This window comes from Dehalococcoidales bacterium (genome assembly GCA_041656115.1).
Lineage (GTDB): Bacteria > Chloroflexota > Dehalococcoidia > Dehalococcoidales > UBA5627 > UBA5627.
In genome coordinates this window covers 1-230,686 of record JBBAED010000002.1, presented here as the reverse complement: position 1 = coordinate 230,686, position 230,686 = coordinate 1, and the positions used below count along the sequence as shown (strand labels likewise).

206 protein-coding genes, 14 tRNA genes, 1 pseudogene and 1 other annotated feature (1 of these 222 cut by a window edge) are annotated in these 230,686 nt (G+C 43.3%); of the genes and pseudogenes, 138 read left to right on the top strand and 83 right to left on the bottom strand.

The window, feature by feature from the left end:
* From WC958_02375 to WC958_02300, 16 genes are all read left to right on the top strand, one after another.
* Positions 1–24, top strand: partial view of a universal stress protein gene (locus WC958_02375; GenBank protein ID MFA5629091.1) — the final stretch only. It extends 414 nt beyond the left edge of the window; the window shows 24 of its 438 coding nt (coding positions 415–438); its start codon lies off the left edge, out of view; its stop codon occupies positions 22–24.
* Positions 25–70: 46 nt separating this feature from the next.
* On the top strand, positions 71–1,480 hold the full coding sequence (locus WC958_02370; GenBank protein ID MFA5629090.1) for an MFS transporter: 1,410 nt from the start codon (positions 71–73) through the stop codon (positions 1,478–1,480).
* A gap of 163 nt (positions 1,481–1,643) precedes the next feature.
* Entirely contained in the window at positions 1,644–2,357 is a 714-nt protein-coding gene (locus WC958_02365) for a metal-dependent transcriptional regulator (protein MFA5629089.1), read from the top strand.
* A 26-nt stretch (positions 2,358–2,383) separates the two neighbouring features.
* The gene (gene feoB, locus WC958_02360; GenBank protein MFA5629088.1) at positions 2,384–4,360 is read left to right on the top strand and encodes a ferrous iron transport protein B; all 1,977 of its coding nucleotides are present in this window, start codon (positions 2,384–2,386) and stop codon (positions 4,358–4,360) included.
* A 150-nt stretch (positions 4,361–4,510) separates the two neighbouring features.
* A tRNA-Thr gene (locus tag WC958_02355) sits at positions 4,511–4,583 on the top strand.
* Positions 4,584–4,621: 38 nt separating this feature from the next.
* Positions 4,622–4,709 (top strand) — tRNA-Tyr (locus tag WC958_02350).
* An 87-nt stretch (positions 4,710–4,796) separates the two neighbouring features.
* A tRNA-Thr gene (locus tag WC958_02345) sits at positions 4,797–4,869 on the top strand.
* Between the two features lie 18 nt (positions 4,870–4,887).
* Complete coding sequence (gene tuf / locus WC958_02340) at positions 4,888–6,096, top strand: elongation factor Tu (GenBank protein ID MFA5629087.1); 1,209 nt, start codon at positions 4,888–4,890, stop codon at positions 6,094–6,096.
* A gap of 12 nt (positions 6,097–6,108) precedes the next feature.
* Positions 6,109–6,279 (top strand): 50S ribosomal protein L33, encoded by a 171-nt coding sequence (rpmG, locus tag WC958_02335; GenBank protein ID MFA5629086.1) that lies wholly within the window; start codon positions 6,109–6,111, stop codon positions 6,277–6,279.
* A 24-nt stretch (positions 6,280–6,303) separates the two neighbouring features.
* Positions 6,304–6,522 (top strand): preprotein translocase subunit SecE, encoded by a 219-nt coding sequence (gene secE, locus WC958_02330; GenBank protein MFA5629085.1) that lies wholly within the window; start codon positions 6,304–6,306, stop codon positions 6,520–6,522.
* 14 nt (positions 6,523–6,536) lie between these two features.
* Complete coding sequence (gene nusG / locus WC958_02325; GenBank protein MFA5629084.1) at positions 6,537–7,115, top strand: transcription termination/antitermination protein NusG; 579 nt, start codon at positions 6,537–6,539, stop codon at positions 7,113–7,115.
* A 35-nt stretch (positions 7,116–7,150) separates the two neighbouring features.
* Entirely contained in the window at positions 7,151–7,573 is a 423-nt protein-coding gene (rplK, locus tag WC958_02320) for a 50S ribosomal protein L11 (GenBank protein MFA5629083.1), read from the top strand.
* Position 7,574: 1 nt separating this feature from the next.
* Positions 7,575–8,285, top strand: coding sequence for a 50S ribosomal protein L1 (gene rplA / locus WC958_02315; protein MFA5629082.1), 711 nt, complete (start codon positions 7,575–7,577; stop codon positions 8,283–8,285).
* Between the two features lie 21 nt (positions 8,286–8,306).
* Positions 8,307–8,442: a sequence feature (ribosomal protein L10 leader region), on the top strand.
* Between the two features lie 18 nt (positions 8,443–8,460).
* Complete coding sequence (rplJ, locus tag WC958_02310) at positions 8,461–8,985, top strand: 50S ribosomal protein L10 (GenBank protein MFA5629081.1); 525 nt, start codon at positions 8,461–8,463, stop codon at positions 8,983–8,985.
* A 41-nt stretch (positions 8,986–9,026) separates the two neighbouring features.
* Complete coding sequence (rplL, locus tag WC958_02305) at positions 9,027–9,410, top strand: 50S ribosomal protein L7/L12 (GenBank protein MFA5629080.1); 384 nt, start codon at positions 9,027–9,029, stop codon at positions 9,408–9,410.
* Between the two features lie 152 nt (positions 9,411–9,562).
* Entirely contained in the window at positions 9,563–9,814 is a 252-nt protein-coding gene (locus WC958_02300) for a hypothetical protein (GenBank protein ID MFA5629079.1), read from the top strand.
* Here the strand turns inward: WC958_02300 and WC958_02295 are convergent.
* The 6 genes from WC958_02295 to WC958_02270 form a co-directional block, all read right to left on the bottom strand.
* Complete coding sequence (locus tag WC958_02295; GenBank protein ID MFA5629078.1) at positions 9,782–10,507, bottom strand: DUF502 domain-containing protein; 726 nt, start codon at positions 10,505–10,507, stop codon at positions 9,782–9,784. The two genes, WC958_02300 and WC958_02295, sit on opposite strands and share 33 nt — an antisense overlap.
* An 18-nt stretch (positions 10,508–10,525) precedes the next feature.
* A complete protein-coding gene (locus WC958_02290; GenBank protein MFA5629077.1) occupies positions 10,526–12,052 on the bottom strand; it encodes a YifB family Mg chelatase-like AAA ATPase in 1,527 nt (508 codons plus the stop codon).
* A 53-nt stretch (positions 12,053–12,105) separates the two neighbouring features.
* The gene (locus tag WC958_02285) at positions 12,106–13,842 is read right to left on the bottom strand and encodes a YgiQ family radical SAM protein (protein ID MFA5629076.1); all 1,737 of its coding nucleotides are present in this window, start codon (positions 13,840–13,842) and stop codon (positions 12,106–12,108) included.
* Between the two features lie 136 nt (positions 13,843–13,978).
* Complete coding sequence (locus WC958_02280; protein MFA5629075.1) at positions 13,979–14,224, bottom strand: thioredoxin family protein; 246 nt, start codon at positions 14,222–14,224, stop codon at positions 13,979–13,981.
* A gap of 15 nt (positions 14,225–14,239) precedes the next feature.
* Positions 14,240–15,277, bottom strand: a complete 1,038-nt coding sequence (locus WC958_02275) for a permease (protein MFA5629074.1) — start codon at positions 15,275–15,277, stop codon at positions 14,240–14,242.
* The gene (locus WC958_02270; GenBank protein MFA5629073.1) at positions 15,278–15,652 is read right to left on the bottom strand and encodes a metalloregulator ArsR/SmtB family transcription factor; all 375 of its coding nucleotides are present in this window, start codon (positions 15,650–15,652) and stop codon (positions 15,278–15,280) included.
* A 129-nt stretch (positions 15,653–15,781) separates the two neighbouring features.
* Here WC958_02270 and WC958_02265 point away from each other — a divergent pair, with 129 nt between their 5' ends.
* Both WC958_02265 and mutL read left to right on the top strand, forming a co-directional pair.
* Positions 15,782–17,992, top strand: a complete 2,211-nt coding sequence (locus WC958_02265; protein MFA5629072.1) for a UvrD-helicase domain-containing protein — start codon at positions 15,782–15,784, stop codon at positions 17,990–17,992.
* A 110-nt stretch (positions 17,993–18,102) separates the two neighbouring features.
* Entirely contained in the window at positions 18,103–19,806 is a 1,704-nt protein-coding gene (mutL, locus tag WC958_02260; protein MFA5629071.1) for a DNA mismatch repair endonuclease MutL, read from the top strand.
* A gap of 247 nt (positions 19,807–20,053) precedes the next feature.
* Here the strand turns inward: mutL and pyrE are convergent, their stop codons facing one another.
* Both pyrE and lepB read right to left on the bottom strand, forming a co-directional pair.
* Positions 20,054–20,626, bottom strand: a complete 573-nt coding sequence (gene pyrE / locus WC958_02255; protein ID MFA5629070.1) for an orotate phosphoribosyltransferase — start codon at positions 20,624–20,626, stop codon at positions 20,054–20,056.
* 1 nt (position 20,627) lies between these two features.
* A complete protein-coding gene (gene lepB / locus WC958_02250; GenBank protein MFA5629069.1) occupies positions 20,628–21,215 on the bottom strand; it encodes a signal peptidase I in 588 nt (195 codons plus the stop codon).
* Positions 21,216–21,314: 99 nt separating this feature from the next.
* On the opposite strand from lepB, the gene WC958_02245 reads away from it, so the two are divergent.
* The 5 genes from WC958_02245 to ribE all read left to right on the top strand — a co-directional run bounded on the left by WC958_02245 (position 21,315) and on the right by ribE (position 25,702).
* The gene (locus WC958_02245) at positions 21,315–22,061 is read left to right on the top strand and encodes an SIMPL domain-containing protein (GenBank protein MFA5629068.1); all 747 of its coding nucleotides are present in this window, start codon (positions 21,315–21,317) and stop codon (positions 22,059–22,061) included.
* A 180-nt stretch (positions 22,062–22,241) separates the two neighbouring features.
* Positions 22,242–23,336 carry a bifunctional diaminohydroxyphosphoribosylaminopyrimidine deaminase/5-amino-6-(5-phosphoribosylamino)uracil reductase RibD gene (gene ribD, locus WC958_02240; GenBank protein MFA5629067.1) on the top strand — a complete coding sequence of 365 codons (1,095 nt, stop codon included), beginning with the start codon at positions 22,242–22,244 and terminating at the stop codon, positions 23,334–23,336.
* Positions 23,337–23,340: 4 nt separating this feature from the next.
* Positions 23,341–23,985, top strand: a complete 645-nt coding sequence (locus WC958_02235; protein ID MFA5629066.1) for a riboflavin synthase — start codon at positions 23,341–23,343, stop codon at positions 23,983–23,985.
* Between the two features lie 22 nt (positions 23,986–24,007).
* Positions 24,008–25,204 carry a bifunctional 3,4-dihydroxy-2-butanone-4-phosphate synthase/GTP cyclohydrolase II gene (locus WC958_02230; protein MFA5629065.1) on the top strand — a complete coding sequence of 399 codons (1,197 nt, stop codon included), beginning with the start codon at positions 24,008–24,010 and terminating at the stop codon, positions 25,202–25,204.
* 30 nt (positions 25,205–25,234) lie between these two features.
* Positions 25,235–25,702, top strand: coding sequence for a 6,7-dimethyl-8-ribityllumazine synthase (gene ribE, locus WC958_02225; GenBank protein ID MFA5629064.1), 468 nt, complete (start codon positions 25,235–25,237; stop codon positions 25,700–25,702).
* Positions 25,703–25,711: 9 nt separating this feature from the next.
* Here the strand turns inward: ribE and WC958_02220 are convergent, their stop codons facing one another.
* Positions 25,712–25,963 carry a translation elongation factor-like protein gene (locus tag WC958_02220; protein ID MFA5629063.1) on the bottom strand — a complete coding sequence of 84 codons (252 nt, stop codon included), beginning with the start codon at positions 25,961–25,963 and terminating at the stop codon, positions 25,712–25,714.
* 155 nt (positions 25,964–26,118) lie between these two features.
* Between WC958_02220 and WC958_02215 the strand changes: the two genes are divergently transcribed.
* The 3 genes from WC958_02215 to WC958_02205 all read left to right on the top strand — a co-directional run bounded on the left by WC958_02215 (position 26,119) and on the right by WC958_02205 (position 27,113).
* On the top strand, positions 26,119–26,343 hold the full coding sequence (locus WC958_02215; protein MFA5629062.1) for a hypothetical protein: 225 nt from the start codon (positions 26,119–26,121) through the stop codon (positions 26,341–26,343).
* A 20-nt stretch (positions 26,344–26,363) separates the two neighbouring features.
* A complete protein-coding gene (locus WC958_02210; protein MFA5629061.1) occupies positions 26,364–26,981 on the top strand; it encodes a biotin transporter BioY in 618 nt (205 codons plus the stop codon).
* Positions 26,982–27,036: 55 nt separating this feature from the next.
* Positions 27,037–27,113 (top strand) — tRNA-Val (locus tag WC958_02205).
* Here WC958_02205 and WC958_02200 read toward each other — a convergent pair.
* The 7 genes from WC958_02200 to WC958_02170 form a co-directional block, all read right to left on the bottom strand.
* Positions 27,101–27,397, bottom strand: a complete 297-nt coding sequence (locus WC958_02200; GenBank protein MFA5629060.1) for a hypothetical protein — start codon at positions 27,395–27,397, stop codon at positions 27,101–27,103. The genes WC958_02205 and WC958_02200 overlap by 13 nt on opposite strands.
* A 159-nt stretch (positions 27,398–27,556) precedes the next feature.
* Positions 27,557–29,647 (bottom strand): hypothetical protein, encoded by a 2,091-nt coding sequence (locus WC958_02195; protein MFA5629059.1) that lies wholly within the window; start codon positions 29,645–29,647, stop codon positions 27,557–27,559.
* Between the two features lie 311 nt (positions 29,648–29,958).
* Positions 29,959–30,423 (bottom strand): hypothetical protein, encoded by a 465-nt coding sequence (locus WC958_02190; protein MFA5629058.1) that lies wholly within the window; start codon positions 30,421–30,423, stop codon positions 29,959–29,961.
* Between the two features lie 88 nt (positions 30,424–30,511).
* Positions 30,512–31,153 carry a hypothetical protein gene (locus WC958_02185; protein MFA5629057.1) on the bottom strand — a complete coding sequence of 214 codons (642 nt, stop codon included), beginning with the start codon at positions 31,151–31,153 and terminating at the stop codon, positions 30,512–30,514.
* Positions 31,154–31,189: 36 nt separating this feature from the next.
* Positions 31,190–31,265 (bottom strand) — tRNA-Arg (locus WC958_02180).
* 199 nt (positions 31,266–31,464) lie between these two features.
* A tRNA-His gene (locus WC958_02175) sits at positions 31,465–31,540 on the bottom strand.
* Positions 31,541–31,639: 99 nt separating this feature from the next.
* On the bottom strand, positions 31,640–31,924 hold the full coding sequence (locus WC958_02170; GenBank protein ID MFA5629056.1) for a Smr/MutS family protein: 285 nt from the start codon (positions 31,922–31,924) through the stop codon (positions 31,640–31,642).
* A 156-nt stretch (positions 31,925–32,080) separates the two neighbouring features.
* Here WC958_02170 and WC958_02165 point away from each other — a divergent pair, with 156 nt between their 5' ends.
* Entirely contained in the window at positions 32,081–32,305 is a 225-nt protein-coding gene (locus WC958_02165) for an SHOCT domain-containing protein (protein ID MFA5629055.1), read from the top strand.
* Positions 32,306–32,320: 15 nt separating this feature from the next.
* A complete protein-coding gene (locus tag WC958_02160; GenBank protein MFA5629054.1) occupies positions 32,321–34,798 on the top strand; it encodes a heavy metal translocating P-type ATPase in 2,478 nt (825 codons plus the stop codon).
* Here the strand turns inward: WC958_02160 and WC958_02155 are convergent.
* On the bottom strand, positions 34,795–35,709 hold the full coding sequence (locus WC958_02155; protein ID MFA5629053.1) for an FAD-dependent oxidoreductase: 915 nt from the start codon (positions 35,707–35,709) through the stop codon (positions 34,795–34,797). The two genes, WC958_02160 and WC958_02155, sit on opposite strands and share 4 nt — an antisense overlap.
* Positions 35,710–35,837: 128 nt before the next feature.
* Here WC958_02155 and WC958_02150 point away from each other — a divergent pair, with 128 nt between their 5' ends.
* The 5 genes from WC958_02150 to WC958_02130 all read left to right on the top strand — a co-directional run bounded on the left by WC958_02150 (position 35,838) and on the right by WC958_02130 (position 39,615).
* Positions 35,838–36,416, top strand: a complete 579-nt coding sequence (locus WC958_02150; protein ID MFA5629052.1) for a Fe-Mn family superoxide dismutase — start codon at positions 35,838–35,840, stop codon at positions 36,414–36,416.
* 92 nt (positions 36,417–36,508) lie between these two features.
* Positions 36,509–36,649, top strand: a complete 141-nt coding sequence (locus WC958_02145; GenBank protein MFA5629051.1) for a DUF5679 domain-containing protein — start codon at positions 36,509–36,511, stop codon at positions 36,647–36,649.
* A gap of 138 nt (positions 36,650–36,787) precedes the next feature.
* On the top strand, positions 36,788–37,426 hold the full coding sequence (gene nth, locus WC958_02140) for an endonuclease III (GenBank protein ID MFA5629050.1): 639 nt from the start codon (positions 36,788–36,790) through the stop codon (positions 37,424–37,426).
* 101 nt (positions 37,427–37,527) lie between these two features.
* Entirely contained in the window at positions 37,528–38,703 is a 1,176-nt protein-coding gene (locus WC958_02135; protein MFA5629049.1) for a tubulin/FtsZ family protein, read from the top strand.
* Positions 38,704–38,901: 198 nt separating this feature from the next.
* The gene (locus tag WC958_02130; protein ID MFA5629048.1) at positions 38,902–39,615 is read left to right on the top strand and encodes a hypothetical protein; all 714 of its coding nucleotides are present in this window, start codon (positions 38,902–38,904) and stop codon (positions 39,613–39,615) included.
* A 66-nt stretch (positions 39,616–39,681) separates the two neighbouring features.
* Here the strand turns inward: WC958_02130 and WC958_02125 are convergent, their stop codons facing one another.
* Together WC958_02125 and WC958_02120 are read right to left on the bottom strand one after the other, a co-directional pair.
* Positions 39,682–39,852, bottom strand: coding sequence for a DpnD/PcfM family protein (locus tag WC958_02125; protein MFA5629047.1), 171 nt, complete (start codon positions 39,850–39,852; stop codon positions 39,682–39,684).
* 15 nt (positions 39,853–39,867) lie between these two features.
* Complete coding sequence (locus WC958_02120; protein MFA5629046.1) at positions 39,868–40,644, bottom strand: DpnI domain-containing protein; 777 nt, start codon at positions 40,642–40,644, stop codon at positions 39,868–39,870.
* Positions 40,645–40,803: 159 nt separating this feature from the next.
* Here WC958_02120 and WC958_02115 point away from each other — a divergent pair, with 159 nt between their 5' ends.
* Positions 40,804–41,268, top strand: a complete 465-nt coding sequence (locus WC958_02115) for a hypothetical protein (GenBank protein ID MFA5629045.1) — start codon at positions 40,804–40,806, stop codon at positions 41,266–41,268.
* 3 nt (positions 41,269–41,271) lie between these two features.
* Here WC958_02115 and WC958_02110 read toward each other — a convergent pair whose 3' ends face one another.
* Genes WC958_02110 through WC958_02100 form a run of 3 tightly spaced genes read right to left on the bottom strand, consistent with a single transcriptional unit; the run spans position 41,272 to position 42,892 of the window.
* Positions 41,272–41,667, bottom strand: a complete 396-nt coding sequence (locus WC958_02110; GenBank protein MFA5629044.1) for a hypothetical protein — start codon at positions 41,665–41,667, stop codon at positions 41,272–41,274.
* A gap of 34 nt (positions 41,668–41,701) precedes the next feature.
* Positions 41,702–42,169, bottom strand: coding sequence for a YbhB/YbcL family Raf kinase inhibitor-like protein (locus WC958_02105; GenBank protein ID MFA5629043.1), 468 nt, complete (start codon positions 42,167–42,169; stop codon positions 41,702–41,704).
* A 24-nt stretch (positions 42,170–42,193) separates the two neighbouring features.
* The gene (locus WC958_02100) at positions 42,194–42,892 is read right to left on the bottom strand and encodes an HAD family hydrolase (GenBank protein MFA5629042.1); all 699 of its coding nucleotides are present in this window, start codon (positions 42,890–42,892) and stop codon (positions 42,194–42,196) included.
* Between the two features lie 156 nt (positions 42,893–43,048).
* On the opposite strand from WC958_02100, the gene lysA reads away from it, so the two are divergent.
* Genes lysA through WC958_02080 form a run of 4 tightly spaced genes read left to right on the top strand, consistent with a single transcriptional unit; the run spans position 43,049 to position 46,687 of the window.
* Entirely contained in the window at positions 43,049–44,359 is a 1,311-nt protein-coding gene (lysA, locus tag WC958_02095) for a diaminopimelate decarboxylase (GenBank protein MFA5629041.1), read from the top strand.
* A 22-nt stretch (positions 44,360–44,381) separates the two neighbouring features.
* Positions 44,382–45,413 (top strand): DNA polymerase III subunit delta' C-terminal domain-containing protein, encoded by a 1,032-nt coding sequence (locus WC958_02090; GenBank protein ID MFA5629040.1) that lies wholly within the window; start codon positions 44,382–44,384, stop codon positions 45,411–45,413.
* Between the two features lie 5 nt (positions 45,414–45,418).
* Entirely contained in the window at positions 45,419–46,462 is a 1,044-nt protein-coding gene (locus WC958_02085; GenBank protein MFA5629039.1) for a stage 0 sporulation family protein, read from the top strand.
* Positions 46,463–46,513: 51 nt separating this feature from the next.
* Positions 46,514–46,687, top strand: a complete 174-nt coding sequence (locus WC958_02080) for a hypothetical protein (GenBank protein MFA5629038.1) — start codon at positions 46,514–46,516, stop codon at positions 46,685–46,687.
* Positions 46,688–46,689: 2 nt separating this feature from the next.
* On the opposite strand, the gene WC958_02075 is transcribed toward WC958_02080, so the two are convergent.
* The 6 genes from WC958_02075 to trxB form a co-directional block, all read right to left on the bottom strand.
* Positions 46,690–47,208: an HNH endonuclease gene (locus tag WC958_02075; GenBank protein ID MFA5629037.1), complete on the bottom strand. Its 519-nt coding sequence runs from the start codon at positions 47,206–47,208 to the stop codon at positions 46,690–46,692.
* Positions 47,209–47,354: 146 nt separating this feature from the next.
* Positions 47,355–48,770 carry an ATP-binding protein gene (locus WC958_02070; GenBank protein MFA5629036.1) on the bottom strand — a complete coding sequence of 472 codons (1,416 nt, stop codon included), beginning with the start codon at positions 48,768–48,770 and terminating at the stop codon, positions 47,355–47,357.
* The gene (locus WC958_02065) at positions 48,688–49,386 is read right to left on the bottom strand and encodes a DnaD domain protein (GenBank protein MFA5629035.1); all 699 of its coding nucleotides are present in this window, start codon (positions 49,384–49,386) and stop codon (positions 48,688–48,690) included. Before WC958_02065 ends, WC958_02070 begins: the two co-directional genes overlap by 83 nt.
* 1 nt (position 49,387) lies before the next feature.
* Positions 49,388–50,746 (bottom strand): replicative DNA helicase, encoded by a 1,359-nt coding sequence (gene dnaB / locus WC958_02060; protein MFA5629034.1) that lies wholly within the window; start codon positions 50,744–50,746, stop codon positions 49,388–49,390.
* A gap of 1 nt (position 50,747) precedes the next feature.
* A complete protein-coding gene (gene rplI / locus WC958_02055; GenBank protein ID MFA5629033.1) occupies positions 50,748–51,203 on the bottom strand; it encodes a 50S ribosomal protein L9 in 456 nt (151 codons plus the stop codon).
* Positions 51,204–51,247: 44 nt separating this feature from the next.
* Complete coding sequence (gene trxB / locus WC958_02050) at positions 51,248–52,183, bottom strand: thioredoxin-disulfide reductase (protein ID MFA5629032.1); 936 nt, start codon at positions 52,181–52,183, stop codon at positions 51,248–51,250.
* A 330-nt stretch (positions 52,184–52,513) separates the two neighbouring features.
* Between trxB and WC958_02045 the strand changes: the two genes are divergently transcribed.
* The 8 genes from WC958_02045 (at position 52,514) to WC958_02010 (ending at position 63,924) form a co-directional block, all read left to right on the top strand.
* On the top strand, positions 52,514–52,846 hold the full coding sequence (locus tag WC958_02045; GenBank protein ID MFA5629031.1) for a helix-turn-helix domain-containing protein: 333 nt from the start codon (positions 52,514–52,516) through the stop codon (positions 52,844–52,846).
* 33 nt (positions 52,847–52,879) lie between these two features.
* Positions 52,880–53,359 (top strand): signal peptidase I, encoded by a 480-nt coding sequence (locus WC958_02040; protein MFA5629030.1) that lies wholly within the window; start codon positions 52,880–52,882, stop codon positions 53,357–53,359.
* Between the two features lie 253 nt (positions 53,360–53,612).
* Positions 53,613–54,272: a TasA family protein gene (locus WC958_02035; protein MFA5629029.1), complete on the top strand. Its 660-nt coding sequence runs from the start codon at positions 53,613–53,615 to the stop codon at positions 54,270–54,272.
* A 265-nt stretch (positions 54,273–54,537) separates the two neighbouring features.
* A complete protein-coding gene (locus WC958_02030; GenBank protein ID MFA5629028.1) occupies positions 54,538–55,233 on the top strand; it encodes a TasA family protein in 696 nt (231 codons plus the stop codon).
* Positions 55,234–55,242: 9 nt separating this feature from the next.
* A complete protein-coding gene (locus tag WC958_02025; GenBank protein MFA5629027.1) occupies positions 55,243–58,869 on the top strand; it encodes a hypothetical protein in 3,627 nt (1,208 codons plus the stop codon).
* 12 nt (positions 58,870–58,881) lie between these two features.
* Positions 58,882–60,342, top strand: coding sequence for a hypothetical protein (locus WC958_02020; protein ID MFA5629026.1), 1,461 nt, complete (start codon positions 58,882–58,884; stop codon positions 60,340–60,342).
* A 122-nt stretch (positions 60,343–60,464) separates the two neighbouring features.
* Positions 60,465–63,293 carry an excinuclease ABC subunit UvrA gene (gene uvrA, locus WC958_02015; GenBank protein MFA5629025.1) on the top strand — a complete coding sequence of 943 codons (2,829 nt, stop codon included), beginning with the start codon at positions 60,465–60,467 and terminating at the stop codon, positions 63,291–63,293.
* Between the two features lie 79 nt (positions 63,294–63,372).
* On the top strand, positions 63,373–63,924 hold the full coding sequence (locus WC958_02010) for an HD domain-containing protein (GenBank protein ID MFA5629024.1): 552 nt from the start codon (positions 63,373–63,375) through the stop codon (positions 63,922–63,924).
* Between the two features lie 18 nt (positions 63,925–63,942).
* On the opposite strand, the gene WC958_02005 is transcribed toward WC958_02010, so the two are convergent.
* From WC958_02005 to WC958_01995, 3 genes are read right to left on the bottom strand one after another with little or no spacing between them, the layout of a single operon-like run.
* The gene (locus WC958_02005; protein ID MFA5629023.1) at positions 63,943–64,458 is read right to left on the bottom strand and encodes a hypothetical protein; all 516 of its coding nucleotides are present in this window, start codon (positions 64,456–64,458) and stop codon (positions 63,943–63,945) included.
* A gap of 11 nt (positions 64,459–64,469) precedes the next feature.
* Positions 64,470–65,771 (bottom strand): MBL fold metallo-hydrolase, encoded by a 1,302-nt coding sequence (locus WC958_02000; protein MFA5629022.1) that lies wholly within the window; start codon positions 65,769–65,771, stop codon positions 64,470–64,472.
* Between the two features lie 3 nt (positions 65,772–65,774).
* A complete protein-coding gene (locus tag WC958_01995) occupies positions 65,775–66,512 on the bottom strand; it encodes a hypothetical protein (protein MFA5629021.1) in 738 nt (245 codons plus the stop codon).
* 139 nt (positions 66,513–66,651) lie between these two features.
* On the opposite strand from WC958_01995, the gene WC958_01990 reads away from it, so the two are divergent.
* Positions 66,652–67,245 carry a tetratricopeptide repeat protein gene (locus WC958_01990; GenBank protein ID MFA5629020.1) on the top strand — a complete coding sequence of 198 codons (594 nt, stop codon included), beginning with the start codon at positions 66,652–66,654 and terminating at the stop codon, positions 67,243–67,245.
* Here WC958_01990 and WC958_01985 read toward each other — a convergent pair.
* From WC958_01985 to WC958_01905, 17 genes are all read right to left on the bottom strand, one after another.
* On the bottom strand, positions 67,242–69,815 hold the full coding sequence (locus WC958_01985; GenBank protein MFA5629019.1) for an SMC family ATPase: 2,574 nt from the start codon (positions 69,813–69,815) through the stop codon (positions 67,242–67,244). The two genes, WC958_01990 and WC958_01985, sit on opposite strands and share 4 nt — an antisense overlap.
* Before the next feature lie 293 nt (positions 69,816–70,108).
* Complete coding sequence (gene rpoD, locus WC958_01980; protein MFA5629018.1) at positions 70,109–71,635, bottom strand: RNA polymerase sigma factor RpoD; 1,527 nt, start codon at positions 71,633–71,635, stop codon at positions 70,109–70,111.
* Positions 71,616–73,406 (bottom strand): DNA primase, encoded by a 1,791-nt coding sequence (gene dnaG / locus WC958_01975; protein ID MFA5629017.1) that lies wholly within the window; start codon positions 73,404–73,406, stop codon positions 71,616–71,618. The genes rpoD and dnaG overlap by 20 nt, the downstream gene beginning before the upstream one ends.
* Before the next feature lie 107 nt (positions 73,407–73,513).
* The gene (locus tag WC958_01970; GenBank protein ID MFA5629016.1) at positions 73,514–74,554 is read right to left on the bottom strand and encodes a deoxyguanosinetriphosphate triphosphohydrolase; all 1,041 of its coding nucleotides are present in this window, start codon (positions 74,552–74,554) and stop codon (positions 73,514–73,516) included.
* Entirely contained in the window at positions 74,551–76,800 is a 2,250-nt protein-coding gene (ppsA, locus tag WC958_01965; protein MFA5629015.1) for a phosphoenolpyruvate synthase, read from the bottom strand. Before ppsA ends, WC958_01970 begins: the two co-directional genes overlap by 4 nt.
* 201 nt (positions 76,801–77,001) lie before the next feature.
* Positions 77,002–77,091: transfer RNA gene (locus WC958_01960), tRNA-Ser, on the bottom strand.
* Between the two features lie 73 nt (positions 77,092–77,164).
* A complete protein-coding gene (locus tag WC958_01955) occupies positions 77,165–77,872 on the bottom strand; it encodes a DNA alkylation repair protein (GenBank protein MFA5629014.1) in 708 nt (235 codons plus the stop codon).
* A 41-nt stretch (positions 77,873–77,913) separates the two neighbouring features.
* Positions 77,914–78,003 (bottom strand) — tRNA-Ser (locus tag WC958_01950).
* A 244-nt stretch (positions 78,004–78,247) separates the two neighbouring features.
* Positions 78,248–81,370, bottom strand: coding sequence for a right-handed parallel beta-helix repeat-containing protein (locus WC958_01945; GenBank protein MFA5629013.1), 3,123 nt, complete (start codon positions 81,368–81,370; stop codon positions 78,248–78,250).
* Positions 81,371–81,765: 395 nt separating this feature from the next.
* Complete coding sequence (locus WC958_01940) at positions 81,766–82,737, bottom strand: hypothetical protein (protein MFA5629012.1); 972 nt, start codon at positions 82,735–82,737, stop codon at positions 81,766–81,768.
* Between the two features lie 34 nt (positions 82,738–82,771).
* Entirely contained in the window at positions 82,772–83,707 is a 936-nt protein-coding gene (locus WC958_01935) for a hypothetical protein (protein MFA5629011.1), read from the bottom strand.
* A gap of 129 nt (positions 83,708–83,836) precedes the next feature.
* On the bottom strand, positions 83,837–87,073 hold the full coding sequence (locus tag WC958_01930; protein ID MFA5629010.1) for an ATP-binding protein: 3,237 nt from the start codon (positions 87,071–87,073) through the stop codon (positions 83,837–83,839).
* A complete protein-coding gene (locus tag WC958_01925) occupies positions 87,070–87,879 on the bottom strand; it encodes a polyprenyl synthetase family protein (protein ID MFA5629009.1) in 810 nt (269 codons plus the stop codon). Before WC958_01925 ends, WC958_01930 begins: the two co-directional genes overlap by 4 nt.
* Before the next feature lie 166 nt (positions 87,880–88,045).
* Entirely contained in the window at positions 88,046–88,264 is a 219-nt protein-coding gene (locus tag WC958_01920; GenBank protein MFA5629008.1) for a hypothetical protein, read from the bottom strand.
* A 107-nt stretch (positions 88,265–88,371) separates the two neighbouring features.
* Positions 88,372–89,139 (bottom strand): TatD family hydrolase, encoded by a 768-nt coding sequence (locus tag WC958_01915; GenBank protein ID MFA5629007.1) that lies wholly within the window; start codon positions 89,137–89,139, stop codon positions 88,372–88,374.
* Entirely contained in the window at positions 89,132–89,962 is an 831-nt protein-coding gene (locus WC958_01910; GenBank protein MFA5629006.1) for a class I SAM-dependent methyltransferase, read from the bottom strand. The genes WC958_01915 and WC958_01910 overlap by 8 nt, the downstream gene beginning before the upstream one ends.
* A gap of 69 nt (positions 89,963–90,031) precedes the next feature.
* Positions 90,032–90,607: an FmdE family protein gene (locus WC958_01905; GenBank protein MFA5629005.1), complete on the bottom strand. Its 576-nt coding sequence runs from the start codon at positions 90,605–90,607 to the stop codon at positions 90,032–90,034.
* 438 nt (positions 90,608–91,045) lie between these two features.
* Between WC958_01905 and WC958_01900 the strand changes: the two genes are divergently transcribed.
* The 18 genes from WC958_01900 to rplT all read left to right on the top strand — a co-directional run bounded on the left by WC958_01900 (position 91,046) and on the right by rplT (position 109,706).
* Positions 91,046–91,606, top strand: a complete 561-nt coding sequence (locus tag WC958_01900; protein ID MFA5629004.1) for a 4Fe-4S dicluster domain-containing protein — start codon at positions 91,046–91,048, stop codon at positions 91,604–91,606.
* The gene (locus WC958_01895; protein MFA5629003.1) at positions 91,603–92,469 is read left to right on the top strand and encodes a CoB--CoM heterodisulfide reductase iron-sulfur subunit B family protein; all 867 of its coding nucleotides are present in this window, start codon (positions 91,603–91,605) and stop codon (positions 92,467–92,469) included. The genes WC958_01900 and WC958_01895 overlap by 4 nt, the downstream gene beginning before the upstream one ends.
* Before the next feature lie 15 nt (positions 92,470–92,484).
* Positions 92,485–95,796 (top strand): FAD-dependent oxidoreductase, encoded by a 3,312-nt coding sequence (locus tag WC958_01890; GenBank protein ID MFA5629002.1) that lies wholly within the window; start codon positions 92,485–92,487, stop codon positions 95,794–95,796.
* On the top strand, positions 95,793–96,212 hold the full coding sequence (locus WC958_01885; protein MFA5629001.1) for a hydrogenase iron-sulfur subunit: 420 nt from the start codon (positions 95,793–95,795) through the stop codon (positions 96,210–96,212). The genes WC958_01890 and WC958_01885 overlap by 4 nt, the downstream gene beginning before the upstream one ends.
* The gene (locus tag WC958_01880) at positions 96,205–97,161 is read left to right on the top strand and encodes a F420-nonreducing hydrogenase (GenBank protein MFA5629000.1); all 957 of its coding nucleotides are present in this window, start codon (positions 96,205–96,207) and stop codon (positions 97,159–97,161) included. The genes WC958_01885 and WC958_01880 overlap by 8 nt, the downstream gene beginning before the upstream one ends.
* On the top strand, positions 97,161–98,618 hold the full coding sequence (locus WC958_01875) for a Ni/Fe hydrogenase subunit alpha (protein MFA5628999.1): 1,458 nt from the start codon (positions 97,161–97,163) through the stop codon (positions 98,616–98,618). Before WC958_01880 ends, WC958_01875 begins: the two co-directional genes overlap by 1 nt.
* 13 nt (positions 98,619–98,631) lie before the next feature.
* Positions 98,632–99,093: a hydrogenase maturation protease gene (locus WC958_01870; GenBank protein ID MFA5628998.1), complete on the top strand. Its 462-nt coding sequence runs from the start codon at positions 98,632–98,634 to the stop codon at positions 99,091–99,093.
* A gap of 276 nt (positions 99,094–99,369) precedes the next feature.
* Positions 99,370–101,322, top strand: coding sequence for a [Fe-Fe] hydrogenase large subunit C-terminal domain-containing protein (locus tag WC958_01865; protein ID MFA5628997.1), 1,953 nt, complete (start codon positions 99,370–99,372; stop codon positions 101,320–101,322).
* 53 nt (positions 101,323–101,375) lie between these two features.
* A complete protein-coding gene (locus tag WC958_01860) occupies positions 101,376–101,780 on the top strand; it encodes a hypothetical protein (protein ID MFA5628996.1) in 405 nt (134 codons plus the stop codon).
* 346 nt (positions 101,781–102,126) lie between these two features.
* Positions 102,127–102,540, top strand: a complete 414-nt coding sequence (locus WC958_01855) for a zf-TFIIB domain-containing protein (GenBank protein MFA5628995.1) — start codon at positions 102,127–102,129, stop codon at positions 102,538–102,540.
* A gap of 51 nt (positions 102,541–102,591) precedes the next feature.
* Positions 102,592–103,158: a LemA family protein gene (locus tag WC958_01850; GenBank protein ID MFA5628994.1), complete on the top strand. Its 567-nt coding sequence runs from the start codon at positions 102,592–102,594 to the stop codon at positions 103,156–103,158.
* 15 nt (positions 103,159–103,173) lie between these two features.
* Positions 103,174–104,376 (top strand): M48 family metallopeptidase, encoded by a 1,203-nt coding sequence (locus WC958_01845; protein ID MFA5628993.1) that lies wholly within the window; start codon positions 103,174–103,176, stop codon positions 104,374–104,376.
* 138 nt (positions 104,377–104,514) lie between these two features.
* A tRNA-Leu gene (locus WC958_01840) sits at positions 104,515–104,599 on the top strand.
* A gap of 184 nt (positions 104,600–104,783) precedes the next feature.
* Entirely contained in the window at positions 104,784–106,574 is a 1,791-nt protein-coding gene (locus WC958_01835) for a hypothetical protein (protein MFA5628992.1), read from the top strand.
* A 178-nt stretch (positions 106,575–106,752) separates the two neighbouring features.
* A complete protein-coding gene (thrS, locus tag WC958_01830; GenBank protein MFA5628991.1) occupies positions 106,753–108,501 on the top strand; it encodes a threonine--tRNA ligase in 1,749 nt (582 codons plus the stop codon).
* Positions 108,502–108,565: 64 nt separating this feature from the next.
* Complete coding sequence (gene infC / locus WC958_01825; protein MFA5628990.1) at positions 108,566–109,150, top strand: translation initiation factor IF-3; 585 nt, start codon at positions 108,566–108,568, stop codon at positions 109,148–109,150.
* On the top strand, positions 109,137–109,337 hold the full coding sequence (gene rpmI / locus WC958_01820) for a 50S ribosomal protein L35 (GenBank protein MFA5628989.1): 201 nt from the start codon (positions 109,137–109,139) through the stop codon (positions 109,335–109,337). The genes infC and rpmI overlap by 14 nt, the downstream gene beginning before the upstream one ends.
* Positions 109,338–109,355: 18 nt before the next feature.
* Positions 109,356–109,706, top strand: a complete 351-nt coding sequence (gene rplT / locus WC958_01815; GenBank protein MFA5628988.1) for a 50S ribosomal protein L20 — start codon at positions 109,356–109,358, stop codon at positions 109,704–109,706.
* A gap of 77 nt (positions 109,707–109,783) precedes the next feature.
* Here the strand turns inward: rplT and WC958_01810 are convergent, their stop codons facing one another.
* From WC958_01810 to WC958_01795, 4 genes are all read right to left on the bottom strand, one after another.
* Positions 109,784–112,315: an N-6 DNA methylase gene (locus WC958_01810; GenBank protein ID MFA5628987.1), complete on the bottom strand. Its 2,532-nt coding sequence runs from the start codon at positions 112,313–112,315 to the stop codon at positions 109,784–109,786.
* An 18-nt stretch (positions 112,316–112,333) separates the two neighbouring features.
* The gene (locus WC958_01805; protein MFA5628986.1) at positions 112,334–114,880 is read right to left on the bottom strand and encodes a DEAD/DEAH box helicase family protein; all 2,547 of its coding nucleotides are present in this window, start codon (positions 114,878–114,880) and stop codon (positions 112,334–112,336) included.
* A 268-nt stretch (positions 114,881–115,148) separates the two neighbouring features.
* Positions 115,149–117,833, bottom strand: a complete 2,685-nt coding sequence (locus WC958_01800) for an acetate--CoA ligase family protein (protein MFA5628985.1) — start codon at positions 117,831–117,833, stop codon at positions 115,149–115,151.
* Between the two features lie 296 nt (positions 117,834–118,129).
* Positions 118,130–118,675: a hypothetical protein gene (locus WC958_01795; GenBank protein MFA5628984.1), complete on the bottom strand. Its 546-nt coding sequence runs from the start codon at positions 118,673–118,675 to the stop codon at positions 118,130–118,132.
* Between the two features lie 192 nt (positions 118,676–118,867).
* Here WC958_01795 and WC958_01790 point away from each other — a divergent pair, with 192 nt between their 5' ends.
* From WC958_01790 to WC958_01775, 4 genes are all read left to right on the top strand, one after another.
* Complete coding sequence (locus tag WC958_01790; GenBank protein MFA5628983.1) at positions 118,868–119,875, top strand: SDR family oxidoreductase; 1,008 nt, start codon at positions 118,868–118,870, stop codon at positions 119,873–119,875.
* A gap of 465 nt (positions 119,876–120,340) precedes the next feature.
* Positions 120,341–121,102: an SDR family oxidoreductase gene (locus tag WC958_01785; protein ID MFA5628982.1), complete on the top strand. Its 762-nt coding sequence runs from the start codon at positions 120,341–120,343 to the stop codon at positions 121,100–121,102.
* 168 nt (positions 121,103–121,270) lie between these two features.
* Positions 121,271–123,172 carry an FAD-binding protein gene (locus WC958_01780; GenBank protein MFA5628981.1) on the top strand — a complete coding sequence of 634 codons (1,902 nt, stop codon included), beginning with the start codon at positions 121,271–121,273 and terminating at the stop codon, positions 123,170–123,172.
* A gap of 2 nt (positions 123,173–123,174) precedes the next feature.
* Entirely contained in the window at positions 123,175–124,782 is a 1,608-nt protein-coding gene (locus tag WC958_01775) for an electron-transfer flavoprotein:ubiquinone oxidoreductase (protein ID MFA5628980.1), read from the top strand.
* Positions 124,783–124,930: 148 nt separating this feature from the next.
* On the opposite strand, the gene WC958_01770 is transcribed toward WC958_01775, so the two are convergent.
* Together WC958_01770 and WC958_01765 are read right to left on the bottom strand one after the other, a co-directional pair.
* Positions 124,931–125,004: transfer RNA gene (locus WC958_01770), tRNA-Arg, on the bottom strand.
* Positions 125,005–125,102: 98 nt separating this feature from the next.
* Positions 125,103–125,657 carry a small multi-drug export protein gene (locus tag WC958_01765; protein MFA5628979.1) on the bottom strand — a complete coding sequence of 185 codons (555 nt, stop codon included), beginning with the start codon at positions 125,655–125,657 and terminating at the stop codon, positions 125,103–125,105.
* A gap of 162 nt (positions 125,658–125,819) precedes the next feature.
* Here WC958_01765 and dxs point away from each other — a divergent pair, with 162 nt between their 5' ends.
* The 7 genes from dxs to hflX all read left to right on the top strand — a co-directional run bounded on the left by dxs (position 125,820) and on the right by hflX (position 134,437).
* The gene (gene dxs, locus WC958_01760; GenBank protein MFA5628978.1) at positions 125,820–127,703 is read left to right on the top strand and encodes a 1-deoxy-D-xylulose-5-phosphate synthase; all 1,884 of its coding nucleotides are present in this window, start codon (positions 125,820–125,822) and stop codon (positions 127,701–127,703) included.
* A gap of 83 nt (positions 127,704–127,786) precedes the next feature.
* Entirely contained in the window at positions 127,787–129,001 is a 1,215-nt protein-coding gene (locus tag WC958_01755; GenBank protein ID MFA5628977.1) for a phosphoglycerate kinase, read from the top strand.
* 6 nt (positions 129,002–129,007) lie between these two features.
* Positions 129,008–130,219: a 2,3-bisphosphoglycerate-independent phosphoglycerate mutase gene (locus WC958_01750; GenBank protein MFA5628976.1), complete on the top strand. Its 1,212-nt coding sequence runs from the start codon at positions 129,008–129,010 to the stop codon at positions 130,217–130,219.
* Between the two features lie 2 nt (positions 130,220–130,221).
* Complete coding sequence (gene tpiA, locus WC958_01745) at positions 130,222–130,995, top strand: triose-phosphate isomerase (GenBank protein MFA5628975.1); 774 nt, start codon at positions 130,222–130,224, stop codon at positions 130,993–130,995.
* 64 nt (positions 130,996–131,059) lie between these two features.
* On the top strand, positions 131,060–131,980 hold the full coding sequence (gene miaA / locus WC958_01740) for a tRNA (adenosine(37)-N6)-dimethylallyltransferase MiaA (GenBank protein MFA5628974.1): 921 nt from the start codon (positions 131,060–131,062) through the stop codon (positions 131,978–131,980).
* Between the two features lie 50 nt (positions 131,981–132,030).
* Positions 132,031–133,224 carry an LL-diaminopimelate aminotransferase gene (locus WC958_01735; GenBank protein ID MFA5628973.1) on the top strand — a complete coding sequence of 398 codons (1,194 nt, stop codon included), beginning with the start codon at positions 132,031–132,033 and terminating at the stop codon, positions 133,222–133,224.
* A gap of 22 nt (positions 133,225–133,246) precedes the next feature.
* Positions 133,247–134,437 carry a GTPase HflX gene (gene hflX / locus WC958_01730; protein MFA5628972.1) on the top strand — a complete coding sequence of 397 codons (1,191 nt, stop codon included), beginning with the start codon at positions 133,247–133,249 and terminating at the stop codon, positions 134,435–134,437.
* A gap of 645 nt (positions 134,438–135,082) precedes the next feature.
* On the opposite strand, the gene WC958_01725 is transcribed toward hflX, so the two are convergent.
* The 3 genes from WC958_01725 to WC958_01715 form a co-directional block, all read right to left on the bottom strand.
* The gene (locus WC958_01725; protein ID MFA5628971.1) at positions 135,083–135,901 is read right to left on the bottom strand and encodes a hypothetical protein; all 819 of its coding nucleotides are present in this window, start codon (positions 135,899–135,901) and stop codon (positions 135,083–135,085) included.
* Positions 135,902–136,012: 111 nt separating this feature from the next.
* Positions 136,013–136,084 (bottom strand) — tRNA-Ile (locus tag WC958_01720).
* 52 nt (positions 136,085–136,136) lie between these two features.
* Positions 136,137–136,211, bottom strand: a tRNA-Gly gene (locus WC958_01715).
* 152 nt (positions 136,212–136,363) lie between these two features.
* On the opposite strand from WC958_01715, the gene WC958_01710 reads away from it, so the two are divergent.
* The 3 genes from WC958_01710 (at position 136,364) to WC958_01700 (ending at position 138,628) form a co-directional block, all read left to right on the top strand.
* Positions 136,364–137,455 (top strand): trypsin-like peptidase domain-containing protein, encoded by a 1,092-nt coding sequence (locus tag WC958_01710; protein ID MFA5628970.1) that lies wholly within the window; start codon positions 136,364–136,366, stop codon positions 137,453–137,455.
* Positions 137,456–137,570: 115 nt separating this feature from the next.
* Positions 137,571–137,972, top strand: a complete 402-nt coding sequence (locus WC958_01705) for a zinc-ribbon domain-containing protein (GenBank protein MFA5628969.1) — start codon at positions 137,571–137,573, stop codon at positions 137,970–137,972.
* Positions 137,969–138,628 (top strand): YggS family pyridoxal phosphate-dependent enzyme, encoded by a 660-nt coding sequence (locus WC958_01700; GenBank protein ID MFA5628968.1) that lies wholly within the window; start codon positions 137,969–137,971, stop codon positions 138,626–138,628. The genes WC958_01705 and WC958_01700 overlap by 4 nt, the downstream gene beginning before the upstream one ends.
* Here WC958_01700 and WC958_01695 read toward each other — a convergent pair whose 3' ends face one another.
* Positions 138,629–139,285 carry an MtnX-like HAD-IB family phosphatase gene (locus WC958_01695; protein MFA5628967.1) on the bottom strand — a complete coding sequence of 219 codons (657 nt, stop codon included), beginning with the start codon at positions 139,283–139,285 and terminating at the stop codon, positions 138,629–138,631.
* Positions 139,286–139,314: 29 nt separating this feature from the next.
* Positions 139,315–139,797: a peptide deformylase gene (gene def / locus WC958_01690; GenBank protein MFA5628966.1), complete on the bottom strand. Its 483-nt coding sequence runs from the start codon at positions 139,795–139,797 to the stop codon at positions 139,315–139,317.
* 144 nt (positions 139,798–139,941) lie between these two features.
* Between def and WC958_01685 the strand changes: the two genes are divergently transcribed.
* A tRNA-Pro gene (locus WC958_01685) sits at positions 139,942–140,018 on the top strand.
* Here the strand turns inward: WC958_01685 and WC958_01680 are convergent.
* The 3 genes from WC958_01680 to WC958_01670 all read right to left on the bottom strand — a co-directional run bounded on the left by WC958_01680 (position 139,981) and on the right by WC958_01670 (position 141,803).
* Positions 139,981–140,595, bottom strand: a complete 615-nt coding sequence (locus WC958_01680) for a GNAT family N-acetyltransferase (GenBank protein MFA5628965.1) — start codon at positions 140,593–140,595, stop codon at positions 139,981–139,983. The genes WC958_01685 and WC958_01680 overlap by 38 nt on opposite strands.
* A gap of 89 nt (positions 140,596–140,684) precedes the next feature.
* A complete protein-coding gene (locus WC958_01675) occupies positions 140,685–141,386 on the bottom strand; it encodes a hypothetical protein (GenBank protein MFA5628964.1) in 702 nt (233 codons plus the stop codon).
* A 63-nt stretch (positions 141,387–141,449) separates the two neighbouring features.
* Positions 141,450–141,803 carry a TraR/DksA C4-type zinc finger protein gene (locus WC958_01670; protein MFA5628963.1) on the bottom strand — a complete coding sequence of 118 codons (354 nt, stop codon included), beginning with the start codon at positions 141,801–141,803 and terminating at the stop codon, positions 141,450–141,452.
* Positions 141,804–142,378: 575 nt separating this feature from the next.
* On the opposite strand from WC958_01670, the gene WC958_01665 reads away from it, so the two are divergent.
* The 9 genes from WC958_01665 to WC958_01625 all read left to right on the top strand — a co-directional run bounded on the left by WC958_01665 (position 142,379) and on the right by WC958_01625 (position 150,634).
* Complete coding sequence (locus WC958_01665) at positions 142,379–142,969, top strand: hypothetical protein (GenBank protein MFA5628962.1); 591 nt, start codon at positions 142,379–142,381, stop codon at positions 142,967–142,969.
* 118 nt (positions 142,970–143,087) lie between these two features.
* Positions 143,088–143,164, top strand: a tRNA-Glu gene (locus tag WC958_01660).
* Positions 143,165–143,339: 175 nt separating this feature from the next.
* Entirely contained in the window at positions 143,340–144,479 is a 1,140-nt protein-coding gene (dprA, locus tag WC958_01655) for a DNA-processing protein DprA (GenBank protein MFA5628961.1), read from the top strand.
* Positions 144,480–146,582 (top strand): type I DNA topoisomerase, encoded by a 2,103-nt coding sequence (topA, locus tag WC958_01650; protein ID MFA5628960.1) that lies wholly within the window; start codon positions 144,480–144,482, stop codon positions 146,580–146,582. It abuts the gene before it with no gap.
* A gap of 5 nt (positions 146,583–146,587) precedes the next feature.
* A complete protein-coding gene (gene xerA / locus WC958_01645) occupies positions 146,588–147,550 on the top strand; it encodes a site-specific tyrosine recombinase/integron integrase (GenBank protein MFA5628959.1) in 963 nt (320 codons plus the stop codon).
* Entirely contained in the window at positions 147,525–148,595 is a 1,071-nt protein-coding gene (locus WC958_01640; protein ID MFA5628958.1) for an aminopeptidase P family protein, read from the top strand. The genes xerA and WC958_01640 overlap by 26 nt, the downstream gene beginning before the upstream one ends.
* A 16-nt stretch (positions 148,596–148,611) precedes the next feature.
* Entirely contained in the window at positions 148,612–149,169 is a 558-nt protein-coding gene (efp, locus tag WC958_01635) for an elongation factor P (protein ID MFA5628957.1), read from the top strand.
* 3 nt (positions 149,170–149,172) lie between these two features.
* Positions 149,173–149,820, top strand: coding sequence for a PHP-associated domain-containing protein (locus WC958_01630; protein ID MFA5628956.1), 648 nt, complete (start codon positions 149,173–149,175; stop codon positions 149,818–149,820).
* Position 149,821: 1 nt separating this feature from the next.
* Positions 149,822–150,634 (top strand): formyltransferase family protein, encoded by an 813-nt coding sequence (locus tag WC958_01625; protein MFA5628955.1) that lies wholly within the window; start codon positions 149,822–149,824, stop codon positions 150,632–150,634.
* Positions 150,635–150,944: 310 nt separating this feature from the next.
* Here the strand turns inward: WC958_01625 and WC958_01620 are convergent, their stop codons facing one another.
* From WC958_01620 to aspS, 3 genes are read right to left on the bottom strand one after another with little or no spacing between them, the layout of a single operon-like run.
* Positions 150,945–151,556 carry an ATP-dependent Clp protease proteolytic subunit gene (locus tag WC958_01620; protein ID MFA5628954.1) on the bottom strand — a complete coding sequence of 204 codons (612 nt, stop codon included), beginning with the start codon at positions 151,554–151,556 and terminating at the stop codon, positions 150,945–150,947.
* Between the two features lie 25 nt (positions 151,557–151,581).
* Positions 151,582–152,883 (bottom strand): trigger factor, encoded by a 1,302-nt coding sequence (gene tig / locus WC958_01615; GenBank protein ID MFA5628953.1) that lies wholly within the window; start codon positions 152,881–152,883, stop codon positions 151,582–151,584.
* A gap of 19 nt (positions 152,884–152,902) precedes the next feature.
* On the bottom strand, positions 152,903–154,708 hold the full coding sequence (gene aspS, locus WC958_01610) for an aspartate--tRNA ligase (GenBank protein ID MFA5628952.1): 1,806 nt from the start codon (positions 154,706–154,708) through the stop codon (positions 152,903–152,905).
* 308 nt (positions 154,709–155,016) lie between these two features.
* On the opposite strand from aspS, the gene WC958_01605 reads away from it, so the two are divergent.
* The 9 genes from WC958_01605 to WC958_01565 all read left to right on the top strand — a co-directional run bounded on the left by WC958_01605 (position 155,017) and on the right by WC958_01565 (position 164,906).
* Positions 155,017–156,798: a formate--tetrahydrofolate ligase gene (locus WC958_01605; GenBank protein ID MFA5628951.1), complete on the top strand. Its 1,782-nt coding sequence runs from the start codon at positions 155,017–155,019 to the stop codon at positions 156,796–156,798.
* A 2-nt stretch (positions 156,799–156,800) separates the two neighbouring features.
* The gene (locus tag WC958_01600; protein MFA5628950.1) at positions 156,801–158,714 is read left to right on the top strand and encodes an ASKHA domain-containing protein; all 1,914 of its coding nucleotides are present in this window, start codon (positions 156,801–156,803) and stop codon (positions 158,712–158,714) included.
* 3 nt (positions 158,715–158,717) lie between these two features.
* Positions 158,718–159,617, top strand: coding sequence for a bifunctional 5,10-methylenetetrahydrofolate dehydrogenase/5,10-methenyltetrahydrofolate cyclohydrolase (locus tag WC958_01595; protein MFA5628949.1), 900 nt, complete (start codon positions 158,718–158,720; stop codon positions 159,615–159,617).
* The gene (locus WC958_01590; GenBank protein MFA5628948.1) at positions 159,618–160,565 is read left to right on the top strand and encodes an acetyl-CoA decarbonylase/synthase complex subunit delta; all 948 of its coding nucleotides are present in this window, start codon (positions 159,618–159,620) and stop codon (positions 160,563–160,565) included.
* A gap of 49 nt (positions 160,566–160,614) precedes the next feature.
* Positions 160,615–161,862, top strand: a complete 1,248-nt coding sequence (locus tag WC958_01585; protein MFA5628947.1) for a hypothetical protein — start codon at positions 160,615–160,617, stop codon at positions 161,860–161,862.
* A gap of 26 nt (positions 161,863–161,888) precedes the next feature.
* The gene (gene acsC / locus WC958_01580) at positions 161,889–163,235 is read left to right on the top strand and encodes an acetyl-CoA decarbonylase/synthase complex subunit gamma (protein MFA5628946.1); all 1,347 of its coding nucleotides are present in this window, start codon (positions 161,889–161,891) and stop codon (positions 163,233–163,235) included.
* A 10-nt stretch (positions 163,236–163,245) separates the two neighbouring features.
* Positions 163,246–164,124 carry a dihydropteroate synthase gene (locus WC958_01575; GenBank protein ID MFA5628945.1) on the top strand — a complete coding sequence of 293 codons (879 nt, stop codon included), beginning with the start codon at positions 163,246–163,248 and terminating at the stop codon, positions 164,122–164,124.
* Between the two features lie 116 nt (positions 164,125–164,240).
* Positions 164,241–164,558, top strand: a complete 318-nt coding sequence (gene trxA, locus WC958_01570; GenBank protein ID MFA5628944.1) for a thioredoxin — start codon at positions 164,241–164,243, stop codon at positions 164,556–164,558.
* 36 nt (positions 164,559–164,594) lie between these two features.
* Positions 164,595–164,906: a hypothetical protein gene (locus tag WC958_01565; GenBank protein ID MFA5628943.1), complete on the top strand. Its 312-nt coding sequence runs from the start codon at positions 164,595–164,597 to the stop codon at positions 164,904–164,906.
* A 3-nt stretch (positions 164,907–164,909) separates the two neighbouring features.
* On the opposite strand, the gene WC958_01560 is transcribed toward WC958_01565, so the two are convergent.
* Positions 164,910–166,292 (bottom strand): tRNA uridine(34) 5-carboxymethylaminomethyl modification radical SAM/GNAT enzyme Elp3, encoded by a 1,383-nt coding sequence (locus tag WC958_01560; GenBank protein ID MFA5628942.1) that lies wholly within the window; start codon positions 166,290–166,292, stop codon positions 164,910–164,912.
* 102 nt (positions 166,293–166,394) lie between these two features.
* Here WC958_01560 and WC958_01555 point away from each other — a divergent pair, with 102 nt between their 5' ends.
* Entirely contained in the window at positions 166,395–167,051 is a 657-nt protein-coding gene (locus tag WC958_01555) for a class I SAM-dependent methyltransferase (protein ID MFA5628941.1), read from the top strand.
* A gap of 50 nt (positions 167,052–167,101) precedes the next feature.
* Positions 167,102–167,320, top strand: a complete 219-nt coding sequence (locus WC958_01550) for a hypothetical protein (protein ID MFA5628940.1) — start codon at positions 167,102–167,104, stop codon at positions 167,318–167,320.
* Positions 167,321–167,400: 80 nt separating this feature from the next.
* Here the strand turns inward: WC958_01550 and rimI are convergent, their stop codons facing one another.
* The 5 genes and pseudogenes from rimI to WC958_01525 form a co-directional block, all read right to left on the bottom strand.
* The gene (rimI, locus tag WC958_01545; GenBank protein MFA5628939.1) at positions 167,401–167,970 is read right to left on the bottom strand and encodes a ribosomal protein S18-alanine N-acetyltransferase; all 570 of its coding nucleotides are present in this window, start codon (positions 167,968–167,970) and stop codon (positions 167,401–167,403) included.
* An 81-nt stretch (positions 167,971–168,051) separates the two neighbouring features.
* On the bottom strand, positions 168,052–168,600 hold the full coding sequence (locus tag WC958_01540; GenBank protein MFA5628938.1) for an epoxyqueuosine reductase QueH: 549 nt from the start codon (positions 168,598–168,600) through the stop codon (positions 168,052–168,054).
* Between the two features lies 1 nt (position 168,601).
* Complete coding sequence (gene ruvB, locus WC958_01535) at positions 168,602–169,642, bottom strand: Holliday junction branch migration DNA helicase RuvB (GenBank protein MFA5628937.1); 1,041 nt, start codon at positions 169,640–169,642, stop codon at positions 168,602–168,604.
* Positions 169,643–169,909: 267 nt separating this feature from the next.
* A pseudogene (rpoC, locus tag WC958_01530) lies at positions 169,910–173,749 on the bottom strand (DNA-directed RNA polymerase subunit beta').
* Between the two features lie 4 nt (positions 173,750–173,753).
* Positions 173,754–177,563 carry a DNA-directed RNA polymerase subunit beta gene (locus tag WC958_01525; GenBank protein MFA5628936.1) on the bottom strand — a complete coding sequence of 1,270 codons (3,810 nt, stop codon included), beginning with the start codon at positions 177,561–177,563 and terminating at the stop codon, positions 173,754–173,756.
* 347 nt (positions 177,564–177,910) lie between these two features.
* On the opposite strand from WC958_01525, the gene WC958_01520 reads away from it, so the two are divergent.
* The 4 genes from WC958_01520 to serA are packed head-to-tail and all read left to right on the top strand — an operon-like array spanning position 177,911 to position 182,776.
* A complete protein-coding gene (locus tag WC958_01520; protein MFA5628935.1) occupies positions 177,911–178,846 on the top strand; it encodes a bifunctional riboflavin kinase/FAD synthetase in 936 nt (311 codons plus the stop codon).
* A 6-nt stretch (positions 178,847–178,852) separates the two neighbouring features.
* Positions 178,853–180,064 carry a tyrosine--tRNA ligase gene (tyrS, locus tag WC958_01515; protein ID MFA5628934.1) on the top strand — a complete coding sequence of 404 codons (1,212 nt, stop codon included), beginning with the start codon at positions 178,853–178,855 and terminating at the stop codon, positions 180,062–180,064.
* 41 nt (positions 180,065–180,105) lie between these two features.
* Positions 180,106–181,200: an alanine--glyoxylate aminotransferase family protein gene (locus tag WC958_01510; protein MFA5628933.1), complete on the top strand. Its 1,095-nt coding sequence runs from the start codon at positions 180,106–180,108 to the stop codon at positions 181,198–181,200.
* 1 nt (position 181,201) lies between these two features.
* The gene (gene serA / locus WC958_01505) at positions 181,202–182,776 is read left to right on the top strand and encodes a phosphoglycerate dehydrogenase (protein ID MFA5628932.1); all 1,575 of its coding nucleotides are present in this window, start codon (positions 181,202–181,204) and stop codon (positions 182,774–182,776) included.
* Positions 182,777–183,088: 312 nt separating this feature from the next.
* On the opposite strand, the gene WC958_01500 is transcribed toward serA, so the two are convergent.
* Together WC958_01500 and ligA are read right to left on the bottom strand one after the other, a co-directional pair.
* Complete coding sequence (locus WC958_01500; protein MFA5628931.1) at positions 183,089–184,396, bottom strand: DUF1015 domain-containing protein; 1,308 nt, start codon at positions 184,394–184,396, stop codon at positions 183,089–183,091.
* A gap of 26 nt (positions 184,397–184,422) precedes the next feature.
* The gene (gene ligA, locus WC958_01495) at positions 184,423–186,441 is read right to left on the bottom strand and encodes an NAD-dependent DNA ligase LigA (protein ID MFA5628930.1); all 2,019 of its coding nucleotides are present in this window, start codon (positions 186,439–186,441) and stop codon (positions 184,423–184,425) included.
* Between the two features lie 68 nt (positions 186,442–186,509).
* Here ligA and pth point away from each other — a divergent pair, with 68 nt between their 5' ends.
* The 5 genes from pth (at position 186,510) to gap (ending at position 191,141) form a co-directional block, all read left to right on the top strand.
* Positions 186,510–187,088, top strand: a complete 579-nt coding sequence (gene pth / locus WC958_01490) for an aminoacyl-tRNA hydrolase (GenBank protein MFA5628929.1) — start codon at positions 186,510–186,512, stop codon at positions 187,086–187,088.
* A 46-nt stretch (positions 187,089–187,134) separates the two neighbouring features.
* Complete coding sequence (locus tag WC958_01485; GenBank protein MFA5628928.1) at positions 187,135–187,617, top strand: TIGR00725 family protein; 483 nt, start codon at positions 187,135–187,137, stop codon at positions 187,615–187,617.
* A gap of 24 nt (positions 187,618–187,641) precedes the next feature.
* Entirely contained in the window at positions 187,642–188,925 is a 1,284-nt protein-coding gene (gene eno / locus WC958_01480) for a phosphopyruvate hydratase (protein ID MFA5628927.1), read from the top strand.
* Between the two features lie 179 nt (positions 188,926–189,104).
* Positions 189,105–190,121 carry a 2-hydroxyacyl-CoA dehydratase gene (locus tag WC958_01475; protein ID MFA5628926.1) on the top strand — a complete coding sequence of 339 codons (1,017 nt, stop codon included), beginning with the start codon at positions 189,105–189,107 and terminating at the stop codon, positions 190,119–190,121.
* 12 nt (positions 190,122–190,133) lie between these two features.
* The gene (gap, locus tag WC958_01470; protein ID MFA5628925.1) at positions 190,134–191,141 is read left to right on the top strand and encodes a type I glyceraldehyde-3-phosphate dehydrogenase; all 1,008 of its coding nucleotides are present in this window, start codon (positions 190,134–190,136) and stop codon (positions 191,139–191,141) included.
* 154 nt (positions 191,142–191,295) lie between these two features.
* Here gap and WC958_01465 read toward each other — a convergent pair whose 3' ends face one another.
* Entirely contained in the window at positions 191,296–193,359 is a 2,064-nt protein-coding gene (locus tag WC958_01465) for a bifunctional mannosyl-3-phosphoglycerate synthase/mannosyl-3 phosphoglycerate phosphatase (GenBank protein MFA5628924.1), read from the bottom strand.
* 427 nt (positions 193,360–193,786) lie between these two features.
* On the opposite strand from WC958_01465, the gene WC958_01460 reads away from it, so the two are divergent.
* From WC958_01460 to WC958_01350, 23 genes are all read left to right on the top strand, one after another.
* The gene (locus WC958_01460) at positions 193,787–194,512 is read left to right on the top strand and encodes an NAD(P)H-dependent oxidoreductase subunit E (GenBank protein MFA5628923.1); all 726 of its coding nucleotides are present in this window, start codon (positions 193,787–193,789) and stop codon (positions 194,510–194,512) included.
* Positions 194,513–194,538: 26 nt separating this feature from the next.
* Positions 194,539–196,236: a NuoF family protein gene (locus WC958_01455; protein ID MFA5628922.1), complete on the top strand. Its 1,698-nt coding sequence runs from the start codon at positions 194,539–194,541 to the stop codon at positions 196,234–196,236.
* Positions 196,229–196,855 carry a 2Fe-2S iron-sulfur cluster-binding protein gene (locus WC958_01450; protein MFA5628921.1) on the top strand — a complete coding sequence of 209 codons (627 nt, stop codon included), beginning with the start codon at positions 196,229–196,231 and terminating at the stop codon, positions 196,853–196,855. Before WC958_01455 ends, WC958_01450 begins: the two co-directional genes overlap by 8 nt.
* A 109-nt stretch (positions 196,856–196,964) precedes the next feature.
* Positions 196,965–197,678 carry a sugar phosphate nucleotidyltransferase gene (locus tag WC958_01445; protein MFA5628920.1) on the top strand — a complete coding sequence of 238 codons (714 nt, stop codon included), beginning with the start codon at positions 196,965–196,967 and terminating at the stop codon, positions 197,676–197,678.
* Complete coding sequence (locus WC958_01440; GenBank protein MFA5628919.1) at positions 197,675–198,676, top strand: GHMP kinase; 1,002 nt, start codon at positions 197,675–197,677, stop codon at positions 198,674–198,676. Before WC958_01445 ends, WC958_01440 begins: the two co-directional genes overlap by 4 nt.
* Complete coding sequence (locus WC958_01435) at positions 198,673–199,269, top strand: SIS domain-containing protein (GenBank protein ID MFA5628918.1); 597 nt, start codon at positions 198,673–198,675, stop codon at positions 199,267–199,269. The genes WC958_01440 and WC958_01435 overlap by 4 nt, the downstream gene beginning before the upstream one ends.
* A gap of 19 nt (positions 199,270–199,288) precedes the next feature.
* The gene (locus WC958_01430) at positions 199,289–199,894 is read left to right on the top strand and encodes an HAD family hydrolase (protein ID MFA5628917.1); all 606 of its coding nucleotides are present in this window, start codon (positions 199,289–199,291) and stop codon (positions 199,892–199,894) included.
* 10 nt (positions 199,895–199,904) lie between these two features.
* Positions 199,905–200,582, top strand: coding sequence for a transaldolase family protein (locus WC958_01425; protein ID MFA5628916.1), 678 nt, complete (start codon positions 199,905–199,907; stop codon positions 200,580–200,582).
* 9 nt (positions 200,583–200,591) lie between these two features.
* Positions 200,592–201,275, top strand: a complete 684-nt coding sequence (locus WC958_01420) for a glycosyltransferase family 2 protein (protein MFA5628915.1) — start codon at positions 200,592–200,594, stop codon at positions 201,273–201,275.
* A gap of 19 nt (positions 201,276–201,294) precedes the next feature.
* Complete coding sequence (locus WC958_01415; protein ID MFA5628914.1) at positions 201,295–202,278, top strand: Gfo/Idh/MocA family oxidoreductase; 984 nt, start codon at positions 201,295–201,297, stop codon at positions 202,276–202,278.
* On the top strand, positions 202,265–203,158 hold the full coding sequence (locus WC958_01410; protein MFA5628913.1) for a hypothetical protein: 894 nt from the start codon (positions 202,265–202,267) through the stop codon (positions 203,156–203,158). Before WC958_01415 ends, WC958_01410 begins: the two co-directional genes overlap by 14 nt.
* Positions 203,159–203,160: 2 nt before the next feature.
* Positions 203,161–204,150, top strand: a complete 990-nt coding sequence (locus WC958_01405; protein MFA5628912.1) for a glycosyltransferase family 2 protein — start codon at positions 203,161–203,163, stop codon at positions 204,148–204,150.
* Between the two features lie 24 nt (positions 204,151–204,174).
* A complete protein-coding gene (locus WC958_01400) occupies positions 204,175–205,116 on the top strand; it encodes an NAD-dependent epimerase/dehydratase family protein (protein MFA5628911.1) in 942 nt (313 codons plus the stop codon).
* Positions 205,117–205,119: 3 nt separating this feature from the next.
* Entirely contained in the window at positions 205,120–206,418 is a 1,299-nt protein-coding gene (locus WC958_01395; GenBank protein ID MFA5628910.1) for a nucleotide sugar dehydrogenase, read from the top strand.
* Position 206,419: 1 nt separating this feature from the next.
* Positions 206,420–207,451 (top strand): Gfo/Idh/MocA family oxidoreductase, encoded by a 1,032-nt coding sequence (locus tag WC958_01390; GenBank protein ID MFA5628909.1) that lies wholly within the window; start codon positions 206,420–206,422, stop codon positions 207,449–207,451.
* The gene (locus tag WC958_01385; protein ID MFA5628908.1) at positions 207,448–208,380 is read left to right on the top strand and encodes a GDP-mannose 4,6-dehydratase; all 933 of its coding nucleotides are present in this window, start codon (positions 207,448–207,450) and stop codon (positions 208,378–208,380) included. The genes WC958_01390 and WC958_01385 overlap by 4 nt, the downstream gene beginning before the upstream one ends.
* A gap of 2 nt (positions 208,381–208,382) precedes the next feature.
* Entirely contained in the window at positions 208,383–209,186 is an 804-nt protein-coding gene (locus tag WC958_01380) for a class I SAM-dependent methyltransferase (GenBank protein MFA5628907.1), read from the top strand.
* Complete coding sequence (locus tag WC958_01375) at positions 209,186–210,394, top strand: glycosyltransferase family 4 protein (GenBank protein MFA5628906.1); 1,209 nt, start codon at positions 209,186–209,188, stop codon at positions 210,392–210,394. The genes WC958_01380 and WC958_01375 overlap by 1 nt, the downstream gene beginning before the upstream one ends.
* A gap of 14 nt (positions 210,395–210,408) precedes the next feature.
* Positions 210,409–211,383: a class I SAM-dependent methyltransferase gene (locus WC958_01370; GenBank protein MFA5628905.1), complete on the top strand. Its 975-nt coding sequence runs from the start codon at positions 210,409–210,411 to the stop codon at positions 211,381–211,383.
* On the top strand, positions 211,380–213,170 hold the full coding sequence (locus tag WC958_01365; protein MFA5628904.1) for a hypothetical protein: 1,791 nt from the start codon (positions 211,380–211,382) through the stop codon (positions 213,168–213,170). The genes WC958_01370 and WC958_01365 overlap by 4 nt, the downstream gene beginning before the upstream one ends.
* A gap of 8 nt (positions 213,171–213,178) precedes the next feature.
* The gene (locus WC958_01360; protein ID MFA5628903.1) at positions 213,179–213,997 is read left to right on the top strand and encodes a glycosyltransferase family 2 protein; all 819 of its coding nucleotides are present in this window, start codon (positions 213,179–213,181) and stop codon (positions 213,995–213,997) included.
* A gap of 79 nt (positions 213,998–214,076) precedes the next feature.
* Positions 214,077–214,397 (top strand): hypothetical protein, encoded by a 321-nt coding sequence (locus WC958_01355; GenBank protein MFA5628902.1) that lies wholly within the window; start codon positions 214,077–214,079, stop codon positions 214,395–214,397.
* Between the two features lies 1 nt (position 214,398).
* Positions 214,399–215,124: a hypothetical protein gene (locus WC958_01350; GenBank protein ID MFA5628901.1), complete on the top strand. Its 726-nt coding sequence runs from the start codon at positions 214,399–214,401 to the stop codon at positions 215,122–215,124.
* Between the two features lie 6 nt (positions 215,125–215,130).
* Here the strand turns inward: WC958_01350 and WC958_01345 are convergent, their stop codons facing one another.
* Together WC958_01345 and WC958_01340 are read right to left on the bottom strand one after the other, a co-directional pair.
* Positions 215,131–215,385 (bottom strand): Smr/MutS family protein, encoded by a 255-nt coding sequence (locus tag WC958_01345; protein ID MFA5628900.1) that lies wholly within the window; start codon positions 215,383–215,385, stop codon positions 215,131–215,133.
* A gap of 65 nt (positions 215,386–215,450) precedes the next feature.
* Positions 215,451–215,930, bottom strand: a complete 480-nt coding sequence (locus WC958_01340) for a peptidylprolyl isomerase (GenBank protein MFA5628899.1) — start codon at positions 215,928–215,930, stop codon at positions 215,451–215,453.
* A gap of 334 nt (positions 215,931–216,264) precedes the next feature.
* On the opposite strand from WC958_01340, the gene WC958_01335 reads away from it, so the two are divergent.
* From WC958_01335 to WC958_01310, 6 genes are read left to right on the top strand one after another with little or no spacing between them, the layout of a single operon-like run.
* The gene (locus tag WC958_01335) at positions 216,265–218,226 is read left to right on the top strand and encodes an AMP-binding protein (protein MFA5628898.1); all 1,962 of its coding nucleotides are present in this window, start codon (positions 216,265–216,267) and stop codon (positions 218,224–218,226) included.
* A complete protein-coding gene (locus tag WC958_01330) occupies positions 218,226–219,110 on the top strand; it encodes a branched-chain amino acid ABC transporter permease (GenBank protein ID MFA5628897.1) in 885 nt (294 codons plus the stop codon). Before WC958_01335 ends, WC958_01330 begins: the two co-directional genes overlap by 1 nt.
* Positions 219,111–219,112: 2 nt before the next feature.
* Positions 219,113–220,171, top strand: coding sequence for a branched-chain amino acid ABC transporter permease (locus WC958_01325; GenBank protein ID MFA5628896.1), 1,059 nt, complete (start codon positions 219,113–219,115; stop codon positions 220,169–220,171).
* A gap of 30 nt (positions 220,172–220,201) precedes the next feature.
* Positions 220,202–221,491: an ABC transporter substrate-binding protein gene (locus WC958_01320; GenBank protein MFA5628895.1), complete on the top strand. Its 1,290-nt coding sequence runs from the start codon at positions 220,202–220,204 to the stop codon at positions 221,489–221,491.
* A 44-nt stretch (positions 221,492–221,535) separates the two neighbouring features.
* A complete protein-coding gene (locus WC958_01315; GenBank protein MFA5628894.1) occupies positions 221,536–222,327 on the top strand; it encodes an ABC transporter ATP-binding protein in 792 nt (263 codons plus the stop codon).
* On the top strand, positions 222,318–223,610 hold the full coding sequence (locus tag WC958_01310; GenBank protein MFA5628893.1) for a phenylacetate--CoA ligase family protein: 1,293 nt from the start codon (positions 222,318–222,320) through the stop codon (positions 223,608–223,610). The genes WC958_01315 and WC958_01310 overlap by 10 nt, the downstream gene beginning before the upstream one ends.
* Before the next feature lie 830 nt (positions 223,611–224,440).
* Here WC958_01310 and WC958_01305 read toward each other — a convergent pair.
* From WC958_01305 to WC958_01275, 7 genes are all read right to left on the bottom strand, one after another.
* The gene (locus WC958_01305) at positions 224,441–225,268 is read right to left on the bottom strand and encodes an ABC transporter ATP-binding protein (GenBank protein MFA5628892.1); all 828 of its coding nucleotides are present in this window, start codon (positions 225,266–225,268) and stop codon (positions 224,441–224,443) included.
* A gap of 2 nt (positions 225,269–225,270) precedes the next feature.
* Complete coding sequence (locus WC958_01300; protein ID MFA5628891.1) at positions 225,271–225,507, bottom strand: hypothetical protein; 237 nt, start codon at positions 225,505–225,507, stop codon at positions 225,271–225,273.
* A gap of 79 nt (positions 225,508–225,586) precedes the next feature.
* On the bottom strand, positions 225,587–226,174 hold the full coding sequence (locus WC958_01295) for a flavin reductase family protein (GenBank protein ID MFA5628890.1): 588 nt from the start codon (positions 226,172–226,174) through the stop codon (positions 225,587–225,589).
* Between the two features lie 32 nt (positions 226,175–226,206).
* Positions 226,207–227,760, bottom strand: a complete 1,554-nt coding sequence (locus tag WC958_01290) for a class I adenylate-forming enzyme family protein (GenBank protein ID MFA5628889.1) — start codon at positions 227,758–227,760, stop codon at positions 226,207–226,209.
* 25 nt (positions 227,761–227,785) lie between these two features.
* On the bottom strand, positions 227,786–229,090 hold the full coding sequence (locus tag WC958_01285) for a TRAP transporter large permease (GenBank protein ID MFA5628888.1): 1,305 nt from the start codon (positions 229,088–229,090) through the stop codon (positions 227,786–227,788).
* Positions 229,091–229,588, bottom strand: a complete 498-nt coding sequence (locus tag WC958_01280; GenBank protein MFA5628887.1) for a TRAP transporter small permease — start codon at positions 229,586–229,588, stop codon at positions 229,091–229,093.
* Between the two features lie 97 nt (positions 229,589–229,685).
* Positions 229,686–230,686, bottom strand: a 1,001-nt coding sequence (locus WC958_01275) for a TRAP transporter substrate-binding protein (protein ID MFA5628886.1), incomplete at its 5' end; no start/stop codon positions are given.

Sequence of the window (230,686 nt, the reverse complement as noted above, 5' to 3'; positions counted from 1 at the left end):
ATGCTGATCCGCTCATATGATTAGTATTACCTTTGCTCAATTTTAAAAATCTTAAATCGAGAGGAAGAAGATGAATTCTCTGGCAGAATCAGCAAAAAATGGAGTGCAAAGCATTCGAAAAGTTATTTTTGCTTCGTCTGCGGGTACTGTCATCGAATGGTATGATTTTTATATCTTCGGTTCGTTGGCGACAACGCTGGCAAGCAAATTCTACACTACCGGCACGCCCGTAGGTGATGTTATCGCCTGGCTGGGTACTTTTGCAATCGGGTTTATGGTGCGCCCTTTCGGAGCCCTCTTTTTTGGCCGTATAGGTGACTTGTTTGGGCGTAAATTTACATACGTTTTAACAATTGCAATTATGGGCTCCGCTACTTTCATTATCGGTTTGCTGCCCACAAAGGCCGTAATCGGTGTCTGGGCGGGTATCTTGTTAATTGTTCTTAGGATACTTCAGGGGTTGGCCCTCGGCGGGCAATACGGCGGGGCAGCGACATTTGTTGCCGAACATGCGCCGCAAGGAAGACGCGGTTTTTATACCAGCTGGATTCAGACTACCGCGACACTGGGTCTCTTTTTATCGCTTGGCGTAATCCTGGTTGTAAGATTGGGTTTGGGTGAAGCCGATTTTAACGAATGGGGTTGGCGTATTCCTTTTATGGTTTCAATCTTATTGGTAATACTTTCGGTTTGGATTAGAAGATCTTTGCGCGAATCTCCGCTTTACCAGCAGATGAAAGTTTCTAAAACAATTTCCAAAAATCCGCTTAAAGAAAGTTTCACCAATCCGTACAACTTAAAATGGGTTTTGATTGCGCTATTCGGCGCTACAATGGGGCAGGGTGTTGTTTGGTACACCGGGCAATTCTATTCTCTGTTCTATTTACAGCAGATTTTTAAGGTACCTTTAGTCGAATCAAACATTATAGTTGGTGTAGCCCTTGTTCTGGGCGCTCCTTTCTTTGTTTTCTTCGGATGGCTTTCCGATAAAATTGGCCGAAAGAAAATAATGCTTGGAGGTATGCTGCTTGCCGTTTTAACTTACTATCCTATTTATGGGGCTATGGCTGCTTTTGCTCCCGTTGACCCCGGGCAGTATTTCCTTTTCTCGTACCAGGGTTATAATATGGTAGCGCTGTCGGCGTTGGTATTTATCCAGGTTCTTTACGTGACCATGGTTTACGGCCCGATTGCGGCTTTCCTTGTTGAACTTTTCCCGACGAAGATTCGCTATACTTCAATGTCGTTCCCGTATCATATCGGAAACGGTGTTTTCGGCGGTTTGGTTCCCATGATCGGTTTGGCGTGGTTAACGGCAACAGGTAATAACTTTGCCGGTATCTGGTATCCGATGATAATCGCCGCAATTTGTTTCGTTGTCGGTTTGGTTTTACTTAAAGAAACAAATAAAATTGATATCACCGACGAAAATTCTTCGATGTCCGCTACATGCGAAGCGGCGAGTAAGAATTCCGCATAACAGAATTATCTACATAATTTTACAGACAGACTTGAGCCACGGGGATAACCCCCGTGGCTCGGTTTATTTTGCCTTAAATCGATAATTACATAATTAAAGTATTCTTGACATAGAAATTGCTCCATGTTATTATTTAGGCATTCCTAAATTATGGGGGAAAATCATGAATAGCAGTGTCGAGGAATACCTCAAAGCTATCTATAACCTGACTCGCAGCGGTAAGTCGGCTTCCACCTCTGATGTCTCAAAGCGGTTGAATATTTCGCCGGCCAGCGTTACCGAAATGTTTAAAAAACTGGCGGAGGAAGGTTATATATCCTATTCTCCTTATCGCGGTGTTACGCTTACCGAAAAGGGAGAAGCTTTCGGTAAAAAAATGGCGCGTAAGCATCGTTTGTTGGAGAGGTTTCTGCACGACACGTTAAAAATAGGTAAAGATAAAGTTCACGAAGAAGCATGCGCGATGGAACACACCCTTTCGGATGAAGTCGAGAGGGCTTTGTGTTTAACGTTGAAATATCCCGACACCTGTCCGGATGACGGAAAAACGATTCCGCCCTGTGATTTTGATTTTTCCACTTGTCAGGAGTGCAAGGAATGGGACAGCACCGATATTGATGAATTGCGAAGGCGTAAAAAGGGTGTTGTGTCGCTGTTGGAATTAAAAAATCACGGTAGGGCAACTGTTGCATTCGTGCGTGGCGGAGGGGAAATGTTAAGACGTCTTTGTGATATGGGCTTAACCCCCGGAACCGAAATTTGCGTTACAAGAATCGCACCCCTTAAAGGGCCGCTGGAAATAAGCGTAAGAGGCACCAAATTGGCTTTAGGCCATCGAATTGCCGGCAATATTTTTGTTGAAAAATTGGATGGCTAACAGCCGAATGATGAGAGGGAGATTAAATGAAAAACTCTGCTAAATCTTTAACATGGAAAGGTGCCGCGTCCGAGGGTGATAGCGATGCTAAAAAATTAACATTGGCGCTGGCGGGCAATGTTAATGTCGGAAAAAGCACTATTTTTAACCAGTTAACGGGTTTGGTTCAGGAAACCGGAAACTGGGGCGGTAAAACCGTTGATATTAAAAGAGGAACTTTATCTCATCATGGGTTGCAAATAGATATAGTAGATCTCCCCGGCATTTATTCGTTTGCCACTTATTCAACCGAAGAACAAATTACTCAGGAATACATATTAACGCAACGGCCTGATGTAATAATTAATGTTGTCGATGCGACATCGCTTGAAAGGAACCTTTTCTTTACCCTTCAGTTAAGAGAGATGGGACTACCTGTTGTTACCGTTCTTAATTACGGAGACGAAGCCAGGAAGAAAGGGATTCATGTTGATGCAAAGCTGTTGCAAGAATTGTTGGGCATACCTGTTATAGAGGCGATTGCCGTAAAAGGTATCGGCGTTCACGAGCTTGTGGATGCGGCACTGGATTTAGTAAAAAATCCTCCCCAACAAAATAACGGAAAATTAGAGTACGGTAAAGAGGTTGAGCAAAGGATCTCCCAAACTATTGCTTTATTGGGTGAAGGGCTGTCCGAAGATGTTCCCAAATGGCAAGCAATCCAATTTTTGGAAGGGAATTATTCATCAATAACGGCTGACAATAAAAATCTGTCAGATATTACCGCAAAGGCTCAAGAACTGGCCGGAGAGCTGGTTGCGATGCACGGCGAGGATATTACAACTATAATTTCAGCTGAGCGTTTTGCGCTTGCGGCATCGATTGCAACAAAAGTAACCGCCTCAAAACCGCCCGCCAAAAAATTCTCCGATTTGATGGATTCAATTGCATTACATCCTATTTTCGGCTATTTTATGTTTTTTCTGACGCTATCGGTAATCCTAATATTCGTTTCCTTTTTCGGGGAATGGTTTTCGGATTTGGTTGAAGGGTTCTTTGAAAGTATTAAACCGGTAATTACCGGCCCTGCGATGGATATTTTCTGGAATGGTGGCGTAATCGGTTTTTATGCCGCCCTGATTGTGGCAATAGGTTTTATCCTTCCCTTCTTTTTGATTCTTAGTTGGCTGGGGGAAAGCGGTTATCTGCCCAGAATTGCGTTTTTAATGGATCGCCCGTGTCATACAATCGGTTTACATGGTATGTCCAGTATTCCGCTGATTATGGCGCTTGGGTGCAATGTGCCGGCCTGTATGGCTTGCAGGGTGATGAACAATAAAAGAGACCGCTTGATTGCCACGTTTTTAACTACCATGGTGCCTTGTGCGGCAAGGACTTCAATCGTACTCGGGTTGGTTGGGGCTTTTATCGGCTGGCAATGGGCAGTCGGGCTGTTATTTTTCCAATTCCTTTTAATTTATGTTGTTGGGTTGATATTGGGCAGGATTATGCCCAGCACCGCTCCGGGTATAATTATGGAAATCCCCGAATATCGTTGGCCGCGGCTCAAAAATGTATGGCGGCAAGCATGGTTTAGATTCAGGGAATTCTTGGTAATCGGCGTGCCTTTGATTGTTATCGGCAGTGTTGTTATTGAAACCATGAACGTTTATAATTGGTTGGAGTACCTTACCAACATATTGGCGCCCGTAACGGTAAGCTGGTTGGGGTTACCGGCCTTTACCGGGGTATTGCTTATCTTCGGTATTCTTCGTAAAGAAGCTAACCTGGCGCTGCTGTTTTCTTTTGCCGGCGGGGCGGCTATTACATCTATAATGTCACCGTTACAAATGGTTGTATTTACAATAGTTATCCTGATTTATATCCCCTGCATTTCGACTATTGCGGTGCTTTTAAAGGAAACAGGCGTCAAAGCAACGACTTTAATGGTTTTGGGAGAAATTACGCTCGCAATACTGATTGGCGGGGTTGCTTACAGGGTTTTGGGGCTTTTTATGTCGTAGTCGTAAAATTACGCGACGGTTCTCTGCCCGTTTCTGAACAAGTTTCGGTGTTTATCAGCCTGATAAACAGAGCGTTTAACTTGACTAGTTGCAATCGTTTCCCTATAATAGCGTCCTGTTGACATTTTATCTCATTTCTGTCAGAATAGTGCCCGAGTAGCGCAATGGTAGCGCAACCGACTTGTAATCGGTAGGTTAGTGGGTTCGAGTCCCCTCTCGGGCTGTTCCTACTATTTTTTTGTGCTTATGTGTTATTAACAAGGAGAGGTGCCGGAGTGGTTAATCGGAGCAGACTGTAAATCTGCCGCTCGGAAGAGCTACGCAGGTTCGAACCCTGCCCTCTCCACCATCCCAAACTTTATACTGGACATTCTGTCAACAAAATAGATATAATACTATAATAAAATACAAACATAATTAGATAAGGAAAGGAGATGCCCACATAGCTCAGCAGGCAGAGCACGTTCTTGGTAAGAACGGGGTCATCAGTTCGATTCTGATTGTGGGCTTAAATCAAAGGGGGAAAAATGGGAAAACAAAAGTTTGATAGAACAAAACCACATTGTAACATTGGCACCATTGGTCACGTTGACCATGGCAAGACCACTCTGACGGCAGCTATTACCTATATTTTATCCAAACAGCCGTGGAGTAAAACCGAGTATCGTGCATTTGATAGCATCGATAACGCTCCGGAAGAAAGAGCACGTGGTGTTACCATTGCTATTTCTCATATTGAATATGAAACCGAAAACAGACACTATGCACATGTGGACTGCCCGGGTCATGCTGACTTCGTCAAGAACATGATTACCGGTGCCGCTCAGATGGACGGGGCGATTTTGGTAGTCAGTGCCCCCGATGGTCCTATGCCTCAAACCAGAGAGCACGTTTTGCTTGCTCACCAGGTTGCGGTTCCTCGCATGGTGGTTGCCCTTAACAAAGTTGATGTTATGCAAGACCCCGAACTTTTGGAACTTGTTGAAATGGAAGTCAGAGAACTTCTTACCAAAAACCACTACGACGGCGATGAAGCTCCTATTACTCACGTAAGTGCCCTTAGAGCATTGGAGTGCGGTTGCGGAAAACCCGAATGTCAGTGGTGCGGAGCCATTCTTAAGTTGATGGCGACTGTTGACGAGTACATTCCTATTCCCGAAAGAGCTACCGATAAGCCTTTCCTGATGTCGATTGAAGACGTCTTTAGTATTAAAGGGCGCGGTACTGTTGCTACCGGTAGGGTTGAAAGAGGCGTTGTAAGACCCGGTGATGAAGTTGAAATCGTTGGCTTAAATCGTGATCCTAAGAAGGTTATTGCAACCAGCCTTGAAATGTTCCATAAATTCCTGGATATCAGTGAGCCCGGTGACGCCGTTGGTGTTCTTTTAAGAGGCGTTGAGCGTGAAGATATCGAGCGCGGACAGGTATTGGCCGCCCCCGGAAGTATCAAACCGCACACCTATGCCGAAGCCGAGGTTTATGTACTTTCTAAAGAAGAAGGCGGCAGACATACCCCGTTCTTTAACGGTTACAAGCCGCAGTTCTATATCAGAACCACCGATATTACCGGTTCTATTGAATTAGAGCCGGGTGTGGAGATGGTGATGCCCGGTGATAATACCAAAATGAAGATTAAATTGATTTATCCGGTAGCCCTTGAAAAAGGTTTAAGTTTTGCAATCAGAGAGGGCGGCAGAACAGTCGGTGCCGGAACTGTTACTAACGTTATAGAATAAGAATAAAATAGTATGGCTAAGAAAAAGACTGATGCTCGTAATGTGATCCATCTTGCATGTACTGAGTGCAAAGAGAGAACGTATACGACCGAAAAGAATAAAAGAAACGACCCGCAGAGGTTGGAGCTGAAAAAGTATTGCCCTCGTTGTCGTACCAGTTTGCTCCACAGGGAGGTAAAGTAATCCTTCTTTAAAGGGGGTAAACTTATGGCTCAGACAACGCAGCCCATCAGTAAAAAAGGGCAAAAAGGTAATTTTTTCGGTAATATTATATCCGAACTGAAGAAGGTAACATGGCTTTCCAGAAGGGAAGCCATTTACCTCACCGGTTTGGTTTTGCTTGTTTCCGTTATTGTTGGACTGGTGCTCGGCGGCATAGACCATGTGTTCAGCTTTCTTATTGGAAAAATATTTGCCGGCGGTTAGTTATTGGTAGTGTTATGCAAGAGTTAGAAATTAATAGTTCAACCCAAGAAAACGAGCAAGTGGCTGCAGACCAAGGAAAATGGTATGCGGTTCACACTTATTCGGGTTATGAAGAACGTGTAAAGAAAAATCTTGATCAGCGTGTTGGAACGATGGATATTGGTCATGATATTTTTGACGTGATTATTCCGACCGAGGATGAGATAGAAGTAAAAAACGGACAAAAGCGCACTATAACGCGTAAAATATTGCCCGGTTATATCTTGGTTCAAATGCAAATGAACGACCTCAGTTGGAATATTGTAAGGCATACCCCGGGTGTAATCGGTTTTGTTAGCGGCGGAAATAAGCCGGTCCCGCTACAGGACAGCGAAATAAAGCAAATTTTGAAGCAGATGAAGGCTGAATTGCCTCGCGTAAAAGTAGGCTTTAAACAAGGACAAAGTGTCCGTGTGATTGACGGTCCGTTTATTGATTTTATCGGAACCGTAGATGAAATAGATATTGAAAAAGGGAAAGTAACGGTATTACTTTCTTTATTTGGACGAGAAACCCCGGTTAAGTTGGATTTTCTGCAAGTAGAAAAGCTTTAAAAAGGGTTTTTGAAAGTCCCGGAGGAAATTTATAAGTGGCAAAAAAGATTAAAGCGATAGTAAAGTTGCAAATTGCGGCCGGGCAAGCTAATCCTGCGCCCCCGGTTGGTCCTGCGCTGGGTCAGCATGGCGTTAATATTATGGGTTTTTGCAAGGAATACAACGAGCGAACCGCCAAATATGTCGGTTCGATTATTCCTGTAGAGATAACCGTATATGTCGACAGAACCTTTAAGTTTATTACCAAGACACCCCCGACCTCTGATTTGCTTAAAAAAGCATTGGGGGTTCCTAAAGGTGCCGGTAATACGGGGCATGTTGCGACGTTGAAGTTGTCGAAAGAAAAACTAAGAGAAATTGCTGAAATTAAAGCAAAAGATTTAAACTCGATTGATATCGATGGTGCCGAAAAAATTGTTTTGGGCACCGCAAGAAGTATGGGGATTGGTATAGAATAAGATGGCAGAACGAGGGAAAAAATATAACGAAGTAGCAGCTCTGGTTGAAAAAGACAAAGAGTATTTACCGGAAGAGGCAGTCGAGCTGGCGAAAAAAACTGTTACCGCTAAGTTTGACGAAACGCTTGAGTTGCATTTAAAGATGGGTCTTGATCCCAGAAACGCAACACAGCAAGTGAGAGGGGTTGCCCTGTTGCCGCACGGTCTCGGTAAAAAAATACGTATTCTGGTTTTTGCTCAGGGTGAAGCGGAAAAAATAGCAACCAATGCCGGAGCCGATTATGTCGGTAACGATGATGTTATTAAACAAATCGAAGGCGGATGGCTTGATTTTGATGCGGCTATCGCAACGCCGGAAATGATGGGTAAAGTCGGTAAACTCGGTAAAATTTTAGGAAGAAAAGGGTTAATGCCCAATCCTAAAGCCGGTACCGTTGTTGTTGCCGAAGACCTGCCCAGGGTAATCGAAGATGCTCGTAAAGGGCGCGTTGAATTTAAACTGGATCGTAATGCGATTATTCACCTTCCGTTGGGGAAGATGAGTTTTGATGCCGAAAAATTGAACGAAAATATGATGGCAGTTATTGATGCGATTGTAAGAGCCAAACCGGTTGGCGCCAAGGGTCAGTATATTAAGAGTGCTTATATTGCATCAACCATGGGTCCCAGTATAAAACTGGATCTTAAAGCCGCTATGACTGCGGCCGCTTAAAATAAATTAACAATATTATATTTATTACGCCGGTCTCATCCTGAGACAGCGGGTGCCGTAAGGCTTAAATATACCTGCCGAGGATTGAGGGCATGATAGAACTTTCTGTTTTTATTAAGTCCTTGCCTCGTGGGTGCAAGGATTTTTTTATTTTGACGAATAGGAGGTGATAAGGGTGAAAAGAGCAGAAAAAGAGCAAATAGTAGAAGAGGTTCAAGATGCAATGACCAGATGTAAAGTCGGCATAATGACCGAATATCTGGGAATGAAAAACGCCGATCTTACTCTACTTAGACGTAAATTGGGCGATGCCGGGATTGACTATATGGTGGTTAAAAATACCCTGGCCAGATTTGCCGCGGATAACTCAAACAAAGGTTTCTTAAAAGAAAGCCTTACCGGACCGCTGGCGATGGCTTTCGGTTATAACGATGAAGTGGAACCGGCAAAGATTTTGGTTCAATTTGTCGATGCTTACGAAACTTCACTCAAAATCAAAGGCGGTTTTATCGGAGACCAATTACTGACCGATGAAGATGTAAAATCGTTGGCTAAAATACCGCCGAAGGATATTTTGCTTGCTCAGGTACTTGGTGCCATGCAGGGCCCGATATCCGGTTTTGTTAATGTATGTGCCGCTCCGATGAGAGGATTAGTCACTGTTTTACAGGCCAGAGCGGATAAATTAGAAGGAAAATAAATATTAAAATATAAAGTCTGGTAAAAGGAAGGTAAAATTAAATGGAAGATAAAACTCAGCAAGTAATCGATATCGTAAAAGAAATGACCGTTCTTGAATTATCAAAACTGGTCAAGGCCTTGGAAGAAGAATTTGGCGTAAGCGCCGCCGCTCCGATGATGGCTGCCGTTGCAGTCTCTGCCGATACCGGTAGTGCCAAAGCCGAAGAAGAAAAGACCGAATTTAACGTAATCCTCAAAGATGTCGGCGCCAATAAGATTAATGTCATCAGAGTTGTTCGTGAACTTACCCAGTTGGGTCTTAAAGAATCGAAAGATTTGGTTGAAGGCGCACCGAAGGCAGTTAAAGAAGCTGTCAGCAAGGAAGAGGCTGCTTCCGCTAAAGCTAAACTTGAAGAAGTTGGCGCAACTGTCGAACTTACCTAATATATCATTCGAATAAATTTATAACAGTTACATTTGAAACGACCGCCGCGATGCACGTCATTCGGCGGTCGTTTGTCTTTTTGTATCTTGAAACACCTTCTTAAAGATTGTATAATTCCAGCACAGGCAGAGTTTAACGGGAGGATCCGAAGATGCTTACTAGTGAATATGGTCCCTTGATAATCATCGGCGCTGTTTTTCTGCTTATCGGTATTGTTATTTTTAGTATCGGCAGAAAAGAAGAAAAAGATTATTGTGATGAGTTATCAAATAAGGCCGATGTGCGCAGATATATCGAACACAGGCCCGACAATATACAAGCCTGGGGGTTTAAAGTAGGCGGTTACACCGCGGTTGTAATCGGGCTGGTTTTACTCGCTATGGGGATTATCTTCTGGCTTTGAGCTATTCTCTAACATTTTGGCAATTTGATCGGGTGCCTTTATCGGAGTTTTGCCGGTAAGCACCGATTCGGGAATAATCATCCCCCCGGAGACCACCATTTTAATGCAATCGTCAATTTTTAAATCGGTGTGAATAATCTCACTTTCAGCAACAATTTCAAAATATCCCGATGTGGGCACCGGAGCCGTTGGAATATAAACCCCGTAAAGTTTTTCCCCCGATGCCGACTTAATTTCATTGGTTACAAAGGCGGGGGCAAACATTCCTTTTCTGGGGAATTCCACAAAAACAACCTCTCTAAAAGCAGCTTTGTTCATTCCGGCGCCTAAAAGTCCTTCCACGACTTGTTTGGCGCTGTTGTATAATTGCTTAAAAATAGGGAGTCGGTTAATCAGGTTTTCGGAAAAATTAACTACTTTTTTCCCTATGTAATTACTGGTAATAATCCCTACTATGTAAATTATAAGGATTGCGGCAACAAAACCAAGCCCCGTAATTGCATGATAATCAGGATTGAAATGGGTGACAATATTGGTTATTATCGGTTGAAGAACATCATCGATTTTAATAAACAGCCAGGTGACTATAAAAATTACGACTACAAGCGGAATAACAACCAAGAAACCGGCAAGGAAGTTTTTCCTTAGATTTCTAAGCAACCAGTGCACAAATCCCTCTTTTTCTTTTGCCATTAAAGCGCACTTCCTATTTTATACACTACGCCTTGGCCTGTATTGGATTGCCTCAGCAATATGATTAACCTCTATTATATCACTTTTTTCAAGATCCGCTATGGTTCTGGCAAGTTTTAGTATGCGATGGAAAGCGCGTGCCGAAAGGCTCATTTGCTTCATAGCGGTTTTTAAAAGGCTTTGCGCCGCATCGCTTGTTTTGCAGAAATCACGCACTTCTAACGGGGTCATCTCACTGTTGGCTGCCAGTGTCGAACCCTCAAAACGCCAGCGTTGAATTAGCCTGGCTTCGGAAACCCGTTCTTGCACTTTATGCGATTTTTCACCCAACCTATCATCTGAAAGTTTTTCGTAATCAATATGCGGGACCTCGATAAAAATATCAATCCTATCCAGAAACGGGCCGCTGATTCGTTTTTGATAACGCGATATCAACCCCGGGTTGCAGGTACAAGGGTGATACGGGTCTCCGTAGTAACCGCAAGGGCAGGGGTTCATTGCTCCTACCAACATAAAGTTAGCGGGGAATGTCATACTCCCGCGCGCACGGCTAATGGTAACAAGTTTATCTTCCAAAGGCTGCCTTAATACCTCAAGAATTGCCTGTCCGAATTCCGGCAGTTCATCTAAAAACAAAACCCCCCTATGGCTGAGGCTGATTTCGCCCGGTTTGGGTATATGCCCACCCCCCACCAAACCGGCATCGGAAATTGTGTGGTGCGGTGAGCGGAACGGGCGGTTACAAATTAAAGGGGTATCTTGCGGCAGCAGCCCGCTTGCGCTGTAAATACGTGTAACTTCAAGTGACTCTTCGTTTGTCATCGGCGGCAATATCCCCGGTAAAGAACGTGCCAACAACGTTTTACCGCTTCCGGGGGGACCGAACATTACAATATTGTGTCCTCCGGCTGCAGCAACTTCCAAGGCTCTTTTAACGTGTTCTTGCCCTTTTATATGGGCAAAATCGATAAATGAAGCGTTGTTTGCTACCTGTTCGGTTACCGTTGTTTTGCTGCAATCCAATTTAGGGGCGGGGATTTTACCCATCATGTAGTTTGCAATTTGGGATAAAGAAGCAAACGGCATAATATTGGCACCGTCTACCAGCGCCGCCTCTTTGGCATCAACCTCCGGAACAACAATGTTTTTAAATCCGTTTTTATGTGCCAGTGCCACCATGGATAATATTCCGTTGGTGTGCCGCAGGCTCCCATCAAGTGATAATTCTCCCAGAAAAAGGGTGTCTGAAACATCAAAAAAGAGTTGGTCCGTGCTTAAAATAATACCGATAGCAATCGGCAAGTCATAAGCGGGGCCGGCCTTTTTTAAGTCAGCCGGGGCTAAATTGGCACAAAGATGCTTTAAGGGGAAGATAAATCCTGAATTGCGAACTGCCGAGCGTACGCGCTCTCTGGCTTCCGAGACAGCGGCATCCGGCAGTCCAACGATAGCAAAAAGCGGTAACCCCGGAGAAACATCGACTTCAACTTCGACGATTGTTCCCTCTAATCCTACCAGTGCGCAGCTGTAGACTTTGGCTAACATTCCAATAATGTTACGTGAAAGCGCGGTAGCATGTCAATTATAAATCACGGCTGCTATTTGGGCAGTTTTGCCCTTCCGGCGGGCGCTTTTTGATAGGCTTTTTTTACAACCGCTTCTTTTTGTGTTTCTTTGCGGTGGGGGTCTTTTTCAACAAATAATTTTTTAGTGCTAAACGGATCGGTTTCGGTGTAATACATTAGTGCAGAATAGGTTGAGGGCGCCGGCAGGAATATCTGAACCTGTTCGGGGTTTGTTTTAAGCGTCTGCGAGGTAAAATGTTTTAACTTTTCCATATCGCCTAACGTGCACCCCGGATGAGCGGCAATTAAATAGTACGTTAAAAACTGTTCTTTTTTGAATTTCCGGTTAATCTTTTCAAACAATTCTTTAAATTGTAAAAGCAGTTTCTTTTGCGGTTTTCCCATTATTTGTAAAACGCGGTTCTCGGTATGTTCCGGGGCGATTTTCATTTGCCCTGAAATATGATGTTTTACAAGTTCTTCAAGATAACTTACACCGTACTTATTATCGTTTAAAAGTAAATCGTAGCGGACACCCGAAGCTACAAATACCTTTTTAACCCCCTTAATAAGCCGCAATTTTTGAAGCAGTTTTATTTGTGGGTCGTGATTCACCTTTAGTACCGGGCAAATTTCGGGATAAAGGCAGCGTTTATCTTTGCAACTTCCCGTTTTTAATTTTTTAGCGCATTCATAGCCGTACATATTGGCGGTCGGGCCGCCGACATCAATAATATAGCCTTTAAAATCCGGTAGGGCAACGATTTTTTCGGCTTCCGATAAGATTGATTTTTGGCTTCGCCATTGAACAGTTCTTCCTTCATGCACGCCGATGGCACAAAAATTACACTCCCCGTAACAACCGCGGTGTGTGGCAATTGAAAAGGCGATTGTTTCGAGCGCTTTTACTTTGCCTTGTTTTTCGTAGTGGGGGTGTTGCGCCCTTTCAAAATCGAGTGCGTAGATATCGTCCAGTTCCTTTTGCGACAGAGCCATAGCGGGCGGGTTGTGAACAAGGTAGCGCGTTCCGTGCTTTTGAAACATTCCCGAAGCATTTAAAGGGTCGTTATTTTGATAAAAGGTCTGAAACATTTCCGTAAATGCCTTTTTATCGCTTTTTACAACGTCGTAAGCAGGCAGTTCAATAAATTCCGATGGGATTTCCTCTTTTTTATTGGCGATATAACATAAACCCCTGATATTTGAAACGTCCCTCCCGCTTTTTAAGGCTTCGGCAAATTCCAAGGTCGATTTTTCGGCCATTCCGTAAAGTAAATAGTCTGCTTTGGCATCAAATAACACAGACGAACGTACGCTGTCCGACCAAAAGTCATAATGGGCTATTCGGCGCAAGCTGGCCTCGATACCGCCAAGCAATATCGGTTTGCTGCTTTTAAAATACTGCTTGATAAGGTTGGTATAAACAATTACGGCGCGGTTGGGGCGCCTGTTATTGATTCCGCCGGGGGTATAATCGTCGCTTTTGCGCTTCTTTTTTAAGGAAGTGTGGTTGGCAACCATCGAATCGATACAGCCACCCGAAACTCCCCAAAATAAGCGCGGTTCTCCCATGCGGGCGATATCTTTTGCGGAATTTAAATCCGGTTGGGCAATTATAGCAACTCGGTATCCGGCTGCCGTTAAAACCTTGCCGATTACGGCAACACCAATAAACGGGCTGTCGATATAGCTGTCTCCGGTTACCAGAATTATATCCGGCCGGTCCCATTTTAAGCTGTTTAATTCATCTCTTGTTGTCGGTAAGAACATTTTATATCCCTGTATTACTGTTGAATTATATCTTGCCGGCCTTATAATTGCGACTCATGCGATCTCATAATCAGAAAAACTTTGAGCCTGGAGTTTATAGCGAACATAAGAATCTGTTATCTCGGTAGGGGGCTTGTTATTTTTTTAAGGCGGTGTTGATAAAGCCTGTAATTTCTTTTTCGCTTGGCACTTTCCCTGAACTAACAACAACCTCATTAATAACCAAACCCGGGGTGGTTAAAATCGGATAATCCATAATCTTTTTGATATCTTTTACAGAATCTATCTCGGATTCAATTTCCATCTCTTGGAGAACCTTGCGGGTTCTTTCTTCCAATTGGCGACATTTTGGACATCCCGTACCTAATATTTTAATTTGCATCCTTTTCTCCTTTTATTATTTTGCAATAAACCCGAAGAGGTAACCTGTTAGAGTGGCCATTATTATTACCAAAAGAACATAAGTTAATGTTTTCTTTAATCCCATAATACGGCTTAAGGTTATTATCGAAGGCAGTGATAAAGACGGCCCAGCAAGCAGTAACGCGAGCGCCGGTCCTTTGCCCATTCCAAGGTCTAAAAATGCTTTAACAATCGGAACCTCGGTTAAGGTGGCGAAGTACATCAACGCTCCGAAAACCGAAGCGATAAAGTTACCGATAATTGTATTACCGCCTACGTAGGCGGTAACCAACGTTTGCGGGATTATGTAGGTAAGAATTCCTGCCAGAAAAACACCTATTAACAGCCAAGGGATAATTAGTTTGGTAAAGTGCAGGGTTTCGTTTAGCCATTGTATTATTTCATCTCGTTTAAACCATTGCCGTAAAATTATTGCAAGCCCGACAAAAAAGATACCCGTTACAATCCAATTCTTTGAAGCGGCAAAAATTAAAATACCTACCAACACGCCTATAAAAATAATCTGCTGCCATATAGTTTTACCTGTCGGTTCCGATTCCGGCTTCGGGAAAAGATTATCATTTCCGTTCGGGTTTTTCTTTTGAAATATAAGCTCCATAATTAAACCGATTACAACCGAAAATACAATGGCGGCTATAATTCGGGCGATACCGATATCCCAGCCGAGCAGTTTTGCGGAATATACGATTGCAAGTATGTTGATTGCCGGCCCCGAGAAAAGAAAAGCAATCGCCGGACCCAGCCCCGCCCCCCTTTTAAAAATGCCGGCAAATAAGGGCAACACGGTACATGAGCATACGGCCAATATCGCCCCCGAAACAGAGGCAACCCCGTAAGATGCCGGTTTATTGGCTTTGGGCCCGAAGTATTTGAGTACTGCAGATTGTGAAACAAAGGTTGCAATTGCTCCGGCTATAAAAAGCGCGGGAATAAGACAGGTTATAACATGCGCTGAAAGATACTCTAATAATCCGCCCCATCCGGCCTGCAGTAAGTTAATAAAAGTGTTCATTTATTTGTTCTTTGAATCAGAATTAGAGATAGCGGATAGTTTTTGCGATTTTTTTAGCCGCCTAGTATCTTCTGCACCTATTTGGTTATCTTGAAAGATATGAGAAATCGCCTGAACTATATCATCTCGAAAAAGGGTTCTTTCTTTGGTCGGCGATCCGGTATCAATGGCATAATACGTCCAAAGCCCTTCTTTTCTTTGGGTCAAAAATCCCGCTTCATATAATATTGATAAATTACGGGAAGCTCTGGTTTGTGATATTTGCAGGGCTTGCATAACCTCGCAGACACAGCACTCCCTAACCGAAAGTATATTCATAATCCTAAGACGGGTTTCATCCGACAGAGCCTTGGTTGCTTTAATAAAATCTTGCATTATCGCCTCCCATCGGTATAATCATATATGCGCATATAAGCATATAATATAATCTTTTTATTTGCTTGTCAATTTCGTTTATTCTTAAAATGACCTTAGCTGCCCTCACATGTTATAATAAACGAACTTATGGATATACTTTCCGCATTAAACCCCGAACAAAAAAAAGCCGTCGAAGCCATTAATGGGCCTGTGCTTATTATTGCCGGCCCCGGAAGCGGCAAGACACGCGTTATAACGCATCGCATTGCCTATTTAATTCGCGTTTGCGGGGTAAGCCCGCACCGTATTATGGCGGTTACCTTTACCAATAAAGCCGCCAAAGAGATGATTAACCGTCTTAATACGCTCGTTAGCGCATCGGTAAAAGACCTTACAATCGGCACTTTCCATTCAATTTGTGTGCGTATATTGCGACAGGAAGGGGCGGCAATCGGTGTTGAAAAAAGTTTTGTAATTTATGATACCGATGACCAAACCAGACTAATCAAAAAATGCTTTGAAGCATTAAATATTGATCCGAAGCAATTTTCGGCTTCTGCTGTCCTTTCGCATATAAGCAATGCGAAAAGCAAAATGTTAACCCCCAATGCCTACGGCCAACGCAGCGGCAGTTACTTTGAAGAGGTTGTTGCCAGGGTCTATGAAAAATACCAACAAATGTTAGAAAAAAGCAATGCCCTCGATTTTGACGACCTTTTAATGAAAACGGTGCAACTGTTTAAAAAACACCCTGATATTTTAGAAAAATACCGCAGCCGCTATTTGCATATAATGGTAGATGAGTTCCAGGATACCAACCAGGTTCAATATCAATTGGTTAAACTCATTGCCGGCGGGTATCGCAACATATGCGTTGTCGGTGATCCCGATCAATCAATTTATTCGTGGCGTTCCGCCGATGTTCGGAATATTCTTGATTTCGAAAAAGATTTTCCGGATGCCCAAGTGGTGATGCTGCAACAAAACTATCGTTCAACCAAGAATATCCTCGCCACGGCTACATCCGTAATTTCGGCAAACAGCCAACGCAAGAAAACCGAACTTTGGACGGATAATGAACCGGGCTGCAAAATTGAAGTCGTTGAAACCTTTACACAACAGGAGGAAGCGCTTTTTGTTGTTCGCGAGGTGGAGAAACTGCTTAGGAATAAAGAAGCCAAGCTCTCGGATTGTGCCGTAATGTATCGCACCAATGTTCAATCACGTATTCTGGAAGAAGCCTTTATCCGTTACGGCACGCCCTATAAGCTGGTAGCGGGAACACGTTTCTACGAAAGGCGTGAAATCAAAGATATAATCGCTTACCTTAAGCTGATTTATAATCCGCGTGACAGTGTTAGCTTATTAAGGGTGATTAACGTTCCGCAGCGCGGTATCGGCGAGCGTACTGTTGCTTTGCTTACCGAGTGGGCTTCTTCGCTGCATATTTCCCAGTATCAGGCCCTAAAAATGCTGGCGACATCTCAGGATTACAGCGATACCCCGTTTAACGCCCGCAGTGCGCGTTTGCTTACAGAGTTTTATAATACGATTTCCGAGTTGGAAGATTTAAGCCGCCAATTAAAATTGGACGAACTTTTTGATAAGCTTGTCGAAAAGACCGGCTATAAAGCCTATATCAAGAATTTAACCGATGAAGAAGACAGATGGGATAACGTTTTGGAATTGCGTTCGGTTGCCAAGCAATACGCCGATTACGACCCTGAAGAGGCGCTGGCAGTTTTCCTTGAGGGGGTTACGCTGGTATCGGATGTTGACGGCTTGGATGATGTTATTGATGCGGTAACATTAATTACATTGCATCAGGCTAAAGGCTTGGAATATCCGGTTGTTTTTATTGTCGGGATGGAAGAGGGGATTTTACCTCATATTCGTTCGTTTGATGACCCGGCGCAAATGGAAGAGGAACGGCGTTTATGCTATGTCGGTATTACGCGCGCCAAAAGAAAAATCTATCTTGTGCGGGCTTTCAGGCGTAATTTAATGGGTGCCAGTACCGTAAACAGTCCCTCGCGTTTTCTAAAGGATATCCCTCCGAGTTTGGTTAAAAACGGCGGTAACGGGTTTGGGCAATCTCAATCCTCTCAGGAAAGGCCGGGAAGAAACGAAGCCTATTCATGGGACAGAAGGCCGATTATTCCCGAACCGATACCCGCACCTCGCGGGGATTTACCCGCTTTAAAAGCCGGCGATAAGGTAAAACACGCCCAATTCGGGCAGGGCACCGTTATTAGCGCCAAAGCGGTCAATAACGACAGTGAAGTTGCGGTGGCTTTTCCCGATATTGGAATTAAAAGGTTGCTTTTAAGCTTTGCGAAGTTAGAAAAAGTAGAGTAATATTCTTTACATAACAATAGACTGAAACAGTTTATTGTGGCGGTTTTGAATCTACCGCGCTGGTTTTAAGCCGTTATTGACATTTATTTAACGGTTTTTGGGAGCGGAAAATGGCGATAAAGGTATTAAAAAACGAGGTTATTAATAAAATCGCCGCCGGAGAGGTGGTCGAACGGGCTTCTTCGGTTGTAAAAGAACTGGTGGAAAACTCGTTGGATGCCGGGGCGACACAGATAACGGTTGATGTTGTTGCGGGGGGCTTATCTTTAATCAGTGTTACCGATAACGGCAGCGGCATTCCTTCCGATGAAATCGAACTTGCTTTTAAAAGACATGCCACCAGTAAAATCTCCGGTTTTGAAGATCTCTTTAGCAGTGCCAGCCTTGGGTTTCGCGGAGAAGCGCTGCCCAGTATCGCATCTGTTTCAAACGTGGAAATAACATCCCAATACAAAGACGAAGATTCCGGGACATTTGTCGAGCTTGAAGGAGGGGAGGTTATTAAACGGCAAAAACAGGCGCGTTCGCAAGGGACGACAATCGCAATCAAAAATCTTTTTCGTAACGTTCCTGCCAGGTTGAAGTTTATAAAATCCAAAACAACCGAAAACAGTTATATTGCCAATGTTGTCAGTCAATATGCGCTGGCTTATCCCGAAGTGCGCTTTACACTTTTTATTGACGGCCGCGAGAGTTTAAAAACGCCGGGAACCGGAAATCTAATCGATAGCATTAACGCCGTTTACGGTGTTGAAGTCGCCTCAAGTATGCTAACAATTGATAACACACCGGCTTATAATGCCGATAACACAGAAATTAAAATCAGCGGGATGGTCGCTTCACCTAAGATAAACCGTTCCGCCCGTAAATATATCAGCCTCTTTGTTAATCGCCGTTGGGTTGCCAACCGTAACCTTACTTGGGCGGTCGAAGAAGCCTATCACGGGCTGCTAATGACCGGGAAGCACCCGATTGCCGTAATTAATATCGAGGTTCCTTTTTCCGATGTGGATGCCAATGTCCATCCGACAAAAACCGAAGTCCGTTTCAAAAAAGAAAGCGATGTTTATTTAGCGCTTCAAAGGGCAATTCGCCAAGCGCTTGTAAATACCGCGCCGGTTCCTAAGGTCGGGGAAATAAGCGCTGCTTATCGCGGTCGGTCGCAAATAATTATTCCGCCCGAGCAAAGCCATATGGATTTAAAAGTGGTTTTAGAAGAAGAAGCCGAAACGGCGGTATTGTCATCGTTACCGGTTCTGCGTGTCTTAGGGCAACTGGCTGTCAGTTATATTATTGCTGAAGGACCGGAGGGGCTCTATATTATCGACCAACATGCGGCACACGAACGCGTAATGTTTGAAAAAATAACCAAGCAAAAAGAGCAGCAGGGGGTTGAGATACAGGGTCTATTGGATCCGGTTAGTATTGAGATTTTACCTACTCAGGATGCAATATTCAGCAAAAATTATACCCGTTTGGCGGAATACGGTTTTGATATCGAACCTTTCGGAAACAGAACCTATTTGGTTCGCGCCGTTCCGGCAATAATGTTCGGCAAAGATTGGCAATCTGCCCTTAACGAGCTTATTGATAAAATTTCCGAAAACAAAAGCGCCGATATAACGGAACATATTATTTCGACAATGGCGTGTCATAGCGCAGTGCGTTTTGGACAGACGCTTACAATGGAAGAAATGAAAGAACTAATCCGCTTGATGGAACAGGCGACACTCCCGCATGCATGTCCGCACGGCAGAACATCGATGATTAAAATTACCAAAAAACAATTGGAAAAGGAATTCGGAAGGGCGTAATTAATATTTTAAATTTCGGAAGATTCATCAGCATATTCTTTTAATGCCTCAACTTTGTCCAACATATCCAATTTATCTGCCTGCAAAAACACGGTGTTGATAGTAAAGTTGGCTGCATCGTTGCTAATTTGACGCTTCCCTAATAAGTTATCGATTTAAATTAAGAAGCTTCCGAAAAACCGATAACTGCGGTAATCAATTGCAAAAATCCCTTTATCATGCTAACATCGGTTTCCGATTGGCACCCTTACTTTAGCGGTTGGGTGCTTGTGCCGAGTTTAACAAGGGGAACGCCCGCTGTGCAAAGGGGGCAATTTTCCGGTTGGTAATTGATTGTTTTTGAGCGCAAGCAGCTAAAAAGCGGCGCCCCAAAATCGTGTTCTTGCTCGGAGCGGTCAACCAAAACACCGATACCGGCAACAATTCCGCCTTCCTCTCGAACAATATCAAGCACTTCCCTGACCGATTTCCCGGTAGTGAGGATATCGTCCACAACCAGCACCTTTTCGCCCGGTTTTATTCCAAACCCGCGTCTGAAAGCCCTTTTATCGCCTTCTTTTTCGGCAAACAAACTTCGAATCTTAAGCTGTCGGCCAACTTCATGGGCCAAAATAATCCCGCCGGTGGTGGGGCCTGCCACAGTTTCGATTCCGTATTCGGCAAAGTGCTTGCTAATCATCTCACATAACTGCTCCGTATAACCGGGGTGTTGTAAAACATGGAACTTTTCCCAGTAAACAGGGGAGTGCAGCCCGGAGGTTAGCAGGAAATGCCCCTCAAGAATAGCGCCCGCTTTTTTAAATATCTCTTCTGCGTTCATATCACCACCCAAAGGAATAATTTTGCACAAACCCGAAATCCGATAGCGGAGAGTAAGAAAACCAGGCCTTACCGACAATGTTTTTACGCGGAACAAACCAGCCCAAATGGGAATCTCCGCTGTTATTGCGGTTGTCACCGAGTACAAAATAATAGCCTTCCGGGATTATGCCGCTTTTATAATTGTAAACAGGTTCATCAAGTATGTACGATTCATCAAGCGGAATTATATTTCCATCCGCCTGATGGATGTAAACAGTTCCATCTTTTATCTCGACAGATTCACCCGGAAGCCCGATAACACGTTTGATATAATCATTTTGCGAAGATAGGGGCGGGTCGAAAACAATAATATCACCCCTGTCGGGGCCGGAAAATAAATAAGAAACCTTATTTACAAGTATTCTTTGCCCGTGGCTTAGGCTCGGTTCCATACTGGAGCCGTCTACAATAGCTTTAGTGGCAAAAGTTTGAATCAGTAAAAAAATGGCAAGCGCTACCGCGAGTATCCCGATAAACTCGAGGAACATGTTTTTTGTACTGCTTGAACCGGGTAAATTACTTTCCAAAACAACAAAATTATAAACCATTTGATACCGCTTGCCAAACACTTGCAAACGTTTTACAGTTTAATAGCCATAGCAGTATAATTTAAGAAGCAAGAAATATTTGAGATAGGAGCAGATGCCATGAAAAAGTTGAAGGTTATTGGTGCGTTAGTATTGTTGATTCCGCTTATAATCGGTTTTGTCGGCTGTGATATGTACGACAATACCGAGAGTGAGGTCTTGTCCAATATCCAGAGTAATCAAAATATTGGTATTGCCGTAACCGCGACCGGTGAAGTTAAAGTTACCCCGGATATTGCCTTGGTTAATATCGGCGTTTCGGTGAGAATGAAGACATTGGCCGAAGCGCAGGAACAGGCGACACAATCAATGGCTGCTGTTGTTGGCGCTTTGGATAAACGCAAAGTTGCCAAGGAAGATATTCAAACGATTCGATATAACATACAGCCCGTCTGGGATTGGGTTAACGGTGAAAGCGTGTTTGCCGGGTACAGTATTGAAAATATGGTAAAAGTTAAAATAAGAAATATGGATGCAATCGGGGATATTATTGATGACGCTGTTTCTGCCGGTGGGGAATACGCGGTTGTTAACGGTGTTAGTTTTGCAATTGAAAATCCGGATGCTTATTATGACACCGCACGCGCAGCAGCCATGACTAAAGCTAAAGATAAGGCCGCCCAGTTGGCAAAAACCGCCGGAGTCAAAGTCGGTAAGCCGATTAGTATTAGCGAAAGCACTAATTATTATTCAATTGACAGGCAAGATATGGGATGGCTTGAAGCAGATGGCTCTAAAGGTACCGCAATCAGTGCCGGAGAGTTAACCGTTTCCGTAACCGTTCAAGCTGTTTACTCAATAATTTAATTATCGTTTTATCTGTTTTCTTAAAGGGGCACGAAATAATCGTGCCCCTTAACTTTTTTGAAACCCTTAAATATCTTTTATAATGGCTTAGTGTATTGTTTAGGGGAGAAAAACCTGCAAAACAGCGCTTTATTTCTGCGGTGTTTGCACTTATAAAAAAGAGAATGCTAGAATGGTACTATGGAATATATGGAACAAGCACTGTCAATGGCAAAGTTGGCGTTGGGGCAGGCCAGCCCGAACCCGGCTGTCGGTGCCGTTATAGTCAAAGATAACGAAATCGTCGGGAGCGGATATACACAGCCCCCCGGTTCTGCGCACGCCGAAATTGTGGCGTTGGAACAGGCAGGGGAGAATGCGCGCGGCGGGGTGATGTATGTTACCCTGGAGCCTTGTCATTATTTTGGACGTACTCCGCCTTGTACAACCGCCATTATTGAAGCCGGAATCACCGAGGTTCATATCGCCATGCTTGATCCGAACCCCCTTGTAAACGGCAAAGGCAGAGATGTTCTTGAAAATGTCGGCATTAAAACGTTCCTGGGCGAACAGGAAGCAAAGGCAAGGGTAATTAATGAAGCGTATATCAAATACACACTTACCGGACTGCCGTTTATTACTGTAAAGTATGCGATGAGTCTCGATGGCAAAATTGCAACATTTACCGGTGATTCGAAATGGATTAGCGGAGAAGAATCGAGGCATTTTGTCCACAATTTGCGTTATAAACACGATGCAATTATGGCAGGCGTAAAAACGGTGCTGGCAGACGATCCGCAGCTTACCGCCAGATGCGGCAGCGGCAGGGGCGGGACGGCGAAAACCCAGCCGCTAAGAATAATAATTGACGGAATGGTTCAAACCCCGGTAACGGCCAAGGTTTTTACGGAGCCGGGTAAAACCTTAATTGTAATAGCAAGAAAAGCAACCGAACAAGAAAAAGAAGCCTACCGCAATGTCGGAGCCGAGATTTTAGAAATCCCGTCGGAAGACGACTACATCGAATTGGAAAAACTGATGGTTGAATTGGGTAAGCGGCAAATTATGAGTGTTTTGGTTGAGGGAGGCAGTATCCTTTTTGGTTCACTCTTTGACCAGAAATTGGTTGATAAAGTTGTTGCTTTTGTAGCGCCGATAATCATCGGCGGCGGTAAAGCTAAAACCGCAATCGGCGGCAAGGGTGTGGAAAAGATTATGGATGCGGTTAAGCTTAAGAATTTGCGTGAAGAGCAGTTTGGCAAAGATATTATGTTTATGGGCTATGTAGAGGAATGACGCTATGTTTACGGGAATTGTCCAAGAAATTGGTATTATAAAAGAAATAGCACCCAACAGTAACAGGATTACGGTTATTGCGGGGAAGGTTACCAAAAATATGCAGCCGGGTGAAAGTATTGCGGTTAACGGCGCTTGTCTGACTGTTGCCGAGTTTACCGAAAACACCTTTACCGTTGATGTAATGCCGGAAACCTTAAAAAGGACAACCCTGAAACTGCTTAAAAAAAACGACGAAGTTAACCTTGAGCGCGCATTAACGTTAGACGGTTTGTTGGGCGGGCATTTGGTTCAGGGGCATGTTGATGCGACCGGTTCAATAGTTTCTATTAAAGACGAAGGCGGCGCTTACGTTTTTAATATCCAAACATCTCAAGAAGTGATGACCTATGTTGTCGAAAAGGGTTCAATTACCGTTGACGGAATCAGCTTAACGGTGACCAACAGAACCGATTCGTCTTTTGATGTTTCTATCGTTAATTTCACGATGGAAAATACCACTATGTCTAACCGCAAGGTTGGGGATTTGGTGAATTTAGAAGCCGATGTTTTGGCAAAATATATGGTTCAGTTCAAAAACAGGGGTGTCCCCGACAGTAACATCACGTTTGATTTTCTGCAGGAAAACGGTTTCTTATCTGCGGGATAGTCTTATTTTAAACGAGGAAAACATGGTTTTTTCAACTATTGATGAAGCAATTCAAGATATAAAAGACGGTAAATTTGTTATTATTGTTGATGACGAAGACCGTGAAAACGAAGGCGATTTAGCAATTGCGGCCGAAAAAATTTCGACCGAAGCCGTTAATTTTATGGTGAAATACGGGCGTGGGCTTGTTTGTTTACCGATTAAAGGCGAACGTTTGGATGAATTGGAAATACCGATGATGGTATCTCATAACACTTCCAGACATGCTACCGCCTTTACCGTATCAATTGAAGCCAGGCACGGGGTAACAACCGGAATATCGGCAAAAGACAGGGCTGAAACTATTAAGGCTGTCTTAAATCCGGAGACCAAACCTTCGGATATTGCCCGCCCCGGGCATGTTTTTCCGCTAAGAGCCAAAGAAGGCGGGGTGCTTGTCAGAGCCGGCCACACCGAAGCAATTGTCGATTTGGCTAAAATGGCAGGTCTTTATCCGGCCGGTGTAATATGCGAAGTAATGAGCGAAGATGGCTCGATGGCAAAGTTACCCGAGCTTAAAGAATTGGCTAATAAGTACGGAATTAAAATAGTGACCATTGCCGATTTAATCGCTTACAGACGCAGGCATGAAAAATTAGTGAGGCGTATGGCTGAGGCAAAGCTGCCCACTATTTATGGAGATTTTAAAATCCTTGCCTATAAAAGCGATTTGGATGTCGATCAACATATAGCGCTGACGATGGGAGATATGGAAAGCGATGAACCGATGCTGGTAAGGGTCCACAGCGAATGTCTTACCGGTGATGTTTTCGGCAGTTTACGTTGTGATTGCGGGGAACAATTAAGCGTGGCGCTCAAAATGATTGCCGAAGAAAAACGCGGGGTGCTTCTGTATATGAGACAAGAGGGGCGCGGGATTGGGATTCACAATAAAATAAGCGCTTACGAATTGCAGGATAACGGAATGGATACCGTTGAAGCAAACCTCTCTTTGGGTTTCCCCGCCGATTTAAGAGATTACGGTATCGGGGCGCAGATTCTTAATGATTTAAAATTAAATAAGATTCGCTTGTTAACCAATAATCCGAAAAAAGTGGTTGGGCTTGAAAGCTACGGGCTGGAGGTTGTCGAAACGGTGCCGATAGTTATAAAATCAAACCCGTACAACAAGTGCTATCTGGATACCAAAAAAGAAAAAATGGGCCATTTATTGGATTAATAAACGGCATTAAAATTGTTGGAGGCTGTAATGAACAAAAGTTTTGAAGGGATGCTGCTTGGCAAAGGCCTTAAGTTCGGAATTGTTGTTTCGCGTTTTAACGAGTTTATATCGAGTAAATTACTTGACGGCTGCAAAGACGCGCTCATAAGACACGAGGTTGCCGAAGATGATATCTATGTGGCATGGGCCCCCGGTTCATTTGAGATACCGCTCGTAGCCCTTAAAATGGCAAAATCGCAGAAATATGATGCTGTTATATGTTTGGGTGCCATTATACGGGGCGGGACCCCCCATTTTGATTATGTTGCGTCAGAGTTCACCAAGGGCATTGCTAAGGTTGCCTTGGATACCGGGCTGCCGGTGATAAACGGAGTCATTACCGCAGATAACCTGGAACAAGCAATCGAACGAGCAGGCACTAAGATGGGTAACAAAGGCTTTTCCGCAGCTTCAAGCGCCATTGAAATGGCCAATTTACTTAAGGAATTGGATTAATAAAAGGCGTTAAATAACTTTGTAGACCGTATCGCCCGGGCGAACACGTTCGGAGACTTTGATGCCGACCGATTCGCCGGCTTTGGCGGATTCAACGGAGTTGTTGTCGAGTTGCATTGAAGAGATAACCAATTCCATTTCCGTTGTGTGTCCTTTGATTCGTATTGTGTCGCCGACACTTAGTTTATCCGAAAGTTCGATTCCGGCAACAACGGGGCGGGCGAAGAAATCGGAAACAACGCCGACTTTAATCTCAGACATTTCACACCTCCTTGTCTGATATTTCTAAGTCCAGTATATGATACGGGTGCCCCCAAAGCAATAGATATCGGCTTAATTTTTTGACATATTGGCCTTTGTCACTTATAATTACCCTGTTTTATTTACCGAGTTTACCGAATATTTGAGGTTATAAATTGGCTAAAGATAACCAGAGCGATACCAAACAACTGGCTGAAAGCATAGATAAGCTGGAGCGTCGTCTTGATATGATAGATCGCCGCCTTGATGATATCGACAGCATGGTGTCAGCTGCAATCGAAAGGGTTATGAGCCAGCCGGCAATATTGTTATTGAATTGTCCGAACTGCGGGAAAAATATTGAGATATCCCTAGTCGGTGTTAAGAAGCCCGGCGTATAACCTTAATTCTGGAGGTTTAAATGCAATTAGTATCAGCAATTGATAGAACAAGATATAATATTTTTGAATGGCGCTATAATTTAAGCATTCCGATGAAGCTCGTTATGGCTGTTGCCATGGCGGTAATGACTGGTTTGCTTGCTCAAGTGAGGGTGTTCGTAGAGTGGAGCCCGGTTCCTATTACCGGACAGACACTTGCCGTGCTGCTTGCCGGTGTTTTGCTTGGCAGACGCTGGGGCGGTGCCAGTATGGCAATCTATGCCGTTTTGGGCGTGGCAGGTGTGCCTTGGTTTACCGGTTGGACCAGCGGGCTGGGAGCTACCGGCGGATACCTGATTGGGTTTATTTTAGCGGCTCTGTTTATCGGTTACGTAACCGATAAATATATTAAATCCAGATATTTTCTTAGCATGCTCGGTGTAATGATGCTTGCTTCTGCTGTTCTTATCTATGTACCCGGAATTATATGGCTTGCTTTATGGCTGAAGGCAGTTACCGGTACATCGTTCGGTATTATTCCTTTGTTTACAATGGGGGTTATTCCTTTTCTGGCGGGCGATGCCGTAAAATGTGTTACCGCCGCCATAATTACTAAAACAGTAATACCCAAAAAGGATTACGGTACCTGTAACGACTAGGTGAGTTTTTTTGCCATATCGGTTATAATTAGTAAAATTATTTGTCCTCACATTGGGGCGGTTAGCTCAGTTGGTTAGAGCGCTGCGTTGACATCGCAGAGGTCATTGGTTCAAATCCATTACCGCCCACCATAGTGTACTGTAGGGAGAACCGTATTTTTCATATTTACCTCGCCTTTTGGTATGGGTATCGTGTATTCAATGTGAGCTTCTTCTCTTTTAATTGTTGCGCTTTTAACAAAGCTTGCGATAAAAGCTCTTCTTTCGGTCATCTCGCCGGAATCCAAAAGCGCTCGTAGATCTTCAATGTAACTTTTGACGATTTTGGTATCAGCTAGCGTAACCTTTCTGTCTGAAAGACTACTTTCGAGTTCAAGGCGTTTAGTGGCGAGGATGTCTTGTTCGTTTCTGTCCAAATGCCAACGGCAGTTGTAAGCCCAATGACAACATCTCGATGAAAAATGATGATTCCAGTTCCCCAAAAACCAATACCGGGTCACCGCCGGAGTTGGCAAAATACAACATGCTCAGGCTACATAATTAACCTAAGCATGCTAAAACCTCATATGTTCGAATTATTGTCTTGCCGTTGAAATTTTGATGACAACTAATGTGGCTCCATGCTCTTGCGTCGTAAATTTTCCCAGTTCTTTGTCAAAAAGCCCTATAATTATACCGTAGTCAAGAGATGCATTGGGCTTGTCCGGAGAAAGTATTAATTGTGTGCTTGTTTCCATTTCGCCGTCATATCCCCAATACTTTTTCTTTATTGCATATTCGTAACCCGGCCGCTCGCCATGGACAGGAATCGGATCGCCAACGAGCACTTCAGCGTCTATCACGATATTTTTATCAATTTCTTCAAAATACATATACACATATAATATTTCACCGGTAATGCCCTCCGCCTCGCTAATACTAAAAGGCTGACTAGCGCTTATACTAAGAGAGACATCAATCTCAAATTCTTTATTATAAACTAGAACCGATGAGCGTTCGTTAGAATGTGAAGTAACCATTTTCTTGCCAATTACAACTGTCACATAGCCATCAGACGGGGCAATATTGGTAACCAAAAAATAAATATAACTATCACCACTTACTGTTATTTCTTCAGGTATGTGCGAAAGGACTCCGCCTTGAGTGACATCCAATTTACCGGGGCCCTCTGCCAGAACGTAAAGTACCTTTACGCCCGAAGTCGGCTCAATTGCACTTACAGAAATATCATAGGTCAAGTTGGGGTTTCCTTTAAGGAATACACCGTACAATGCCGTAGTATAACCACCGCTGACCTTTATCAGTTCATTCTTCCCTGATTCTATCAGGTTAAACTCCGAGCGAGGTGAAGCAATGCCATTATAAACATCGGGGTCTGGTGCAGGAGTATTAATTCTATTTGTGAATATAACGTCGTAGGCAAAATTTTCATACATTTCCGGAAGTGAAGAGCCATTGGAAATCAGGTATTTGTTCAGGTTTTCCAATGCGTTTCCGCTGCCTTCCATGACGCTTACAAAAAGTTCTTTAAAACTGAAGCCTTTATCAACCAGGAACTTAATAAAATGTGCGCTTTGATACATATGAAAGGTTGAGCTGCTTGCGAGCCCCGTTCGGAGGTAGTTATAGGGTAATTTATCAGATAAGCCGTAAGAAGTAGCAATATGAGCCGCGGCATAGTCGGCAGTTGCCTCCATAAACCAACGATTGGCAGCCATGGTGGCAAAAGTGACATATTGGTTTTGCACAGCGTGGAAAAGTTCATGGGCTGCTGTTTTAAGCAATTCTTGTTCATCGATATAAGTTATTGGGATTTCTATGTTTTTAGAAAACCAGCCCCATTCTGCTTCTTTATCTGAGCCCCATTTGTCGATATAAACCTTGGTATGTTCGGGCATTTTAAACCCCAATTCTCTGTAAGCCTTGCTGGCATCAAATAAACCTGTCCGGACAATTGAGGCATACTCATAAATTGGTTCTCCTGAAACAATTGAGCCGATTGGAGGGGCGTCTACATCTTTATTAAAATAGATAGTAAACCCTGGCAATGTTGATGTAACCCATTTACTATCGAAGCCAAATAGCGACCAAAGGCTAAAGTGGGAGGTTTTTATTGCCAAAACAGACCTGCTTTCATCAACTGTAAAGTCCACCTCCTGCCATGCACCGTATTCTTCATCGTAATAAGCTACTGCCAGTTGTTGAGATATTTCAAGCTCTTCGTTGAGCAAAGATGGGTCATAAGCAAATTCTATTTCAACCTCTCCGCCCAATTCGCCACCGGAAGAGGAGGTAATTTCATATTGATTTATTGGCAAAAATCCATCAAATTCATGCGCTGTTGGCTGCTCAACACTATTAATTTCAATTTTTGTCTCCGCCGAAAAAGTGTTTGCCGGAATTATAACTGTTACTTCATTATTAAGTGTAACGGAGTGCTCTTCACCCAGTTTGCCTGATACAATGTTACTGGTAGTATTGGCCAAAGTGCCGGTGGATTTTGTTGATGTGGCTTTGGATGTCGTTGTTCCTGATGTTGTCGTTTTCGAGCCTGATGAAATTGTAAAATCGTCTTTGCAGGCAGGCAGTAGTGTGGCGACAAGTATCATCAGGACCAGAATGGAGAATATTTGTATGGCTTTGGTGGAAAGTCCCTTTACAATCATAAGCAAAGACCTCCTTTAAATCAAACAAACCAGTATGACTGGAACAACAATGGTGATAACGGGACGAATAATTATAACCCGAAAGACATACAGAATGCTACGTGCGAAAGAACCAGTGCCTATTCTGTCCGGATAAAAATCCTTTTCTAGGGGGTGTGGGGGGTATACTTATGATAATATTCCGACGGAGACGACCAAACAGTAGGGCAGACCAATCTTTACGACATAAGTTTTGGTATTTGCCTTAGTCCTTGATTTTCTATTCGTGAATCTCTACGGTGTTATCCTCGCTCTCTCCCTTATCCCCCCAATCACCGAAACAGGTCAATAACTTCCCAAGCCACAATTGTCAGGAATGCGCTAAAGATAACCACACTTAAATTGTTTAAGGCGGGTTTTGCTTTGGGGTTAATGTGGATATAAAACAGGGCCGCTATTAAATAGATTGCTGCATTGGCGATAAAATAAATGGCGATATCTTCCTGCTTTGCGAAGGTCAGTAGGGCATTTGCCAAACCAAATGCAACCGCCAGAAACAAAATAAATTTACCGGCCGGTTTTAAGGTGAAATCTTCGGTGCTTTCTGAGTCCGGTTGTTCTTTATCTTTTGCTTTAGATGCGGTATCGGCTAAAAAGAAGGAAGCCAGCCCCAGTATCGCGGATGATAGTGCAACGGCGGTCAGCTGTACGGACAGCGTAAAAAAATAGAAAACCGGCGCCGCTATAATTCCGGCTACGGTTAAGGCAAGCCCTAAAACTTTGTAACGGTTTTTCAAAAACCGACCTCTTTAATTATCTTGCTGTTATAAAACGCCGAAGGCCTATCTTTTGGGGTAGGGTTCGGTGTTGTTTGTTGCGGTATAGCTATACCATGCGCGTTTCGTTATCCATCATCTCACCAAAGCGTGCCCCGCCGAAAAAGAGGTTCGTAAAGTAATTGCGGGCGATGGTATATCGTAAAAAGCCGAAATTCAATTTTTCTTTAAGCAAGGGTTCAATTTTTTCTTCAAAGTAGTTTTCAAAAATCAAAATTGGGATGGTATTTAACTTCCTGTTGTATTTTCTCATTTTGTTACTGGAAGACATTAAACGCGGCGCCAAATCGGTAACTACAGCGGCGGCGTCAACTTCCTTAAACCCGTTACGGGAAGGGTTGTCATAGAGGTATAAATGGCTTGTAAGCCCAAGCAAGAAGGTGCTTTGAATAATGCTGTCCGCTTCTTTTGATATGTTTAGCGGTAAGAGTATCTTGGATTGTTTTTTAAGTAAACGATTATAAAATCCGATTCTCCCCCTAATGTCGGGGAGTGCATTGCCTTCCAGGCTTGTCTCGCCCTGTAGTAACTTAATCAGGGATTTACATGCCTGCTGGATATTTTCGCAGGCAGTTGCGTTCGCTTTTTCCAAATTTTTAAATTCATCGGTGTCGAAGTAGTCGTCGGTTCTTGTTACAACCGAAACAATTGATTTGTACAACTCGGTAAGTTCCGTAAAATTATAAGTCATATTTTTTCTCTTTGCATTTGAAATTTGGTGTTTGAATGGCACGCCCGGGGGGATTCGAACCCACGACACCTGGTTCCGAAGACCAGTGCTCTATCCGCTGAGCTACGGGCGCATTATTGGGAATCAGTATTTAAATTGTTTAATAATCCGCTAATCTAACTTTTTTCATTCTCGACTATTATACTTTGCAATACGGGCAGCGTCAAAGTATTGACTTCATATTATAACTACGCAAATATTGTTAAAAACGGTCGGGTATTGGGTAAGTTGCGGTGATTTTAGGCGAGAAAAAAGACTAGCTAAAGAAGGGATGGGGTGAGTGGAGGGATTTGAACCCTCGATCTTCAGGGCCACAACCTGACGCCTTAACCACTAGGCCACACCCACCGCGGACACAACATTATAGCTTAAATCGCCGGTTACTTTCAATAACAGAAGAAAAGCCCGGCATTAGATTAAGTTAGCGCATTAAAAAAGCTGGCGGAACTACTTGCGATAAAGCTCTGCAATTGTAACCCCTTCTCCGCCCTCGTAGGATTCTCCCAGTCGATATAATTTCACCAGGGGATGGGTTTTTAATTTGCTGTGAACGGCGTTTCTAAGGGTTCCGCCCGTTTTTCCGTGGACAATTTTAATTACGATAGCGCCTGCCATAAAGGCATCATCTATAAATTCTTCAAGTTTTGGCATAGCTTCATCCAAGGTCATATGCCGGATGTAGCATTCGCCGTCTATTGGCGGTGCGGTATGTAAATGCCTTTTTTTACGCAATTAAGCCTCCACGCCGATGATTTTACACCATGTTCTGATTCGAAACAATGCTAAGTGCGTATTTTGCTTTAAAAATGCGCCAAATTTATATTTTGTTTGCGAACTCTTCCTTTGGGTTTTATAATTGTTATAAGGTCTTGTTTTGGGAGGGGAGAAATGGTTGGTAACGGAGTTATATTTTCAACAATATTTGTATATTGGGCGATGATTGTAGTTTTCTGGATTGGTATTATCGTTCTCGTTATTTGGGCGGTAGCTAAACTTATAAGATCCGGAAAATCCGTAAGCTCGAACAGCGCAATTGATATTGTTAAAGAAAGATATGCCAAGGGCGAGATAACCAAAGAGGAATACGAACAAATCAAAAAAGATATCGGATAATTTAAAGGTAAAAAAATGAATACGGAATCGCAAAAAAATAATTCGGCCGGGGCTGTAATTAAAATTAGCGGGATGTCCTGCGTTAATTGCGCAGCCAATTTGGAAAAGGCATTATCGAACTTACCCGGTGTATCGAATGCCTCGGTGAACTTTGCTTCGGAGAAAGCGATATTAAATTATGCCCCCGATAAGGTCAGTATTGCCGAAATTACCGATGTGATTACAAAATTGGGGTTTGTGTCGTCTGTCTCAAAAACAACCTTTTCGGTTAAAGGCATGTCGTGCGCTTCTTGCGTTGCGCGTGTTGAAAGGGCAATCAGCGCCGTTCCGGGCGTTATTTCCGCAAATGTAAACTTGGCAACCGGCCGGGCTACCGTTACGTATTTGGAAAATGTCCGTTTGGCGAATCTGAAAAAAGCTGTCAGGGATATCGGTTTTGAAGTTCCCGAAGAGCAGGAAAGCCCTGAAGACATCAGCAGTATCTCTAACCGCGAAACCAAAAGTTTAAGAAACACCTTAATCGGTGCGGCAATATTGGGTGTTGCTGTTTTGATTCTGAGTTTTCTGCCTTCTTTTACAGGTAAACCGTATTTGTTGTGGGCGCTTGCAACGCCGGTTCAGTTTTGGGCCGGAAAAAGGTTTTATCAGGGCGCCTGGGCCTCTTTAAAGCATAAATCCGCCGATATGAATACTTTGGTTGCGGTTGGCACATCGGCTGCCTATTTTTACAGTATGGCGGCGGTGCTGATACCTTCCGCCTTTATTAGCGGCGTAATTGAACCGAATCTTTATTTTGATACCTCGGCGATGATTATTGTTTTAATCCTTCTGGGGAGATTTTTAGAAGCAAGAGCCAAAGGCAGAACATCGGAGGCAATTAAAAAACTGATTAACCTAAAACCGAAAACCGCCGGCGTTATCCGCAACGGGCAAGAGCTGCAGATTCCGGTGGACGAAGTGCTTGTCGGCGATATAATTATAGTTCGCCCGGGGGAAAATATACCTGTTGACGGTATTATTACGGAAGGCTTTTCCACGATAGACGAATCAATTATTACCGGTGAAAGTATTCCCGTTGATAAAAAAGTCGGGGATGAAGTGGTCGGTGCATCCGTTAATCAAACCGGCAGTTTCCGTTTTCAAGCTACACGTGTGGGAGCCGATACCACCCTTTCTCAAATAGTTCGGCTTGTTGAGCAGGCGCAAGGCTCTAAAGCGCCGATTCAAAGGCTGGCGGATGTTATCGCAATGTATTTTGTGCCGGCGGTGATTTTAATTGCCACGGTTACATTTTTAATTTGGTTTATTGTCGGCCCGTCTCCGGCTTTGACTTATGCCATTTTAAACTTTGTGGCGGTATTAATAATTGCTTGCCCGTGTGCTTTGGGCTTGGCAACCCCGACTGCTATTATTGTCGGTACCGGTAAGGGCGCCGAGAACGGTATTTTAATTCGGGATGCGGAAAAATTGGAAAGGGCGCATAAAACTGACAGTGTTCTTCTGGATAAGACCGGAACGATAACATTGGGCCAACCGAAAGTTGCCGATATAATTACTTTAGAGGGCTTTTCGGAAGAGAACTTGATGCAACTGGCGGCCTCGGCGGAGACTAACTCAGAACATCCGCTTGCAAAAGCAATCGTCGGGAATGCCAAACAAAAAGGGACAGCGCTTTTATCGGTTGCGCAATTTAATGCAATCCCCGGGCACGGTATTGAGGCCGAAGTTGATGGAAAGCGAATCCTGGTCGGTAATATTAAACTCATGGAAGATAACGGAATTATTTCAGCCGAGCTTGAAAAAAGAGCCGCTATCTTTTGGGAAGAAGGTAAAACAACCATGTTTGTTGCCGTTGGCGGCAGCCCGGCAGGGGTGATTGCATTATCGGATACAATTAAACCGGGGGTTATTGAAGCGGTCAAGAAATTGCAATCGATGGGGATTGAAGTAACAATGCTTACCGGAGATAACCGCCGTGCGGCCGAAACCGTTGCGCGGCAAGTCGGGATTAAAAACGTGAAATACGAAATTCTTCCCGAACATAAAGCAGATGAAGTCGGTAAATTGCAAAAGCAGGGGAAAGTGGTTGCCATGGTTGGTGACGGAATCAATGACGCCCCGGCATTGGCGCAGGCCGATATCGGGATTGCCATCGGCACGGGAACCGATATTGCAATGGAAACAGGTGACATAACGCTAATGCACGGTGACTTAAGCGGGGTGGTTGGAGCGATTGAGCTAAGCAAACGAACGATGAGAACAATTAAACAGAATTTGTTTTGGGCGTTCGGCTACAACGTAATTCTGATACCGGTGGCGGCGGGTGTTTTGTATCTCTTTTTTGGTAACGGTACGGTACCGGCCGGTTTACAATTTGCCTTTGGGGAATACGGTTTCTTAAACCCGATACTGGCGGCGTTTGCGATGGCACTCAGTTCGCTTACGGTTGTATCCAACTCGTTGCGATTAAAAAATTACAAACTCAAACACTAATCCTTTAATTTTTGTAAATAACGGTGTGCTTGCAGTACGGTTTTAACGCCCTCGCCGACGGCAACGGCAATTTGTTTTTCGGGGGTATTGGTAACGTCTCCGGCGGCATACAGCCCGGCAATTTCGGTTGCTCCGACGCAATCAACAATAACTTCGCCGCATTCGTTTAACTTGGCGATATCGCCCAGCAGTTCCGAATTGGGGATAAGCCCGATTTCGATAAAAATACCTTCAACGTCCAGCTTTTTAATCTCCCGGGTATTAATGTCTTCAATCACTAAAGCATTAACAAACTTTTCGCCTTCAATGCTTTTAACCCTATGTTCAAGGTGCAGCGTTAACTGTTTTACATTGGCCAATTTATCGATTAAAACACTATCTGCGGATAATTGTGAAAGTGATATCAAATCAATATGGGAGACATATTTGGATAAATCCAAAGCGGCGCCGATGGCTGAATTTCCTCCGCCGATAACCGCCACTCTTTTTTCGGCAAAAATAGGTCCGTCGCAAGTTGCGCAGTAGGTGACGCCTTTACCTGTAAACTTTTCTTCTCCGGGAACATTTAACCTGTACGGTTTTTTGCCTGTGGCGTATATTAAAGTTTTGGTTTGATAGGTTTTTTCTTCATCGGTAATAACCGAAAAGCCGCTCTCCGCTTTTTGAATCTCAACGACCTTAACGCCGATTTTCTGCTCGATAGGGTAGGTAGCAAGTTGGGTGTTAAACTTTTCGATTAGCTCCGGTCCTTCAATAAAATGATAACCGATATAATTCTCAATGCCCCAGGTGGTATTGATTTGCCCGCCGATATTGGTACTGATTAATAAGGCGTTTAATTTTTTTCTGGCGGCATAAACACTTGCCGCTATCCCCGCCGGGCCTGCACCGATAATAATCGTATCATACATTTTAGAACCTCCCGATAATGCTTTACCATAAGATTATAACAGAAATTAAGCGGAAATTTACCCTTTTAATTAAAAATAAGAGCCTAAATGTATTATAATGGATAAGATTATACTTTAAGGAGGCCAATATGAATTACTCGGCAAACGATTACAGCGCTTTAATCGGAATGGAAGGTTTTAGCGAAACGCTTTTAAAAAACCACTTCACACTCTATCAGGGGTATGTCAATAACACCAATAAACTGATGCAGTTACTGGATAACATGTTAAATGAAGAAAAAGCCGCAACCCCCGAATATGCCGAACTAAAAAGGCGTATGGGTTTTGAATTTAACGGTATGCGTTTGCATGAATATTATTTTGATAATCTCGGCGGTAAAGATAAATACAGCGACTATCCAAAAGCGGTAAAAGCAATCGAAGAGGGATACGGCAGTTATGCGAACTGGGAGAAAGATTTTAAGGCTACCGGTGCGATGCGCGGTATCGGCTGGGTTATTTTATACCAAGACAACACCAGCGGCAGGCTTTTTAATCAATGGATAAACGAGCATGAAACCGGGCATTTTGCCGGTTGCAGCCCGATACTTGTTATGGATGTTTTTGAACATGCCTTTATCACTGATTACGGCTTGAAACGCATGGATTACATCGAAGCCTTTTTTAAAAATATTCGTTGGGAAGCTGTTGAAAAGAGATTAATCTAAAAAATTAGCTTCAAAATAACCCAAAAGCTATTGACAACAATCTATGCAAGGGTTATCCTAGCATTGAATCTAATAATAAAGGAGGCACCGATATGCAGGGATATTGCGTAAAATGCCGAGAAAAAAGAGAGATGAAAGATCCGAAAGCCATAACAATGAAGAATGGCAGACCGGCGACTCAAGGTGTTTGCCCCGTGTGCAACACCAAGATGTTTAAGATTGGTAAAGCCTAAGCTTATCCGTTTTCCTAATCAATAAGAATCAGTTTAAAAAACCTTAACATGCCCGAAAGACGCGGTTAACCGCTATCAGGTTTGCGAGTGTCCGGTAGGGTGTGTGGGTTTGTTTTTGAAAGCGAAACCGCACACTAAATGATAAACTCCGATAATGTCGATGAAATAATTTTGCGACTTAACAAACAGTATCCGCAGGCAGAGATTGCTTTGGACTTTTCTTCCCCTTTGGAGCTGTTAATCGCAACCATTCTTTCGGCACAATGTACCGATGCAGTCGTAAACAGGGTAACCTCTGCGCTGTTTAAAAAATATAAAACGATTGAAGATTATGTTTCGGCCGATATTTTCGAGTTTGAACAGGATATAAAACCAACCGGCTTTTATCGTAACAAAGCCAAAAACATTATTGCGTCCGCTAAAATTATCCTTGAACAATATAACGGCAACGTTCCTTCAAAAATGGAAGAGCTGGTTAACCTCCCCGGCGTTGCCCGCAAGACAGCCAATATTGTACTTTACAATGCCTTCGGAATAAGGGACGGAATAGCCGTTGATACCCACGTCAGGAGGCTTTCCCAAAGACTGGGATTAACCCAGAACAACGATCCGGTTAAGATTGAAAAAGACCTGATGCAAATGGTGCCACGTGAAATATGGGGTTCCTTTTCGTATCTGTTAATTGAGCACGGGCGTGCCGTTTGTATTGCCAGAAAACCGAAATGCGGTCTATGTGTTTTATCCGATTTGTGCCCTTATTTTGCAAGTATTCAATAATAGTTGATTTTGAGGCTAAATACTATTGCAAACCCCCTTGGTTATCCTATAATATAGGTATGCATTAAGGTTTCCGGGCTTCGGTTCAAAGGAGGCAAAAAATGAAATTAATTGTGATTGGATTGGGACAATGCGGCGGCAGAATTGCCGATGAATTTGCTCGTATGGGTAAGCGTGCCGTTGAGATGCGGAACATCGATGTAATTGTTGATGCCTTTGCGGTAAATACCAATACGGCGGATATGGCTACTGTCAGAACAATCAAGGCAGATCATCAACACAGAATTTTAATCGGTGTCGGGAAAACGCGAGGGCACGGTGTTGCCAAGTTAAATGAACTGGGCGCTGAAATTGCCAGAGCGGATGCCGATAAGATTATGGACGCTCTAAGAACCACCAAAGACCTTTACGAAGCCGATGCCTTTTTACTTGTCAGCTCAACTGCCGGCGGTACCGGTTCCGGCGCTATTCCGATTATCGCCAATGTGCTTAAAGAAAGATTTGTCGATAAGCCGGTTTATACAATTCTTGTTTTACCCTTTGAACACGAAGAAACTGCCGAAGAAATGGCAGTTTACAATACCGCTGTTTGTCTTAAATCAACTTATTCGATTGCCGATGCGGTAATCTTGGTCGATAACCAAAGATACATTAAAAAAGATTTCTCGCTCAAAAACAACATTTACGAAATCAACAGGCTCATTGTTGAGCCGTTCTTTGATTTGTTGTGTGCCGGCGAAGAAAAGAAATATAAACATATTGGCGCAAAGGTTATGGATGCCGGTGATATTATCCAAACCCTTTGCGGTTGGACAGCTATCGGTTACGGGGAGGTCAAACTGCCCTTAATCACTCTGCCGCGAGATTGGTCGGCGGATTTTAACAAAAGGGGAGAAAGGTCTCACAAGGGGTTACAGGCAATGGATGAGGCGGTCAAAGAACTTTCAATCGATTGCAACCCTCAAGAATCGGGGCGCGCCCTCTTTTTGATTTCCGCTCCCACCAAAGAAATGGATATGAACCTGATTAAAGAATTGGGGGATCATTTAAGAAGAATTGCCTCTCAGGCGATTATCAGGAGCGGCGATTACCCGCGAGAAAAGGGATTATTGGATGTAACCGTTATTCTTTCCGAGCTTTCGGATGTTGCTAAAGTTCGCAGCTATTACGTTAAAGCCTCCGAGCTTGCTCAATCGGTCAAAAAACGGGAAGGCGAAAGGGTTGTTAAAGAAAGCCTGGTAGAAGATGCCGGAAAAGATGTTCCGACACTGCTTTAGCGGCATGTTGTTATCCCTTTGCCCTTAATTTGATATTTATTTCTGCCTTGCGGGTATATCAAAACTCACCCGCAGGCAGCCCTTGTTCGAATCGTATTTCCTTTTTTGCTGTCTTTTTAACCCAAATTCCATTGCCAAAAAGTCCTTTTCACTTTACAATATAGAATGTAATACAAGATACGGAGGTTTGTTTTTGATATGGCAAAAGAAGAAGAGAAAAAAGAATCGCAAGATTTAGGTAAGATAGAAAAACCCGAGGCCGAAAAATTCCAAAAAGGCCGGAGGTTGATTTTTGCGCCGTTATTATTTGCCCCTTACGACGATGACCCCGAGTTTCAGAAGTTGCACAATAAATACTGGCAACAGGTAAAAGAGCAAATTGAAAACCTTGAGGGCAAACTGACGGGGGTTAGCCGTATTTATCACGAATATATTTGCACCGAGGGCGGAGAAGGTGTGGATGAGATTAAGCGCATGGATGCAGGCAGTTACGATATTATCAAGGGCTTGGTTGAAAAAGGCGCGGAACTGATGGCTGCGGAAAACTCGGAATTATTAAGCGAATTTATGGATTGGAACAAATGCCTTTCGGTTAGGTTATCCAGCCAAAAAGCGGCAACAAAAATCTACGGGTTTTACGAGGAATCCCTTAAAAGCAGGGAAGATTGGATCGAAAAAGCCGTCGATCTAACGTTGGGAGAAGATGAATTCGGGCTTTTAATAATGCGCGAGAACAACAAAATACAATTCCCGTCCAATGTCGAGGTTTTCTATGTAGCGCCTCCGAGTTTAGATGAAATTAAACGCTGGGTGCGTGATAAGAACGAAGCCGAACTTGCGGCTGAAGAGGCCGAAGAAGTAGAAAAAAAAGAGCAACAGCCGGCGGATAAAGAGACGGAAGAAAAAGAGTAAGAGTTTTGTGCTAATTCGGAAAAGCGGTGTCAGAAGTGATGCCGCTTTTTGTTTTAGAGTATGTTTTTATTCGTTAATAACATTAAAAGCAGTATCCATATAGTCTTCGGCTGAGAGAACTATTTCAGCATTATGATATTTTCCATAAATAATGTTCAAGGCTTCGCTTTCATCTTCGGCGTCTATTTCGATGGTACGACTTAAAGTCTCAATAATTTCAATATTAAACTTACTCACTTAATTAATCCCTTTTTATATGATTTTACGATATTTGCCATTACCCAGAAATTCTAAATAGCCCTTATCACGCAGTATTTGAAGCTGTTGGCGGATTTTTGCCTTTATATGATGATTGTCAGGATGTTTTAGTGCTAAGTGTGATTCAAAATCATAAATCTGCTGGAGCGAAAATGTATCACCATCAATAGAATTTGTATAATACAACACATCCAAAAGCCAGCCTCTGCTTTCTATGTCTTCGGTTGCCAGTGTGTTGGAACGTGAAACCAGTTCCAACACTTTTTCTTTAGAAATTATAGTATTGTCACGAACTATGTAAATACGCCCTTGTTCCGGAATACCGCCAATAAATATATTGCAACCGGTCCAACCGGCGCGTCGCGCATTGGATGATAATGGTTTGCGTTTTTCAATAATATCGGGCATGAAAAAGTGCTTGGGAATTAAGATGAGGTTTTCCAGCCTCAGTTCGTTTCGGTAATAGTTCATAAAAAGAAAATCGGGATTTGTATTACTTGTTATCCGTTGAATCATAGTATCATAAGCGCCGTTTACAAATCTGTCACCTATACGCCCGTTTTTACTTTTCAATTCAAAGATGTTATTACAACGAAGGCAATAAAAATCGGCTACGGCAGCGTTATTATCCGAGTGCTGGAGTTTTAGATTTCCGCATCTGGGACAATATAAGTTATCCAACACCCAACCCTCTGTTAAACGTCGAGCTTTTTGAGATTCGTTTTTATATCCTGCTGCCAGCGATTCTTTGAAGTTAAGGTTGATTCCCATTTAAATATCCTTACACATCCGGAAGAATTATATCATATAGTTATGCGAATTTTACCTTTAGTGAATATTTAGTATAAATCCCTATCTTTCTTCTTCTTTCAACGTTACAATTTATAGATAATGCTAATAAACGGACAAATTCAAAGGGGTAAAAACATCGTGAAAAAATGTCTTTTGATTCTGTTAAGTCTTCTCCTTTTATTGCCGCTCGGTTGTGCCGATAAACAATCCGCCGTGGAAATAAACTTTGCGGATTTAGCTGCCAACCCCCAAAATTATAACGGCAAAGAGATTGCAATTACAGGATATTGGTTTGACGGGTTTGAAATTGCCGTTTTAGCGGAAAAGTTGGAAGAAACCGATTTTCCGGCAGGGAATTTAAGGCCGGCAGGAATAAAGATTTGGATGGCAGGAGGGTTACCGGAAGATATTGGAACCAAACTGTATTTACAGGAAAATGATATTACCGGTTATCCGGCGCACTACGGAAAACTTAAACTAAGCGGTACGCTTGAATACGGAGAGGGGTACGGGCATCTTAACAGTTATGCGTATCGCTTAACGATCTATGAAGCTCAATGGCTTGAATGGTCACCGCATCCGGTATCAACAACAAGCCGATAAGCGCTACTTTTTCCAAATTAAGTATAACATCAAACTTCCGCCGCTTAATTCCGATATCAAAATCATAATTGCCATCGGTATGCTGATAGACAAGTTAGCTTCAGGTGAGGGAACAAAGCGATAAAAATGGATGACGCTAACAATAATAAGCGCGATCAGCACGACAGAAAAGAATATTTTAGACGGCAGTGTCTTTAATTTGTTGATTGCATCGGGGTTAAAGATAAAGTACAGCAAGGCAGCATAAAGCGCAACGGCTGCCGATATCAAAAGAACAATAATTATCCAAGTGCCGATGGCGTATGCAATTTGAGCCGCCCATATCAGCCGTAATACCAGCGCCGCTGTGACAGGTGTAACGGTAAGGACAATCCAGAATTTGATAAGTTTATTTTTCATATCGCCCGGAGCTCCAAGGGGTTGAAGGGCATTGCTATTTAGCTGTTCTTTGGTAAATACCGGTTAGCATTGCGGTTGCGATAGCACTGCTTTCTATCTCACTAATAACCTGTTTTCGGGTTGCCCCGGCTTCTATATTCAACATTTTGTCTAAAGCATACAGGTGGAATTGATAACGATGGGGTGGTCCGATGGGAGGGTAAGGTCCGTAATATCCGATTTTATTGGCGGTGTTTTTCCCTTGTAGCGCACCGTTTTCCAGATTGAGTTTTGTCGGTACGGCTTGCGGCAGTTCTTTGGTATCGGGCGGAAGATTAAAAAGTATCCAGTGCGTAAACAGACCGGTTGGGGCATCAGGGTCATCCATAATAATTGCAAGCGATACGGTACCATCCGGTACCCCTTTCCAAAACAGGGCAGGAGACACATTAGCGCCTTCACCGGTAAGGATTGCCGGCATGGTTTCGTTATTTTTAAAATCAGGGCTGGATATTGTTAACATAATAATCCACCTCCTTAAATATGATTACTGCAGCAAATCTAAGATTTGGTTTAAGCTGTTAATGCGCGGTTCTTTAATGTCGTCGTTTTTATAATAGTCTGCACGGTCGAGTAAAACGCCCTGCATTCCGACGCCCATTGCTCCCTGCACATCTATTTTATACTGGTCTCCGATAAACATTGTTCGGTCGGCATCCACTCCGGCCTTAATTACTGCCGCCTCGAATATTTTCGGGTGGGGCTTGGTTACGCCGACTTCCTGTGAAGTAACGATTATTTCCAATAAAGGAGCCAATTCCAGTTTTTCTAACATCGAGGTTATATCGACATCAACATTGGAAACAAGCCCGGTTATTAAGCCCTTGTCTTTGATTTTGGTTAGGGTCGGAATTACATCGTCATACAATTCCATTTCATATTTGAAATTCTTCATTTCATTTAGCATATTAACAATTAATTCTTTGGTGGGGGTAATCCCGGCTTCTTTTAAAAGGATGGTTTCATATTGCGCCCAGAGGTTTCTTTTTTCCTCTTCGTTGCGCTTTGCCATGGCAAGTTTGGCATTCTCGTCGTAAAAATACTCATCTGCGGCAATAACGGGAATCGAGAGCTGTTCGGGTTTGATATCAAAACCGAATTTAGCCAACGATTTTGCCTGGCTTTCTTCGCGGGAGGGGTTGTAGCAAATGAGGGTGTTGTACATGTCAAAAAATATAGCTTTCATTTGGCACTCCTTAATTCTAAGGCTATTTTAACCCATCAAAATTGGTCTGTAAAGTTTTGTACTGCACCAAATTTATATTTAGCGCCGGTAAAAAATTAATAAAAGCGGGCCTATTGCAAATTGACTTGAACTGTCTCGTATTGTTATCATTTAGATATGAATACACAGCGAATTGAGCTATTCCCGCTTAAAACAAAGGTGGATAGCGAAGGCCATTTAATAATCGGCGGGTGCGATACGGTTAAACTTACAAAAGAGTACGGCACTCCGCTATATGTTTTTGACGAAGAAACCCTGCGCGGTATGTGCCGTCTGTTTAAAGAAGAGTTTGGACAGAGGTACGAAGACACCAATATTGTATTTGCCGGCAAAGCGTTTCTCAACCGTGCGGTTGCTTCCGTGTTAAAAGAAGAAGGCATCGGCTTGGATGTTGTGTCCGCCGGTGAGTATTCAATTGCCGAGTCGGTCGGTTTCCCGAACGATATGATATATCTGCACGGTAACAATAAATCGATTGAAGAGTTAAAAACAGCGCTCCGCAATCGCTTTGCCCGTATTGTGGTTGACAGCTTTGATGAGCTTAAAATGTTGGCGAAACTGGCCGAAAAAATGGCCTATATCCCCGATATTCTTTTGAGGATTACCCCCGGAGTGGACGCCCATACCCATCAACACATTACCACCGGCGTTTCCGGAAGCAAGTTCGGTTTTCCGCTTTTTGATGCCGAAAAAGCGGTCGCAACGGCAATGTCCTTTGAAAGCTTAAACTTGGTGGGGTTGCATTGTCATATCGGGTCTTTGATTAACGAAACGCAGCCCTTTATTGATGCAATTGATGTTATGCTGGATTTTGCCGCTCAAATGGAAAGAAAATACGGTTTTGAGTTGGAAGAATTGGATATCGGCGGCGGCTTCCCTGTAAGATACACCGTTGATTCTCCGAACGTTAAAATCGGTGATTTTGCGGATGCGATAATATCTGCGCTGGTTAGTAAATGCAACGCGCTGGATTTACCGCTGCCTTCCTTAACAATTGAACCCGGGCGATCGATTGTGGCGCGTGCGGGGGTGGCTCTTTATCAGGTCGGGATGACTAAAGATATTTCCGGTCTAAAGCGTTATGTTTCAATTGACGGCGGTATGTCCGATAATATTCGCCCCGCTTTGTACCAAGCCGAATACGAGGCGGTACTGGCCAACAAGGCCGACGCCGAAGACACCGATTTATTTACGGTTGCCGGTAAGTTTTGCGAATCGAGTGATATCCTGATTCAAGAAATTAAGTTACCGCCCGTTACTTACGGCGATATCCTTGCCGTACCGGTTTGCGGAGCCTACTGTCTGCCGATGGCAAGTAACTACAATGCCTCGCTAAAACCGGCAATTGTAATGGTTAAAGAAGGGGCTGCACGTTTAATCCGCCAGCGTGATACCCTTCAAGATCTTATCCGAAAAGACCTGTTATAGATGTTTAGGCTCGGGGGTTAAAATGTGGAGAGTTGTCGGGCAAGATAAACTCTTGTCAATCCTTCAAAATAACATAAAAAAACGCAATTTGCCCCATGCTTTGCTGATTACAGGCCCCCCTTATGTCGGTAAAATGACGCTTGCCTCAGATATTGCACAGGCACTGAATTGCCAAGCGGAATCTCCTCCTTGCGGGGAATGCGAATCGTGCTTAAAAATACGTCAAAATCAGCATGCTGACGTTCAAATAACTTCACTTGAATCAACCGTGGTTGAAGAAGATGAAAAAACGCGTAAGGAAATCAGTATTGATGATATCCGTCAGATTCAGCGCTCGGCAAGCTTGCCCCCTTTTGAAGGTAAGCACAAGGTCTTTATAATCAAAGATGCCGAGTTGCTTTCAATCGAAGCCGCTAACTGTTTTCTAAAAACATTGGAAGAACCGGTAACTCAGCTGTTTTTTATTTTAGTGGCTCCCAATGCAAACCTTATTCCCGAAACGGTGGTATCGCGCTGTCGTGAAATTGCCTTAACACCGATTGCGCCGCCAATCATAGCGGAAAGATTGGTATCAGCTTGTGGCGTCGATAAAGATAAGGCTGTTTTGCTGAGCAGGCTTAGCAAAGGTTGTTTTGAATGGGCGTTAAAAGCGGCCGAAGACGCAGAGTTTTTAGCAAAGCATTATGAAACCAGAGATAAGGTGCTGGAACTAATCTCCGCCGGAATCCCTGAACGCTTCGACTATGCTTTCAGCTTATCAACTAAATTCGGCAAAGAAAGAGCCCTTGTTTATGATATACTGGAGGAGTGGATTTGCGCATGGCGGGATATCCTTTTGGTAAAAACAGGTTTAGCGGATACGGTTGTTAATATTGATGCGCTTGATAACTTGCAGCGCCTTAGCGACCGGGTTACCGTTTGCGATATCAGAAATGCGATTCAAACAATAAAAGAAACCAAAGATAAACTCAGTTTTAATGCCAATGCGAGGTTGGCTTTGGAAGTAATGATGCTGGATATCCCTGTTATTACAGAGGGTATTGTTAAGAGGTAAGCCTAATGGACGAAAACGAAGAATTAAGCGCGGAAATAACCGGCGACGATTCAGCCGATAAAGATTCAAATTCGGAACAAAAAGAAATTGCCGCAGAAACAAGAGAAGATATTCCCCAAGAACCGGCGGAGGAACAGCCCGAGCAAAACGAAACCCTAACCGTTGATGTTGTTGGGGTTCGTTTCAAAAAAGCGGGTAAGGTTTACTCGTTTGACCCCTCCGGTTTTGAGCTTAAATTGGGTGACAACGTTATAGTTGAAACGGCGCGCGGGATGGAAGTCGGGCAGGTGGCGCGTACGGTTGTTAAAGCCTTCGATAACATGATTACCAAGCCGTTAAAATCGGTGGTGCGGATGGCAACGGAAGAAGATTTAATAAGCGCTGCCAAGTTAGAGGAAAAAGAAGACGAAGCCTTAATGGAGTGCGGTGAAATTGTAAAACGCATGAATTTGCCGATGAAACTGATTTCAGCCGAATATAACTTGGAAGGTAATCACCTTACAATCTTTTTCGGGTCCGAGGGCAGGGTTGATTTCCGCGAACTGGTGCGCGAACTGAGCCACAAACTAAAAACGCGGGTTGAAATGAGGCAAGTCGGGCCGCGTGACGAAGCGAAACTAATCGGCGGTTACGGCAGGTGCGGGCGTCCCCTTTGCTGTGCAACGTTTCTAAACGAGTTCAATCCTGTTTCAATTAAGATGGCCAAGGAGCAAAACCTACCGTTAAACCCGATGAAGATTTCGGGAACTTGCGGTCGGTTGCTCTGCTGTTTGGGCTATGAATTTGAACAATACCGCGATATGAAAAAGGAACTCCCCAGAAACGGCGAAAACATTCAAACGCAGATGGGGAATGCGCTTGTTAATACGGTTGTTGTCGGCAGTAACCCGATTAAAGGTACTGTTTTATTGGAAACGGAAACCGGCGCTCGAATTGAAAAGACATTAAAAGAACTGCAAACGGAAAAAGAAGCAAAAGAAGTAAAAGAAACACCGAAAGAACAAGATCAAAGGCGCCGCCGCCGCAAACAAAATAAACCCAAATCTTAATAAGTAAGAGGGGCTAAAAACCCCTCTTTTTAGTTTAGGGGTATGCAGGTAATGGAATACAAAGAAGCGGTGGCAATATTAACCAAACTTGTCGAGAAACATACCTTTGAAAGCGCCGAAAAAGAGGCGTTAATGCTTGCTATCGGTGTTTTAAGCTGGGGCAAGGTTTACGAAAGCAGGCTGAAAGCTCAAAAAGAAAAGCGCGACCAAAGCGCCGAATGGTAGCATTACAAGTTATAAGGCGCCAAATACTTATCCCATTCCTTGGTATGCGCAACGTAGCGGTGCGGCAGGTAGAACGGCAAGTTTCTTTGCGGTATTTGCGGAATCGAAAGCAGTTTCATACGGGCTTGCTCCGGTGTTCTGCCGGCTTTATGCAAATTACAGGGCACGCAGGCGGTGGTGGTGTTCTCCCAAGTATGCAAACCCCCTCGCGAACGCGGAATAACGTGGTCAATCGTTAGTTGTTTTTCGGCTTTACCGCAATATTGGCAAATATAGTTATCGCGATGAAAAACCCCGAAGCGGGTCAATTTATGCTCGGGGCGGCGTGTTCTTTTAACGAAGAAGTCCAGTTTAATTACTGTCGGTATCGGGAAGATATTGTAAACCGAACGGACATAACCTTTCCCGTTCTCAAGCATTTCCGCCTTCCCTTCAATCATCAATACGATGGCTCGGCGGGCATGGCAAATGCTTAAGGGTTCGTAACTCTGATTAAGTACCAATACCGGACTATTATGCATAGCTTATGGCTCACAATACTTAAAACTACTTTATTGTATCGAAAAAAACGGCGGGCTGGCAAGTTTTACTTGTTAAATACCCGCAATTTTCATATTTTCAAACCCTCTTTTTGGCTGAACGCTTACCCTTTTATCAACGGCCTCGACTACCCTTTTTTGGTTCGGGGATAGGTTTTTGCATACCTTTTGGTTTGGGGTTGCGCCGGCGCGCTGTCACCCCTGTAATCGGGGGCTTCGATCGCAAAAGTAATACTGATTTTCGGGTCGATAAAGCGCGAACGAATCGGGCTGTCGATTTCATCAAGCGAACAGCGCGTGGTAATAATTGTTGCCAGCCGCGCATTATAACGCGAGTTAATTACCTGATAAAGCTTCTCGCGTGCCCAGGCGGTTGCGGCTTGCTCACCGAAATCGTCCAGTACAAGCAGGGGCGTTGTTTTTACCTTTTCGAAAAGCTGGTCGTACGAAACCTTGCTGTCGGGGTTAAATGCCGAGCGCAGGTGATCCAAGAATTCAGGCACGAAAATAAAAAGGGCCTTACTGCCGGCTTCGTACCTGTAATTAACGATTGCCGAGGCCAAATGCGTTTTGCCGCAGCCGGTAACTCCCTGCAAAACAAGCCAGCCGTCGGGTGATTTGGCATACTCAAGCGCCAGCCTGTAAACACGTTCCAAATTCTCTCTTTGGGAGAGCGGCAAGTTAACCCTTTTCCAATCAAAATTAGCAAAAGTCATCTGTTTTTGCAGTTCCAAACCCTCGCCCCAACCGGCGTCGTTTGTTTCGCCGTTTTGCTCTTCAATATAAAAGACCTTGCTTAAACGCGGGTCGGTGATGCGGTTTATAATTCGGTCACCCAGCTGTTGTATCGGTGGGGTGGCGGTAATAACGGTCGGCAGTTCGTGGTTAAAGCGATGGTTTAAAAGCTGGTCGAGTTTTTCTTTGGCCCAAGCCTTATCGGAATGGGTGCTTAAATCATCAAGTATCAGTAACGGCGTATTGCGTACCTGTTCAAAGAGTTTATCGTAAGTCAGCTCGCTTTCGGGGCTAAAAGCCGAACGCAAATGATCCAATAAGTCGGCGGCGGTAATATAAAAAACGGGGTGTCCTTTGCTAATCCGCTCGCCGGCGATTGCCGCCGCGATATGGGTTTTACCGGAACTGCTCGGGCCGATAAAAATAAGCCAGCCGTCGGGGTTAGCGGCAAACTCCTTGGCGCCGTTATAGGCGGCTTCGAATTTGCGCTGTCCGGTCGGCGCGCCGCTTCTGCCTTGCGGAATCAAATTGGCAAAGGTCAGCCTTTTTAACGAGCCGATATTGCTGTATTTTTCAAGCACAACCTGGCGTTGTTTGTTGCTTTTTTGGTATAAGCATTCGCACGGAACTGCCTGTGTATAATCCGGCTTACCGGTTGCCAACAGGGGATAAACGAACCCGGCGCCTTGGCAGACGGCACAACCGGAAGATACGGAAAGCTCTTCTTCAGCGTTGGACGTAACGTCCGTACTTGCCGCCGGTGTATTTTTGGGGGTCGTCTTTTTGAATATCTCGCCGATATGCTCCATCACTCCTACCTTCTTTAGCCCAGCGTTCCAATATCGCTACAATGTAACTCAATTTGCGGGCGTTTTGTTTCACCGCTTCCTTAATGGCGTCCGCAATCCAATCTTCGGGGAATATTTTAATAATATCCTTTAATTCCTCGGCAACCATCGGTGTTAACATCCCGATATTTTCTTCGTATAACCCGAAAACATTAATATCTTCGGGAATATTAACCGCTGCGGTTTCCGCCGCCGCAATCCCTTTTATCTTGATTACGCCGCTTTTTATTTTCCCGGCTGCCTGTCTGTTAGCCTCGGTGTTTAATAAATAAAGCGCGCCCTTGTCGGTTTCCAGTTCCAAAATCGTTTGGCGTGCCACCGCTTTTTGCAACGCCTCTTTCAGCCCGTCCGCCGGTACTTCTCTTTCTTTGAAATTACTGATTAAACTCGCATTTGCCGCCAGTTCGCTAAAAGCAACATACTGCGGAAACCCTTTTTTAGCGTAAAGCGCTTCAATAACATGCAAGGTTACCTTTAGCTCACCGATATCGTCAATTTGCGGTAACAGGTTGTTAATAAAGGCGTTCGGAACGGGGGTAAAGCTCATTTTAGCCGGAAACCCGCTAAAAGCCTTCATTTTAATCCACTCCGGCGGTTGTTAAATTATCAAACTTGGTGAGCCTGTTAATAAAGCGTACCTTAGTATTACCGGTCGGGCCGTTTCTGTTTTTGGCAACAATAATATCGGCGATACCGCGCGGGTATTCTTCGTCGGGGTGCGCCGCCCGCCAATCTTCTTCGTTGCGGAAAATCATTTCTTCGCGGCTTACAAAAATAACAACATCGGCATCCTGTTCGATACTGCCGCTGTCTCTTAAGTCCGAAAGCATCGGCTCGTGTTTGTCGCGCTTTTCAATCGCACGGCTAAGCTGGGAAACCGCCAGCACCGGCACGTCAAGCTCGCGCGCTAAGGCCTTTAACGAACGCGAAATCAGGCTGATTTCCTGAACGCGGTTATTGTTATGGGTATCACCCTGCAAAAGCTGTAAATAGTCAACGACAATCAAGTCAATCTTACGTTCAAAGTTTAAGCGGCTGGCCTTACTGCGCATTTCGGTCACCTGTACTTGCGGCGAATCGTCAATAAAAATAGAAGCCTCGGATAAAACACCGATTGCTTCCATTACCTTGCGTTCCTCTTCCTCGGTATTTAAGGTCAGTTTCAAGCGGTTGGCGTTAATGCCCGTTTCGCCCGAAAGCAGCCTTTGCGCCAGAGCGTCCTTAGACATTTCAAGGCTGAAAATTGCGACACAAGCCCCCTGATCCACGGCGGCGTTACGCGCAATATTTAACGCCAGGCTTGTTTTACCGACGCTGGGGCGGGCAGCCAGAATTATCATTTCGGAACGTTTAAAACCGCCCAACAAATCATCCAATCCGTGCAGCCCCGTAAATATTTGCGGGATAGCGACGCCCTCGCTGGGGGCGGGCGGCGGTTCAAAATAGCCGTCAAGTATATTTTTAATATGCACAAAGTCGAGCATATGCTCTTGGCGCAGTTGAAACAGCAAGTCCTCGGCTTTGTTTAAGGAAACATTCACATCGGGGCCGGCGTCATAGCCGATTTTAGAGATACTGTCGGCAGCTATAATCAGTTGCCGCATTATCGAAAGGCGGTAGACAATGCGCCCGTAGTGTTCGATATCAAGCGAAGTCGGCACAATCGAAACCAGGCGGCTCAGATAGGCCGCCCCGCCGCTCTTCTCCAGCCGCCCCTCGCGCTCCAGCTCCTGCGCAACGGTGATTTGGTTAATTGCTTCGTCGCGCCTGTAAAGCGTTAAACACGCCTGATAAATCCAGCGGTTAGGCTCGGAGTAAAAGTCCTTCGGCTTTAGAAAAACAATTGTTTCGTGAATAGCGCTCCCATCGATTAACAGCGAACCGTTAACGGCTTCTTCGGCGTCTATATCATATGGCGGTAAGCGCTCAGCCGACAATTCAGTTTTCCTCCAGGCTTCGAACCGTTATTTTCAATTTAGCATTGATATCTTTGTAAAGTTTAACAATAACCTCAAAAGCGCCCAGCTCGCGAATCGGTTCGGGCAGCTCGATTTTACGTCTGTCAACAATAATTCCGGCGGAGCCTTCGAGTTCTTTGGCAATATCGGCGGCGGTAATTGAGCCGAAAAGACGCCCGTTGGCGCCGGTTTTGGCTTTTAAAACCAGGTTCGCTTTTTCGATTTGCTCTGCCGTTTGCTTAAACTCGGCTTCCATTTGCGCCTGCTTTTTCTGTTGGGCTTTGGCTTGTTTGGCAAGCTCCGCTTTAACGTTTTCGGTTGCCGGTACCGCCAGCTTATTCGGTATCAGGTAATTTCTGGCATACCCGTCGGCAACCTCTTTAACATCTCCCGCTTTGGCAACGCCCGCAACATTCTTTAAAAAAACTACATTCATCTCTCTTGTCCTTTAACAAAAATACTCGCTTATATTATACTGCATTAAGGTTGCGGATTAAACCGATTTTCAACATAATCTCCGGCAGAAATTGCGGCAACCGCCCCGTCACCGGCAGCGGAGACCACTTGGCGGATTGAGTTTGCGCGGATATCACCGGCGGCATAAATTCCCGGCACCCCGGTTTCCATTCGGTCGTTAACAATCACCGAGCCCCTCTCGTTTAAGGTTACAATATCTTTTAAGTAGTCGGTACTCGGAACAAGCCCGATCGAAACAAAAACCCCGTCAACGTTAATTAAAGATTCCTCGCCGGTTTTGGTATCGGCAAGCCTGATTTGCTTTACAAACATTTCGCCGCTAACCTCTTTAATAACGCCGTTCCAAATAATTTCAATCTTCGGTTCGGCAAAAACTTTATCCTGAACCACCGGCGTTGCCCTAAACTCATCGCGGCGGTGGATTAAAAAGACTTTAGATGCAAACTTGGCCATATGCAATGCTTCGTACAGAGCGGCGTTGCCGCCCCCCACCACCGCCACCGTTTTATCGCGGAAAAAAGGTCCGTCGCAAGTGGCGCAGTACGAAACGCCCTTACCGCTGAATTCATTTTCGCCGACGGCATTCATTTTGCGTCTTTCAGAACCGCCGGTAATAATAAGCGCCTTGGCGGAATAATCGCCGCCTGATGTTTTAACCGTTTTAATATTGTCTTTAATGGTTACCGCTGTTACGCCGTCGTTTACGACTTCCGTTCCGTAAAGCAGGGCTTGTTCGTGCATCAGGTTGGTTAAATCCATACCGCTGATGCCTTGCGGAAAACCGGGGTAGTTATCGATTTTTTCGGTTTCGTTGGTAATTCCGCCGATTAGCCCCTTTTCAATTAAGAGGGTCGAATGTTTGTTGCGTGAGGCGTAAAGTCCGGCGGTCAGACCGGCGGGCCCTCCGCCGATAATAATAATATCGTACAGCTTACTCATAATAGGGTACTCCTTAACCTAAAATTTTAACCTTAAAAAAGTAATTATTCTTAATATAGATATTACCAATCATCGCACTCTGTGGCAAATTAAAAATATTTTCCGCAATTTCTAAAAAGTTTTTTAGCGGCAGGGGGTATTTTATCACCGGTTCATATAGTACTATCGCTAAATTAGGCACAAAACAGGGCTTTTAGGCATAGTATTAAAGCACTTGACAAATAAAAAAAATAGTACTATAGTAATAGAAGTAAATTACCAGTACCGAAATGCAAGTAACAAAATTAGGGCATTAGAAGTGCGGTAATACTAAAGGAAGGGTATAAGCAAATGAGTATGGATAACAGGAATTGGTCTTTTTTAACCAGTCACGGTGTTGTGTTTGCTTACATTGCGCAAAATCCGCGGAGTACGATGCAGAAAATTGCCGAGGTAACCGATTTAAGCATCAGGGGCGTCAGTATTATTATTGATAACCTTGCCAAATCCGGTTTCCTAACGAAAGTTAAAGAAGGCAGATGCAATTATTACATCGTCCATCCCGAAGCCACCATGCGTGAGGATGTTATCGGAGAGGTCACAATCGGGCAAATGCTTAAGGCTTACAACTGCGAGGTTGAAGAGGTTGAAAACAACGGGTTGCCTTGTTGCAACGGGAACTGATTAAAAAAAAGTAATTTAAACATTTTGAGTGTTATGAAAATATTTACATGGATTATTTCTATAATTTTGGCACTAACGGTAACCGGATTAGCTTTTATCTATTTTTCACCTAACCATAATATGTATATGGTTAAGAGTGAGAGTATGGTTCCCGCCCTTAATTTGGGTGATGTTATTGTTACCGGCCCCGTAGGCGGGTTCTTATCCGGCGGTGTCGGACCCGGTTCAATAGTTACCTACAGGCACGGGAGCGAGCTTGTTACCCATCGCGTGGTTTCCGTCGAGGACGGCGCTTACACCATCAAGGGCGATGCGGTTAAAGACAGCGAAACGATTGTCGGTTCTCAGATTGTCGGTGCCTATATTTTCAAAATACCCAAACTGGGCTATCTCGTTAACTTTATGCGCACAAAGCTCGGTTGGTACTTAGTGGTGATTGTTCCCGCAATTATATTTGTCGGTTTGATATTTAGAGAGATCGTTAAGGAGGTAATGCATAAAACAACAGCTTAGATTTAAATTACCTCTGAACGAGGCAGGCACGGCAGCTTTAACATGTTATGAATTTGAGGAAGCTGCCCTTAAAAAGCAAACAAGAAAATTTAGCGATATCAAGGAGGGAGGGGGCTTATAGAGGAAGACAGAATAATGAAGATGAAAATGAAAAAGGAAACAAATTAAAAAGAAACTACAAACGGTTAACAATTTAGAAAACAAGAATTAAAAAAAAAATTAAAAATTAAAAAAATAAAAAAGGGAGAAAGAAATGAAAAAGATTTTTAGTTTATCAATTACAGCTTTAATGATTATCGGTTTGGTAATCGGCGGCACCTGGGCATACTTTAGCGATGCAGAAACAAGCACGGATAACATATTTACTGCCGGTATTTTAGACCTCAAGTTAAAGGATGGCTTAGGCGATTTTGTGGACGGCGGTGTAACTGGCAGTTTCGGGGGCGATGATTTGGCACCCGGAGATATAAAGGATGGAACTGTAACCCTTAAAAACGCCGGCAACGTTGATGGCGCGAGTGTTGATATTAAATTTGAGGTCGACTACACCAACGAAGATGATTACGATTATCTTGGTATCGACAAAACAGATATTGACGCGGCGACTTGGCTTGAGATTACGAAATTAACCTATGGTGCTGTTGACTTGCTTGATAAAGATTCTGGCGCATTCGTTAACCTCGATATAAAAGCAGCAGATGTTGCTGGAAATAATGATGGCAAAATTACAATGGACGAACTGAATGGAGTAATTATTAAAGGTCTCGCCGGTATAGACAAAGGTGATGAAAAAGATTTTTACATCGAAGTCTCAATACCCACTGCTACCGGTAACGGTATTCAGGGTGACGTAGTTGACGTAACAGTTACCTTTGGCTTATTCCAGAATTCCGGTCAGCACTTGGATGACTAATTAACAAAACATTTGGACTTTTAAAACTTGCTTAAAGTTAATTCTTTAAAGCTTAAAAGATTAGCCGTTTAGAATCACTGCCCCCCTTGTAATCGAACCCGAAAACAAGGGGGGTAGTAGGTGGCAGGCTGCGGTTTGCCAAAACGGCAGGTTAAAAACACTTAACAGGTTTATAGTGCCGGGTTACTTTAACCAAAGGTAAAAATAACAGTAGTAACACTTAGTGGCACAAGGTAAACAAAAGGAAATTAAAAGGTATCATTAAATGAGCAACAAAACATTGGGCTTAATCTTAGGAATCATACTGGCCCTATGCTTGTTAGTAGGCATAGTAGGGGGAACGTATGCCTATTTCAGAGATACCGAAACCTCAACCGGTAACGAGCTTACCGCCGGCACTTTGGATTTAATCTCCACAGCATCCGGCTCGTACTCGGGCGATGCCTCAGACTATACCGTTACAGCCGGTGGCAACGGTATCAACGGCAAGGTCGTTTTTGATTGCATTTTACCCGGCGAAACAGGTACTATTAAGTGGGTGCTTTCCAATAACGGTAATATACCGGGCAAATTAACAATTGATAGTCTCCTAACCTTCGATGAAGGCGAAGTTACCGAACCGGAAGAAAAAACCGGCGTTAACGATCATAACGGCGACGACACGGGTGATTTGGATATCTTCTTAAAGGTAACCCTTCAGCGCGGTGCGGGAGCGACACAAGCGGCAGCCGAATCTAACTTTACTTATATCTTGGGCTCAAACGGCAATCCGGTCGCAATCAGCGGCCTGGAGGCTGTACTGGATGCTCAAAACCTGACAATGGATGCCAAAGACGGCACAAACGATACTGTCGTTTATTTGCTGACTTGGTCTTTGCCGAACGATACCAATATCAACGCAGTGCAGGGTGATAGCGCGCAGATTGATATTACCTTTATATTGGAACAAATAATCAATTAGGATTGTATGATGGCGGAAAAAGACAACAAGAAAGCCATTATTACAAGGCGGAGATTTTTACAAGCGACAACCATATCGGTCTTTCTGGCATTTATGTACAGAAAACAGCTTATTTCCGCTTTTATGGGGCTCTTTGATACCGATACCTCGCTTGATAATAAGTTTACCGCTTGGACATCGTGGCTTTGGAGACAAACAAACCGCAGTCAGTTCGATGCCGGTTTGTTCTCCAATATCGATTCCGCCGACAGCCCCGGCAATATTAAACTGGCTGTTTTTAGCTCCCCCGGCACTATTACCTCACAGGTTTTCGACAGCGAAAAAAGCGGCACGCGCTGGGATGCGGTGATTTGGGATTCGACACTTCCCGTCGATACCGATATCACCTTTGAAGTGCGCGCATCGGATACCCCCTTTAACAAGGATTCCGGCAGCCCCTCTTGGAGCAGTCCTTCCGGCACATCTCCGATTCAAACAGGCATTCCTGCCGGTCGTTATATGCAATGGCGCGCCACCCTTACAACTAATGATAATTCAGCGACCCCCGTTTTAGAAGAGGTACGCGTTTATTATTCGTTGGACGGCGGCTCAGTTCAAGTAACCGATATCGGCGCCACTTCCGGAACGGCTAAGGTTGGCCAAGTTTTAACGGCAGGGTCTTTAACGCCTGCCGCCGCCTCGGTAGCCTACCAATGGCAAAAAAGCTCATCAATTAGCTCGCCTTTTTCGGATATTTCGGGCGCAAACTCGACTACATATTCTATAATTGCCGGTGATGTCAGTAACTATTTAAGGGTCATGGCAACAGGTACAAGCGGATATAAAGGCAGTGTTGCCAGCGCCTATGTTGGCCCCGTTTCTGCCGATTCGATACCGTTAACTGCGGTTTCGATTATCGGAACGGTTGGAGTGGGGCAAACACTAACCGCAGACTTAACTCCTGCTAACGGAACAGCGACATACAAATGGCTGATTAGCAGTACTCAAAACGGAACTTATACCGAAATCAGTGGAGCCACTTCCGATTCCTATGTTGTGGACGTCGCCGATTACGAACAATATATTAAGGTCGAGGCAACCGGTTACGGAAGCTATTCCGGCACGGTTACCAGCTCTCCGACTTCACAGGTCGCCGGCGGACAACTGATTTCAATCAGCCCGATTATCGGCTCAACCGTTATCGGCCAAACCTTAACTGCAGGCACCGTTTATCCGCTCGGAGCAACGGTTACTTACCAATGGCAGCAGTACGATAACGGAACATGGATTAATTGTATGACTGAATCTAATGCTGAGGCTACTTCCGATACATATAAGGTATGGTCAGCCAACACCAATCGCTATCTTAGGGTTGTTGTGACCGGCACGGGCGCTTATACCGGCACCCTTGATGCCGTTACCTCCGATCTTGTACAAGAAAGCTCCACGCCGGTTACGGCAATTGATACCATCGGCGGAGTTGCCGAGGTTGGCCATCTCTTAACGGTTGGCGTTTTAACACCGCAAGGCGCAACGGCAACCTACAAGTGGCTTAGAAGCGACACTTCGGGCGGAACTTATCTGCCGATTAGCGGCGCTTCATTAAGCACTTATACGCTAACAAATGACGACTATACCAAATATATTAAGGTTGAGGCGACCGGTTCGGGCGTTTATTCCGGCACGGTTACCAGCGCCTATATGGGGCCGATTGCCAAGGGTCAAATTACGGCCATCGGTTCGATTATCGGTACGACAGTTGTCGGGCAAACATTAACCGCGGGAGCGTTAACGCCTGCAACCGCAACTGCCGATTATCAGTGGCAGAGGTTAGTAAGCGGAGTATGGACAGATATCAGCGGAGCAACCGCCAATAATTATACGCTTATCGGTGACGATTTAGGCACCTACGTGCGGGTTGTTGCGACCGGTAACGGCTATTATACGGGCAGTGTAAACGTTGGTACAATCAGCGTTATAACGGGAACGCAAACACCGATAACCGCTATCGGCGCTATTTACGGCACGATGCAGGTAGCCCAAACGCTGGTTGCCGGTACCTTAACGCCTGCCAACGCTACGGTTACCTGGCAGTGGATGAGGAGCCAAACAGCCGAAGGAACATATTCGAATATCGCCGGCGCAACCAGCGACAGTTACATATTAACGGCAGGCGATCTTAATTATTATATTAAAGTTAAAGCCACCGGTTCGGGCAGTTACTCCGGTACGGTTACCAGTGATTACCGCGGCCCAGTAGGACAGACGGCGCTAATTTCGATTGGCCCGGTTATCGGTACAACTTCCCAAGGTTATACCTTAACGGCAGGTGCGTTGACACCGCAAGGCGCTACGGTTTCGTATCAATGGCATCTTTCTAACTGGGACGGAAATACTTGGAATCCAATCAGCGGGGCGATCTCAAATACACATACCGTGCGCGGAGCCGATAACGGTGGTTTCCTTAAGGTGGTTGCTACCGGTACAGGCGCGTATACCGGTTCTGTAGAAGCGATTACATCGGCTCGTGTTTCCGGTAGTGCAACACCGGTTACCGCGATTGGCGATATTTCCGGTGTTGCCGAAGTTGGGGTAACCCTTTCCGCCGGCGCTTTAACGCCTGCCGCGGCTACGGTTACCTATCAATGGCAAAGACACGATACCGCCAGCGGGGAATACGATAATATTGTTGGCGCTGCCTCAAGTACTTATAAGCTGACTGCCGCCGATTGCAACCATTATATTAAGCTTATGGCAACCGGCGCGGGCGCTTATACCGGCATTGTATTTAGTGATTACATCGGGCCGGTAGCGGCGGCTGCGCTTACCGCCATCGGCAATATTTCCGGCTCGACCGTTGTCGGCGAGATGTTGACTGCCGGAACTCCGGTTCCGTCCGGCGCTGCGGTTACTTATCAGTGGCAGAAGAGCGCTACGGAAAACGGCACTTATGCCGATATTATCGGCGCTACTTACAACACATATAATATTACCGAAAACGATGAAGGTTATTATTTCAAGGTTAAAGCAACCGGTACCAACGGTTACAGCGGAACCGTTTACAGTAATGCTATCGGCCCGGTAGTATCCGAAGCGACACCGATAACGGCAATCGGCACAATCAGCGGCACGGCACAGGTTGAACAAACATTAACCGCCGGCGCTTTAACGCCTGCCGCGGCGACTGCCACTTATCGCTGGAAAAAGGCGGATACCGTTGACGGAACATATTCCAATATCAGCGGGGCGACTTCAAGCACCTATCAGTTAACCGCTGATGAATTTAATAAATATATTAAGGTTGAAGCAATCGGCTCGGGTGAATATTCAGAGTCGGTTTTAAGCGCGGCTGTCGGTCCGGTAACTGCTTGCCCGATAACCGCAATGGCGGCGGTTATCGGTACACCGCTTGTCGGGAATACCCTGACGGCAGGGGCATTAACGCCTGCCGCCGCAACCGTTACTTATCAATGGCAGCGCTCGGATACGGGCTCCGGCACAACGTTTACCGATATTTCAGGGGCTACCACTAACACATATTACATTCAGAATTCTCAGTATAACTATAGTTATCTGAGGGTTGTGGCAACCGGTACAGGGGCTTATACAGGTAGTGTCAGCGCAAGGACTGTTCTTAGAGTCGGCGGTGCGGCGTAACGGCGATTGAAAGTGCAAATAAATAATATGAAACTGTTTAAAAATAAATTTATTGCGATATTGTTGGCTGTCATGTGCTTGTTGGGGATGACACCGCAGGCGTATGTTTTGGCTGATGATCCGTTGGTGTTGGTTATCGGCGGCGAGGGTTCTGTGCCTTGGGCCGAATCCGATGTTATGCCGGGAGCCAGTGGGACCAAAGACGTTACCGTACGCAATAACGGCAATTCCGTTGGTGACCTTTATATTTGGATTTCCAATATCGTTGATTTGGAAGGCTTGAATCCGAGTTCCGAAACGGGCGACACCGATGAGCCGGGCGAGTTATCGCTTTATATGCGCTTTGGAGTTGTGTCGCCGCGCGTTGAAACCAATATCACGCTGCCCAATTTAATCTCAGCCTTTCCGCAAAGCGCGGACGGCGCAACTTATATTAAAATAGCCAATATCAACCCGGGTGAAACGGTTGCCCTGACTTGGACGTGGGAATTACCGACTACTGCCGGTAACGACGTGCAGGGGGATATTCTTTCTTTTGATATTAACTATACCCTTTCCGGTATGATAACAACCACAACTACCACAACCACGACGTTAACAACAACAACGACTACAACATCAACAACCGAAAAAACAACGACGTCAACAACCAAAACGACGACGCCGCCGGTTGTGACAACTACCAAAACGACAACAACCACCGAGAAAACAACAACACCGCCGATTGTTACAACAACTAAAACCACCGATCCTACCGGCGGTACAACTACCGATACAAAAACGACCGAAAAGCCCGAAACAACCGTTACGACAACAAATAACGCCAACGTTATTATTATCGGGTTTTGCGACGGCTATATGAGTGAATACACTATTGATGATAACGGTTTGATTGAACAGGATGTTGAAATAGTATCCTCGGACGGAACACTGTCTTTACTGATTCCGAAAGGTACTTCAGCATTGAACCTGGAAGGGGAACCGCTTGCCGAATTAATCGGATGCCTTTTTAATAATCCGCCCGACCCTCCGCAGGGTTCCGAGGGATTGGGGGCGACATACAGGTTTCATTCCGAAGGGGCAACTTTTTTCCCGCCGCTGTTTTTGAAATTTTATTATAACGACAGCGATATTCCGGAAGGGGTTAACGAAGAAGATATTTACGTTGCCTTCTATGATGACAGCAAAAATGAATGGGTTGCCTTGGAAAGCTTTGTTGATACCGAAAACAATGTAATAACCGTCTATCTGACCCATCTTTCGCTGTACAGGGTTATGATTCCGAGCCTCACCGAAACAACTTCAATCGCTCCTTCCCCCGGCGGGATTAACCAACATCTTTTGTGGGGAATTATTACCACTGCGTTTGCTCTGCCTTTGCTTGGGTCTATATTCTTTTTGATTTTCGGCCGCAGAAGAAAGGACGATGACCAAGAAAACGAGATGGGCGGCCTTTCTCACAAAACAAATTAATACCAATCGCAAAATGTTTTTCCGGCTCCCTTAATCCAATCTGCATTCCAGTTTGCCTTGATTTCAGGCCGTTTGCTTGTTCGTATTTTAAGCCGGTGATACAATATTAGACAGGAGAAAAAATGCCTTTAGATTCAATATTTATTAAGGGTGCCCGCGAGCATAACCTCAAAAATATAGATGTAACTATTCCGCGCGATAAACTGGTCGTAATTACCGGCGTTTCCGGCTCCGGTAAAAGCTCTTTGGCGTTCGATATTATTTACGCCGAGGGACAGCGCCGTTATATGGAATCGCTTTCGGCTTATGCGCGCCAGTTTTTGGGGCGGATGGAAAAACCCGAGGTTGATTACATCGAAGGTTTAAGCCCGGCGATTTCAATCGACCAAAAGGGCGTTAGCCGTAATCCGCGTTCAACGGTGGGGACGGTTACCGAGATTTACGATTATTTGAGGTTACTTTTTGCCCGCACCGGCCACCCGCATTGCCCGAATTGCGGCCGCGAAATTGCGGCGCAAACCGTTGAGCAGATAGTGGATGCCGTTAAATCATTGCCGCAGGATTCGCGGGTGATGATAATGGCTCCGCTTGTAAAAGGGCGCAAGGGTGAGTACCAGCATATTTTTAATGATTTACGCAAATCGGGATATGCCCGCGTGCGTGTTGATAATGAAATACACGACCTCTCCGAAGATTTTCAGCTTGATAAACAAAAAAAGCATACCATTGAGGCGGTGATTGACAGGCTCGTAATCGGCCAAAGCGACAGCCAGAGCCGTATCGCCGATTCGGTTGAAACGGCATTGAAACTGGGGGGCGGGGTTGTTTTGGTTTCGATTATTGACGGCGAAGAAATTCTTTTTTCGGAACACTTTGCCTGTGTAACATGCGGTATCAGTTTGGGGGAAATCGAACCGAGAACATTTAGTTTTAACAGTCCGCACGGCGCCTGCCCGGATTGCACGGGGCTTGGGGCCAAGCCGGAGGTTGACCCCGATTTGGTTCTTCCCGATAAAAACCTCACACTTGAAGAAGGGGCGATTAGCCCTTATCAATGGCAAAACTGGTATATGTATTCCGTGCGCGAAATGGCCAGGCGTCACGGTTTTTCCGTTAAAACACCGATTAAAGACCTAACACCCGAACAAATTAACCTTGTTTTGTACGGAGAAAGCGATTTCCGCTACACCTATCGCGACCGGCGCGGTAAAGAGCGCGAGTACACAGACGGTTTTGAGGGCGTTATTCCCAGAATGGAACGATTGCACCGCGATACTGAATCGGAAGCCTCACGGGCGTACATAGAGCGTTACATGGTATCTCGGGAGTGCAACTCGTGCAAGGGTAAACGATTAAAGCCTGAGGCATTGGCGGTTACCATCGGCGATAAAAATATCGATGATATCGTTTCGATGTCGGTTGTACTGGCGTTGCAGTGGGTTCAAATGTTGGCAGGCAAAACTTCTGTTTTTAATAATCGTGAAACCAAAATCGCCGCCGAAATATTAAAGGAAATTGAGGCTCGTTTAGGGTTTTTACAAAACGTTGGTCTGGATTATCTCTCCTTAAACCGTATGGCGGGGACGCTTTCGGGTGGAGAAGGTCAGAGAATTCGCTTGGCGACCCAAATCGGCAGCGGGCTGATAGGGGTGCTTTATATTTGCGACGAGCCGACAATCGGCTTGCATCCGGCCGACGACTTCCGCCTTATTAAAACGCTTAAAGAGCTTAAAGACTTGGGGAATACCCTTATTGTTGTCGAGCATGATGAAGCAATGATGCGTGCGGCGGATTATATTATCGATATGGGGCCGGGCGCCGGTGAACACGGTGGTTATGTCGTTGCCAGCGGACCGCTGGAGGATATCTTAACCTCCGAGAAATCACTGACCGGGCAATATCTTTCCGGCCGTAAAGTAATCCCTATCGCCGAAAAAAGACGTAACGGCAACGGGGCACAAATTATCGTTAAGGGCGCAAGGCAGAACAATCTTAAAAATATCGATGTTGCCATTCCGCTCGGTAAAATGGTTTGTATTACCGGAATTTCGGGGAGCGGCAAGAGCACCTTAATCAGTGATATTTTACATAAAAAACTGGCCCAGATTCTTTATAAAGCCAAAGAGAACCCGGGGGCGGTTGACAGCATTGAGGGGATTGAGAATATCGATAAGGTTATTAATATCGACCAATCGCCGATTGGGCGTACCCCGCGCAGTAACCCCGCAACTTATACCGGTTTGTTTACCCATGTGCGCGAGCTTTTCGCCACATCGCCCGAAGCGCGCCTGAGAGGCTATAAACCGGGGCGTTTTTCGTTTAACGTTAAGGGCGGAAGGTGCGAGGCTTGCCGCGGAGACGGCCTGATTCAGATTGAAATGCAGTTTTTACCCGATGTTACCGTTCCTTGCGAAGTTTGCAAAGGAAAACGTTACGATCGTGAAGTCCTTGATATCTATTTTAAAGGCAAGAATATTTCCGAAGTGTTGGATATGACTGTCGAACAGGCGCTGGCGCACTTTGAAAATTTCCCTTCCATTAAAAACAGGCTCAAAACACTTAATGACGTCGGATTGGGGTATATTCACCTCGGTCAATCCGCAACAACGCTATCCGGAGGCGAAGCACAGCGAGTGAAATTGGCGACCGAACTTGCCAAAAGGGCTACCGGCAAAACGCTTTATATTTTAGATGAGCCGACAACCGGCTTATCGTTTGAAGATGTGGCGGCTTTGTTAAAAGTCCTGCAGAGGCTGGCGGATGCCGGTAATACCGTGGTGGTAATTGAACACAATTTGGATATTATCAAAAACGCCGATTGGATTATAGATTTGGGACCAGGGGCAGGGGATAAAGGCGGCCAAATTGTGGCGGTTGGCACCCCCGAAACGATTGCTAAAACCAAAGGCTCGGCGACCGGCGAATACTTAAACAAGGCATTGTTTACATAAAGTATAATTGTTATATTGAATTGTCAGCGGCTCAAATATTGTATTGGGCTTATCGAAAATAACGGAAAGGTTAGATAAAATGGATCGAGAAAAAGCTTTAGAAATTGTTAAGGCAAACATCAAAAATCAGAACCTGATTAAACATATGATTGCTACCGAAGCCATTATGCGGGCGCTGGCGAGGCGTTTTGGGGAGGATGAGGAGGAGTGGGGGATTGCCGGCCTTTTGCATGATATCGATCTTGATATCGTCGGTGATGATATGACTGTCCACGGCAAGATTAGCGCTGAAATGGCGGCTAAAGCCGGTGCCAATGAGGCGATGACGCATGCGATTTTGTGTCACAATGAAATGCTGGGTGTGGAACGCGAAAACAATTTTGATAAAGCGCTCTATTGCGCCGACCCGCTGACAGGGCTTATTACCGCCGCCGCTTTGGTGCGTCCCGAGAAGAAACTGGCTTTTGTGGAAGTAAAATCGGTTGCCAAAAGATTTAAGGAAAAGAGTTTTGCTGCCGGTGCCAACAGGGAACAGATTGCCGCTTGCAGTGAACTGGATTTGGAACTGAACGAGTTTATCGAACTCGGATTGAAAGCGATGCAGGGTGTGGCGGAGGAATTGGGATTATAGCTTTATATCAATTACCTATTACGGAATCCAAGACTCTCCAGTTTCCCAATTTACTGTAGAATAACCTAATTCGGCCAGCATTTCAGGGAAAATGTGATGGTCGGGTTGATATGAAATTTCTCCGAATATGTTAGGGTTTACGTCTATTAGTGTTTGAGTTATTTGTCTCCACGAATATTTAGTAGTTGCAGATGCTGTTGCTCCATTAAGAATAAAAACTATTCCGTCTTCATCAGTTGTTAGTATTAGACTTGTAGTATCTTTATTGCCTGAAGCTTTAAAAACATACAAAATTAGCGGACGCAGAAAATTGACCATTCGTGTTTTAAAATCAACATTCCTTACTTTCCAGCCAACATTAAGCCATGATTTAGCCTGAGGATGAGACAAGGTATTTGCCCACCATGCTCGATGAATGTATGCAGAAGATGGTAGCGTAGAGCCGATAATTTGTTCAATTTGCTGAAAATCAAAGGATAATGAAGTCAAATTTTGTTTTACCAGATATTCGCTTAAAGTATTGTATTTCCCCATAATAGATTCCTTTATAAAATAAATTCCTCGCCGTCGTTTAACCTTTTAATGTCGTAGCCCGGAAACAGTGTTTCGTAATTTTCGGGGAAAAAGGTGTGAATCGGGATTATATGCTTTGGGTTAAAACTGTTTACCAGACGTTTTAAATCATCCTCCGGCGCATGCCCGCTGGTATGTATTTTCTTGAACGTGATTTCTTTTTGTGTCAATAAATCCTGCAAATTGTTGTTTTTAAGATACCCTTCCCATTGTGAATAAATTGCCACTACTCCGCTATGGTTGTCTATGCGGTTAAGAAGCTTGGGGAATACAGTGTTATCTTTAGTAATTATTACGTATTTATCCTTGTTTTTGTTTATGTCTTCTATCGTAATCTTGTGCGTTTTTACTTGATAGGTAAAAGATTTAAATCCGCTTTGAATTAGGCTCCTGCAATGATGTTGGAAATAGAAAACTCTAATGCCATCCCACCAATATTGGAGGAGGTGTTTTGAAACGTCTTTAATGCTGTCTAAAATATAAGCGGTATAAAGGTCGATTACAGTTGTTTTTCCGGTGCGTTTTGCCGCACGGTATATTGAAACAATCCTGTCGATATTTTGAGATGAACAAAACACAAAAGCTACGTTGGTATTATTCTTAAAGATACTTGTCATTTCATCTTCAACAGCTTTTTCGCTGGAGAATGAACATTCTTTTCTGCCAAGCATTGAGCCTTCAAGCAAAAGGTAGTCCACGTCCTTTTCCGGATATCGGCATAGTACATCAAACAAAACGCTTTTGCGTCCGTGCCCACGAAAATCACCGGAGTAAAATAACTTCTTACCTTCACACTCGATTGTAAAAGCAACCGCATCAAAGCCGGAATGGTCAACCAAGCGCGGGGTAATTTTAATGTCACCAATCATAAAAGACTTTCTGTTTTCGAATATTTTTACATTTTGTAGTTCTGTTTTTACCGGAATAAAAATATTGGATGCTTGTATTAGTGCGTATGCACCTTTGCTTAAATAAACGGGGATTTCATTGTTTACGTATCTAAGCAGGCCGTAATGGTCTTGGTGAGGGTGAGATATAAGAACGGCATCAACCGATTTCTGTTCGCTTTTATACAAACCTTCTATTGGTGGGAGTACATGGTTTTCTACTAATTCGGCGACGCATTTATCTTGTAAGGTATTACTATCAAATGTTTCTCCCTGTTCATTTACCAGCGGCAACCCCAGATCAATAATAATCCGTGCTTTTTTCGACTTTAATTCTACGCAACTGCCGCCGATTTCCTTTGTACCACGATGGATGATGAGTTTCATTGGCTATTTCGCAGATGGTAAGTTTTCAAATTTAATTGTCATTTTATCGCCGAATTTCTTGTACTGGTCCCACGGCGTTGTTAATTTATTGTTTTTTATAATATCAAAGTCGGACGAATATTCTATTATTTTATAAGCATCAGGCTTTATTTCAATACTTCTATCGCTATTGACTTTGGGCCAAACAATATATTTTTCAATTTCCGATATACCGTTAAAATCTCCTTTGTAAATTTTACTAAATACTTCTGTCAACTCATTTTTTATCTTTTCTAATGCATAGGCGTACGTTTCCAATTCTTCTTGTGCATGCTTTAATGTTCTGTCCTTTTTAAGTTCCCAAAGTATTAGTTTTTGAGTAGACGGCTCATACAGTAAACAATCCAAGGGGCGATTAGTATACTTGCCCTCGCTATTGCGGATGCCTGTAAGATTTAATTGGGAGTACAAAAAATAGTATTGGCTGTCCAAGCCGTTTAGCTTAAAAGCCTTTTTATAGTTATTGCTTTTTTTGGCAGCTTGAATTATGTATGCTTCCAACCACTTTTCACTGGATGTACTTTTGAATTGTTTTTCCTTAAGGTGTAGTTTAGTTAAAGGTTTCTTACAAGATAAAGCGATACATTTTTTCACTATTTCTCTTTTTGTAGGATGATAATATACATCATTTAATTCGTTTTTGTTTAATTCCCAAGCTTTGATAACATTATCCTTGAATTTTTCATCAAAATATAAATCCATTATAACTCCTTTTCTGACCCAAATTAATTTCAGCGCCAGTATAACATAACATTTGTGATATTGTAAGGGTTTACATTTTGATTGTGTAAAACTGTACCAACAAATATATTAGAAATCAGCATGTTATAATGAATGTATTATGAATAATAATGAAATTAATATGATGCTTGGACGGCATTTCCTGAACGAATGCAATTACAATTTGGCAATTAGTGCTTTAACCAAAGCTATTGAGTCAGAATCGGATAACGCTTGTCTATATGACTTGCGAGGAATTGCTTATGGAAGTATTCAGGAATACGAAAAATCTATTGCTGATTTTAATATGGCAATCGAACTTAACGCTCAGTTATCTTGTGCATATAACAACAGGGCTTTATCTTATTGGTCTATAGATATGCTTGAGAAAGCGTTGATGGATATTGATAAAGCTATTGAATTAAGTCAGGATAACGACGGGTCGTCTAAAGCTGTCTATTATTCAAACAGAGGGCTTATCCAGTATGCACTATGTAATTTTAATGACGCAGTATTGGATTGTAGTATAGCTATCTTATACGGTTGTGAAACATGGGAAAATCTTAATTGCTTAGGTGAAGCTTTCGCTTCGCTAGGAAAATATGAAGAAGCCTTGAAATATTTTCACTATGCCTTGGATATTAATCCCAATGGTATCAACATTTTTGCAAATTATCTTTCGGTGAAAAACATATCAGGCAATTGTGAGTTCTAGTTCAGTTCTATTACCGACCCGTCGGGCGTTTTTCTAACGTTAATGCGGCTGGGGAAGGCGTCTTTCAGTTCTTCGATATGAGTAATAACAATTATTTTTTCGAAGTCGTTTTTAATTGAATTGATTGCCTCTTTTATTTTATCGATTCCGGTACTGTCCAACGAGCCGAAACCCTCGTCTATAATCAAAGTAGGGAGCGGCGCTCCGGCTCTTTTTGCCAGCAGTTTGGATAGGGCGATGCGGATAGCCAGGTCAATACGGAAGGCCTCACCCCCGCTGTAGGTTTCATAAGGCCTTGATCCGAGCTCGTCGGAAATAATAATCTCCAACGTTTCCTGGACATCGCCCTTTTTGGTGGGTTTTTGTGATTCAAATCTTACGTGCATGCGGTTATCGGTCATCCGTCCCAGTAAATCGTTGGCTTCGTTTTCAACATCCGGTAAAGATGATTCGATTAGCATCATCTGAATTCCCTTTTTGCCGAATGCCAGCGCCAGTTGGTCGTAGATGGATATCTCATTAGTAAGAAGTTTTAACTGCTTTTCTTTTTCTTTTTTCTTTTTCTCTTGGTCTTGGAGGTGTTGTAAACGGGCTTTGAGCCTGACGGTTGTTTCTTGGGCTTCTTTTTGGGCCGCAGACACCTTCCTAAAAATCTCTTCCGCTTGCTCCGATTCGCTTTCCAGTTGCGAGAGAGCTTCCAGTTCCTTTTCAATCAAGTCTTTTTTATTGTTATCAATTTCAAGTTGTTTTTGGAGGTCGTTTAAAGCGACGATTGTTTTTGCCAAATCTTCTTTTTCGGTTGCCAAGTAACGCGTTGCTTCTTCCAATTGTCGCTTTTTGGTTTCAAATTCCCCAAGCTCCGCAAGCTCTTTTTGCGATGATTTATGTTTTTCGGAATCGTAATCAAGCGATGCTATATTGGCGTTAATAGCCTTTAATTCCTGCTGTTCGCTTACCGAATAATCTTTTGTTTCTAATTTATGTTCGATATCGGCAAGCATTTCCTTTTGCTCAACCAGTTCGTTTGCCGCTTCCGTTGCATCATCAATTGATTGTTTGAGGCTACCGACACGGTTTTGCAGCCATTCGCGGTTACTTTTTAATTCTCGCTCTTTTTCCGATAACTCTTTTTCGATATTTTGAGCTTCGGCTAACAGCGCGGTTATTTCAGAGCCTTTTTGTTTTATGAGCTCATTTTTTGCTTCAAGGTCACTGCCGAATTTTGCGCGTATAATATCCAAGCCTTCTTTACCGAGTGCTGTTTCGCAGAGCGGGCATACATTTTCACCCTCTTTACATAAAAGGTTAAGCTTATCGTTGATTCCGTCAATTTCCAGCTTTAATTTCTCTTGGTTGTCCTTTAATTGCGCAACTGCGGATTGCAAAGCCTGTCGTTTTTGTTTGTTATCCTCAAAATCCTTTTCCTTTTTTTCCAGTCGCGGGATGGCTTCTTCGATTTTTGCCATTTCCGATTTGTATTGCTCGAGTTTTTGTGCTTTATCGGTAAGTCGCTCGATTATTTTTTGAAGCTCCGCTTTTTTAGCGTTCAATTCGGATAGGGCGCTCTCAACCGAACGTTCGAACCGCCTTTGGCTGTCTTTGAGGCTGTTGAGCTCCTGCAGTTTAATATTAAACTCGTCACATAACGCCTTTACCTGTTTAAAATTTTCATACCCTTTTTCAATCTTATTGCGTTCAACAATCAGGCTTTCGTATCCGCTGATTTGTTTTTCGTGCTGCTCTTTTTCTTTGATGCGCAGGTCAAGCTGCTTGTTAATGGATGAAATATGCTCTTCAAGTTGGTGTAACTGCGGTTTTTTGCTTTCTAAAGCCTGCCTTTTTTGTTTAACGTTATCAAGTTCCGTTTGCTTCTCTTTAACCGCTTTTTCCGCTTGCAGCAATTCCGTTTCGGCCCGTTCAAGGTTGCTTTTCAGTTCATTTTGATCGGCAAGCTCGGAATCAATATCTTGGATTAATTTTTCTGTTGTTTTGATATCCACGTGCTGCTTGCGAGCCATTTCGCGCGCCTTGCTTTCTAACTTATCGTAGATATCCAACCCGAGGATATTGGAGAGGACTTCTTTGCGTTTTGCCGGTTGCTGGCGCGTGAATTGGTCGGCGTTGCCCTGTCTTAAAAAAGCGCTGTTAATAAATGTATCATAATCCATCCGCAGTATTTCATTTGTGATTTTCGCCTGAGTTTCGTTGATTTTATCTGCGGAAATAATCTTAAATTCACCGTTATCAAAGATCATTAAATCGAGGCTGCTTTGTCCGGCGGCGGTGGCTTTCTTGGGGCGGGCACGTTTTCTGATTACGCGGTAAAGCTGCCCTTCAGCCATAAAATCAAATTCAATGGTTGCTTCCGATTCCTTGATGTGGATTACATCATCGATATTTTTAGCGCGTGATTCCCCCCACAATGCCCATGTTAAGGCATCAATAATGGCGGATTTACCATGCCCGTTATCTCCGGATATACAAGCGGTTTGGATACCTTCAAAAGAAAACGAAGGCATATCCCCGCGGTAGGGCATAAAATTGCGAATCTTTAATCTGACAGGTATCATTTGAGGTTATTTTAGCATAGTTGGAGAAGAAAGTACTTTTTTGTAAGGGTTCATAACATAGCGGACTTTTTGAAGGAAACTATTAAATTCATTCGGCTCATTGATACAGTCTCTCTGTTATCAAACGAACTATTCCCGAATGGTCTGGTTGGATTTCTCCGAGTGTCTGCTTAATTCTAATCCGGCATGTTGGGACTCGTAAAGGCAGTTTTTGATAACAAATATAAAAATCCGCTCGAAAGCCTTTAATCGGCAATGGCGAGCGGATTTTTAAATGTTTTATAATGTATCGATTATTCCAAATAATCTTTGAGCCTGCGGCTGCGAGAGGGGTGGCGCAGTTTGCGCAAGGCTTTTGCTTCAATTTGGCGGATACGTTCGCGGGTAACATTAAACTCGCGCCCGACTTCTTCAAGCGTACGGCTGCGGCCGTCTTCCAAGCCGAATCTTAACTGCAATACACGTCTTTCCCTCGGTGTTAGGCTATCCAGCACATCTTCGATTTGCTCTTTTAAAAGCTGGCGGGAGGCGGCATCGGGAGGCGGCAGCGCATTTTGATCCTCGATAAAATCGCCGAGGTGGCTGTCTTCTTCTTCGCCGATGGGCGCCTCAAGGGATATCGGCAGCTGTGAAACTTTAATAATTTCTCTTACCTTATCCGTCGAAATCTCCAACTCATCTCCAATTTCCTTAGGCGTCGGTTCGCGTCCCAGTTCTTGAGAAAGGTTTCTGGTAACACTTAAAAGCTTGTTAATTGTTTCTACCATATGCACGGGGATTCTGATTGTGCGTGCTTGGTCGGCGATGGCACGCGTAATCGCTTGTCTAATCCACCAAGTGGCATATGTGCTGAATTTGTACCCGCGGTGGTAATCGAATTTTTCCACTGCACGAATCAAACCCATATTCCCTTCCTGCAACAAATCCAAAAGCGGCATGCCGCGCCCGATATGCTTTTTGGCGACACTGACAACCAGCCTTAAGTTGGCTTCGATTAAATGTTTTTCAGATTTGTCCGAGTCCTTAAGGATTTTATCGATATGAGATTGAAACTTGTCGTCGAAAACCGTAACGGAATCAATAAAAGCTTGGTCCGTTACCAGGTGTTTGACGTCCGCCAGTTGGACATTATCGTCAATTGCAGCCAAAAGATCCTTCGGAAGCAAGGTTATGTTTAAATAAAGGTTTATGATTGCCTGTTCGATATCCGGTACCGGCTGCTCTGTTTTTTGGGCAATATTTTGCGGCAGTCTCTGGTCGATTTCATTGGCAACGCTATTAATAACCGCAGTATCGGCAATGCTCTCTTTAAAGTTTTCGGTTAGAGGAACAGCCAGTTCCTCTTGTAAAAGATGCAATATATCTATCTGGTTTGAAAGATCTTCGAGCATCCGCAACAAAATTTCCGTAGCCGTAGGCGTTCGTCCGTTTTGTTCAATGTAGTTTTCTTTAATTTCACGGATACGTCTGCCGGCCTCCATTTTTTTGGCAAGGACTTTCTCTTCTTCCGCGGTCAGTAATAAAACGCGGCCGATTTCGTGCAAGTACATGCGAACCGGATCGTCAACTATTCCCGGTTCTTCACCCGGTCCGAGTAACGTCAGCTTAATATCCTGCTCGCTTGCCGGTTCCTCCTCAAGTTCTTCCTTTTCGGGGTTAAATTCGTCTTCGGGCATATCGTCGATTGCAAAATCTTCTTCGGCGCCCCCATCATTAATCGACTCTTCTTTCTCTTTTTCGGCTAAACCTTCTTCAAGTTGAGTCTCCGATTTCTTTTTTGTTGTTGTTTTCTTAGTCTTCTTATCGTTTTCTTGTTTCATCAATATCTCCTCTGTAAAACCCACCGGCCGATTTTTTGGAAAAAATTTCTTTTAGCTCAACGCTTACGTCAATCCCGTGTTCCGCCAACTTGTTAAGCTCGGCTATACTGCCTTTGGATGCCGCCTCGGCGGCTAAAATCACTTCTCGCTCTGTTTCAAGTTTGCGCAAGAACTTTTCACGTAGCCTGAGTATGCAAACAGACATCTTTTGTTCAATTTTATCGGGATGCACTTCCTTGGTTAACAGCTCATCCAAATAATCCCGAATCGCATAGTCAAGATTATCCCTAACGGAATCTAAATCTTCTGTTTTCGTAAGTGCTAAAAACACCTCTCGATTTTCGCTGTTTTCAAAGTATTCCGCCTTAATTTTTGTTTTGAAAGAATTAAGTTTAGGAAATTGCAGCAGTAAGGTCAAGCAATATTCCTCAAGAGGCTGGGAAAATTTACGGGGCGTTCCCGTTGGGGTTGGGGAAGCCTCTTTTTTGATACCGAATTTATAATCGGGCTTTTTAACCATTGATTCAAGTTCGCGCAGGCTTACCCCGATAAGGCGCGATAACTTTTGCATGTAGTGAGCTTTACGCACCTTATCCGCCATTTGCGCAATTACCGGCAAAAGTTTTTCGGCTGCAATCGTTTTATCCTTGGCTGTAGTTAAATCCAGCTTTGCCGTAACCGTATCAAAGGTATAATCCATTAAGGGAATCGCATTCTCTACAATCTTCTGCCACTCGGAGGCGTCCTTGCGTATCACATCATCAGGATCGCTTCCGGCGGGGATAAGCGCCACTTTAATTTCGTTTTCAATTAAGTTTTCGTATTCGACGGAACGCAGTATAGCCTCTTCACCGGCGGCATCGGAATCGAGTGCCAACACCAGATTTTTGGTCATTTTTTTTAAGATGCTAATCTGCTTTTCGGTAACAGCGGTGCCCATCGAAGCAATAACATTCGCAAAACCGTATTGATGGGCGATAATAACATCCATATAGCCCTCAACAAGGACTGCCAAATCATTCCGGCGGATTGATTGTGAGGCTAAGTTAGCCCCGTAGAGGGTGCCGCTTTTATCAAAAATAGCCGATTGCGGGGAGTTAATATATTTAGCCTGATTATCTTCAAAGGCCCTTCCGCCAAATCCACAGCACCTTCCTTTTATATCGAAGATAGGGAACATAAAGCGGTTGCTAAAAACATCATGCGATTGTTTGCCCTCGGTTTTTGTGATTACCCCGGCTTCCAAAAGCTCATTTTCGCTAAAACCTTTGTTAAGCAAATAAGCTTTGAGTGCATCGCGGCTGTTTAAACTGTATCCCAATTGAAAATCGGAGATTGTTTTTTCATTTAAGCCCCTTTTTGTGGCATAGGCTTTGGCTTTATCGCCGTATTCCGAATTTACAATTACATTGTGATAATATTGTGCGGCGGCTTGGTTAATTTGGTAAAGTTTATCGTATTTTTCTTTGTCTTCTTTTTGCCCGCTTGTTGACGGTACCTCAATGCCGGCTTTTTCGGCAAGTAAACGCAAAGCCTCGCCAAAGGTGATATTCTGCTGTTTCATAACAAAAGAGAAAACATCTCCGCCTTCGTTACAGGCGCCGAAACAGTGCCACCTTTGGTCGTCGGGGTAAATAAAAAAGGAGCCGTGCTTTTCGCTGTGGAAAGGGCACAAGCCCTTAAGGTTCTTACCGGCTTTGGTTAACTTGGTAGATTGCCCGACAACTTCCGCAATATCGATTCTTTGTTTTACTTCTTCAATAATGTTCATAGTTCTTAATAATTATACTACATAATTCCGTTATATTCTTGATGGTGTTGTTCCAATTGGGTTGCAATAAAAACCGGGGGCGTGCCGCAATAATTAGCTGCCGAAATCTAGAAAGGAATCTGTTTGGCAAGGTTGATTGCATACTGGTCTGTCATACCGGCAATATAATCAACCACGCATCTTTCGGTTTTGTCGCTCAGCTGCCTGTATTCTTGCGGCAGTTCATCGATATGATTTAAAAAATATTTGTAGAGTTTACTAACAATTTTTCTGGCCGCTAAGGATTCCTTTTCTTTGGATTGAACGCGGTAAACCTTTTCAAAAAGAAATTGCCGCAGTTCGTTGGTGGCTCCCAGAATTTCCTTGCTCATTTTAATGGAAGGTCTTTCCGAGGTCTCGCAGTTACCGTTGGCTGCCCACGAGCTTTCGACAATATCGCTTACCATTGTATCAATGCGCTCCCCGTGGGATTCCCCCAAAAGTTTCAGCGTGGAAGAGGGGAGGTCGTTTTCGGTTATTATTCCGGCTCTGATTGAATCCCCGATATCGTGGTTAACATAGGCGATTAAGTCGGATATTTTGCAGATTTCGCCCTCAAGCGTTCCGACTTTTCCCCAATTCTCCCCGTACATCGTATCTCCCGGCTTGGAATGGTTTAATATCCCGTCCCTTACTTCCCATGTCAGGTTTAAACCCCTCCCATCGTTCTCAACAATCTCCACCACCCGTAAACTCTGTTGGTTATGCTTAAACCCCTCATCATAGAGTTCGTTTAGCACATCCTCCCCGACATGCCCGAAAGGGGTGTGCCCCAAGTCATGCCCGAGGCTAATGGCTTCGGTGAGGTCTTCGTTTAAGTTTAGGGCGCGGGCAATTGTTCTTGCCAGTTGGGAAACCTCAAGGGTATGCGTTAGCCTGGTAACATAATGGTCACCAAGCGGGGCAATAAAGACCTGAGTTTTGTGTTTTAGGCGCCGGAACGATTTACAATGGATAATTCGGTCGCGGTCGCGTTGGAATGCTGTTCGCAAGGGGCATGGTTCTTCGTATCTTTCCCTGCCGCGAGATAAGGCGCTTCGAGCTGCAAACTTTGACAGTTGCAGCTCACGCTCTTCAATTCTTTGTCGAATATTAAAATTTTGGATCATCTATGATTAAGTTTGGCTTCCGCCTTGGCAATTATCTGGCGGGTGGTGCCAATCATATCGGGGCTGACCGAAACGGAAGTGATTCCCCAAGAAACCAGTTTCTCGGTCAGTTCGGGATATACCGAAGGAGCCTGTCCGCAAATCGATGCGGTAACCCCCATGCTTTTAGCAACGGTAACGGCCCTCTCAAGCGCAACAAGAACGGCCTCATTACGTTCGTCAAAAGTCGGTGCCAGTTTTGCGCTGTCTCTGTCAATACCGAGAGTCAGCTGGGTTAGGTCGTTACTGCCGATTGAAATACCGTCAATCCCGACACTTAAAAATTTCTCAATTAAGAAGATATTGGAGGGGACCTCCACCATCATCCAGAGCTTGAAATCTTCACTGCGAACAAGCCCGTTTTCTTCCAAGATAGCTTTGGTTCTTTTCAGTTCGTCGACCGTTCTTACAAAAGGAATCATTACGTGCAGGTTCTTATAATCTCTTCTGACACGCTTAATTGCTTCAATTTCGAGTTGGAACGAATCAATATCGGTAACGTATCTGGAGGCTCCGCGATAACCGATCATCGGGTTTTCTTCCGTTTCCTCAAAATCGCGTCCGCCGATAAGGTCCCGGTATTCGTTGGTTTTAAAGTCGGTGGTTCGGTAAATTACCGGGCGCGGATAAAACGGCTTGGCAAAAGAAAGCAGGCCGTTATAAAGCTTATCAACAAATTCGTTGCCCCTGTTCTGTTTTAACATGTATTTGGGGTGTTCACCGATTTGGGCAATAATAAACTCCGCCCTTAACAGGCCGACACCGTCAACATTACGTACGGAAATCATATCAGCGAGTTCAGGTTGGGCTAAATTGACATAAACCTTGGTTTTGGTAATTAAGGATTCCCTTAGGATATTCGACATTTTAGTAGTGGTTATACTGCGGGCGATTTTACCGCTGTAAACCTTACCTTTTGAACCGTCAACGGTAATAATCTTTTTATCGATTAGGGTTGATGTTGCAAGATCGGTACCGACAACACAAGGAATTCCGAGTTCGCGGCTGACGATAGCGGCATGCGCGGTTCTTCCGCCGCGGTCGGTAACAATTGCCGCCGCCTTTTTCATTGCCGGAACAAAGTCGGGGGTGGTCATCTCGGTCACAAGAATATCTCCCTGATGAACCCTGTCTAACTGAGAGGGCTCATAGATAATCTTAACCGGCCCCGAAGCAAGACCCGGGCTGGCGGCAACGCCGCTTAACAGTACGGGGGCGTTAATTTCGGGTTCTTCCTCTACCGATTCCTTAATTGTGGTTACCGGCCTTGTTTGTAAAATATAATACTTCCCGTTTTCTTTGGCCCATTCAATGTCCTGCGGGAAGTTGTAATGTTCTTCAATCTGCTTACCGATTTGGGCAAGCTCTAAAATTTCGGCGTCCGAGAGTTTAATCTTGCCTTGTAAGTCTTTATCAATCAGCTGCCAAGTGTTAATATCTTTACCGTCCGCAACCGGATTTCTGGCAAGCTGGCTCTTCTGCTTGCTGATTCTTTTCGATAAAATAGAAAGTTTTTCTTTATCGACAATATACAAGTCGGGGGTTACTTCTCCCGAAACTAACCCCTCTCCCAAGCCGTAAATCGCTTCAATTACAATTTCTCTGGTGTTGCTGGTTACCGGTTCAACGGTAAACATAACCCCTGAGGTAACGGATGCAATCATTCTCTGGACGGGTACGGCGATGCCAACCTTAAAGTGGTCAAAGCCTTGCTGAACCCTGTAATAAATAGCGCGCGGTTCAAAAAGGGATGCCCAGCACTTAAGCACCGCATCGACAACCTCATCGGCGCCCTCGATATTAAGATAAGTGCTTTGCTGTCCGGCAAACGAGGCTTCGGGGAGGTCTTCGGCGGTTGCCGAAGAGCGAACAGCTACCAGCCCGCCGCCCAATTGTTTATAGGCCGCTTTAATTTCGTCGGCCAATTCGGGCATTATCGGGCAATCCAAGACCATTTTTTTGATTATCTTGGCAACGCGTTGTAGTTGTTTGGTATCTTCGATGTCCAGGGATTTAAGAAGCGGTTGGATATCTTCAACGATTCCGGAATTTTCCAGAAATTCAAAGTAGGCGCTTACGGAAACAACGAAACCGGGAGGAACCGGTATGTTGGCTTTTGTCATTTCCCCTAAATTAGCCCCTTTTCCGCCGGCTATCGGGACGTCTTCTTTGGAAATGTCCTTAAACCAAATGATTGCCTCAGGCATAGTGCAACTCTCCTTATCACATAGTTTAAATAAAGCGCTGTTATTATACCACAATGACAGCGTCGCCCTGCAAGCCATCGGCTTGCTTAAACAATAATAAAAGCCCAAAAGAAAATATTTGTGTTAAATCGGATGCGCTGGGAAAATAACACCGAGGCAGGGCACAAATTGACAACAAAACACTTTAAACAACCAAAAAAATGGCGGAGAGGGTGGGATTCGAACCCACGGTCAGGTTGCCCCGACACACGCTTTCCAGGCGTGCCTGTTCGGCCACTCCAGCACCTCTCCAAATCGGCCGCATTAATTAAACAATTCGGTATATTGTAGTATATTTTATCTTTTAATTCCAGCGCAGGTTTGGCTACTTTTGCATTGCGGCGGCTTTTAGTTCCGGCGGCATTTTCTCAATCGCATAGCGCAGAGCCGTTCGCGGCATGTTTTCTTTATTGGCAATAACAAAATCGAAAACCGCTTGCTGGTGCGCCTCAGCGGCTGCCTTTAACATCCACCCGTAGCCTTTTTGCACCAAATCGTCCGGATCTTGGAGAAGGATAGTCGCAATTTCAAAGATATCGTCTAAAAAGAGCCCTTTGCGCGCCGGTATTACAAGCGACACCGCCGAGGCGCGTTTAGCCCATCTGTTTGCGGATTTGGCAAGCGTTTTGAGCCCGGACACATAAATGGGGTAGGTTTCCGTAAAATGCCCCACACTGTGATTACAGAGCGTGTCGCAGGATGCCCAGTTTGAAACGTAATTGTTAATCCACCCGGCAAAGATTTCCCAATCCGCCGGTTCGTACTTTTCACGCAACCCGTAAGCCCAATCGCAAGCAATAATTTGTTCTTCCAGATAGCCCGATTGCCATAGCTTTTCGCACAGGGCAAAGATTTCCGCTTTACTCTTTTCTTGTTTGAAATCATTAAAGAAAGTCTTGCCGATCTTCTGAGCAAGCGGTGTTTTAACGCCGTGCAGTCTAACTTCTTCTTTAAAGAAACGTTTGCCGCTAAGACGCACTGCCTCATCGGCATTTTTAAGAAGTTCGGCTCTCAGTTTATCCGTTATTTGCACTTATCTTTCCTTGCGGCGCGGAAAATTATCGGGGGAATTAGTGGCGGAGAGGGTGGGATTCGAACCCACGCTTCACTTGCGCGAAGACCGCTTTTCGAGAGCGGCACCATGAACCACTCGGACACCTCTCCTTGGGGTGCTAAACCTACCGCAGTAAGTTTACATAATAACCGACTGTTAACATTTTGCAAACAGCCGGCAGGTATTTATACCGAGGTTTATTATACTGTTTGGCAGTTACCTCGTCAAAAAGGTTTTGATGTGTAGGTTAACAGGCAGGGGCTAAAACCTTTGCGGGATAAAAACGAGCCCCGCAGGGTTTAGCTGCGAGGCCCGTATCGTTTCGGATAATACCGTTTCGATTATTATTTTGTGTTAGACGCGTCTTGTAAAGATTACCACTACCAGCGCGCCGATTAGCAGGGAAATCATGCCGATTATAGCGACCATCGGCCAGTTTATGACTTCATCCGTTTGAACCACGGTTTGCGTGGCGGTAGTTGTCGATATTGATGCCGGTAATGTTTGCTGTTTAGTAGTCGTTATTTCCGAAATTTTGGTTTCGGTTTGGGTAACTGTTTTACCGGGTTGTGTTACCGTTGTCGGCTCAGTAACGGTTTGTACCACTGTTTGCGGAACTATTAGGGTTTGGACAATTGTAGTTGTATAAGTTGTCGTACCGCCCGAGGCTGTTTGGGTTGACGTGCTTGTGGTTGTTGATGTACTTGTAGCCGTTGAAGTAACAGTAGAAGTTGTAGCGGTAGTCGTCCCGGTAGTAGTAGTTCCGGTAGTAGTAGTAGTAGTTCCGGTTGTAACTGTTCCGGATAAGAACAGTGAGAATGGGGTAAAGTGAGTAACATAAGCTGTTACAATCTTATTTATTTTGTCAACTTCACAATTCTCAAGTGCTACCCATTCACTGCCGTCATAATACATTACAACCAGATTATCTTCGTCCATCCCCAATTGGTATTCATATTTAAATTCGAATATGATGAAGGGGTCAAATGTTGCGCCTGCAGGACCCCACTCGTAAATAGTGCCGATAGAATTTGCGTTTGCGGGCGGATTGCCTACAAATTCTTCGGGTTCGGTTGTGTTGACTGTAAACCCGGCTAAAGGATTACCATCTTCGTCTTTTGCGGTGGTTCCTGCAGGGATTGTAATGCTGAACTTCTCATCATCGGTAGTTGCTGCTACCGTTTCCAGAACTTCGCCGTCACCATTTACTGAATAGCTTAAAGCGCCGGTAAGGTCTAAATCGCCGCTAAACGGATCATCTACCGGAATAGCACCTAACCAAGGGTCAAAATTGACATTATCGGAAACTGCGTTGCCTGCACCATCGGGGTTGGATGTTGCTTTCGGTCCGCTGGCATCCCCCCACCAGTTATTGGTGGCGTCAAGTTCATTACTACCGCCGTTAATAACACCGGCAGGATTAATACCGTCAGAAGTCCATGTGTTCACATCGTTATCGTAGATATTATTTCCGTTGACCGTTCCGACGGTGCCATCTGACACGCAAATGCCTTGGGCGTTATCGTAAATAAGGTTAGGACCAAGCAAGCCTGCATTTATGGTTATATTTGTAGAAGTTCCGTACGCATATATGCCACGCATATTACCGTAAATCTCATTATCTTGAATTGTCCAGCCATGGCTGTTATTCAACCGTATTCCGGCATTGGTAGGACTAAATCTGGCACCGGCACTCGCGGTATGGCCATAGATGACATTGCCTGTTACCGTAACATTAGTTTCATTTCCGTTAGCTGAAATACCTCGAGAATAGTCAAGCGCTCCACCCAATGCGTCCAACGGTCCGCTGTTATCGTGTATTGTGTTGTTGGTTATTTTTACGTTAACATCAAACGGTCCGCCCGTACCGCCATGGTATGCCTCTGAGTGGTTGAGTTCAATTCCGTAAAGCTTATTTCCATAGATTTCGTTGTCGTTGATTGTAATGTTGTTAGTGTGCGGTAATACAGTTCCGCTGCTAACTTTACTTGGGTCTGCCATGTCTTTACTGGTGTATATTGCAATACCTTTTCCGGACCATGTATTGGCATCACGGGTGTTGTTATAAATTTTATTTCCTTCAATAACGACATTCTGTGAATGGAAAAGGAAAATGCCGTAACTGTTATTCGTAATTATGTTATTAAGGATATTTATATTTTTAACGGCAAAGCCCCAGTAATTGAAAGTATATTCGGTGGCGCCGGTAGGTTTATTAACAAGCATCAGCTTATCGCCGCCGACAGCGATACCGGGGTTAGAGTTCCAAGAACCACCTTTTTGGATATCTTTTGAGCCTTGGATAGTGAACCCTTGGATGGTAACATCGTCGGATAATACTTGGAATACTTCACGGTCATCGCCGTCTGTCGGGGCATTAAGGACAACTGTTTCCGGAGCCGTTGTATTTCCGGTAAGGGTTACCTTTTTATTAACGACGATGGGTTCAGTTAAGTTATACGTACCCGCTGCCACCTGAATAGTATCGCCGTCTTCAGCGGCATTGATGGCTGCTTGGATAGAAGAAAATTCAAAGGGTCCGGCAGCTTCCATGTATTTTACCGATGATGCATCTTTTGATGTATACCATATACGCCAAATATCGCCGTCTTTAATAACGGATGGTTCGGCAAATCCGTAGTGAGGGGTTACTTGAAGAATAATTGGATTGCCGGGGCTATTGACCCAAGTTGTGCCGTCTTCCGAGGACGCAAAGCCGATTTGTTGCTGAGAACTCTTACCATCATGTGAACTGAACCACATGTAATACATATCGCCGTCTTTAACAACAGCCGGATGCATTAAGGTCTGTCCCCACTTACCTAATTCTCCACATTGTAAAATTTTTATGGGGCTCTCAAAAATACCTTCATCTGATAAGCTGGAGCCATTGTAACTGGCAGAATATATAGAATATTTAACTGAGCTTGTTTCTCTAGCTTGGAAATAAAGACGATAAACATTTCCATCCTTCATAAGGAAGGGGCCATCAATTTTGTCAAATGAACCCTCGCCAGCTAGGACTACTCTTTTAAAAGTCCAAGCTATTCCATCGGGTGAAGTATAAATGGCGAATTTTTTCTCATTTGCACCGTAGGTAATCATGTAGAAAGTGGCACCTTCTTTAAAGACGGTAACACTGCCGACATTTGCAGGGTCGCCTCCGGTGAAGCTACACGATGCACTTGCGGCAAAGTCTGTCGCAGGGTTTGTTGACGAGGTGTAATAAAGCGTGGCTTCGTCAGCAGAATACCACATATGGTATGTGCTACCGACTTTAATCGTTGCCTGGCGGCCGGTTGGGGTTGCAGTGCCGGTAACACTGGTTGGTGCTGTCCAATTCGACACATTTAATACATTCCCGGCAGGCTCTCCGCCTCCGCCTCCATCTGCTATTACCGGTAACGCTGCAACAGCTCCGAGGCTAAACAGCAATACGAGCGCAAGCAGGGAATTAATAATCTTCCTTTTTAGCATTGCCTCACTCCTTATAAAAGTTTCTTATCGCCAAGATTATAACACACATCTTTGACAGATAGTGTCAAAATAATGCACCTATTTAATTTCTTTTTAAATTAAAACAGAGAAAACCCCTCTGTTATTTTTTTGGAAACATCGGTTTGCTTAAAAACGGGTGATAACTTCTGATGGGTAGAAAAACAAAAGTCTCTATCGCTTCAGGCATTAAACTGTCCAAAGTGTTAAGACGGAGTACCGGATAATATTTGTCTTCAAGGACACTATCCATAACCATACACCGATTACAAGCACGGTCACACAAATTCTAGCACTGCATTACATAAATTGCAATACCTAAAAGTATTATTTGATACTTAAATCGTAAATTTGGTGGAATATCCCGCTATTAACCCTTAACTTTGCGGTTTTTCATACCAAACGCTTATAAAATTGTATTCGTTAGTATAATCTATGCCCCAAACATCAACAGTTATCACAAATCGCACATCATCGATAATACCGCTTATTTCGGTACTTATTCCATAGAAATCATCGACGACTTTCTCCTCATAACCCTGAACACCGCTGTAAAGGGCGCGGTAATATTCTACGGCATCCTTATGCATACCGTCGTAGGAGAATAACTTGGAGGCAATAATCGTTCCGCCGTAATTGCTTGTGCAAAGATATTCTTCTTCCCACCATATATCATAACGGAAGTAATCCTGTAAAAATTCCGGAAAATCGGCATGGTAGGGGTTGGATTTTAAACCGGTTCCTTGGGGGAGGGTGACAGTTAAATAAACCATTTGTGCGCCGTACTCATCTCTGTAATTAACTGTTACCAAATGGCCGCTTAAGGTGCCGTAAAGATCAAAATAAGCGTCTTCATCTTGTGTTTCCAAAAGCGATTCGTAATATCCGATGACATCCGTTTTGCTTTTGTTGGTGAGGTAGCTTACGGCATAGAAGGTTTCGTAGTAAGGGGTGTAAGTGTACATCGGGGATTGTACTTTAAGGGTGCAATGCTCGATTGCCAAGCTTCCGAAAAGGGGTACAACACCTTCAGGATAGCCATCCAAGAGATACCCATGGTAATTTGCGTAAGGATTATCGTTGGTTACGGTTGTTGAGGTCGTTTTGGTTGTGCTTGTGCTATCGGCACCTGTGATTGTAACAACGGTTGTGACCGGATCAGCCGTTACGGTTGAAACAACGGTTACTGTTGTCGCATCGGAAACCGTTTTGGTAGAGGTTACCGTTACCCATTCGGTTGTTGCCTGTGTAACGGTTGTTACATTTGAATCGCTGCATCCCGGTAATATCGATAGCGCCATAATTAACGCTAAAATTAACAATTTTCCAAAAAGACTACTCTTGTTCATAAAAATCCTCCGCATTTTGGGTGGTTAAATTTTTTTATTTTTGCGGTATCTCACAGAAAATATTGATTAAACCCGCCGCTCCCCAGCCGACGGTAATCGCAAATCGAACCTCACCGATATAGCCGCTGATTGTCGTTTCTTCCCCGTAATAGTTTTCGGTTACGGTTTCTTTATAGCTTTCGGCATCGCCGTAAAGCGCACGGTAGTATGCCAGCGCCTCCTGGTTGGTCCCGTTAAAAGAAAACATCTTGATATACCAAAGCGTTCCGTTGGGAGGGTTACTCATACAGGCATGGTCTTCTCCCCACCATTCATTAGGGTTGTAATAGTTTTGCATGACTTCGGGGAAATCGGTATGGAAGGGGTTACTTGTTAAACCGCTTCCCTCCGGTAAACTAACGGTTAGATAAACCTCGCCGTAACCCATAAAATCATCCCAATAGGCATCTACGTAATAGCCCTTAACGGTGCCGACGGCATCAAAAAAAGAATGTTCCTCTTTGGTATCTAAAAGGGAACCGTAATATTCGGCAATTTGCGCTTTGCTTTTATCGGTTACGTAAATTACGCTGTATCTGTTTTGGTAGTAGCCGATATTATTATAAACAGGGTATTGAATCATAAACGCACAGCTAACGATTGCCAAACTGCCGTAGAGCGGCCAGATATCTTCGGGGTATCCCTCCAACAGATATCCATGGTAATGACTGTACGGGTCATAGGTTTGGGTGGTTGTGGTGGTGGGCGAGATTACATCTAAAGTTTCGGTAACCGTTAAGGTCGGAGTTACGGTTACTTTTTCGGTTACGGTTACCGTGCTATTGGCGGCGGTAGTTGTTTTAACAGAGGTGGTGGTTGCCAGTTCGGTGGTTGTAAGCGTTAATGTTATCGGTTTGCAGCCCGGCAGGAATAACAAAGCGATAATTATCAGTAAAGCAAACAGCCTCTCAGTGAATCTACCCTTATTCATAAAAAGACCCTCCGCGTTTTTTAATTCAAAGTGCTTTCAAATTTAGGGGCGGCTCCGTCTAAATCGGCTGCCCGGTGTTCCAATTATAACATGTTTGAAGTTAAATTTGGGACCTTTACGCTAATACGTTTAACTTAAAACATCTTTTATTTTTTCTTCCAGCGTTTCCCTATCGAAAGGCTTGCTGATTGACGGTAAATTATGCATTTCGAGGAAGTTTTTGACATCGGTATTAAATAAGTCGCCGGTAATAAAAATAACCCTTTGCGACATCTGAGGCTTGATCTCGATTATTTTTTTGTATAATTCCTGGCCGTTCATATTGGGCATTCGAATATCTAAAATAATTATATCGTAGTTTTTTTCTCGCATTATTTGCAGCGCATCGACAGGGTTGGCGGCGGTATCTACGGAATATTGGGTATCACTTAAAGATGATTTTATAAACTGCCTGACCGTAATTTCGTCGTCAACAACCAGTATTGATGTTTTGATGGGATTTTGCGGGTCGTCTTCCGGCAGGGGCGGGTCGGAAGATGTATTTTGCGCATAATGGTTGGTAATCGGCAGTTCGATTATAAACGTTGCCCCTTCTCCCGGTTCGCTCTCAACAGAGAGGGTTCCGCCGTGTTCGGTTATTATTGAATGAGAGAGGCTTAAACCTAAACCGGTGCCTTCGCCGACCGGCTTGGTGGTAAAAAACGGCTGGAACAGACGTTTTTTGGTTTCTTCTGAAATGCCGGTGCCGTTATCCTGGAGCGATATGCGTACTTTATTGTCCAATTTGGCGGTTTTAACGACCAGCTCACCGCGTCTGTCGGCTTTTTTAACCGCATATTCGGCATTGATTATCAGATTTAAAAAGACTTGCTGTATTTGCCCGGGATCCATTTCAATCAGCGGCAGGGTTTGGTCGTACTCCGTAACGACATTGATGTTGTCGCTTTTAAGGACATAACTGCGCATATGTAATATGTTATCAATTAAACTGTTAATATTGGCAACTGTTTTCATCGGTTTGTGTTGGCGCGAAAAGGTTAACAGCCGTTTAATAATATCGGCTACCCTGTGACTGCTTTCAGCGATAATTTTGACGTGCTCTTTCATATCGGGCGGCATATCTTTTTCAAGCAGCATATCCGAAAATCCGATAACGCCGGTGAGCGGGTTATTGATTTCGTGGGCAATACCGGCTGCCATTTCTCCGACCAAAGCCAGCCGCCCCGAAATTTCCGCTTTTTCTTGCAGGATTCGTTTTTCTTCTTCCGCCTTTTTGACTTGCGTAATATTTCTCATGATATGGACTGCGCCGTCGATTACGCCGTCGGCGTCCTTAATCGGCGATACGGTTACCTCAAAATACTCGTCAAAATCGTTATGATAGACTTCGATTGTTGTTTTTTGGCTATCTTTGAGCATTTTAGCTTGAGGGCAATTGGGAATCGGGAAACTGCTTTCGTGGACAATTTCGTAACAATGCTTGCCGATAACGTCCTGTGGGGCTATCGCGAAAAGCTCGGAAAAGGCTTTATTGACGCGCAGTATTTTGAAATCGTTGCTTTGTAAAGATATCGGCATCGGGATTGCATCGAAAGTTGTTTGCCAAGTTTCCGCTTCCTGTAACAGCCTTGCCTGAGTTTGCTTTTGTTCGGCAATATAATCCGCCGTTAAGAGCCAACTTCTGAGAGAGACCGCGGCAACGGGCGCCAGCGCTTGGATTAAAAACAGGTCGTCCGATGTATAACGCTGCTCGGTAGTTTTGGGGGATAAGCAGATATAACCGATTTCTTCTTTGTCGGCAACCAGCGGAACCAAAAACGCAATCTCCGGATTTACCATGACAGCCGAATCGGGGAACATAATATGAGCGGTTTTGTTTAAAAGTAATTCCAAGATTTGTTTTTGTTGTTTTTCTTTATTAAACACGCCGGTTGAGGCGGCGAAAGTGTGTTCTCCGCTTTTGTTTTTAATAATCAGGCAAGCCCCGTTAAGACGAATTCTTTCGGCAAGGACGTTAATAATAAGCGTAGAGCCGGTACTGATATCGGCGATTGCATTAAGGGATGAACTTAATTCTCTGAGGACTTTATAATAATCGTACTTATCTTTATAGAAAAACTTATCTATTATTGCTGTGATTGTTATTTTTAGCGGTCCGAAAAGCCCGCTGGCTACAAACCCCAACACCAAAGATATTAAAATGGCTTCAACCACTGTCATCGTTGGCAAAAAAAGCAGGATTGGGATGATAAAACCGGTAAAAACAAGCGCGATAATAATTGAAATAAGCCCGTATACGACATGGCGGTTAATAAATACGCTGATATCCAAAAGTTTGCGTGTTGTTATGGAATAGCCGATGCCGATCGGTATCGCCGCAGTGAAAATAACGGTGTAGCCGATGGGGATTAAGATTTCATTGGTAAACACCAACGGCAGTAAACTTAATAACAAAAACGGGAGAACGGCAACAATACAGGAGTATAACAATAACTTCATTTGTTGGCGTGTTCTCGGCGAAACGGCGCTGGTATAGTTGTAAATAGATACAATTATAATCGCCAGAAAAGCGGCGAACAGTTCTATTGATCTTATTGAACGGAACAGGATTGTCGGTTCATTGTTGGCAAAGCCGATAAAAGGATACAGAATCAATGTCAGAATCGCCGGAATATAAATTAAAAGAAGGCGATGATTATCCCTTAGTTTGCTTCGTTCTTCGGGTAAAACTAAAAGGAAGTGGAACAATAACCAAGGGCCTAGGGTGGTTCCGATTACAGCCATATGAATGGCAACTGTAATTTGTGCCGTTGCGGCTACATTTCCGATTACCGCCCAACCGAATGCCAACGAACTTAGCAGTAAGAGAAGGGAAACTGTGCTTTTGGGTTTGTTGATATAAACATAAAAACCTACAAACCAAAAGACGAGGCAGATTAACAGAAAGGGAATATTTTCCAAGATGTATTTTACCGGCGGTGGCGTGTCATAGACACTTACGGAGATTATTTGCCCTGCGCTGTTTTCAACAACTAAATCGGTTAGCCCGATTCCGAGAAATTGTTTTTGTTTTTCGAATGCCTGTAAAAAAACATCTGCCGGTTGTCCGTTAATCTCAATCGGTTTATCACCTATTTTTATCCCCGCTTCTTCGGCAAGGCTGCTTGAATACAAATCCTGAACAACCCAACCGTCTTCGGTTATATGCAAAGAAACCCCGATATAAGGCTTGTTAATACTAACAAAAAAGAGCGCTAAGCCGATGATTATAGCAACCAAGCTCAAAGCAACAACGGCCAAAGTCCGCTTGTTTTTTAACAAGTTTAAAAAAACAGATTTACCGGTCTGGTGTTGCTTTGAGCTCATTTTAAAAACTCCCGTAACCTTTTTGGATCGGCACCGTATTTTTCCGCTTTTTCAACGGCATTTGCAGCCAGCGTTCGATAGGATTCCTTGATAATTAATGAATAGTGCATGGCACCGGTATCGAAAAGTATTTTTGAAACTTGCTCCGCGGTAAGCTTATTATCCGTTTGGTTTTGGTAATATTTCTTCAGTTCATCACGAATCGGGCTTTCGGCTTGAGATAAGGCAAATATGACGGGGAAAGTTATTTCCCTGTTTAGAATATCTTTTTGGTAAATAATTCCGCTGATGTCATTTGTTATTTGTGCCATCATTCCCAAGTTGTAGCCGAATTCTTTTAACGGGTCAAGTAAATCCGTGTTTTCGGTTGCCAGCAGAACCCCCGCATGGCAGGCGCATTCTATTTGAGATGCCGATTTTTGGCTTAAGATTTCAAGGTATTCTTCTTCGGTTATATCGATTTTCCCCGAACAAGATAAATCTTTATGCTGACCGAAACAAGCGGTTAAATAGTAAGAGTTAACTGTATCCGCGATTTTTATTGTTTTAGAATCTGAAACGCCTTTAATTTTAAGGCTTGCAATTGCTTTTTCTCCCAACACCAATAAAGTTGTTGCGATATTATTGGTTATTGCGGTACCGTACTTTACGGAAAGCGCTAAAGGGGAATCGTCATCCTCGACATCGTCAAAAACATCGCCGGCGGCAATAAAAAACTGCAGCGCGGCGCAAAGCGGTATTGCTTGTTTTCCGTTACCGCCGACGGATTCACAGGCAATCAGGGGCAACAGAACCCATGGAGCCACAGATTCCTCCGAATTTGACAATCCACGCCTGTCTACCTTTAAAGGCTCACTGACATAGTCGCGAAAACTCTCAGGCAGCAAAGAAATAAAGCCGATTATCTCTTTGCGGAGGAGCTCATTCTGTAACCCGCTGTCCATGTTGGTTCAATCAAAAATATTTTTTAAGTTAAACCCAAAGTATCGCAGCTTCGATATCAAAGGCTAATGCCGAGGAGGTCGAAGTCGTCAAGCCGACTCTGGAGGCAGTGTTCAAAACAGCGGTTTTTTCGTGACCGGTTAAATTATATCTGCTCATTACACTTTCGGGGTTTGCCGCAAACTCTTTTTTGCCGGCTTCACTGCCGAATATGTCTTTAACCATTGCTTTTAACGATTTTGTTTCCATTGAAATCCTCCTTGTTGAAATGACCGAATAGGCACGCTATCCGAGTGCCCAGAGTATACTATGTAGTTAAATCAAAGTCAATAAAATAAAGGGGTTGCGGGCGGGTATTAAACGGAAATTTCGAATATTTTCTGGGTATTTTTAAAAACAGTTTCGGCAACGATATTCTTATCGATATTTTTAATTTCGGATACGGCATTCAGCGTTCTTAATATATCGGACGGGCGGGATTCGTATGCGAATTCGGTTCCGTAACGATAAGTTACCGGGGTATCGGTTTCCAAGACGATATTCTCCAACGGGGCGGCTTGAATCGCTTTTCGATGTTCCTCAAAGTATTCGGCGGCGGGGCTTGCGGAAATAAAGTACCCGCAATCAATAATCTTTTCTAAAATATCTAACGGTCCGGTGTACCAATGAAAGATCGCTTTTTTAATTCCGATTGCCTGTGTTAGTTCAAGGCAGTCGCGCCATGAATATCTCGAATGGATTAGCGCCGGTTTGTGATGCTGCTTGGCAAGTTCCAAAAGTTCTTTAAAAACACTTTTTTGAGTTTCTTTGGAGGCTTTTTCTTTAACCCTTTTACTGTAATCCAACCCGATTTCGCCGATACCGATTGTTTCACCGATATTATCTTGTATAAAGCGCATGTTTTCCGCAAAATCCGCATCGGCAATATTGGAAGGGAACAGCCCCATGGCAGGGTATACATAGGCAGGGTATTTTGCGGCAAGCTCCAAAACCCTTCGGTTAGATGTTAAAGACATTCCAAGGGCAACGATTGCTGCAACGTTATTGCTCTTGGCTTGAGTAATAACATTATCAATATCTTCGACTTCATCAATATGTGCGTGAGTATCTATTAATTTAAACATCTCTTTTTCGGGCTTCCCATGAAATCAATGCCCATTCGGTGGCAGAGTATCGGTAATATTTCCCGTCTTTTTCGACAAGGAGCGATCTTACAAAATCTTTATAATCTGTCGAGGTTATATCAGACATCGGTGAGTTTTTGGAAAAATGTCTGAGGGCATCATCTAAATTATCAAAACACATTTCAGATTCGGATTTAAAAATTTCCACCCCTGCCTTAATCCCCATTTTATAAAGGCAGTTCAAGATAATCGGGTATTCGGGGTAACGTTTATATTCTTTGCCCAGCAGGCGCGCGGATTCCGCTTCAACCTTGTCAAAACTGTTGGCTCGCCATGTTACATAACATCGTTTGAGTGCAACGGTATTCATATTTTCCAATGAAGCTTCAAGTTTATCGCCCATCGGCAGAAAACGTGAGGCCAGTACTATATCGTGGGGGTCAATTTCCGAGTTTACATCTGTCTCGTACCAATTTTTATTGATAACGGTTATATTTGAGATTTTTGCTTCTTCCAATTTGTTTTTTAAAAGGCTGAGCATACCGTTGGAAATATCCAGCACGGTTACAAGCCTTGCTTTTTGTGCAATGGGTACGGCCAGAAGACCGCTGCCGCCGCCGACATCCAGGACGGAACAACTTGCGGGAATTTCCATTCTTTTTAAAAGCTCGTCTACATAAGTATTGCGACCGACATTCTTTTCATAATAGTGAGCCCTTCGGTCCCAAAATGCAGCGGCTTCATCGCTTGTCTTGATGACATGTCCGGCTTGTTTTTGCCAAAGACCGTCCCAATCAATATCCTTTATGTGGATATAATCCATTTTACAAAAGGCTCCTTTTGTTTTTGAAATCGTATTATTGGTGTCCTTCCGGCAGTTTGATATATTATCTTATTCTTGCGTTTTATAATAAGCCCCGTAGAGGCAGGCCTTGCAATAAGGTTTATCATCTTCAAATACTGCCCGGCCGTCCATTACCCTTTCTCCGCACTTGGTACATACCGCCCTTGCTTTTGCGGCTCCGGGCAGGTCATTTTCGGGGATATCTACTTTTACTCTTTCCAGTTTTAACATTTCTTCATCCGGGGTTTCAGATACTATTTTAAGAACTTCATCTACCGAAAGGTTTTTATCAAAATCTTTGGTGGTTGTTACGCGATAGGCTTCACCGGTGGATAACTTAACGAAAGTGGCGGCAAATTTGCCGTAGTCCACATGTTTAAGGGATCTTTTACCAAGCCCGCAACCGGTAACGCCTTGTACGGCATCGGTCATACAGCGGTCGGTTTCGACATATACAATCAAATCCTTGTGCTTTTTGACATACGGGTCAAAACCCAGCACGCGCATTGCTGCCAGGGCGGATTTGGTACCCATCGCGATACCGACGCAGACGTGTCCGTGGAATTCCGCAATTTTGTCAATAAAATAATAAAAATCTTCGATTTCTTTTGCACTAACAGCCATTTGTAAACATCTCCTTCAATAATATGTATACAGGAAGTTTTATAACAGGTGTTTTTCTTTGCTTCAATTCTAACCCATAAAGTATTATACAGGTTTTTATAATTTATTTTACACAAAGCTTCAATTTATTAAAAACGGTGCCGATAGTTTTGCTAATCAAAGTAAAAAGTATTTTTTAACGGATGGAGTTATTCGAAGTATAAATAACTGAATTGTAATCTTGTGTACTTATTTTACCTACAAGGCTTGTATTAAATTTGACACTGAAAAGATATTGTTGTAATATCCTCTGATAATATCCTGCGCTATTTGCGCTTAATGGATATTTATGAAGCATGACGCTGCTTTTTGGCTGTGTTGTCCTGTGAAATAACAGATTTGATTTAATAAAGAGTTTCTTAAAAATAATCAATAATAATTTGTAACAGGGGGAGCTTAATGGAAAAAACTCTAGCTAAAGATTTTGCAAGCGAGGTTAGCCAGGTTCCCGGCGGCGAGGGTGTGTATATGTGCATGCAATGCGGCACGTGTACTGCATCTTGTCCGAGTGCGGAGATCTGGGAATATACCCCTTCGGAAGTAATAGCTATGGTGAAAGCCGATATGCGCGACGAAGTCCTTTCCAGCAGTTCAATGTGGCGTTGTCTTTCTTGCTATTTCTGCACCGTACGTTGTCCCAGAGATGTGGAGCCGACAAGTTTGTTCCATGCACTCGAATCGCTGGCGGTGAAGCATGGGTACAAGCCAAAAGGCACAACAACACCGGTTGTGTACGACAACTTTGTGAAGTCGATCAAAAGCAATGGCAGGGTAAGCGAGTTTCGAATGATGTTGGGGTATTACCTCTCAACCAATCCTTTTGCCGCTTTGGGAATGACTTCGGTGGCACTAAAACTTCTGTCGCATGGACGCATGCCGCTTTCGGCCAGGAAAATCAAAGGTAAAAAAGACCTTGACCTAATTATCAAAAAACTGAATGAAATTAGAGGTGACCAATGAAAAGCTACACTTATTTCCCCGGCTGTTCATCGGAAGCTACTGCGGTTGGGTTGGATATTTCAACTCGAGCAATTGCGGAGGCCTTGGGTATTGAGTTAAAGGAACTGGAAGATTGGAACTGTTGCGGTTCAACCCCTTACGGTTCGCTGGATGAACTTGAAGCAATTGCCGTCGCAGCTCGTAATCTTGCGCTGGCCGAGAAAACAAAACTTGACCTTGTCACCCCATGCAGTTCTTGTTTTGTAACCCTTAACAAAGCCAGAGTGCATATGATGAAGCCTGAGGTAAAATCAAAGGTCAATCAGGCCTTGGCGACGGCCGGTCTCGAATATAACGGCTCTGTTAAAGTCAGGTTATTGATTGAAGTCTTAATGTCCGATATGACAACGCAGAAAATAGCTGCCAAAGTTGTAAAACCCCTAAGCGGATTAAAAGTTGCTCCTTATTCCGGGTGCCAGGAAGTGCGACCGCGTTTTGGTTTTGACGATCCGGAAAATCCTATTGCGTTGGATGAAATTGTTGAGGCTGTCGGAGCGATAGCTGTCCCTTACGCCTCCAAATGTAAATGTTGCGGCGGTTCGGCTGTTATATCGGAGCAGGATCTTTGTCTCCAACTGATGTACGATCTGTTTAAAAACGCCGTCGAAAGTGGGGCGGAGTGTATGATTACCCCTTGTCCTCTTTGTCAAATGAACCTCGATGCCTATCAAGCCAAAGTAAACAGCAAATTCAATACTAATTTTAATTTGCCGGTATTGTTTGTTACACAGCTTATCGGTCTTGCGCTCGGGTTAAAAGAAGACAAACTGGGCTTAAATAAAAATATCGTCAAACCGAATAAAATCCTGGCCAAATATCTGTAAAGGAGAGCGTAAATTATGGAAGAAGTAAGGATTGGTGTATACATATGCGACTGCGGAACCAATATTTCGGCTACGGTCAACACCAAAGAAGTTACCGAGTACGCCAAAGGGTTAGGTTCTGTAGTTGTAGCACGAAATTATAAATATATGTGTTCCGACCCCGGTCAAAACCTTATTAAAAACGATATTAAAGAAAACAAATTGAACAGGGTAGTGGTAGCTGCTTGTTCTCCTCGCATGCATGAACCGACTTTCCGTCGGGCGGTACAAGATGCCGGGATTAACCAATACTATTTCCAGATGGCTAATATTCGTGAGCAATGTTCTTGGGTGCATACGGATAAAGAAATGGCGACTGAAAAAGCGAAGGCATTGGTTGAAGCTGCCGTAAGCCGTGTTCAATATCATGAGCCTCTGCAAAGCAAACAGGTTTCGGTAAATCCGAATGTTTTGGTTGTCGGCGGCGGTATCGCCGGTATTCAAACAGCCTTAGAAATTGCCGATGCCGGTAAAAAGGTTTATTTGGTAGAGAAGGAGCCGAGTATCGGCGGACATATGGCGATGTTTGATAAAACATTCCCCACGTTAGACTGTTCCGCTTGTATTCTCACCCCCAAAATGACCAGCGTCGGGCAACACCCCAATATTGACTTGTTATCTTACAGTGAAGTTGAAGAAGTTACCGGGTTTGTTGGTAACTTCAAAGCTAAAATAAAAAGAAAAGCGCGCTATGTCGATGAAACAAAATGTACCGGCTGTGACGAATGCAGTAAGGTTTGTCCCGTAAAGGTTGAAAACGAATTTGATGTCGGCTTAAGCCTGCGCAGTGCCACTTATATTCAATCTCCTTATGCCGTGCCTAACAAAGCGGTAATCAATAAAAAAGGAATATCCCCTTGCCGAGTCGCTTGTCCAGCCGGCGTTAATGCCCACGGCTATGTTGCACTTATTGCAAAGGGTCAGTTTAAGGAAGCTCTTGATTTGGTTCGTGATTCAATTCCTCTTGCCGGTGTTGTCGGCAGGGTTTGTAATCACCCTTGTGAAACCGAATGCGAACGAACCACCGTTGACGACGGGATTAACATTCGTGACCTTAAGCGCTTTGTTGCCGATTATGAAATAAAAATGGGCAGAGAAAAAGCGACTCCGCTTGAAATAACCAAGGCCGAAAAGGTTGCTGTAATCGGTTCCGGCCCCTCCGGGCTTGCCTGCGCTTTCGATTTATTAAAGAAAGGCTACGCTGTTACCGTTTTTGAAAAAGATGAAAAAGCCGGTGGCTTGATGCGATACGGCATCCCCAACTTTAAATTGCCGGAAAATATTGTTGATACTGAAATCGACTATCTTAAAGAAAGAGGCGTCGAAATAAAAACAGGAACTGCTGTTAATGATATTGCAAGCCTGTTTAAACAAGGATACAAGGCAGTCTTTTTGGGTACCGGTGCCGGTGTTAACCGTAAATTGGGCGTACCCGGTGAGGATAATGCCAATGTCTTCGGTGCGATGGATTTCTTAAAGAAAGTTAACTCGGGTCAAGATGTTGTCGTTTCCGATAAAGTAGTTGTTGTCGGCGGCGGTAATACGGCAGTTGAGTCGGCCAGAGTGGCTTGGAGATTGGGCGCCAAAGATGTTACCGTCCTTTATAAAAAATCGGAATCCGAAACCCCCGCTACATGCAGCGAGGTAGAGGAAGCCAAAAACGAAGGGATTAAATTTAAGTTCCTTACATCGGTTAAAGAGATAATTATCGATGGCGATAAAATAAGCGGTGTTAAATGTGTTAACGAATCAAAGGCACAAAAAGGCGAAGAGTTTGTTCTTGAAGCCGGTAATGTAATCAATGCCATGTGGCAGGATGTTAATAAAGACAGCTTACCTAAAGAAATGGCATTTAGCGAATTGGGCTATTTGGAAGTTGACCCGGTTACGCTGGAAAGCAATGTTTCCGGTGTGTTTGCCGGCGGCGAAGTGGTTGCCGGACAGTTGGATGTGATTGCATCCATGGCTTCCGGAAAAGCCGCAGCCGAAAGTATCGATAGATATTTAAGCGGTCAGGATATACGCGAAGGCCGTGCCGAACAGATGCCGAAGAAGTTTGAAGTCAATAAAGACAAAGTCAAAGCAAAATCCAGAATGGTTATGCCGACCTTAGGCGTATCAGAAAGAAAAGGCAACTTTGATGAAGTTGAACTTGGCTATGACAATGAATTAGCGATTGATGAAGCCGGAAGGTGTTTGAACTGTTCCGTTTGTTCAGAATGTATGTTATGCCTTAAAGCCTGTGAACCGGATGCAATTGATCATTCAATGAGAGAGCAGACAATTGAAGTTGATATAGGCTCGATTGTTGTTGCCACCGGTCTTAAACAATTTGACCCCGAGGTAATGTATACCTACGGATACAGAAGATTCGACGATGTTTTAACGGGTCTTGAATTTGAAAGGCTTTCAAATGCCTCAGGCCCCACCGACGGAGTTGTTGTTAAAAAGAACGGTAAAAAACCGAAGAGTGTTGCCATACTCCACTGCGTGGGAAGCCGTGATGAGAATTATCACAAATATTGCTCGCGCGTGTGTTGTATGTACTCTCTCAAGTATGCGCACCTCCTAAAGGAAAAACTGCCCGATGTGGAAGTTTACCAGTTATACATCGATATGCGTTGCCCCGGATTGGGATACGAAGAATTCTATATGAGATTACAAGATGAAGGTGTCAAGTTTGTTAGGGGGCGTGCGGCTGAAATAACCAACATTCCTCAAATTGACGAAGAAAAAGACAAATTGGTTGTTATGGTTGAAGATACGCTGGTACGTAAAAAGAGAAGGCTGCCGGTGGATATGGTTATCTTGAGCTGTGCTATCGAACCCAACGACGGTGCCGAACAAATCGGTAAGGTTTTGTCGCTTAACAAAAAAGCCGACGGGTTCTTCTTGGAGAAACATCCCAAGCTTGATCCGATATCGACAATGACCGACGGCGTGTTTATTGCCGGGTGCTGCCAGGGACCCAAAGATATCCCCGATACGGTTGCACAGGCTTCGGCCGCCGCTGCCAGGGCACTGGCGATGATTAGCAATAACAAGGTTGAGATTGACGGTGCCGTTTCGGAAATTATTGCGGACCTTTGCTCCGGATGTCGTATTTGTAACACGATGTGTCCGTACAGTGCGATTAGCTATAACGAAAGTGCTCGGGTATCCGAAATCAACCCGGTCCTTTGTAAAGGATGTGGTGTTTGTGTATCGGCTTGTCCCAGCGATGCAATAACAAGCAATCACTTTACCACCAAGCAGATTTTGGCTGAAATTGAGGGGGTGTTAGCATGAGTTTTGAACCTAAAATACTGGGAATCCTCTGCAACTGGTGCTCCTATTCCGGGGCTGACCTGGCGGGGACTTCAAGAAAGAAGTATCCTGCAAACATCAGAATAGTAAGGGTAATGTGCAGCGGAAGAGTGGATCCGGTTTTTATATTGAAAGCACTGGAATCGGGAGCCGATGGTGTGGCTATACTCGGATGTCACCCCGGTGATTGCCATTATAACTCGGGTAACCTAAAAACAATGCGCCGCATGGAAATGCTAAAGAGGTTAACCGAACAAATGGGAATCGAAAGCGATCGCATTCATCTTGACTGGGTCGCCGCTTCCGAAGGCGATAAGTTTGCCGAGATTATAAAAGATATGACTGAAAAAATTAAAAAATTGGGGCCTTTCCCCAGAGATGGAGGAGATAATGGCTAAACCAAAAGTTGCTTTATATTGGGCAGCCAGTTGTGGCGGTTGTGAAATCGGCACTCTTGAAATCGCTGAGAATTTGTTAAAACTCATCGAGGCGGTGGATATCGTTTTTTGGCCGGTGGCAATGGACGTTAAATATAAAGACGTTGAGGCAATGGAAGATAAAAGCATTGACGTCTGTCTTTTCAACGGTTCAATCCGCTCAACCGAGCAGGAGCATATGGCTAAATTGCTGAGGCGAAAATCAAAAGTAATGATTGCTTTTGGCGCCTGTGCATATCAGGGTGGTATTCCGGGCTTAGCCAATCTGTATAATCGTGATATGATTTTGGAAAGGGCCTTTTTGGAAACCCCTTCCACCGATAATCCCAATAAAATTCTTCCCCAAACGACTTATCAGGCGCCGGAAGGCGAGTTGAGATTACCGGAATTGTATAATACCGTTAAAACACTTGCTCAGACGATTCCGGTTGAATATATTATTCCCGGTTGTCCTCCCGAAGCCGAAACAACGTGGATGGCCTTAGAAGCATTAATCAGCGGCCAGTTGCCCCCCGTTGGCTCTGTAATTACAAGCAGTGCCAAAGCGGTTTGCGATGAATGCCCGCGTAAGCGTGATGTTAAAAAGGTTAAGAAATTTTACAGGCCTTACGAAATTGTTGCCGACCCCGAGATATGCCTTTTGGAACAGGGGTTACCTTGTGCCGGTGTCGCTACCAGGGGCGGTTGCGAAGCCAAATGTCCCAAGGCGGGGATGCCGTGTACCGGCTGTTACGGACCCGTTGAAGGTGTAATTGACCAAGGTGCGCACTTTATGAATGCAATTGCTTCCGTTATTGATTCAAACGATCCTGAAGAAATCGCAAAGATTGCCGAAGGTGTCAGGGATCCTGCGGGGACATTCTATCGTTACAGTCTACCTGATTCTGTGTTAAGGAGGGCCAGAGTTTAATGAAAAAAATAAGTATTGATCCGATTACGAGGCTTGAAGGGCACGGAAAAATTGAGATCTTCCTTAACGATGAGGGTAGGGTAGAAAACAGTTATTTCCAAGTCCCCGAATTGCGCGGATTTGAAAAGTTCTCGGAAGGAAGGCTTGCCGAAGATATGCCGCAAATTACGCAAAGAATTTGTGGGGTGTGCCCCGAAGCGCATCATATGGCTTCGGTTAAAACACTGGACACTCTGTTTCAAGTCCAGCCGACCAGTGCGGCGCGTAAGTTACGCGAGCTTGTTTATAATGCGTTTTTTATAACCGATCATACCACCCATTTTTATATCCTTGCCGGCCCTGATTTTATTATGGGTCCGGAAGCGCCTGTCGCCGAACGCAATATTATCGGTGTTATCGGTAAAGTAGGTCTGGAATTGGGCGGGGCGGTTATTAATACCCGTAAAAAATGCCATCATGTTATTGAAATGTTGGCAGGCAGGGCCATTCATCCGGTTTTTGCACTGCCCGGTGGTGTTAGCAGAGGCCTTAATGAAGAAGAGCGTCAGCAAATAGAGCAAATTGCTCGTGATTGTATTGAATTCGGCAAATTGTCGCTGAAGGTTTTTGATGATATCGTCCTTGCCAACAAAGAATATGTTGATATGATTGTAAGCGATGCTTATACCCATAGAACCTATTCAATGGGCTTGGTTGATGAAAATAATAAGGTAAGTTTTTACGACGGTATGGTAAGGGTAGTCGATCCCGACGGCAAAGAGTTTGCTAAATTTGAGCCTAAAGATTACCTTGATCACATTGCCGAACATGTCGAACCATGGAGCTACATTAAATTCCCGTATCTGAAGAAAGTGGGATGGAAGGGCTTTGTTGACGGAAATGACAGCGGTGTTTTCCGTGTAGCCCCGATGGCCCGATTAAACGCTTCAGACGGTATGGCTACTCCGTTAGCTCAAGAAGCCTACGAAAAATTGTATGATACGCTGGGCGGAAAACCGGTTCATCATACCTTGGCTATTCATTGGGCGCGTTTGGTTGAACTTGTTCAGGCTGCCGAAACATTACTCGCTTTGAGTACGGATCCTGAAATTACAAGCGATGATTTGAGAAATATACCGACCGCCACTCCGAGTGAAGGCGTGGGAATCGTTGAGGCACCCAGAGGCACTTTGATTCATCACTATACCACCGATGAAAATGCCGTTATCAAGAAAGCCAACTTAATTGTGGCAACTGTAAATAACGGGGCTGCGGTTAATATGTCGGTTAACAAGGCTGCACAAGCCTTAATTCAGCCGGGTAAAGAAATAACCGAAGGTTTGTTAAACCGAATCGAGATGGCTTGGCGTCCCTACGATTTATGTTTGGCTTGTGCCAGTCATAACTTACCCGGACATCCGGCGATGCCGATGTATGTTTACGACAATAAAAAACAAATAGTAAAAAGCTGGGAATAGATTACATAATATTTTGAAGACATTAATTTTAGGATTGGGTAACCCTTATCTGAGCGATGATAGCGCCGGATTAAAGGTTATTAAAGAGCTTGAGGGTAGGGTATCCAATCCAGATGTTGCCTTAGATGAGGTTAGCTTAGCGGGCATTAGCTTGCTTGATTATTTGGTAGGTTACGACCGGGCTATTATTGTCGATGCCATTACGACAGAAGACGGTAAACCCGGTAGTATCTATCGCTTGACTCCGGAAGAGTTCGATAATACCTGCCATACTACTTCAAGCCATGATATCGGTGTTATTGCCGCGATTGAACTTGGCAGGAGACTGGGGCTGGAAATGCCGGCACAGATAGATATTATCGGAATCGAAGCGGCCGATGTCAGAACATTAACCGAGGAGTGCACACCGAATGTCAAAGCGGCTATCCCTTTAGCTGTCGATATGATATTAAAAGAAGTAAATACTGTTTCTTAGGCTTTACGTTATAAGTTTGGGTTAACACATCAATTCGGATATAAAAAATAGGTTTTGAGTCAATTTAAAGATAGGAATTACTCTGTATTGGGCGGTTGTAAATGATGATACCGTTACAAAGAATTAATTTATCGGACTGCAAAACCTGTAACACTAAGGCAGCCGCTAAAGGTACTGCCTTTTGCAGGGCGCCTGTTTCTTGATTTTAAAAACCAACGAAGTTAAGCGGCAAGCATCTTACCTTCAAATTTAAAAGCTTGCCGGAGTATTACATAAATGAGCATTATATACACAGAAAAAGATAAGTGCAAAAGCTGTTATGCTTGTATACGCAGCTGTCCTGTTAAAGCGATTAAAGTAGAAGATCTTTTAGCGCAAGTAATACAGGAGCGTTGCATTGTCTGTGGAAGCTGCTTAAAGGTTTGTGCTACCGGTGCAAAAAAGGTAGAGAGTGATATTGATTTGGTATGGCAGTTGCTAAGTAACAAGGATAATCACTTGATAGCGGTAGTTTCCTCATCTTTTCCTGCGGCAATGCCCGAGGCCGAGCCGGGCAGTTTGGTGTCGGCACTTAAAAAACTTGGTTTTAACGAAGTGATGGAGGATTCTTTCGGGGCTGAGTTAATAGGCAGGGAATATAAGAAATTAATCGTTACACAAACGGATAGACCGATTATTTCTTCGAATTGTCCGGCTGTCGTAAATTTTGTTGAAAAGTACTATCCCGACCTAATCGACCACATGGCACACATTGTGTCACCGACCATTGCAACCGGCAGATTGATTAAAAATCGCTACAATAAATCTGCTAAAGTTGTTTTTATCGGACCATGTGTGGCTAAAAAAGATGAGGCGCGTAAGCCCGGTAATATCGGTGTGATTGATGCGGTTTTAACTTTTGCCGAGCTTAAAGAAATGTTTGCAACCAAAGAAATTATTCCTGAAGATGAGGCTTCATCCGAATTTGACGGGCCGACACCCAATTTGGGGAGGTTAATGTCTGTTTCAGGTGGCTTGGCAAAACTGGCGGGATTATCCGATGATATTCTTAAAAGCGAGGTTATTAACGCTAACGGTCGAGGGGCTGTTAGCAAAATTCTTAAGGAGTTTGCCTTAGGCAAAATAAATACCAAATTAATTAACCTTTATTTTTGCCATGGGTGTGTAAGCGGGCCGGTGATAGATAACGGTTTAAGTATTTACAGGCGCGAGGAACTTGTTGCTCGCTATGCCGTTAAAACATCGCAACCGGAAAAAACCGAGCAAGACATTAAAGAATATGCCGACATTGACTTATCCCGACAATTTACAAATCAAAATGGTAGGATAGTCCTTCCGAGTGAGGCAGAAATTGAAGCCGTCTTAAATAAAATTAACAGAAACAACCCCGAAGAGCAATTTAATTGCGGCGCTTGCGGGTACAGCACTTGTCGCGAGCTGGCAATCGCCGTTTGCGATAAGTTGGCTGAAATTGAAATGTGTTGGCCGTATTTGCATAAAAACATGCAAGAAACGCAGGAGGGTTTAATCCAAGCCGAAAAAATGACTTCACTGGGGCAGTTGGCGGCCTCTGTCGCCCATGAGATTAACAACCCGTTATCGGGTGTTCTAATCTATACTCAGCTTATGTCCAGAAAACTCAAGAGCGGTAATTACAGTATTGATGTTGCTCTTGATTACCTTTCCAAAATGGAAACTGAGCTCAATCGCAGCACTAAGTTGGTTAGAAGTTTGCTTGATTTTTCCAGGCAATCGGTTCCCGAATTTTGGGAAGTGGATGTCAATGAAATTATTGATAGAAGTTACGATCTTGGTATCCACTCGGCAGAAATACAAAATATAAAAGTGATAAAAGAACTTTCGGCGGATTTGCCGAAGATTGTTGCCGATTTCGGGCAAATTCAACAGGTTTGCACTAATCTGATAATGAATGCAATTCAGGCTATGCCCGACGGTGGGATTTTAACTATTCGCACATTACCGATAGATGACCAAGTGCTGGTTGAGGTAAATGATACGGGGGTTGGGATATCCCCGGAAAATATGAAGAAACTTTTTACCCCCTTCTTTTCGACTAAAAAAGACCAAAAGGGGGTGGGGTTGGGTTTAGCGATATCTTACGGTATTATCCAACGCCACAACGGGAAAATAGAGATACAAAGTAAAGAGGGTGAAGGCACTACCTTTAGAGTGTCTTTACCGGTTAGTCATAATCACGAAGAAAATTAGACTGCTATCCTTGGTAACGGTTAAAATATAATATAAATAATATGGGGGAAATTATGAAAACATTGGATTTTATTGCCATCAATCCTGAGGACGTTCCTGCACATATGAAGTTAGGCAAAGAACACTATGAAAATGCCAAATACGAAGAGGGGATTAAGGAGTTTGGTTCAATATTGAATGTTGCTCCCGATAATATCGACGCCAGAATTTGGCTCAGAAAAGCGCAGGAAGCTTTGGATGGAGAAAAGGGTTTACTGACTAAGAAAGTCCCCAATCCGAAAATCAAAGATTTAAAAGACCATCCCGGTTCACAGAGGTATTGTATGTACAGTGCCAAAGGAGAAGTTTCCAGCAGGGTTTGCAGCCGACTTTATGATTGTAAGACATGTGAATTTGGGCAAGAAATGGTAGACCTGCAAAGGGTCAAAGTTGCCGCCGCTAAAGAAGCAGCTGCCTAAATACTCATCGCTTTTTCTTTTTGCGTAAAATCGGCCGAATTGCAGGCGTTCCGTAAACAGAGCCGTGCTTTTCGGTAATGGTGCTTGTGCAATCCGACCTGCTGTCGTTTAATGTCGTCTGCCACGCGAATTTGAGTTTTAAAAGCTACCGCCAGGTAATCTTGACGGTAGCTTCTTTTTTAAACCGCAAAAAGTTTTTTTTATAATGCCCCGACTATACGGTCAGGGCGTTTTCTTAACTTTTACCTCGCTTGTCGGGCTGTTATTTAGCTTATTATAGTAATCAATAAAAAATCTTGACACATTTGTAACCGCCGTTTAAAATTAGATACGAGGGTGGAGTGCGATGAATTGTCCGGTTTGTAAATTAAGTATGATTGATGTTGAACACGATAAAATCGAACTAGACTATTGTGTTAAATGCAAAGGTGTATGGTTTGATACCAACGAGCTCGAGCTCTTAATGGAAAAATACGGATTGCAAGATTTCGATTTATCCTTTTTGAGCTTAATCAATAAAATTGACAAAAAAATCCGCGAAAAGAAATACAGGTGCCCGATTTGCCGAAGGTCAATGGGCAAAGTAAAAGTTGGGCCTGATTCCACGTTAGTAATCGATATATGCCCCAGGGGTGACGGGTTGTGGTTTGACGGAGGAGAGGTTGCGCAGCTTATTAAGCATACTTCGCAAAAACAACGTCAAGGGTTTGGTGAAGGGCAACAGGTAATCGATTTTTTGGGCGAAGTTTTTCGTATTTAAAAAGGTTTAATAGTACTCGCTTAAGCGAGAAGAATAATTAGGAGGTGTTTTTTGGATATTGTACTTTGGGTTCTGCTGGGAATCGTAGTTTTATTGTTATTATTTTATGTACTTACCTATAACGGACTGGTACGCTTGCGTAACCAAGTCAAAAACGCTTGGGCACAGATTGATGTTCAATTAAAAAGAAGATATGACCTTATCCCTAACCTGATGGAGACGGTTAAAGGTTATATGAAACACGAAAGAGAAACTTTGGAAGCCGTAACCAGTGCCAGAAACCTGGCTCAGAAAATATCTGACGGGGGTGCTGCGGCACGTTCCAAAGCTGAAGGTGAATTAACTTCGGCACTGACCAGGCTGCTTGCTGTTGCAGAAAACTATCCCGATCTGAAAGCGAATCAGAACTTCTTGGCTTTACAAGAAGAACTGGCTTCAACCGAAAATAAAATCAGCTTTTCGCGCCAGTTTTATAACGATTCCGTTTTGAATTACAATAATAAGATTCAGATGTTCCCATCAAACGTTGTTGCCGGAATGAGCGGATTTAAAACGGGTGAATTTTTTGAAGTTACCGCCGCAAACGAGAGGGAAGCACCTCGAGTTAGTTTTAATTAAAGGAATAAGCACTGTATGTGGGAACAAATTAGATCTAACCGGATAAGGTCTGCGGTTCTGGTTATTGGTATGGGGGCGTTGCTGTTTCTAATCGGCTATTTTTTGGGGCTGTACTTTTTTGATAACGCTCTCGCGGGCCTTATATTAGCTGTTGCGCTGTGGATAATAATGACTTTGGTCGGTTTTTTCCAGGGCGACAATATTCTGTTGGCCTCCGCCGGTGCCAAAAAAATCAGCCATGATGACCATCCGCGCCTTTATAACATTGTTGAAGAAATGCGCATTGCATCGGGGCTGCCCAAAACCCCTGATATCTATATCATCGATGACCCTTCTCTAAACGCTTTTGCGACGGGAAGAGACCCCAATAAGGCCGCCGTAGCGATTACATCGGGTTTGCTGCAACACCTTAACAGGGATGAATTGCAAGGTGTTATGGCGCATGAGATAGCGCATATTAAAAACAAGGATGTTCTTCTTATGGCAATGTCAAGCATCCTTTTGGGAACAATTGTGATGCTGTCATGGTACGGTTCGCGCATCATGATTTTCGGGGGCGGCAGCGGTTCCCGGCGCGATTCTTCCTCCGGCGGCGCCGCTCAAGGGATAATAATGATTCTGGCTCTTTTACTAATGATTCTTGCGCCTATTTTTGCGCAGTTAATCTACTTTGCGATATCAAGAAAAAGAGAATATCTGGCCGATGCTTCAGCAGCAATGTATACCAGATACCCCGAAGGCTTGGCGTCCGCACTTGAAAAACTGGGGGCTTCAACCGGTCAATTAAAATCGGCCAACAAAGCAACCGCTCCGATGTATATCGTAAATCCGTTTCGCGAAAAGGGCAGGGCGGCAAACGACTTAAGCAGTACCCATCCGCCTATTTCGGATAGAATACGTATTTTGCGTGCGATGGGGGGCGGGGCATCCTTTGTTGATTACGAAAAGGCTTATAAACAAGTTCACAAAGGGAAAGGATCCGTTATGCCGGCATCGGCGATGTCTTTGGCCGGTTCATCTCAATCTGTTCCTATCCGCGCCCCTGCGGTTGACGACCCCGATAGGCTCGAAAGAACCAGAGAGACATCGGGCTTAATGTGGAAGCTGAATAATTACAATACTATTGATTGTTCTTGCGGAACCAAATTAAGAATACCCCCGCAGTTCCATCAAAAAAGTGTCCGCTGCCCGCATTGCGGAGAAGTCCATTCGGTTTAAAATTAAACTTAAACAGTAGAATTTTTGATAAGAGGGGTACATTGTATCCCTCTTATTGATAACGCCGGATAATTATCTTTACAGGCTTGAGCAATAACCCCTACAGTGATAAAATGCTAAAGCCTCAGGCGTTCTTTTGGGGAAGTGTCGGAATTGGCAGACGAGCAAGACTTAGGATCTTGTGCCGCAAGGCGTGGGGGTTCAAGTCCCCCCTTCCCCACCAAATTACTCCCAAGTGGGATAAATTTCTCCCATTTTAAACTAAAATGATAATTTTTGCTTTCTTAACCTATTGACTTGCAATATTAATTATCATAATCTTATTAGTGGGGCAGATTAACTCGTTGACAAAACATTTTTGCATCCTTTGAAATTATTTAACTCTCTAAAAGGAGTTTTGTGATTTTTTGAATGATTCTATGCAATCAAAGGAGGCACCTATACAAAACGAAGATTTAAAAAGAGAATCTGTTCCTGTTGAAGCTCTACCCCCCGCCCCCAAAATTCTGACCAAACCCCTTCCGGTAATTCTGGATGAAATGGACGCTAATATTAAAGCTGCCATTGACGCCGCCAGACGAGCGGAAGATGCTTCCAAAAAGGCAAATGAGGCTGCAATATTAGCTACAACGGCTTCCGGTGAAGCGGAAAAGAGGGCGGAAGAAGCCCGTAAAGCCGGGGTAACAGCTGCACAAAAGGCAACTTTAGCCGCAGGCGAAGCGGCTGCCAGAGCCGAGAGTATCGCACAAGCGGCGATTAGCGATGCCGAAAATGCCGAGAAAAAAGCTAAAGAAGCGGCGGATGCCGCCAGCAGAGCTGCCGAAGAGGCGGCTGCCAGAGCGGAAGAGGCTGCCCTCCGGGCGGAAGATATTGCCAGAGCCGCCCAATATGCTGCAGAGGAAGCCACCGTTAAATCCAATGAAGTTGCTCAAGCAGCTACCGAAGTCGCTCAGTCGGCGATGAGGGCTGCCGAAGATGCCGCAATCCGGGCGGAAGATGCGGCACTCCTTGCCAAAGAAGCTCTTGAGCGATCCACCGAAGCCTCATTTGCGGCCTCAAAGCAGGCGTTGAATTCGGCTAAACGAGCCGAAACCGCAGCTGACGAGGCAAACAGCAACAAAGATGCCGAATCGGCAAGAAAGGCAGACGATGCCGGAAGAGAAGCCAAAAAGGCGGCAGCCGTTGCGTTTAGGTTATCGGACGAAACAGCCAGAAAAAGTGAACTGGCAGATATAGCAGGCGATGCCGCAATTATTGCCGCAACCCGCATTTCAGGCGTTTTGGCTGAGAGGATTGACGAGTCGGGGAAAGATGCCAAAGAGGCGGCCGCTAAGGCGCTGGCGATAGTTGATGAAACCAACCAAAATGCCGAATACGCCGATTCCGCGGGAGATACGGCTTTAGCGGCGGCAATCAACGCGCTTGCCGAACAGGTTGCCGGCAGAGCCAAAGAGGCGGCAATTATTGCCAAAGACGCTGTTTTAAGTTCTATCGGAGAAGCTGAAATAGCATCGAAAATTGCGGATGAAAAATTAGCGCTTGCCAAACAAGCGGCCGAAAAGGCTGAAAAAGAAAGCACGATTGAAACAGCCAAAAAAGCCGATGAAGCGGGCAGAGAAGCCAAGAAAGCCGCACTTAGCGCGGCTCGTTTGGCCCAAGAAGTAGCCAGAAAAGGGGAACTTGCCGCGATTGCCGGAAGAGAGGCAACGGAAGCATCAGCCAATGTTTCGGGAGAATCGGCGGAAAGTACGGCGCGGGCAGGTAAAGACGCCACCGAAGCGGCTGCGATGGCTGCCAAATTAGCGGGCGATATCGCCGTAAAGGCGGAACAAGCCGATATCGAGTCTGACAAAGCTTTGGCTGCAGCCGTATCCTCAGCCGTAGCGCAGGCTTTTGCTAAGGCCGAAGAGGCGCAAAGGGCTTCGCAGACGGCTACTACCAAAGCCGCCGAAATCGCAAGAATAAAAATTGAGGAGTCGGATAAAACCGCCAAAGAAGCAGTGGCACGGGCGGAAGAAATTGCCATGGCTGCTCAAAAAGCGGCTGATGAGGCATTGGCTAAAGCAGAGGAAGCACTCTTAAAAAAGATAGTCAAAAAACTGACACAGTCGGAATTTGTGTTGTATATGGTTGTTATTATTTTGGCGATTGTATTCGGCTCTGTTTTCCTTGCCGTGGCGCTAACCGCCGGGTTATAAAAATAAGATTAATCTTAAATTGAACGGAATCAGCTATCTTTAATCGTGGTAGAATTGATTTTATAGCTGGCGGCTGTTATAATAACAGTCTATGAAAGATTAAAAACCTCTCTACTCCATCATATGAGTGAGGGGTTTTTATTTAACGGTTATTTTAAGGTTATACGGTTGAAATATTATGAATAATAAAATTGATGCAGAAGAGAAAGACATAAATAACGAGGTTGAAAAGGTGCGCCACTCGGCGGCGCATATTATGGCCGAGGCGGTTTTATCAATCTTCCCCGGTGCGAAATTTGCGATCGGGCCCGCTATTGAAAACGGTTTTTATTACGATTTTGAACTGCCGCGACATTTAACCCCGGATGATTTATCGATTATAACCGATAAAATGAATGAGGTTATCGCTCAGGACTTGCCCTTTAGGCATGATGAAATAACAAAAGACGAAGCCCGTAACATCTTTCAGTACCAGCCCTATAAAATCGAGCTTATTGACGGGATAGAAGACGAAAAGGTCAGTATTTATCGTCAGGGTGATTTTGTTGATTTATGCCGAGGCCCTCATGTTGATTCCACCGGTAAAATTAAGGCCTTTAAACTCTCAAGCATTGCCGGCGCCTATTGGCGCGGAGATGAAAAGAACAAAATGCTCCAGCGAATTTACGGCTTGGCTTTTAACTCCCAAACCGAACTCGACGACTATCTGAAAAAGATGGAAGAAGCCGCAAAAAGGGATCACAGAAAGCTGGGCAAGGAATTGGATCTTTTTAGTGTGCATGAAGAATCGGGGCCCGGGCTTGTTTGTTGGCACCCCAAAGGCGCCCTGATACGCAGTATAATCGAAGATTTTTGGAAAGCGGAACACAAAAAGCGCGGTTACGATATTCTCTACACGCCTCACATTGCCAAGGTAGACCTTTGGAAAACCAGCGGGCATTGGGAGTTTTACAGAGAAAATATGTACAGCCCGATGGAAATAGACGAAGAAGAATATGTGATTAAGCCGATGAACTGTCTTTATCACATTTTGATTTATAACAGTAAATTAAGAAGTTACCGTGAATTACCCCTGCGCTGGGCCGAACTTGGCACGGTTTACCGTTATGAGCGCTCAGGCGTACTGCATGGGCTATCCCGTGTAAGGGGTTTTACCCAAGACGACGCCCATATATTTTGCCGATTTGATCAATTAGAAGACGAAGTCGTGGATGTGCTTGATTTGGCAACTTTCATGATGGACTCATTCGGGTTTGCGAATTACAAGATAATCCTTTCCACCAGGCCGGAAAAGTATGCCGGTGAGCTTAAAATCTGGGAAGAAGCGGAAACTATTCTTGTTAATGCCCTCCAAAGAAGGAATGTGGATTACAGCGTTGACCAAGGGGAAGGCGCTTTTTACGGGCCGAAAATCGATATAAAATTTGAAGATGCAGTCGGCAGAAGCTGGCAGGGTCCGACAATTCAGGTCGATTTTAATAACCCCCAGCGTTTCGATATGCATTACATCGGCGAAGACGGTAAAGAACATATGGTTGCCATGGTGCATCGCACTGTGCTTGGCAGTATGGAACGCTTTATGGCCTGCCTGATTGAACATTACGGCGGGGCATTCCCTGTTTGGCTTTCCCCCGTTCAGGTTGCGATATTGCCGATTGCGGATCGACATAACGACTATGCCCAAAAACTGGCAAGTGAGTTAAAGGCTAAAGATTTAAGAGTGGAAGTCGATTATCAGCAGGGGACTGTGAACAATAAAATCAGACAGGCGCAGGCCCAAAAGATTCCGTATATGCTGATTATCGGGGATAAAGAGGCGGATAACGGTACTGTTTCGGTGCGTTTCAGAAACGGCGAACAGAAAAACGGCATCCCGTTTGAAGATTTTTTGAATACGGCTGTGGACGAAGCCGCTGTAAGGGCTTAAAGTTTAAAAAAACTTGAAAGAAACAGCTTTACTGTGGTATAGTCCTTCTGTATACATTTGAACGGTGGAGGGATATAAAAACATAAATAAAGAGTTACGAGTAAACGAAAAAATTAAGTGCAAGGAAGTTCGCCTCGTAGGGGAAAAGGGTGAACAGCTGGGGATTATGCCTTTATTCCAAGCGCGAGAGGTTGCTAAAAAGCAGGGCTTAGACCTCGTGGAAGTGGCGCCGATGGCTGTCCCGCCTGTTTGTCGCCTTATGGATTTTGGAAAGTTCAAGTATGAACAGACCAGAAAAGAGAGAGAGGCCAGAAAAGCACAAAAACTTTCTTTATTAAGGGAAGTTAGGCTTCGCCCTAAAATAGGGGATCATGATTTTGAAGCAAAAGCCAGGTTAGCCAAGAGGCTGCTTGAGGGCGGAGATAAAGTTAAACTGACTGTTATGTTCCGCGGGCGGGAAAACGCTCATCCCGAGTTGGGTTTACGGTTACTCGAAAAAATGTTTGAATCCTTAAAAGAGATTGCTTCCGTTGAGAAGCAACCGACAAAAGAGGGTGCCAGGTTGCATTTGATATTAGTGCCCTTGCCGTCTGCCGTAAAAAGTAAAATAAAGGAAGAAGAGAAACAGGAAGAAGATGCCAAAGCTTAAGACACATAAGGGAGCAAAGTCCAGATTCCATATCACCGGAACTGGTAAGATTATGCGCACCAAGGGCATGAAGAGCCATCTGCGTCGTAAGAAATCTCGCAGGGTGAAGATGCAGTTCGATGAAACCATTCCTCTGCATCCGAGTGATAAAAAAAGAATTAAAAGGCTTATACCTTACGGGGTATAGTAAGATAGGGGTAGTGATTTGCCAAGAGTAAAAACAGGTGTAACCGCACATAAAAGACACAAAAAAGTACTTGGTTTAACCAAGGGACACAGAGCAACTTATAATTCTCTGTACAAGCGCGCTCATGAGTCGATGATGCATTCGTTAAGATATGCTTATATTCATCGCCGAGACCGCAAAGGTGATATGAGGAAACTTTGGATTACTCGTATCAATGCCGCCGCCAGAGCACACGGGGTAACTTACAGCCAGTTTATGAACGGGCTCAAAACTTCCGGTATTGATATTAACCGCAAGATGTTGGCCGATATGGCGGTTCGTGATCCCGAGGCTTTTGAGAAGTTGCTTCAAATGGCTCAGCCGGCCTAACAGAATTTTAAAACGGTGTATTAGAAAAACCCTCGCTAAAACGAGGGTTTTTTGTTTTGGATAGATAAAAACTTGTATTACTCGCCCCAGACTTCGGCGATTTTATCCTTGATTTTTTGTTCGTAGATTTCAGTTAGTTGTTTGTTGGAATTGACTAACTCCTGCTCTTTTTCGATTTGAGCAACGATTTTTTGCTGGATATCTAAGCATGGTAGGCGTAATAAATAATTCATGACAAAGTCTTTAGTTAATCGTTGCAAACCTCCAGTTCCTGTCATGTTATCCTTCCCTTTTAACAAGAAATCAGAACTGTTAATTGTGTAGTAAATCATGTCTGGCAAGACCGTTTCTGAAAATGCTCTTAATACATAAAATTCACTTGAGCCAAAGCCGACACCGTTATTCAAGTTTTTTGCTATTCCGGCTTTCCCATTTTCAAAACAAGGTGTCACTTTTGCTAACAACACATCATTATTCCTAAAATATGTGTATCCTGAATAAACTTCTGAAAGCTGCTTTGTTTCTTTGGGTAAAAAGAACATTTCGTGCTCATTAACATTGGCCATTGGAACAAACGACACTTCTGTCGTGCTCGATAAGTCTCTTAATTCAGATTTTTTGGGGTTTAGTTCACATATATCGCCTAACTTCACAATCTCCCAATCGGGGTCAACCTTAATGACAGGCTTGTAGTTATCCACAACCTGTTTTGCGCCGTCAATAATCTTTTGATAGCTTTCGATTTCCGCCACGATTTCTTGCTGAACGGGTAGCGGGGGGAGGGGGATTTTTATTCCGCTTATTTGCTTCAAATTAAGTGATGGATAAGCTTGGTCTGCGGTTAGTGTTCTAGCATCAATATTTGTAAGGGCATGGTACAGGTATTTATTATTTATTTTATTGGCATCACAAATAATGCAAGCTAAATGGCTTGAAACATACCCATCGACGCCTAAGATTGCACGGTGGTTTAGAAAAGTTGAGGCTCCGCTCTTTGGAAACAATATCGTACCTTTAGGGAATAGCTTTAATCCACTAATTCCTGCATCATTTAAATAATCCTTTGAGCTGACAAGATTATCAGAAAGGTGAACCATTCCAACATCCGCTGTTCTAAAAAAGGGATAAATGCCATTTGTAAATAATTCCTTATCCTGTGGAGCGGAATTTCCGGCAAGTATCTCGCAAACTTCACCGAGTCCAACAGTCGAGTAATCAGCATTGGAGACCTCAGCTTCTCTATATCTGTCTCCAACTAAAATATAATCCTGTTTGGCGATATCTTTTTTGGTTGCTGTTGTTGTGAGCGCGTTATCGGGAACGTCTTTTCCTTCCTTGTAATCCTTAATAATATTTACAACTTCCGGAATATCGCTGCCTTCGATTTCTTTTCTCTGTGCGCCAAGGCTATAACCGTCGTTATTGATTTTTACAAACAGTATTTCATCCCTTTGCTTCGCTACGGTTTTATCAAAAAGCAAAATGCTTGTTTTAACGCCGGAATATGGGTTAAATACGCCTGCCGGCAATGAAATTACAGCAAAAAGAATGCCATCGTCAACAAGGTATTTTCGAAGCGTTTTGTACGCATTGGCCGTTTGAAATACAATCCCTTCGGGGACAATTACGGCAGCTCTGCCGTTCGGTTTTAAATGTTCGGCAATATAATCCACAAAAAGCACTTCGGAGCGGTTTGCCTGTATTGAGAATCGTTTATGCGGTTTGATGCCGCCTTTCGGAGACATAAACGGGGGGTTTGCCATTATAACATCGGCATACTCATTCCAGCGCTCTTCACTGGTGAGCGTATCGTATTCGTAAATATGCGGTTCGGGGAAACCGTGCAGGTACATATTGACCAAAGAGAGCCTGACCATATCGGGCGAAATATCATAACCCTTAATGTTATCGGCTAATTTTTTGCGTTCGTCGGTTGATAGTTTATCGCCTTTAAAACGACCGTTGGTGCCTCCGAATTCAATTTTATATTCATCGGGCTTAAAGTTGGATGAATTATACCTGATAATATGTTTATAGGCGGAAATCAGAAAACCGGCGGTACCGCAGGCAGGGTCGATAATAACGTCATCCTTTTTGGGGTCGATAACCTCAACCATAAAATCAATGATATGGCGCGGGGTACGGAATTGCCCGGCATCACCCTGACTGCCTAAAATCGATAGCAAATATTCAAAGGCATCTCCCAAGCGTTCGGAATGGTCGTATTCAAAATCGTTAATTATTTTTAAAAAGCTCTTTAATGTTTCGGGGTCGCGATAGGGCAGGTAGGCATTTTTAAACATATCCCGAAAAAGCTGCGGAATGCCGGGGTTGGTATCCATTTTTTGAATGGCATCCGAATAGAGATTGATTAAATCATATCCGCCGACAGCCGGTGACATCAGCTTTGACCAGCCGTATTTTTCAAACTCGCCGGTAAAAAAGGTGCGCGTTCCGCCCAGTTCTTCCGATTCGGCATCCATATCATCCATAAACTTATAGATAAGCGCAATTGTAATTTGCTCTACCTGAGATTTTGGGTCGGGCACTTTGCCGACTAAAATATCCCTTGCCGTATCTATTCTTCGTCTGGTTTCACTGTCAAGCATTCAAATTTACCTCATTTGTTAATCCATGAATTGGTTTAAAGATACATAGTCTTTTACATATTCCGGTATCAGTTTACGCCATTTTGCGGGGACTGCCTTAAAATCTTTCATGTTAAAAGCAGGGTTAACATTAAGCTCGCCATAACTGTTATTCTCTATTATTTCACGTATGCGGTTATCTAAAATATACGATTTAAAATAATATTTGATTGCCATAATTTCCGATGGGTTTTCCGGCTTGTAATCGGAAACAAACTTGCCGAACTCTTCTTCCAACAGCTCATCCTTAGATTTAAAATGAGGTATCAGTCCAAACGCTTTTTCAACTATTTCCCGCATTGAAATTCGTCTGTCCACACCGGCTGCCCTGCGCAGTTTTTCGATTGTAAAGTAATCTTCCGGTTTATTCATAATATGTTGGTTGATGTACTCTGTAACCTTATCAAACTTTTCGGCTTCAACATTTTCTTTAATAAAATTATCGGCGGTAACCTTTTCTTCAAACTTTTCAAAGAACATGCGGTCGATTTTCATGCCTTCGAACCCGATACGCTGTTCTTTAATACTGGCAATCAAATCGGGGCCGAAATTTTCATAAGCGGAATGGCTTATAACAACTTGATCTTCGCCTTTGCCGTACTCAACAGGTTTGATTGCCGGCAGCGGCGGTAATTTAAGCTCCTGTTTAAAATCGTATTTTTCTTCAAAATACTCGGCGTTGGCAAAGAAATCAAATATTTTAAAGTGTTTTTTATCCGGTTTTTCTATTTGGGCTTTGAGGTTCTCATCAAACAGCTGTTCAAAGAAATTGTGTTTTCTGGTTCCGCGACCCTTTATCTGGATAAAATCGGTTGGGGAAAAAATCGGCCGCATCAGGCAAATATTTAATATATCGGTGCAATCGTAACCGGTTGTCATCATACCGACGGTTACACAGACGCGGGTTTTACTTGTTTTGTAGGCGGGGATAAAGTTTCCCGAACCGCTAAGGTTATTGTTGGCAAAGTTTATTGAAAATTGTTGCGCATCCGCTATCTGAGATGTAACCTGTATCGCAAAATCGGAATTATATTTACCCGGAAACATCCTATCCGCCATTTCATTTAGGATTTGAGTGAGTTTGGCGGCATGATTTTGGCTGACAGCAAAGACAATGGTTTTACCGATTTCTCCGCTGATGGGGTCTTTTTCCGCACCTTCTAAAAATGTTTTACAAAAAACGGCATTGGTGGCCTCGGAAAAGAATTTCTTTTCAAAATCACTCTGAAAATATGTTTGTTCCGTATCTTGATTATCTTCATTCGTTGTAAGAACGGCATAACCCTGTTTGGACAATAATTCCGTTGTAATTTCACTTCTGGCATCAATAATGACGGGGTTAACCAGATATCCGTCTTTTACCCCATCAATCAATGAATAACGATAGGTTGGCTGCCCGTCTTCACACCCAAAAGTACGATAGGTATCCAGTAATATCCGCCGCTCCAGCTCACGCGGGTTTTTTATATTGGCGCTATCCGTATCAATTTTTTTGAGGTAATCTTTCGGGGTTGCGGTTAGGCCTAACTTATAGCCGATAAAGTATTCGAATACGGCTCTGGCATTACCGCCGATGGAACGATGCGCTTCATCCGATATTATAAAATCAAAATCGGTAGGCGAAAACAGCTTCCGATATTTATTATCGAACAACAAAGATTGTACCGTTGATACAACAATCTCCGCTTTTCGCCAGTCATCACGGTTTTCTTTATAAATAACGCTCTTATAATCATTTTTTAAGAGCAGTGTAAACGATTTATTTGCCTGGTCTTCCAATTCGAGGCGGTCAACCAAAAATAAAACCCTGTTGGCATTTTGCGTTTTCAAAAAAAGCTTTATTACTGCGGCGGCAACCAGAGTTTTGCCTGTACCTGTGGCCATTTCAAGTAAAAACCTGTCGTTTCCGCGACCGACTGATTTCTGGATTGCCTTAACCGCGTTTAATTGGTATTCCCTTAAAAACCGTAATTTGTTTTTATCAATAAATTCTTGGCGTAACTCTTCGTTTTTATAACCGGCATTTACCGCATATGAGGGCATTTGCGTTAAAGTAATATAATCCCTGTCAACCGTTTCATCAATAAGGCTTAGCGGGTTGGGTTTTGTTTTAAAATAACTTTTTAACGAAGTTGCTTCCGGAAATTTTGTAATGATATACGGATTACCGCGTTCCAAATCCCAAAAGTAATGTAAGTTACCGTTGGAAAGCAACACAAAACGGCAGTTCTGGGATTTGGCATATTTTCTGGCTTGTTCTTTTCCGACAAGCGGGTTCTTTTCTTCGGATTTAGCTTCAAGAACTATTAAGGGGAAACCTTTTTCATCAAGCAATAAAAAATCGATAAATCCGTTTTTGACTTTATCAAAGTCTTCTCCCATTGAGTCTACTTGCTGCTCGGAAATTTTTACGTTGGGTTCAACCTGAATATTAGCGGGTTTGCCATCGGTATCAAAAAACCGCCAGCCTGCTTCTTCAAGCAGTTTATTTATTTTAATCCTTGCTTTTGCTTCTTTAGCACTCATGTTATCACCGCCGGGTTGAAAATTTCTTCGGATTTATCATCAGGAACAATTTCCATCATATCGCCAACATCTCGGCATGTTACATATCTTTATCGGTATGTCCGTATTATAACAAATATAGAGCGGTACGTAACCAAAATAACGCAAAATAGTTCTCATTTTTTTAAAATTGCGCAATCTCCTCCGAAAAACCAAAGGCCACACAAGAGTGGATTCTCCCATGTGGCCTTTTTGCCTTCGTCTGAAGGGATTAGTTAAAAATTATCGGCTATAATTCCATAACGGCTTTTAATTCATTATCGGATACGCTTACCAGGCGGAAACCGAGGTTGCGTACCAGGTTAATCATCTTAATATTGTCTTGCAGGATAATGCCGTAGATTGATTTGAGCTTCTTTTCACGCGCAATACCGATTAGCATATCGGTGAGCTTGTGTCCCAGCCAAATGTCCTGGAATTCGTCAGCGATTACGGTGGCGAACTCTCCGACTTCTTTTCCGGCTTCTATAATCAATCGGCTTACCCCGACGATTTGTTTTTTGCCCGAGCCGTTGAATTCCGCAACCATCGCAATTTCCCGGTCGTAATCTATATTGCAGAAACGGCTGAGCATATCGTGCGTAAATTCATTAATCGGATGGAAGAATCTGAATTTTTTGGATTGTTCCGACAAACCGTTAAGCAGCGCATATTCTAAAGGCTCGTCCTCCGGGCGTATCGGGCGCAGCAAGACTTGTTTCTCGTCATGGCAAGTCCATGTTTGGATATAACGGGTCGGGTAGGGGGTTATAATAAGATGCGATGCTTCATCATCGGATTTTTTAATAGCTTCTTTATCCAACACGATGCGCGCATCCAACGCAATAACTTTGCCATCGCTGACAACCAACGGATTGATATCAAGTTCGGCAATTTCAGGGAAATCAACAATCATATTGGACACCCTGATTAAGGTTGCATCAAGCAGTCGTAAATCTACCGGCGGCTTGTTTCTAAACCCTTTGGATAATGACGAGTAGATTTTTGTTTCTTCAATCAGTCTTCTGGCTAAAGCTTGATTTAACGGAGGCAACCCGATAGCGATATCTTTGTGATATTCGGCTTCCGTACCGCCTTGCCCGAAAACGATTACGTTACCGAGGGCGGCATCTTTTTTGCTGCCGATTATAAGCTCGTAATCGTATTTGCCAACCATATTCTGGATTGTAACCCCTTCGATTTTGGCTTTCGGGGCGCTCTTTTTAACGGTTTCCATCATCTCCGCGTATGCTTGGCGGAGTTGTTTCGCGTTTTCAATATTTAAGACTACACCGCCGACATCGGATTTGTGAGAAATATCGGGCGATTGTATTTTCATAACTATCGGGTAGCCGACGGAGTCTGCCGTGGCAACCGCCAGTTCGATATTTTCGGCAAAGAACGGATAGCTGACTCCAATCCGATAGGTATTTAAAAACTTTTTGGAGTCTTCTTCGTTTAATAATGTTTCGCCTTTACTGATGGCGTTATTGATAATCGTCTTTAAGTGATTTTTGGCGATTCCCACATCAAACGGAATATCTTCGGGGATTTGATAAAGGCTTGCCAGGTTGCGTGCGTATTTATACATATAGAGGTAGCTGTTCATTGCCTCTTCGGGGAAATCGAAGGTCGGGATTTTGTTTGCATAAAATATTTGCCGCGCTCCGGCAACGTCTTTACTTCCCATCATTGTTGTCAGTATCGGCTTGGGGCTCTTTTTGGAGATTTTGACAATCCCCTTGGCGACATCCGTTGCATTGGCAGCGCCTTGCGGGGTGTAAATAACAACGATACCGCTGATACCGGGGTCTTTAAGCGCAATTTCAATCGCTTTGGTATATCTTTCGGCGTCGGCGTCTCCGAGAATATCAATCGGGTTCGCTTTACTCCAGAAAGTAGGCATAACCTCATTTAATGCCTTAATCGTTTCGGGAGAAAGTTCACTTAGTTTACCGCCTCTGGCGATAAGAGCATCGGTTGCTAAAACCGCAGGCCCGCCGGCGTTTGTAATGATGGCAACGTTTTGTTCGTTGGGGAGCTTCGTGGAATCTAAGAGCGAAGCGCAGCTGAACAGATCGGAGACTTCATCAACACGAACCACACCGGCTCTGTTAAATACCGCGTCATAGTAGGCATCGTCGCCGACAAGTGCGCCGGTATGCGATTTGGCCGCTTCAATACTCTCCTGGAATTTACCGGGTTTAATAACAATAATCGGTTTATTACGGGCAAAACCGCGGGCAGCGCTCATAAAGTTCTTGACGCTTGCCAGGGTATTACCGATTGTTTCCATATAGATGATAATACTTTTTGTTTCCTGGTCATCACCGAAATAGTCAATTAAGTCACCGAAATCGACATCCATCATGCTGCCAAGCGAGACAAATGCGCTAAAACCGATTTCTCTGCTGATTGCCCAGTCAAGAACGGCGGTTCCTAACGCACCGCTTTGTGAAAGGAAGGCGATATTACCGGGTTTCGGTATTTTACGGGCAAAGGAGCCGCTAAAATCAGCTCCGGGACGGATGGATCCCAGACAGTTGGGGCCTAAAAGGCGAATTCCGTTGTTTTTGCAAATCTCCATGATTTTATCAAGGCGTTTATTTCCGGCTTCCCCGGCTTCTTTGAATCCGGCGGAAATGATTGTAATCGATTTAGTTCCAATCTTGGCGCAATCTTCTACGATGGCCGGAACGTTTTCGGCGTTAATGGTAATAATTACGAGTTCCGGGATTTCGGGGAGGCTGGCGAGGTTAGGGTAGCATTTAATATCAAGCAATGTTTCATATTTCGGGTTAATCGGGTAAACGTTACGCTTGTTTTTTCCGAGAATAAGATTTTCCAGTACGATGTTTCCGATTGATCCCGGGCGGTTGGACGCCCCGACAAGAGCAACGCTCTTTGGGTCAAAAAATGAATTAATTTTATTCATATCGGTCGTTTTTATTATCCCCCTCTAATAAAGCTTTGATAATTCGTCTATTAATGTTTTTATAAATAGACCCTGATTGTAAGATATAATAGTACAAAAAGCAAAATTCTTCAATTTAGAGATTCTTTAAATCTTTAAATTTTAAAACTTTTTATTCCAATCAAACGGAAAACCGCGAAATTTCGCTTAGTTGGATATTCGGAACGGCTGGGGCTGAGATAGTTTGGTGCATGTGATTATCTTTGTTGGGGGGTAATAAAGGAAGGGAATTACGGGGTTGTCGGGAAAAGGCTTACTTATTTTAATAGAGGGCATTTGCACCTGATACAATAATCCTCTTGAATATCGTTAAAATGCCGGCAGGCGACACACAAGATTATCAAATCTTTGCTTTTATCGTATTTCTCGAAATAAAAAAGCCCCCGGTGGTGACGAACACGGTCGCCTATGCTGTAATAATTAAATACTTGCGGGGTGTTTGTCCATTTTACCTTTTTTATTTTTCCCGCTTCGTTTTCTACTTCCATTATGTACTTTGTGGTACGTTCGCTGCTGAGATGTTTTACATAAAATTGTTTGTCTGTTACAACCCCGTCCCATGTTTTATCCAGTTTTCGTTTGACGGTTTGTGCGACTGCAATGGCTATAAACATAGCGCCGATAACGATCCCGATAAAAAGCGATTCCGGCCAATCCAGCTCGCCGGTGGAGTTTCCGTAAATAGGGAAGCCGATAATCGCAACGATTGCCAAAATTACGGAAAACAAAAACGACCACGTTACGGAATCTTTTTTATATTTCGTATAAGCAGGGTCCGCAATTTTTTTAGAAAAACCTTTCATGTTCTTTAATCGCCGCACCGATATTTATTGTTCTTAATAAATTATCCTATTCTAACACAAGCCAAGAAAATATGGCATACTTTTTAAAACGAAAGACATGCAATTTGTTGACATAATATCTGTTTTATAATATTATTTTGATGTAGTTAATATTCTTTTTGGGGAAGTTTGAAATCCGCTGGGGGACAGTAAATGGAAAAGGGCTTAACTGTTGTAACCGGAGCAACCGGGCATATCGGTAATGCGCTGGTACGCAATTTGCTGGATAAAGGTTATTCCGTACGCGCATTTGTGCTACCGAATGACGATTGCCGTGCTTTGGACGGCCTTAGTGTCGAAATTGCGCGCGGTGATGTAACCGATATTGAAAGCCTCAAAACAGCTTTTGCCGGCGCGGATTTCGTTTTTCATCTTGCCGGAATTATAACGATTTTATCCGGTATGAAAAAAGTATTGGAGCAGGTTAATGTTTTAGGAACCCGAAACGTTGCCGAAGCCTGTCGTGCGGTTGGCGTACACCGCCTCGTCTATACCAGTTCGGTTCATGCAATTGCCGAACCGCCGCACGGTACGGTTATTGATGAATCGCAGCCGTTTGATCCCGATAAAGTTTTAGGCGATTACGCTTGGAGCAAAGCCCGTGCCACGTTAACCCTTCTGGATGAAGTAAAAAAAGGCGGGCTTGATGCGGTTATATGCTGCCCGACGGGTATTATCGGGCCGTATGATTATAATGTTTCCAATATCGGTCAAATGATACTCGATTTTGCCAGCGGCTATATGAAATCTTATGTGCGCGGTGCTTATGATTTTGTTGATGTGCGTGATGTTGCCGAGGGGCTCTTGCTTGCCGCTAAAAAGGGCAAAATGGGGCGCCATTATATTTTCTCCGGTAACAAGGTGCAAATACCGGAACTGATGGGACAATTTGAAAGTATCACGGGTTATCCTGCCCCTCGCTATGAAATACCCTCCGGGCTTGCCCGAATTGCCGGTGTACTTGCCGGTGCATATTACAAAATGATTAAAAGAAATCCTGTTTTTACCGCCTATTCAATTGATGTATTAAAAAGTAATTCTCAAATCAGCTCGGCGCGAGCACGTAAAGAACTTGGCTTTACTACCCGGCCTTGGCAAGATTCCATTCGTGACCAAATAGAGTGGTTTAGCGAAATGGGGATGTTGCCAGGGCGTTCTTAGAACTTGTTCTAATCATTTTTTATCTCCGTTTGTCAAAAATATCCGAACGCGAACAAGCATTTGCGAATCTATTTTTATCGGTGTATAATCTCTCAGTCTGCGGAGTGTTGTGCCTGTTTGGAGTAAAAACGCGCTTGACTCCCCGGTTTTCATCGCAAACTAATGATAATACCGCTAACAAAGTAGTCGGTGTTACAATATAGAGCCTGCATTTGATGTAAGGCTCGGTACCACCGCAAAAAATCGGTTCCCAATCAATCGGTTTTGAATTACATTATTTGTTCTTTTCGACCGCGAATAAAGGGTTGTACTTAGAATTTTCTGCGATGGAATGCTTGCGATTGTAAGTATTTTACCGATATTGTATTGACGTGTTATACTACATTTGTATCGATAAATGTATGTATTTCAATTCTTTCTTCTTTTATTGTTCTTGAGTTTATTAAAAAAGGGGGGGCGTTAAAAATGCCAAGACTTCAAAACAAAGTTGCCGTTGTTACCGGCGCCGGTTCCGGCATGGGCAGGAGTATCTCAATTCTTTTCGCCAAAGAAGGAGCTAGGGTGATTGCCGCCGACATCGACGAAGCTGCCTTAAAGAAGGTGGTTGATGAGATTCGGGAGGCCGGGGGGGAGGCTCAAGCGGCTGTTACCGATGTAACCAAAGAGGAAGATATCCAAAATATGATTGACTCGGCGGTTAATGCTTACGGCACACTTGATGTTCTTGTTAACAATGCGGGTATTATGGATAGTTTCCAACCTGCCGAAAAGGTAACCGATGCATTATGGGAAAAGGTCTTTGCGGTTAACTCTACCGGTCCTATGCGTGCCGTCAGAAAGGCTTTACCAATCTTTCTTGCCAAAGGTGCCGGTGTTATTATCAATATTGCCTCTGTGGGCGGCCTTACCGGTTCGAAAGCCGGTGCGGCGTACACGGCGTCGAAGCATGCCGTTGTCGGTTTAACCAGAAATGTCGGTTTCCAATATGCCGAGAAAGGTATACGCTGTAATGCCATTGCCCCGGGCGGTGTTAATACCAATATCGGTAACACCATGCGCGATCCCGATGAATTCGGTATGGGAAGGGCGATGGCGGGTGCCGGATTTAACCCGCGTACTATTGAACCCGAGGAAGTGGCCTTTACCGCCCTTTTCTTAGCCAGTGATGAATCCAGCGCGGTTAACGGTGCGATTATTACCGTTGATACCGGTTGGACATCTTATTAATCTCGAATTTTAACCTGATATTATATTATTGCATCTCTCATTCCTTTAAATACCCGTCTTTTACCCGGTAGGTTACGGATGGGTATTAAAGGGAATGGCGGGGTGGTGCGTTGGTGCAAAATATGCTGACTCTGACGCCGGGTATTTAGAATTGGAAGCAGGTTATTCATGAATTATATTGTTTTGGTAAAACAGGTTCCCGATGTTAAGAATATCCCCGAAGAAGCTTGGAACTGGGAAAAAGGGATTCTTAGAAGGGGGATGCTTGATAACGTCTGTAACGAACTCGATAAACAAGCGCTTGCCTTTGCTGTTGGCATGCGTAAAGAACATGGCGGAAAAATAGTTGCCCTAACAATGGGACCCCCTTTTGCTGATGAAGTTTTGCGCTACGCATTATCAATCGGCGCCGATCTCGGGGTTTTATTAACCGATCGAAAACTGGGCGGCGCTGATACAGCCGCAACGGCTTATCCTTTGGCGCAAACCATCCGTAAAATTGAAAAAGAGATCTTTTCCGGAGATAAAGAATACATAATTATTAGCGGAATGCAATCTGTAGACGGAGATACGGCACAGGTTCCGCCGCAAGTTGCCGAAGAATTGGGTATCCCGCAAATAGCTTATGCCACGGCTTTTAAGAAAAAAGATAATGGGTTTACTTTTAGCCGTATTACGCGTCGCGGAACTCAGGAAGTAGTCCCTCTAAGCTATCCTTTTGTGGTTACGGTTACCGATTGGACCTTACCTCTTAGCGCAACCTTTAATCGTACCAGATGGGCGCATAATCAATCGCTTTACGTATGGAGTGCCGAGGACGTTGAAGCCAATGAAGAATTGATCGGTCTGGCAGGTTCAAGAACAAATGTTTACCGTATATTTTCTCCGCGTGAAACCACTAATCGTAAATGCCTGTTCGAGCCCGATTTTAATAAACTGGCTGAGGCAATTAAAACCGCTTATTCGGCAAAACTGGAATCTGTCGGGAAGCAGGAAGAAGCCGAAGTTTATAAGCTGCCGGAAGATAAAGAACCCAGCTATCATGGTGAGGTGTGGATATTTGCCGAGCAGGAAGACGGTGAAATCAACCCTGCATCGATGGAGCTTTTAAGTAAAACAAAGGAATTGGCAACGCAACTTAAAACAAAAACCGGGGCGTTGTTAATCGGAAAGGATGTAAAACATCTTACCGATGAGGTTATAACCTGCGGAGCCGATAAGGTTTACGTGGTTGAAAATGAAATTTATAAAGAATTTTTACCGATTCCTTATACCGCTGTTGTCAGTGAATTGATTGAAAAACATAAACCCCAAATTATGCTGTTTAGTGCAACACCCCTGGGGCGCGAATTGGCGCCGCGCGTAGCATATCGAACAAGATCCGGCCTGACTGCCGACTGCACTTCTTTGGATATTTTTGATTTCAAAAGAGGTTCTCAAGAATATACGGCGATTTTGCGCCAAACCCGTCCGGCATTGGGCGGCAGTATTATGGCGCAGATTTTAACGCAAAAAGCCAACGTGCAAATGTCTACCGTAAGACCCGGTTTGTTAAAGGTTATCAAATGCCAGATGGCAACCGACGGCGAGGTAATAGAATATCAACCGGACTTTATACCGGCTTCCCCCGAAATACAGATTATTTCCAAAGAAATTAAACCGCCTACTTCCGGTTTAACCGAAGCATCGATTATAGTTTCCGGCGGCGGCGGTTGTAAAACGAAAGAGGGATTTGACCGTTATATTCCGGCACTGGCTGAACATTTCGGTAAATTCTTGGGACAGAAGGCGGTTGTCGGGGCTTCCCGCTTAGCGGTGGAATCCGGTTTTATTGATCGCAGTCACCAAGTCGGACAAACGGGGCAAACCGTAACCCCGAGGTTGTATGTTGCGGTTGGTATTTCCGGTGCGGTACAGCATTTGAGCGGTATGCAAAACTCCGATGTTATTGTTGCGATTAACAGAGACCCCAATGCCCAAATATTCCGCGCCGCCGATTTTTGTATTCTGGGGGATTTAGAGCAAGTAGTCCCTGAATTAATTAACGCGCTCAATGCGAAAGGCTTATAGATATGTCTGATTTGAATAAAATTGATGCACTGTTTATCGGTGCCGGCGTTGCGAACCTTGCCGGCGCTATAAAATTGAAGCAACTTTTGAACCAAAGCGGCAGGGATGAGTCTGTTGTTGTAATCGAGAAGGCGGATAGACCGGGGCAGCACAATTTGTCGGGGGCAATCTTTGAGGCTGATGTTCTGGACGGGTTACTGCCTGATTGGCGTACCGGCGAAGAGAAATTTGTTACCAATCTGTTAGCTAATGAAGTTAAACGCGATGAGATGTATTTCTTAGCCGGTGATAATCAATCGATTAAAATTCCGCATGGGTTAGTGCCCAAAGCGATGCGTCATGACCGAAACTATGTTATTTCGGTAAGCGAAATGGTAAATTGGCTGGCCGGAATTGCAACCAAATTAGGGGTTGAGATTTATACCGGCTTTGCCGCTAAAGAAGTTCTTTTTGATGGTGACAAAGTTATCGGAGTAAAATTAGGCGATAAGGGCTTAGATAAAGAAGGCAAAAAGCTGGCTAATTATATTCCCGGTGAAAACATTGAAGCCAAAGTTACGATTTTGGGCGAGGGTTCTGCCGGACAACTGGCTGAAGGTATAATTGCCAAGTTTAAATTAGCCCAAGGTAAAAATCCTCAAATTCATTCGGTTGGCGTGAAAGAGGTAATCAAACTGCCTGAAGGCAATCAATTTGGCGATAATCGTGTTATTCATACCGTTGGCTATCCTTTGCCGTCCGAAGTCTTTGGCGGCGGGACTGTATACAGCATGGGAAACAATACGGTTGCCGTTACCTTGATGATGTCTTTGGATTGGAGTTATTGTAATTTTAATCCCCAGCAAGAATTGCAGCGTTTTAAATCGCAGCGTTTTATAAAGTCGTTAATTGAGGGCGGTCGTGTAATCTCTTACGGGGCTAAAACCTTGCCCGAAGGCGGTTATTACGCACTGCCGCAACTTTTTGTTGATGGTGCCTTAATAGTGGGGGATGATGCCGGATTACCGAATGTCCAAAAACTGAAAGGGTTGCATTATGCCGTTCAATCGGGTATTTTTTCGGCGGAAACCGTTTTTGATGCCATTATCGCGGGCGATTTTTCATCGGTTCAATTAAAAAATTATCAAAAACGGATAGATAACAGTTTTATCGGGAAGGATTTATACTCGGCACGAAATTATCGCCAAGTTTTTGGTAAATGCGGTCTGTTCGGAGGTATCGCTTTATCGTTTTTCCAGCAATTGTTACCACGTTTAAGATTGGAACGAGATTACAAAGCAATGCGTAAAAAACAATTGCAATGTAAACCTGCCGGTGGGCTTGATCGGCCGACTGCGGTTAGCTTTTCCGGTACACACCACCGTGAAGACGAACCTTCTCATATCACTTTTAAAGAAGAAAACAGTTGTGTCGTTTGTTTTGAGACATATGGTTGTCATCCTTGCGAATCGTTTTGCCCGGCGGAAGTCTATAAGTTTGAGGGAGATAAATTAATTTTGAGCCCTTCGAATTGTGTGCACTGCCAAACTTGCCGTTTGAAATGCCCGTTACAATCGATTATCTGGCAGGTTCCTGAAGGCGGAGACGGCCCTAAATATAAGAATATGTAGTTCTTTGTGCTTAATCCCGTTAGCCAAATCACAAAACAGCTACTGACTCTCGTTTGATTCTGCACTGAGTTATTCCGTGCATATTCGCAAAAGCAGTCTGAGATTGTTTTATCCGCAAGATAAGTCGGGTTTTCTTTACAACAAAAAGCCTCCCCGGAGAGATTCGAACTCTCGACCCACTGCTTAGAAGGCAGTTGCTCTGTCCGGCTGAGCTACAGGGAGGTGTCAAACAACACTCTATTCTATAATAATTAGCGCTAAGAGTAAAATCGCTAATGCGGCTCACGTTTGTTTGTTCTAAATTGTCCTAAAATCAAACGTTATGCAACTTGGTTTTTATTTTTTGATCTAATAAAACTGCATATAAGCAGCGTTAAAAGGGCAGCCCCGGCAATAATTGCCCCGACCCAGCCGAGTAGGGTTAAAGATGTAACTATAATCCCGGCAATAATAACACCGATAAATATCGAAAAGAAAGCTTGTTTAAATTTTATTCCGAGAAGGACGGCAACAACCGAACCGATCCAGGCCCCGGTTAGCGGCAGGGGAATGGCAACCAAAATTATTAACCCCAAACGCTTATATTTACGAATTACCCCACTTTTGTTTTCGGCTCTTTCAAATAACCAATCAAAAAACCTTTTCATTATTGGGATTTTACTAAGCCATTTGGCTGCCCATTCTATAAATAATAAAATAATCGGAACGGGAAGCATATTGCCGACTATCGCTAAAAAGAAAGCATAGTACCAGGGGAAATCAAAGGTGAGAATTGCAAGCGGAATGGCACCTCTGAGTTCACTAATCGGGGCAGCTGATAAAAGAAGAATAATAAACTCTTTGAGAATATCAAGGTTTTGAATTGCTTCACTCAAGATTTGTCCTACTATCGGGTAAATATAAGGAAGTCTAACAAACAGATTGCGGAACCGTCAAGTTAAACGGATGTGTAGCTTGACAACCTTTCAGTTACATTGCTAGTATAAGAGTTGTTTCCGCACATATAATCGGGGTTCGTATTTAATTGAGGATTTGTCATGTCAGAATTATTTGACAGTATAGATAGCCCTGCAGATTTGAAAGGGCTCACCCAAAAACAGCTTGAAAAACTCTCCGAAGAAATCAGACAGGAGATTATTTCCGTTGTAACACAAAACGGCGGTCATTTGGCATCCAGCCTGGGCACCGTTGAGTTAACTGTTGCTTTACACAGGGTTTTTAATACCCCCGATGACAAAATTATTTGGGATGTTGGCCATCAGTCATATGCTCATAAATTGTTGACCGGCCGTAAAAAAGAATTCAAAACGCTGCGTCAGCACGGAGGGATGTCCGGCTTTACGTCGCGCGAGGAAAGCCCGCATGATCCGTTTGGAACCGGACACGCCAGTACGTCCGTTTCGGCCGCTATGGGGATGGCTAAAGCCAGAGACCTTGCCGGCAAGGATTACAATGTTATAGCGGTAATCGGCGACGGGGCGGCGACCGGCGGTATGGCTCTTGAGGCATTTAACAACATCTCTTCTCTTGGTTCAAAACTGATTGTTATTCTTAACGATAACGGTATGTCAATTTCCCCCACGGTAGGGGCACTAGCCAAAATATTCAGAAAAGTTCGTTTCGATAAACGTTATTATCGTGCCAGCGAAAAAAGTAAAAAAGCCCTTGGCTTTTTACCGCTTGGTAACAAGTTATGGAATTTCGGGCAGAGAGTTAAAAGCAGTATAAAGGGTTTTATTATGCCTACCACAATTTGGGAAGAGCTTGGTATGGCATATATGGGGCCGATTGACGGTCACGATATCAAGAACCTTGAGGCTGCGCTGGTTCAGGCAAGGGATTACAGCCACAAACCGACCCTTATTCATCTAGTGACAACCAAAGGAAAAGGCTATACGCCTGCCGAAGGTAATGCTGTCTATTTTCACGGCGTTTCCCCCAAATGCAAAACCTCGCCTCAGGTTAAAGCGATTCCCACTTACAGTGAGGTTTTTGCGCAAACCGTATTGCAGCTGGCTAAAGATAATCCCAGAATTGTTGTTATTACGCCTGCAATGCCCGAGGGGAATTGCCTTAGTATTCTCCAAAACGAATTACCCGATAGGATTTTTGATGTCGGTATCTGTGAGCAACACGCGGTTGCTTTTGCGGCCGGTCTTGCCACACAAGGCTATATCCCCGTTGTTGCAATTTATTCGACTTTCTTGCAGCGTTCCTTTGACCAGATAATACATGATGTTTGCTTACAGGATTTGCATGTTATTTTTGCAGTTGACCGCGGGGGTATTGTCGGAGATGACGGTAAAACCCATCAAGGTATTTTTGATTTATCGTATCTTTCACTTGTTCCCAACCTTATTCTGTCTGCTCCTAAAGATGAAAATGAATTACAGCATTTACTTTATACCGCAACCAAAACCAAAGGTCCGATGGCTATCCGGTACCCGCGCAGTTGCGGAACCGGTGTACGAATGGACAGTTCTTTTAAATCAATTCCGATTGGTACTGCCGAAGTTATCAAAAAAGGCGGTGATTTAACGATTATCGGGGTAGGCGCCTCGGTGCCTTATGCCATACAAGCGGCGGGCGAATTATCCCTAAACGGTATTGAATCAACCGTCGTTAACGGACGATTTATTAAACCGCTGGATGCGGAAACAATTATTAGTGCCGTATCCGCTACAAAGCATCTTATTACCGTGGAAGAAAATGTGTTAACCGGCGGTTTCGGAAGCGCTGTTTCTTCTCTTCTTCACGAGGCCGGAATTAACGATATCAAAGTTAAAAAGATTGCTATCCCGGATATCTACGTGGAGCACGGAACCCCTTCTATTTTGAGGGCCAAATACGGATTGGATTCCGACGGTATAGTTAAAGCGGCGTTAGCGCTACTCCCACAGGTGAAAAAGATTCATTGTTAAATAAAAATGGTATATAATTACGGTGAAGGTATCAGGTACAAGATTGCCTGATTTTTGTTTTATTTTCATTAAAAAGGGTGCAAATGAATAAGTTAACAGTTAGAGATATCGATGTCAGTGGGAAAAATGTACTTGTAAGGGTTGACTTTAATGTCCCCTTTAAATGCGAAACACGTACTGTTACCGATGACAGTCGTATCAGGGCGTCACTCCCAACAATTGATTACCTTGTTGAGAGGGGTGCCAAGGTTATTCTGTGTTCACATCTCGGTCGTCCCGCCGGTGAGGTCAATCCCGAGTTTAGCTTGGATTTTGTGGCTAAGCGCTTATCAAAAATTATGAGGCAGCCGGTTGGTTTTGTCGGTGATTGTATCGGCCCCGAAGTAGACAGTGCCATTAGTGCTATGCAAAACGGGGATGTCTTGCTATTAGAAAATCTGCGTTTTTATGCCGAAGAAGAAGAGGGCGATGCCGCTTTTGCGGAGGCTTTGTCCAAGCACGGCGATATTTTTGTAAATGATGCCTTTGGTACCGCTCACAGAAAACACGCTTCGATTGTGGGTGTTACAAAGTATATCCCTTCCGTATCCGGTTTGCTCCTGGAAAAGGAAATAGATGCCTTAGGGAAGGTGCTCACCGACCCGCCGCACCCCTTTGCGGTACTTTTGGGCGGGGCTAAAGTAAGCGATAAAGTTGCCATGTTAAATAACATTATGGGCAAGGTGGATACCATAATTATCGGCGGAGGTATGGCGGCTACTTTCTTAAAAGCACAATCATATGAGGTTGGTGCATCCTTAATTGACGATTCACTCGATACTGCCTCGGATATAATCGAAAAAGCCAACAAAAACGGTGTTAAACTTGTTCTTCCCGATGATATGCTTGTTGCCGATGAAATCAGCACAAATGCTCAAACCGAAAATGTAGGTATTGCCAATATTCCTTCAAATAAACATATCGTTGATGTCGGAACTCTGACAATAACAAAATTTACCAAAGCGCTTGAAAAATGCCGTACCGTTTTCTGGAACGGACCGATGGGAATATATGAAATTCCTCAGTTTAGTGAAGGGACAAAAATGATGGCAAAAATCATCGCTAATTTACACGGGACAACCATTATCGGCGGCGGGTCAACATCGGAAATAGTAACCGAAATGAAATTAGGCCATAAAATGACTTTTGTTTCCACCGGCGGCGGCGCCTCGTTAAAATTTTTAAGCGGGAAAACCCTTCCCGGCGTCGAGGCACTGCTTCCTAAAGAGGCAAAAACAAAATTGGCTAAAGCGGAGTAGATTATTTTGAGTAGGGTAAATCTGCAGTTTATTAAAGGATTAGCAAAAACTACGCCCTCAAAAATTATATTGTTGGTTGTTGATGGGCTTGGCGGCCTTCCCGATAACGTTAGCGGTAAAACCGAATTGGAAACTGCCAATACCCCTAATTTGGATTTGCTTGCCGCCAAGAGTATTTGCGGTTTATCCGACCCTGTCAGCCCCGGAATAACATCCGGAAGCGCCCCGGGTCATTTGGCTTTGTTCGGATATGACCCTATTACTTATCTTATAGGACGCGGGGCATTGGAAGCGATGGGAATTGATTTCCCGCTCATGCCCGGTGATGTTGCCGCCCGCGGTAATTTTTGTACTGTCGATAAAGAAGGCATAATTACCGATAGACGTGCCGGTAGAATTTTAACCGAACAAAGCACTAAACTCTGTGATTTGATTAATAACATTACAATTGACGGCGTAACTGTTTTGGCTTTACCTGTTAAAGACCACCGTATGTGTTTGGTTTTACGCGGCAAAGGTCTTAGTTCTGCAATCTCCGATTCCGATCCGCAGCAGGTTGGAATGGCGCCGTTAAAGGTTTTAGCTGATAATCCCGGTGCCGAAAGAACGGCAGAAATTATAAATAAGTATCTTGAACGTGTAAAAGAAATTCTTTCCTCTTATGAATCGGCAAATATGTTATTACTCCGAGGTTTTGATGGAAAGCCGGAACTCCCCGCTATGTCGGAGATATACAAATTGAAACCGGCGGCGATTGCCTCATATCCGATGTATCGCGGGTTGGCGAGGGCTGTCGGCATGGAAATATTAAAAACAGGCATCTCGGTTGAAGATGAAATTGCAACGCTTAAACAGCATTACGCTAACCATGACTTCTTCTTTATCCATATTAAGGAAACCGATGCGCGCGGTGAAGACGGTGATTTTAGTGCCAAGGTAAAGGCTTTGGAGCACTTGGATAAACTAATCCCCGAAATTACCGCTCTTAACCCTGATGTAATTGTAGTTGCCGGAGACCACTCTACCCCGGCTACGATGAAAGGGCATAGTTGGCACTCGGTGCCTGTCCTTATTCATTCACAATGGTGCCGTCCGGATGCCGTTCAGCAGTTTACCGAATTGGCATGTATCTACGGCGGCTTAGGAAGGATTGCGGCAACCGATATTATGCCGCTGGCGATGGCCAACGCCCTCAAACTGAATAAATACGGAGCATAAAAATGAGAACTCCACTGATTGCAGGTAATTGGAAAATGAATACAACAACCGAAGAAGCCACTTCGCTTGTTATTAATTTGCTTAAACCGCTTGATGAGATTACAGGGGTTGAAAAGCTCGTTTGCCCTCCGTTTATATCGCTAAAAACAGTTTCCGAATTATTGGCTAAAAGCTCCGTAAAAGTAGGGGCGCAAAATGTTCATTATGAAGAAAAAGGCGCCTTTACCGGTGAAGTTTCACCGCTGATGATTAAAGAATATTGCGAGTATGTTATTATTGGCCATTCGGAACGCAGACAATATTTTAACGACGATTTGTACGTTAACCGCAAGCTTATTACCGCTTTGAAATTTGGAATTACCCCCATTTTATGCATCGGAGAAAACCTGGAAGATAACCAGGCCGATAGAACTGTTGCGGTTCTTGAAAGGCAATTGGACGAAGCCTTTTTGAATATCGAAAATATCGGCGGGCTTGTTATTGCTTACGAGCCGATTTGGGCAATCGGAACCGGGAAATCGGCCAGCCCCGAACAAGCTGGTGAAATCATCGGGAAAATCAGAAATAAAGTTTGTTCGCTTTTCGGTCAACAAGTTGCTTCTGAAATGCGTATCCTTTACGGTGGAAGTGCCAATGCTGAAAATATTACCGAATTGATGGGGCAGGAAGAAATAGACGGGGCTTTGGTTGGCGGGGCCAGCCTTAAATCCGATCAATTTATTAGTATGGTCGAACAGACCTCTATCGTTTATAAGAATTGCCAAAATAGGGCATAGTTTGCATAATAATTATATTTGTTATCGCTTTGGTTAATTTACCTCTCTTTTTGCGTTATTGCCTATGAAAAAGATAATTGCAATTGTCGGACCGACAGGTATCGGAAAAAGTAATCTGGCAATCTCCATCGGACAAAAATTTGATTGCGAAATTATTAGTGTTGACAGCCGTCAGGTTTATCGCTTTATGGATATCGGCACCGCTAAACCGCCGCCCCAAGAAATGGCTTTAGTTCCTCACCATCTAATCGATATAATTAACCCCGATGAACCCTATAGCCTGGCGGAATATCAAGAACAATGTCTGTCTAAAATTGAAGATATATCCCAAAGAAATAAAGTTCCCGTTTTAGTAGGCGGCAGCGGTCAATATGTCTGGGCGGTGTTGGAGGGGTGGTCCATTCCCAAAGTAGTCCCCAATATTGAATACCGGCAATTGCTTGAAAAAAAGGCGGAAGAAGTTGGCACCCAAGCCCTCTATCAACAACTGCAGGCTTTAGATCCTAAAGCGGCTGAAAAAATTGATAAGTTTAATACGCGCAGGGTCATCAGGGCCTTGGAGATTGTCCATAATTCCAAAGATAACAAGCAGAATAAAGAGGTGCAAAAAGAAGCACAGTATAATGCCCTTATTATAGGGTTAACCACAGAACGTGAAGAACTTTACCGCAGAGTTGATAAAAGGGTTGATTTAATGATTGAAAACGGTCTGATTGCTGAAACCCGTCGATTATTGCAGAGCGGCTACAGTGAAGATTTGCCCTCTATGTCCGGCATCGGCTATAAACAAACGGTAATGTATATTAACGGGCAAATCAGCCTCGATGAGGCGATTCGACAAATCAAATACGATACCCATCGCTACGTGCGAAGCCAATATAACTGGTTTAAGCTAAAAGATGATAGAATTAAGTGGTTTGATGTACAGAATGATATTGAACCTGATATTATAAACCTGATTAAAGATTTTTTAATATCAAAATGAGATAAGTTTTGCGGTAATACTTGAACCGCGAATGTTGAGGTTATACTAAGATGCAAATCTCACATCGACTAAATGCACTTACCCCCAATTATTTCTTGGCTGTAAACAAAAAAATTGCCGAAAAGAGGGCTTTGGGGGAAGAAGTTATCGATTTCAGTGTGGGAGACCCCGATTTTGCTACTCCGACAAATGTAATTGATGAAATATCAGCTAAAGCCGGTGACCCATTAAACCATCGCTATCCCAATATAACCGGGCTTCCCGAATTGCGGCAAGCCGTTGCCGATTGGTATAAGAGGCGTTTCGGTGTAATTCTAAATCCTGATAATGAAATTTTGCCGCTGCACGGTTCTAAAGAGGGGATAGGGTATCTATCTTTATCCTGTTTAAATCCCGGTGATGTTGCCCTTGTGCCTGATCCCGGATATCCTGCCTATACAGCCGGAACTGTCTTAGCCGGCGGTGAGGTATTTAAAATGCCGCTTCTATCTCAAAATAACTATTTGCCCGATTTGCAGGCAATTCCCGAAACGGTATTAAAAAAGGCTAAAATAATATGGATTAACTATCCCAATAACCCGACCGGCGCTGTATGTGATTTGAAATTCTTTGAGGATGTTGCTGAATTTGCCCAAAAACATAATCTATTGGTTTGCCATGATGCGCCGTATACCGAAATTGCCTTTGAAGGGAATAATCCTCCCAGTTTTTTACAAGCTAAAGGTGCAAAAGATGTCGGGGTTGAATTTCATTCACTTTCAAAAAGTTACAATATGGCCGGCTGGCGTATCGGTATGGCTGTTGGCAATCCCGAAGTAATACAGCTAATAACCAAGCTAAAATCAAATTTGGATCCGGGGATTTCTCAAGCTATTCAATACGGGGCAATCGAAGCGTTAAATAATGCACAAACCGCTCCCGCAAAAAGCAGCTTGGTTTATCAAAGGCGCCGCGATCTTATTGTTGAGGTTCTAAACGATATCGGGGCAAGCGCCGAAATGCCCAAGGCGGGTTTGTATGTTTGGACAAAGGTTCCGGCAGGTTATACTTCAGCTGAATTTGCCGATGACCTTTTAGATAAATTGGGAATTGTTGTAACCCCCGGGACTGTTTACGGAACGTATGGAGAGGGATACGTGCGTTTATCGCTTACGGTTTCCGATCCGAATTTAATAAAGGGGTTATCGCGTTTAGCGGGCTGGAAAAACGAGAAGGATAAATTCAAGCCTAAAATCAGAAAATAACTTTACATAATAGGGGTATAATATTAATAGTAGATTACAAGGTATTTTAAAGAATAAAGAAAAGGCAGTACTGGTTTCGGTTAGTATTGATACTGCCAAAGATAACTGGTCATTGGACCAATCCCTTGATGAACTGGCCAAGCTGGCTGATACTGCCGGGGCAATTGTTGTCGGCAGGCTCACTCAAAATTTAAAACAGCCGTCTAAAAATCTATACATTGGTAAAGGTAAGCTGGATGAACTTATTGAGCTTAAAAGCACGCTGGAGCCCGATGTAATTATTTTTGATGATGAATTATCGCCCTTACAGCAAAGAAACCTGGAACAGGCTTTAGACACAAAGATAATTGACCGTGTCGCGCTGATATTGGATATTTTTGCGCGTCGTGCTCAGACACACGAAGGTAAATTACAGGTAGAACTTGCCCAGCACCAATATTTATTACCAAGATTAGCCGGACAATGGAGCCATCTTGAGCGGCTTGGGGGCGGTATTGGTACCAGAGGGCCGGGTGAATCCCAGTTGGAGACCGACCGCAGGTTAATAAACAGGAAAATCCAAAAATTAAAGAAACAGCTTGACGATGTAAAAAAACACCGAATGCTTCATCGCACCCGGCGCCAAAAAAGCGGAATCCCGATAGTGGCCTTGGTTGGTTATACCAATTCGGGGAAAAGCACTTTGTTAAATGTTCTTAGTCAGGCCGGTGTTTTAGCCGAAGACAAACTTTTTGCAACATTGGACCCGACTACCAGAAGAATTGCGTTACCGGAAAGAACACCGTTCCTTCTTACCGATACAGTCGGGTTTATAAGAAAGTTGCCGCCGGTAGTGGTATCGGCTTTTCGTGCAACGCTTGAAGAATTGGAAGAGGCTTCGCTTCTTTTGCATGTTGTTGATTTTTCTTCTCCCAGTGCCCCCGAAATGTGTGAAGTTGTAGAAGCTGTTTTTGAAGATCTCGAAATTGCAGACAAACCGGTTATTACGGTATTAAACAAGATTGATGTTTTACTTGATTCTCAGAAAAAATGGAATGAAGAAGAAGCGCTGTCATTTTTTGAAAACCAAGAAATTAATGAAAAAGAAAACACGGTGGTTATTTCGGCTCAAAACGGCTGGGGGTTAAAAAACCTCCTGGAAAAAGTGGATAACATCATAAAAAACAAAGACCTCGGCTCTTTTGGTTTTACACCAAAAAACGAGCCTCTGTAGTCAAAATCTAGCCATTTTATTCGCATAGTTAATAGAAAACTATGCAAAATTACTAAATTCTCAATTGGTTGTCTTAGAAATGAAATAAGGCCCCAAAACGGCTAAAACATGTAAATAGGGGTAGTATTTTAAGATTTAGCGGATTTTTGTTTTAAAAGGGTTCTAAAAAGAGTGGGTTTTTGAAGCCCCGGGAAAACGGAAGAAATTTTTACGGAAGTTAAAAAACAGAAATTAGAAAATCGTTGGTTGTCCGTCAAAAAATTTAAAAAAATAAAATGGCGCCCGGGCAACCCGTTATCAAAATGTCGGCGACTGTTTTGTTTTATCCGACTTAATCAGAAAAGAGGATGTTTCAGGAATGACTCGTATATTATGTAAACAATACGGTTACGTTTGTGCAAAATACTTCGCACAATATATATTATGTAATATCGAACGGAAATAGTATGGAATATCAATCCAGCCACTACATATCGTACCCATTAAATTATCAACCGTTTTTTTAGTTACATCAAAGATATCACAATTAATGCATCAATAAATAAAAAGCTCCCAAGCCGTTAAGCCCGGGAGCCAAATTTAAAAAAATATCTGAGCAAAATTATTATTAAAAGTATCGGCCGGAAATATCAAGCCCCCAAAGCATTAATCAAATTCAACCAAAACACAGTCCGCTAACCGCATTGCAATTAATGAGCCCGTGTAATTTCCCTGTACGGTAACGTATTGACCCTTTTCCAACTCTTTTAATTTGTTGGCGTATTTTTTATCGAACATACATTGAACACTTTTAGGAAGATTCAAAGAATCATCGCTAAGGCGGATATAGTTAACGGCAAGTACTTCTTTTATATCAATAGAAACAACGTAGCCTGATAATCTAATCGTTTTGTTAATAAACTTTGCGGTGGCTGCCGTGTAATCATCGGCATACTCGCTTAATAAATCACTAACCGTTATTTCGATATCCGGGGATGCCGTCGGTGGCTCAGGTTCGGTTTGGGGTGGTTCTTCGAAAACTTCTTCTTGTTCCGCTTCTTCCTCACAAATAACAATCTCTTCTTCATCCACCGAATCTTCCGGAAGATCTTGTAAACTCTCATTGGTTTCTTCATCTGCAACGGTTATATCTGCCGTAATCGGCGCTTCATCTATATCTTCATCTAAAGCTTCACATACTTCGTCTTCGTCCTCATCATCTTTGGTTCCAGAAGGATTTTCGTCCGGATCGTTATCGTCATATGCATCTTTAATATCGAACACCTGAGGCACGCTATCCATCATTTCCGTAAAATTATCGGCTTCACTGCAATCGGAGGATATTGGTGATTCATCTTCGATTAAAGGCTGAGCTCCGTACAGTCTTTCTTCTCTGATTTGACCAAAAGTTTTTTCAATGAGCTTAAAATTGGGAGAAACCAGCGGATAACCGCATAAATAACAGGCCCAATCTTGGGTTCTCATTGTTTCTCTGAAGCAATTTGGGCATCTCGGCATTTTACACCTCTAAAATAATCTATTACGGTATATTAAAAACAGCAGATGTTATGAAATCAAAGAAGGATATTACAGAAGTGGGCTCGGTAGGTTTCGAACCTACGACCAATCGGTTATGAGCCGACCGCTCTACCCCTGAGCTACGAGCCCCTAGTTTATCAACAAAGTTTAACATTTAACACACGGCAGTACAAAATAATAATGGAGCGGGAGACGGGATTCGAACCCGCGACCACCTGCTTGGAAGGCAGGTACTCTACCGCTGAGTTACTCCCGCATTATATTATGTTAAATTGATAACCTGCCCTATTAAAAACAATATACATTATAACTTGTGGACTCTTTTCATTCAACTTATTTATAGAGTACAATACGATGACAACGTATCAGACGATATCAAAATCCTTCTAATTTTAAATGGAGACTGAAATGAACAAATGGAAATCGACTGCAATAATTGTACTGCTTTTTATTTTAACTGCCGGTATCGTGGCTAACGGTGTGTTTTACTATCAAATGCACAATAATTTTAATACTGCCAACACACAAATCGAAGCGCTTAACGGGAATGTTGCATCCTTAAACGGGAGCGTTTCCGTTATAGAAGGAAACTTGTCGGGGGTTAGTAACAATGTTTCCGCTATCAGCGGGAGTGTGTCGAACCTAAATAACACTATGTCTTCTCTTGAAAGTGATATGTCCGGTATACAAAATGATGTATCCGGAGTTCAGGGGCAGTTAAGCGGTGTAAACAGTGACCTTTCCGTAATTAAGGGCGATATTAACGGATTAAACAGCGATTATGCTTCTTTACAAGATAACTTTGCCGGAGTTGAAGATAGTGTCGCCGGGATATCGGCGGATGTTGACGGCCTTAAAGATCGTATCGATTCTGCTGAAGCCAACATCGTAGATTGGGCGAAAATTGCAGCCGATATCGAACCTTCAATGGTGATACTAACTGCTAACGGTTATACCGGTTCCGGGGTTATTATTACTGCCGACGGCTGGATTGTTACTGCGCGCCACGTTGTAGAGGACGCCAATGTTAATGATCTTGATATTACCCTTACCAACGGAACGAAATATGTATGCGATGCAATAAATCTCTATAACAATATTGATATTGCGCTGGTTAAAATAAAGTCGATCAAAAAGGATTTTCGCTTTGCGGCCATAGGCTCCTCTGCTGACCTTGAGGTTGGCGAACAGGTTATGGCGGTGGGGAATGCGCTTGCATTAGGGAACCCGCTTAGCCACAGCGTAGGCATTGTTTCCGCTTTCCGTACAGCAATTAGCGACGGAAACGATTATATTCAGACAGATACGACAATTAACGGCGGAAACAGCGGTGGTCCTTTAGTTAATGCTAAAGGCGAAGTAGTCGGGATTGTTTCATGGAAATATGTGGGATACAGGGACGATGACGGATATTTCTTTGATCAAATATTCGAAGGAATGGGCTTTGCGGTTCCCATTGATGAAATATTCCCTCTGCCAGGTGGAATTATAATTCGCTAAAAAACGGTTAAAAGTCGCATTCAGAGCAATTTTATCTTGGTGTTTAGAAGCATAAAACTTTATAAACACTCCGCTTTCTGTTATCCTTTTTAGAGGTCTTTATTTCGGAGATACGATGGTTTTTCTGTTTGGAAAAAAGGATTATTATGACCCTCTGGGTTACATCAATATGATGTGCCCCAAATGTGAGGAGCAGCGCATCTTTGCGGTTAAGCAAGAACGAAAAAGATTAACCGTTTATTTTGTTCCTACCTTTCAATTTTCCTCCCGGCAGGTTGTGGTGTGTGAGCACTGCGGTGAGACATTGCAGGTTGATGACGAATTAAAAAAGAAAGTTGCCCAAAACATGATAAGCCGCGAACAATTGGAAACATTGCTTAGACGCGGTGAGCTTGACCATTTGCTGGGGATTGCACCAAGCCGTGCTAAACGAACTGCCAAAATAGTTTGCGAAAATTGCGGCAGTAGAAACGATAAAGGAATGAGGTTTTGTCCGCAATGCGGAAACAAATTATGACAATCAAACAAAATGTTAATGAGATATTGGGTGAGTTAATGCCCGGTGTGCAACTGGTTGCCGCAGCAAAAACAAAAACAATATCGGAAGTGCTTGAGGCAATTGAGGCCGGAGTTACAATAATCGGTGAAAATTATCTGCAAGAGGCCGAGGCTAAACAAAAGGTAATTGGTAATCGTGTGAAATGGCATTTTATCGGGTATTTACAAAGCAATAAAGTAAAAAAAGCGGCTGCCCTTTTTGATATGATTGAAACAATTGATTCGATTGAAATTGCGTCGCTCCTTAATAAAAGATGTGCCGAAATCAATAAAGTAATGCCGGTGTTGGTTGAAATTAACAGCGCTGCAGAACCCCAAAAAGCGGGGGTTTTACCCGAAGATGCAATCGGCTTAATTCAAGAAATAGCCAAACTTGATAATATTAAAGTTGTGGGGCTAATGACAATGGGGCCATGGTCGGTTACAGCCGAAGAACTACGCCCCTATTTTGCTAAAACTAAAGAATTATTTGAAGAAATAGCCGCACTAAACATTCAAAATGTTGAAATGAAATATCTGTCAATGGGAATGACCGATTCATACAAAGTCGCAATGCAGGAAGGCGCTAATATTGTCAGAATCGGCAGTAAAATATTCGGTGCCAGAACAAACTAGCTAATCTATCTGTTTCAGCCCCTTTATGATGTCATCCAGCGTTTCAAACGGGAAACAATCCATCCCCGATTCTCTGCACAGTGAAAGCATCGGTTCTGTGGCAAAGGTATGGTGTGCCAGTTTGGCCGCCGGAACATCGGATGCCCCGTTACCGATACTGATAACCCGCCAACCTTCTCCTAAAAACTTATTGGCATAGGTTGTTTTGAATCCGTCTTGAACCTCATTCCCGTCCGGACCGATATAACGCGCCTCAATTCCGTTATTGTTAAAGGTTGCTTGGGCGGCATATATTTCAAAATCTTCAATGCCGATATTTTTAAGCAATGTTTTGATGTAAAACGTCATTCCGTTACTGATTATCGTAAAACGGAAATTGCGCGAATTGCAGTAATCCAATAACTCTTTAAAATTCGGCCTTAATTTGGCCTTTTCGCTTACAAAATTGACTAATGTCTTTTCCGTTTGCTTAACCATCCTAAAAGCGAGTGTGTTAAACTTGCCTACCGAAATTTGGCCGCTTTTATATTGCTCAAGCAGTGCGCGCCAGTCGCCTTCGGCAAAAGTATCCAATATTAAAAAACTGATATCTTCTTCGGTTAATGTGCCGTCAAAATCACATTGAATCAAGGTTTTCGTGTTTGAGGGATATTGCATATGTGGTTATCCTTTACTGCAGGCTTTTTCTAGGCGTCTTCGGGTTCGATTTTGTAAAGTTTCCCGTCTTCTTCTATTCGATCGGTATAAATAATACCGTCTAAGTGATCCGTTTCATGTTCGATTGCCTGTGACAAAAGCCCGCTTGCTTTAATTTTTATTTTTTCGCCTTTAATATTTAATCCTTTGGCGACAATCGAAATCGATCTAAGAACTTCACCCTGATAACCGGGAACGCTAAGGCATCCTTCCGTTAGTTCTACCTCACCCTTCCTTTTGGTTATTTCGGGATTGATTATACAAAAAGGTTCTTCGTCAGGCATTTGAAGCACAATAATGCGCAGCGAAACGCCAACTTGAGGGGCTGCTAATCCTACCCCATCGGATTCCTGCATCGTCAAAACCATATCTTCAACCAGTTGAACGATTGATTCATCTACCGCGGGAACCCTGTTTGCCTTTCGCCGAAGAACCGGATCGGGCACAACCCGTATTTCTCTTAATTTTGCCATAACGTTACTCTTTTTATGTAAGGCTTGATTATATGCCTCTTTATAATATTAACATACAATATTAAATACTTCTAACTTTTGGGTAATAAAGTGCGATGCAATTTGCGACTAAGGCTCAGTTGTGTTAGTATATTCTAGCTGTGTCGGGGTGTAGCGCAGCCAGGTAGCGCACCTGAATGGGGTTCAGGTGGTCGGAGGTTCGAATCCTCTCACCCCGACCATTCTGTTTGTCGGGAAAGAGACATGTTGCATACTCGTTCTCATCATGATTCTAACCTCAAAACCGCATTTTTTCAGGAAGTTCACTATTTCGTAATTTTCAATTAAAGTAAACCCTTCAAATGTGGTAATACCGTTCTCATAAGCAATTTGTGCCAAAGTTTTCATTATCTCGGCGCCGATGCCTCTTTTTTGAAACTTGTCGTCAACAACAATGGCAAACTCGGCATGGTTGGTATTATTGATGCGGGCATAACGACCGACGGCTATTATTTTAGAGCTGTCTGCGGTTTCCAGCTCCGCTACCAAGGCAAAAGAGTTGGTGTAATCGATATTACAAAACGGTTGAGCGTCGTTGGCGGTAACGTCTTTAATCATACGGTGGAAACGGTAATACTTGCTGTAGTGGCTGAGACCGTTCACAAATACAACCCAGGCTTCGGTGTCGTTGGGATTAATCGGTCTGATTTTTAGTGTTAAACCGTCGTCGTTAAAGAAACGGGGTTCAAAGGAAACAATGCGGTGTTCATTCTGTTCTGTTTGTGCGTTTTCTGCTGCAATGAAATCACACCTCACCATTGTTACCCTCCTAACTAATTATCTGATATTTGAGGACGTTGATTCAAGTACCTATGCGCCATTTTCAAGTATTTCATTTAAATTTTAGTTTACGCAGCATTTTTGATATTCTTTTTACTGCCGCCGGTCCTTCTCCTTGCTTCAAAAGAACGTGATTCCTTTAACATTTTTCTGAAGTTTCGTGTCCGTTTACAATATTTACAAATACCGAAATCGGAGGAATCAAGGATCCAATGATGCGTGCATTTATCCAGCCTCATTAACGCCAGTGAATTCTTTGTTTTTTCCAATACGAATTTGCCGGTGCTGCCGGTTTTGTTTTTAATAATTTTAGAAGATACGGTCGTATCGCAATTATAGACAACAACCTTGGCTTTTTGAGAGAGATGGCGCTCCCAACCGTTGAATATTTCGCTGACATTATCAAAGTCACAAGCCAAATTGATGCATAAAAGCCCGATTTTTTCTTTCCATCTTCTGACGGTTTCTTCGGAATCGATATAAGAAAAATCGACTATTTCTGATAAATCTTCATTAATAACTTCCGGCTCGGCTTCCTCGTCTGCGGTTTCTTTAATGCTAAACCGTGAACCCATATTATAAAATTTACAGCCTTTGCCTTCTTGAACCCCTTCCGCTAACCATTGCGTGGAGTTTTTTTGATAATCCCCTATTTCAATTATAACTTCGTCTTTGGCAACTTTTTTGGCTAACCCAAATAAAAATTGACATTCGTTATCTTTTAAAAAAAATTCCTCATCACTTTCAATCAACTTTTTTCCGTTCTTCACTTCCAAAACACTCCCTTCAAAACTATTTTTATACTGCTGGCAATCCTATTCGAATTGGTTTATTTAACGGCTTGAATCATTACAACACTTAATACATAAATTGGCATACGGCAATATTGCCATGCGTGCGGGGTTAATGCTTTTGCCGCAAATATCGCATATCCCGTATGAGCCCTCGTCTATCTTGCTTAAAGCCCGTTCTATTAGCTCTAAATTGGTTTGCTTTTGCATTCCGAGCGCTAAATTCTTTTCAAATTCGGTGGCGGCATCCGCAATTTCCGTTCTTTCTCTGGCAAGGCTGCCGTCGAAACGCTTGTTTCCGGAGCCTTGGGCTGATTTCAGTAGCTTGAGCTCACGTAAAAACAACTTCTTTTTTTTGGCTAAATTATAGCTTGCGGTTTTTCCTTCTTCCTTCATTTCGTAGCTCCTGTTTTTATTGGGTATGGAAAACCCACTAATGCAGTCAACATGGTTTGCGTAACGTGCAATCGGAAAAGAAGCACTTAGCATGGGATTAGCGGAAAAACGCGACCGGATAATACTAAAGGTAGGCGGTGCCCTATCCTTGCCAATAGAGTACAGCTTATTTAAACAGCCTTCCGCTAAATGTAAACAATGAGGAAAAACGCAATAATACGAGCTAGAAAGAGTATGATTAAAAAATTATGCGACAAAATGCTTACTAATACTATTGTACCAGACTGGACAACTATGAGCAAACATCAAAAACCGATTCCTTTGTGTTTGCGGATATTTGTGCTCGTATTGATGCTTAAAGCTGGGTTTTTTATGCTTTTAACTCTCTTTTACTGTGTAAACCTTATTATCAAACGGGGCGGAACGCAGGTTTTGGAATTGATAATCAATTTGCGGGTGGTTTGAAGGCGCGAAGGCTAACATATTGTTCTTTTATCCCTTTATTATTACAGAATTGTTATCAAAGAATGTTATAATGGCAGGGTTATTATTAACCGTGAAACGATGGGGTAAAGATGAAAAGGGCATGGAAACTGGTATCTCTAATTATAGCCGGGTATGTATTGCTGGTTTTGCTGTTTTTAGCTGCTTCAAGTAGCGTTTTTTTTCATACTCAAAAACTAAAGGCCGATTCAACCGTCTACATAAATCAGGAAACGGATCGCTTTGAATACTATTTCCACATTCATAATAACGATAAATCAATCATAATCGATTTTGATTCCGAAAAAATAGCCGATAACCTATCGCATATTACCGTTAATATTCACCCCAAAGATAACCATCGCATATCTTCGTTAAGGATGAATTTTGAAAATATTAACCCCGGTGAAGCCTTTCTTTACGACGACCCTGCCGATAATTACGTCAATCTTTTTAATCGTGAAGTTACTTATCGCGATGACGGGGTTGCCATTAATTACCCTGATTTAAGCAGCAACTTTAACCAAGTCATTAAACTAGAATACTGGATTGACACCTCGGAGCTGGACTTATCAAACGAAAAAATTGTGATGTCGTTTTCTATGTATATGCATGAAAACAGTTTGCTTAAAATCTGGCGTTATTATGGTTTATCGGGTGTTCAATTGGATGTCAAAAACTAACATATTTGTTATGTTAACTATCCCCTGCCCCGCTATTTTACAAGCAGAAGATTTTGACAAAACAGCCTTGATATAATAAGCTATTATGTTCGGCGTAAAACACGCGTGATTGGTGCGTGGCGCATTCGTCTAGCGGCCTAGGACACCGCCCTCTCAAGGCGGAGATCACGGGTTCGAATCCCGTATGCGCTACCAATGTAAATAACGGCCTCCAAGTTTAAACTCAGAGGCTTTAGTTTTTTCTCTTCGTTTGTCTTTGGTATCTAACAATTAAATCCAATCAACACTCCAAATTATCCCTATCAAATGATGTTTTACTTCGCACTTCATTTTTCACTATTGATTATGATTGTGCTAGAATGTAACCGCTTTGACTATCAAGAATGAAAAAAACAAATATTGGATTGGTTTTAATCTGATTTCAGGCATCGGCAGGGTCAAATTTAACAAGATTGAGAGTTATTTTGGCGATATCGAGAAAGCGTGGAATGCCGCTGCCGATGAGCTTAAAAAAGCAGGGTTAGACGAGGGTTCCGTTAAGTCTATCATTAAATCCAGGCCGACTATCGACCTTGATGCCGAGCTTGCAAAACTTGAAAAATATAACATAAAAGCTTTTAATTACCACGATAATGAGTACCCTGCCCGCTTAAAAGAAATCTATGACTTTCCGCCTTTAATTTATATTAGAGGTGATATACTGCAGGAAGATGAATACTGTTTAGCGGTTGTCGGAACGCGGAACCCCACTATTTACGGCAGGCAAATAACCGAAGAGATAGTATCCGCTCTTGCCGGAAATAAAATAACGATTGTTAGCGGACTGGCAAAAGGAATTGATACCATTACGCACCAATCCGCATTAAATGCCAACGGCAGAACTATTGCGGTGATGGGAGGCGGGCTTGACAGTGTTTATCCGGCAGAAAACGCCAACCTTGCACGGCAGGTAATTAAAAACGGTGCAATGGTAAGCGAATATGCCCCCGGAACCAAGCCCAGGCCGGAAAACTTTCCGCGTCGTAATCGGATAATGAGCGGTTTGTGTTTGGGGGTTTTGGTAATAGAAGCCGGCGAAACCAGCGGTTCGCTAATAACGGCTAACCTGGCATTTGAGCAAAACCGTGAGGTATTTGCTGTTCCCGGAAGCGTTCTGTCCCCTGCCAGCTCGGGAACAAACAAATTGATTATGGAAAATACGGCTAAGCTTGTGCGTAATGTTGAGGATATTTTGCAAGAACTTAATTTGACTGCGGTTGCGGAACAAATTGAGGTAAAAGAACTTATCCCGGCGTCGGACACGGAAGCCCTGATTTTAAAACAATTAGGGGCGGAACCCAAACATATTGACGAAGTTTGCCGTAACAGTGCTTTGCCGATTTCGGTTACCAGCAGTACCCTGGCGATGATGGAGTTAAAAGGGATGGTAAAACAGGTCGGGGCAATGAATTATGCTTTATGCCGTGAAGTGCGTGAAAATAAAGAATTTTATAAGATAGAGATTAACTAGATGGAAAAAAAACTTGTAATAGTGGAATCGCCGGCTAAGGCGAAAACCCTTTCGAAAATTTTGGGTAAAAATTACACCATTAAGGCTTCTTTGGGGCATATCCGGGATTTACCGAAAAGCAGCTTAGGCGTTGATGTTGAGAATAATTTTGAACCCAAATATGTTGTATCCAGAGATAAAAATAAAACCGTAAAAGAACTGAGGGATGCCGCTAAGACGGCTTCTACCGTATATCTGGCGACTGACCCCGACCGCGAGGGTGAGGCGATTGCTTGGCATCTTGTCGAGGCTATAAAACAGAAAGACGTTAAATACCGCCGTGTTACTTTCCATGAGATTACCCAAGAGGCGATTACCGACGCTTTTAAAACCCCGCGCGATATTGATATTCAACTTGTTAATGCGCAGCAAACGCGCAGGATTTTAGATCGGCTGGTAGGCTATAAACTAAGCCCCCTCCTGTGGCGAAAAGTGCGTAAAGGACTGTCGGCAGGAAGAGTCCAATCCGTTGCCGTAAAGATTGTAGCCGATCGCGAACGTGAAATTGAACAATTTGTTCCCGTTGAGTATTGGACCATCGAAGCGGAATTACAGAAAAATTCTGCTAAAAAAGATGGCTCATTTAAGGCGATGCTTATTAAAACAGCCGATAACGCCAAGGCGGAAATCAAAAACTCCGACCAAGCGATGACAATCAAATCGGAATTGGAAAAAGCGGATTACAGTGTCGGTAAGGTGACTGTAAAAAATGTGCAACGCCAACCGGCGCCCCCGTTTATTACCAGTACGTTACAACAGGAAGCCTGGCGGCGTTTCCGATTTACGGCAAAAATGACGATGGTAACCGCCCAACAGCTTTATGAAGGTTTGACAATCGGCAATGAGGGCAGTGTCGGTTTGATTACTTATATGAGAACCGATTCCACACATGTAGCCCCTTCCGCCCTAGCGGAAGTAAGGAATTATATTTCGGAAAAATACGGGGCTGAATACTTGCCTGCTCATGCACGTTCCTTTTCCCGTAAAGTAAAGGGAGCCCAAGAAGCCCACGAGGCCATTCGCCCCACTAAGGTGTGGCGTACGCCCGATTCCGTTAAACAGTATCTCACTGCTACGCAATATAAAATATACAATCTGATATGGCAAAGGATGGTTGCAAGCCAAATGGCGGCAGCTTCTTTTGAAAATACATCGGTTGATATTAACGCTAAAAATAATCTTTCCAAAAATAAGTATCTTTTCAGGGCAACCGGCTCAGTAAACATCTTTCCCGGTTTTATAACCCTTTACAGTGAAAAGAAAGACGATAACGAAGAGGAAGAGACATCAAAGCTGCCGAAAATGGAAAAGGGAGAGGAATTAAAACTCTTAGACCTCTCGGAAAAACAGCACTTTACCAAGCCGCCGTCACGTTATACGGAAGCGACCTTAATTAAAATGCTTGAACAATGGGGTATTGGGCGCCCAAGTACCTATGCGCCTATTTTATCTACCATTCAGGACCGTGAATATGTCACCAAGCCGGGCGGCAGCTTTAAACCGACGGAATTGGGATTTATTGTTAACGATTTGTTGTTCCAACACTTCCCCAATATTGTTAATATCGACTTTACGGCACATCTTGAAAACGATCTTGATAAGATTGCCAACGGCGATATAGACTGGGTGGGGGTAGTCAGGGAGTTTTACGGGCCGTTTAATGAGGACTTGCAAAAAGCCGGCGAGGATATCGAAAGGGTTAAGCTGGCAGACGAAGAAACCGATGAAAAATGCCCGCTCTGTGAAAAGTCGGTTGTGATTAAAGTCGGTCGTTTCGGTAAGTTTTTGGCCTGCAGCGGTTACCCGGAATGTAAATACACCAGTTCGTTTAAGATTAAAACGGGCGCCAAGTGCCCCGAATGCGGCGAGGATATTATTGAAAAACGCAGTAAAAAGAAAAGAACCTTTTACGGCTGCAGCGGATATCCGAAATGTAACTTTGCAATCAATACAAAGCCCTTACCCGAGCCCTGCCCTGAGTGCGGCGGCTTAATGACCGTATACAGAGGCAAAACGGGTAAGTGCACCAAATGCGATTATAAAAATAAACTCCGGCAGGACTAAAACCGATGCAGGAAGTTTTTAACAAATATGTCGACTATTTAGTCGCCGAGCGTAATGTGTCTCCCTACACCGTGCGTAACTACACCGGCGATTTGGTCGGTAATACCAAGCGCGGCTCGGCTAAAGGGTTTTTCCAATTTTTACGCATGAAGGAGATCAAAACCCTCGATAAGGCCGATAAATGGGTATTGCGTGAATATATGGCTTATTTAGCGAGTGAAGGGGTTGCTAAATCCAGTATCGCCCGTAAACTTTCCGCTATCCGTTCCTTTTATCGCTATTTATCAAGAGAAAAAATATTGGATGTAAATCCTCTTGAACATTCTGTTTCTCCCAAGCTGGATAAGCGTTTGCCCGAATTTTTGACGATTGAGGAAATTGTTAAACTGTTGCAAACGCCCGATTTATCGACCCCGCAAGGCTTGCGAGACAGGGCTTTAATAGAACTGATTTACGCTTCCGGGTTAAGGGTGAGCGAGTTAGTCGGTTTGGATATCGATAACGTTGATATTGAAGGTAGGCAAATACGGGTTTGGGGGAAAGGCTCTCGTGAACGCATTGCTTTAATGGGAGAATATGCCGTTAATGCGATTGAAAACTATCTTAGCGACGGCAGGCCGAAATTAGGGGTTCAAAAAGAGAAAAAAGCCGTAGCCCTTTTTTTAAACCGCGACGGAACAAGAATTACCGAACGCATGGTGCAAATGCTGATTCGTAAATATGCGGAATTGGCTGGTATCGAAAAGAATGTTCACCCGCATATGCTGCGTCACACCTTTGCTACCCATATGCTTAACGGCGGGGCCGACTTAAGGGTTGTCCAAGAACTACTGGGGCATTCCAACCTATCAACAACTCAGATTTATACCCATGTTTCTTACAGTCAGGCGCGAAAAGTTTATCTTGTGGCTCATCCGATGGCCAAAATTGAAGAGGAAACCGATGCAGACAGAAAAGAGAATATCTAAACTCAGGGAAATCCTAAAGGAGAAAAATTTAGATGCCGTTCTAATATCCCAACCCCAAAACAGATATTATCTTTCCGGTTTTAGCGGCTCAGCCGGATATCTTTTGATAACTCAAAATAATACTGTTTTAGCGACTGATTTTCGTTATGTCGAGCAAGTAAAGGAACAGTCTCCGCTCTACACCCTATTCCAAATTACGGATGGCATTGATAAATGGTTCCCCGAAATTACCGGCGGGCTTAATATCAAAACATTGGGGTTTGAGCCCGGAGATATAACAATTGAAAAATTCCAGAACTTTTCATCGGCGATTCAAAAAAGCGGAATTGAACTGGATATGATTCCCTTGCCGGGGGCTGTTGAAAAAATAAGGGCTGTTAAGGATGCCGCCGAGATTGTTTGCATCGAGCAAGCCGTTAAAATTGCCGATAAAGCCTTTGAACACCTTGAAAGCATTATTTGCCCGGGGATGACCGAACTTGATGTTGCTTGGGAGCTTGAGAAGGCGTTACGAGAGGCCGGCAGCGAGACAGTTCCTTTTGAAATAATTGTTGGTTCAGGGCCGAATGCGGCGCTTCCGCATGCCTACCCGACTGAGCGCCGAATCAAAGCAAAGGAGCCGATAGTAATCGATTTTGGCGCAAAATACAAGGGCTATTGCAGTGATTGCACCAGAACGTTATGTCTTGGTGGAGCCGATAATACTTTTAATGAAATATACAAAATTGTATTGGAAGCGCAATTACATGCCATTGCAAATATCGCCGAAGGCACAACGGGTGCCGAGGCCGATTATTTTGCCAGAAGCATTATCGATAAAGCGGGGCATGGGGCGGCTTTCGGCCACAGTTTAGGGCACGGAATCGGCCTTGTGGCTCATGAAAAACCTGCCCTCCATCGGACATCCGCGGATATTTTGACCGAAAATATGGTCTTTACAATTGAGCCGGGGATTTACATACCGGGGTGGGGCGGCGTGCGGATAGAGGATACAGTTGTACTAAAAAATGGTAAAATGAATGTCATTTCAGGGTTAAGTAAATAATTAAGCGAGGAATTTCATGTTAAGCGGTTCGGAATTAAGAAAAGGCGTTGTTATTGTATTAAACGACAAATTATATCAAGTTATCGATTACAAGCATATAAAAATGAAAAGAACAGCCTTGGCACATGTCAAACTTCGCGATATAGTTGCCGGTCATACTATTGAACAAAGTTTTCAGTCCGATGATAAATTTGTAAGAGCAAACCTTGATATGCGTAAAATGCAATACCTTTACAGCGACGAAGGTTTGTATTATTTGATGGATACGGAAACCTTTGACCAAATTACCGTTAACGAAGATAAATTAACGGATTCTATCCCTTATCTAAAAGAAGGGATGCAAGTGGAGGTATCCCTCTATAAAGATGAGATATTGGATATTTCTATTCCGATTACCGTTGATTTGGAGATAATTGAAACCGAACCCGGGTTTAAAGGGGATACCGCAACCGGCGGAAATAAACCGGCAAAACTGGAAACCGGTACTATGATTCAGGTTCCGCTTTTTATTGAAATCGGAGATATCGTTAAGGTTGATACCAGGTCGGGGGCGTATCTGGAGAGGAGAAGCTAAGCGGTGCTTAAAGCCGATCTCCATATCCATACCTGCTATTCGGATGATTCCGATAATTCTTTGGATGATATTATTAACCGATGCCTGAAAATCGGCATTAATTGTTTGGCTGTTTGTGATCACGGTACAATTGAAGGGGCCGTTAAATTGCAAAAAATAGCACCGTTTAAAATTATAGTGGCCGAAGAAATATTAACCCCTAACGGTGAGATAATGGGTATGTTTTTGCAGGAAACGATTCCATCGGGGATGACCCCGCAAGAAACAATTAAAAGAATCAGAGAGCAAGGCGGGTTGGTGTGCATTCCTCATCCGTTTGATAAATTCCGCTCTTCCGCTTTGCAAATGGAAACCCTTGAGTTAATTAAAGAAGAGATTGATATAATCGAGGTCTTAAACGGGAGGATGGCTCCTTTTCAAAATCGTGACAAGGGAAGGTTATTTGCAGAAGAGAACGGGTTTAGACAAAGCGCGGGCAGCGATGCCCATTCAATCCCTGAGATTGGGGCTTGTTTTGTTGAAATGCCCGATTTTAACGGCAAAGAAGATTTTTTGAATGCCTTAGACGGCGCAAAAATAAAGGGGTATTATTCGAATCCGCTGGTAAAACTTGTTAGTTTAAAAAACAAATTAAAGAAACGGTTTGTGTAAAATGTATAAATTCGGGTGGTTTTCCACAGGCAGAGGCAAGGGTTCAAGGGAACTTTTTAAGGTTGCTTTGGATAATATTAAGAGCGGCAAAATAGAAAACGCCTCTATTTCCTATGTTTTTTGCAGCCGTGAGCCGAATGAATCGTCTGAAACCGATCTTTTTATCGAACTTGTAAAAGGTAGCGGGGTTCCGCTGGTATGCTTTTCTTACCAAAAATTTAAAGGGGATCGGCCTGACGAGGTTGCCGGAGAACCGTTATCCGAATGGCGGCTTGAATATGACCGTCATGTTATGGATTTATTAAAGGGTTTTGATTGTAACCTTTGTATCCTTGCCGGTTACATGCTTATTGTCGGCAAAGAAATGTGTGAAAAGTATAACATGCTCAACTTGCACCCGGCGGCACCGGGCGGCCCGAAAGGTACGTGGGGCGAAGTTATCTGGCAACTTATTGATGCCAAAGCCCAAGAAACCGGGGTTATGATGCATTTGGTGACCCCTGAGCTTGATGAGGGGCCGATAGTCAGTTACTGCAAATTCCCGATTGTCGGGGGAGAATTTGATTCTTATTGGCAGGCTGTGGACGGGCTTTCTGCGGAGGATATAAAAAGAAGCAAAGGGACGGAAAACGAACTTTTTAAAGCTATACGCCGCCAAGGAGTACGAAGAGAGTTACCGCTTATTACAACAACAATGGCTGCTTTCAGCTCGGGCAAGGTTTTTATTGCCAACGGGCAAGTCTTTGATAACAGCGGCAATATCATTAACGGGTATAACCTCACCGAAGAGATTGAAAAAATGCTGGAAGATTAACTTTTATTCTTTTTTTAATCAATCCTCATTTATTCTCCCCAATGTTATCGATGTGAACTTTGAACTATCGATGTGCGCTAAAAAACACAGCAGCACAATTGTCAGCATGTGTCACTATAGATTCAATAATCTCGATTTTTTCTTTCGGGTGTAACAAATCCTAAAACGGAAACTTAACAAAACAGTTTGTTCAAATCAAACCCCTGTTTTCCTGTACTTGGGAAGTCAGTCTATTCTCTCTCACAAACAAAAACCGGCAAGGTACTAATACCCTGCCGGTCGCTGTGATGTTTAGCAAATAAAAATTATATTATTTCTTGTCTTCTTCCGGTTTCTTTAGTATTTCATCAATTAAACCGTATTCGACGGCCTGAGTAGCGTTCAGATAGAAGTCACGGTCTGAATCGTGAATAATTTTTTCCATGGGTTGCCCGGTATTAGCGGTTAAAATACCTCTAATCAATTCTTGGAGCCTCATAATTTCGCGGGCGGCAATTTCGATATCGGAAGCCTGTCCCTGCGCACCGCCGAGGGCTTGGTGCATATGTATGGTTGAGTTGGGAAGCGCAAATCTTTTACCTTTAGTACCGGCGCTTAACAGTACGGTAGCCATACTGGCCGCCATACCAAGACAAATTGTCGATACATCGGGTTTGATTAAATTCATCGTGTCGTAGATAGCCAGCCCCGAAGAAATCACCCCGCCCGGAGAATTAATAAACAGCTGGATGTCTTTATCAGGGTCTTCCCTTTCCAAAAAGAGAAGCTGGGCAATAATAATATTGGCAATTTGATCGTTTATAGGGCTACCCAATATGATAATACGTTCCTTTAACAGTAAAGAATAAATATCATAAGCCCTCTCCCCTCTTGCACCGCTTTCAATCACCATGGGTATTACATTCATCGGATTTCCGTTCATTTTAGTACACTCCTTGTTTATAAAATTAGTCTTTGGGCGTGGTATTGGCTTTAACAGTATCTATCAAATACTTTACGGTTTTCCTGCTATGCAACATACCTTCCACTTCTTTGCGCCCGGATGCACCCTGTAAATATTTTTCCAAATCTTCTTTCCTAGGTCCGGCATTTGCTAATGTTTTTTCAATTTCTGCGTCTATTTCTTCTTCCGAAACGGTAATATCTTCTTGTTTTGCCACTTCGGTTACCGCAAGCGCCCACTCAACTCTCTTTTGAGCCAGAGGTCTGCCGTTTTTCCTTAATTCGGCTTCCGGAGTCTGTTTCATTCTTTCTTCAAATTCTTTTTCATCTCGGCAGGACGCTTGTAATTGCCATTTATAATCCTGAATCAGGTTTTGCAATTCCATTTCCACCATTGCAGGCGGATATTCCAAGCTACTGATTTCAATTAACTTGTTAATAACCTTTTCTTCGTAATTGGCTTCGGCGTTACGTTCTTTTTCGCTTTTTAAATTATTTTTGATTTTTTCTTTTAAAGCGTCGAAGGATTCAAACTCGGAAGAGATTTTTTTGGCAAATTCATCGTTAAGTTCCGGTAATTTCATCCCGCGAACTTCCTTAACGGTAACGGTGAAATCAGCTTCTTTACCGGCTGCCACTTTTGTTCCGAAATCCTCCGGAAGGGTAAGTTTAAATTTGGATTCCTCTCCCTTTTTCATTCCGATTATTTTTTCGGTCAGCCCGGGGATATCCTTAGCAAAGTCATCATCCATTACAAATTGAGAGCCCTGCATTCTAATAATTGGCGATTCGTAAACTTCACCGATAATGTCGGCCGTTACGCTATCTCCCTGTTTAATCGGCTCATCCGAAATTTCGTAGCTTTCGCCGTATTGTTTGCGCAGCCTATCCAGAATATCGTTAATTTCTTCGTCTTCGACTTCCGTTGATTCGGGGATTACAACCATATTTTTGTAATCGCCAAGCTCAATTGTCGGCTTCAAAGCGGCCGTCATTTCAAATTTTAAAGGTTCATTTTCCAATATTTTAACCATCGGCTGCATAATGGCTTCCAAGCCGTGTTCTTCTAAGGCTTCGAAGCAAATATCCGGTATCGCTTCATCAATGGCATCTGCCAAGAGCTTTTCTTTTCCAACGTGTTTTTCTAAAATGTCTCTCGGCGCATTACCTTTGCGAAAACCGGGGACCTCTGTCCTTTTAACTAACCGTTGATAGGCTTTATCCATGTATTTTTCAAGGTCTGCCGGTTCGGTCTCAACGGTTAGATAACCCGTATGGTTTTCAATTTTATCCAGTGTTGACTTCATTATTACCCCTTTATATTATTTATTCTTCTGCCTTTTTATCCACTAACTTAATATGCAATATATCAATATCCTCTCGGCTTACTACGTCGGGAGCATTAAAGCACAAATCATAAGCATTCTGGTTTTTGGGGAAAGGAATTACCTCTCTGATTGTGTTTTCTCCGGATAGAAGCATCAAAACACGATCAACACCGATGGCAATTCCGCCGTGCGGCGGAGCCCCGTAACTGAAGGCTTCCAGTAAATGTCCGAAAAGTCGATTAACTGATTCGTCCGAATGTCCCATAATATTGAAGACTTTTCGCTGCAGTTCGGGATTATGGATTCTGATACTGCCCCCGCCGATTTCGTACCCGTTTAATATTATATCATAGCTTTGGCTAAATACATTGCCGGGGTCCGATTCCAAAATCGGTAAATCTTTATCCTTGGGAGCCGTAAACGGATGATGCATTGCCTCCCAACGATTTGTTTTGTCGTCCTTGGTAAACAAAGGGAAATTAACAATAAAACAAAACGCAAACAAATCGGGGTCAGCCAGTTTTAGGCGTGTGCCCATTTCAGAGCGCATTCTGCCAAGCACATCGCTTACGGTGGCATTATCTCCTGCGGCAATCATTAGCATATCGCCGGGGACGGCTTCAAGCCTCTTTGCAATGCTTTTTATCTCTTCCAAGGTAAGGAATTTGGCTATTTGTGATTTTACCGAATCAGAAGTCAGTTCATCAATACTTGGGGCTGAAGCGTCCAGCATAATGGTGGCCAGACCTTTTGCTCCAAAACTTTGAGCCAGTTCGTTTAGTTCATTAATCTGGGCGCGTGAATAACCGGCGCAACCCGGAGCGCTTATCCCCTTAACCTTACCGCCGGTGGCAACCGCTGAGCTAAAAACACCAAACTCGGAATTGGCAACGATATCCGAAATATCTTTTATTTCCATCCTGAAGCGGATATCCGGTTTATCTGATCCGTAACGTTCCATCGCGTCGGCGTAATCTATGCGCGGAAATGGTTTAATAAAACGTTTTTGAGGTTTTATCTCTTCCATTATTTTAATGAAGAGGTCTTCGATTAATTGCATAACGTCGTCCTCTTCAACAAAACTCATTTCAATATCAAGCTGAGTAAACTCGGGTTGCCTGTCCGCACGTGTATCCTCATCACGGAAGCATTTGGCAATCTGGAAATACTTTTCGACACCTGCCACCATTAAAAGCTGTTTTAATTGTTGAGGGGATTGCGGCAAGGCGTAAAATTTACCCGGATAGACGCGGCTGGGAACAAGATAATCGCGGGCGCCTTCGGGGGTTCTTTTAATCAGAATCGGGGTTTCTATTTCCAAAAATCCCCTGTTATCCATAAAATCGCGCATCATTTTGGTAACGCGATGGCGTAAAACGATATTGTTTTTCATTCGTTCACGCCTGATATCCAGATAGCGATATTTTAAACGCAAGTTTTCATCGATATCGATATCTTCGTTGATATAGAAAGGGGGCGTTTTGGAAGGATTCAGAATCTTAACGCTATCGGCCAAGATTTCAATTTCACCGGTTGGCAAATTCGGATTTATTGTTCCTTCCGGTCGCAAAGAAACCTGTCCCGTTATTTGAATTACATATTCGTTTCTTAGTGAGTTGGCAATATCATGGCACTCTTTAGAGTTTTCGGGGTTAAAAACGATTTGTACCATTCCCTCTCTGTCTCTAAGGTCGATAAAAATTAAGCCGCCGTGGTCACGGCGACGATCTACCCAGCCACTAAGGGTTACTGTTTGTTGATTGTTATTCCGGTTAAGCTCTCCGCAACTATGACTCTTAAGCAAACTTTTTCTCCCTAAACCTAAAAATATACAACTTACGTAAAGCTAATTATAACTCAGCATTGTATGTTTATTCAAACGAAACGCCTGCTGTTATAAAGTAATTTGAGTCTTAATAATCTTAGCGCTTTTCAATTTCCGCACTTTTAATTTGTGATTGCATCCGATGTTTTGTTAACTGCTCTGTAATTTAGATAATTATAATGTTATGTAAATAAATATTCCTTTATATCCCCGAATAAATGTATAATTAAGCGATAACCGTTTAATTATGATTAACTGACTTAAAAAGAGGAGCGGAAGGCATTAAGATGGCAAAGTTTGATTTTTCATCCCTTGACCCTACTAAACTAAAAGACTGGGAAATAGCGGAAAAAGCAGAAGAAAATATGTTACCGATTGCTTCTCTTGCCGAAAATTGGGGCATTCGTAAAGAAGAACTTCTTCCTTACGGACATTATATCGGGAAGGTTGATTTTGCTCCGCTTTTAGAACGTTTAAAAAACAGGCCGAACGGAAAATACATTGATGTTACCGCCATAACCCCTACCCCGCTCGGGGAAGGGAAAAGCACCACCACAATGGGGTTGGTGCAGGGCCTTGCGAAAAGAAACAAAAATGTATCGGGCGCCATCAGACAGCCTTCGGGGGGGCCTACTTTTAATATTAAAGGCAGTGCTGCCGGCGGCGGGCTTTCTCAATGCATTCCGTTAACCCCGTTTTCACTGGGTCTTACCGGTGATATTGATAATGTAACTAACGCCCATAACTTGGCAATGGTGGCGCTTACTTCAAGGCTGCAGCATGAGTTTAATTACAATGATGAAACTCTGGCTAAAAGAAACTTAAAACGCCTTGATATCGACCCGCGTAACGTCCAAATGAAATGGGTTATCGATTTTTGCGCCCAGTCTTTACGCGATATAGTCATCGGGATTGGCGATAAAACGGACGGTTTTATGATGCGTTCCGGTTTTGCAATCTCGGTTAGTTCCGAGGTGATGGCAATCCTTTCTGTTTTTACGAGCTTAAAAGACCTGCGCGAGCGCATCTCAAAAATAGTTGTAGCTTACGATAAACAAGGTAACCCCGTAACAACTAAAGACCTTGAAGTTGACGGGGCGATGACGGCTTGGATGGTAAGAGCCGCAAATCCCAACTTACTGCAAACAATTGAAGGACAGCCGGTGATGGTCCATGCCGGACCTTTTGCCAATATTGCGGTGGGCCAATCATCCATTGTTGCCGATCAGGTGGCATTAAAACTTTCCGATTATCATGTTACCGAAAGCGGTTTTGGAGCGGATATCGGTTTTGAAAAATTTTGGAATATCAAATGCAGGCTTAGCGGCCTTGTTCCTAATTGCGCGGTTATTGTTGCCACCGTTCGAGCCCTTAAAATGCATGGCGGCGGCCCCAAGGTTGAACCCGGGAAACCGTTGGATTCCGCTTATACCGAAGAAAATGTCGGCTTGGTTGAAAAGGGCTGCGAGAACCTTGTTGCCCATATTGAAACCGTTAAAAAGGCGGGGATAAATCCTGTTGTCTGTATTAACGGTTTTTATACGGATACCAAAGCCGAAATTGAAATCGTAAAAAGGATTGCCGGTCAAACCGGAGCCAGAGTTGCCCTTTCAGAGCACTGGTTAAAGGGCGGCGCGGGCGCTTTAGAGCTTGCCGATGCGGTTATTGAGGCTTGTGAAGAAAAAGTTGATTTCAAACTGCTTTACGATGATAACACCTCAATAAAGCAAAGAATTGATATTATCGCCAAAGAGGTTTACGGTGCCGATGGCGTAAGCTACTCATCCGAAGCAAATGCCAAAATTGAAAGACTTGAAAAAGATCCAAACATTAACAAAATGGCGACTTGTATGGTTAAAACGCACTTAAGCCTGACCCACGACCCTGCAATTAAAGGGCGTCCCAAAGGGTGGACTTTGCCTATAAGAGATGTATTGACTTACAATGGAGCGGGCTTTGTTGTTCCGGTGGCCGGAGATATTAAATTGATGCCCGGAACCGGTTCCGACCCTGCTTACCGCCGTATTGACGTTGATGTTGAAAGCGGAAAAATAAAAGGACTCTTTTAAATATGCCGGACGATTATACCGAAATCAGATATAACGTACACTTTGAACCGGATAACGTTGATATCCTTGCCAAGCCGGGAGATAACCTGATGGAAATCTCGGTTGCCGCCGGTGTGCATATCAATGCTTCGTGCGGCGGTGCCGGTGTTTGCGGAACATGTAATGTAATTATTAAACGCGGTCAGGTTGAAAGCGTAAGGACGGATAAAGTATCTGAACAAGATTACAAAAAAGGTGTCAGGCAGGCCTGTAAAAGCAGAATCCTGTCCGACCTTGTTGTTGAAATTCCGGTAACGTCTAAATTGGAGAAGGCAATTCTTTCCAAAGAGGAGCTTTTATCTTCATGTTCATTGGTAAGCGGTTGGAAATTTAACCCGCCCGTTAAAAAGGTTTTCTTGCGGTTAACTCCGCCCACTATGGAAGATAATACGGATGACCTTGCGCGTCTTCTTAAGGGGCTTAAGATACAAGGCGGAATACAACAGGTTGCCGTTGAGAGTGACATTCTTGATATATTGGCGGAAACCTTAAGAGCGGGCGGCTGGAATGCCACCGTTACACTTCTTGAAGAAACCGAAAACGCATATAAATTGATAAACATAGAAAGCGGAGATACCAGAGCGCGTAATTTTGCGCTTGTTTTTGATATCGGTACAACCGCGGTCAGAGGGCAACTCCTGGACTTAAACCGCGGGCGAGTAATTAGCCAAGGTATCGATTACAACCGCCAGATTAGTTACGGAGAAGATGTTATTAGCCGCATTGCCTGGGCTCAAAAATCGGATGGCATGGAAAAACTGCAAAAAGCGGTTATTGCTACCTTAAACGACATGCTTAAAAACCTTGCCAAAAAAGCGAATGTTCAAATCAATGAAATTACGCATATTATATTTGCCGCCAATACCGTTATAACTCACTTGCTGTTTGGCTTAAATCCGAAATATTTGCGCTTATCGCCGTATGTTCCGACTGCCGCTTTCTTGCCTCTTATTAAAGCCCAGAGTATCGGATTGGAAACATCCGCTTCTGTTTATGTTTATACCATGCCCTGCGTTGCCAGTTATGTCGGCGGTGATATTGTATCGGGAATGCTGGGGACCGGTATCTATCAAAAAGATAAATTGACTCTTTATATCGATATCGGAACAAACGGAGAAATTGTACTTGGCAATAAAGATTGGATGATTACTGCCGCGTGTTCTGCCGGGCCGACTTTTGAAGGAGGCGGAATTAAACACGGGATGATTGCCACTTCGGGGGCTATCGAAGGCTTTGATATTGACCCTAAAACCTATGAACCGGTAATTACCACAATTGATAACGCTAAACCGAAAGGCATTTGCGGTTCGGGTTTAATTAATATCGGTGCCAAACTGCTTGAAAAAGGGGTGATAGACCCAAGCGGTAAATTCAACAGAGGGTTATTGAACCGCAGAATCAGAGAGGGCGATGACGGCTTTGAATACGTGTTAGCCTATGCCGACGAAACACAAACATATAAGGATATCGTTCTCACCGAGGCCGATATCGCAAATCTGGTTCGCTCCAAGGCAGGGATGTTTGCCGGTTATAAAACGTTATTGCAAAGTGTCGATAAGGAATTTAAGGACTTGGAACAAGTTATTATTGCCGGCACTTTCGGTAACCATATCGATATTGCAAACGCGATTATTATCGGGCTTTTACCTGATATCCCTAAAAATAAATTTGTTTTTGCCGGTAACGGCTCTTTATTGGGAGCCAGATTATCGGCATTTTCTCGTGATCTTATTAAAGACGGATTAAAAATTGCATCGATGATGACACATCTTGAATTATCCGAAAATAACTTATTTATGGACAATTATGTTGCTGCGCTTTTTCTACCGCACACCGATAGCGGTGAATTCCCGTCGGTAACACTGGGAGGGAAATAAATTATGCCTGCAATGATTATAGACGGAACGGCGACCGCCAAACATATCCGTGAAGAACTAACGGAAGAGGTTGTGCGCCTAAAAAAAGAATACAATATTGTGCCGGGGTTGGCGACGGTATTGGTCGGCGGCGATCCGGCATCACAGTTGTACGTTTCGATGAAAGTAAAAACGTGCGAAGCGATGGGTTTATATTCCGAAAATTACGATTTACCGGCCGAAACGACCGAGGAAGAATTACTTTCTTTAATTGATAGGCTAAACAGTGAACCTAAAATACACGGGATATTGGTACAGGTTCCCCTCCCCTCCCACATCCACGAAAACACTATCCTGGCGGCAATAAACGCCATTAAAGATGTTGACGGTTTTAACCCCGAAAGTATGGGCAATCTAATGATTGGCAAAGCCAATTATCTGCCGTGCACCCCTCTTGGGATACAGGTTCTTTTTGAAACATACGGTATCGAGACCGAGGGCGCCGATATTGTAATTATCGGCAGAAGTAATATTTTAGGGAAACCGATGGCCGGAATGCTAATGCAAAAAGCTAAAGGCGCTAACGCCACGGTAACGGTTTGTCATACTAAAACCAAAGATTTGGCTTCTCATACGCGCCGAGCCGATATTTTAATTGCCGCCGCCGGCAGTAAGCCGCGCTTTATTACCGCCGATATGGTTAAAGAAGGTGTTATAGTTATTGATGCCAGTACGCATCGAATTGGTGAAACAGCGGACGGTAAGGCGGTTATTTGCGGAGATGTTGATTTTAAATCGGTAAAAGAAAAAGCAAGTGCGATAACCCCTGTTCCCGGCGGTGTAGGGCCGATGACAATTGCGATGTTAATGTCGAACACGATTAAAGCGGCCAAGATTATTAATTTGCTTAACCCGGAGGTTTAAATGGCTTTTGAAACCCCCCAAATACCCTATAACGGTCAAATCAGAGAAATTACGCTCGGAAAAGGTGCCGGTGCGGTTACCGTCGGCGGTGAAACGGCCTACCCTTTTTATTCTTTTGACGGATCAATGCCGCATGTTCCGGTAATTGCAATGGAAGTCTACGACGCGGTAGCGGACGATTGGACCGAAGCCGCTATTAAACCGTTTGCGGATGTAATCCACGATCCGGTGAAATGGGCTCAAAAATGCATCAAGGAATACGGCGCGCAGATGATTTGTTTGCAATTGGCAGGTACCGACCCTAACGGGCTTGACGGTGATGCCGATAACGCCGCTTTGATTGTTAAAAAAGTTGCCGAAGCGATAGATGTTCCCTTAATAGTTTGGGGGACCTCCAATCATGAAAAAGATACGGAAGTTTTAACCAAAGTCAGCGAGATTTGCAGGGGCGAAAACCTGATTATAGGTCCTCTTGAAGAAGGAAATTACAAAAACATCGCCCCGATTGCAATAGAATGCGGGCATACCGTTATTGCTTGCAGCCCGATTGATATCAATTTAGCAAAACAGCTTAATATTCTTTTGGGCAACTTGGGTGTCCCTGACGATAAAATTATTATGGATCCTACCGTTAGCAGTATCGGCTACGGTATTGAATATGCTTATTCCGTTATGGAGCGGATGCAGATTGCGGCGCTAACTCAAAACGATGAAAAATTGCAATATCCTATAATTTGTAATATTGCCGCGGAAACTTGGAAAACAAAAGAAGTTAGAATTCCCACCGAAGAAAACCCAAGCCTTGGTGATATAACAAAGCGTGCCGTTATGCTGGAGGCGATGTCGGCTATGACGCTGGCAACCGCTGGTGCCGATATTTTGATTATGAGGCATCCCGAAGCAATCAGGCTCGTAAAAGAAATGTTAATCGAGCTAACTGCGGCTTGAAAAAATTATCCGAGCCGCGTTTCAAAAACCGCCTCTTACAGGGTCAATTATGGTAAAAATAACAAACTTCCCGTTTTTGTACGGCCCGGAATTTGAAGGTGAAAGGATTCGTGCCGAGGACCTTTATATTCAATTTGGCGGCAGAACAAGTTCTATGGTTGAATGGGTTACTACCCTAGCGTGTGAAGAAATTACCGACGGTAAAATAGAACTGTTTGGCCCCGATATACAAGATTGCGCTATTGGAGACACTCTCCCGCTGGCAATTATTATCGAAGTGGCGGGTAAGAATATGCAGCCTGACTTTGAACCGGTGCTGGAAAAGCAAATCCATCGCATTTTAAACCGAACAAAAGGGGTAATGCATACCGGACAGAGAGATATGGGGCATATCAAGGTTAGTAAATCGGTTGCTTTGAAAGGTTTTTCGTTACGGCATATCGGTGCTATCCTTTATGAAAAATTGCATAACGATTACGAACGGATTATCGACAAAACACAAGTAAAAATCTATACGGACGCAAAAAAAGCAGCCGAAATTTTAAATAAGGCAAGGCCGATTTACGCCGAGCGTGACGCACGTGTGGAAGGGATAACCGATGAAGGTGTCGATACGTTTTATTCGTGTACGATTTGTCAGTCATTTTTCCCGTTTCATGTTTGTACAATAAGCCCCCAGAGAAGCAGTCCCTGCGGTTCTTACAGCTGGCTGGATTGCAAGGCGGCTTATGAAATTGAGCCGACAGGCCCCAATAAACCTATCCTCAAGCAAAAAATGTTGGATTCAAACTTGGGGCAATGGCAAGGTATTAATAATTTTGTTAAAGCAGCTTCACAGGGTAAAATGAACTGTTACAATCTTTACGATATTATGGAGAAACCGATGCCAACCTCGGAATGGGTGGAGTGTGTTTCGGTGGTTTTACCTCAGTGTAACGGTATTATGATTGCCGATAAAGACTATAACGGGATGACCCCTTGCGGTATGGATTTTAAAACTATAATCGATAATATAAAAGGGGAACTGGATATCCCCGGCTTTATGGGGCATAGCCGCTACAATATCGTGCAGGATAAATTTATCTTTGCCGAGGGCGGGGTTCAAAGGATAGTTTGGATGCCGCTGGCCCTTAAAAAATGGATTTGCGACAACTTCGGCAGACGGGGGAAGGGCCCTGAAATTATCGGTATGTTGGATAAAATTGCCGATGAAAGCATAGGCACCGACGAAGAATCGGTTTTAGCCTTTTTAAAAGCGGCGGGGCACCCTGCCCTTTTGATGGAAGCAATAATATAGGTATAATGGGACAAAGGATTATTTAAATGGCGATTACGGGTATAGAAATATTCAAATTATTACCGAAAACGAATTGCGGAGAATGCGGTGTCCCGACTTGCTTGGCCTTTGCAATGAGTTTGGCTGCCGGAAAGACGGAACTTGCGAAATGCCCGTATCTTTCGGAAGAAGCCAGACAAAAATTGGAAGAGGCCTCAACACCCCCCATTAGGCCGGTTGTTATCGGAAGCGGTAAAAATGCTAAAACGATTGGCGGAGAAACGGTAATGTTCCGCCATGAAAAAAGGTTTGAAAACCCGCCTGCCATTGCTATATTAATCAGCGATGATATGTCGGAAATTGAAATTGACAGCCGGTTAGAGAAATTTAACACCCTTACCTATGAACGAGTCGGAGAGGCTCTCTGCGCTGAGATGGTCGCCTTAGAATGCTGTTCGGGGAATGCCGAGGCGTATACCGGTCTTGTAAATAAGGTTTTACAACAAACTAATGCCAATATTATGTTAATTTGTGATAATCCTCTCGTATTGGAATCAGCTTTGTCGCTCTGTGCCGATAAAAATCCGTTAATTTATGCCGTAACGCAAAATAACTGCGATAATATTATTCCTTTAGTTAAGAAATATGCCTGTCCGGTTGCGGTAAAAGACGCGAGCCTTGACGGGATTATAAAATTAACTTCCCTGCTTGAGCAAGCGGGGATTAAAAATATAGTGATTGATACCGGCATAAAAGATATAAAGGATGCGCTAAGAGATCAAGTCGCAATCCGACGTGCCGCCCTTAATCAGAAAATGCGCTCACTTGGCTATCCGACTATCGTTATGGTCGGAAAGATGTGTGCCGACCCCCAAAAAGAGGCTCTGGTAGCGGCTACCTTTATTGCTAAGTACGCCGGGATTATTGTTCTTTCCGATTTTACGGGCGATACCCTTTTTCCGCTTTTGGTATTGCGGATGAATATTTTCAGCGACCCCCAAAGGCCTTTGGCAACAACGGAAAATATTTATGAAATTGCCGGACCCGGTGCAGACTCTCCGGTTCTGCTAACATGTAATTTCTCGCTGACATACTTTATTGTTTCCGGTGAAATCGAAAGCAGCCGCGTTCCGTCGTATCTTTTAATAAAGGATACCGAAGGGCTTTCGGTTATGACCGCTTGGGCTGCCGGTAAATTCAGCGCCGATATTATTGCCTCTTTTGTTAAGAAAAGCGGCATTGCCGATAAAATCAACCACCGTAAACTGATAATTCCGGGTTATATTGCCATTGAAAGCGGTGCTTTGGAAGAAGAGCTCCCCGATTGGGAAATAATTGTGGGGCCGCGTGAGGGTTCTCATATACCTTCTTTTTTAAAAACATGGAAAGCGTGAGGAATAAGTTATGATATTGATTGGTGAAAATATAAATATTATGTCGAAAACAATCGGCAGTGCGCTTAAGAAGCGTTTACAAGATCCTATCCGCGAACTTGCCAAAGCCGAAGCTAAAGCCGGGATGCATTATCTTGATCTGAACATCGGTCCCGCTCGCAAAGATGGCGATTCCTTAATGGATTGGCTTGTTAATACCGTTCAGGAAGTTACGGATTTAAAACTTTCCCTTGATACCACCAATGCGCTGGCGACCGAGGCTGGTTTAAAAGCATCTAAAACACGGGCGCTTGTAAATTCGGTTTCTTTGCAACAGGAGCGATTGGATAATATCCTGCCGATGGCCAAGGAATATGATGCCGAAATTATCGGGCTTTTGTGGGGAGCGGACGGGATGCCGCGAGATGCCAACGAAAGGTGTATGCTGGCGGTTGATCTTATTTACAAAGCCAATGAAATCGGAATTCCTAACGAAGATATCTGGATAGACCCTATCGTAACGCCGGTTAGTGTTGATATAAACCAAGTTCAAGCTTGTATTGAATTTATGTCGATGCTTGGTGATATCGCTCCCGGGTGCAAATCCGTGGTGGGGCTTTCGAATGTATCCAACGGCACGCCAGCAAGTTTGCGCCCCTTCTTAAATCGAACATATTTGGCAATGTTGATGAAATACGGCCTTTATTCGGCGATAGTTGATGCTTTTGACGAAGAGTTGGTACGCCTTGCCGGGGGTGAAATGCCCGAAATCCTTAAACTTGTTCACGATATGATGGATGGCTACAACCCGGATTTTGGGTCGCTTATCCCCAAAGAATTGGAATATGCCAAAACGGTTAAGGTTCTGACCGGAGAAGCCCTTTATTCACATTCGTGGCTGGAAATATAACTGCTTGTTTCTTGCATTAGAATTTAATGGTTATGTAAAATAAATATTCTTGACACAATGAATTGAAAACATTACTATAAAACAGAAACAAAACCACAAAAAGAGGAGATTGCAGCATGGTTTATGAAATAACCGATCAAAGTTTTGAAAGTGAAGTGGCAGAGTCTACGCTGCCCGTATTATTAGATTTTTGGGCCCCGTGGTGCGGTCCCTGCCGTATGGTTGCTCCGGTGCTTGAAAAGCTGTCTGAGGAATATAACGGCAGATTTAAGATTTGTAAGATGGATGTAGACCAAAACAAGGATACGGCATCAAGGTATGGAATAGTGTCAATTCCTACACTTATTTTTTTTAAAGATGGCAAAGCGGTGGATATGGTTGTCGGTGCTCAATCCGAATCGGCGTTAAAAGAAAAAATGGACAGTATGCTTTAATCGTCCTTAACCGATTAGTGGTACGGAGATATTTGAATGAGTGATATTTTAGATGAAGCCTACGGCATAATACAGTGTAAGGAATGCCCATGGTATAAAATGTGTCTGATACCGATGAAGTTTACTACTGAGGATATTCGTCGGCAGATGGAGAACACCCCCGGGTTCGGTTCACCGGAAAAAGATAACCCGCAAATGAGTCAACTGATATCAAGTATGGCCTACTCTGCACAGCAATCGATGGTTGAGGGGTGCCCCATTTTTATTGAACGTTTACGCAAAAACCCGAAACTAGCCCAGCGTATTAAAGAAATTATGATTAATTGGAGCAGTGAAGGAGACGAATAGCCGTCATTGCTCCAATAACAAATCTTTTATCATATAACCGTTTACTAATTTATAACCTTCGGTTCGATAATATTCTCTGGCCCCTACCCCGCTCAATATCGCCATTTGCTTGGCGCCAAACTCTTCCGATGCAATACGTTCGGCTTCAGCCAGTAAGGATTTCCCCAAACCCCTGTGTTGTACGGCGCTAATATCCCTTTCTCCGATAGTCATTTCGGGGCCGTAAACGTGGAGTTCCCTAACAAATGCTGTTTCGTTATCAAAACCGACATTTAACGAAGGATCAGCTTGCATTCGAAGCCTTAGCATACCAAAGAGGGTCGAAAATTCATCTTCGAATGAAAGGAATACCTCATGTCCTTCGGATGCTTTATAATCTATTCTATCCAATTTAGCTTTGCCAATCGAAAGCTTTAACTTGGCTTTGTGTCCGTATTCGCGGCATCGAATACACTGACAGTTAATTCCCTTTTGTTCCATTATTAATTTTAACGGTTCACGTAACGAATCCTTTAAACCGGCCACGATAAATTTAGCCGGGATATCGCGGAGCACGCGCGATATCCTAACGTACTTGGGGACTAATGCTTTAATATCGGCCAGCAGGTTTATCATTGTCTCTTTATTGTAAGGTTCATAAAGACCTGCACGGTACCATTCGTAGAGAATACTGCCCTCAACAACCATTGTCGGATAGAGTTTCAACCCGTCCGGTCTGAATGCTTCATTTTCAAACATCATCCCGGATAATTTGAGGTCATTTTCAGGGGTTGAACCGGGGAGTCCCGGCATCCAATGATAATGCACCTTTAAGCCGACTTCCTTTAACATTTGCGTCGCTTTGATTACGTCTTCGACGGTATGCCCGCGTTTTACGGTTTCATAAATCTTATCGTCAAGCGTTTGTACACCGAGCTCCACTCTGGTTGCCCCGAATTCAATCATTCGAAGGATATCGTCTTTACCGCACCAGTCCGGTCTGGTTTCAATACATAAACCGACACAACGATGTTCCGATTTCTCGTTAATTTTCTGCGCTTCTTTTAAGCTTCCGGAGATTACACCGTTTAGGGCGTCAAAACAACCTTTAACAAATCGGTACTGATACTCCACAGGATACGATAAAAAGGTGCCCCCCATAATAATAATTTCTATTTTATCGGTGGGATGTCCCATTCCAGAAAGTATTTTTATTCGTAGTTCAACTTGGTCAGCGGCGTCGTAATTGCAACTTCTGGCCCTTAAAACCGCCGGTGATTCGGGGGTATAGCTTTGTGGTGTGGCAACATAAGTAGGACAATAAATACATTCGCCGGGGCAGCCCTGAGGCGCCGTCATGACGGCAACAGGCGTCACCCCGGAGATGGTTCTGGACATTTTTTTCATTCGTGCTCTCATAATTCTTTTATAAATGCTATAATCAGTCTACCAGTTTTGTTAATTAGCGACAAATAAAAAATTCTTCTTTGGTAATTAAAGGAACCGATTTTGGATAACGAACTGAAAGAAGTCTTCGATCATATTGCCCCCTCTTGGTATAACTTCAGGCACCGTTCAATTTTTAAGGCGGAGCTTGAAGAATTGGCAATTAAATGGCAAGAAGGGCGGCTAATTAATCTCGGTTGCGGGCATGGCGCCGATTTTTTACCGTTTACAAGTGGTTTTGAATTGTATGGAATTGATTTTTCTTCCGGTATGCTTAAACAAGCTCAAAGGTATGCTTTTAAATTTAAATATAACGTTTCTTTGGTACAAGCCGATCTTTGCAATCTCCCGTTTGGCGATAATTCTTTTGATTGGGCGATTGCGGTTGCCACTTATCACCATATACGAGGAAAAGATCAACGCTTAAAAGCGCTTTTCGAATTAAAGAGGGTTTTGAAACCGGGAGGCGAGGCTTTTATTACGGTTTGGAATAAATGGCAGCCGGCTTTTATGTTCAAGCCCAAAGATGTTAAAATACCTTGGAAAGAAAAAAATAATGTCCTTTTAAGATATTACCACCTATTTTCTTATAATGAAGCTAGGCGGCTTGCGGAAAATGCCGGTTTTAAGGTTATAAAAGTGTTTCCGGAAAAAAGATATAGGTTCCCCGTTAAGTATTTTTCGCGAAATATTTGTTTAGTTATAAAAAAGAATGATTAAAAAGCCGGTTGAGGATAATCGGATTATTGAAATTGGAGGAGGCAAACAGGATGGCAATTAAAATTAAGTGTCCGGCGTGTGAGAGTGAAGGCAGTATTTCCCTTTTGGAGCAAGAATATAAAGGACCCTATCGCTGTTGGAAGTGCCGTGCACTCTATATGATAAACATCAACAGCGGAGAAGTCTCATCAATAGAACCGCTTAGCGAAGAAGAATTTGAGAAATTCAAAGAAATCGAAGAACTCAAGAAAAAATTTACCCGCCGCTAATAGCAGCTGTTCCAATTATTAAATTATCCGCGTAAATCCGCAGCCGGTAACTGCTGTTTAATCGGCATTTCGTGTGTGATTTAAGAAGCGAGGGCAGCCAGGTCTATTTTGATTGGCCCTCGTTTTTTACGATAATTTTCTTTAAGCTTTTTAAAATTTTCACCGAAAACATTACTGTTTATGTTTTCGATTGTCATTATAATCCCGTCTTCGTTATTGTCGTTATAATACCCTTTACGGATTCCCATGGGGATAAATCCGCATTTTTCGTAAAGTTTTTGCGCAGTTATATTAGAAACTCTTACCTCTAAAGTTATCATATTGCAATTCATTTGAAGTGCAAGCTCAATTAAAGCAATTAGCAACAGCTCCCCCGCTCCGTTCCTGCGGCGGTTATTGCTAACGGCAATATTAACAACGTGGGCTTCACTGACCATTAACCACAGCCCGGCATATCCGATAAGTTTATCCGCATCCCGGTTTTTATTTTCCGCCGAATCAGTTTCAAAAATTACGATATAACGCGCAAGAAAGTTTTCCAACTCGCTTTGAAAATTGGTGGAATTTCTTATATCGGGGAAAACTTCACGATCCAATTCGTTTACCGCTGTTATATCATTTCGGGTCATCGCCCTTACGTAATAAGCCAATTTACGCCTCTGTAAATTTGATACATAATTTTAACACAGCGAGGTGTCGGAGAGTAGCTAATAAGCCGATAAGGGTAAAGCTTACTCTTTAATTTTTTGATTGGTATAACGCTCCCATTCGGAATAGACACATCCGCAATATTGTTGACGGTATAAATCCATCGGTTTGGTAATGCGGCGGCTGTCGGAGTAACGCTTTCTTAAATCGGCATATAAAAAAGTGCTTTTGGAATCTTGAGACAACTTTTCGCACATTTCTTTTAACAGGTCGTGTTTTTGTTGGTGGCTTATCAGTAATGTCGAAGTAAAATAATTGATTCCCAGTTCGGTTGCCGTTTCAACGGTTTTACTTAACCGCATATCAAAACACAGACCGCATCTTTCGGTCTCATGCCCTACTACCCGCCTGAAATATTCAACAAAATCATAACCTTCAACCACTATCAATTTAAAGTTTAAGTTTTTGGCAAGGGTTTCCATTGCTTCAAGCCGATATTGGTGCTCCATATACGGATGAATGTTGGGGTTATACCAAAGTGCGGTAACATCGTAGCCTTGTTCTTGCCAGTATTGGACGGTATAAGCGGTGCAATGAGCACAACAGCAATGGATTAAAATACTTTTTTTCATATCAAAACAAGGGTTGTTGCGGGGGTTTTTGCCGCTCGTTAAAAGGTATTCCGAGGTGTTGGTAAGCGAGAGGAGTGGCGACCCTGCCGCGCGGGGTTCTTTCTAAAAAGCCCAACTGCATTAAATACGGTTCATAGACATCCATAATGGTGTCGGCTTCTTCGCTGATGGATGCGGCGATAGTTTCGATTCCTACCGGCCCCCCGTTAAACTTATTGATAATGGTATGCAGAACTTTGTTATCGACGTCGTCCAGCCCCATGTTATCGACTTCTAACATTGCAAGCGCTTCGTTTGCCATTTCCGCCGTGGCATTACCGTCACCTTTTACCTGCGCGTAATCCCTGACTCGTTTTAACAAACGATTGGCTATTCTTGGGGTTCCGCGTGAACGGCAGGCAATTTCGTATAGGCCGTCGGGATCGGCTTTCATTCCAAGAATTTTAGCGGAACGTTTTAGGATTTCTTCAATATCTTTAATATCATAAAAATCAAGACGATATACCGAACCGAATCGGTCTCTTAATGGGGAGCTCAGTTGGGCAAAACGCGTCGTAGCTCCGATTAAAGAAAAATCGGGCAGGTTCAAGCGCAAACTTTTAGCGCCGGGGCCTTTGCCGATTATTAAATCGAGGGCGCGGTCTTCCATGGCAGGATAGAGAATCTCTTCCACAACCCTGCTAAGGCGATGTATTTCATCAATAAAGAGGATATCGTGGCTTTGTATATTGGTTAGAATGGCTGCTAAATCACCGGTTCGTTCAATTGCCGGGCCGGAAGTAATACGGAGGTTAACCCCCATTTCAATAGCAATAATATTAGCCAGTGTTGTTTTTCCTAATCCGGGCGGTCCGTATAACAAAACATGATCCAAGGCCTCGCCCCTTCCTTTGGCGGCCTCTATTGCAATACTTAAGTTTTCCCTGACTCTGGATTGGCCGATAAAATCATCAAAATGTCTGGGCCTCAGACTGTTATCTAAAGGCGAGTCTTCATTATTGAATTTACCGGATACAACGCGTTCTATTTTAGCCCCTCCCAATGCGCTATCGCCTTATTATAACATATATTAAAATCTTTCCTTATAAAAATAGCCGCTCTTTTTAGGGAGCGGCTATTAATAACGATTTTTTAAATGAGATTAAATCTCTGTTTCTTCGTCATCATCGGATGGTTCTAAAGTCAAATCGAATTCCTCAATTTTTTCAAGAGCGCTTTGAAGGGGGTCTTCCATCCCTATGCCCTCATCGGAAGAATTGTCATTTTCTTCATCATCGATATCGGATTCCAATTCAAGGGTATCACCTTGTGCTAACTTTTGTTCCATTTCCGCCGAGGCTTGTTTCGAAGCTTGGCAGCGCGCGGGAATCAGTTTACCGATAATTACATTTTCTTTTAAGCCGGCAAGCCTATCCAGCTTTCCGTTAACCGCAGCTTCGGTAAGCACCCTTGTGGTTTCTTGGAACGACGCCGCCGCCAACCAGCTGTCGGTACTTAAAGAGGCTCTTGTAATACCCATCAGAACCGCACGTGCCGTTGCCGGCTCTCCGCCTTCGGTAAGAACCTTAGCGTTTATTTCTTCGTAACGGAATCTGTCAATCAGTTCGCCTGGGACAATATCGAAATCGCCCGGAGAATCGATTCGAACCTTTGATAACATCTGCCTGACAATAACCTCAACGTGTTTATCGTTAATATGAACACCTTGAGAACAGTAAACTTTTTGGACTTCGTCTACCAGATAGCGCTGTACAGCATCTTTTCCGAGTACATTTAAAATGTCATGCGGGTTAATCGAACCGTCGGTAAGCTGCTGTCCGGCTTTAACCATGTCGCCGTCCTGTATACGGATATAAATAGCGGCCGGTACGACGTAATCACGTTCTTCTTTTTCTTCGATTTTAACAAAAACCCTTCCGTCTTCGATAATTACTTCACCCGAAGAACGAGCGGGTACATTATTAACCACCAACTCGGCATAGGTTTGTGTATCATCTTGCGGCGGTGCAGCAATTACATTACCGCTATCCACCCACTGGCCGTGATTTACCAATAAATTCCAGCCTTCGGGAATCTTATGTTCATCTTTATAGACGTCGTAACTTGTTACTTTGATACGTTTGCCTTCTTCATTATTGATAACTTCCGCCATTCCGTCAATCTCGGATATAATCGCCTGAGTTTTGGGAGGCCTGGCTTCAAATAACTCTTCCACCCTGGGCAGACCGGTGGTAATATCAAGCCCGACAACACCGCCTGTATGGAATGTTCTTAATGTCAGCTGGGTACCCGGCTCACCGATACTTTGTGCGGCAATAATACCGACAGCGGTACTCGGTTCAATCAAATAACCGCGTGCAAGGTCTCTGCCGTAGCATAACTGACAAACACCCTGCTTTAATTGGCAGCTTAGTGACGATCTAACATATACGCTTGTAATTCCCAATTTAACAATGGTTTCGGCAATAGCTTCATCAATTTCCTGGTTACGGTCAACTATAATCTCCCCTGTTTCGGGGTTTACAATTTGAGTTGCAGCCATTCTGCCGGTCATTCTCTCGGCAAAAGGCGGCAGCGATTCTGTTTCATCCGCTTTTGTAATCCAAATACCGTCTTCGGTTTCGCAATCGTATTCCCTGACGATAACGTCTTGGGTTACATCAACCAAACGCCTGGTTAAATAACCGCTTCCCGAGGTACGCAGAGCCGTATCGGCCAAACCTTTACGCGCACCATGGGTGGAAATAAAGTATTCGATGGCGCTTAAACCTTCGCGCAGGCTTGATTTAATCGGGAAGTCAATAATTCTTCCCGAAGGGTTAGTCATCAAACCGCGGATACCGGCCATCTGCCTAATCTGTGAAATATTACCTTTGGCGCCGGAATTTGCCATCATATAGATACTGCCGTTTTTGTTCATCGATTTCTTAATTGAATCGGTGATATCGTCGGTGGTATTCATCCACACTTCGATAGTGCTGTTATATCTTTCATCATCGGTAATCAACCCGTTTTGATGTTGTTCTTCAATAACGGTGGTTCTTTCGTCCGCTTTTGTAATCAGCTCGGACTTATTGGTCGGTACTTCTATATCGCTCATTGCAATTGTAATCCCGGATTTGGTGGCGTACTTGAATCCGAGGTCTTTCAGGGCATCCAGTATTTCGCCCATCTCGGGGGCAGTGCCCAGTTTTTTATAGCAAGCCGCGACAATGTTTTTTAAACCGGATTTATCGATATCCTTATTAATAAAATCAAAATCTTCGGGTAAAATTTCATTAAAGATAATACGCCCGATAGTGGTTTCAATGTTTTCACCGTCTTTGGTGCGGACCGTAATCTTGGCTCTTAATTCAATTGCACCAAGTTCGTATGTTAATTTTGCTTCTTCAAAACTGCCAAGTCTGGAACCTTCTCCCTTGGCGCCATCTTTAATTGTTGTTAAATAATAACAACCGAAGACCATATCAAGGGTCGGTGTTACAACGGGTTCGCCGCAGCTGGGAAGCAACATATTATTGGTGCTAAGCATCATTTCACGGCATTCTTTAACGGCGGCTTCGGATAAAGGTACATGAACTGCCATTTGGTCGCCGTCAAAGTCCGCATTGAAAGCGGCACACATTAAGGGGTGCAATTGAAGTGCGCTGCCGTCAATCAATACCGGTTCAAAGGCCTGAATACTTAATCGGTGGAGGGTTGGGGCACGATTAAGCATAACCGGTCTTTCTTTAACCACGTCTTCTAAAACATCATAGACCTCAGGGCGCCCTCTTTCTACCTGTCGTCTGGCGGTTTTGATATTGGAAGCAAGTCCTTCCATTACCAATCTGTGCATAACAAACGGTTTAAAGAGTTCCAATGCCATTCTGCGCGGCAGACCGCACTGGTGGATTTTAAGCTCCGAACCGACAACAATTACGGAACGTCCGCTGTAATCAACACGTTTACCTAAAAGGTTTTGACGGAACCTACCCTGTTTACCGCGTAGCATATCGGAAAGCGATTTTGCTTTATGGTCTCCGCTAACCGTAATCGCCCTGCCCCTTCTACCGTTATCGATTAAAGTATCGACAGCTTCTTGGAGCATTCTTTTTTCGTTGCGAATAATAATGTCGGGAGCGCCGATTTCAACCAAGTGTCGCAGACGATTGTTGCGATTGATAACCCTTCGGTATAAATCGTTAAGGTCACTTGTTGCAAAACGTCCGCCGTCCAACTGTACCATTGGCCTTAACTCCGGAGGCAGGACGGGTAAAACCGTCATAACCATCCATTCGGGCTTATTGCCGCTGCGCCTAAAAGCTTCAACAAGTTGTAATTGTTTGCTGGCTTTGCGGCGTCTTTGTCCCGATGATGAATGGGTTTCAACAATCAATTGGCTGCGTAAATCATCCAAATTGATTTTTTGCAGCAGTTTTAAAATAGCTTCGGCACCCATTTCGGCAACAAATACATCTTCATATTGCTGCATCAATTCTTGGTACTGGGTTTCGGTTAAAAGGTGCCCTATACGAATATTTTTAAGTTGTTCGATTTTTGAAGGCAGAGCATCTTCCATTTGCTCTTTTTCAATTTCGAAGTCGCGGCGCATTTGATTGATTTCTTCAATCGTTGCCTGGTCTTTTTCCATTGCCTCGATATTTTTTTCAAGCAAGTCCTTGCCTGCGATAATCTCATCACTGAGTTCGCCTTCCAATTGCTTGATAATCGCATCACGCGCTTCTTCGTTAACTTCGGTAACAATATAGTGTGAAAAATAAATTACACGCTCGAGGTTGCGGGCGGAAAGGTCAAGCAGTAAGCCGATACGGCTCGGAATGCCGCGGGCAAACCAAATATGGCTAAGCGGGCACGCCAGCTCAATATGCCCCATTCTTTCACGGCGAACCTTGGAACGGGCAATTTCAACTCCGCACTTATCGCAAATTATACCTTTGTAACGTATTCTCTTATATTTTCCGCATGAACACTCGAAGTCTTTAATCGGGCCGAAAATTCTTTCACAGAATAATCCGTCCCTTTCGGGCTTGAGTGTACGATAGTTTATAGTTTCCGGTTTAGTAACTTCACCGTATGACCAGCCTTTTATCTGATCCGGTGAAGCTAACGAAATACGTACTGCATCAAAATCATTAACTTCAGGCATTAATTTATTCTACCTCACTCTCAAGGGAATTGGTTTCTTCATCGTCGGAATCGTCAAGGTCTTCCGAAAGCAAATTCCCCAATAAGTTTTCTACTTCATCATTAATTGTGTTCGAAACTCCGCCTTCGGATACCATTTCGACACTGCTCGGCTTATCAAATTCAGAACTATCCTGAATTTTTTCAGGCTGTATAGACCTTTCTTCTTCATTGATAACCTCGACAGCTAAACCGAGGGCCTGCAATTCTTTAACCAAAACTTTAAACGATTCGGGGACACCGGGCGGTAAAATATCCTCGCCCTTGACGATTGCTTCGTATGTTTTGGCTCTGCCGGCGACATCATCGGATTTTATAGTCAACACTTCTTGCAGGTTATGTGCGGCACCGTAGGCTTCAAGCGACCAAACTTCCATTTCACCGAAGCGCTGTCCGCCGAATTGGGCCTTACCGCCAAGCGGCTGCTGGCTGATTAAAGAGTAAGGACCGGTGGCTCTGGCATGAACCTTATCTTCCACTAAGTGGATTAGTTTTAGCATATAAATGTTTCCGACGGTTATCGGCTGATCAAAGGCTTCTCCGGTACGTCCGTCTCTTAAAATCGTTTTGCCGCTGACAGGCAGAGGAACATTTTTATTTAGCGCAATTTCCTTTGCTTTTTCGGTTAATTCGATAGAATCAAGCCCCTTGCTTTTAACCTTAAATTCTTCAAGCCACAAACGCAGACATGTATCACGCGCCTCACCTATCAAAGAGCCGTCAAACGCTTTTTCTCCGTCATATCCTTTTTGACTAACCCAGTTTTTAACTTTTTCAAGGTTAATCGTAGGCTTATCACCTTGCAAATCCAAGGTAACCGAACCGGATTTCTGTACAAGCCAAACCCTTGCCAGCATGTCTTCAATTTCGGTATCACTGGCACCGTCAAACACCGGTGTTAAAACCTTAACATTCATATTTCTGGCTGCCCACCCTAAATGGGTTTCCAAAATCTGCCCGAGGTTCATTCTGGAAGGAACACCGATTGGGTTTAAAATAATATCCACCGGAGTCCCGTCAGGCAGGAAAGGCATGTCGGCTGCCGGTGCGATTTTAGAAATAACACCTTTATTACCGTGTCTTCCGGCTAATTTATCGCCTACGGAAACAGAGCGCTTCTGGGCAACCCACACCTGAACCCATTGGTTAACCCTAACGGGCAATTCCGCGCCCTCTTCGCGGGTAAACAGTTTTACATTAATAACCTTACCCCATTCACCGTGAGGCATTCTTAAAGATGAATCTTTTACCTCGCGTGCTTTTTCACCGAATATGGCGCGCAGCAGTTTTTCCTCTGCCGACAGTTCGGTTTCACCTTTGGGGGTGATTTTACCGACTAAAATATCATCGGGGCCGACTTCAGCGCCGATGCGGATAATTCCGTATTCATCGAGTTCGCTAAGGCTTTCTTCTCCGACATTGGGGATATCCCTGGTGATTTCTTCCGGACCTAATTTAGTGTCTCTGGCTTCAATTTCATGCTTTGTAATATGAATGGAGCAAAACTTATCTTCTTCCACCATTCTGTCGGACAGAATAATAGCATCTTCATAGTTATAACCGCCCCAGCTCATAAAGGCACAAACCACGTTTTGACCGAGAGCCAATTCACCGTTTTCGGTGGCGGAGCTATCGGCAATTACATCGCCCTTTTTAACTCTTTGGCCACGATTTACAACCGGGTGCTGATTTATGCATGTACCCTGATTGGTACGAATGAATTTTTGTAAAATATAAGCTTCTTCCTGACCGCCGTCGCTTCTAATAACAATTCGTTGACTGTTAGCGGAGATGACCATGCCGGAATTCTTGGCAAAAAGAACTTGTCCGCTGTATTTGGCAACTTCTCGTTCCATACCGGTTGCCACAATCGGAGCTCTGGCACGCAGTAAAGGAACCGCCTGCCTTTGCATATTGGCTCCCATAAGTGCGCGGTTGGCATCGTTATGCTCAAGGAAAGGAATTAACGATGCGGCAACACTGAATATCTGCTTAGTCGAAACATCCATAAAATCGATTTTTTCGGGAGGAAGCATCATATAACGGTCTTCGTAACGTACTTCAACCCTTTTGTTAACAAAATAGCCTTTTTCATCGATAGGAGTGTTTGCCTGAGCAATATTAAACTTATCTTCTTTATCGGCCTGTAAGTATTCGACTGCGCCGGATACGTAAGGCCTTACGGGAACTTCTCTTCCCGAAAGTTTCGCCAGTTCATTGGCAAGCGTCTTTGTTATTTCGGCGCCTTCTTTTAAAATAACATCGCCGTTATCGTTAAGAATATCTTCACCGGCTATTTTGCCGATTAATTCTTTATCGCTGTTATTTAGCTTGGATATAACCTTACGGTAAGGGGTTTCGATAAAACCGTAACGGTTAATGCGCCCATAGGTTGCCATTGTACCGATAAGACCGATATTCGGACCTTCCGGGGTTTCAATCGGGCAAATTCTTCCGTAATGGGAATAATGGACGTCACGGACATCAAAGCCGGCTCTGTCACGCGACAAACCGCCGGGCCCCATGGCCGATAAGCGTCGTTTATGCGTCAATTCCGCAAGCGGGTTGGTTTGATCCATAAACTGGGATAATTGCGAGCTGCTAAAGAACTCTCTGATTGCCGATAATACCGGCCGAATATTAACCAAAGCGCCGGGTGTAACGACATCACTGCTAATGATGCTCATGCGTTCTTTGGCAACCCTTTCCAATCTAACCAATCCGACACGGAACTGGTTTTGGATAAGCTCACCGACGGTACGCACCCTTCTGTTGCCCAGATGGTCAATATCATCCGGGGTTTCGTCTTTGTTGCTTACCTTTATTATATGGCGTACGATTTCAACAATATCTTCTCTGGTTAAGGCACGGTCGGCATCACCCTTTTTGGGAATCTCTAATCTTTGGTTAAGTTTATAGCGGCCGACTATTCCAAGGTCGTATTGCTGCTGGTTAAAAAAGAGATTGGTAACCATCTTGCGGGCGTTATCAAGGTTTGGCGGATCACCCGGGCGCAATTTTCTGTACATATCAATCAGCGCATCTTCTTCGCTTTTGATTACCGGGTCCTTTTCAATTGTTGATTGAATAAAGTTTCTGTTCGGGGAATTATCTTCCTTTTCAAACATTTGCAGTAATTCATGATCGGTGCCGTATCCGATTGCACGCAGCAAAGTGGTTACGGGGATTTTCCTTTTCCCGTCTACTTTAACCGATATTACGTTTCTGGTGCTGGTGTCGAATTCCAACCATGCGCCGCGGCTGGGGACCAAATTGGCTTTACCCAATTTGCGTCCGCTGGTAGGATCTTCGTCAGCGGTAAAATAAATACCCGGGGAACGCAATAATTGGCTGACAACAACCCTCTCTGTTCCGCTGGTGATAAACGTTCCCTTATCCGTCATAAGGTGGATATCACCAAAAAACAAATCAAACGGTTCCCTTATTTCACCCGTCCCCTTTGTAAGCAGCCGCGCTTTAACATATAGGGGCACCGAGTAGGTTTGGTCTTTTTGCAAACAGTCCTCTTCACTATAGCGAGGCTCGCGGAATTCATAGCCGATAAAGCTTAGCTCCAGCCTGTTTCCGGTAAAGTCCTGTATCGGAGAAATTTCATCCAACAGCTGTCTAATTCCTTCTTCTTGCAACCACTTGAAAGAATCAAGTTGTACCTCGACCAAATTAGGTACATCAATAACCTGTGGTAATTTTGCGTAGGTCTGACGTTTTACGGGATAATTTTCCTCTTTGGAAGGAATTGGCGATTTTGATACCATTCTCACTCCTTAAAAATCTAATGCGGAATTTATACAAAAAAAGTGCTAACGTGTATTAGCACAAACATTTAGCGCAGGAAATATTCGTTGAATCTCTTGAGGCATAATAGCAAAGGAAAAGTGTAGCACAAAAAATACTTTTTGTCAATCCTTATTGTTATATTTATTTCCGTCTACCATTATACACCATATGCGTAAAAAGTCAAACCGGCTCTCGCTTTACACTAATCGTCAATAGATTTATAATTTAGCTAATTCCCTTGCAGAATAACTTAGACGACGGCTTTTCTGTGAAATTTTGCTTTTAGATCCCGTCGTGCAATAGAATGTAAAAATAATTAGGATTTATGATGTCATTGGAAAACGAATTATCGAATTTTACCCGGGCTGAAGATTCATACCTAACAATCGGTGTTTTTGACGGAGTTCATCTCGGGCATAAGGCCCTTCTTGCCGAGGTTGTCAGGAGAGCAAAGGCAATCGGTGCAAAAAGCGGAGTAATAACCTTCAAAAGGCACCCTCGAAAGGTTGTTAACCCTAAAGACGATCTCCAGTTTTTAACCAACCTAAACTTAAAAATAAAATTGATTAAAGATGAAGGCATCGATTTTGTTATTCCGCTTATGTTCACTCCGGAAATCGCTGCCACCTCCGCAACCGATTTCATTACCTTGCTGCAGCAAAAACTTAAAATGAAGGGTTTGATAGTAGGTCCTGATTTTGCACTCGGGAAATCACGCGAGGGCGATATTGCCTTTCTTACCGATTTATCTAAATCAATGAACTTTGAATTTATTGCAATACCCCCCGTCAAAGATGATGCAGGTGTGTTTAGCAGCACCGCTATCCGCAAGGCTTTGTCCGAGGGCGATATGCAAAAAGCTTATACCCTACTGGGGCGCTACTTCAGTATCGAAGGAGAAGTGGTTCACGGAACGGGAACCGGCAAACAAATCGGATTCCCGACGGCAAATCTTTGCGTTGATGCCGAGCAAGCGCTGCCTTTGGTTGGCGTTTATGCCGCTAAAACCGAGTTTGACGGGCAAAGCTACGATTCGGTTACATTTATCGGTAAAAGGGTTACTTTCGGAGATACCCGTAAAACAATAGAAACCCATCTGATTGATTATAATCAAGATTTGTATCATAAAAACCTTAAAATTGATATAATCTGCAGATTACGCGGTGAAATAAAATTTGATAGCGTTAATGAGCTGGTCGAACAAATCAAAAGAGATGTTACGGCCGCTAAAAAATATCTGAATAGTCTGAATAGGAAATAAGGTGTTATGGAGAATTTATCGGAACTTGATATTCAAAGGCTTCTCAAAAGAGGGGTCGCCGAAGTTATTGTCGAAGAAGAACTGGTAGCAGCCCTAAAAGCAGGCAAACCTTTAAGATTAAAGGAAGGGTTTGATCCCAGCTTCCCCGATATCCATTTGGGGCATATGGTTGCTCTGAAAAAGTTACGCGAATTCCAGGACATGGGTCATCAGGTGGTTTTAATTGTCGGTGACTGGACCGCCCAAATCGGAGACCCCAGCGGCGCTTCGGTAACCCGCCCGATGTTGACTGCCGAGCAGGTTAGAATAAATGCCCAAACATATATGGAACAGTTTTTTAAAATAGTTGATAAAGATAAAACCGAGGTTCGTTGGCAAACCGAATGGTTTGGCGATTTTAATTTAGCTGATGTTATCAAGCTGACCAGCAAATTCACGATTGCCCAAATCTTAGCTCGGGATGATTTCAGTAAGAGATTCAATGCCAATCAACCGATTACGATTACCGAATTTCTCTACCCTCTTTTACAGGCGTATGATTCCGTTGCTGTTAATTCCGACGTGGAATTCGGAGGTACGGACCAAAAATTTAATCTTTTGGTCGGGCGCGAACTGCAAACGATTTTAGGCCAAAGGGCGCAGCAGATTCTGATGGTCCCCTTGCTTGTCGGAACCGACGGTGTCCACAAAATGAGTAAAAGCTTGGGGAATTATATCGGAGTGATCGAAGCCCCCGAAAATATGTTCGGTAAGGTTATGTCAATTCCGGATAATATAATTCCAAATTACTTTGAGCTTGTTACCGATATTTCAGACGACGAACTGAGCGAAATCAAACGGCTTCTGGAAAATAACGCAATAAATCCGATGGAACTTAAGAAAAAACTCGGCAGGGAAATTGTAACTAAATTACACTGCAAAGAAGCGGCAATTATGGCCGAAGAACACTTTGCACGAGTTGTTCAAAACAAGGAAATTCCCGATGAAATTGAAGAATATTGTTACAATCTTAATAGTGAAGTCGACTTAAAAGATTTGCTGGTTAAAATCAATATGGTTAAAAGCCGCAGTGAGGCCGGAAGGTTGATTGACCAGGGTGCGGTTAGCATAAACGGGCAGATAGTTACCGCCGGTAATTTGAAAATAGATACCGATTCGATTGTTAAAGTCGGTAAAAGACGCTTTGCTAAATTGGTTAATTCAGATATAATTAAATAAATTTTCATGTATAAAGAAGGTTTTTTGAAGGAGTAAAGGAAATGACAAACTTACGTATTCCGGGGCCTACACCGTGTCCTGAAGATGTGCTTAAAGAAATGAGTAGGCAAATGATTAACCACCGGGGTCCTGAATTTGCTCAGGTATTAAACAACGTGACTGCCGGGCTCAAACAGGTTTTCCAAACAAGCGGTAATGTACTTCTTGTATCGTCTTCGGGTACCGGCGGCATGGAAGCCGCAGTTGTAAATATGCTTTCTCCCGGAGATAAAGTACTCTCGGTTTCGATTGGTGGTTTTGGCGACAGGTTTGCCACAATTGCTAAAACATACGGTGCCGATGTCATTCCTTTAAGCTTTGAATGGGGTACGGCTGCCGACCCCGATGCCATTCGTAAGGCCCTTAACGATAACCCGTCTGTTAAGGCGGTTTTGGTGACTCATAACGAAACATCAACCGGTGTTACAAATGACCTTGAGTCAATCAGCAAGGTTGTTAAAGAATTCGACAAACTAATTATAGTCGATGCCGTTAGCAGCATGAGTTCGATTAACCTGCCGGTTGATAAATGGGGTTGTGACGTTGTTGTATCGGGTTCCCAAAAAGGCTGGATGGTTCCGCCCGGGGTGGCTATGCTTTCTGTAAGCGAAAAAGGTTGGGCAGCCAATGCCGAAGCAAAGATGCCGCGTTTTTACTTTGATATCGCAAAAGCAAAGAATTCGATAGAAAAAGGACAAACGCCTTGGACCCCAGCTATGTCGGTTATTTTTGCGTTGGAAAAGGCATTGCAGCTGATGCTGGATGAGGGATTGGAAAATATTTTTACCCGCCATATCCGTATTGCCGATATGACCAGAAAAGGAATCAAAGAACTCGGATTGGAACTCTTTGCCGATGAAAAATTTGCCTCTAACACCGTAACTTCCGTGCGTGCCTCGGAAGGGCTGGATGTAAAACAGCTTAACAAAATAATGCGTGAAAAACACGATATTGTCCTTGGCGGCGGACAGCTGCATTTAGCAGGTAAAATATTCCGCATCGGGCACTTAGGCTATGTCAGCGAAAAAGATATCGAAGAAGTATTGGAAAAACTGAGGATTGTATTACCCCAAGCGGGTTTTGAGGTGAAAAGTTAAAATGAAAGTTTTGGTTGCCGACCCTATCGCGCAAGAAGGGGTCGATTTATTAAGTAAACACGCTCAGGTGGATGTTAAAACTAAATTAACTCCCGAGGAAATTGTATCTATAATCGGGGATTACGACGCCTTGATAGTTCGCAGTCAAACACAAGTGACCGCGGATATTATTGCCGCCGGTAAAAAACTGCAGATTATCGGCCGTGCCGGAGTCGGTATCGATAATATTGATACCAATGCTGCCAGTCAGCAAGGCATTATTGTTGTTAACGCCCCTACCGGCAATACGGTTTCGGCGGCGGAACACAGTGTTGCCCTTATGTTGGCTCTGGCTCGTAATATACCGCAAGCCAATTCATCTCTGAGGTCTTGTAAATGGCAAAGATCCAGTTTTATGGGCACTGAGGTTAAAGGTAAAACATTGGGTATTGTCGGGCTTGGAAATGTCGGGGCCGAGGTTGCCAGACGCGCGCGCGGTTTGGAAATGAAGCTGATTGGCTATGATCCGATTATTTCTGCCGAAAGGGCATCCAACTTGCAGGTGGAACTGGTTCCTCTGGCTGATTTGATTAAAGAGGCCGATTTTATAACCCTGCATATTCCGCTAACTGAATCGACCAAAAATATTATCGGTGAAAAGGAACTTGCGACGGTTAAACCGAATGTGCGTATTATTAATGCCGCTCGCGGTGGGCTTATTGATAACGATGCCTTATTAAAGGCAATTGAAGAAAACAGGGTTGCCGGTGCGGCAATTGATGTTTTCGAAGTTGAGCCTTGTACCGAAAGCCCGCTTTTTGGGAACGAAAAAATTATTGTTACCCCTCATTTGGGCGCTTCCACTACCGAAGCGCAGACACTTGCGACAACCGAAGTTGTTCAACAAATCATCGATGTCTTTAACGGCCTGCCCGCTCGATATGCCGTAAATGCTCCCTTTATTAAAGCGGAGGCATTACCGTTTGTTGCCCCCTTCCTTGAAGTTGCCTCTACTATCGGCAACGTAGCCGGCTATTTGGGCGAAGGGCGGATGACCGGGCTGACAATCAAATATCAGGGCGAGATTTCCGGATATGATACCAATGCTTTGAAGGCTGCGGTACTGGGCGGTGTCTTAAATCGCATTACCGAAGAGAGAGTTAATGTGGTTAACGCCAACATCATAGCGGCAAAGCGCGGCATTAAAGTTATCGAACAAAAAGAAACCACCGCCGAAAATTATGCCAATCTGATAACGGCTGAGGTAATTGCGGATAATAAAACCTTTACCGTTGCCGGAACCGTTTTACGCGGTGAAACCCATGTTGTCAGAATCAACGATTACTGGATTGATATTGTTCCGACCGGCGGTTATTTCTTATTTAGCGACCACAAGGATAGGCCGGGGCTTATCGGTGCGGTTGGTAAGATTGCCGGGGACAGCGATGTTAATATCAGCTATATGCACTTGAGCCGGTTAAAGCCGAGAGGTCAGGCGCTGATGATTTTGGCATTGGATGCGCCGTTTGCCAAAGAACAAATCGACCAAATATTGGCACTGCCGGATGTTTACAGCGCCAATGTAGTTAAGATTTAAAACGCTATTAAAAGAAACTGTTTAAAAGCCCGTCAGGCGTATTGTTTGACGGGCTTTTGATTTAATTGATAAATATTGTCTGCGTTAAACCCTCAAAAGCTTACCTAATCTCTTATCGCAATCGTTGCAATTCCTGCCGTTTTAGGTCTTATTGATTAAACGGAATTATATTTAGGATTTGAATAGGTCTGTTTCCGGATTTTTGTTCTTGGACACTGTTTTGTTAGGTGACAGCTTTTGGAAATTAAACTGCCCCCCTTGCCAAGTTTTAGATAATCTTTAAGTCAACCGGCAAGAGAGGCAGAAGTATTCTTAAACGATATGGTTTACGATAAGTCCGCTCGGTAATTTGGGGTAGAAATAAGTTGATTTACGCGGCATTCTGTCTTTTACGTCGGCGATATCTTTAATTGTTTGCCCTTTAACCATATTGGTAATGATTGCCAGTTGACATTCCCCGCTTAAAACCCTGTTTACGGCTTCTTGTCTTTCGTGGGTATAGGCGATACGTTTTTCGTCATCGCTGGGGATTTTCAATATCTTCTCGAGTATAATATGGTCTACTATACTGACATCCATTTTCTTATAAACATCGGAACGCTGGGCAGGCATCATCGCAATTGCGGCGTCCCAATTCTTTAAAGTTAAAAGCGATGCGAAACCCGGTTCTAACCCGATAACCGCAAGCCTTAAACTCTTTTCATCGGACATTTTATTATCAATTACCTGCCATAAATCGGCATCGTCAAGTGAGAAATCTTTGATATCGAAATAAAGAGCCAATTTCTCCTTAATATTTTCGGTTATCTCAGGCTCCATGCTATGCAATAAGCGATGGGTCGGGAAAATAATCAGGTTTGGATCGTCCATGTCCATAATGGTCATCATTACGAAGTTATAGGGAGCCTCCGGGTCAGTATTTTGGTCGCAGGCGCTGCGTTCTTTTTTATAAGTCAGCGCACTTTCATACCTGTGGTGGCCGTCGGCAATATAGAGCGGCTTATCGTTAAACAGGCTGCAAAACTCTTTAACTTCTTTGGGGTCGGTAATTGTCCAGACATTATGACGCTCACCGCCCGATTCCTTGGTTTCGATTAAGAACTCGCCGCTATCCGCTTTTTCCAAAAACGAAGATATTTTTGAGTCTTTATCTTCATACATAGACATTACCGAGCTGGTATTGGCATTTAATGCCCACAGCAAACTGATTCTGTCTTTTTTGGGGCCTTTAAAGGTGTATTCGTGCGGGCGGATGATATTTTGCTCCCACTCTTCCAGCCTAACCCTCACAATCAAGGAGCGTCTTTTATATTCTTTACCGTTTAGAGTAAAAAACTGGTCGTGCACGTAAATAGCGGGCGTGCTGTCGGTAAGCATTATCTCTTTATCAAGCCATTCTCGGAAAAGGGCCGATGAACGAGTGTAGCGGTTGTTGCTTTCGGAATCGTTTTCTTGCAAGCGGTTATATTCAATCCTTATAAAATTATAAGGGCTGCCGTTATGGAGGTCTTCATCCATTTGGGGGGAAATAATATCATATGGCGGGCAGATTACATTTGCAATATCCCCTGTTTTTTCCTTATTGTAATAGACTCCGCGAAAAGGTCTGATTTCAGCCATTTAAATTACTTTCTCCGTCTCTCTTTTTATTTTAAAAGCTCTAAAAATTCGCTTTCGTTAATAATTTTAATATTCATTTTTTCGGCGCGTTCAAGTTTTGATCCGGGGTCTTCGCCAACAACCAAAAAATCGGTTTTTCGTGTTAAATCACCCTTTGCCGTTCCCCCGAGCTGTTTGATTTTCTCTTCAGCCAAAGGACGCGGCATTGAGCTAAGTTTACCGGTAATTACAAATTCCTTGCCTTCAAGCGGTCTTTCCCCCTTTGCTTTGCTTTCAAAGCGCATTGATACGCCGCTTTCTCCCAATCTTTTAATGATTTCTTTATTTTGAGGGTTACTAAAATATGTTACGATACTGTCGGCAATTTTGGGGCCGATGGCAGGGATTTCTTCAAGCTGCTCTGCGGTTGATTCGGCAATCGCTGCGATACTTCCGAACTTTTCGGCTAAAATATGAGCGGTTTCTTCCCCGACATGACGAATGCCCATTGCAAAAATAAGATTCGGCAGCGGACGGGTTTTACTCTTTTCAATTGCCTCCAACAAATTATCAACGCTCTTTTCGGCCATTCGGTCGATTGCCAATAAGTGCGCCCTTTTATCTTTTAAGGTATACAAATCCGCAAAATTGCTAACCAAGCCTTCTTTAAATAACAAAACACTCATTTTTTCACCGATGCCGCGAATATCCATTGCCGGCCGTGATGCGAAGTGTTCAATTTTTAACATTGCTTGTGCCGGACAAGAAGCGTTGGAGCAATAATACATTACTTCACCTTCCGGTTTGTGAATAGCGCTTTCGCATTCCGGGCATACCCCGCCGGTTTTAGCCAACATATTAAACTCAGCCGATAATGCGGGGCGTTTGGCTGCTACCGGTCCAATCACTTGCGGGATTACATCACCGGCTCTTTGAATAATAACAGTATCGCCTTCACGGATATCTTTCCTGCGGATATCGTCTTCGTTATGTAATGTGGCCTGTTTTATAACTACACCGCCGACCGATATCGGTTCCAAAACGGCATACGGGTTTAACGTTCCGGTTCTGCCGACACTGATTCTAATCTCTTTTAAAACGGTGTATGCTTGTATTGCCGGAAACTTATAAGCAACCGCCCACCTTGGTTCGCGCCCGGCATTTCCCAGTTCTTGCTGTAAATCAATGCTATCGACTTTAACAACAATACCGTCCGCTTCGTAGACTAAATCGTCTCTTTTTTCTTCCCATTCTTGGTAATATTGCTCAACCTCTTCAATTGAGGTTACAAGCTCGGTATTCGGGTTTATTTTGAAACCGAGCGATTGTATGTAATTTAGGGTTTCGTGGTGTGTTTTTGCAAACGGTGCCCCCTCAAGCTGTGCCAGAGTATAAACATTGATATCCAGCGGTCTCTCGGCAGTTACGCTTGAATCAAGTTGGCGTAAAGAACCGGCAGCGGCATTACGCGGATTGGCAAAAAGAGGCAATCCTTCGGCAGCCCGTTCATTATTCAATTTTTCAAAAGAGGCGCGCGGTATAAATACCTCTCCCCTAACCTCAATTAAAGAAGGTGCGCCATCGGGTAATACTAAAGGGATACTTTTAATTGTTTTTAGATTTTGGGTAATATTTTCTCCCTTATAACCGTCACCGCGGGTGGCGCCGGTAATAAACTTGCCGTTAATATATGTCAGTGAAACGGATAACCCGTCCATTTTATGTTCGCAAACAAAAGCAATTTTTTGCCCGCCTAACATTTTGGATATACGTTTATACCAGGCGTCCAATTCTTCTTTTGAAAAAACATTCGCCAGCGATAAAAGCGGTATTTTATGCTCAATAATCCCGAAAGCTTCTAACGGCGCCGCCCCTACCCGTTGTGTGGGTGATTCGGGGGTCAAAAATTGAGGGTATTCCTCCTCGAGCCGGAGCAGTTTCTGCATCAATCCATCGTATTCGGCATCGCTTATTTCGGGGTTATCAAGTACGTAATAGAGATGATTATGCCGATTGATTTTCGCACGCAGGTTTTCGATTTCGAATTGAATATCGTTTGTTTTCATATGTTTATTAAGTATAACAGATTATCAGAGGTTGATTAAATTAATACTAAGTATTATTCTAGTATCTAATGAAATTAATTGTTGGGCTCGGTAATCCCGGGCAAGGATATTCCAATAACCGTCATAATGTCGGTTTTATATGCTTAAAGCATTTTGCTAAAGCCAATAAGATTGCCTTTGATAAAAAACAAGCGGATGCCAGAATCGGGCGCGGCAATGTAGAAGGGGTTGATGTTGTCCTTGCAAAACCGCAAACGTATATGAATTTAAGCGGCAAGTCGGTTAACCGATTGGCGCATAAGTTTAAGCTTAAACCCGAAGACATTATTGTTGTGCATGATGATATGGATTTGCCGCTGGGGAAAATGCGCATTAAAAGCGGCAGCGGTTCCGGCGGGCATAACGGGATTGACTCAATTATCAGAGAACTGGGCTCGCGCGATTTTATCAGAATCAAAGTAGGAATCGGCCGCCCCGGAAGAGAAACAAACGACAAATATTACAATGATGATGTTGTTGATTTTGTGCTTAGTAATTTTTCCCGCGATGAGAAAAAAGAACTGGAGCCGGTAATTGAAACCGTGTCCTCTGCAATAGTTTGCCTTATAACCGAGGGGCTTGAGCCCGCCATGAATAAGTTCAATTAACTTTGCCTTGGGTTTAATTTGAATGTTATAATCCGGTTGGATAAAAATGTCTGCAAAAAATAAGTTTATAGCCGTTATCGGCAATTCCAAAGCTTCCGCGCACGAAATAAATCTGGCCGAAGAAATTGGCCGCCAAATAGCAAAACACGGCGCTATATTGGTTTGCGGAGGGCTTGACGGGATTATGGAAGCCGCTTGCCGCGGCGCAGTTTCAGAGGGCGGGTTAACGGTTGGTATCCTTCCCGGAACTAATCGTAACGAAGCTAATGCCTTTGTTAAAATACCGATCGTAACCGGTATCGGATGGGCCAGAAATATGATTGTTGTTAAATCGGCTCAGGCGGTTATTGCCGTTGGCGGGGCGTACGGAACGCTCACTGAAATCGGTTACGCGCTTAAAAGCGGGATTCCGGTAATCGGAATTGATACATGGAAACTTGCCACCAAAAAAGCGGTTTGCGAATCAATTATTCGAGTTGATAATGCTATTGACGCGGTAAATACGGCGATTGAAATGATATCTGATTAAAATTATGAAAATTGGGGGTTAAAATTGTCTGCCATAAAGAACCTTAAAGCCAGAGAAATCCTGGATTCCAGAGGAAATCCTACTGTTGAAGTTGAAGTTGAACTTACCGGAGGAGTTATCGGTTGTGCCGCGGTTCCTTCGGGTGCCAGCACCGGAACGTATGAAGCGGTGGAACTGCGTGACGGAGATAAGAACAGATACAATGGGCTGGGTGTTTTAAAAGCGGTTTCCAATGTAAACGAGGTAATTTCTAAGGCTCTTATCGGTATGCCTGCCGATTCCCAAAAAGATATTGATGCTAAATTAATTGAACTGGACGGTACGGAAAACAAAGCCAAGCTGGGTGCCAATGCCATATTAGGGGTTTCTTTAGCTGTTGCCCACGCGGCGGCAAGTTCTTTAAAAATTCCACTCCATCAATATTTGGGAAAGAGCGATACTTATACTCTTCCAGTTCCGATGTTAAATATCTTAAACGGCGGGAAACATGCCTCTAATTCGACCGATTTACAAGAGTTTATGGTTGTACCTGCCGGTGCGAAAAGCTTTGCAACCGCTTTGCAAATGGGAACCGAAGTCTATCACAGCCTTAAATCGGTCCTTAAAAAGAAGGGCCTTGATACCAATGTCGGTGATGAGGGCGGGTTTGCCCCTTCATTGTCCTCCAATAATCAAGCGGTTGAACTTATAATTGAAGCAATTGAAAAGTCCGGTTATAAACCCGGAAATGATTGCTTTATTGCCCTTGATCCCGCTTCAAGCGAATATTATGAAGACGGCAAATACCACCTTGTCCGCGAAGGCAAAACCTTAACAAGCGAAGAGATGGCGGATTTCTATGTCAACTGGATTAATGCCTACCCCATTATCAGTATTGAAGACGGAATGGCTGAGGATGATTGGGCAGGCTGGCAAATGCTTACCGAGAAAATCGGTAACCGTGCCCAATTGGTTGGCGATGATCTTTACGTTACCAATATTAACAGGCTGGCAAAAGGGATTGAACTTAAAGCATCAAATTCGATTCTTATCAAATTAAACCAAATCGGAACACTTAGCGAAACTGTTTCCGCCATTGAAATGGCGCATAACGCCGGTTGGACGGCTGTTGTCAGCCACCGTTCGGGTGAAACCGAAGATACCACCATCGCCGATTTGGCGGTGGGATTAGGAACCGGTCAAATTAAAACAGGTGCGCCTTGTCGTTCCGAGCGTAACGCTAAATATAATCGCTTACTCAAAATAGAAGCCGAACTCGGAAATAAGGCCGTTTTTGCAGGTAAAAAGGCCTTTAAAGGTCTGATATAACGTTATAAAACAGGTTATAGCTAAAGATAAACTCCGCGGCAACCCGGCTTTGTGAAAAGTTTCTGTGCTCTGTCTTTTTATTGCTTAGCGGGAGAATCAATAGCGTAACTTGAAGACAGACAAGTAAACCTGAAATCTTAACCCTTGAATTAACTTACGAAAGCCTAAAGGATAGTTTTGTGAAAAAAATAGGGATAACAACCAATGTCCCCATTGAGGTTTTAATTGCCGCCGGATATCAGCCGATTGACCTTAATAATATCTTTGTCGGAGACCCCGACCCCGAGCATTTGATTAAAAGGGCTGAAAAAGACGGTTTCCCGATTAATTGTTGCGGATGGACCAAAGGCATGTACGGTGTTTGTATGGAATACGATATCGACACAATTATGTGTGTCACAAGCGGAGATTGCTCAAATACCGAAATGCTAATGGAAGTGCTTCGATATCGCGGTTTGGAAACAATCCCTTTCGCCTATCCCAAAGAGGCCGATATTAACGAAATGCAAGATACCCTTACTAAGCTGGCAACACAACTCGGCACAACGCTCCAAGCAGCCGAAAATGTTCGTAAAAGATTAGAACCCTCTCGTAAATTGGCCGATAAACTGGATAAGCTTACCTGGCAAGATAATAAAGTGAGCGGTTTTGAGAATCATTTATGGTTGGTATCCGCCTCCGATTTTAACCGGGATTATAAACAATATACGAAAGATATTACTGCGGTTATTAAAAAGGCCGAAAAGCGCGAACCCTATTCCAAAGATTATGTTCGCTTGGCTTATATCGGAGTTCCGTCGGTCTACGGAAGCGATTTATACCGTTTTCTTGAAAATAACGGCGCCAGGATAGTTTACAACGAAATACAACGCCAATTTGCGATGATTCAACCGGTCAATTCTTTGGCGGAACAGTACAGTATTTATACTTATCCGTATTCCATTAAAGACAGAACTAACGACATTCAAAAAGAACTTGAAAAGAGACAAATTGACGGAATCATTCATTATGTCCAAACTTTCTGTTACAGAGGGATTGGTGGTATTATATTCAAAGACGCCCTGAAATTACCGATGTTAACACTTGAGGGCAACGATAAGTTTTATCTTGACCAGCATAACCGAACACGAATTGAAGCTTTTATTGATATGCTGAAGCGCAAACCTAAACCGAACACGGATTTAATTAATAATTAAAGGGAGGATAAAGTGACAAGAATCGGAATAAACGGATTTGGCAGGATTGGCAGGTTGGTTCTAAGGACGATTAACGAATATCATTCCAAAGACCTTGAAGTGGTAGCCATTAATGACCTTACGGACGCCAAAACAAACGCTCATCTTCTTAAATGGGACAGTGTTTACGGACCTTATAAGGGTAATGTCGAATCCGAAGAGGGTTTTATATCGGTTGATAACAAAAAAATCCAGGTTTTATCAGAGAGAGACCCTGCCCAAATTCCTTGGTCAGATTACGATGTTGACGTCGTAATTGAATCTACCGGTATTTTTACCGACGGTGAAAAAGCCGCCGCACACAAGCGCGGCAGCGTTAAAAAGGTTATTATATCCGCCCCTGCCAAAAATGAAGATATAACTATTGTGCTGGGAGTTAACGAAGATAAATACGACGCCGAAAAACATCACATTATTTCGAATGCTTCTTGCACAACTAACTGTTTGGCACCTGTTGCTAAGGTTTTGCACCAAGAGTTTGGAATTGTTAAGGGGCTGATGACTACGATTCATGCTTATACAAACGATCAGCGGCTCCAAGATATGTACCATAAAGATTTAAGGCGTGCGCGTGCCGCTGCCGAAAACATGGTACCGACTACTACCGGTGCGGCGAAGGCAATTTCCCTGGTTTTACCGGAATTAAAAGGTAAACTGCACGGTTTGGCATTAAGGGTGCCGACTCAAACCGTTTCCATTGTTGATTTGGTGGCCGAAACAGAAAAGGAAACCGATGTCGATGCCGTTAATAACGCCCTTAAGGCTGCCTCGGAAGGTAATTTGAAGGGGATATTGGGTTATAACACAGAGCCGCTGGTAAGCTCCGATTTTAAAGGAACAACCTTCAGTTCAATTGTTGATGCCCCGAATACCATGGTTATGGAAGGTAACATGGTCAAAGTACTTTCTTGGTACGATAATGAGTGGGGTTACTGCTGTCGTTTAGCCGATTTGGCCGCTTTTATTACCAAAACTAAGTAACATTTTTAGAACAGTTTAAAGAATATGTAAAAGAGCTTCCGATTTAGGCCGGAAGCTCTTTTTGTTACGGATACTAAACGACTCGGTCTTGCGATATGCATACATTTTTGATATCGCTTGTTTCAAAATGGAAGGGTTGGAACATTTTAGATAATTACGGTTTTGAGATTATTATATCGACTGCCTTACTCCAACCTTCCGGACCAATCCCTCTAACCTTGTAAAGGTCGGATATATTCATCCGGCTCCATCTTTTATCCTGTCCTTGAACTAACATTCTAAAATCGGTTTCGGCAAGCAATTTTAAATCATTTTCACTATTCCCTATCCCGTATGATGTAACTGTCCCGTAATTCATTTTAAAGAGCTCCAAAAGCACTTTGACCGCTTTTCCCTTGTCGTTTCCTGCAGTTACTCCGTAAAATCTGCCGCCAAACACACAAGACATTCCCGCATTTTTGATGGATTCAATTACCGCTTCGGTAGCCCTTTTACTCCCTTTTATTGTTAGTGTTTCGCTGTATTCCCTTTGCTTGGCAAGTGCAGCCATTTTTAATCCCAATCCGGTTTCTTTGGCAACATCTTCAACAGTCATATCGCCAAACCCGTTAAGATTTAATTCCCCCAAATCGTTTTCTTCGATGTAACGATAGGCTTTATCTAACGCTTCCTTAAGTCTGTGGCGCAATTCTTGATAAGGTGTACCAAGCTCAATTACGAGATAATCGGCGACAACTTTGTCATAAGAAAACGGCAATCTGAAATAATCTTTGGGGACATACATAGCACCGCCGTTTTCAACTATGAACGGGTCATTAATGCCTAGCTCATCGCGGTAGACTTCTTGTTCAGAGTATGTTTTTGAAGAACAAAATACAATCGGTATTTCTGTTTTTTGCAATTTTCGAATTGCATCAAGTGCCGACGTATAAGAATAATTCTGCGAATCAAGCAGGGTTCCGTCTAAATCGGTAATCAGTATCTTTTGAGCTGAGTCCGGTTTTTTAGTTCTGTTAACGGCTATTTTGTAAAGCGATTTTTCGGGTACAACAAATTTCGGCATGATATTCTCGATATTATCGGCAAACATTGAAAGGTCAATATTTTGCGGCGGTGCAATAAGGTGTATGTAAGGAACCTCTTCTCCTTCTTTAATGCATTCCATATCTACAAGTTGCTTTTTAATCATTTCTTTTGTTTTTTCTTCACAAAGTGGGCTGTAGTAAATAACCGAAAGGCTGGGGAGCAACATTTCTTGCAACAGGTGGTCATCACCTTTTTCGGCATGCAAATGCGGGTTTATCGACTCGGTTTGTATAATTTCAACCCCCTTTTCGGTAATATCAACCTCGGTTGGGCCTAAAATACCGCTAAAGTTTTCAAGGATAGAGATTAACTCCTGTGTTTCAACAGCATAACCCGAGCCGTAAGTCAGCCTCATTGCCAGCGCCAAACTCATCGCATGTTCTCCGGCATTGGCGGTTTTAATTACTTCGGTTTCAAAGCGGCCTTTGCTTGAAAGAAGCGCATTAATAAAGCGATTGCTTATTTCTGAAACGCGCCCCCATTTTTTAAAGTAAAGATCTCCGATTAACTTAGGTTTGTAGCGCCATAAAATACGTACCATTGCATAGGGCGATTCGGCCATGCTAAACCCCGCCGCATAATGCCTAACATATTCCAATACCGCACCCGGGATATAATTGTCGGTGTCTATAAACCCAACATATTCCTTGCCCATTATTGCGGACATTACGATACCGATTATCATTCCTTCACTTTTACCGCTGCGAATAATGCCGTCTTCATCAACGATATCAGGGTATCCGGCAAATGTGAATGCGTTGGCTAAATCAGGGTCCTTTTGGTGAATAACCAGGGCTTGCCTGTTGTTAAGGCTGCAAAACCTGCTTACGATATCTTTTTCGCTTTTAAAATAATCGGGGCTGCTATTGGAGATTATAACCATAAGACAATCGTGAGGAATCCCACTTAAAACACCCTCAAAAACCTTTAAATCCTCATTTTTAATAGGTAGTACAATTGCCATTTTTTGTTCAATGGCGGCACAGGCTTCACGAGTTATGCGGCGTGTTCCCGTGATATCTTGGGCAAGGGAGCTTGAATTTAGCCCCGAATCCAATTCAAGCGCACGATAAACATCGTGGATTTTAACCGGCCCGATATGATCGGCAGGTCTAATGGCTTCAAAATGCATTATACCTATTCTCCCCTTACAGTTTCGGTAAGTAATATCTGAAACGAATCTGTAAGTACTTATATCGCCATGATAACCTACATCTGATTTCTTGATATTATTTTGAATTTTAGGTTATTGGAAATGATGTAAACAGAGGCAGAGTTATGACAACAATCAAACAATTGATTCTAAGTAACAATATAATAATTATTCCCGCACTGTCAAGGCTTTTCGGTTTTTTTATAGCTAAAATTTTATTTTCAAGCCTCGGAAAACCAAGGAATTCAAGGGCTTGGAGCTCTCTAAATTAATACTGACAAAATATTCGTTTTGTATTATAATGGTTGATGTTTGCATGATTTTTTGATTTGTCTGACATAGAATGTGATAATTGAATATGTTTTGTTTTTATCCCAAGGTAATTATTCCTAAGGTAAGTTGAAAAATGAGTAAAATTGCATCTGTGCTGCCCTTTTTTAAGAAAAGAGAGGACAAGAAATATGATCAAAAAGGGGCAAAAGAAAGCCCCTGTATAGATTGCGGAATATGTTTGGAAGTTTGTCCTCAAGGGTTGTGGCCGGCAATTTTACTTGAAGATATTAAAGCCGGACGTTTCGCAGATGCCAAAAAGCACGGAATCGATGCCTGCGATGATTGCGGCGATTGTACTGCGGAGTGTCCGGTCAGTATCCCTCTCTTTAAATATTTGAGGTTAGGCATTGTTCTTTCTTACTACGACGGCGATAAAAGCGGTTTGGTTCCGGCTTTAATTGAGCTTCAATCCAATTTCGGCTACCTCCCCGAATATATGCTAGACCATATTTCCAAATATCTTAATCTTTCTATCGGTCATATTCGTTCGGTAGCTTCTTTTTATAAATCATTCAGGCTCACCCCTCCCGGAAGAAAACATGTCTGCATTTGTACCGGAACCGCTTGTCATATTACCGGAGCCCCTCTCTTAACAAGGGAAGCCGAGAAATTATTAGGCATCAAAAACGGGGAGACCTCTGAGGATAACGAATATACACTTGATACTGTTGCCTGCGTTGGCTGTTGTGCGCTCGCACCTGTTATTACCGTAAACGGTGAGCCCTACGGGAAAATGGATACCGAAAAAATGACAAAGCAATTCCAACGAAGCGGTAAAAAAGGGAAAAACCACAAATAGATCGGTTGAATCAGCGGAGGTAAAGGATGATAAAAGAGGATTTCAGATTAGAAGCCGAAAAGGAATGGCAAAGTGTTACGGATCCTTCTATCCCGCAAATATTTATCGGTATGGCTACTTGCGGTGAAGCTGCCGGGGCTTTGTCTGTTTATAAGGCTATGGAATCCGCTCTTATTAAAAACCGTATCAGGGCCAAAGTCCACAAAGCCGGTTGTCTTGGAATGTGTTACTGCGAACCGATGGTTGATATTATAAAACCGGGGCAACCCCGCATAACCTATAAAAACCTTACCCCTCAAACTGCGGCGGAGTTAATAACGGATTATCTTGTAAAAGATAACAATCGTCCGGATTTGGCACTCGGTGCTTGGGGAGAAAAAATAAACGGAATTCCTAATCTCTTTGAACTTGATTTTATGAAGTTCCAAGAACGGGTTGCTTTAAAAAATATCGGGGTTATAAACCCTGAAAACATTTCTCAATATATTGCCTGCGGGGGATACAAAGGCTTGGCAAAAGCGCTTGAGATGTCTCAGGAAGAGGTTATTAACGAGGTTGAAAAAGCAGGGTTACGCGGATTGGGTGGAGCGGGCTACCCCACCGCTCTTAAATGGAGAGATTGTTATAACTCGGAATCGTTTCCAAAATATATGATATGTAATGCCGATGAAGGTGACCCCGGCGCTTACATGGACAGGTCGCTTTTAGAAAGCGATCCGCATTCGGTGCTTGAAGGGATGTTAATTGCCGCTTACGCTAATAGATGTGAACGCGGCTATATTTATATTCGTGATGAGTATCCCCTTGCTATTGAAAGAATCCAAGTTGCGATTGAGCAAATGCGCGAATACGGTTTACTGGGCAGTAATATACTCGGTTCGAGTTTTTCTTTTGAAGTTGAAGTTAGAGAAGGAGCCGGGGCCTTTGTTTGCGGAGAAGAAACGGCTCTTCTGGCTTCTATTGAGGGCGAAAGGGGAATGCCCAGGCACCGCCCGCCCTATCCGGCTGAAAGCGGTTTATGGGGTCAACCCACCGATATTAATAATGTTAAAACGCTTGCAAATGTTCCTTCAATTATAACAAACGGTGCCGATTGGTTTGCTGCTCGCGGCACCGATACTTGTAAAGGTACAGCAGTCTTTGCCCTTACCGGTAAAGTTACCAATCGCGGACTTATCGAAGTCCCGATGGGAATGACGCTAAACGAAATTATTTATAATGTCGGAGGCGGGGTTTTGGACGGTAAGAAGTTCAAAGCCGTTCAGACCGGAGGCCCCTCAGGGGGCTGTCTGCCGGCGGAACTCCTTAATCTTCCCGTATCGTTTGATACCTTAAAGGATGCCGGTTCAATTATGGGTTCCGGCGGAATGGTGGTTTTGGATGAAGATACCTGTATGGTTGATGTAGCAAGGTTTTTCCTTGATTTTGCCAGACATGAATCCTGCGGGCAATGCCTTCCCTGTCGTATCGGAACAAAACAAATGTTTGAAATCTTGGATGATATTACCAAGGGTAACGGCAAAATGGCGGATATCGATATTTTGCAGGAACTTGGCGAATCGGTATTTAAAACTTCTCTTTGCGGATTGGGGCGTACCGCTCCCAATCCGGTTTTAACTACATTGCGTTACTTCCGAAATGAATATGAAGCACATATAAACGATAAGAAATGCCCTGCCGGGATATGCCAATCCCTCGTAAACGGAGGACAAGCCGATGAATAAAATATGCTTAACTATCAACGGAAGTCAATTTGAAGCCGATGAAGGCTCCACTGTAATGGAAGTGGCTTTAGCCAACAACATTTATATCCCTCATCTTTGTTACAATCCGGACCTTGTCCCGAGCGGCGCATGTCGTTTATGTCAAGTAGAAATTAACGGTTCAAAATTAGCGCTTGCTTGCCGTACCCCGGTTGAGGATGGCATGGTTGTCGATACCAAATCTCCCGCGGTGGATGCGGCTGTACGTCCTATTGTTGAACTGATAATTGCAGACCACCACTCAACTTGCAGCGGTTGTCCGTCAAATGGAAATTGCGAACTGCAAAGAATAATGGCGCATCTTCGTATTGACAGGCGCAGGGTAAGAAATTTAAAATTTCCGCAGGAAAAACTGCCGTTAGAACCCCTCACCCCTTATTTGGATTATGATTCAAATAAATGCGTTCGCTGCGGAATCTGTATACAAACCTGTGAAAAAATCTACGGGGCCAGTCATATCTATTATGTTAACCGAGGTTATCCCACTAAAATTGCTTATTTCGGTAACGGTACCCATTGTGATTTTTGTTTGGAGTGTGTTAAGCGCTGCCCTGTTGGGGTACTAATACCAAAGCAGTAAACGGCTGGAATCAAATCGTCTTGTTTAAGTTCCCAATCTTTTAACATCTTAATTATACTGTTATCTGTATCGGTTTTTTTAAATTTAACGATTAGTAAAAAATTATTATATGCTAAATACTTCGAACGATCTTCAAATAGTCATTATCGCCGGTGGCCTTGCTACCAGGCTGGGTAAGCTTTCTGTTTGCCAACCAAAATCGATGATTCCGATTAACGGCAAACCGTTTATGGAATACCAACTGAAAATGCTTAAAGCAAACGGATTTAAGAGAGTTTTAATCTGTTTGGGGCATTTGGGTTCTCAAATCGAGGAATATTTTGGTACTGGAAAAGATTTTGGTTTAGATATATATTACAGTTATGAAGAAAAACCGCTCGGAACGGCGGGTGCGCTTAAAAATGCAGAATCAATGCTGGACGATATTTTTTATACAATCTACGGTGATTCGTTTATATCTTTAAACTTCTCTGAGGCTTTACGCCTTTTTAAATCCAATAACAAGCGTGCACTTATGACTGTCTACAAAAATAACAATTGTTATTCTCCGAGTAATACCACAGTAAAAGATAATCTTGTAATCAAATACGATAAACTTAATTCCCTTTTTGAAATGAATTATATTGAATACGGTGTTAATATTTTCCGTAAAGATGTTCTTGCAGAAATCCCCTCAAGTACCTTCTGTGATTTGGGGAGCCTTTTTAATTTCCTTATCGACAAAAGAGAATTATTGGCTTTTGAAGTAAAAGAACGCTTCTATGAAATTGGTTCAATACCGGGTTTAGAAGATTTTAGAAAGTTGGTAAATACCGCTAAATGATTTTATCTCGAGCTCCGATGCGGTTAACTTTGGGCGGCGGCGGTACGGATTTACCGTCTTATTATGCTAAATACGGCGGATTTTTAATTGCCGGGGCAATCAATAAATATTGCAATATCACCGCACATAAAAGATTTTACGATAACATTCGCTTAAATTATTCACAAACGGAAATTGTGAACGATATTTCTCAAATTCAACACCGAATATTCCGCCATGCTTTAGAATTTATCGGAATTAAACGCTCCATTGAACTACACTCCGCTGCGGATGTGCCTGCCGGCTGCGGATTGGGTTCTTCATCAAGCTTTACGGTTGCCCTTTTAAATGCGCTACATATTTACAATAAAGACTATACCACTCAAAGAAATCTGGCTGAAGAGGCTTGCCATATTGAAATTGAGCTGTTGGGGGAACCAATCGGGAAACAAGACCAATATATGGCCGCTTTCGGAGGGCTTACGTGCCTTGTGTTTGAAAAAGACGGGACCGTAATCGCTGAACCGTTGGCAATTTCAAATGATGATATTGATGAGCTTGAAAACCGGTTAGTTTTATTTTTTACCGGCAAAGAAAGAAGCGCCTCGGATATTTTAAGAGAGCAAAACGATAAATCAATTTGCAATTATTCTCCGACAATTGAGAACTTACATCAAATTAAAGAAATCGCTTTGCAAACCAGAAAATATCTTGAATCCGGTGACTTGGATATGCTCGGTGAATTAATGAATATTCACTGGGAACTTAAGAAAAAACGTTCGGATAAAATATCCGATCCTTTTATTGATGAATGCTATGAATTGGCTCTTAAAAACGGCGCTATCGGCGGGAAACTTATCGGCGCCGGCGGTGGTGGTTTTTTAATGTTTTACTCTCAAAACGGACAGAAAAAAAGATTAATCCAAACGCTGGAAAACAAAGGGATTAGGTGGGAAAGGTTTCATTTTGATTTTGACGGAACCAAAATCCTATCAAATACAATGGTGATGAACCGATGATCTATACAGAACAATACTTTGCCGAAGCAATTGAAATAATAAATTTAATCAACAAAAAAGAGGTTGAAGCGGCGGTTAATATTATCTCTAATATTCGTCAAAGGGGCGGTCGTTTGTTCTTTTTGGGGCTTGGCGGCAGTGCTGCAAACGCAACACATGCCGTAAATGATTTTAGGAAAATTGCCGGTATTGAATGCTATACCCCGCTTGATAATGCCTCCGAGCTAACCGCTCAAATTAACGATAATGGCTGGGAACAAGTTTTTGTGGAGTGGTTAAAGATTAGCCGTTTAAGTGCCAATGATGCCGTTTTTGTTTTTTCCGTTGGGGGCGGCAGTATTGAAAACGGTATTAGCGTTAATTTGGTAAAGGCGCTCCAATTTGCAAAAAGTAAATGTGTTACTGTTCTTGGTATTGTCGGACGTGACGGTGGCTATACCGCTAAAATTGCTGATAGTTGTATTGTTATTCCGACTGTTAACAAAGATACGCTAACACCGCACACAGAGTCGTTTCAAGCCCTAATTTGGCATTTAATAGTTACACATCCGAAATTAAAATCTTCGGAAATGAAATGGGAATCTCTTAAATAGAAGTGATATTTATTTAATTATGAACAAAGCCATATTTCTTGACCGTGACGGCGTAATAAATAAATTGATATATCATCAAGAACAAGGAATTATTGATTCCCCGTTCCTTGTTTCACAATTGGAAATTATTCAAAATGTCCCTCAAGCTATTCGCATGTTTCGCCAAAGCGGATACAAAATAATTATTGTTTCGAACCAACCGGCAATTGCCAAAAAACAGATGTCGGAAAAAACATTTGAGGCAATTCGTCTTCATCTTCTAAATGAATTGGTAAAAGAAAACGCCTCAATTGATGCGGATTACTATTGTTTGCATCATCCCGAGGCAATTGTTCCCGATTTAAAACAAGTTTGCGAGTGTCGTAAACCAAACCCAGGGCTTATTTTTAAAGCTGCCCGTGAATTCAATATCGATCTCAAATCATCATGGATGATTGGTGACGGATTAACCGATATCCAAGCCGGAAAAAGCGCCGGTTGCTGTACAATTCTGATCGGCAAACAAAAGTGCGAGTTATGCCGCTACATGGAAGAACATTCCGTTAAACCGGATTACATATGCCCAAATCTGTTGCAAGCGGTTTCGGTTGTAAAAAATACTTTGGAACTCAATTCAATTATTTAAAGGAGCGATTGTGGAGATATTTCTGGATTCGGCGGATATAAATGAGATTCAAAAGTGGACCGATTTGGGGGTTATTGACGGAGTTACAACTAACCCTTCAATTATGTTAAAAGATGGGGTTTGCGATACAGAAAATCGAATTAAAGAAATCGCAAATTTAGTATTCCCCTGCCCTGTATTTACCCAAGTAACAACCGATAATATTTCCGAAATGCTTTTACAGGCACACCATTTCAATATGTTAGCCGAAAACATTGTTGTTAAGATTCCGCAGATAAATCAAAACGGTGTTCCGTGCTATGGTGTTATGAGGCAGCTCGAAAATTGCGGGGTTAAAGTTAATGCCACGGCAACGCTTTCTGTTGCGCAATTGATGATGGCGGCTAAAGCGGGAGTCAGCTATATCAGTGTTTTTGCAGGGAGGATTTCGGATGAGGGCGGCGATGCCAACAAAGTTATTAGCGATTCAACCCTTTGGCTAAAGCGCTGGGAATATAAAAGTAAGGTTATTGTCGGCAGCATTCGTTCTGTTGGAGATGCTGTTTCTGCGGCTTTAGCCGGCGCTCATGTCGTTACAATTCCGCCGATAATATTAACCAAAATGGCCGACCATCGTTATACGCGTGAAACGGTACGTCATTTTATTGCCGATGCCGAAAAAACAGCGGAAATGTTTTGCAGAGGATAGTTAAATTTTATGCCTGTTAAAAAACCGGAAAACTGTCCGCCAATTACTGTTTTAATTTGTGCCTTAAACGAGGAAGAAAATCTGCAATATGTTCTGCCTAAAATCCCCGATTGGGTAGACGAAGTGATTTTGGTAGACGGGCATTCAACCGATAACACAATTGAGACTGCCAAAAAACTGAACCCTGCCATAAAAATTGTTAAACAATCAAAAACAGGTAAAGGAAATGCAATTAAGTGCGGTTTTAATGATGCCAAATGTGAAATAGTAATTACTATAGATGCGGACGGTTCCACCGACCCCTGTGATTTGCCGCAATACATAGAACCCTTGTTAAACGGATTCGATTTAGTAAAGGGTACTCGTTTTTTGAACACTTCTCCGATAATGCCCTTGCATCATAAATTCGGTAATTGGGTTTTAACAAAAACCACTAATTTATTGTTTGGTACTTCTTATACGGATGTCTGTTCCGGATATAATGCAATTCGAAAAACCAGTTTCTTAAACTTAAATCTTTGCTACGACGGGTTTGAGATGGAACAGGAAATGCTTATTAAGGCTAAAAAAAGAGGGCTAAGAGTGGCTGAAGTGCGTCAAATAGATAACGGGCGTATCGCAAATGTCAGCAAGGTGTCCGCTTTTAGGCAAGGATTTTTCGATTTTTGGGTAATCATTAAAGAACGATTCTAACGAAAAAGGCTATAAGAGATTGGATAAAGAATTAAAAGTTGCAATAATCGGTATCGGAAAAATGGGCTTATTGCACGCCGGAATTATTAATAATATCCCCGGGACAAGGCTTGTTGCAATTTATGATCAAAGCCCGCTAATGAAAAGGTTTTTAAGTAAAGCCGTTAGCGGTGTTTTAGTTACCGATAATTATAAAAAATTTGCTGCCGATAGGTATGATGCGGTTTATGTTACCACCCCCATCCCCACCCATTACGGCGTAATCAAAAATCTTTACGAAAAAGGGATAACAAAAAACATTTTTGTTGAAAAAACCTTAACCGGTTCTTTTGAGGATTCCAAGTGCTTATGTCAACTTGCAGAGCAATCCAGCGGGGTTAATATGGTGGGATATATGTGCCGATTTGCCGTAACGTATCAAAAAACGGCAGAGTTTTTAAAAGATAACACCATCGGTAAAATTATTTCCTTTAAGGCTTATGCCTATGCCTCGGATTTTAGCCAAAATATTGCCAATCCCCTTGCGGTTAAAGGCGGTGCAACCCGTGATTTGGGGGCGCATATTATCGATTTGGCATTTTGGCTATTCGGTGAATTTGAACTAATATCCGTTAGCCAAGATAGCAATAATCAATTGGGTATCGATAACGGTTCAAAGTTTAGCGTTCGAAATTCAAGCGGTATAACCGCTGATTTTGATATTTCATGGGTAAAAGAAGGATATCGCTTGCCCGAATTCGGGTTAATAATCAGCGGCGAAAAAGGCTCTATTTCCGTAAATTCAGATAGAATCAACCTCGATTTTAATTGCGGTGAGAGTAAATTATTGTATAGGCACGACCTAAGCGATAACGTACCTTTTTTATTGGGAGCTCCTGAATATTATCGCGAAAATAAGCATTTTATTAGCGCTATTATTGCAAATAAAAAGGCCTTCCCCGATTTTAATACGGCTGCTAAAATCGATTATTTAATTGAACAGGTAAAAAATGCAAGGTCATAGGCTGCTTTTAGTGGGCGATAACCCTTTTCACGGGGTAAGTCACTTATCACAAGATAAAGCACGTACGCGAAGCGGAGATTTAGATAATCCCGAATACTGCACAAGTTTGCTTAAAATTGCTATTGAAAACGGCGCTGACGGGTTTATGTTTTCAGTAAACGGGTTTACTTTAAAAATCGTGGATATAATCACTAAACAAGGTTTACACCCCGCTTTATATGCAATCGCCCCAGCCGCTTCGGATTATGTCAGGCTTGCCTCACAGCTGGGAACCCCCGGGATGGCAATCTATTTGGCGAAGCAAATCTTAAAATCAGGGAACTTAAAGGCAATTTATTACGGGTTTAAAGGGGTTCTTTTGCAAAACCCCAAGGCGTTAATGAAAGCATATTTGTATCATGAAATATTTAAAATACAAACTGTTTTAAAATCGAAACATGGCCCTAATTGCTTTTTACTGCACGAGATAGTAACCGAAATGGCATTATCGTTAAAAATGGGCTGGTTATTCCAATCATTTATTAAATTTATGTCGGGAATGGGGATTCAACCCGGTTTTATAACACGTAATCCCGTCCTCCTTATTCAAAATCTGTTGGAATTGGAAATTGATCTGACACAAACGGTAATTGTAGCGCCTTTTAACAAGGCAGGCTTTCAAATGAACCCGACCCGAGAAGAATGCGAAGAAATATTGGAAAAAATCCCACAAACCGAGGTAATTGCGATGAGTATCCTTGCCGGCGGGTATTTAAAACCGGATGAGGCAATCCGTTATATTAACGAAATCCCCCAAATAAAAGGGGTTGTGATTGGGGTATCCTCCGTAAAACATGCTGCCGATTTTAAGTTCTTTAAGGAAGCCTTATCCGAGAAATAGATATGAATATACAAACCCCTCTTCTGTCGCTGATTATCCCCTCCTATACTATGGAACGGCTAAATGATATTTTGGCGCTATTAACTTCTGTAAGCGCCCAAAGTTATGCAAATATGGAAACGATTTTGATTATCGAACGTTCGGAAGAATTGTATTCTCGGATTAATCAATTTCTAAAAGAAAAACAAATCTATAACACACTTGTTTATTTTACCAAAGAGCGCCTGGGCCCATCGGGAGCCAGGAATGCCGGGGTAGAAAGGGCTCGGGGTGAAATAATAGCTTTTGTTGATGACGATACAGTTCTTTTTCCGGACTGGGCCGCAAAAGTGGTAGAAGTATTTAGAGGTAAGGATATTATCGGGGTGACCGGTCAGGCACTCCCTCTATGGGAAAACGGCGCGCTTCAATGGTTACCTACGGAATTTTACTGGCTGGTAAGCTGCACCGCCTTTTTAAATATTAACGAAATTAAGCCTGTAAGGTGTGCCGGCGGGATGAATATGGCTTTTAAGAAAGAGGCTTTTAGTTACTGTATGTTTGCGGATAAATTCGGGCATCAGGGAGAGATTAAAACCAAAGTCGGCCCGGTTGTTGACGATGCCGAATTTTCAATTAATCTGCGTTTAAAATCCGCCAAGCAAATTATATTCGACCCCGATATAAAGGTTTGGCACAGGGTATATGCCTATCGCTTAAATCAAAGATTTATTCGAGGGCAATCCTATTGGCAGGGATATTCAAAATCGTTATTAAAAAAGGCTTATCCCCATGATTCGGACCTTCAAGGATTAAACAGGGAAAAAGATTTACTTAAGCGCATATTTTTAAAATTAATCCCTAAAACAACCGTTTTAATTTTTAAAAATCCGCAGCAGGCGTTTAAAACGCTAGGGTTAACCGCAAGTGTTTTATTTTACGTAGCCTTGGGTTTTTCGGCTCATAAAACGCCGCGCTTAACCGGCTTTACCGAAAAATATTTCAGTCCATAAATTTTATAACATGAGGCAACTTGAATGAGAAAATATTTTATTACCGGCGGCTCAGGATTTATCGGGAGCCATATTGTTAAAAGGTTACTAAGTGAAGGGAGTTCGGTTACGGTTTACGATAATCTATCAACCGGAAACAAAAAACTGATTGAACGCTATTTAAGTGATTCGAACTTTCGTTTTATTGAAGCGGATATTTTAGATATTGCAAAACTTAATCAATTTATGCCCGGCCACGATACAGTTTGGCATTTGGCTGCTAACACCGATATCATCAAAGGTAATACCAACACCGATTGGGACCTTAAAAACTGTACAATCGGTACTTATTGCATATTGGAAAGTATGCGTAACCTCAATATAAAGAATTTAATTTTTGCCTCCAGCGCTACCGTTTACGGCGATGTTCCCCCGCAAAAACTTGTTGAAACCGATGGGCCTTTACTCCCGATATCCCTATACGGTGCCGGTAAATTAGCCGGCGAGGGTTTGGTTTCAGCCTATTGCCATTTATTTGATATACGTGCCTGTATTTTCCGTTTCGGTAATGTTGTCGGGGCAAATATGTGGCACGGTGTTATTCTTGATTTTATAAAAAAACTGCAAACTAACCCCCACGAGCTGGAAATTTTAGGCGACGGGAAGCAAGAAAAAAACTTTTTTACGGTTGAGGATTGCATTCAAGGGATGTTAACCGTTTTTGAAAAATCGACACAAAATTGTGATGTATTTAATTTGGGAGCGGATACTTGCACTACCGTAACAAAAATTGCCGATATTGTTTGTAATGAAATGGGTTTAAAAAACGTAACCTATAAATATACCGGCGGCAGCCGCGGTTGGCGCGGTGATGCACCGTATGTCCGTTTTAATATAGATAAAGTCAAAAACCTCGGTTGGATGCCGCGCTATACATCCGATGAAGCGGTTCGAATAGCCGCAAGGCAGCTTTTAGGTAAGGAATAATAGATGGAAAACGTTTGTGTTATCGGCCTTTGGCATCTTGGCTGTGTTTATTCTGCCGGTTTGGCTGATTTGGGGTATCGTGTTATCGGTGTTGACAGCGATATTGAAGTAGTTAAAAACTTAAACCGAGGGATTCCTCCAATTTATGAGCCGAACCTAAAAGAGCAAGTCATTGGCAATATTAAATCGGGTGCGCTTTGTTATACCGCGGATATTGCAAATACCGTTAGCGGATGCCCTTATATTATGATTACTGCCGATACCCCGCTTGACGATAACGACGAAGTTGATTTATCCCCTATTCGAGAAATTTGTAAAAGCATCGCTCCCTATTTGCAAAGTGAAACCTTGCTAATTATATGCAGCCAAGTTCCGGTGGGCACTTGTGATGTATTAAAAACAATAATTGAAGCCGAAAACCCCGCCGCCCGCTTTGATATCGTTTACAGCCCCGAAAATTTGAAGCTGGGGAATGCTATCGCATATTTTAAACAACCGGATCGGATTATTATCGGCGCCGATTCGGAAAATGCTCTTACTAAAGCCGAAAAATTTTTCTCAGTTACAAATGCTCCGATTATTAAAATGGGTTTACGCAGCGCCGAGGCGGCTAAACATGCCTTAAATGCGTTTCTGGCAACATCGATTAGTTTTTGCAACGAAATTGCCAATATTTGCGATGAGGTGGGAGCGGATGCGCTGGATGTTATGCAGGTTTTGCACTCCGATAGCCGTATCGGGAATGGAATCCCGCTTCTTCCGGGGCTGGGCTTTTCCGGCGGAACTTTAGCGCGCGATTTAAAAGTAATCCAAAAAATCGGGAAGGAAAATAATTGCGATACACTGCTAACCGATAGCGTATTAGCGATTAACCGCAAACAAAATTCAATTGTAATCTCCAAATTGGAACGGAAATTTAATTCGCTTGTAAATTTAAATATCAGTGTTTTGGGGCTAACCTATAAACCCCATACCGATACACTGCGCCGCTCGGCGGCCCTTACAATTATTGCCGAGTTAATAGAAAAAGGTGCAAAGGTCAAGGCTTACGACCCTTGTGCCGATATCAGCGTTCTAAAGAAGCCCCTTGCGTTTGAGTTTTGTGATAATGCTTATTCCGCCGCAAATAACAGCGACGCATTGGCCTTTATTACCGAATGGCCCGAATTTAAAGCGCTTGATTTTTGTGAGATTAAAAAGATAATGAAAACCCCGATTTTAATTGACGTAAAGAATATGCTCAATATGAAAGAGATGGAATTACTCGGATTTTCTTATATCGGTATCGGAAGAGGGAAATAAATTGTCTGAATTAAAAAATGCGGATTATAAATTCAGGGTTGGGATAATCGGCGCCGGTTTACAGGGCAAACGACGTGCTTCCGTGTTTAAAGAACACTCCGAAAGTAAACTGGTGATGGTTAGTTCAAAAAATATCGAGGATGCCGAAAATATCTCTAAGGATTTTAATTGCGAAGCAAGCGCACGCTGGCAAGATATAATCGAAAGAGATGATATTAACACGGTACTGATTTGTACTCCCCCCAACCTCCACCCCGAAATGGCAATTGCCGCAACAAATGCCGGTAAGCATCTTCTTTGTGAAAAACCGCTTGCCAATACCTTAGAGGAAGCCCAAAGAATGCTGGAATCGGCCAAAAATAACAATGTGATTCTCAAGTGCGGTTTTAATCATCGCCATCATCCTGCCGTTTTTAAGGCCAAAGAGTTGGTTAACGAAGGAACTATCAGTGAAATCAATTTTATTCGTTGTGTTTACGGTATTTGCGGGAGGCCGGGGTACGAAAAGGAATGGAGGGCGGATTCTAATATTGTTGGCGGAGGACATTTAACGGAACAAGGGATTCATGCAATCGATTTATTCCGCTGGTTTTTGGGTGATTTTAATCGAATTTCAGGGCATATTGCCACCAATTTTTGGCAAACGGCATCCCTTGAGGATAATGCCTTCGTGATTTTGGAAACAGAAAAAGGTCAGATTGCCTCACTTCATTCCAGCCTTACGCAATGGAAAAACCAATTCCTGTTTGAAATATTCGGCAAAAACGGATACATCATTATCGAAGGACTGGGAGGCGCATACGGAACCGAAAAACTAACAGTCGGTAAACGAAATTTTTATGGACCGTTTAAAGATGAAACCACCGAGTTTCGCGGCGCCGATATCTCATGGGCTAAGGAATGGGAGGAATTTACTTCCGCAATTAAAGAAAAAAGAGAGCCAATCGGCAGCGGCGATGACGGGTTCGCGGCATTAAAAATAGTAAGTACTATCTATAAGATAGCGTTAAAAGGGAAACAGTTCCAAATATGAAAAAATGTTTAATTACGGGGGTTGCCGGTTTTATCGGATCCAACTTTGCCCAATATCTGCTTCAAACGGGTGTTGAAGTTTACGGATTTGTTAATAACATTTCACCAACGGAAGAACTTAAAAAATCAGCACATATTATTAAACAAAACATTTTAGATAAAGACGGGTTAGAGGAAAATATCAAAGCGATAAATCCGGACTGCATCTTTCATTTTGCCGCTCTAAGTTCGATTACTTCTTCGTGGGAAGCCCCGCATAATTATTTAAACGTTAACGTTAGCGGTACGTTAAACTTGCTTGATGCCGTAAGATGTGCGGATATCAACCCACGGATCTTAATTACCGGCTCATCTTCGGAATACGGTAATACCGGTTCATCTTTACCTGTTAAAGAAGACCACCCTTTATTTCCTGCCAATCCTTACGCCGTAAGTAAAGCCACGATGGGGCAATTTGCGCGCCTTTACCATAAAAATTACGGCTTAAATATAATTTATACGCGCCCTTTTTCCGTAATCGGCGCACAGAAAAAAAGCGGGGTTTGTTATGATTTTGCGCTTCGTGTAATCGAAGCCGAAAAGTCCAAAACAAAGGTAATGGAAACCGGTAACTTAAACGTAATCAGGGATTTTTTGAATATTAAGGATGCAATCAAGGCCTTTTCCGTTTTAGCCGAAAAAGGCACCCCGGGTGAGGTGTATAACATATCTTCCGGATATGGAGTAAGCATACATGAAGTCTTAAATAAAATTATTAAGCTCTCAGGCATTTCCGTAACAGCCAAAACAAACCCTGTATTACTCCGCCCGCTGGATGAACCGGTGCTTATCGGAGATTGCACCAAATTAAGGAGGTTGGGTTGGGAACCGATTATAACTTTAGAAGAAACACTAACGGAAATATTGGAGTTTGCGGCTAGCAAGGTTTAACTATGGTAATAAAACAAGATAAAGCAATTGAGATATTGGTTGGCAGCGGTACACCGGAAGATGATTGGCTGGAGGATTCACGCGGATATAAAGTGCGCCTTTCTCATTTGGAACTTTTGGGGCTTGCAAATGTTTGCGGTAAAAAAATATTGGATGCCGGTTGCGGCCCCGGTACTTACGGCATAATGCTTGCAACGCAAGTTAATGAGGTCACCGGTATCGAAATTTCCCCTGCCGGAGTTGAGGTTGCAAACAGAAGGGCAGCCGAAAAAGGCGTTACTTTTAAAGCGTCCCAAGGGGATTTGGAAAGCCTGCCATTTGATGATAATACGTTTGATATTTGTTTTTGCGGTTGGGTATTGCACCACTTTCCGGATGTTAATTTGGCTGTTTCTGAATTAATGCGCGTTTTAAAACCGGGCGGTAAAATTGCGATGGCGGAGCCCAATGAATCCTGTGCGGCAGTTAAGTTCAGCCGTTGGGTTGAGGATTTGCCGCTGCTACGCGGGTGGGTTTTAAAAGAGGGTTGGGATACCCCGAACCGCACAATTAATAAGCATTACGTTTATTTATCGGCCTTGGAAAAATACGGGATAACAAATATTAAATTGGATTCATGTTATACCGGCGGAATGCCGCCTTTGCCCCCTAAATCCCAAAATTCGCTTCAGGCATTTTTAAGCCTGGTTAGCATTAAAATATTGGTTCGGATTAGATCTCTTATATTTGCAATCGGTAACAAAGTTTTGCAGAAACCTTTTAACGGCTCCGATTTACTGATTATCGGTATTAAAGAAGAAAAATAATGAATATAGTTCTTATTAGCGGCGGATGGCTGCGGATTCCTCCCCAAACCGGAGGCGGGGTTGAGGCCCATTTGTTTAATTTGGCAAAACAAATATCCGAATTGGGGCATAATATTTTTATTATCGACCGCAAATATTCTCAAGATGATCCTCAACATGAAATTATAAACGGCGTTAATATAATCAGGTTAAAGCAAGGTTTACTGAGAGGGCTTCCGTATACCTTAAAGTTTTTTCTGTTTCAAATAATTTGGGCTTTTAAAGTAAATAAGTGGCTCAAATTAAACCAAAGCGATGTTATTTATCTTTGCGTTCCGATTTTTGGTGTTTGTCTGTTTCTTTTAAACGCGAATCTAAAAAAGAAAACAGTTTACGGCAGCCATATTATCAGACGCACAAAAATGAAATACGGCTTAATTGATAAAATAGCAATTTATATTGAAAACAAAGTAATTAAAGCTTCCAAATTAACGGTGATTGCCAACGAAATAATCGCCGCTAAAATAGTGCAACAGGTAGCGGTGCCAGCCGGAAAAGTAAGAATTGTTCCCGCCGGAATCGATTTGCAAGAATATAAGCCCGGTTATGATGCAACTGAAATTATCAAAAAATACAGGCTGGAAAATAAGGCTGTTATTCTTTTTGTAGGCAGGGTTTGTGCCGAAAAAGGTGTTGAGTATCTTATAAAAGCGGCAAATATCTTTATTAACACTTACAAAAGAAACAATGCGCACTTTTTAATTGTCGGCCCCGTAAAATACTTCGATACCCTTAATAAAGCGGCAGACGGTTATACCGTAAAATTAAAACAAATGATTAGCGGCTTTAATTTAGAAAGTCATGTTACCTTTACCGGAGTTATTCCGCTTGAAGATAAAATTATGCTTTATTCCGCTTGCGATACGGTAGTTGTCCCTTCTTTGGTTGACCTTGATCCGGTGGTGCAGTTGGAAGCTATGGCAAGCGGTAAGCCGGTTATCGGGACCGATATCGGCACTATGCCTTGGCGTATTCAAAACAATAAAAGCGGTTTTATTGTTAGACTGGGAGACGAACAGGAACTTGCCGATAGGATTGAATACCTGTTACAAAACCCAAGCGAGAAAATTAAAATGGGGGCTTACGCCCGAAGAAACGTCGAAGAGAATTATTCTACCCAAAAAATGGCGCTAAAAATGCTTGAAGTTTTCCGGGATGCTTTATTGTGAGGCTCTATCTGTAAATGAAATGTCCGGTATGTAAAAACGAAACAAATAAAAACTTGGTTAGCACCTATAAAGGGTACTCGCTGTTTTGTTGCGATATTTGCACGGTAATGTTTTGGTTACCGCTGGAATCTATTTCAGGTGATAAATACGATAGCGGAGGGATTGCCGTCGCATTATCGGATTTGGGGTTATACAGCGTCCGCTGGGAGCATAAACGGTTTTTAGAAATTTCACCGAACAAGGGCGGGAGTTTGCTTGAAGTCGGATGCGGTAACGGTGAGTTTATTAAGCAAGCGATAAGTGCCGGTTATGATGTTACAGGAATCGATACAGCCGTTGTAACGCTTAAATTCAGCCAAAACGTATTGGCATCAGATAAACTCTTTCCTCTTACTATCCAAGAGTTTGCTGCTCGAAATCCGAACGCAAAATTTGATGTTATCGTCTTTTTTCAAGTGCTGGAACATATTGATAACATTCCTGATTTTATAGATTATGTAAAAAGGTTATTAAATCCGGGTGGAATTGTAGCACTTAGTGTTCCAAATTGTAATCGTTGGCGGTTTAAATCGGAACGCTTTTTGAGAGAAGAATGGGATTTGCCGCCCTGCCATCTTACCAGATGGAACCTTTTGGCGCTTTTAACGGTTTTTAACATGTACGGATTTAATGCAAGTCTTTTTGAAGTTGAACCGTATAAGTTATTTGAACGCAGTTGGAGTAACTTTATTAGCCAAAAGATTGGAATTAACGCGCTTGCGGAAAAGTTTGTGGCAAAAACCGTTGGCAGAAAGCTTTCCGCTGTCTCTCCCGATAAAAAGAGCTTGCGAAAAATAGCTCTAAGAACACTTGGCATCTTCTATCTCAAAGTATTTTTTCCGATTCTTACGGTTTTAACATTACCGTTAAAACTTGTTACCCGCACCAACCAGGGGGCAAATGTTTTCTTAACGGTTTATCTAAAAAATGCGGAGAAAAAAGAAAGTTGAGCGAATTTCTCAAAAAAGCGCCGGAACTGATACCGATTCTTCCCGGATACGTACGCCAATTACTTTGGATTGTATTACTTCTTCTGAGCTCGGCAATCTTCTTATTCCCCGTAAAGCTTAAATTTCAATATTTTTCTGTTGAATCGCTTTATATTTTTGGCGATAAGTTATGGCTTTTTTGTGTTTTGTTTTTGCTTTGGATAACGGTTTTACTGATTTTACTACTTACCCGTATAAATGAGTGGCAAAGGATTCTTCTTATTGCAATATTTGCGCTTGTTTTCTTTGGATTTTGGGTTGTAATTACCCCTTACGGCGGCTGGTGTGACGGACTGGTTAATATGGGGCATGTCAAATACCTTGCACAAGTTCAAGAAATTCCGTTTTCCCATGATACACTGGCTTATTTTCAATACCCCGGAATTCATCTTACCGGCTTTGCCTTGTCTGAAATAACCGGTATCGATATCACCCAAATCCGCACCTTTTTTCTTATTTTTTGCAGTATAATTCAGGCAATCTTTTTATATTTGTTGTTTAACCGTCTTTTAAAAAATAAACAGGCCGCTTCTTTAGCGGTAATTTTTCTGATCTGCGGGGCTTTGCTGATTACCAGAACGGTTTTTCACCCCGCTGTTACGGCTTCTGTTTTCTTTGTTATCCTTTTTTATTTACTGACAAAGGATAACAAACTCGATAATCCGCCCGTGATGGTTTTATTTATACTATCTTTTGTTGCTCTTACAATTACTTATCTCCCTTCTTCGCTGTTTTTCATTTTTGCGCTAAGCGGTATTTATATTATTAACAGACTCAAAAAACAAAAAACGTTCCCGATAACATTGATTATTTTTTGCATGTTCGTATTTTTAAGCTGGCAAATATTTTGGGCGACACGCATGTTTGGGGATTTAACCGCCCATATTGAAGATTTTATTGCCGCTTTTAATAATCCGCTGGAAAGATTAATGCCAATATTTGGAACTGCCTCTCAATCGCTTGCTGCCGATACTCCCTTATGGGCGGGCCTAACCAGATATTTTTGGCTGGCCGCGCTTTATCTTTTAGGTATTATTTTGGCTTTAAGGAACGCTTTTAAAATCAAAAAACTCGATTTTAACGAAACGGTTGAAACCGGGGCTTTGTGGGGGATACTGATTGCTTCGCTGATTGCAATCTTGGCTTTCGGAGAGGGGACCCAGTGGCACAGGATTTTAGTCTATGCCCCTTATTTAATAGCGCCGATAATTATTCGCGCTCTCTATAAAGTGCCGGATATTTTATACCGCGGAAAAATTACTTGTACTCAAAATTATATGCCTCTTTTATTATCCGCACTTTTGATATTGATTGCCTTACCCACTTTCTTGGTTAATCATGCGAGTATTAATACCCAGTCGATTTATAAATACGAGCTTAGATCGGGGGAGTTTGTCGCAAATAATTTTAACCAAAATGAACTCCTTTTTATATCCGATGGGGTTACCGTCTATTCTTTTGCTTTTTACATACCGGATGCCGTGCTTGCACACCCCGCCCAACCGTGGGATATAAACAGCGAAAAGGAACTTTGGGCTTCCATACAAGAAAAATCAGAGCAGTTTCAGAATAGCTCTGCCACTGCCCTTTTTGCCCTTACCGAGAGGTTTGATCAATCTTATCGCGATGTTTTTGATATCGACAAAACAAGTAAAGAGTGGCTTGGGCTTATTTGGGAACTGGAATCAAATAACCTTATTTACAATAACGGACACGCCAAAATTTATAAAAACTTAACCTTAAACTGAAAGGATTTATGAACCGCTTACCGATATCTGTAATTATACCAGTCAAAAACGGAGAAAAATTTATAGAACAATGCCTGGAGTCTGTAAAAATAAATAATGCGGCTGAAATAATTGTTGTTGACGGTTTATCAAAGGATAAAACATTGGAAATTGCCGTTAAATATACGTCGCTAATTTATTCCGATAACGGTTTAGGCGCCGGTTTTGCCCATCAAATCGGGGCAGAAAAGGCAACCCAAGAATATATCGCCTATGTCGATTCGGATATTATTCTTCCCCCCAATGTTCTCTCGAATCTGATTAATGAATTAAAAGAGGGCGGTTTCGCAAGTGTGGCAGCAACGGTTGAACCTGCCAACACTTCTACCTATTGGGAGCGTGCAATTGATTGGAACTCCAAATTGCTTGAAAAAAGACGCAAAACAGGCGGGTTGCAGGCAACTGTTTTAAAAAAGGATACCGTTTTAAAATACGGGTTTGATGCGTTTATTACCCACGGTGATGATTTGGATTTTACAACAAGGCTCCAAAAAGACGCCTGCAAACAAAAGATTTCCTATATCTTTGTTTATCATCACCACCGAGCGGATTGCAAAAGCGTTTTTAAAGCGCGCGCAAATCAAGCTACGGCTCTCCCGCGTTTAATCAAAAAGTACGGCGTTTTTAACCCGCGTTTTTGGCCGCCGCTAATACTTCTCTATTGGATAGCGCTTTCTGTGCTAAAAGGTAAGCCGCAATATATCCCCTATTTCTTATTAAACTTCTTAGCGCAAAGCCTCGGTATGCTTAAAGGCCTTTTTAATCTTAAAATCTCTCCTCTCAAATAGCCCTTTACGCCAAAACTCCGTTGACCTGATTTTCCCCACTCCTTAGAATAAGAACTATTGTTCTATTGGAGGTTTATTTATGTGGAAAGTCGAAAAAGGTTCTAAATTAGGGGTAACCACCGCTAATTATACTGATGCCTTGGATTGGGGTGTGTCGGAGATGGGCGAAAAAACAATCCTTTTAAAAAACACAGGGATGTCCAATTCGCTTAAATACAAAATGTATGGCGGCGCCGGTGATAACGGGATTACCGTTGAAATAATACCGGAAAACACACTACTTGCCGCTGAAATTGCCCAAATACACTATAAAAGGCAATGGCATCGTTTGGTTTTGCAAGTTAAAAACGGCTCGGGTGAAACCGAATATCAAATCGATTACGAAGGGCAAGGTGCGTAAAATGGCAAATAAATATCATTCGGATACACATCAAAGAGCGGAAAAGATAACCTATGCCTCGCCGCTAAGCGATTCGGGGAATTTGTTATCGGAAACACTTACAATTGAAAATACGTCCAAAGCGGATAACCCCGATTTAATTGCGACGCTAATAACCCCTGCTCCGATAAGCCCCGTATTAAAGGTTTGTTTGTTATGCCAGCGGCTCAATATCTCGATTGTTTCCCTTGGCGGTGAGGAACCCGCAACCAAACTCTTTTATTGCGTTGAGGTAAACGGGGCCCAAGCCGTAAGCGGACAATTTGAAATTAGCGGAGCGGATAATTATGTAAGCTGGGATTTAACCAAAGAAAATTTTAATCTCGGTATCGGAAACGTAATCGATATTTTCTTGTGGGTTGATAGCGGTTTTGCCGAGATTAATATTATCCGCTTATTGCAAGGTGTCGGAACAAGTTCTCTCGGTTGGTCGTCGTTCCCGATTGAAGGCCACCATAACGGGCTTGTACAAGTATCGGTAAACTTTGCCTGTATCGGCACCGGCACCGCGGAATGCCATTTGCTGCCTTTGGGAGCCCATTCTGCAATGTCCGAAGCGCTTCAAAGTGATATCGCAAGTAAATTGTGCATCGTTTGCGATGATTTTGCGGTTAGATTAAAAGGGTCGGCACCAAATGATTTAAATTTGATTTCATCTTTTAATGTCGCCCTGATTTCGGGGGCTTAGAAATATTTAAAACCTGAAGTGGACAAAAATGCGCCCGAAGTTTTTATCGTCTTTTTCAATGCGGTGATAGAGTTTTTTAATCTCGGGTTGGTTTAGGAAACGCAAGACCCTTTTCTTTAATTGCCCTGAGCCTTTACCGGGGATAATTTCAACCAGGTTAATTTTTTTGGAGACGGCATCGTTAATAATACGGTTAAGCTCAGCATCAATCGATGCGCCTTTATTAAAAATATCGTGTAAATCAAGAACCAGTTTAGCCATAGCCCCTACTTAATAAAATATGAGGCGGATATTTAAACTATCCGCCTCTAACATTTACTTAAAAATTATTCTTCGCTGATGGTAACTTTGGTAATAACATCGCCGTTTCGGATGCTTTCCAAGATTGCCATGTCGCTCGTCATTTGTCCGAAAACCGAATGTCTGTTATTTAAGTGCGGTTGCGGGGCATAGGTAATAAAAAATTGAGAGCCGTTGGTATTGGGGCCGGCGTTTGCCATCGACAGGGTGCCGACACCGTGGGTGTGTTTGGTAAATTCATCGGAAAAAGAATAGCCGGGGCCTCCGCAGCCGGTGCCGGTCGGGTCTCCGCCCTGAGCCATAAAACCGGGGATTACACGGTGGAAAGTGGTTTCGTCGTAAAAGCCTTCACGGGCCAAAAAAACAAAATTATTTACGGTTTTGGGTACATCTGCGGCAAACAGTTCAAGAACAATATTGCCCTTGGCTGTTTCAAGGGTTGCCGTGTATTTTTTGGCGGTATCGATTGTCATTGGGGGAACATTTTCGTATCTCTTAGATGACATTTTTTGATTTTCCTTTCCAAAATTTAATTTTGATTCCTTTCATTATACTATAAATGACCTTAAAATTCAGGCCTGAAGAAAAATTTAAAAGGGTTATGCGAAATTGTTGACATCTTAATTCGACTGTGATAGAATCGCGCATACTAAGGAATAATCGAATGTTAAACAAGATAACGGTCACCATAAGCTTCATCTTTAGCGGGCGCACCAACGGTGCGCTGGGGGGCTGTGTATCTAAATGTTTAGCCGTTTGACTGTATTAGTATAACTAAACAAAGTTTTAAAATGCCTCCCCCTCAGCGGGGAGGTTTTTTTATTATAAGGATTTTTTAAAATGATCAAAAAGAAATGCGGTAAACAGAAAAATAAACACGGTATTGTCGACGGGTACGGTGATTATACAATTCCTCAGCTTATACGCTATAACGCCGAAACCCGAGCTGATTTACCTGCGATGTATATGAAAAGACTGGGGATTTGGCAAGGTTATACTTGGCGGGAGTATTACGATGTTGTTAAATACTTTTCGCTCGGTATGCGCAGTTTAGGGCTTAACAAGGGCGATGTTACCTGCATTATCGGAGACAATGAACCGGAATGGTTCTGGGGGGAATTTGCCGTTCAAGCCGCCGGCGGCGTTGCAACCGGTATTTTTGTTGATTCAGTTCCTTCAGAGGTTGAATATGTTGCCAGGCATTCGGATGCCAGATTCGCTATTGTAAACGACCAGGAACAAGCCGATAAGTTCCTGGAAATCAGGCTTAACCTCCCGCATTTGCAAAAGGTTATCTATTGGGATCCGAAAGGCTTAAAAAACTATAACGATCCGATTTTAATCTCTTTTGCGGATGTTATTAATCTGGGTAAAGAATACGATAAAAATAACCCGAACGCATTTGAGGAGCGTCTTTCGGAGGGTAAATCCGATGAAACTGCATTTATTTATTATACTTCAGGGACAACCGGTCTGCCTAAAGGGGCGTGTTTAAGCCACCGCGCTTTAATTACGACTGCCAAATCGTTCACCGACCGCTATCCCCTAACCGAAAAAGATAATCTGATTTCGAACTTTCCGGCGGCATGGGTCGGCGACAGTTATTTTGCAACCTTGCCTCATATTCTAACCGGCGCCAAACTCAATTTCCCCGAAGAGCCGGAGACAATTGCCGAGGATACGCGTGAAATCGGCCCGAATTTTGTAATTTACGGACCGCGCCAGTGGGAAAGCCTGGTTAGCGAAATTCAAATAAAAATGATTGACGCCCATTGGCTTAAACGCTTTGTTTATCACCTCTGTATGCCGCTTGGTTATAAATTTGCGGATATGAAGCTGGCCGGTAAAACCCCCAATCTGTTCTGGCGGGCTTTATACAGGGTTGCTTATTTCGCCCTTTTCAGGCCGTTAAAAGACAGGCTGGGCTTAAGCCGTGTCCGTTTTGCGGTTACCGGCAGCTCGGTTTTAAGTTTGGATACCTTCAGGTTAATCCATGCGATAGGGATTGAACTGCGCCAAAATTATGCCAGTACCGAAGCCGGTTATATCTCTTCGCATAGCAGTAAAGAAATCCGCTTCGAAAGTGTCGGGAAACCGGCGCGAGGAACCGAGGTGCGTATTACCGACGATGGCGAACTGCTTGTTCGTTCCGATTGCATGTTCACCTGCTATCAAAAAAACCCCGAAAAAACCAAAGAGGTGATGCAAGGCGGTTGGTGCCGTACCGGCGATGCGGTTAACGTTGATGATAAAGGTCATCTGATTTTTATGGATAGGCTTGAGCATATGGGCGAACTAAGCAGCGGTGTTAAATATGCCCCCCAATATATCGAGGGGCGTTTGAGATTCAGCCCTTATATTAAAGATGCAATGGTTATCGGCGGTAAAACCCGTGATTATGTTTCGGCGATTGTTAATATGGATTTTGCAATGGTCGGTAAATGGGCCGAGCGCAATCGTATTCCGTATACCACTTTTGTTGATCTTTCGCAGAGAAATGAGGTTTCCGAATTAATAAAGAAAGATTTACAAAGGGTTAACAGTTACCTGCCCGATGCCTCAAGGGTTGAAAAATTTGTGCTGCTTCATAAAGAATTTGATGCCGATGAGGCAGAGCTAACCCGCACGCGAAAATTACGCAGGGAGTTTATGGAAGAACGCTACAAACAGCTTATCGAAGCAATGTATGAAGACGGCAAAGAGGTAAAGGTGGAAGCGCCGGTTACCTATCGCGACGGGCGGCGCGGTGTTGTTACCACCAGCATTAAGGTTCGAGGACTATCTGAAGGAGCAACAAACTAATGGCTGATTTATTGCAATTCGTTATAACCGGCTTAACTGTGGGTATGGTTTACTCACTGATTGCGATGGGGTTTGTGCTGATTTGGAAATCAAGCGGCGTTGCCAACTTGGCGCTCGGACAGCTTGTGCTGATATCTTCGTGGATTACATATGCCATTCTGGTTCAAATAGGGCTTCCGGTTTGGCTCGGTATACCACTTGTTATTGTGATTGCATTTGCTTTGGGTTGGTTAATCGAAAGGTTCCTTTTGCGGCCGTTAATTGCCCAACCGATTCTCTCCCTGATTGCGGTAACATTGGGGCTGTCGTATTTTTTGGATGGGCTGATTACCTTTATTTGGCCTTGGAGCGTTGATGCGTTGCCGCGGCTTTTCCCCCAAACATCGGTGCATATCGGTCCGGCGGTTATTTCGCAGGAATATTTGTGGGCGGCGATTATTTCCGTATTGCTTTTTACGGCTCTCTCGCTCTATTTCAAATACAGCCGGATGGGGATTGCAATGCGCGCAACCGCCGATGACCAAATGGCGGTTCAAGCTTGCGGGATACCGGTAACTAAAATATTCTCGCGCTCATGGATGCTGGCTTGCGCTATGGCATCAATCGGCGGGATTCTAATGGCAAGTATCGGCGGAATCGGGCATGGCTTAATTGATACCGGAATGAAATCTTTCTCGGTTGTGATACTGGGCGGCCTGGATTCATTCTTGGGGGCAATGATTGCCGGCCCGATTATCGGGTTAGCCGAGAACCTCGGCGGCGGCTATCTTACCGCGCTGACTTGGCCCGGTGTCAGAGAGGTTATTCCGTTTATTATGATTATTTTGGTAATGATGATTAAACCATACGGGTTATTCGGTGAAACCCGTATAGAGAGGATATAGAAGTGTATTTACCTGCCGGAGTAAGAAACCACAGTTATGCCCAAGACATGGCTATTTTTCGCACCAGGACGCAGTGGGCGCTATTGGGGCTGCTTCTCGTGTCCTTATTTGTGCTGCCCATGTTTCTTAGCAACTATTGGTTAAGCGTTTGCAATATTATTGCAATTACAATTATTGCCGCCACCGGTTTGAATATTCTGACCGGTTATTGCGGTCAGTTATCAATCGGCCATGCCGGTTTTATTGCCGTTGGCGGATATACCTCGGCAATTCTTGCGGGACAGCTCGGTCTGCCGTTTTTGGTGTCAATGCTTTGCGGCGGAATAATGGCCGGTTTAATCGGAATGTTATTCGGGCTTCCGTCGCTGCGCGTTAAGGGTTTCTATCTGGCAATAAGCACGATTGCGGCCCAGTTTATTATTATGTGGGTGATTCGAAACTGGTCCGGGGTTACCGGCGGCAATATCGGGCTTGGCGTTCCGAACGCTGAAATATTCGGCTACACCTTTTCTACTCAGTCCAGTAAATACTATTTAATTCTGGTTATTACAATTTTAGTGATATTTTTTGCCAAGAACTTAACCCGAACAAGGCCGGGAAGAGCCTTTGTTGCCATCCGCGATAACGATCTTGCCGCGCAGGTAATGGGAATCAACCTGTTCCGTTATAAATTATTGGCTTTCTTTATCGGATGTTTCTTTGCCGGTATTGCGGGGTCGCTCCTTGCGCATTGTTATTACGGGTTCTTAAACCCTGAGTTCTTTGATTTTAAGGAATCGATTCTGTATGTCGGTATGATAATTATCGGCGGGTTGGGAACATCAATCGGCCCGATACTCGGCGTTATCCTTATTCGCCTGCTTGATAATGTACTATCTTTACAAATTGTGCCGTTCTTGGAAGCGAATGTCACTATTTTATCCTCAGGCTGGGCATCCGGTTTAAAACCGATGATTTTCGGGGCGGTGATAATTCTATTCCTTATTTTAGAACCGAGGGGTTTAGCGCATAGGTGGAACGTATTTAAAACTTCTTATCGGATATGGCCGTTTTCATATTAAAACAAAAAATAAAAAAGGAGGTAGCTTAATATGGAAAACAAGGAATCAACACAGGTTTCAAGAAGAAATTTTATAGCCGGAGCGGGGGCAGCATCTCTATTCTTGTTTATGAGCGGACTTCCTTTACTTTCGACCGCTTGTAATGCCAAAACAGGCACTATAAAAATGGGGCTGACAACCCCCAGTACCGGGGTTGCGGCGGAAAAAGGCAAGGTGCTGGAGCATGGCAATAAAGATGCCATTATGTACGTAAATGAAGAGCTTGGCGGTGCTGGCGGTTATGAGATTGAACTGAAATGGATGGATAACAACTACACCGCCGCCACAATGGTTAGTAACGTCAATAAACTTATGGACGACGGCTGTGTAATGTTCGGCTGTTCGTCTTCGGCAATGATGACGGCGGCAATGACGACCGCTAACCAAAACGGATTCCCGGGGATTGCCGCTTACGGTTCACCGATAATATACAGACCGCCGCAGCATATTTACGGTCAGATGCCGGATTACGGTGATGATTGGGCAGTCTTTGTTCAGTATTATCTTGAAAAGCTGTGGAAAGGCACCGGCAAGCCTAAAATAGCGATGCATATCCTTAATAACTCCACCGGTTACGGCGCTCACGATGCAGCCAGAGCCTTGGCCGAGGAATTAGGGGTAGAGGTTATTATTACCAGAGAGCATTCCGCCAGTACCACTTCCGAAACAACCAGTTTAACGGAAATAAAATCGCTTAAACCCGATATTCTCTATATTTCCAGTACCCCTCAACCGAGTTCAATTATAATTAAGAACGCTATGGAGTTGGGGATGACTTCCGACGGAATGGTAATCGCCTGCGGGCATGCGGCAATGACTAAAGCCCTGGTTGATCTTGCCGGCGCTGATAAATGCGAAGGCGTTTACGGCTTATTCCCGACGGTAAGCTGGAATGATAATGTCCCCGGTATGGCTAAAATGGTTGAATATTGCCAGGCAAACCACCCTGCCGATTACTTAAATATGGAGTATATCACTTCGTGGTGTCAGAGCCTCATAATGGCGAAAATAATTTCGCTTGCGGTGGAAGCAGTTGGTTACGATACACTTGCGGAAGGCGGCCAGAAGGCGTGGCAGGCAATCGAAGAGCACGGCATCAAAGCGCTTAATAACTACACGGTTGAGGGCTTGCAAGGCCCGGTTAGCTACGTTAAAGGCGATAACAGGTTATCCAAATCGCTGCGGGTATTCCAAGTGCAAGGCGGCGAAATTAAAGCGATTTCAGATTGGATTGAAGCGCCTGTTGTCGAATACGAAAAATTTGATTGGTTCGGTAAATAAAAACCGTTTAAATTAAAAATAAAGTTTGGAATGAAAGAATAACAATGCTTAAACTGAACAATATTGAAGTTACATACTTAAACGTTATCCGGGTATTGCACGGGGTATCGTTAACTATTCCGGACGGGGCAATAATAACCTTGCTTGGCGCTAACGGAGCCGGAAAAAGTACAACCCTAAAAGCAATTTCCGGTCTTTTGCACGTTGAAGAGGGAGAAGTAACCGACGGTAGTATCGAATGGGACGGTATCAGAATTGACAAAAAAGGCCCTGAAGATATCGGTAAGCTGGGTATTGTTCAGGCGCTTGAAGGCAGGCGTGTATTCGGTCATTTAACAACCGAGGAAAATCTGTTGGTAGGCGCTTTTAACCGCCGCAACAGAGCCGAAATCAACCGCGATATTGAAATGGTTTACAATTATTTCCCCCGCTTGAGGGATTTGCGCAAAAACGTTGCCGGTTATCTCTCCGGCGGGGAACAACAAATGCTGGTTATCGGCAGAGCAATAATGGCAACACCGAAACTAATGATGTTGGATGAACCCTCCTTGGGGCTTGCGCCGATGCTGGTTGAAGAAATTTACGAAATTATTAAACGCTTTAACGAAGAACAAAAAACGGCGGTTTTGATTGTGGAGCAAAACGTGCGTGTTGCGTTAAGTATTGCGCATTACGGGTACGTTATGGAGAACGGGCGAATTGTGCTTGACGGAGATGCCGATTTTCTGCGAAACAATGAAGATGTTAAAGAGTTTTATATCGGACTTTCGGCAATGGGTGATAAAAAGAGTTATCGCCAGATTAAACATTATAAGAGGCGTAAGAGATGGCTATAAAACCGGAAAATAAGATTGATGAATATTATGATGCAAGAGAGGTTATGACCCCTAATGAAAGGGATATTTATTTTACGCAAAAACTGGCGGAAACAATTAATAACGCTTACCAAAAATCCCCTGCCGCAAAAAAAATAATGGATAGCGCAGGGGTTACACCGGCGCAAATTAAATCTATCAAAGACTTGGAGCTTTTGCCGATTACCCGTAAACCCGATGTTATCGCAATGCAGAAAGCCAACCCTCCCTACGGCGGCTTTTTAACTATTCCGGAGAGTGAAATACAACGGGTCTTTGTATCCCCCGGCCCTGTCTATGAACCGATGCAACACGATACAATTGAATGGTTTGCCGAATCATTTTGGGCTGCCGGGTTTCGTAAAGGTGATATCGCGGCAAATACCTTTACCTATCATCTTTCCCCTGCCGGCATTTTGTGCCACGAGGGGTTAAAAGCCTGCGGCGCAACCGTTATTCCGTTGGGAACGGGCCATACCGAAATCACGGTAAAAACAATATTGGAATTAAAAGCAGACGGTTATGTCGGAACCCCCGGTTTCTTAATGACGGTTATTAAACAGGCTGAAGAAATGGGCTATGATTTCAAAAAAGATTTTTATGTAAAACGCGCTTGGTTTACCGGCGAAATGTTATCTCAATCTGTTAGGCAGATACTGGAAAATGATTATGCTATCGATACATATCAAACGTATGCCGTAACCGAGCCCGGCGGTGCGATTGCCTATGAGTGCCGTTATAAAAACGGTTTGCACCTTATGGATGATTATATTGTTGAGATTGTTAACCCTGTAAACGGGAAACAATTGGCAGACGGAGAACTCGGTGAGGTAGTAGTTACCCCTATACATAACCCCACATGGGGGCTTATTCGTTTTGGTACCGGAGATTTATCTTCGATTGTTAGTGATGCTTGCTCTTGCGGCAGAACCTCTAAAAAACTTACCGGTATTCAAGGCCGAATCGGGGAAGCGGTAAAGGTGAGAGGAATGTTTGTCGTATCCGCTCAGGCTGAAACTGTTTTTAAAGGGTTTAAAGATATTGGGAGATGGCAAATTGCCGTTACCCGTATCGGCGAGCGCGACGAAATAACACTTAATTTGGAATTGCTTGATAATGTTCCCAATAAAAGCGAACTGGCTGTGGAAATCGAGCAGAAGTTTCAGAGTATGTGCTTGGTAAAGCCTGACAGAATTGATTTTGTTCCCGAGGGGACTATCCCCAAAGACAGTAAAACAATTATTGATAAACGTAAATGGGATTAACCATATCCAGCCTACTCTTGTCGACCAAGAAACGTCTTTGCGAGGAGCGAGCGTTAGCGAGCGACGTGGCACTCTCTCAGCAATAGAGCGTGTGTTTTTTTGATTTAATAGAGATTGCTTCGCCTTCCCTTACGGGAATGGTCTCGCAAAGACAATTTTAATAAATACTTTTCACCCCATTTGCCATTGTCCTACTTTGTAACACTGATGTTTTTTCGTTCGCCCTGAGCCTGTCGAAGGGTCCGACGAACGGGAAGAAACGAGAATTACTATTCGGTTGCCGTTATGGTTCGACAGACCCGTGCATTCTGAGCTTGTCGAAGAACACGAACGGCTGATGCTTTTCTTCTTTTGTCATTCTGAGCATAGAGAAGAATCTAGGGGTTGGCGGATAGTACACCATTCGGTAACGGATTTTATGGTAGAGCGACCCCTCTTTTTTGAGTCTGAGGCTGCCTAATAGTCTAAATTTCCCTTCCTCTTAGATCCTTCATTTCATTCAGGATGACAAAGGGAGAAAGACCGGACGACAAAAAAACGTCTTCGCGAGGAGCGAGCCCTCGGCGAGTGACGTGGCAATCTTCTACGAACAGAGTGCATGCCTTTTGATTTATTAGAGATTACTTCGCCTTCCCTGACGGGAATGGTCTCGTAAAGACAAGGGAAAAGAAACGTCTTTGCGAGGAGCGAGCCCGCGGCGAGTGACGTGGCAATCTCCAACAAATTTAATCTATATGAGGTTGCTTCGCTGTGCTTGCAAAGACAAAGAGGATTGCGTTGCTTTCCTAAGTAAGAATGGCTTTCAAGGACAAAACCGACACGTATCCCCTCTACTTCTCCGCCCCCAAATAGGCGGCGATAACATCCGGATTAGAGCTGATTTCCGCAGGCGTACCTTCTGCGATTTTACGGCCAAAGTCCAAAACAACAATTCTATCGGCTAAATCCATAACCACACCCATATCATGTTCGATAAGAACAATGCAATTTACGCCGTCTCTTAGCACCGGAGTATCGGGATATGTTTCTCCCTGTCCTTCAAAAATATCGATAATAAAGCGGGCAATATCCTCTTTTTCTTCGAGGTTCATACCGGCCATCGGTTCATCAAGCAAAAGAACTTTCGGCTCAAGCGCCAATGCCCTGCCTAACTCAACCCTTTTGCGCATACCGTAAGGCAAAGAACCGACCACCTGTTTTCGAATAGCTTCGATTTCCAAAAAGTCGATAATATCTTCAACGGTTTTACGGTGTTTGATTTCTTCCTTATGGGCGGGTCCGAAGTACATAGAGCTGGCAAAGATATTTTGGTTCATCAGAACGTGCCTGGCAGCCATAAGGTTATCCAGTGTGCTTAAGCCGGTGTAAAGCTCAATATTTTGGAACGTACGCGCGAGCCCCATCTTGGCGGCTTTATCAGGGCGGATGTGGGTTATATCCTCCCCGTCAAAAGTGATTGTTCCTTTTTGGGGCTTATAAAAACCGTTTAGACAATTTAATAGGCTGGTTTTACCGGCACCGTTGGGGCCGATAATTGCCAAAATTTCATTTTCTTTGATATCCACGCTAACATCGATTAACGAGCGAACGCCGCCAAACGAAAGCGAAAGATTCTCTGCCCTGATAATCACCTTTTTCTCACTTGTAGGATTATTCACAATTAATCCGCTCTTTCTTCGGCAAATATTTTTTCTTTATATGCAGCGACTCTTTTACAAACCGGCCCGTCACACTTGATTCCGTTCAAAGCCTTCTTTTCTTTAGGGTCGGCGCTTGTTTTAACGAAAAAGTCATAACCGGTGCATCGTGTTTTGCCGTCTTTATAAACTATAATCGTGACTTCATCATTGAGGTCATCACAAAATATTGTTGTTGCCGTTAATTGCCAATCAGTCATCTTTATTGCCTCCGGTAAATTATAACTTATCTACCGTGCTTTAGCTACATTTTAGCCTTAAAATATACGGGAATTTTTACTAATATTGAATGCTTTTGCCTATTTTGTAAGCATCCCCGATTGCTTGACCGTAACCGTAATACTTGGCTTCGGTGCCTCTGGAATAGAGGATAGGCTTGATTTTATCGATATCCGGCTGTCCGCCGGTAAGACAATCTTCCGTAACATGCGTTTCTTCAATACTGCCGATTACAAGTATATGGCTTCCCAAATCAAGTGTGTGGTTAACTTTGCACTCTAAATTAATCGGGCATTGGGCAATCAGCGGGGCATTTTCCGCTTTCCCGTAGAAAAGGTCAAAATTACAGGCTTGTGCTTTATCGACCGTTTCGCCGGAAACAATGCCGCATAAATCAGCCTCCGCTACCAACTCTTCACCGGGGATGTTAACCGAAAAACTGTTGCCGGGTTGAATGCCGTTAATTGTAAAACGCTGGTGGCGGATGGCAACAGTCAACATCGGAGGAGCGCCGCAAGCCATGCCGCCCCATGCCGCTGTCATAAAATTGGGCTTGCCGTTAATCATAACCCCAACCAGAAAAACCGGTGACGGGAAAACAAACTTACTGGGGCCGAATGTTTTTTTGTTAATATTTTTCTTTTCCATAACTTTTATAAATCTCCGTTTCGCGTGTCGCACTATTGCAAATCTTTATATTTTTCTCGCAACTTTACTTTTTCAATTTTACCGGTCGGATTACGCGGTACCTTGCCGAAAACTATTTTGCGCGGGCGCTTGTATTTGGGTAAATTTCCCACGCAATACTCTTCAATTTCTTTGGCGGTAATATCAACATTGGGTTTAGGGTCAATTACGGCAACCGCAATTTCCCCCAGTCTGACATCCGGAATACCGATTAGCGCGGCATCGTAAACCTTGGGATGATAAAGCAAAACCTCTTCCACTTCAATCGGGAAAATATTTTCACCGCCGGTAATAATTAAATCTTTTTTGCGATCGACATACCAAATAAAACCGTCCTCATCTATTTTGGCAAGGTCGCCGGTATGCAGCCAGCCGTCTTTTAAGACCTCGGCGGTTTTTTGCGGGTTCTTGTAATATTCTTTCATAAGCCCCGCACCTCTGATTATTATTTCACCGACAACACCAACCGATAAGTCATTATCTTTATCGTCAACTATACGGACTTCCCACTCGTACCCCGGTATGCCGATTGCGCCAACCTTATGAATGTTTTCTATTCCCAAATGAACACAACCGGGACCGGTGCTTTCGCTAAGCCCGTAATTGGTATCGTAAAGCATATTGGGGAAGTAAGTTTTCCAATGCTTAACTAAACTTTCGGGAACAGGTTGCGCCCCGATATGCATCAGTCGCCATTGATCCAAATTAAAATCCTCTATTTTAAGCTCGCCGCTATCCAACGCCATTAAAATATCCTGCGCCCAGGGAACAAGCAGCCATACAATGGTGCCCTTTTCATTGCTTACGGCATTAAAAATATCAAGCGGTTTGATATCTCGCAGCAAAGTTGCCTTGCTGCCGGAATAGAGGCTGCCAAACCAATGCATTTTGGCGCCGGTATGATATAAAGGAGGAATTAAGATAAAATTATCATCTTTGGTTTGTTTATGATGATTGCTTTCAACAAGTGCGGCGTGCTCCATATTTTTATGAGTAAGCAGTATCGGTTTCGGCTGCCCGGTTGTTCCTGATGTAAAATATAAACCGCAAGGATCATCCGCATTAAGTACGGTTTTTAACGCTTTTGCGGGAGCATCGGCAATAAAGTCGCTCATATCCTGCGCCCATTCGGGGGCATTATCTCCCATGCAAATAAATTCCCGAACGGTTGAGAGTTCGTCTTTTATGCAATCGATTCGGTCGCTAAATTCGGGGCCAAAGATTAAAACTTTGGCTTCCGCAATTTGAGTGCAATATAAAATATCTTCGGAAGTAAACCTGAAATTAAGCGGAACTACCCATGCGCCTGTTCTGATAATACCAAAATAGGCAACCAGCCAGTCGATTGAGTTTAACATCAAGTGAACAACTTTATCGCCCTTGCGAATGCCGATTTTAGAAAGGGCATTCGCTATTTGGTTGGCTTTATCGTCAAATTCCTGCCAAGTAATTTCGCGGCGATAGTTTATGCTCGGTTTTAATTCGATTAAAGCCGTATCATTCGGATATAAATTAGCATTTTTTGCAAGCATATCCGATATGGTCATTATTTTTATTGCCTCCGAAGTATAGTTAATTCAATAGAATGCTTGGTAAGAATGTAGCAATCTTGGGGAAAGTAAGCAGCAGCGCCACGCAAATAATTATTGCAATTAAGAACGGGAAAATCCCCTTAAATATCGTTTCTAAGCTAACGCCTTTGGTAATCCCCTTAATTACATACACATTGATACCGACCGGCGGGGTAATAACCCCCATTTCGGTAACCAGTACAATAATAACACCAAACCAAATCGGATCAAAGTTTAGCGATAATACCAAAGGGTAAATTATCGGAATGGTTAGAGTTATCATCGCCAGGGAATCCATAAACAAACCGCCGATAATATACATTAAAATAATAATTGCCATTACAGCTACGTTTGGCAAACCGAGGTCGGCAATCCATCCCGATAACATGTTTGGGATAGTCGTTACGGCAATGAAATGCCCCAATATAATAGCGCCGGTAACAATAATCATAATTTCGCAGGTTACTTTGACCGTTTCTTTGAGCGCATCTTTAAAGGTTTCCCATGTTAAGTTACGCCTCAAAAGACCGATTAAAAGGGCACCGGCGGCACCAACGGCACCTGCCTGAACGGGGCTGAACCAACCGGCAAAAAGACCACCCATTACTAAAATAAAGAGAAGCATCATCTCGGTAATTCCAAGCATACCGGTGATTTTTTGTTTTAAAGTTGAGGGTTGCCCAGCTGGGGCTAAGGCCGGATTCCTTTTGCATAAAATAATAACAACGGCGAGGAAAAGCAATGTTAATAAAACCCCGGGGAATATCCCGGCAAGGAATAATTTGCCGATGGATTGTTGGGTTAAAATACCGTAAATTATAAAAATGGTACTGGGAGGAATTAAGATTCCCAGGCTTCCCGCTGAAGCAACACTGCCGGTTGCTAAGGAATCATCATATTTATACTTTTTCATTTCGGGAAGGGCCACTTTGCCCATTGCGGCAGCGGTTGCACTGGTTGAGCCGCAAATAGCCGCAAACCCGGCACAAGCCAAAATTGTGGCCATTGCCAGCCCCCCGCGCACTTTTCCAAACAATGTATGGGTGGAAGCATACAATCGGGTGCTGATTCCCGAAGCGGACGCAAGTGTTCCCATTAAAATAAACATGGGGATTACCGTTAACGAATAAGATGAGAAGTTGGTAAAAACATCACGCGCCAGCAGCCCCAAAGCCGCATTGGGGGTTACTAAATAGCCGAATCCGGCAAAGCCGACAAATGCCATCGCAAAACCAACTGGCATCCCCAGCATAAAAAGGACAATTAAAATTACAATTCCTATAATTCCGACTGTAACTGGATCCATCTATTTATTAGCCGCTTTCATAATATTTTTAATCATTTCAAAAAATAAGATTAGGCAAACCGGGATACAACAAAACGCAATGGCATATACAAAGGGGTAAAAAGGAATACGTGATGTCATTGAAACTTCACCGCTGGTTTGCAAAGAGATTCCGTATTTGACGCTCTGCCACGCCAAGAGGGAAAAAAGAATCAAGCTTAATAATGATGTAAATGCCCCGCAAATGGCTCCGGCACGTTTTGGCAAACGCATAATAAAAAATTCAACTTGAATGTTAGCATGTTCCGCTTGAGTATACGCCATCCCGAAAGCGGTAATAATAACTCCCACAAAGGCAACAATTTCAATACCGCCCGGGAGCGGAGAGTTAAATATTTTGATACCGATTATATCAACAACGGTAACTGCCAGCATTAAAACAGCGCCCGCGCCGCCAACCCATACCAACCAACCGCTAAGTAACTTAGCCCATTTTTCCAATCGTTCTATTGTGGTCATAATAAGTTACAGAAACCTTCCTGCCCATGCTTATTTCGTTAAACACAGGCAGGAATATCTGACATTTCGCCTTTAAAAATTATTTGTGTCCGGAATTTTACGTCAGAGGGAGCACATTTGCTTCAACCCACGCAACGCTTTCTTCCAGTGACGGTGATTTATCGCTCCAGTAATTTACCCTGTCGAGTAAATACTGCTCATATTCGTTTCCTGATAAACCGCTTGCATTTAAGGTATTAACGTGTTCATTAACAAGCGGAGAAACGGCGTCAACCCATTTGGATACTTCGTCTTCATCAACTTCGATAACTTCTCGTCCGCCGCCAAGCTCAAGGAAATAATCCATGGCAACTTTGTCGTAGTAATCCCAGACCTTGCCATGCATTTCAATCCATTCTTCGCTGACTTCGGTAAATATATTTTGGATATCTTTAGACATTTTATTCCATTTTTCTTTGTTGATGACAACATACATATCGGTAGTATAACCGAGTTGATAACAGTTAGTTACGTATTTGGTAACCTCGGCATGATTCCAGCCTTTGAGGGTTTCTCTGGGGGTATAACTGCCTTTTACCACACCTTTGGATAAAAGTTCATAGGTTTCACCCTGAGAAGCGCCGTAAGCGACGGCACCGAGAGCCTGTACAATCTTGGCTCCGACACCCGTAGCTCTAAGTATAAGGTCTTTAAAGTCTTCCAATTTTCTCACAGCCTTGTCCTTGGTAATTACAACACCCGGGCCGTGAGCATGCAAATACAGCGGATGTGTATCATCCAATTCTTTTGGTTTAAATTTATTGTAGTAATCATTGGCAACCTTTGTTGCCACCCAACCGTTGGGGTATTTATGCGGTAAATCTACCAGTTCGTTTACCGGAAAACGTCCGACATTGTATGAAAAACAGGACATTCCGATATCGGAAATGCCGTTAACAACACCGTCGTAGATACCGGCTGCGGGAGTAAGGTTTCCGCCGGGGAAATACTCGATTTTGACCTGCCCGTCGGTCCTTCTTTCGATTTCTTTAATCCAGGCTTGCGCCAGAATAGAATTAAGGTGAGTTGGAGGGAAAAAGTTACTGTAGGTTAATTTAA

Coding starts and splice junctions, on each gene's coding strand:
- WC958_02040 (MFA5629030.1), top strand. CDS start 52,880: ATGAAAATATTTACATGGATTATTTCTATAATTTTGGCACTAACGGTA.
- WC958_01880 (MFA5629000.1), top strand. CDS start 96,205: ATGGCTAAACCAAAAGTTGCTTTATATTGGGCAGCCAGTTGTGGCGGT.
- WC958_01500 (MFA5628931.1), bottom strand. CDS start 184,396: ATGGCTGAAATCAGACCTTTTCGCGGAGTCTATTACAATAAGGAAAAA.
- thrS (MFA5628991.1), top strand. CDS start 106,753: ATGAATAATAAAATTGATGCAGAAGAGAAAGACATAAATAACGAGGTT.
- WC958_02230 (MFA5629065.1), top strand. CDS start 24,008: ATGGTTTTTTCAACTATTGATGAAGCAATTCAAGATATAAAAGACGGT.
- WC958_01755 (MFA5628977.1), top strand. CDS start 127,787: ATGAATAAGTTAACAGTTAGAGATATCGATGTCAGTGGGAAAAATGTA.
- WC958_01900 (MFA5629004.1), top strand. CDS start 91,046: ATGGAAAAAACTCTAGCTAAAGATTTTGCAAGCGAGGTTAGCCAGGTT.
- dnaG (MFA5629017.1), bottom strand. CDS start 73,406: ATGAACATTATTGAAGAAGTAAAACAAAGAATCGATATTGCGGAAGTT.
- WC958_01985 (MFA5629019.1), bottom strand. CDS start 69,815: ATGATACCTGTCAGATTAAAGATTCGCAATTTTATGCCCTACCGCGGG.
- WC958_01780 (MFA5628981.1), top strand. CDS start 121,271: ATGAATTATATTGTTTTGGTAAAACAGGTTCCCGATGTTAAGAATATC.
- WC958_01380 (MFA5628907.1), top strand. CDS start 208,383: ATGGTAATAAAACAAGATAAAGCAATTGAGATATTGGTTGGCAGCGGT.
- WC958_01785 (MFA5628982.1), top strand. CDS start 120,341: ATGCCAAGACTTCAAAACAAAGTTGCCGTTGTTACCGGCGCCGGTTCC.
- WC958_02210 (MFA5629061.1), top strand. CDS start 26,364: ATGCAATTAGTATCAGCAATTGATAGAACAAGATATAATATTTTTGAA.
- WC958_01725 (MFA5628971.1), bottom strand. CDS start 135,901: ATGAGAACCCAAGATTGGGCCTGTTATTTATGCGGTTATCCGCTGGTT.
- WC958_01885 (MFA5629001.1), top strand. CDS start 95,793: ATGAGTTTTGAACCTAAAATACTGGGAATCCTCTGCAACTGGTGCTCC.
- WC958_01355 (MFA5628902.1), top strand. CDS start 214,077: ATGTGGAAAGTCGAAAAAGGTTCTAAATTAGGGGTAACCACCGCTAAT.
- WC958_01400 (MFA5628911.1), top strand. CDS start 204,175: ATGAGAAAATATTTTATTACCGGCGGCTCAGGATTTATCGGGAGCCAT.
- rplA (MFA5629082.1), top strand. CDS start 7,575: ATGGCAGAACGAGGGAAAAAATATAACGAAGTAGCAGCTCTGGTTGAA.
- ppsA (MFA5629015.1), bottom strand. CDS start 76,800: ATGCCTGAGGCAATCATTTGGTTTAAGGACATTTCCAAAGAAGACGTC.
- lepB (MFA5629069.1), bottom strand. CDS start 21,215: ATGGTTTATAATTTTGTTGTTTTGGAAAGTAATTTACCCGGTTCAAGC.
- pyrE (MFA5629070.1), bottom strand. CDS start 20,626: ATGAACGCAGAAGAGATATTTAAAAAAGCGGGCGCTATTCTTGAGGGG.
- WC958_01540 (MFA5628938.1), bottom strand. CDS start 168,600: ATGAAAAAAAGTATTTTAATCCATTGCTGTTGTGCTCATTGCACCGCT.
- WC958_02105 (MFA5629043.1), bottom strand. CDS start 42,169: ATGTTAACAATATCCAGCCCTGATTTTAAAAATAACGAAACCATGCCG.
- serA (MFA5628932.1), top strand. CDS start 181,202: ATGAAAGTTTTGGTTGCCGACCCTATCGCGCAAGAAGGGGTCGATTTA.
- acsC (MFA5628946.1), top strand. CDS start 161,889: ATGGCGATTACGGGTATAGAAATATTCAAATTATTACCGAAAACGAAT.
- WC958_01350 (MFA5628901.1), top strand. CDS start 214,399: ATGGCAAATAAATATCATTCGGATACACATCAAAGAGCGGAAAAGATA.
- WC958_01360 (MFA5628903.1), top strand. CDS start 213,179: ATGAACCGCTTACCGATATCTGTAATTATACCAGTCAAAAACGGAGAA.
- rpmG (MFA5629086.1), top strand. CDS start 6,109: ATGGCTAAGAAAAAGACTGATGCTCGTAATGTGATCCATCTTGCATGT.
- WC958_01565 (MFA5628943.1), top strand. CDS start 164,595: ATGAGTGATATTTTAGATGAAGCCTACGGCATAATACAGTGTAAGGAA.
- WC958_01445 (MFA5628920.1), top strand. CDS start 196,965: ATGCTAAATACTTCGAACGATCTTCAAATAGTCATTATCGCCGGTGGC.
- WC958_01915 (MFA5629007.1), bottom strand. CDS start 89,139: ATGTTTAAATTAATAGATACTCACGCACATATTGATGAAGTCGAAGAT.
- WC958_02030 (MFA5629028.1), top strand. CDS start 54,538: ATGAGCAACAAAACATTGGGCTTAATCTTAGGAATCATACTGGCCCTA.
- WC958_02300 (MFA5629079.1), top strand. CDS start 9,563: ATGCTTACTAGTGAATATGGTCCCTTGATAATCATCGGCGCTGTTTTT.
- WC958_02070 (MFA5629036.1), bottom strand. CDS start 48,770: ATGGAGCATATCGGCGAGATATTCAAAAAGACGACCCCCAAAAATACA.
- dxs (MFA5628978.1), top strand. CDS start 125,820: ATGTCAGAATTATTTGACAGTATAGATAGCCCTGCAGATTTGAAAGGG.
- tyrS (MFA5628934.1), top strand. CDS start 178,853: ATGGAGAATTTATCGGAACTTGATATTCAAAGGCTTCTCAAAAGAGGG.
- WC958_01735 (MFA5628973.1), top strand. CDS start 132,031: ATGCAAATCTCACATCGACTAAATGCACTTACCCCCAATTATTTCTTG.
- WC958_01285 (MFA5628888.1), bottom strand. CDS start 229,090: ATGGATCCAGTTACAGTCGGAATTATAGGAATTGTAATTTTAATTGTC.
- WC958_01290 (MFA5628889.1), bottom strand. CDS start 227,760: ATGACCATATCGGATATGCTTGCAAAAAATGCTAATTTATATCCGAAT.
- WC958_01395 (MFA5628910.1), top strand. CDS start 205,120: ATGGAAAACGTTTGTGTTATCGGCCTTTGGCATCTTGGCTGTGTTTAT.
- WC958_01440 (MFA5628919.1), top strand. CDS start 197,675: ATGATTTTATCTCGAGCTCCGATGCGGTTAACTTTGGGCGGCGGCGGT.
- xerA (MFA5628959.1), top strand. CDS start 146,588: ATGCAGGAAGTTTTTAACAAATATGTCGACTATTTAGTCGCCGAGCGT.
- efp (MFA5628957.1), top strand. CDS start 148,612: ATGTTAAGCGGTTCGGAATTAAGAAAAGGCGTTGTTATTGTATTAAAC.
- WC958_01385 (MFA5628908.1), top strand. CDS start 207,448: ATGAAAAAATGTTTAATTACGGGGGTTGCCGGTTTTATCGGATCCAAC.
- nusG (MFA5629084.1), top strand. CDS start 6,537: ATGCAAGAGTTAGAAATTAATAGTTCAACCCAAGAAAACGAGCAAGTG.
- WC958_02110 (MFA5629044.1), bottom strand. CDS start 41,667: ATGAAAAATAAACTTATCAAATTCTGGATTGTCCTTACCGTTACACCT.
- WC958_01910 (MFA5629006.1), bottom strand. CDS start 89,962: ATGGATTATATCCACATAAAGGATATTGATTGGGACGGTCTTTGGCAA.
- WC958_01700 (MFA5628968.1), top strand. CDS start 137,969: ATGACAATCAAACAAAATGTTAATGAGATATTGGGTGAGTTAATGCCC.
- WC958_02160 (MFA5629054.1), top strand. CDS start 32,321: ATGAATACGGAATCGCAAAAAAATAATTCGGCCGGGGCTGTAATTAAA.
- miaA (MFA5628974.1), top strand. CDS start 131,060: ATGAAAAAGATAATTGCAATTGTCGGACCGACAGGTATCGGAAAAAGT.
- WC958_01995 (MFA5629021.1), bottom strand. CDS start 66,512: ATGGATTTATATTTTGATGAAAAATTCAAGGATAATGTTATCAAAGCT.
- WC958_01295 (MFA5628890.1), bottom strand. CDS start 226,174: ATGGAAAAGAAAAATATTAACAAAAAAACATTCGGCCCCAGTAAGTTT.
- secE (MFA5629085.1), top strand. CDS start 6,304: ATGGCTCAGACAACGCAGCCCATCAGTAAAAAAGGGCAAAAAGGTAAT.
- WC958_01695 (MFA5628967.1), bottom strand. CDS start 139,285: ATGCAATATCCCTCAAACACGAAAACCTTGATTCAATGTGATTTTGAC.
- WC958_02245 (MFA5629068.1), top strand. CDS start 21,315: ATGAAAAAGTTGAAGGTTATTGGTGCGTTAGTATTGTTGATTCCGCTT.
- WC958_01940 (MFA5629012.1), bottom strand. CDS start 82,737: ATGAACAAGAGTAGTCTTTTTGGAAAATTGTTAATTTTAGCGTTAATT.
- WC958_01455 (MFA5628922.1), top strand. CDS start 194,539: ATGATAAAAGAGGATTTCAGATTAGAAGCCGAAAAGGAATGGCAAAGT.
- rpoD (MFA5629018.1), bottom strand. CDS start 71,635: ATGAAACAAGAAAACGATAAGAAGACTAAGAAAACAACAACAAAAAAG.
- WC958_01775 (MFA5628980.1), top strand. CDS start 123,175: ATGTCTGATTTGAATAAAATTGATGCACTGTTTATCGGTGCCGGCGTT.
- WC958_01315 (MFA5628894.1), top strand. CDS start 221,536: ATGCTTAAACTGAACAATATTGAAGTTACATACTTAAACGTTATCCGG.
- uvrA (MFA5629025.1), top strand. CDS start 60,465: ATGCCTTTAGATTCAATATTTATTAAGGGTGCCCGCGAGCATAACCTC.
- WC958_01575 (MFA5628945.1), top strand. CDS start 163,246: ATGATATTGATTGGTGAAAATATAAATATTATGTCGAAAACAATCGGC.
- WC958_01370 (MFA5628905.1), top strand. CDS start 210,409: ATGAAATGTCCGGTATGTAAAAACGAAACAAATAAAAACTTGGTTAGC.
- WC958_01990 (MFA5629020.1), top strand. CDS start 66,652: ATGAATAATAATGAAATTAATATGATGCTTGGACGGCATTTCCTGAAC.
- WC958_01585 (MFA5628947.1), top strand. CDS start 160,615: ATGGTAAAAATAACAAACTTCCCGTTTTTGTACGGCCCGGAATTTGAA.
- WC958_02065 (MFA5629035.1), bottom strand. CDS start 49,386: ATGAAGGCTTTTAGCGGGTTTCCGGCTAAAATGAGCTTTACCCCCGTT.
- WC958_01345 (MFA5628900.1), bottom strand. CDS start 215,385: ATGGCTAAACTGGTTCTTGATTTACACGATATTTTTAATAAAGGCGCA.
- WC958_01970 (MFA5629016.1), bottom strand. CDS start 74,554: ATGATCCAAAATTTTAATATTCGACAAAGAATTGAAGAGCGTGAGCTG.
- rplL (MFA5629080.1), top strand. CDS start 9,027: ATGGAAGATAAAACTCAGCAAGTAATCGATATCGTAAAAGAAATGACC.
- WC958_01895 (MFA5629003.1), top strand. CDS start 91,603: ATGAAAAGCTACACTTATTTCCCCGGCTGTTCATCGGAAGCTACTGCG.
- WC958_02025 (MFA5629027.1), top strand. CDS start 55,243: ATGGCGGAAAAAGACAACAAGAAAGCCATTATTACAAGGCGGAGATTT.
- WC958_02285 (MFA5629076.1), bottom strand. CDS start 13,842: ATGTTCTTACCGACAACAAGAGATGAATTAAACAGCTTAAAATGGGAC.
- WC958_02080 (MFA5629038.1), top strand. CDS start 46,514: ATGGAATACAAAGAAGCGGTGGCAATATTAACCAAACTTGTCGAGAAA.
- WC958_02185 (MFA5629057.1), bottom strand. CDS start 31,153: ATGACTTATAATTTTACGGAACTTACCGAGTTGTACAAATCAATTGTT.
- trxB (MFA5629032.1), bottom strand. CDS start 52,183: ATGAGTAAGCTGTACGATATTATTATTATCGGCGGAGGGCCCGCCGGT.
- WC958_01550 (MFA5628940.1), top strand. CDS start 167,102: ATGGCAATTAAAATTAAGTGTCCGGCGTGTGAGAGTGAAGGCAGTATT.
- WC958_02280 (MFA5629075.1), bottom strand. CDS start 14,224: ATGCAAATTAAAATATTAGGTACGGGATGTCCAAAATGTCGCCAATTG.
- WC958_02295 (MFA5629078.1), bottom strand. CDS start 10,507: ATGGCAAAAGAAAAAGAGGGATTTGTGCACTGGTTGCTTAGAAATCTA.
- tuf (MFA5629087.1), top strand. CDS start 4,888: ATGGGAAAACAAAAGTTTGATAGAACAAAACCACATTGTAACATTGGC.
- WC958_02000 (MFA5629022.1), bottom strand. CDS start 65,771: ATGAAACTCATCATCCATCGTGGTACAAAGGAAATCGGCGGCAGTTGC.
- tpiA (MFA5628975.1), top strand. CDS start 130,222: ATGAGAACTCCACTGATTGCAGGTAATTGGAAAATGAATACAACAACC.
- WC958_02090 (MFA5629040.1), top strand. CDS start 44,382: ATGTGGAGAGTTGTCGGGCAAGATAAACTCTTGTCAATCCTTCAAAAT.
- WC958_01710 (MFA5628970.1), top strand. CDS start 136,364: ATGAACAAATGGAAATCGACTGCAATAATTGTACTGCTTTTTATTTTA.
- WC958_01920 (MFA5629008.1), bottom strand. CDS start 88,264: ATGGAAACAAAATCGTTAAAAGCAATGGTTAAAGACATATTCGGCAGT.
- WC958_01485 (MFA5628928.1), top strand. CDS start 187,135: ATGTCTGCAAAAAATAAGTTTATAGCCGTTATCGGCAATTCCAAAGCT.
- WC958_01560 (MFA5628942.1), bottom strand. CDS start 166,292: ATGAAAAAAATGTCCAGAACCATCTCCGGGGTGACGCCTGTTGCCGTC.
- ligA (MFA5628930.1), bottom strand. CDS start 186,441: ATGAAAACAAACGATATTCAATTCGAAATCGAAAACCTGCGTGCGAAA.
- WC958_02005 (MFA5629023.1), bottom strand. CDS start 64,458: ATGGGGAAATACAATACTTTAAGCGAATATCTGGTAAAACAAAATTTG.
- WC958_02275 (MFA5629074.1), bottom strand. CDS start 15,277: ATGAACACTTTTATTAACTTACTGCAGGCCGGATGGGGCGGATTATTA.
- WC958_01805 (MFA5628986.1), bottom strand. CDS start 114,880: ATGAGTGCTAAAGAAGCAAAAGCAAGGATTAAAATAAATAAACTGCTT.
- WC958_01450 (MFA5628921.1), top strand. CDS start 196,229: ATGAATAAAATATGCTTAACTATCAACGGAAGTCAATTTGAAGCCGAT.
- WC958_01640 (MFA5628958.1), top strand. CDS start 147,525: ATGCAGACAGAAAAGAGAATATCTAAACTCAGGGAAATCCTAAAGGAG.
- WC958_01435 (MFA5628918.1), top strand. CDS start 198,673: ATGATCTATACAGAACAATACTTTGCCGAAGCAATTGAAATAATAAAT.
- WC958_02135 (MFA5629049.1), top strand. CDS start 37,528: ATGAAATTAATTGTGATTGGATTGGGACAATGCGGCGGCAGAATTGCC.
- WC958_01705 (MFA5628969.1), top strand. CDS start 137,571: ATGGTTTTTCTGTTTGGAAAAAAGGATTATTATGACCCTCTGGGTTAC.
- WC958_02270 (MFA5629073.1), bottom strand. CDS start 15,652: ATGCAAGATTTTATTAAAGCAACCAAGGCTCTGTCGGATGAAACCCGT.
- WC958_02370 (MFA5629090.1), top strand. CDS start 71: ATGAATTCTCTGGCAGAATCAGCAAAAAATGGAGTGCAAAGCATTCGA.
- WC958_01525 (MFA5628936.1), bottom strand. CDS start 177,563: ATGGTATCAAAATCGCCAATTCCTTCCAAAGAGGAAAATTATCCCGTA.
- WC958_01420 (MFA5628915.1), top strand. CDS start 200,592: ATGCCTGTTAAAAAACCGGAAAACTGTCCGCCAATTACTGTTTTAATT.
- WC958_01665 (MFA5628962.1), top strand. CDS start 142,379: ATGAAAAGGGCATGGAAACTGGTATCTCTAATTATAGCCGGGTATGTA.
- lysA (MFA5629041.1), top strand. CDS start 43,049: ATGAATACACAGCGAATTGAGCTATTCCCGCTTAAAACAAAGGTGGAT.
- WC958_01930 (MFA5629010.1), bottom strand. CDS start 87,073: ATGAGCTCAAAGCAACACCAGACCGGTAAATCTGTTTTTTTAAACTTG.
- nth (MFA5629050.1), top strand. CDS start 36,788: ATGATAAACTCCGATAATGTCGATGAAATAATTTTGCGACTTAACAAA.
- WC958_01410 (MFA5628913.1), top strand. CDS start 202,265: ATGCAAGGTCATAGGCTGCTTTTAGTGGGCGATAACCCTTTTCACGGG.
- WC958_02075 (MFA5629037.1), bottom strand. CDS start 47,208: ATGCATAATAGTCCGGTATTGGTACTTAATCAGAGTTACGAACCCTTA.
- WC958_01510 (MFA5628933.1), top strand. CDS start 180,106: ATGACAAACTTACGTATTCCGGGGCCTACACCGTGTCCTGAAGATGTG.
- WC958_01620 (MFA5628954.1), bottom strand. CDS start 151,556: ATGAACGGAAATCCGATGAATGTAATACCCATGGTGATTGAAAGCGGT.
- ribE (MFA5629064.1), top strand. CDS start 25,235: ATGAACAAAAGTTTTGAAGGGATGCTGCTTGGCAAAGGCCTTAAGTTC.
- WC958_02165 (MFA5629055.1), top strand. CDS start 32,081: ATGGTTGGTAACGGAGTTATATTTTCAACAATATTTGTATATTGGGCG.
- mutL (MFA5629071.1), top strand. CDS start 18,103: ATGGCGATAAAGGTATTAAAAAACGAGGTTATTAATAAAATCGCCGCC.
- topA (MFA5628960.1), top strand. CDS start 144,480: ATGGAAAAAAAACTTGTAATAGTGGAATCGCCGGCTAAGGCGAAAACC.
- WC958_02235 (MFA5629066.1), top strand. CDS start 23,341: ATGTTTACGGGAATTGTCCAAGAAATTGGTATTATAAAAGAAATAGCA.
- feoB (MFA5629088.1), top strand. CDS start 2,384: ATGAAAAACTCTGCTAAATCTTTAACATGGAAAGGTGCCGCGTCCGAG.
- WC958_01855 (MFA5628995.1), top strand. CDS start 102,127: ATGAATTGTCCGGTTTGTAAATTAAGTATGATTGATGTTGAACACGAT.
- WC958_02195 (MFA5629059.1), bottom strand. CDS start 29,647: ATGATTGTAAAGGGACTTTCCACCAAAGCCATACAAATATTCTCCATT.
- WC958_02155 (MFA5629053.1), bottom strand. CDS start 35,709: ATGTATGATACGATTATTATCGGTGCAGGCCCGGCGGGGATAGCGGCA.
- rplI (MFA5629033.1), bottom strand. CDS start 51,203: ATGAATGTAGTTTTTTTAAAGAATGTTGCGGGCGTTGCCAAAGCGGGA.
- tig (MFA5628953.1), bottom strand. CDS start 152,883: ATGAAGTCAACACTGGATAAAATTGAAAACCATACGGGTTATCTAACC.
- WC958_01860 (MFA5628996.1), top strand. CDS start 101,376: ATGAAAACATTGGATTTTATTGCCATCAATCCTGAGGACGTTCCTGCA.
- WC958_01590 (MFA5628948.1), top strand. CDS start 159,618: ATGGCTTTTGAAACCCCCCAAATACCCTATAACGGTCAAATCAGAGAA.
- WC958_01600 (MFA5628950.1), top strand. CDS start 156,801: ATGCCGGACGATTATACCGAAATCAGATATAACGTACACTTTGAACCG.
- WC958_02265 (MFA5629072.1), top strand. CDS start 15,782: ATGGATATACTTTCCGCATTAAACCCCGAACAAAAAAAAGCCGTCGAA.
- WC958_02130 (MFA5629048.1), top strand. CDS start 38,902: ATGGCAAAAGAAGAAGAGAAAAAAGAATCGCAAGATTTAGGTAAGATA.
- WC958_02290 (MFA5629077.1), bottom strand. CDS start 12,052: ATGTTAGCCAAAGTCTACAGCTGCGCACTGGTAGGATTAGAGGGAACA.
- WC958_01320 (MFA5628895.1), top strand. CDS start 220,202: ATGGAAAACAAGGAATCAACACAGGTTTCAAGAAGAAATTTTATAGCC.
- WC958_01680 (MFA5628965.1), bottom strand. CDS start 140,595: ATGGTGAGGTGTGATTTCATTGCAGCAGAAAACGCACAAACAGAACAG.
- WC958_01625 (MFA5628955.1), top strand. CDS start 149,822: ATGTATAAATTCGGGTGGTTTTCCACAGGCAGAGGCAAGGGTTCAAGG.
- WC958_02100 (MFA5629042.1), bottom strand. CDS start 42,892: ATGAAAGCTATATTTTTTGACATGTACAACACCCTCATTTGCTACAAC.
- ribD (MFA5629067.1), top strand. CDS start 22,242: ATGGAATATATGGAACAAGCACTGTCAATGGCAAAGTTGGCGTTGGGG.
- WC958_01340 (MFA5628899.1), bottom strand. CDS start 215,930: ATGTCATCTAAGAGATACGAAAATGTTCCCCCAATGACAATCGATACC.
- WC958_01310 (MFA5628893.1), top strand. CDS start 222,318: ATGGCTATAAAACCGGAAAATAAGATTGATGAATATTATGATGCAAGA.
- trxA (MFA5628944.1), top strand. CDS start 164,241: ATGGTTTATGAAATAACCGATCAAAGTTTTGAAAGTGAAGTGGCAGAG.
- WC958_01335 (MFA5628898.1), top strand. CDS start 216,265: ATGATCAAAAAGAAATGCGGTAAACAGAAAAATAAACACGGTATTGTC.
- WC958_01670 (MFA5628963.1), bottom strand. CDS start 141,803: ATGAAGGAAGAAGGAAAAACCGCAAGCTATAATTTAGCCAAAAAAAAG.
- WC958_01945 (MFA5629013.1), bottom strand. CDS start 81,370: ATGCTAAAAAGGAAGATTATTAATTCCCTGCTTGCGCTCGTATTGCTG.
- WC958_02085 (MFA5629039.1), top strand. CDS start 45,419: ATGGACGAAAACGAAGAATTAAGCGCGGAAATAACCGGCGACGATTCA.
- WC958_01890 (MFA5629002.1), top strand. CDS start 92,485: ATGGAAGAAGTAAGGATTGGTGTATACATATGCGACTGCGGAACCAAT.
- WC958_01460 (MFA5628923.1), top strand. CDS start 193,787: ATGAGTAAAATTGCATCTGTGCTGCCCTTTTTTAAGAAAAGAGAGGAC.
- WC958_01405 (MFA5628912.1), top strand. CDS start 203,161: ATGAATATACAAACCCCTCTTCTGTCGCTGATTATCCCCTCCTATACT.
- WC958_01875 (MFA5628999.1), top strand. CDS start 97,161: ATGAAAAAAATAAGTATTGATCCGATTACGAGGCTTGAAGGGCACGGA.
- WC958_02045 (MFA5629031.1), top strand. CDS start 52,514: ATGAGTATGGATAACAGGAATTGGTCTTTTTTAACCAGTCACGGTGTT.
- WC958_02145 (MFA5629051.1), top strand. CDS start 36,509: ATGCAGGGATATTGCGTAAAATGCCGAGAAAAAAGAGAGATGAAAGAT.
- WC958_01520 (MFA5628935.1), top strand. CDS start 177,911: ATGATGTCATTGGAAAACGAATTATCGAATTTTACCCGGGCTGAAGAT.
- WC958_02365 (MFA5629089.1), top strand. CDS start 1,644: ATGAATAGCAGTGTCGAGGAATACCTCAAAGCTATCTATAACCTGACT.
- WC958_02010 (MFA5629024.1), top strand. CDS start 63,373: ATGGATCGAGAAAAAGCTTTAGAAATTGTTAAGGCAAACATCAAAAAT.
- WC958_01595 (MFA5628949.1), top strand. CDS start 158,718: ATGCCTGCAATGATTATAGACGGAACGGCGACCGCCAAACATATCCGT.
- pth (MFA5628929.1), top strand. CDS start 186,510: ATGAAATTAATTGTTGGGCTCGGTAATCCCGGGCAAGGATATTCCAAT.
- WC958_01465 (MFA5628924.1), bottom strand. CDS start 193,359: ATGCATTTTGAAGCCATTAGACCTGCCGATCATATCGGGCCGGTTAAA.
- WC958_01605 (MFA5628951.1), top strand. CDS start 155,017: ATGGCAAAGTTTGATTTTTCATCCCTTGACCCTACTAAACTAAAAGAC.
- WC958_01430 (MFA5628917.1), top strand. CDS start 199,289: ATGAACAAAGCCATATTTCTTGACCGTGACGGCGTAATAAATAAATTG.
- WC958_02035 (MFA5629029.1), top strand. CDS start 53,613: ATGAAAAAGATTTTTAGTTTATCAATTACAGCTTTAATGATTATCGGT.
- WC958_01810 (MFA5628987.1), bottom strand. CDS start 112,315: ATGCTTGACAGTGAAACCAGACGAAGAATAGATACGGCAAGGGATATT.
- WC958_01845 (MFA5628993.1), top strand. CDS start 103,174: ATGTGGGAACAAATTAGATCTAACCGGATAAGGTCTGCGGTTCTGGTT.
- WC958_01375 (MFA5628906.1), top strand. CDS start 209,186: ATGAATATAGTTCTTATTAGCGGCGGATGGCTGCGGATTCCTCCCCAA.
- WC958_01795 (MFA5628984.1), bottom strand. CDS start 118,675: ATGAAAGGTTTTTCTAAAAAAATTGCGGACCCTGCTTATACGAAATAT.
- WC958_02150 (MFA5629052.1), top strand. CDS start 35,838: ATGAATTACTCGGCAAACGATTACAGCGCTTTAATCGGAATGGAAGGT.
- WC958_01300 (MFA5628891.1), bottom strand. CDS start 225,507: ATGACTGATTGGCAATTAACGGCAACAACAATATTTTGTGATGACCTC.
- WC958_01935 (MFA5629011.1), bottom strand. CDS start 83,707: ATGAATAAGGGTAGATTCACTGAGAGGCTGTTTGCTTTACTGATAATT.
- WC958_01280 (MFA5628887.1), bottom strand. CDS start 229,588: ATGACCACAATAGAACGATTGGAAAAATGGGCTAAGTTACTTAGCGGT.
- WC958_02220 (MFA5629063.1), bottom strand. CDS start 25,963: ATGTCTGAGATTAAAGTCGGCGTTGTTTCCGATTTCTTCGCCCGCCCC.
- def (MFA5628966.1), bottom strand. CDS start 139,797: ATGGCAAAATTAAGAGAAATACGGGTTGTGCCCGATCCGGTTCTTCGG.
- WC958_01800 (MFA5628985.1), bottom strand. CDS start 117,833: ATGAATAAAATTAATTCATTTTTTGACCCAAAGAGCGTTGCTCTTGTC.
- WC958_01865 (MFA5628997.1), top strand. CDS start 99,370: ATGAGCATTATATACACAGAAAAAGATAAGTGCAAAAGCTGTTATGCT.
- WC958_01905 (MFA5629005.1), bottom strand. CDS start 90,607: ATGGCTGTTAGTGCAAAAGAAATCGAAGATTTTTATTATTTTATTGAC.
- WC958_02120 (MFA5629046.1), bottom strand. CDS start 40,644: ATGGGAATCAACCTTAACTTCAAAGAATCGCTGGCAGCAGGATATAAA.
- rpmI (MFA5628989.1), top strand. CDS start 109,137: ATGCCAAAGCTTAAGACACATAAGGGAGCAAAGTCCAGATTCCATATC.
- WC958_01330 (MFA5628897.1), top strand. CDS start 218,226: ATGGCTGATTTATTGCAATTCGTTATAACCGGCTTAACTGTGGGTATG.
- WC958_01790 (MFA5628983.1), top strand. CDS start 118,868: ATGGAAAAGGGCTTAACTGTTGTAACCGGAGCAACCGGGCATATCGGT.